Origin of the sequence: Variovorax sp. YR750, assembly GCF_900109805.1 — a bacterium.
Lineage (GTDB): Bacteria > Pseudomonadota > Gammaproteobacteria > Burkholderiales > Burkholderiaceae_C > Variovorax > Variovorax gossypii.
Genome location: NZ_FOBJ01000006.1, coordinates 1 through 227,859 on the forward strand (window position 1 = coordinate 1; position 227,859 = coordinate 227,859).

188 protein-coding genes and 2 pseudogenes (1 of these 190 only partly in view) are annotated in these 227,859 nt (G+C 68.5%); 99 read left to right on the forward strand and 91 right to left on the reverse strand.

Annotated elements, in window-relative coordinates; translation table 11 throughout:
- A pseudogene (locus BMY35_RS13780) lies at positions 1-242 on the reverse strand (ABC transporter permease); the annotation flags it as partial.
- Between the two features lie 36 nt (positions 243-278).
- Positions 279-1,364 carry a tartrate dehydrogenase gene (locus BMY35_RS13785; protein ID WP_093199683.1) on the reverse strand — a complete coding sequence of 362 codons (1,086 nt, stop codon included), beginning with the start codon at positions 1,362-1,364 and terminating at the stop codon, positions 279-281.
- Positions 1,365-1,714: 350 nt separating this feature from the next.
- Between BMY35_RS13785 and BMY35_RS13790 the strand changes: the two genes are divergently transcribed.
- Both BMY35_RS13790 and BMY35_RS13795 read left to right on the forward strand, forming a co-directional pair.
- The gene (locus BMY35_RS13790) at positions 1,715-3,142 is read left to right on the forward strand and encodes a sensor histidine kinase (protein WP_093199685.1); all 1,428 of its coding nucleotides are present in this window, start codon (positions 1,715-1,717) and stop codon (positions 3,140-3,142) included.
- Positions 3,143-3,185: 43 nt separating this feature from the next.
- Complete coding sequence (locus BMY35_RS13795) at positions 3,186-4,043, forward strand: aldo/keto reductase (protein ID WP_093199687.1); 858 nt, start codon at positions 3,186-3,188, stop codon at positions 4,041-4,043.
- Between the two features lie 114 nt (positions 4,044-4,157).
- Here the strand turns inward: BMY35_RS13795 and BMY35_RS13800 are convergent, their stop codons facing one another.
- The 8 genes from BMY35_RS13800 to BMY35_RS13835 form a co-directional block, all read right to left on the reverse strand.
- Positions 4,158-5,648, reverse strand: coding sequence for a nucleobase:cation symporter-2 family protein (locus BMY35_RS13800; RefSeq protein WP_093199689.1), 1,491 nt, complete (start codon positions 5,646-5,648; stop codon positions 4,158-4,160).
- Positions 5,649-5,797: 149 nt separating this feature from the next.
- Positions 5,798-6,784 carry an NAD-dependent epimerase/dehydratase family protein gene (locus BMY35_RS13805; RefSeq protein WP_093199691.1) on the reverse strand — a complete coding sequence of 329 codons (987 nt, stop codon included), beginning with the start codon at positions 6,782-6,784 and terminating at the stop codon, positions 5,798-5,800.
- Positions 6,785-6,856: 72 nt separating this feature from the next.
- Positions 6,857-8,629, reverse strand: a complete 1,773-nt coding sequence (locus BMY35_RS13810) for an EAL domain-containing protein (RefSeq protein ID WP_093199694.1) — start codon at positions 8,627-8,629, stop codon at positions 6,857-6,859.
- Between the two features lie 120 nt (positions 8,630-8,749).
- Positions 8,750-9,289, reverse strand: a complete 540-nt coding sequence (locus tag BMY35_RS13815) for a helix-turn-helix transcriptional regulator (RefSeq protein ID WP_093199697.1) — start codon at positions 9,287-9,289, stop codon at positions 8,750-8,752.
- Positions 9,290-9,309: 20 nt separating this feature from the next.
- Positions 9,310-10,068, reverse strand: a complete 759-nt coding sequence (locus BMY35_RS13820; protein ID WP_093199700.1) for a GntR family transcriptional regulator — start codon at positions 10,066-10,068, stop codon at positions 9,310-9,312.
- 14 nt (positions 10,069-10,082) lie between these two features.
- On the reverse strand, positions 10,083-10,820 hold the full coding sequence (locus tag BMY35_RS13825) for an aspartate/glutamate racemase family protein (protein ID WP_093199703.1): 738 nt from the start codon (positions 10,818-10,820) through the stop codon (positions 10,083-10,085).
- Positions 10,821-10,850: 30 nt separating this feature from the next.
- The gene (locus BMY35_RS13830; RefSeq protein ID WP_093199705.1) at positions 10,851-12,344 is read right to left on the reverse strand and encodes an NCS1 family nucleobase:cation symporter-1; all 1,494 of its coding nucleotides are present in this window, start codon (positions 12,342-12,344) and stop codon (positions 10,851-10,853) included.
- Between the two features lie 313 nt (positions 12,345-12,657).
- A complete protein-coding gene (locus BMY35_RS13835) occupies positions 12,658-13,788 on the reverse strand; it encodes a hypothetical protein (RefSeq protein ID WP_256228382.1) in 1,131 nt (376 codons plus the stop codon).
- 149 nt (positions 13,789-13,937) lie between these two features.
- Here BMY35_RS13835 and BMY35_RS13840 point away from each other — a divergent pair, with 149 nt between their 5' ends.
- Positions 13,938-14,375 carry a VOC family protein gene (locus tag BMY35_RS13840; RefSeq protein ID WP_093199710.1) on the forward strand — a complete coding sequence of 146 codons (438 nt, stop codon included), beginning with the start codon at positions 13,938-13,940 and terminating at the stop codon, positions 14,373-14,375.
- 134 nt (positions 14,376-14,509) lie between these two features.
- Entirely contained in the window at positions 14,510-15,259 is a 750-nt protein-coding gene (locus tag BMY35_RS13845) for a TerC family protein (protein ID WP_093199713.1), read from the forward strand.
- 30 nt (positions 15,260-15,289) lie between these two features.
- Here the strand turns inward: BMY35_RS13845 and BMY35_RS13850 are convergent, their stop codons facing one another.
- The gene (locus BMY35_RS13850) at positions 15,290-16,201 is read right to left on the reverse strand and encodes a LysR family transcriptional regulator (RefSeq protein ID WP_093199715.1); all 912 of its coding nucleotides are present in this window, start codon (positions 16,199-16,201) and stop codon (positions 15,290-15,292) included.
- 129 nt (positions 16,202-16,330) lie between these two features.
- Here BMY35_RS13850 and BMY35_RS13855 point away from each other — a divergent pair, with 129 nt between their 5' ends.
- The 3 genes from BMY35_RS13855 to BMY35_RS13865 all read left to right on the forward strand — a co-directional run bounded on the left by BMY35_RS13855 (position 16,331) and on the right by BMY35_RS13865 (position 19,336).
- Complete coding sequence (locus tag BMY35_RS13855) at positions 16,331-17,986, forward strand: sensor histidine kinase (RefSeq protein ID WP_093200414.1); 1,656 nt, start codon at positions 16,331-16,333, stop codon at positions 17,984-17,986.
- Positions 17,983-18,669: a response regulator transcription factor gene (locus tag BMY35_RS13860; protein ID WP_093199718.1), complete on the forward strand. Its 687-nt coding sequence runs from the start codon at positions 17,983-17,985 to the stop codon at positions 18,667-18,669. Before BMY35_RS13855 ends, BMY35_RS13860 begins: the two co-directional genes overlap by 4 nt.
- A 181-nt stretch (positions 18,670-18,850) precedes the next feature.
- Positions 18,851-19,336: an SgcJ/EcaC family oxidoreductase gene (locus tag BMY35_RS13865; RefSeq protein ID WP_093199723.1), complete on the forward strand. Its 486-nt coding sequence runs from the start codon at positions 18,851-18,853 to the stop codon at positions 19,334-19,336.
- 55 nt (positions 19,337-19,391) lie between these two features.
- Here BMY35_RS13865 and BMY35_RS13870 read toward each other — a convergent pair whose 3' ends face one another.
- Complete coding sequence (locus BMY35_RS13870; protein ID WP_093199726.1) at positions 19,392-21,092, reverse strand: CehA/McbA family metallohydrolase domain-containing protein; 1,701 nt, start codon at positions 21,090-21,092, stop codon at positions 19,392-19,394.
- A gap of 182 nt (positions 21,093-21,274) precedes the next feature.
- Between BMY35_RS13870 and BMY35_RS39055 the strand changes: the two genes are divergently transcribed.
- Positions 21,275-23,305 (forward strand): putative bifunctional diguanylate cyclase/phosphodiesterase, encoded by a 2,031-nt coding sequence (locus BMY35_RS39055; protein WP_093199729.1) that lies wholly within the window; start codon positions 21,275-21,277, stop codon positions 23,303-23,305.
- A 19-nt stretch (positions 23,306-23,324) separates the two neighbouring features.
- On the opposite strand, the gene BMY35_RS13880 is transcribed toward BMY35_RS39055, so the two are convergent.
- From BMY35_RS13880 to BMY35_RS13895, 4 genes are read right to left on the reverse strand one after another with little or no spacing between them, the layout of a single operon-like run.
- Positions 23,325-24,551, reverse strand: a complete 1,227-nt coding sequence (locus tag BMY35_RS13880) for a M20 family metallopeptidase (protein WP_093199733.1) — start codon at positions 24,549-24,551, stop codon at positions 23,325-23,327.
- A 17-nt stretch (positions 24,552-24,568) separates the two neighbouring features.
- Positions 24,569-26,347 carry a 2-oxo-4-hydroxy-4-carboxy-5-ureidoimidazoline decarboxylase gene (gene uraD, locus BMY35_RS13885; protein ID WP_093199736.1) on the reverse strand — a complete coding sequence of 593 codons (1,779 nt, stop codon included), beginning with the start codon at positions 26,345-26,347 and terminating at the stop codon, positions 24,569-24,571.
- Entirely contained in the window at positions 26,344-27,306 is a 963-nt protein-coding gene (puuE, locus tag BMY35_RS13890) for an allantoinase PuuE (protein ID WP_093199740.1), read from the reverse strand. The genes uraD and puuE overlap by 4 nt, the downstream gene beginning before the upstream one ends.
- 8 nt (positions 27,307-27,314) lie before the next feature.
- Entirely contained in the window at positions 27,315-27,989 is a 675-nt protein-coding gene (locus tag BMY35_RS13895) for a GntR family transcriptional regulator (RefSeq protein ID WP_093058863.1), read from the reverse strand.
- Positions 27,990-28,083: 94 nt separating this feature from the next.
- Here BMY35_RS13895 and uraH point away from each other — a divergent pair, with 94 nt between their 5' ends.
- On the forward strand, positions 28,084-28,434 hold the full coding sequence (gene uraH / locus BMY35_RS13900) for a hydroxyisourate hydrolase (protein WP_093199743.1): 351 nt from the start codon (positions 28,084-28,086) through the stop codon (positions 28,432-28,434).
- Between the two features lie 135 nt (positions 28,435-28,569).
- On the opposite strand, the gene BMY35_RS13910 is transcribed toward uraH, so the two are convergent.
- Positions 28,570-29,067, reverse strand: a complete 498-nt coding sequence (locus BMY35_RS13910; RefSeq protein WP_093305544.1) for a hypothetical protein — start codon at positions 29,065-29,067, stop codon at positions 28,570-28,572.
- A gap of 56 nt (positions 29,068-29,123) precedes the next feature.
- Between BMY35_RS13910 and xdhC the strand changes: the two genes are divergently transcribed.
- The 3 genes from xdhC (at position 29,124) to BMY35_RS13925 (ending at position 32,905) form a co-directional block, all read left to right on the forward strand.
- Positions 29,124-29,933: a xanthine dehydrogenase accessory protein XdhC gene (gene xdhC, locus BMY35_RS13915; RefSeq protein WP_093199751.1), complete on the forward strand. Its 810-nt coding sequence runs from the start codon at positions 29,124-29,126 to the stop codon at positions 29,931-29,933.
- A 342-nt stretch (positions 29,934-30,275) separates the two neighbouring features.
- On the forward strand, positions 30,276-31,481 hold the full coding sequence (locus BMY35_RS13920; protein ID WP_093199753.1) for a urate hydroxylase PuuD: 1,206 nt from the start codon (positions 30,276-30,278) through the stop codon (positions 31,479-31,481).
- An 80-nt stretch (positions 31,482-31,561) separates the two neighbouring features.
- Entirely contained in the window at positions 31,562-32,905 is a 1,344-nt protein-coding gene (locus tag BMY35_RS13925) for a glycerate kinase type-2 family protein (protein ID WP_093199755.1), read from the forward strand.
- A 43-nt stretch (positions 32,906-32,948) separates the two neighbouring features.
- Here the strand turns inward: BMY35_RS13925 and BMY35_RS13930 are convergent, their stop codons facing one another.
- Positions 32,949-33,536, reverse strand: coding sequence for an LURP-one-related family protein (locus BMY35_RS13930; protein ID WP_093199758.1), 588 nt, complete (start codon positions 33,534-33,536; stop codon positions 32,949-32,951).
- A 229-nt stretch (positions 33,537-33,765) separates the two neighbouring features.
- Between BMY35_RS13930 and BMY35_RS13935 the strand changes: the two genes are divergently transcribed.
- Positions 33,766-35,202 carry an NAD-dependent succinate-semialdehyde dehydrogenase gene (locus tag BMY35_RS13935; protein ID WP_093199761.1) on the forward strand — a complete coding sequence of 479 codons (1,437 nt, stop codon included), beginning with the start codon at positions 33,766-33,768 and terminating at the stop codon, positions 35,200-35,202.
- Between the two features lie 16 nt (positions 35,203-35,218).
- Here BMY35_RS13935 and BMY35_RS13940 read toward each other — a convergent pair whose 3' ends face one another.
- From BMY35_RS13940 to BMY35_RS13950, 3 genes are all read right to left on the reverse strand, one after another.
- Positions 35,219-35,935 carry an MgtC/SapB family protein gene (locus tag BMY35_RS13940; RefSeq protein ID WP_093199763.1) on the reverse strand — a complete coding sequence of 239 codons (717 nt, stop codon included), beginning with the start codon at positions 35,933-35,935 and terminating at the stop codon, positions 35,219-35,221.
- 86 nt (positions 35,936-36,021) lie between these two features.
- A complete protein-coding gene (mgtA, locus tag BMY35_RS13945; RefSeq protein WP_093199766.1) occupies positions 36,022-38,787 on the reverse strand; it encodes a magnesium-translocating P-type ATPase in 2,766 nt (921 codons plus the stop codon).
- A gap of 229 nt (positions 38,788-39,016) precedes the next feature.
- A complete protein-coding gene (locus BMY35_RS13950; protein ID WP_093199768.1) occupies positions 39,017-39,220 on the reverse strand; it encodes a hypothetical protein in 204 nt (67 codons plus the stop codon).
- 413 nt (positions 39,221-39,633) lie between these two features.
- Here BMY35_RS13950 and BMY35_RS13955 point away from each other — a divergent pair, with 413 nt between their 5' ends.
- On the forward strand, positions 39,634-40,659 hold the full coding sequence (locus BMY35_RS13955; RefSeq protein ID WP_256228384.1) for a class I SAM-dependent methyltransferase: 1,026 nt from the start codon (positions 39,634-39,636) through the stop codon (positions 40,657-40,659).
- A gap of 40 nt (positions 40,660-40,699) precedes the next feature.
- On the opposite strand, the gene BMY35_RS13960 is transcribed toward BMY35_RS13955, so the two are convergent.
- Positions 40,700-41,911: a class I SAM-dependent methyltransferase gene (locus BMY35_RS13960; RefSeq protein WP_093199774.1), complete on the reverse strand. Its 1,212-nt coding sequence runs from the start codon at positions 41,909-41,911 to the stop codon at positions 40,700-40,702.
- 181 nt (positions 41,912-42,092) lie between these two features.
- On the opposite strand from BMY35_RS13960, the gene BMY35_RS13965 reads away from it, so the two are divergent.
- Positions 42,093-42,569, forward strand: coding sequence for a low molecular weight protein-tyrosine-phosphatase (locus BMY35_RS13965; RefSeq protein WP_256228387.1), 477 nt, complete (start codon positions 42,093-42,095; stop codon positions 42,567-42,569).
- 10 nt (positions 42,570-42,579) lie between these two features.
- Here the strand turns inward: BMY35_RS13965 and BMY35_RS13970 are convergent, their stop codons facing one another.
- The 10 genes from BMY35_RS13970 to BMY35_RS14015 all read right to left on the reverse strand — a co-directional run bounded on the left by BMY35_RS13970 (position 42,580) and on the right by BMY35_RS14015 (position 54,040).
- Positions 42,580-43,014 (reverse strand): acyl-CoA thioesterase, encoded by a 435-nt coding sequence (locus tag BMY35_RS13970; RefSeq protein ID WP_093199776.1) that lies wholly within the window; start codon positions 43,012-43,014, stop codon positions 42,580-42,582.
- Positions 43,014-44,315, reverse strand: coding sequence for a TRAP transporter large permease (locus BMY35_RS13975; RefSeq protein WP_093199779.1), 1,302 nt, complete (start codon positions 44,313-44,315; stop codon positions 43,014-43,016). The genes BMY35_RS13970 and BMY35_RS13975 overlap by 1 nt, the downstream gene beginning before the upstream one ends.
- A 61-nt stretch (positions 44,316-44,376) precedes the next feature.
- Complete coding sequence (locus tag BMY35_RS13980; protein WP_256228390.1) at positions 44,377-44,901, reverse strand: TRAP transporter small permease; 525 nt, start codon at positions 44,899-44,901, stop codon at positions 44,377-44,379.
- A gap of 3 nt (positions 44,902-44,904) precedes the next feature.
- A complete protein-coding gene (locus tag BMY35_RS13985; protein ID WP_093199783.1) occupies positions 44,905-45,957 on the reverse strand; it encodes a TRAP transporter substrate-binding protein in 1,053 nt (350 codons plus the stop codon).
- Positions 45,958-46,004: 47 nt separating this feature from the next.
- Positions 46,005-47,240 (reverse strand): alpha-hydroxy acid oxidase, encoded by a 1,236-nt coding sequence (locus tag BMY35_RS13990; protein ID WP_093199786.1) that lies wholly within the window; start codon positions 47,238-47,240, stop codon positions 46,005-46,007.
- Positions 47,241-47,243: 3 nt separating this feature from the next.
- The gene (locus tag BMY35_RS13995; RefSeq protein ID WP_093199788.1) at positions 47,244-48,230 is read right to left on the reverse strand and encodes a Bug family tripartite tricarboxylate transporter substrate binding protein; all 987 of its coding nucleotides are present in this window, start codon (positions 48,228-48,230) and stop codon (positions 47,244-47,246) included.
- Between the two features lie 34 nt (positions 48,231-48,264).
- Positions 48,265-49,881, reverse strand: a complete 1,617-nt coding sequence (locus BMY35_RS14000) for an indolepyruvate oxidoreductase subunit beta family protein (RefSeq protein ID WP_093199791.1) — start codon at positions 49,879-49,881, stop codon at positions 48,265-48,267.
- A gap of 14 nt (positions 49,882-49,895) precedes the next feature.
- A complete protein-coding gene (locus BMY35_RS14005) occupies positions 49,896-52,055 on the reverse strand; it encodes a thiamine pyrophosphate-dependent enzyme (protein WP_093199793.1) in 2,160 nt (719 codons plus the stop codon).
- A gap of 99 nt (positions 52,056-52,154) precedes the next feature.
- A complete protein-coding gene (locus BMY35_RS14010; protein WP_177213640.1) occupies positions 52,155-52,796 on the reverse strand; it encodes a c-type cytochrome in 642 nt (213 codons plus the stop codon).
- A gap of 29 nt (positions 52,797-52,825) precedes the next feature.
- A complete protein-coding gene (locus tag BMY35_RS14015) occupies positions 52,826-54,040 on the reverse strand; it encodes a PQQ-dependent sugar dehydrogenase (protein WP_256228393.1) in 1,215 nt (404 codons plus the stop codon).
- Between the two features lie 140 nt (positions 54,041-54,180).
- Between BMY35_RS14015 and BMY35_RS14020 the strand changes: the two genes are divergently transcribed.
- The 18 genes from BMY35_RS14020 to BMY35_RS14105 all read left to right on the forward strand — a co-directional run bounded on the left by BMY35_RS14020 (position 54,181) and on the right by BMY35_RS14105 (position 78,751).
- Entirely contained in the window at positions 54,181-55,086 is a 906-nt protein-coding gene (locus BMY35_RS14020; protein ID WP_256228512.1) for a LysR family transcriptional regulator, read from the forward strand.
- A gap of 139 nt (positions 55,087-55,225) precedes the next feature.
- Positions 55,226-56,005: a TSUP family transporter gene (locus BMY35_RS14025; protein WP_093199801.1), complete on the forward strand. Its 780-nt coding sequence runs from the start codon at positions 55,226-55,228 to the stop codon at positions 56,003-56,005.
- 190 nt (positions 56,006-56,195) lie between these two features.
- Positions 56,196-57,800 (forward strand): xanthine dehydrogenase small subunit, encoded by a 1,605-nt coding sequence (xdhA, locus tag BMY35_RS14030; protein WP_093199803.1) that lies wholly within the window; start codon positions 56,196-56,198, stop codon positions 57,798-57,800.
- Between the two features lie 2 nt (positions 57,801-57,802).
- Positions 57,803-60,262, forward strand: coding sequence for a xanthine dehydrogenase molybdopterin binding subunit (gene xdhB / locus BMY35_RS14035; protein ID WP_093199806.1), 2,460 nt, complete (start codon positions 57,803-57,805; stop codon positions 60,260-60,262).
- 103 nt (positions 60,263-60,365) lie between these two features.
- A complete protein-coding gene (locus BMY35_RS14040) occupies positions 60,366-61,367 on the forward strand; it encodes a LysR family transcriptional regulator (protein ID WP_093199808.1) in 1,002 nt (333 codons plus the stop codon).
- Between the two features lie 75 nt (positions 61,368-61,442).
- Positions 61,443-62,843, forward strand: coding sequence for an NCS2 family permease (locus BMY35_RS14045; protein ID WP_093199811.1), 1,401 nt, complete (start codon positions 61,443-61,445; stop codon positions 62,841-62,843).
- Between the two features lie 114 nt (positions 62,844-62,957).
- Positions 62,958-64,496 (forward strand): ABC transporter ATP-binding protein, encoded by a 1,539-nt coding sequence (locus tag BMY35_RS14050; protein WP_093199813.1) that lies wholly within the window; start codon positions 62,958-62,960, stop codon positions 64,494-64,496.
- The gene (locus tag BMY35_RS14055; RefSeq protein WP_093199815.1) at positions 64,489-65,637 is read left to right on the forward strand and encodes an ABC transporter permease; all 1,149 of its coding nucleotides are present in this window, start codon (positions 64,489-64,491) and stop codon (positions 65,635-65,637) included. The genes BMY35_RS14050 and BMY35_RS14055 overlap by 8 nt, the downstream gene beginning before the upstream one ends.
- A 2-nt stretch (positions 65,638-65,639) precedes the next feature.
- Positions 65,640-66,560, forward strand: a complete 921-nt coding sequence (locus tag BMY35_RS14060; RefSeq protein WP_093199818.1) for an ABC transporter permease — start codon at positions 65,640-65,642, stop codon at positions 66,558-66,560.
- A gap of 49 nt (positions 66,561-66,609) precedes the next feature.
- Positions 66,610-67,782 (forward strand): BMP family ABC transporter substrate-binding protein, encoded by a 1,173-nt coding sequence (locus tag BMY35_RS14065; protein WP_093199820.1) that lies wholly within the window; start codon positions 66,610-66,612, stop codon positions 67,780-67,782.
- Positions 67,783-67,874: 92 nt separating this feature from the next.
- Positions 67,875-68,378 (forward strand): hypothetical protein, encoded by a 504-nt coding sequence (locus BMY35_RS14070; RefSeq protein WP_093199823.1) that lies wholly within the window; start codon positions 67,875-67,877, stop codon positions 68,376-68,378.
- A 216-nt stretch (positions 68,379-68,594) separates the two neighbouring features.
- Positions 68,595-72,632, forward strand: a complete 4,038-nt coding sequence (locus BMY35_RS14075; protein ID WP_093199825.1) for a TOMM system kinase/cyclase fusion protein — start codon at positions 68,595-68,597, stop codon at positions 72,630-72,632.
- Positions 72,633-72,650: 18 nt separating this feature from the next.
- Positions 72,651-73,433, forward strand: coding sequence for a BMA_0021/BMA_0022 family TOMM bacteriocin (locus BMY35_RS14080; RefSeq protein WP_093199827.1), 783 nt, complete (start codon positions 72,651-72,653; stop codon positions 73,431-73,433).
- A gap of 85 nt (positions 73,434-73,518) precedes the next feature.
- Complete coding sequence (locus tag BMY35_RS14085) at positions 73,519-74,334, forward strand: class I SAM-dependent methyltransferase (protein WP_371287171.1); 816 nt, start codon at positions 73,519-73,521, stop codon at positions 74,332-74,334.
- A complete protein-coding gene (locus BMY35_RS14090; protein ID WP_256228398.1) occupies positions 74,318-76,531 on the forward strand; it encodes a TOMM precursor leader peptide-binding protein in 2,214 nt (737 codons plus the stop codon). The genes BMY35_RS14085 and BMY35_RS14090 overlap by 17 nt, the downstream gene beginning before the upstream one ends.
- A 21-nt stretch (positions 76,532-76,552) precedes the next feature.
- Positions 76,553-77,491 carry an FHA domain-containing protein gene (locus BMY35_RS14095; RefSeq protein ID WP_093199835.1) on the forward strand — a complete coding sequence of 313 codons (939 nt, stop codon included), beginning with the start codon at positions 76,553-76,555 and terminating at the stop codon, positions 77,489-77,491.
- A 99-nt stretch (positions 77,492-77,590) separates the two neighbouring features.
- Complete coding sequence (locus tag BMY35_RS14100) at positions 77,591-78,247, forward strand: hypothetical protein (protein ID WP_256228401.1); 657 nt, start codon at positions 77,591-77,593, stop codon at positions 78,245-78,247.
- 132 nt (positions 78,248-78,379) lie between these two features.
- Positions 78,380-78,751 carry a hypothetical protein gene (locus BMY35_RS14105; protein WP_256228403.1) on the forward strand — a complete coding sequence of 124 codons (372 nt, stop codon included), beginning with the start codon at positions 78,380-78,382 and terminating at the stop codon, positions 78,749-78,751.
- Between the two features lie 131 nt (positions 78,752-78,882).
- On the opposite strand, the gene BMY35_RS14110 is transcribed toward BMY35_RS14105, so the two are convergent.
- The 5 genes from BMY35_RS14110 to BMY35_RS14130 all read right to left on the reverse strand — a co-directional run bounded on the left by BMY35_RS14110 (position 78,883) and on the right by BMY35_RS14130 (position 82,853).
- Positions 78,883-79,275 carry a nuclear transport factor 2 family protein gene (locus tag BMY35_RS14110; protein ID WP_093199842.1) on the reverse strand — a complete coding sequence of 131 codons (393 nt, stop codon included), beginning with the start codon at positions 79,273-79,275 and terminating at the stop codon, positions 78,883-78,885.
- A gap of 89 nt (positions 79,276-79,364) precedes the next feature.
- On the reverse strand, positions 79,365-80,645 hold the full coding sequence (locus BMY35_RS14115; RefSeq protein WP_093199844.1) for an NAD(P)/FAD-dependent oxidoreductase: 1,281 nt from the start codon (positions 80,643-80,645) through the stop codon (positions 79,365-79,367).
- On the reverse strand, positions 80,642-81,403 hold the full coding sequence (locus BMY35_RS14120) for an amino acid ABC transporter ATP-binding protein (protein WP_093199846.1): 762 nt from the start codon (positions 81,401-81,403) through the stop codon (positions 80,642-80,644). Before BMY35_RS14120 ends, BMY35_RS14115 begins: the two co-directional genes overlap by 4 nt.
- Complete coding sequence (ehuD, locus tag BMY35_RS14125; protein ID WP_093199848.1) at positions 81,400-82,071, reverse strand: ectoine/hydroxyectoine ABC transporter permease subunit EhuD; 672 nt, start codon at positions 82,069-82,071, stop codon at positions 81,400-81,402. The genes BMY35_RS14120 and ehuD overlap by 4 nt, the downstream gene beginning before the upstream one ends.
- 14 nt (positions 82,072-82,085) lie before the next feature.
- Entirely contained in the window at positions 82,086-82,853 is a 768-nt protein-coding gene (locus BMY35_RS14130; RefSeq protein WP_093199851.1) for an ABC transporter substrate-binding protein, read from the reverse strand.
- Positions 82,854-83,058: 205 nt separating this feature from the next.
- Here BMY35_RS14130 and BMY35_RS14135 point away from each other — a divergent pair, with 205 nt between their 5' ends.
- On the forward strand, positions 83,059-83,862 hold the full coding sequence (locus BMY35_RS14135; protein WP_093199853.1) for an IclR family transcriptional regulator: 804 nt from the start codon (positions 83,059-83,061) through the stop codon (positions 83,860-83,862).
- A gap of 84 nt (positions 83,863-83,946) precedes the next feature.
- Positions 83,947-85,008, forward strand: coding sequence for an adenosine deaminase (locus BMY35_RS14140; protein WP_093199856.1), 1,062 nt, complete (start codon positions 83,947-83,949; stop codon positions 85,006-85,008).
- Here the strand turns inward: BMY35_RS14140 and BMY35_RS14145 are convergent.
- Entirely contained in the window at positions 84,969-86,273 is a 1,305-nt protein-coding gene (locus tag BMY35_RS14145; protein WP_093199857.1) for an MFS transporter, read from the reverse strand. The genes BMY35_RS14140 and BMY35_RS14145 overlap by 40 nt on opposite strands.
- Positions 86,274-86,379: 106 nt before the next feature.
- Between BMY35_RS14145 and BMY35_RS14150 the strand changes: the two genes are divergently transcribed.
- From BMY35_RS14150 to BMY35_RS14165, 4 genes are all read left to right on the forward strand, one after another.
- Entirely contained in the window at positions 86,380-87,405 is a 1,026-nt protein-coding gene (locus tag BMY35_RS14150) for a LysR substrate-binding domain-containing protein (RefSeq protein ID WP_093199860.1), read from the forward strand.
- On the forward strand, positions 87,371-88,177 hold the full coding sequence (locus BMY35_RS14155) for a helix-turn-helix domain-containing protein (protein ID WP_093199862.1): 807 nt from the start codon (positions 87,371-87,373) through the stop codon (positions 88,175-88,177). The genes BMY35_RS14150 and BMY35_RS14155 overlap by 35 nt, the downstream gene beginning before the upstream one ends.
- A gap of 119 nt (positions 88,178-88,296) precedes the next feature.
- Positions 88,297-90,834: a penicillin acylase family protein gene (locus BMY35_RS14160; protein WP_093199865.1), complete on the forward strand. Its 2,538-nt coding sequence runs from the start codon at positions 88,297-88,299 to the stop codon at positions 90,832-90,834.
- Positions 90,835-90,975: 141 nt separating this feature from the next.
- On the forward strand, positions 90,976-93,474 hold the full coding sequence (locus BMY35_RS14165; protein ID WP_093199867.1) for a penicillin acylase family protein: 2,499 nt from the start codon (positions 90,976-90,978) through the stop codon (positions 93,472-93,474).
- A gap of 27 nt (positions 93,475-93,501) precedes the next feature.
- On the opposite strand, the gene BMY35_RS14170 is transcribed toward BMY35_RS14165, so the two are convergent.
- A complete protein-coding gene (locus BMY35_RS14170) occupies positions 93,502-94,746 on the reverse strand; it encodes an MFS transporter (RefSeq protein WP_093199870.1) in 1,245 nt (414 codons plus the stop codon).
- Between the two features lie 110 nt (positions 94,747-94,856).
- Positions 94,857-95,702, reverse strand: coding sequence for a hypothetical protein (locus BMY35_RS14175; RefSeq protein ID WP_093199871.1), 846 nt, complete (start codon positions 95,700-95,702; stop codon positions 94,857-94,859).
- A gap of 315 nt (positions 95,703-96,017) precedes the next feature.
- Here BMY35_RS14175 and BMY35_RS14180 point away from each other — a divergent pair, with 315 nt between their 5' ends.
- The 3 genes from BMY35_RS14180 to BMY35_RS14190 all read left to right on the forward strand — a co-directional run bounded on the left by BMY35_RS14180 (position 96,018) and on the right by BMY35_RS14190 (position 99,099).
- Positions 96,018-96,965: a GlxA family transcriptional regulator gene (locus tag BMY35_RS14180; RefSeq protein WP_093199874.1), complete on the forward strand. Its 948-nt coding sequence runs from the start codon at positions 96,018-96,020 to the stop codon at positions 96,963-96,965.
- 108 nt (positions 96,966-97,073) lie between these two features.
- Positions 97,074-97,901 carry an SDR family NAD(P)-dependent oxidoreductase gene (locus tag BMY35_RS14185; protein WP_093199876.1) on the forward strand — a complete coding sequence of 276 codons (828 nt, stop codon included), beginning with the start codon at positions 97,074-97,076 and terminating at the stop codon, positions 97,899-97,901.
- An 88-nt stretch (positions 97,902-97,989) separates the two neighbouring features.
- Positions 97,990-99,099, forward strand: coding sequence for a BMP family ABC transporter substrate-binding protein (locus BMY35_RS14190; RefSeq protein WP_093199878.1), 1,110 nt, complete (start codon positions 97,990-97,992; stop codon positions 99,097-99,099).
- On the opposite strand, the gene BMY35_RS14195 is transcribed toward BMY35_RS14190, so the two are convergent.
- From BMY35_RS14195 to BMY35_RS14205, 3 genes are all read right to left on the reverse strand, one after another.
- A complete protein-coding gene (locus BMY35_RS14195) occupies positions 99,096-99,821 on the reverse strand; it encodes a nucleotidyl transferase AbiEii/AbiGii toxin family protein (protein WP_093199881.1) in 726 nt (241 codons plus the stop codon). The genes BMY35_RS14190 and BMY35_RS14195 overlap by 4 nt on opposite strands.
- Entirely contained in the window at positions 99,814-100,284 is a 471-nt protein-coding gene (locus tag BMY35_RS14200) for a helix-turn-helix domain-containing protein (RefSeq protein WP_093200423.1), read from the reverse strand. Before BMY35_RS14200 ends, BMY35_RS14195 begins: the two co-directional genes overlap by 8 nt.
- Positions 100,285-100,398: 114 nt before the next feature.
- Positions 100,399-101,280, reverse strand: a complete 882-nt coding sequence (locus BMY35_RS14205; RefSeq protein ID WP_093199883.1) for a LysR family transcriptional regulator — start codon at positions 101,278-101,280, stop codon at positions 100,399-100,401.
- Between the two features lie 104 nt (positions 101,281-101,384).
- Here BMY35_RS14205 and BMY35_RS14210 point away from each other — a divergent pair, with 104 nt between their 5' ends.
- The 6 genes from BMY35_RS14210 to BMY35_RS14235 all read left to right on the forward strand — a co-directional run bounded on the left by BMY35_RS14210 (position 101,385) and on the right by BMY35_RS14235 (position 107,586).
- Positions 101,385-101,990, forward strand: a complete 606-nt coding sequence (locus BMY35_RS14210) for a short chain dehydrogenase (RefSeq protein ID WP_093199886.1) — start codon at positions 101,385-101,387, stop codon at positions 101,988-101,990.
- Positions 101,981-102,970, forward strand: a complete 990-nt coding sequence (locus tag BMY35_RS14215) for an NHL repeat-containing protein (RefSeq protein WP_256228408.1) — start codon at positions 101,981-101,983, stop codon at positions 102,968-102,970. The genes BMY35_RS14210 and BMY35_RS14215 overlap by 10 nt, the downstream gene beginning before the upstream one ends.
- Positions 102,971-103,063: 93 nt before the next feature.
- On the forward strand, positions 103,064-104,350 hold the full coding sequence (guaD, locus tag BMY35_RS14220; RefSeq protein WP_093199889.1) for a guanine deaminase: 1,287 nt from the start codon (positions 103,064-103,066) through the stop codon (positions 104,348-104,350).
- Between the two features lie 76 nt (positions 104,351-104,426).
- Positions 104,427-104,993, forward strand: coding sequence for a dCTP deaminase (dcd, locus tag BMY35_RS14225; RefSeq protein ID WP_093199891.1), 567 nt, complete (start codon positions 104,427-104,429; stop codon positions 104,991-104,993).
- Positions 104,994-105,103: 110 nt separating this feature from the next.
- Positions 105,104-105,991 carry a KPN_02809 family neutral zinc metallopeptidase gene (locus BMY35_RS14230; protein WP_093199894.1) on the forward strand — a complete coding sequence of 296 codons (888 nt, stop codon included), beginning with the start codon at positions 105,104-105,106 and terminating at the stop codon, positions 105,989-105,991.
- 131 nt (positions 105,992-106,122) lie between these two features.
- Positions 106,123-107,586 carry a DEAD/DEAH box helicase gene (locus BMY35_RS14235; RefSeq protein ID WP_093199897.1) on the forward strand — a complete coding sequence of 488 codons (1,464 nt, stop codon included), beginning with the start codon at positions 106,123-106,125 and terminating at the stop codon, positions 107,584-107,586.
- Positions 107,587-107,751: 165 nt separating this feature from the next.
- On the opposite strand, the gene BMY35_RS14240 is transcribed toward BMY35_RS14235, so the two are convergent.
- The 5 genes from BMY35_RS14240 to BMY35_RS14260 form a co-directional block, all read right to left on the reverse strand.
- A complete protein-coding gene (locus BMY35_RS14240; protein ID WP_093199899.1) occupies positions 107,752-107,985 on the reverse strand; it encodes a hypothetical protein in 234 nt (77 codons plus the stop codon).
- A gap of 140 nt (positions 107,986-108,125) precedes the next feature.
- A complete protein-coding gene (locus tag BMY35_RS14245) occupies positions 108,126-109,760 on the reverse strand; it encodes a rhodanese-related sulfurtransferase (RefSeq protein WP_093199902.1) in 1,635 nt (544 codons plus the stop codon).
- The gene (locus BMY35_RS14250) at positions 109,757-110,371 is read right to left on the reverse strand and encodes a cysteine dioxygenase family protein (RefSeq protein ID WP_093199903.1); all 615 of its coding nucleotides are present in this window, start codon (positions 110,369-110,371) and stop codon (positions 109,757-109,759) included. Before BMY35_RS14250 ends, BMY35_RS14245 begins: the two co-directional genes overlap by 4 nt.
- A complete protein-coding gene (locus tag BMY35_RS14255; RefSeq protein ID WP_093199906.1) occupies positions 110,368-111,351 on the reverse strand; it encodes an ABC transporter substrate-binding protein in 984 nt (327 codons plus the stop codon). The genes BMY35_RS14250 and BMY35_RS14255 overlap by 4 nt, the downstream gene beginning before the upstream one ends.
- On the reverse strand, positions 111,348-112,589 hold the full coding sequence (locus BMY35_RS14260; RefSeq protein ID WP_093199910.1) for an acyl-CoA dehydrogenase family protein: 1,242 nt from the start codon (positions 112,587-112,589) through the stop codon (positions 111,348-111,350). Before BMY35_RS14260 ends, BMY35_RS14255 begins: the two co-directional genes overlap by 4 nt.
- Before the next feature lie 111 nt (positions 112,590-112,700).
- Between BMY35_RS14260 and BMY35_RS14265 the strand changes: the two genes are divergently transcribed.
- From BMY35_RS14265 to BMY35_RS14300, 8 genes are all read left to right on the forward strand, one after another.
- A complete protein-coding gene (locus BMY35_RS14265; RefSeq protein ID WP_093199912.1) occupies positions 112,701-113,702 on the forward strand; it encodes an ABC transporter substrate-binding protein in 1,002 nt (333 codons plus the stop codon).
- A 38-nt stretch (positions 113,703-113,740) separates the two neighbouring features.
- A complete protein-coding gene (locus tag BMY35_RS14270; RefSeq protein WP_093199914.1) occupies positions 113,741-114,862 on the forward strand; it encodes an LLM class flavin-dependent oxidoreductase in 1,122 nt (373 codons plus the stop codon).
- 149 nt (positions 114,863-115,011) lie between these two features.
- Entirely contained in the window at positions 115,012-115,839 is an 828-nt protein-coding gene (locus BMY35_RS14275) for a class II aldolase/adducin family protein (RefSeq protein WP_093199917.1), read from the forward strand.
- A 16-nt stretch (positions 115,840-115,855) separates the two neighbouring features.
- Entirely contained in the window at positions 115,856-116,857 is a 1,002-nt protein-coding gene (locus BMY35_RS14280) for an ABC transporter substrate-binding protein (RefSeq protein ID WP_093199919.1), read from the forward strand.
- 17 nt (positions 116,858-116,874) lie between these two features.
- A complete protein-coding gene (locus BMY35_RS14285) occupies positions 116,875-117,828 on the forward strand; it encodes an ABC transporter substrate-binding protein (protein WP_093200429.1) in 954 nt (317 codons plus the stop codon).
- Between the two features lie 85 nt (positions 117,829-117,913).
- Positions 117,914-118,603, forward strand: a complete 690-nt coding sequence (locus BMY35_RS14290) for a fumarylacetoacetate hydrolase family protein (RefSeq protein WP_093199922.1) — start codon at positions 117,914-117,916, stop codon at positions 118,601-118,603.
- A gap of 101 nt (positions 118,604-118,704) precedes the next feature.
- A complete protein-coding gene (locus BMY35_RS14295; protein WP_256228416.1) occupies positions 118,705-119,622 on the forward strand; it encodes a helix-turn-helix transcriptional regulator in 918 nt (305 codons plus the stop codon).
- Positions 119,623-119,737: 115 nt separating this feature from the next.
- Positions 119,738-120,451: a GNAT family N-acetyltransferase gene (locus BMY35_RS14300; protein ID WP_093199924.1), complete on the forward strand. Its 714-nt coding sequence runs from the start codon at positions 119,738-119,740 to the stop codon at positions 120,449-120,451.
- A gap of 27 nt (positions 120,452-120,478) precedes the next feature.
- Here BMY35_RS14300 and BMY35_RS14305 read toward each other — a convergent pair whose 3' ends face one another.
- Positions 120,479-121,324: a symmetrical bis(5'-nucleosyl)-tetraphosphatase gene (locus BMY35_RS14305; protein ID WP_093199927.1), complete on the reverse strand. Its 846-nt coding sequence runs from the start codon at positions 121,322-121,324 to the stop codon at positions 120,479-120,481.
- A gap of 23 nt (positions 121,325-121,347) precedes the next feature.
- Between BMY35_RS14305 and BMY35_RS14310 the strand changes: the two genes are divergently transcribed.
- From BMY35_RS14310 to BMY35_RS14340, 7 genes are all read left to right on the forward strand, one after another.
- On the forward strand, positions 121,348-122,661 hold the full coding sequence (locus tag BMY35_RS14310; protein WP_093199928.1) for a hemolysin family protein: 1,314 nt from the start codon (positions 121,348-121,350) through the stop codon (positions 122,659-122,661).
- Positions 122,662-122,671: 10 nt separating this feature from the next.
- On the forward strand, positions 122,672-123,667 hold the full coding sequence (locus tag BMY35_RS14315) for a serine/threonine-protein kinase (protein ID WP_093199931.1): 996 nt from the start codon (positions 122,672-122,674) through the stop codon (positions 123,665-123,667).
- 41 nt (positions 123,668-123,708) lie between these two features.
- Positions 123,709-124,689, forward strand: coding sequence for a hypothetical protein (locus BMY35_RS14320; protein WP_093199933.1), 981 nt, complete (start codon positions 123,709-123,711; stop codon positions 124,687-124,689).
- A gap of 19 nt (positions 124,690-124,708) precedes the next feature.
- Positions 124,709-126,061, forward strand: coding sequence for an adenylosuccinate synthetase (locus BMY35_RS14325; RefSeq protein WP_256228417.1), 1,353 nt, complete (start codon positions 124,709-124,711; stop codon positions 126,059-126,061).
- Between the two features lie 52 nt (positions 126,062-126,113).
- On the forward strand, positions 126,114-127,829 hold the full coding sequence (locus BMY35_RS38295; protein ID WP_177213641.1) for a DUF4419 domain-containing protein: 1,716 nt from the start codon (positions 126,114-126,116) through the stop codon (positions 127,827-127,829).
- A 31-nt stretch (positions 127,830-127,860) separates the two neighbouring features.
- Positions 127,861-129,729 carry a sensor histidine kinase gene (locus tag BMY35_RS14335; protein WP_177213642.1) on the forward strand — a complete coding sequence of 623 codons (1,869 nt, stop codon included), beginning with the start codon at positions 127,861-127,863 and terminating at the stop codon, positions 129,727-129,729.
- Between the two features lie 64 nt (positions 129,730-129,793).
- Entirely contained in the window at positions 129,794-130,096 is a 303-nt protein-coding gene (locus tag BMY35_RS14340; protein WP_256228418.1) for an I78 family peptidase inhibitor, read from the forward strand.
- A gap of 46 nt (positions 130,097-130,142) precedes the next feature.
- Here the strand turns inward: BMY35_RS14340 and BMY35_RS14345 are convergent, their stop codons facing one another.
- Positions 130,143-131,927, reverse strand: a complete 1,785-nt coding sequence (locus BMY35_RS14345) for a YadA family autotransporter adhesin (RefSeq protein ID WP_093199941.1) — start codon at positions 131,925-131,927, stop codon at positions 130,143-130,145.
- A gap of 240 nt (positions 131,928-132,167) precedes the next feature.
- On the opposite strand from BMY35_RS14345, the gene BMY35_RS14350 reads away from it, so the two are divergent.
- Positions 132,168-133,106 carry a hypothetical protein gene (locus BMY35_RS14350; RefSeq protein WP_143080675.1) on the forward strand — a complete coding sequence of 313 codons (939 nt, stop codon included), beginning with the start codon at positions 132,168-132,170 and terminating at the stop codon, positions 133,104-133,106.
- Between the two features lie 21 nt (positions 133,107-133,127).
- Here BMY35_RS14350 and BMY35_RS14355 read toward each other — a convergent pair whose 3' ends face one another.
- The gene (locus BMY35_RS14355) at positions 133,128-134,150 is read right to left on the reverse strand and encodes a GlxA family transcriptional regulator (RefSeq protein WP_093199948.1); all 1,023 of its coding nucleotides are present in this window, start codon (positions 134,148-134,150) and stop codon (positions 133,128-133,130) included.
- A 42-nt stretch (positions 134,151-134,192) separates the two neighbouring features.
- Here BMY35_RS14355 and BMY35_RS14360 point away from each other — a divergent pair, with 42 nt between their 5' ends.
- A complete protein-coding gene (locus BMY35_RS14360; protein ID WP_093199950.1) occupies positions 134,193-135,347 on the forward strand; it encodes a DJ-1/PfpI family protein in 1,155 nt (384 codons plus the stop codon).
- Between the two features lie 92 nt (positions 135,348-135,439).
- Positions 135,440-137,077, forward strand: coding sequence for a phospholipase D family protein (locus BMY35_RS14365; protein WP_093199953.1), 1,638 nt, complete (start codon positions 135,440-135,442; stop codon positions 137,075-137,077).
- A gap of 30 nt (positions 137,078-137,107) precedes the next feature.
- On the opposite strand, the gene BMY35_RS14370 is transcribed toward BMY35_RS14365, so the two are convergent.
- Positions 137,108-139,018, reverse strand: a complete 1,911-nt coding sequence (locus BMY35_RS14370) for a GspE/PulE family protein (protein ID WP_093199955.1) — start codon at positions 139,016-139,018, stop codon at positions 137,108-137,110.
- Between the two features lie 155 nt (positions 139,019-139,173).
- Here BMY35_RS14370 and BMY35_RS14375 point away from each other — a divergent pair, with 155 nt between their 5' ends.
- Positions 139,174-139,518 carry a hypothetical protein gene (locus BMY35_RS14375; RefSeq protein WP_093199958.1) on the forward strand — a complete coding sequence of 115 codons (345 nt, stop codon included), beginning with the start codon at positions 139,174-139,176 and terminating at the stop codon, positions 139,516-139,518.
- A gap of 80 nt (positions 139,519-139,598) precedes the next feature.
- Complete coding sequence (locus BMY35_RS14380) at positions 139,599-139,979, forward strand: phosphopantetheine adenylyltransferase (RefSeq protein ID WP_093199961.1); 381 nt, start codon at positions 139,599-139,601, stop codon at positions 139,977-139,979.
- Between the two features lie 12 nt (positions 139,980-139,991).
- On the opposite strand, the gene BMY35_RS14385 is transcribed toward BMY35_RS14380, so the two are convergent.
- The 10 genes from BMY35_RS14385 to BMY35_RS14430 form a co-directional block, all read right to left on the reverse strand.
- Positions 139,992-140,453 (reverse strand): GNAT family N-acetyltransferase, encoded by a 462-nt coding sequence (locus BMY35_RS14385; RefSeq protein WP_093200438.1) that lies wholly within the window; start codon positions 140,451-140,453, stop codon positions 139,992-139,994.
- 60 nt (positions 140,454-140,513) lie between these two features.
- Complete coding sequence (locus BMY35_RS14390; RefSeq protein WP_093199963.1) at positions 140,514-141,473, reverse strand: CobW family GTP-binding protein; 960 nt, start codon at positions 141,471-141,473, stop codon at positions 140,514-140,516.
- Positions 141,473-143,182 carry an amidohydrolase gene (locus BMY35_RS14395; protein WP_093200441.1) on the reverse strand — a complete coding sequence of 570 codons (1,710 nt, stop codon included), beginning with the start codon at positions 143,180-143,182 and terminating at the stop codon, positions 141,473-141,475. Before BMY35_RS14395 ends, BMY35_RS14390 begins: the two co-directional genes overlap by 1 nt.
- A 5-nt stretch (positions 143,183-143,187) precedes the next feature.
- Complete coding sequence (locus tag BMY35_RS14400) at positions 143,188-144,225, reverse strand: ABC transporter ATP-binding protein (RefSeq protein WP_093199966.1); 1,038 nt, start codon at positions 144,223-144,225, stop codon at positions 143,188-143,190.
- A complete protein-coding gene (locus BMY35_RS14405) occupies positions 144,222-145,277 on the reverse strand; it encodes an ABC transporter ATP-binding protein (RefSeq protein ID WP_093199968.1) in 1,056 nt (351 codons plus the stop codon). Before BMY35_RS14405 ends, BMY35_RS14400 begins: the two co-directional genes overlap by 4 nt.
- Complete coding sequence (locus BMY35_RS14410; protein WP_371287169.1) at positions 145,277-146,170, reverse strand: ABC transporter permease; 894 nt, start codon at positions 146,168-146,170, stop codon at positions 145,277-145,279. Before BMY35_RS14410 ends, BMY35_RS14405 begins: the two co-directional genes overlap by 1 nt.
- A gap of 14 nt (positions 146,171-146,184) precedes the next feature.
- Positions 146,185-147,162 carry an ABC transporter permease gene (locus BMY35_RS14415; protein WP_093199972.1) on the reverse strand — a complete coding sequence of 326 codons (978 nt, stop codon included), beginning with the start codon at positions 147,160-147,162 and terminating at the stop codon, positions 146,185-146,187.
- A 15-nt stretch (positions 147,163-147,177) separates the two neighbouring features.
- A complete protein-coding gene (locus BMY35_RS14420; RefSeq protein WP_093199974.1) occupies positions 147,178-148,794 on the reverse strand; it encodes an ABC transporter substrate-binding protein in 1,617 nt (538 codons plus the stop codon).
- Positions 148,795-149,013: 219 nt separating this feature from the next.
- Positions 149,014-150,510: an NAD(P)/FAD-dependent oxidoreductase gene (locus tag BMY35_RS14425; RefSeq protein WP_256228422.1), complete on the reverse strand. Its 1,497-nt coding sequence runs from the start codon at positions 150,508-150,510 to the stop codon at positions 149,014-149,016.
- Between the two features lie 41 nt (positions 150,511-150,551).
- Positions 150,552-150,956, reverse strand: a complete 405-nt coding sequence (locus BMY35_RS14430) for a nuclear transport factor 2 family protein (RefSeq protein ID WP_093199976.1) — start codon at positions 150,954-150,956, stop codon at positions 150,552-150,554.
- Between the two features lie 151 nt (positions 150,957-151,107).
- Between BMY35_RS14430 and BMY35_RS14435 the strand changes: the two genes are divergently transcribed.
- The 4 genes from BMY35_RS14435 to BMY35_RS14460 all read left to right on the forward strand — a co-directional run bounded on the left by BMY35_RS14435 (position 151,108) and on the right by BMY35_RS14460 (position 156,148).
- Positions 151,108-152,646: a MocR-like pyridoxine biosynthesis transcription factor PdxR gene (locus BMY35_RS14435; protein WP_093199978.1), complete on the forward strand. Its 1,539-nt coding sequence runs from the start codon at positions 151,108-151,110 to the stop codon at positions 152,644-152,646.
- 797 nt (positions 152,647-153,443) lie between these two features.
- Complete coding sequence (tauA, locus tag BMY35_RS14450) at positions 153,444-154,457, forward strand: taurine ABC transporter substrate-binding protein (protein WP_093199983.1); 1,014 nt, start codon at positions 153,444-153,446, stop codon at positions 154,455-154,457.
- A gap of 16 nt (positions 154,458-154,473) precedes the next feature.
- Positions 154,474-155,262, forward strand: a complete 789-nt coding sequence (locus tag BMY35_RS14455; RefSeq protein WP_093199986.1) for a taurine ABC transporter ATP-binding protein — start codon at positions 154,474-154,476, stop codon at positions 155,260-155,262.
- Positions 155,255-156,148 carry an ABC transporter permease subunit gene (locus BMY35_RS14460; RefSeq protein WP_093199990.1) on the forward strand — a complete coding sequence of 298 codons (894 nt, stop codon included), beginning with the start codon at positions 155,255-155,257 and terminating at the stop codon, positions 156,146-156,148. Before BMY35_RS14455 ends, BMY35_RS14460 begins: the two co-directional genes overlap by 8 nt.
- Here the strand turns inward: BMY35_RS14460 and BMY35_RS14465 are convergent.
- Positions 156,066-157,088 carry a LysR family transcriptional regulator gene (locus tag BMY35_RS14465; RefSeq protein WP_093199993.1) on the reverse strand — a complete coding sequence of 341 codons (1,023 nt, stop codon included), beginning with the start codon at positions 157,086-157,088 and terminating at the stop codon, positions 156,066-156,068. The genes BMY35_RS14460 and BMY35_RS14465 overlap by 83 nt on opposite strands.
- 347 nt (positions 157,089-157,435) lie before the next feature.
- On the opposite strand from BMY35_RS14465, the gene BMY35_RS38765 reads away from it, so the two are divergent.
- A complete protein-coding gene (locus tag BMY35_RS38765; protein WP_256228424.1) occupies positions 157,436-157,750 on the forward strand; it encodes a hypothetical protein in 315 nt (104 codons plus the stop codon).
- Here BMY35_RS38765 and BMY35_RS14475 read toward each other — a convergent pair.
- Entirely contained in the window at positions 157,743-159,218 is a 1,476-nt protein-coding gene (locus tag BMY35_RS14475; protein WP_093200451.1) for an HD domain-containing phosphohydrolase, read from the reverse strand. The genes BMY35_RS38765 and BMY35_RS14475 overlap by 8 nt on opposite strands.
- A gap of 170 nt (positions 159,219-159,388) precedes the next feature.
- On the opposite strand from BMY35_RS14475, the gene BMY35_RS14480 reads away from it, so the two are divergent.
- Together BMY35_RS14480 and BMY35_RS14485 are read left to right on the forward strand one after the other, a co-directional pair.
- Entirely contained in the window at positions 159,389-159,976 is a 588-nt protein-coding gene (locus tag BMY35_RS14480; protein ID WP_093200454.1) for a DUF308 domain-containing protein, read from the forward strand.
- A 250-nt stretch (positions 159,977-160,226) separates the two neighbouring features.
- Entirely contained in the window at positions 160,227-160,778 is a 552-nt protein-coding gene (locus BMY35_RS14485; RefSeq protein WP_093199996.1) for a GDSL-type esterase/lipase family protein, read from the forward strand.
- A 38-nt stretch (positions 160,779-160,816) separates the two neighbouring features.
- Here the strand turns inward: BMY35_RS14485 and BMY35_RS14490 are convergent, their stop codons facing one another.
- The 11 genes from BMY35_RS14490 to BMY35_RS14540 form a co-directional block, all read right to left on the reverse strand.
- The gene (locus BMY35_RS14490; RefSeq protein ID WP_093200000.1) at positions 160,817-161,251 is read right to left on the reverse strand and encodes a low affinity iron permease family protein; all 435 of its coding nucleotides are present in this window, start codon (positions 161,249-161,251) and stop codon (positions 160,817-160,819) included.
- Between the two features lie 130 nt (positions 161,252-161,381).
- Positions 161,382-163,247, reverse strand: a complete 1,866-nt coding sequence (locus BMY35_RS14495) for an FAD/NAD(P)-binding protein (protein ID WP_093200003.1) — start codon at positions 163,245-163,247, stop codon at positions 161,382-161,384.
- Positions 163,237-164,166: a DMT family transporter gene (locus tag BMY35_RS14500; protein ID WP_093200006.1), complete on the reverse strand. Its 930-nt coding sequence runs from the start codon at positions 164,164-164,166 to the stop codon at positions 163,237-163,239. Before BMY35_RS14500 ends, BMY35_RS14495 begins: the two co-directional genes overlap by 11 nt.
- On the reverse strand, positions 164,159-167,209 hold the full coding sequence (locus BMY35_RS14505) for an AMP-binding protein (protein ID WP_093200008.1): 3,051 nt from the start codon (positions 167,207-167,209) through the stop codon (positions 164,159-164,161). The genes BMY35_RS14500 and BMY35_RS14505 overlap by 8 nt, the downstream gene beginning before the upstream one ends.
- Positions 167,206-169,005: an NAD(P)/FAD-dependent oxidoreductase gene (locus BMY35_RS38300; protein WP_093200011.1), complete on the reverse strand. Its 1,800-nt coding sequence runs from the start codon at positions 169,003-169,005 to the stop codon at positions 167,206-167,208. Before BMY35_RS38300 ends, BMY35_RS14505 begins: the two co-directional genes overlap by 4 nt.
- Positions 169,002-170,027 carry an ABC transporter ATP-binding protein gene (locus BMY35_RS14515; RefSeq protein ID WP_093200014.1) on the reverse strand — a complete coding sequence of 342 codons (1,026 nt, stop codon included), beginning with the start codon at positions 170,025-170,027 and terminating at the stop codon, positions 169,002-169,004. Before BMY35_RS14515 ends, BMY35_RS38300 begins: the two co-directional genes overlap by 4 nt.
- Before the next feature lie 4 nt (positions 170,028-170,031).
- Positions 170,032-171,045, reverse strand: a complete 1,014-nt coding sequence (locus BMY35_RS14520) for an ABC transporter ATP-binding protein (RefSeq protein WP_093200018.1) — start codon at positions 171,043-171,045, stop codon at positions 170,032-170,034.
- Positions 171,042-171,953 (reverse strand): ABC transporter permease, encoded by a 912-nt coding sequence (locus BMY35_RS14525; RefSeq protein WP_093200021.1) that lies wholly within the window; start codon positions 171,951-171,953, stop codon positions 171,042-171,044. Before BMY35_RS14525 ends, BMY35_RS14520 begins: the two co-directional genes overlap by 4 nt.
- The gene (locus BMY35_RS14530) at positions 171,950-172,927 is read right to left on the reverse strand and encodes an ABC transporter permease (RefSeq protein WP_093200023.1); all 978 of its coding nucleotides are present in this window, start codon (positions 172,925-172,927) and stop codon (positions 171,950-171,952) included. The genes BMY35_RS14525 and BMY35_RS14530 overlap by 4 nt, the downstream gene beginning before the upstream one ends.
- A gap of 38 nt (positions 172,928-172,965) precedes the next feature.
- Positions 172,966-173,994 (reverse strand): M14 family metallopeptidase, encoded by a 1,029-nt coding sequence (locus tag BMY35_RS14535; RefSeq protein WP_093200027.1) that lies wholly within the window; start codon positions 173,992-173,994, stop codon positions 172,966-172,968.
- Positions 173,991-175,583: an ABC transporter substrate-binding protein gene (locus BMY35_RS14540; RefSeq protein ID WP_093200031.1), complete on the reverse strand. Its 1,593-nt coding sequence runs from the start codon at positions 175,581-175,583 to the stop codon at positions 173,991-173,993. Before BMY35_RS14540 ends, BMY35_RS14535 begins: the two co-directional genes overlap by 4 nt.
- A 169-nt stretch (positions 175,584-175,752) precedes the next feature.
- Here BMY35_RS14540 and BMY35_RS14545 point away from each other — a divergent pair, with 169 nt between their 5' ends.
- Complete coding sequence (locus tag BMY35_RS14545) at positions 175,753-176,628, forward strand: helix-turn-helix domain-containing protein (protein ID WP_093200033.1); 876 nt, start codon at positions 175,753-175,755, stop codon at positions 176,626-176,628.
- A gap of 42 nt (positions 176,629-176,670) precedes the next feature.
- On the opposite strand, the gene BMY35_RS14550 is transcribed toward BMY35_RS14545, so the two are convergent.
- The 3 genes from BMY35_RS14550 to sctQ form a co-directional block, all read right to left on the reverse strand.
- On the reverse strand, positions 176,671-186,537 hold the full coding sequence (locus tag BMY35_RS14550) for a DUF4781 domain-containing protein (protein ID WP_177213643.1): 9,867 nt from the start codon (positions 186,535-186,537) through the stop codon (positions 176,671-176,673).
- A 253-nt stretch (positions 186,538-186,790) separates the two neighbouring features.
- Entirely contained in the window at positions 186,791-187,450 is a 660-nt protein-coding gene (gene sctR / locus BMY35_RS14555; protein WP_093200038.1) for a type III secretion system export apparatus subunit SctR, read from the reverse strand.
- A gap of 28 nt (positions 187,451-187,478) precedes the next feature.
- Positions 187,479-188,594: a type III secretion system cytoplasmic ring protein SctQ gene (sctQ, locus tag BMY35_RS14560; RefSeq protein WP_093200040.1), complete on the reverse strand. Its 1,116-nt coding sequence runs from the start codon at positions 188,592-188,594 to the stop codon at positions 187,479-187,481.
- Positions 188,595-188,906: 312 nt separating this feature from the next.
- On the opposite strand from sctQ, the gene sctV reads away from it, so the two are divergent.
- From sctV to BMY35_RS14620, 13 genes and pseudogenes are all read left to right on the forward strand, one after another.
- Positions 188,907-190,979, forward strand: a complete 2,073-nt coding sequence (sctV, locus tag BMY35_RS14565; protein WP_093200041.1) for a type III secretion system export apparatus subunit SctV — start codon at positions 188,907-188,909, stop codon at positions 190,977-190,979.
- A 44-nt stretch (positions 190,980-191,023) separates the two neighbouring features.
- Positions 191,024-191,194, forward strand: a pseudogene (locus BMY35_RS39110) (EscS/YscS/HrcS family type III secretion system export apparatus protein); the annotation flags it as partial.
- A gap of 110 nt (positions 191,195-191,304) precedes the next feature.
- Positions 191,305-193,068 carry a type III secretion system outer membrane ring subunit SctC gene (gene sctC / locus BMY35_RS14575; protein WP_093200457.1) on the forward strand — a complete coding sequence of 588 codons (1,764 nt, stop codon included), beginning with the start codon at positions 191,305-191,307 and terminating at the stop codon, positions 193,066-193,068.
- Positions 193,069-193,070: 2 nt separating this feature from the next.
- The gene (locus tag BMY35_RS14580; RefSeq protein WP_256228436.1) at positions 193,071-194,261 is read left to right on the forward strand and encodes an FHA domain-containing protein; all 1,191 of its coding nucleotides are present in this window, start codon (positions 193,071-193,073) and stop codon (positions 194,259-194,261) included.
- 145 nt (positions 194,262-194,406) lie between these two features.
- Entirely contained in the window at positions 194,407-194,613 is a 207-nt protein-coding gene (locus tag BMY35_RS37695) for a hypothetical protein (RefSeq protein ID WP_021004014.1), read from the forward strand.
- A 73-nt stretch (positions 194,614-194,686) separates the two neighbouring features.
- Complete coding sequence (locus BMY35_RS14585; protein ID WP_093200042.1) at positions 194,687-195,100, forward strand: hypothetical protein; 414 nt, start codon at positions 194,687-194,689, stop codon at positions 195,098-195,100.
- Between the two features lie 7 nt (positions 195,101-195,107).
- Entirely contained in the window at positions 195,108-195,914 is an 807-nt protein-coding gene (sctJ, locus tag BMY35_RS14590; RefSeq protein WP_256228440.1) for a type III secretion system inner membrane ring lipoprotein SctJ, read from the forward strand.
- 6 nt (positions 195,915-195,920) lie between these two features.
- Positions 195,921-196,625 (forward strand): type III secretion system protein, encoded by a 705-nt coding sequence (locus BMY35_RS14595; RefSeq protein WP_093200043.1) that lies wholly within the window; start codon positions 195,921-195,923, stop codon positions 196,623-196,625.
- A complete protein-coding gene (sctL, locus tag BMY35_RS14600) occupies positions 196,607-197,245 on the forward strand; it encodes a type III secretion system stator protein SctL (protein WP_093200052.1) in 639 nt (212 codons plus the stop codon). The genes BMY35_RS14595 and sctL overlap by 19 nt, the downstream gene beginning before the upstream one ends.
- Entirely contained in the window at positions 197,242-198,588 is a 1,347-nt protein-coding gene (locus BMY35_RS14605) for a FliI/YscN family ATPase (RefSeq protein ID WP_093200054.1), read from the forward strand. The genes sctL and BMY35_RS14605 overlap by 4 nt, the downstream gene beginning before the upstream one ends.
- Positions 198,585-199,073 carry a serine kinase gene (locus tag BMY35_RS14610; RefSeq protein WP_093200055.1) on the forward strand — a complete coding sequence of 163 codons (489 nt, stop codon included), beginning with the start codon at positions 198,585-198,587 and terminating at the stop codon, positions 199,071-199,073. Before BMY35_RS14605 ends, BMY35_RS14610 begins: the two co-directional genes overlap by 4 nt.
- 36 nt (positions 199,074-199,109) lie before the next feature.
- Complete coding sequence (gene sctT / locus BMY35_RS14615; RefSeq protein ID WP_093200056.1) at positions 199,110-199,892, forward strand: type III secretion system export apparatus subunit SctT; 783 nt, start codon at positions 199,110-199,112, stop codon at positions 199,890-199,892.
- 4 nt (positions 199,893-199,896) lie between these two features.
- The gene (locus tag BMY35_RS14620) at positions 199,897-200,928 is read left to right on the forward strand and encodes an EscU/YscU/HrcU family type III secretion system export apparatus switch protein (RefSeq protein ID WP_093200057.1); all 1,032 of its coding nucleotides are present in this window, start codon (positions 199,897-199,899) and stop codon (positions 200,926-200,928) included.
- A gap of 15 nt (positions 200,929-200,943) precedes the next feature.
- Here the strand turns inward: BMY35_RS14620 and BMY35_RS14625 are convergent, their stop codons facing one another.
- Entirely contained in the window at positions 200,944-201,741 is a 798-nt protein-coding gene (locus tag BMY35_RS14625; protein WP_177213644.1) for a helix-turn-helix domain-containing protein, read from the reverse strand.
- Positions 201,742-202,140: 399 nt separating this feature from the next.
- Between BMY35_RS14625 and BMY35_RS14630 the strand changes: the two genes are divergently transcribed.
- Positions 202,141-203,079, forward strand: coding sequence for a helix-turn-helix transcriptional regulator (locus tag BMY35_RS14630; RefSeq protein WP_093200059.1), 939 nt, complete (start codon positions 202,141-202,143; stop codon positions 203,077-203,079).
- Positions 203,080-203,134: 55 nt separating this feature from the next.
- On the opposite strand, the gene BMY35_RS14635 is transcribed toward BMY35_RS14630, so the two are convergent.
- Together BMY35_RS14635 and BMY35_RS14640 are read right to left on the reverse strand one after the other, a co-directional pair.
- Entirely contained in the window at positions 203,135-203,623 is a 489-nt protein-coding gene (locus BMY35_RS14635) for a TcpQ domain-containing protein (protein WP_093200060.1), read from the reverse strand.
- A 221-nt stretch (positions 203,624-203,844) separates the two neighbouring features.
- A complete protein-coding gene (locus BMY35_RS14640) occupies positions 203,845-204,120 on the reverse strand; it encodes a hypothetical protein (RefSeq protein ID WP_093200061.1) in 276 nt (91 codons plus the stop codon).
- Between the two features lie 673 nt (positions 204,121-204,793).
- Between BMY35_RS14640 and tuf the strand changes: the two genes are divergently transcribed.
- Positions 204,794-205,987, forward strand: coding sequence for an elongation factor Tu (tuf, locus tag BMY35_RS14645; protein WP_218152992.1), 1,194 nt, complete (start codon positions 204,794-204,796; stop codon positions 205,985-205,987).
- Positions 205,988-206,066: 79 nt separating this feature from the next.
- Here the strand turns inward: tuf and BMY35_RS14650 are convergent, their stop codons facing one another.
- On the reverse strand, positions 206,067-206,501 hold the full coding sequence (locus BMY35_RS14650) for a VOC family protein (protein ID WP_093200062.1): 435 nt from the start codon (positions 206,499-206,501) through the stop codon (positions 206,067-206,069).
- A 377-nt stretch (positions 206,502-206,878) separates the two neighbouring features.
- Between BMY35_RS14650 and BMY35_RS14655 the strand changes: the two genes are divergently transcribed.
- The 3 genes from BMY35_RS14655 (at position 206,879) to BMY35_RS14665 (ending at position 210,862) form a co-directional block, all read left to right on the forward strand.
- A complete protein-coding gene (locus tag BMY35_RS14655) occupies positions 206,879-207,574 on the forward strand; it encodes a helix-turn-helix transcriptional regulator (RefSeq protein WP_093200065.1) in 696 nt (231 codons plus the stop codon).
- Positions 207,575-207,614: 40 nt separating this feature from the next.
- Positions 207,615-209,396 (forward strand): hybrid sensor histidine kinase/response regulator, encoded by a 1,782-nt coding sequence (locus BMY35_RS14660; protein ID WP_093200068.1) that lies wholly within the window; start codon positions 207,615-207,617, stop codon positions 209,394-209,396.
- A gap of 110 nt (positions 209,397-209,506) precedes the next feature.
- Positions 209,507-210,862, forward strand: coding sequence for an NHL repeat-containing protein (locus tag BMY35_RS14665; RefSeq protein WP_143080678.1), 1,356 nt, complete (start codon positions 209,507-209,509; stop codon positions 210,860-210,862).
- A gap of 58 nt (positions 210,863-210,920) precedes the next feature.
- Here BMY35_RS14665 and BMY35_RS14670 read toward each other — a convergent pair whose 3' ends face one another.
- The 3 genes from BMY35_RS14670 to BMY35_RS14680 form a co-directional block, all read right to left on the reverse strand.
- A complete protein-coding gene (locus BMY35_RS14670; protein ID WP_371287170.1) occupies positions 210,921-211,268 on the reverse strand; it encodes an SMI1/KNR4 family protein in 348 nt (115 codons plus the stop codon).
- Positions 211,269-211,324: 56 nt separating this feature from the next.
- Positions 211,325-211,717: a DUF7668 domain-containing protein gene (locus BMY35_RS14675; protein ID WP_093200086.1), complete on the reverse strand. Its 393-nt coding sequence runs from the start codon at positions 211,715-211,717 to the stop codon at positions 211,325-211,327.
- A gap of 74 nt (positions 211,718-211,791) precedes the next feature.
- Complete coding sequence (locus tag BMY35_RS14680; RefSeq protein ID WP_093200089.1) at positions 211,792-212,685, reverse strand: DMT family transporter; 894 nt, start codon at positions 212,683-212,685, stop codon at positions 211,792-211,794.
- 516 nt (positions 212,686-213,201) lie between these two features.
- On the opposite strand from BMY35_RS14680, the gene BMY35_RS14685 reads away from it, so the two are divergent.
- Complete coding sequence (locus BMY35_RS14685) at positions 213,202-216,363, forward strand: autotransporter outer membrane beta-barrel domain-containing protein (protein ID WP_093200092.1); 3,162 nt, start codon at positions 213,202-213,204, stop codon at positions 216,361-216,363.
- A gap of 87 nt (positions 216,364-216,450) precedes the next feature.
- Here the strand turns inward: BMY35_RS14685 and BMY35_RS14690 are convergent, their stop codons facing one another.
- The 3 genes from BMY35_RS14690 to BMY35_RS14700 form a co-directional block, all read right to left on the reverse strand.
- Positions 216,451-218,256 (reverse strand): hybrid sensor histidine kinase/response regulator, encoded by a 1,806-nt coding sequence (locus BMY35_RS14690; RefSeq protein ID WP_093200095.1) that lies wholly within the window; start codon positions 218,254-218,256, stop codon positions 216,451-216,453.
- A 24-nt stretch (positions 218,257-218,280) separates the two neighbouring features.
- Complete coding sequence (locus BMY35_RS14695) at positions 218,281-218,928, reverse strand: response regulator (RefSeq protein WP_093200104.1); 648 nt, start codon at positions 218,926-218,928, stop codon at positions 218,281-218,283.
- Positions 218,929-219,069: 141 nt separating this feature from the next.
- Positions 219,070-219,906 (reverse strand): oxidoreductase, encoded by an 837-nt coding sequence (locus BMY35_RS14700; protein ID WP_093200468.1) that lies wholly within the window; start codon positions 219,904-219,906, stop codon positions 219,070-219,072.
- 123 nt (positions 219,907-220,029) lie between these two features.
- Between BMY35_RS14700 and BMY35_RS14705 the strand changes: the two genes are divergently transcribed.
- A complete protein-coding gene (locus BMY35_RS14705) occupies positions 220,030-221,022 on the forward strand; it encodes an AraC family transcriptional regulator (protein WP_093200105.1) in 993 nt (330 codons plus the stop codon).
- A gap of 42 nt (positions 221,023-221,064) precedes the next feature.
- On the opposite strand, the gene BMY35_RS14710 is transcribed toward BMY35_RS14705, so the two are convergent.
- On the reverse strand, positions 221,065-221,550 hold the full coding sequence (locus tag BMY35_RS14710) for a GFA family protein (RefSeq protein ID WP_093200106.1): 486 nt from the start codon (positions 221,548-221,550) through the stop codon (positions 221,065-221,067).
- Between the two features lie 20 nt (positions 221,551-221,570).
- Positions 221,571-221,927, reverse strand: a complete 357-nt coding sequence (locus BMY35_RS14715) for a hypothetical protein (RefSeq protein ID WP_093200107.1) — start codon at positions 221,925-221,927, stop codon at positions 221,571-221,573.
- A 212-nt stretch (positions 221,928-222,139) separates the two neighbouring features.
- Here BMY35_RS14715 and BMY35_RS14720 point away from each other — a divergent pair, with 212 nt between their 5' ends.
- Genes BMY35_RS14720 through BMY35_RS14730 form a run of 3 tightly spaced genes read left to right on the forward strand, consistent with a single transcriptional unit; the run spans position 222,140 to position 225,058 of the window.
- Positions 222,140-223,183 carry an SAM-dependent methyltransferase gene (locus tag BMY35_RS14720; protein ID WP_093200108.1) on the forward strand — a complete coding sequence of 348 codons (1,044 nt, stop codon included), beginning with the start codon at positions 222,140-222,142 and terminating at the stop codon, positions 223,181-223,183.
- On the forward strand, positions 223,180-223,992 hold the full coding sequence (locus BMY35_RS14725; RefSeq protein WP_093200109.1) for a DUF1295 domain-containing protein: 813 nt from the start codon (positions 223,180-223,182) through the stop codon (positions 223,990-223,992). The genes BMY35_RS14720 and BMY35_RS14725 overlap by 4 nt, the downstream gene beginning before the upstream one ends.
- A 46-nt stretch (positions 223,993-224,038) precedes the next feature.
- Positions 224,039-225,058: an alpha/beta fold hydrolase gene (locus BMY35_RS14730; protein ID WP_256228455.1), complete on the forward strand. Its 1,020-nt coding sequence runs from the start codon at positions 224,039-224,041 to the stop codon at positions 225,056-225,058.
- Positions 225,059-225,095: 37 nt separating this feature from the next.
- Here BMY35_RS14730 and BMY35_RS14735 read toward each other — a convergent pair whose 3' ends face one another.
- Positions 225,096-227,859: the 3' portion of an autotransporter outer membrane beta-barrel domain-containing protein gene (locus BMY35_RS14735; RefSeq protein ID WP_093200111.1), read on the reverse strand. 335 nt of this gene lie beyond the right edge of the window; the window shows 2,764 of its 3,099 coding nt (coding positions 336-3,099); the start codon falls outside the window, past its right edge; it ends in the stop codon at positions 225,096-225,098.

A 227,859-nucleotide genomic window follows, 5' to 3' on the forward strand; every position in this document is an offset into this window, starting at 1 on the left:
TAGCTGTCGCCGAGGTTGCCGGTGAGCAGGCCGCCGATCCAGTGCCAGTAGCGCGTCCAGGCGGGCTGGTCGAGGCCGAGCTTGGTGGCCAGGGCTGCCACGGCCTCGGGCGAGGCGTCGGGGCCCATGAGCATCTGCGCGGCGTTGCCGGGCAGGATCTCGAGCACGAGGAAGACGATGACCGAGGCGCCGATCAGGGTGCCGATCAGCGTCAGCGTGCGCTTCAGCAGGAACAGGCCCATCTCAGCCTCTCAGGTCGCTACAGGGGAGGCAGGGCGTCATGCTGCCGAGATGCATTCGGCGATCGCGCGGCCCACGTCCACCGTGTTGGCCGTGCCGCCCATGTCGCGGGTGCGCGGGCCTTCGCTCAGCACGGTCTCGATGGCCGAGAGAACGACAGCCGAGGCTTGCGCGTAGACGGGGTCGTCACCGCCGAGGTGGTCCAGCATCAGCGCGGCCGACCAGATCTGGCCGATGGGGTTGGCGATGCCCTTGCCCGCGATGTCGGGCGCCGAGCCGTGCACCGGCTCGAAGAGCGACGGGAACTTGCGCTCGGGGTTGAGGTTGGCGCTGGGCGCGATGCCGATGGTGCCGGTGCAGGCCGGGCCCAGGTCGGACAGGATGTCGCCGAAGAGGTTGGAAGCCACGACCACGTCGAACCAGTCGGGGTGCTGCACGAAGTGCGCGCACAGGATGTCGATGTGGAACTTGTTCGTCGCCACGTCGGGGTAGCGTGTGGCGATCTCGGCCAGGCGCTCGTCCCAGTAGGGCATGGTGATCGAGATGCCGTTCGACTTGGTGGCGGCCGTCAGGCTCTTGCGCTTGCGGCGGTTGGCGAGCTGGAACGCGTAGTCGATGATGCGGTCCACGCCGGTGCGGGTGAACACCGCCTCCTGGATCGCCATCTCGCGCGGCGTGCCTTCGAACAGGCGGCCGCCCACGGAGGTGTATTCGCCCTCGGTGTTCTCGCGCACCACCAGGAAGTCGATGTCGCCGGGCTTGCGGTGCGCCAGCGGGCCGGGCACGCCGGGCATGAGGCGCACGGGGCGCAGGTTCACGTACTGGTCGAAGTCGCGGCGGATCTTGATGAGCAGGCCCCACACGGCGATGTGGTCGGGCACCTTGTCGGGCGCGCCCACCGCACCGAAGTAGATCGCGTCGTGGCCCTGGATCTTGTCGGCCCAGTCGGCCGGCATCATCAGGCCGGTGCGCACGTAGTGGTCGGAGCCCCAGTCGAAGTGGTCGTAGGAGAAGTCGATGCCGAAACGGCGACCGACCGCGTCGAGCACGCGCAAACCTTCGGGCATGACTTCGACGCCGATGCCGTCTCCGGGAATGACGGCGATCCTGTGTTTTTTCTGCATTGACTCAACCTGTTCCAAGTTCGTTTCGTTCGGGGGCGCCCACGCTCGTGACGCGGGGCTCTCGAAAAATTCTAGAAGCGAGAAACGGGCCCGAAGAGGGGGTTCGCACCCAGTTTGCCTTGACAAAATCAGAAGGCGGTGCGGAGGGGTTTCACTCTGGAGAAAGATCGATCTTTGTCACGAAGTTGACTTTGAGTTCTAAAAATTAGAAGGCAAGGAGCCTGCGGGCATCGATGCCCGAAGGCCCTTTCGCCCTCTTCATGAAGGCTTTCTGAAGCGGGCGGCCAAGCGGTGCCGGATACTCCGCGCGCTCGCGATGCGCTCCACCGGAGCCGCTCGCCCGGAGGCCCATGAATCCCTTGTCCGTTGCCGCGAAAGCGCTTGTGGGGCGCGTCAGACGATGGCTGCAGCCATCGCTCGTGCGGCGCCTGCTGCTGGCGCAGCTCGCGGTGGCCGCTCTGCTGTGGAGCGCGACGCTGGCGCTCTTCCTGTACGACTCCAACCACCTGCCGGACCTCGTGCGCTACGACAAGGTCTTCGACAGCATCATCGCGTGCGCGCAGAACCTCGCCTCCCACCCGGATCGCCAGCAGCAGACGTTGAAGGCCTTCGACATGGCGCTGCTGGAAACCTCGGGCGACTTCAGCTCCGAGCAAGACAAGGCGCCCGTGCTGCAGGTGTGGCAGATGGGGCGGCTCATCTACAACTCGTCGGCGACGGCGCCGGTCATGCACACGGCGGTGCCCGGCCGGGTGGAGAACGTGCGCGCCGGCGATCGCCTGTGGCGCGCGCGCACGATGACCTCGCCGCTGCTGGACACGCGCGTGCTGCTGGCCGAGCCGGACGTGCTGCGCCTGAACTTCACCATCGAGCACCGCAGCTACTACCTGCTGCCGCTGGCCATCAGCCTGCCCTTCGTCGTCTTCCCCGCGTGGCTCTCCGTGATGCTCGCGCTCAGGCCGTGGCGGCAGGTGACGAAGGAGACGTCCGAGCGCGGGCCGGCCGATCTTTCGCCGCTCACCTTCGAGCCGCCGCACAAGGAGCTGCAGCCGCTGGTGAGCAGCATCAACGGCCTGCTGCGCAGCGTGCGCGACCGGGCATCGCGCGAGCGCGGTCTGATCGCCGACGCGGCGAACGAGCTGCGCACGCCGCTCGATGCGATGCGCGTGAACGTGGAGTCGCTGAAGGAGCAGACCGACGATCCGGGCCAGCGCGAGCTCATGGCCCACGTGCTGCGAAGCAACGACCGCGCCGCGCGGCTGGTGGGGCAGCTGCAGCAGCTGATGCGCAGCGACGAGATGCCGCAGGGCGGCTCGCCGGCGACGCTTTCCTTCGATGCGCTGGTGCGGGAGCGCGTGCAGTTCGTCGAGGCGCTGGCCCGGGCGCGCGGCATCTCGCTGGATTTCGCTTCGGAGGAGGCCGCCGCGCTCCAGGTGCACGGCGAGCGCGAGAGCCTGATCTCGATGGTGAGCAACCTGGTGGAGAACGCCATCAAGTACAGCCCGGATGGCGGTGTGGTGAAGGTGCGCGTGGGGCGCGAATCGTCGAACGCGGTGCTGCGCGTGACGGACCGGGGCCCGGGCATCCCGCCCGCACTGCGGGAGCGTGTGTTCGACCGCTTCTTCCGCAATCCGGACCAGACGCAGTCGGGCAGCGGCCTTGGGCTGGCCATCGTCAGGTCTGTGCTGGAGAAGCACGGCGGCCGCATCGCGCTGGCCGACGGCGACGAGGGGCGCGGCCTGTGCGCCACCGTGCGGCTGCCGCTCTCGGCGGGCTGACAAGCTGGCTGACAGGTGGGCGCATCCCCCTTAGGATGGCCCGATGCGAACACTCCAACTTCCTTCCGGCGGAGAGATGCCGGTACTGGGCCTCGGCACATGGCGCATGGGCGAGAACGCAAGCCATCGCGCGGCCGAGGTCAAGGCCGTGCGCGAAGCCATCGTGCTCGGCTATCGCCTCATCGACACCGCCGAGATGTACGGCGAGGGCGGCGCCGAGACCGTGCTCGGCCAGGCCATCGGCGAAGCGCTGCGCGCGGGCGACGTTCGGCGCGAAGAGCTCTTCATCGTCAGCAAGGTCTATCCGCACAACGCCAGCCGGCGCGGCACGCGCGATGCCTGCGAGCGCAGCCTGAAGCGGCTCGGGCTCGACGCCATCGATCTCTACCTGCTGCACTGGAGGGGCAACCACCCGCTGCGCGAGACGGTGGCGGCGATGCACTCGCTGGTAGCGGACGGCCGCATCAGTCACTGGGGCGTCAGCAACTTCGACACCGACGACATGGAAGAACTGGTGCAGGCGACGGGCGACGGACCGGTTTGCGCGGCCAACCAGGTGTACCTGTCGCTCGGCGAGCGCGGCCCCGAGTTCAGCCTGCTGCCGTGGCAGCGGGAGCGCGGCATGCCCTTGATGGCCTACAGCCCGATCGACCAGGGCGCGCTGGCCGAAGACGACGGGTTGGCCGATCTGGCCGCCCGGCTGGGCGTGACCGCCGCGCAGCTTGCGCTGGCCGCGGTGATCGCACGCCCCGGCGTGGCCGCGATTCCGAAGGCTGTGCGCAGCGCGCACCTGAAGGAGAACTTTGCCGCCGCCGCGCTGAAGCTCGATGCGGCGATCCTGGCCGAACTGGATCGCCTGCATCCGCCGCCGAAGCGCAAAACGCCGTTGGCGATGATCTGAAGATCGGATTTTTTCGTGGAACACCGCGGAACCGGCTTTGCCGGGCCGCAGGTGTTGCCCCCGGAAGGGGGTGGAGAAGCGAGACGAAGTGCGCGAAGCCTGGGGGGAGCTTGTTCAGTGCGCGTCCGCGTGCTTCGCAGCCGCGATGACCGCGCTCTCGTCGTGCTTCGCGCCGTTGAGGAACAGGTTCAGCAGCACCGCCGCGATCGACGCCAGCAGGATGCCCGACTCGATCAGCGAGTGGATGGCGTGCGGCATCCATTGCTTGAAGTTGGGTGCGATCAGCGGAATCATGCCGATGCCGATCGACACCGCGACGATCATCGCGTTGTGGCGGTTGTTCTTGAAGTCCACGCCCGAGAGGATGCGGATGCCGGTGGCGGCCACCATGCCGAACATCACGAGGCCAGCGCCGCCGAGCACCACGGTGGGCAGCGACTCGACCAGCGCGGCCATCTTCGGCAGCAGGCCCAGCACGATCAGGATGATGCCGCCGGCCACGCAGACATAGCGGCTCTTGATGCCGGTGACGGCCACCAGGCCCACATTCTGCGAGAAGCTGGTGTACGGGAAGGTGTTGAAGACGCCGCCGATCAGCGTGCCCAGGCCGTCGGTGCGCAGGCCGCGGGCCAGGTCCTTCTGGCTGATCTTGCGGTCGGTCATTTCGCCGAGCGCGAGGAACATGCCGGTCGATTCGATCATCACCACGATCATGATGAGGGTCATCGTGAGGATCAGGATGGGGTCGAACTGCGGCATGCCGAAGTGGAAGGGCAGCACGATGTCGACCCACGCGGCCTTGCCCACCTTCTCGTAGGTCATGAGCCCGGTGACGGAGGCGACGACGGCGCCGATCACGATGCCCAGCAGCACCGAGATGTTGGCGATGAAGCCCTTGGCGTACTTCACGATCAGCAGGATCGACACCAGCACCAGGGCGGCCACGCCGAAGCCCGAGAGATCGGCGTACTTGGGGTTGGGCACCGTGGGCATGATCGCGAAGCCCTTGGGCACGGCGGGAATGGAGCTGCCGGGCGAAGTCACCTCGGCGAGCCACTTCGCATACACCGGGTCGACCAGCGCGGGAGCGGTCGGGCCCACGGGGTTGCCGAAGATCCAGTTGATGCCCACGCGCATCAGGCTGATGCCGATGACCGCGATGATGGTGCCGGTGACCACCGGCGGGAAGAAGCGCAGCATGCGGCTGACAAGCGGTGCTATGAGTATCGACACCACGCCCGCGCCGATGATCGCGCCGAAGAGAAGCTGCGCGCCGTTCTGGCCGGGGTTGGCGTTGGCGATGGCGACCATCGGCGCGACGGAGGCGAAGGTCACGCCCATCATCACCGGCAGCTTGATGCCGAAGAACTGCGTGGCGCCCAGCGCCTGGATCAGCGTGGCGATGCCGCAGCAGAACAGGTCGGCCGAGATCAGCAGCGCGACCTCGTCGGGGCTGAGCTTGAGCGCGCGCCCGACGATCAGTGGCACAGCGACGGCGCCCGCATACATCACCAGCACGTGCTGCAGGCCGAGGGCCGCGAGCTTGCCCGTGGGCAGCCGCTGGTCCACGGGATGGACTGTTGAGAGGGAGCTGTCGGCCGTCATCGTGTGTCTCCTGCTGCGGCGAGAGAGAGATTGATCGAGGCGAGGCGGCGACACGGCTCGGCATGCGCACACCCCTGTTTGTGTACGCCAAACTGTATACAACTTATGCAACAATCCGGACTCAGGAAAACCCGAACCCGGTGCAGGGCCTAGGTGGCGACGGGATAGGGCCCTTCGTCGAAGGTTTCCGCGTGGTAGCCCTTGCTGCCCACGTCGCGCGCGAGTTGGCTGCGGAAATCGCGGCCTTCGCGCAGGCAGCGCAGCACGTGCGCGAAGTCGTGGCGCGGTTGCCATCCGAGATCGCGCCGCGCGAGTTCGTTCACGTAGACGCGATCCAGCCGGGCGGGCAGCGTCCAGCCCCGCTTCGCATAGAGCGCTTCGGCCTCGGGGAACAGGCGGCGCAGCACGGCTGGCGCGCTCTCGCGCAGCATCGGCAGGTCGTCGCGCGTGAAAGGCGTGGTGGCCGAGACGATGTAGCGGCCGAAGCCAATGCGCGGCGCGCGCCTGGCTGCCAGAAGATGCGCTTCGACCACGTCCTCGATGTCCGCGCGGCGGTGCAGCAGCTCGTTGGCCTGCGCGTTGTCCAGCGAATGGAGGCTGCGCGCGGCCGCATCGTCGTCTTCCTCGGGAAAGAAGCGCGAAGTCTTCAGCACCACCACGGGCAGGCGCTGCCTGCGGTGGAACAGCTCGCACAGGCTCTCGGCCGATGTCTTCGTCACGCCGTAGATGTTCTTGGGAACGGGCACCACGTCCTCGGTGATCCATGCGGCCGGCATGCCCTCGGCGGGCGTGAGCGCGGAGCCGAAGGTGCTGGTCGTGCTCGTGAAGACGAAGGATTCGACTCCAGCCGCCACCGCCTCCTCGAGCAATACCAGCGTGCCCGTGATGTTTGTGTCGACGAACTCCTGCAGGCTGTGCGTCGCCACGTGCGGCTTGTGCAGCGTGGCCGCGTGGATGACGGTGCGAACGCCCTTCATGCACTCGCGCACGAAGGCGCGGTCGGCGATGGTGCCGGTGCGGTCGGTGAATTCGGAAGGAACGATGTCTATGCCGCGGGCGTCTTGCGAGGTGGCGCGAAGCGTACGCATCAGGGCCTCGCCGAGGTGGCCGGCGCTGCCGGTGATCATGATGGTCATGGCCGCAAGACTATCGCCCGTGCATGGGGCCGTCCACGCATAAGTTATGCGTTGTGCGTCAGGCGTCAGGCGTCAGGCGCGGGGGCGAGCCTCGCGCACGGTGAGGCCGGATGCGGCCAGCTTCGCATCGTGCTTGGCGATGGCCGCTTCGCCGGCCACGTCCTCCGCGTGATCGAACATGCCCGGCGCGATGTGCACCGCGCCGATGGAAAGCGTGGCGCAGGGCGTGAAGCGGACCACGCCGTGCCGGTCCTCGCCTTCGACGCCACCGGCCTGGCGCGCCGCTTCGTCGTAGAGCTCGAGCGCCTGGCGGTTGAAGTCCGCGATCAGGTCCGTGCATCGCTGCAGCCAGTCGGGGCTCTGGAACATCACCAGGAAGTCGTCGCCGCCGATGTGGCCGACGAAGTCGCGATGAGGGTCCGCGTGCCGCATCGCGAGGCGCGCGAGCAGCAGGATCATCTCGTCGCCGCGCCAGTAGCCGTAGTGGTCGTTGAAGACCTTGAAGTTGTTCAGGTCGGCATAGCAGGCGACGAAGTCGACGCCGCTGGCGAGCAGGCGCGCGACGTGAATGTTGATGGGAATGTTCCCCGGCAGGAAGGTCAGCGGGTTCGCGTGCCGCGCGGCCTCGATGCGCGCCTCGGTCACGGCGCGCACGAGCTGGTCGCCGGTGCCCAGCCCCACGTAGCGCTTCTTCTCGGTCACGATGAAGCCTTCGCTCAGGTAGCGCTGGTCTTCCGACATCAGGATGCCGAGCAGGTTCTCGACGTTGTCCTCGCGCTCCACGATGCGCGGGCTGGTGCCGCTGTAGGACATGCAGGGCCGGCGGCCGTGCACCTCGCGGAAGTACAGCCGCGCGTAGTCGTTCATGAACGACTGCCGGTTGATGAGCGCCACCGGGCGCCCCTGGTCGACCACTGCCAGCGCGTGCAGCTCGGGGTGCTTCTGGAAGATGTTGGAGACCTCGTCGATCGGCGTCATCGGGTGCAGCGCCGGCGCCTGTATGACGGAAAGGCTGCGCAGCACGTCGGGCTGCGAAGGCTGCGATGCATGCGGCATCACCGCGATGCGGGTGTCCCGGATGACGGCCGCCGCGGGCTCGGGCAGCGTGGGCTGCAGCGCCGGCGCGGGGCGGCCGAACAGGTAGCCCTGGCCGTAGGCGATGCCCAGGTCGCGCAGCACGCGGAGGTCCTGGGCGTCTTCCACGCCTTCGGCCACGAGCTGCGTGCCCAGCGCGATGCCCAGGCCGACGATGGCGCGCACCAGTTCCACGCTCAGGGGGCTGCTTGCGACGCCTTGGGTCAGCAGCTTGTCGATCTTGACGAAGTCGGGCCGCAGGTCCTTCCAGCGCCGCAGGTTCGAGTGGCCCTCGCCGAAGTCGTCGAGCGCCAGCCGGGCTCCCAGGGCGTGCAGCGCGTTGACCGCCTGCCGCAGCGCCTCGGCGTCGCCGGCCGCGCGCTGCTCGGTGAGCTCCACCGTCACGTCGCGGGCCGCGATGCCGTGCTGCGCGAGCATGCGCTCGAAGGGACATGCGCCGTTCGCGAAACCCATGGCGGCGATCAATGCGTCGGCGCTCATGTTCACGAAGAGCCTGCCCGGCTTGGCCAGCCGGCCCCAGTGAGCCAGGATGACCTCGACGCAGTGCAGCTCGAACCCGGTCAGCCGCGATTCGGCGGCGGCCAGCGCGAACAGGGCCTGGGGGCTGTGGAGCGCGGTGCCCGCCGCGCCCCGGATGAGTGCCTCGTGGCCGAGGACCGTTCCCTGGCGCAGGTCCACGATGGGCTGGAAGAACGGAGAGATCGCCGGATGCGGGGTGGGGACGGCGCTGGGCCTGATTTGCCGGGACATGCTGTGAAGGTGGTGCGTCGGCCGCGCCCGCGGGAAAAGGCGGGCGCGTAGTCCATTCGGCCTACAGCATGACGCGCTTGTGTGACAGCAAGCAGCATCGGCCCTCATGGGGCCGTGGGATCAGGCGATCGTGGTGACGATGCGCCCCGCGCTCCCGTCGGCCAGCGCGATGCGTTCCCAGAGCACGCGCCCGGGCAGGATCGGGACGATCCGGTCGGCGTTAGCTCCGGTCGCGACCTCGAGCGACGAGAGTTCGCCCGCGTGCCAGCCCAATCCATCGAGGGTGGCCTCGGCCTCGAGGATCTCGCGGGAGGCATAGCCGATCAGCGACCGGCCCATGAATTCGCTGGCGTCGGCGCGCCATTCGGCCTGGCGCGACGGCGAGGCCGCCAGCAGCCGGTGCGTGCGGTCGCAGACCAGGTGCACCTTGCGCGCGGACGATTCGACCAGCCGCTTCAGCGCGGCGTCCTGCGCCGAATCGCACGCCGCCGCGAGCAGCCGGTGCGCCATGGCCTGCTGCGCCGGGGAAAGCGCGAGCTGGCCGCGCTCCCAGCGCGACACCGTCGCCTGGTTCACGCCCATCAGCTGCGCGAAGTGCGTCTGCTTGATGCCGCGCAGCAGCCGCATCTGGCGCAGCGCGAGGCCGAGGTTCTTGCGCATGGCCGCCTGCTCCTTCGCTGTCAGGCCAGCAGCGCCTTGACCAGGTCGAGCTGGCGGTCGGGCTTGTCGGTGCCGAGTTCGAGGCTGGCCTCGATGCGCTCCAGGTGGTCGATCATGCTCGTCACGGCGGCTTCGACGTCGCCCTTGCGGCACAGGCGCAGGAAATCGGAGTGCTCGTCCGACGAGCAATGCGGGTCGTTCGACGAGTGGTACAGCATGGCGATCAGCGAGCTGCGCGCCACCAGTTCGCGCACCAGCTCGGCCAGCGTGCGGTTGCCCGTGGCCTCGGCCAGCGCCACGTGGAAGTCGCCCAGCAGCTTCTCGCGTACCGTGCCCGTGGTGGTGGTCTGGCGCAACGCGGCGCGCTCGAACTTGATGTGCTGCTCCAGCACCTGGTAGTCGCGCGGCCGGGCGGAGGCGATGAAAAGGCGCACCACCTCGCTCTCGAGGATGCGGCGCACGGCGAACACCTCGCGGGCCTCTTCCACCGAGGGCTGGCTCACGAAGGCGCCCTTGTCGGGAATCATCTCGATGAGCTTGTCCTTCGACAGCATCAGCAGCGCGGCGCGCACCTTGGTGCGGCTCACCGAATACACCCGGCCCAGCGCCTCTTCGCGCAGCCAGGTGCCGGGCGGCAGGCGCTTCTCGACGATCGCGGTGGCGATGTCGTTGGCGATGCTCTCGATGGAACTGTTCTTGTCGGTCGCGGCCGTGCCGTTCTCGTCCGGAACGGCGGCGGCAGCAGGGGAAGCGGAGGGTTTGGAACTGGCGCGGGGCATGCGCGGATTGTGGCCTACCGCTCGAGGGTGAAACCCTCGAGGGCGCCAATGATGGGCTTGGGCAGGGGCTTTGCCAGCTCACCGCGCTTGCTGGTGCGAAGCTTCAGCGCCACCAGCGACTCGATGAGCTTGGTACCCGCGGCCACGCCGTCGATCACGGGCACGCCCAGCACGCCCTCGATGTGCTCGCACAGGTCGGTCATGCCGGCGCAACCGAGCACGATGCAGTCGGTGCCGTCTTCTTCCAGCGCGCGGCGGCACTCTTCGACGATGCGTTCGCGCGCCCGCGAGCCGGGCTCCTCCAGCTCGAGCACCGGCAGCTCGCAGGCGCGCACGTTGGCGCAGAAGCGTTCCATGCCGTAGATCTCGGCCAGGTGCCAGGCCTGCCCGATGGTGCGGCCCAGCGTGGTCACCACGCTGAAGCGGCTGCCGATCATGCTGGCCAGGTGCATCGCCGCTTCGGCGATGCCCACCACGGGGCCGCGTGCCAGTTCGCGCGCGGCCTTCAGGCCCGGGTCGCCGAAGCAGGCGATCACGTAGCCGTCGACGCCTTCGCGCTCGCCCGCCGCGATCTCCTGCAGCAGGCCCGGAACGGCGAGGGCCTCGTCGTAGTGGCTCTCGATGGAGACCGGCCCCATGGCCGGGCTCACGGCGACGATCTCGGTGCCGGCGTGCGCCACCGCGCGGGCGCATGCGCCGATCTTCTCGGTCATGCTCCAGGTGGTGTTCGGATTGATGATCTTGATGCGCACGGCGCGGTCCCTTTCTTTCTCTCTAGAAGTTCAAGTCTTGTCGTTGCGGTTCAGCACGGCGTAGATGATGAAGCCCAGGCCCATGCCGATGAACCACGCGTAGTTGGCGGCGCCGCGCAGCGTCGGCACCATCACGCACAGGATCGGCACGATGGCCGCCGGCACCAGCGCCTGGATCGCCTTCGGGTTGTAGCCGCCGCTGTACCAGTATTCGCCCTTGGGGCTCATGCTGTAGAGCGCGTCCACGTCGATGCGCTGCTTGCGCACGATGTAGTAGTCGGCAATGAGAATGCCGAACAGCGGCCCGATGAACGAGCCCAGCACGTCGAGCGTGTAGTGGATGACTTCGGGGCTGTTGTAGAGGTTCCACGGCGTGAGGAACACCGAGCCCACGGCGGCGATCATGCCGCCCGTGCGCCAGCTGATGTGCTGCGGCGCCACGTTGGAGAAGTCGAAGGCCGGCGAGACGAAGTTTGCGACGATGTTGATGCCGATGGTGGCGATCATGAAGGTCAGCGCGCCCAGCACGACGGCGGTGGTGCTGTCGATCTTGCCCACGGTGTGCACCGGGTCGGTGATGAGCTCGCCGAACACGGGCAGCGTGGCGGCGGTGGTGATGACGGTCAGCAGCGAGAAGAACACGAAGTTCACCGGCAGGCCCCAGAAGTTGCCCTTCTTCACGGCCTCGAAGCTCTTGCCGTAGCGCGAGAAGTCGCCGAAGTTGAGCATCGGGCCGCTGAAGTAGCTCACCACCAGCGCGATGGCCGAGAGCATCACGGGCAGCGCGTCCCAGCCCTGGAACTTGATGCCGCCCAGGTTCAGGTCGATCTTGCTCCAGCCGGCCTTCCACACCAGCCAGCCGCAAAGGATGGCCATGACCACGTACACCGCCGGGCCGGCCCAGTCGATGAACTTGCGGATGGCGTCCATGCCGTGCCAGAACACGAAGGCCTGCAGCACCCACATGACCATGAACGCGACCCAGCCGAGGGCGGACAGGCCCGCGAAGCCGTACTTCGAGACCTCGGCATACGGCGCCAGTCCCGGCGCCATGTGCAGCGCCAGCACCATGAAGGCGGCCGAAGCGAGGTAGGTCTGCACGCCGTACCAGGCCACCGCGATCAGCCCGCGGATGATGGCCGGGATGTTCGCGCCCAGCACGCCGAAGGGCGCGCGGCACACCACGGGGTAGGGCACGCCCGTCACCTGGCTGGGCTTGGCCACGAGGTTGCAGAAGATCTGCACGATCACGATGCCCACCAGCAGCGACACCAGCACCTGCCAGCTCGAAAGGCCCAGCGCGAACAGGCTGCCGGCCGTGATGTAGCCGCCCACGCTGTGCACGTCCGACATCCAGAAGGCAAAGATGTTGTATTGGCCCCAGGTCTGCTTCTTCAGCGGAGCGAGGTCTTCGTTGGTCAGGCGCGGGTGGTAGCCGGGCTTGATGAGGGCGTTCGATTCCGCGTGCGGCGCAATGCCGGCTTCGCTTGCCCCGGCGGGGGCGTGGCTGACGACTGTGCTCATGGTCTTTCCTCTTTCGAGTGGAGTTGGATTGGGACTCTTTTTTGACGCAAATTTCGCGCCGGACTTTCGGATGCGTTATTTGTATACAAAAATTGATCTCAATCAAGGCCATTCGAGGAATCATATATCCGTAGATTCCCTGTTGCGTCGCGCATTCGCGCGGGTGAAACGCCGGTCTATTTCCAGGCGCCCAGGCGCAAACCGGCCCCAGTCCCGGAGGGCTTGCACAGCCTTGGGTACAGGCTGTGCACCTTTTTGGGGTCTGGATAGCTGCCCGCGGCCAGGGCGGTCGCGAGGGGACGGCGCTCAGCGCTCAGTAGAGGCTGCAGTGGTAGTCGTAGCTGCGAAGCCGCAGCCCGGGCTTGCGCGGTTCGTCGAAGTGAAGCTGCAGCAGGTTGCGCGGGTGGGCGGTGTCCACCAGCAGATGGTCCGAGGATCCGGGCGAGGCCGCCGACAGAGGAAGGCGCTTGAATATGCTGGTCAAGGCTGCCTCGGCATCCCGTGGCTTGTAGTCGTCGTCCAGCAGCAGCGCGGGCTCGGCGATGTGCCCCTGGTGGAGCCAGTACCAGACGCCTTCATTCGGCGTCGCGGGCCGGGCGCCGGGGTTGCCTTCGTCTCCCGCAGTGTTGGGCGGCTCCTGCGGAACGACGCCCTCGGGGTCCCACGCCAATGCGCCCAGGCCATCGCCGATCTCAACGAAGACGACCACGCTGCGCCGATAGCGTGCAAGGACGGAAGGAGGCAGCAGGGCGTCCAGAGCGTGGTCGCCGCCGCTGAGGGTATGTCCACCCAGGCCCGACAGCAGATCGATGGGTGTCTGCAGGCCGTGGGGAGGCAGGAGGTAGGAATTTTCGATCCCGATGCCTGCGCCGCACAGCACTTCGCGCACCGGTGCGGGCAGCCGGACGTTCAGGCGCGCTTCCGATTCGACAAGGGCTGCTTCCGCGCCGATGCCGTCGGGCAAGCGCGGATCGCCCACGTCGATCAGTCGGGACTGCTTGCCGAAGGCCCGGATCCGGTCGGGCAGGGGCAGGCTCCTGTCGTAGAGCGGATGGGACACGGAAGCCATGTCGTACACGGTCCAGCGCTTCTTGAACGAGGTGGCTTGTCCTTGCGCGTCGATGTGCGATCCGCGCAGCTCGATCCGCTTGAGCCCGACGGGCAGATCGAACACCACCGCGGGCAACCTCTTCAATCCGGGGCTCGCGGCCTTGTGCTCCAGCCGGGCTACGACCTTGCCGTCGATCAGCACGTCGGCGTTCACCTGTTCGCCAGCGGCGAGCCAGGGGTGGATGCCTGCCTTGCCGCTGCCTGTTCCCCGCGGCATCGCCTGTGCGGGAGCGCTCCTGCCGAAGAGCCTCGACAGCCCTGCCCACAGCCCGGCCGTCGGTGATGGCGTTTGCTGGCGGTCGTGGTCGGCAGGAGATGGTGGCGTCTCGGGCATCTTCGATATGGGCTCGGGGATTCGATGCCCCGAAGTGTCGCCTGACGGATTCATCGAAATCCGTGGAGCTCACGAGAAAAATATATCGCTTTCGATAATGAGAGACGCTGCCTAGAGTCGCATCCATCCCCTTGAACCGATGGAAAGCCATGAGCAGCACGAACACAAACACCCGCATCCCGTTCCACCTCGCCTTCCCCGTGCGCGATATCGCCGAGGCGCGCGCCTTCTACGGCGGCCTGCTGGGATGTCCCGAAGGCCGCAGCGCCCCCGAGTGGGTCGACTTCGATTTCTACGGCCACCAGATCGTGGCGCACCTTGCGCCCGAGGAGTGCGGCCATCGCCAGAGCAGCCCGGTCGATGGCCACGACGTGCCGGTGCGGCACTTCGGCGCCATCGTTCCCATGGAGCAATGGCAGGCCATGGCCGACAAGCTCGTGGCGCACGGCACCGAGTTCGTCATCGAGCCGTACATCCGCTTCAAGGGCGAGCCGGGCGAACAGGCGACGATGTTCTTCCTCGACCCTTCGGGCAACGCCATCGAGATGAAGTCCTTCGCCGACCTGAGCTCGCTTTTCGCCCGCTGAGCGAGGGGGCAATGACCCAAGGGCTCAAGGGCCCATGGGCCGCGGGGACGCTGGCGCCGGTTGCGTATGCGCCCTTAAGATGCGCACGCCCGCCGCGGTCGCCGACCGCGCGTTGACGCAACACAGCCGCGCCCATGCTCGAACTTCTTACCGATCCCCAGGTCTGGATTGCCTTCGCCACCCTGACCGCGCTGGAACTGGTCCTCGGAATCGACAACATCATCTTCATCTCGATCCTGGTCGACAAGCTGCCGCTGGCACAGCGGGAGTTCGCGCGGCGCATCGGCCTCTTCATGGCCATGTTCATGCGCATCGGCCTGCTGCTGGTGCTTGCCTGGATCGTCGGCCTGGTGACGCCGCTCTTCACCGTGTTCAGCCAGGAGATCTCGGGCCGCGACCTGATCCTCATCCTGGGCGGCCTGTTCCTTATCTGGAAGAGCACGAGCGAAGTCCATCAGTCGCTGGAAGGCGAGCACGAGCAGAAGCAGAGCGCCGCCAAGGCGACCTTCGCGTCGGTGATCCTGCAGATCATGATCATCGACCTGGTGTTCTCGCTCGACTCGATCATCACGGCCGTGGGCATGGTGGACGACGTGCGCGTCATGATCGCGGCGGTGATCGCTTCGGTGCTGCTGATGATGCTGTTCGCCGGCCCGATCGGCCGCTTCGTCTCCGCCCATCCCACCATCAAGATGCTGGCGCTGTCCTTCCTTGTGGTCGTGGGCGTCGTGCTCGTCGCCGAGGGCTTCGACAATCACGTGCCCAAGGGCTACGTGTACTTCGCGATGGCCTTCTCGCTGACCGTGGAAATGCTCAACATCCGCATGCGCAAGAAGGCGGCCCGGCGCGTGGAACTGAACCCGCCCCGCATCCCGGGCGACTGAGACCGAGACCGGGGCGAGCTGCGGGCAAGCCTATGGCGAGCGGCGGCGCTTCCCGGGCGCCGTTGCGGCCACCTTTGCGGCCGCATCGCTCAGGCATCGGGCGAAGTGCGCCACCATGGGCGGGCTGGCCCTGGGCTTGCGCTGCAGCAGGCCGATCTCGCGGTGGAAGGTGAAGTCGCCAAGCGGCACGACGCGCACGCCTTCCGGCAACGGAAGATGCGCTTCGACCATCGGCACCAGCGCCACGCCGAGGCCGCGCGAAGCCATGTGGATCAGCCCGGGAATCTCGTCGACCTCGATCGCGTCGTTGACCGAAAGACCCTCGCGGCGCAGGAACGCCTCGACCATGCGCCCCCCGAAAGAAGCCCTGTCGTAGCGAAGAAAGGGCTGTTCCTGGATCAGCGTGCGCCAGTCCCTGGTGGCGGGCAGGGACCTGGGCACGGCCAGCACGAAGGGCTCGTGCACCAGCGGCCGCCAGGTCAGGTCCGCGGGCATCCCGAAGGGCGGGCGGATGATCACGGCCGCATCGATCTTGCCGGCGTCCAGGTCGTCCATCAGGCGCATCGAGACACCGGGCGACACGTGCACGCGCACGAGCGGAAATGATTTGCGCATCTGCTCGAGCGCGCGCGCCAGCAGCGTGGGCTGCGCCGAGGCGATCGAGCCGACGCGCAGGAGGCCCTGCGCAGCGTCGCCTTGGGGAAGCTCGCCCAGGCTGGCGAAGAGGGCGCAGATCTCTTCGGCGCGCGGCAGCGTCGTCTGCCCCGCGACGTTCAGCGTGGCCGAGCGGCCGGTGCGGTCGAAGAGCTCGAAGCCCAGTGCCTCCTCGAGGCGCTTCATCTGGCTGCTCACCGCGGACTGCGTGAGACCGATGCGGTCGCCGGCGGCAGCGAAGGTGCCGAGCTTGCACACCGCGATGAAGGTCTTGAGTTCGTTGATCATCCGGGAAGCATCGCAAACATCGATGCCATGGTCAAACGAGCTTCACCAAATTCGATGAATGCCGGCCGTCGGAAGGGCATGGGCTATTCTTCGCACCCTCCAAAGCTGGTGCTCGCCTCGACCCGACCGATGCCTTCAATCAAGTTCCGCTCGCGGCTCTCGCTGGCCTTCGCGGCGCTCGTCGCGCTGGTCTGCGTGCAGGCCGTGTTCATCTATCTCGGCTCCCAGCGCGTCAACTTCTACGCGCAGCACAGCCGGCTGGCGAGCGACATCCAGTCAGACTTGCTGGAGCTTTCCGCCAACAAGCAGCGGTTGCGGGTCTGGGCTTCGCTGCGGCTGATGAACGGCGACGCACCCATAGAGGCTCGCGACCGCTGGCTGGCCGGCATGCGTTCCAGCGCGGCCAGCCTGCGGGAGCTGACGCAGCGCGACCTGGCCTGGTGGACCACGGTGAATTCGATACGCGGCACGCCGGTACCCGAAGCCGTGACCCATCTGGCATCGAGCATCGACCTGCTCGACGCCAACATCGCCGAGGTGCAGGCCCGCCTGCTGCAGCTCGCGCCGCTGGAGCCGGGCGCGGAGTTTTCTTCGGTGTGGCAGCAGATCAACCAGGTGTTCGACGTGACGCGCGGTCGCGACCTGCGCGAGCTCGTCAACGGCGCGATCGAACGCCAGAAGCAGGCGGTGCCGGCCGCGCGCCTGGCCACCGAAAGCGCGCTGGAAGTGCTGCGCCTGCAGGCCATCGGCCTTGCCGTGCTGACGCTGGTCGCCGCCGTGCTGCTCGCCATTCGCCTGAACCGGCGGCTGCAGGCGCCCATCGCCGGCCTGCTGACCGGCACGCAAGCCCTGCAGGCGGGCCGCATGGACCATCGCATGCCGGTCGGCTCGGGCGACGAGTTCGGACAGGTGGCGGAGCATTTCAACGCCATGGCCGCCGAACTGCAGCAGCGCAGGAGCGATGCGGAAGCCGCCCGGCACAAGCTGGAAGAAGCAGTGACTGCGCGCACGGCAGAGCTGCAGACCGCCCACGTGACGCTGCAGAACATCGACCAGCGCCGCCGCCAGCTCTTTGCAGACCTGAGCCACGAGTTGCGCACGCCGGCCACAGCCATCCGCGGCGAGGCCGAGATCGCGCTGCGCGGCGTCGACAAACCGCTGGCCGAATACAAGCTGACGCTCGCGCGCATCGTCGGCGGCGTGGAGCAGCTCGCACGCGTGATCGACGACCTGATGCTGATCGCACGCGCCGAGGCCGACCAGCTCGTCATGCGAAAGGGCCGGGTCGACCTCGGCCTGCTGGTGGGCGACGCCGCCGAGCAGGCCGAGGCGCTGGGTGCCCTGCACGGCGTCGGCGTGCGCCTCGACACCCCGCAGGACGCGCAGCCGGGCGTGCTGCACGTCCATGCCGATGCCGACCGGCTGCGCCAGGCGCTGGTCATCGTGCTCGACAACGCCGTGCGCTACTCGCATTCCGGCGGCGAGGTCAGCCTCGGCTGCCGTGAACTCGACGACGGATGCGTGGAGATCGCGGTGCGCGACAAGGGCATCGGCATCGACGCCGGCGAGCTGCCCACGGTGTTCCAGCGCTTCAAGCGCGGTCAGCGAGCGCGGGCGCACCGGGTGGAGGGCACCGGTATCGGCTTGTCGATCGCGCAGGCCATCGTCGCGGCGCACGGGGGGCGCATCGACATCGACAGCGAACCGTCGGTCGGCACCGCGGTTCGCATCCGGCTGCCTCGTGGCGATGGTGCCGCTCTTGCCGAAACGCCGGAGGTCGCATGAACAACATCCTCGTGGTCGAAGACGATCCGCGCGTGGCCGACTTCCTGCAGCGCGGCCTGCGCGCCGAAGGCTACGGCGTGCAGCTGGCCCGCACCGGCACCGAAGGCCTGGCGATGGCGCGCGGCGGCGAGCCGGCGCTGCTCATCCTCGATCTGATGCTGCCCGGCCTCAGCGGCCTGGAGCTGTGCCAGACGATGCGCGCCGAGGGCCACCACGTGCCGGTGCTGATGCTCACGGCGATGAGCTCGCTGGAAGACAAGGTCAACGGGCTGCGGCTCGGGGCGGACGACTATCTCACCAAGCCCTTCGCATTCGAGGAACTGCTCGCGCGCATCGAGGCGCTGCTGCGGCGCGGACGCGAGCAGCGCGTGAAGGCCACCAGCCTGCAGGTGGCCGACCTGGTGCTGGACCGCGAGCGCATGCAGGTCACGCGGGCCGGGCAGCCGATCGCGCTGACGGCGAAGGAACTGGCTTTTCTGGAGCTGCTGATGAGCGCGCCCGGACGTGTCTACAGCCGCGAACGCATTCTCTCGAACGTGTGGGGCACCAACGAGGATCCGCTGACCAACGTGGTTGATGTCTACGTGCGGCGTCTGCGGGCCAAGATCGACGAGGGCCATCCGCTCGCACTGCTCAAGACCGTGCGCGGCTTCGGCTACCGGCTCGACGCGCAGGAGGACTGAACGCCGCGGCCCTGCCGGGGCCGGCGTTCATCCGTTGTTCATCTGCGCTTCAACTCGCGTTCATCGCCGCGCACGGGTGTTGTTCATCCTTGCGCCGGAGACTGGATTCCTGCCTCGCGAATGCGGTGCAGCACCGGCGGATGCCGGTGTTCCACAACTACTTTCAAAGCAAGGAATCTCCGTGAAGAAAAGTCTCGTCGCCAGCGCCGCCCTCGGCGTTCTTTCCCTGACCCTCGCCACCGGTGCACTGGCCCAGGGCGCCGCAACCGCCGCCTGCGCGCCGGCCGACGAAGCGCAGATCGGCGCGCTGTTCGACCGCTGGAACAACTCGCTGCGCACGCTGGACCCGGACAAGGTGGTCGCCAACTACGCGCCCGACGGCGTGCTGCTGCCGACCGTGTCGAACCAGCCGCGCACCAACCCGGCGGAAATCCGCGACTACTTCGTCAAGTTCCTCAAGAGCGAGCCGCAAGGAAAGATCGACAAGCGCATCGTCAAGATCGGCTGCAACGTGGCGCAGGACGTCGGCACCTACACCTTCCGCTTCAAGGACGGCGGCACCGTGCATGCGCGCTACACCTACGTCTACGAGTGGGTGAACGGGCAGTGGCTGATCGCGCATCACCACTCGTCGGCGATGCCCGAGGCGCGCGCGCCGAAGAGCTGATCGGCATCGACGGCACCCGGGCTCGAGTCGACCCGGCCCGGGTGTCGGCCGCGACTTACTGCGCGGCGACCTTCACGAACACCGGGTTCGAATAGAACCAGAGGTCGCTGTAGTTGCGTGCGTTGATGGCGTTGAAGCGCGCCACGTTGTCGGTGCCGGTGGTCTGCGCGTCGAACAGCGGCTCGCCGCCGGCGGTCTCGTTCGGCACGTCCGTTCCCAGGTTCGTGCCGCGCAGGCGGAAGTACTGGTTGTTGCCGGCCTTCACGGTGTAGCTCACGGCGAAGTAGCCGTCGGCGTCGAGCTTCCAGTCGCTGCGGGTGAAGCGCTTGAGCACGCGGGTCGACGGGTTCGTGTCGCGCGAATAGCCCGGCGTGCCCGGCAGCTCGGGGCCGGTCACGTCGCCCGCGATCAGGTCGATGTGGTCGACCACCGGCTTCACGTTGGCGAAGATGCCGCTGCCGAGCTGGTACTCGAAGTTGTTGCGCTCGGGACTCTTGAAGCGGATGGTGATCTTCAGGTCTTCGCCCGTCCTGGCCGCCACTTCCGAGCCCATCTCGCCGGAGGCCTTGGCGCTCTGCACCTTGAAGTCGAGCGCGTCGATCAGGCCGCCGTTCACCGCGAAGAGCTTGCCCGAGCGCATGGCCGCGAGCAGCGACTTCGGATCCTTGACGTCGCCCCACAGGTGGTTCTTCGCGTACTCGCCCGGCGCGTAGCCGCTGCTGTACTGGCCTTGCGAGACGGTGAAGTGATAGTCGGAGTCGGCCACGTTCCAGATGCGACGGCCTTCGGACAGCAGAGCGTCCCAGGTGCCGCCGAGCTTGGCGACGAGGTAGTCGACGCCGCCGTAGGTGCGCGAGGGCAGGTTGGCCGGGATATAGGCGCTGTTGTAGCCGCCGCGGTCGGGCTCCATCTGGTTGCCGACCATGCCTTCGAGCGAGAACACGATGTTCGGCGCGAGGTCGTTCATCTCGCGCAGCTGGGCGATCGTGTACTTGCCGGGGTTGCGCGACGGGTGGTTGACCTGCAGGTAGCTGGTGTCGGGGTAGTTCTTCTTGAGCCAGGCGATCGCGGCCATGGTCTCGGCGTGCGTGTTGTAGCCGGTGCCGGCCTTCGGGCCCCAGGCGGCGACGTCGGCGGCCGGGAAAAGCGCGGGGTCGCGGTTGGTGAAGAGGTACTCGAACTGGCTCGCGGCCTTGAGCGCGGCGTCGGACATCGGGTTGTCGGTCAGGATGCCGACGTTGCCGTGGTCATGCGACGGCATGTCCCATTCGAAGGCCGCGAAGATCGTCTTGTCGGCGTACTTGCCGCTGGCCTGCAGCGCCTTGATGCGGGGCACCTGGTACTTGGCCATGCCCTCCGAGAACGGAATCTGCGTCGCCAGCTTGTTGCCGGCGTTGTCATAGGAGGACAGGCGCAGGTGATCGGACAGCGCGGCCCAGTCGAGCCCGAACTGGTCGAAGGCCTTGGCCAGCACCTGGTCGAGCGTGGAGATCTGCTGCGTGTCGTCCGATTGGATCGTGTGGATGTGCAGGTCGCCTACGGTCCAGCGGCCGGCCGGTGCGGCGGGGTCGGGATCGGCGGCGGGTGCGGGAGCGACGGCAGGCGGAGTGCCGGTTGCCACGGGAAAGAAGGCCGGGCCGCTGGAGCTTCCGCCGCCACCGCAGCCGGCCAGCATGAGCGTGCCGACGGCGAGGGTGGAGAACAGCGAGCGGCGGAACGGGAGGGGAGTCGGGCGAACGATCGGAAGGGTAGGCATGGCGGTCAAAAAATGACGCGCACCTGAAGTGCGCGTGTCCTGGAAAGCCGCCGAGTCTGGAGGGGGGCGATGACGCTTCCATGAAATTGGAACGAAAGTTCGTTGTTTTCATGCCCATCGGAGAGATGTCGGTGGGCTGGCCGGGCCGGGGAGGCGTGCCCTCTATAAACTGTGCCCCTCCCATGATTCCCAGCGCGCCCGCAACTTCGCTTACCGCGTCCGTCGACGATGAGATGCTGTCGCGCATGGTGCGCACCGACCAGATGGTGGCGGTGCGCCGCAGCGTGCTGGCGGCCATTCCCATCAACGTGGTGCTGAGCTGCACCGCGGCGCTGGTCGCGCTCCACGCCGGCCGCGCCTTCGAAGGGCTGATCTGGCTGCTGCTTTCGCTTGCGCTGAACGGGGTGCGCAGCTACATCAGCCGCTGGCCTTTCGCGCCGTGGCCCGGCGTTGCAATCGAAAGCGGCGTCGCCACCTCACCGGACGGGCGTCCGGTCGAATGGCATCTGCGGGCCGCCGCTTTCATGGCCGGGGTGTCGGGCTGCGTGTGGGCGCTCATCCCGCTGCTGTGCGACGGCTACTCCTCGCCGCAGGCGGTGTTCTACCTGACGGTGGTGTGCGGCATCTGTGCGGGCTCCGTCACCTACGGCATCGCCTATGCGTTCGTGCCCATCAGCTTCATCACGCCGGCGCTGCTGTCGGTGGCGGGCTGTCTCGTCTTCGCGGGCGGCTTCGACAACCTGAGCCTGGCGGCCATGGTGCTGCTGTATCTCGGTGCGCTGGTGCGCGGCGCGGTGCACAGCGACAGGGCCTTCCGCGAAGGAAGCCGCATCCGCAACGAAGCCACCGCCATGGCCACCCAGCTGCGGATGGCGCACGCGAAGTCGCTGGACGCCGCGCAGCAGCTGGCTTTCCGCGCCTCGCACGATTCGCTCACCGGCCTGCTCAACCGCGAAGGCTTCACCGAGGCGGCGACGCTGCACATCACGGTGCCCGACGGCCGCCAGCACGGCCTGCTGCTGCTGGACCTGGACGGCTTCAAGGCCGTGAACGACGCCTTCGGCCACAAGGCCGGCGACCGCGTGCTGCAGGACGTGGCCTCCTGGCTGCAGCGCGAGACCGCGGACATGCAGGCCGTGCTCGGCCGCTGGGGCGGCGACGAATTCGCGGTGCTCTACTGCCTGCGCGACGAGCGGCAGGCGCCCGCGGCGATCGCCCAGGCGCTGATCCGCTCGATCTCCTTCGCCACGTCGCACTACGGCGGTCACCTGGGCGTGAGCATCGGCATCTCCGTCTCGGGCGAGGCGGGCTTCGCCGACATGATCAGCTTCGCCGACGAGGCCCTGCACGAGGCCAAGCGCACCGGACGCAACCGCTACCAGGTCTTCGACAACGCGCTCAACCAGCGCCTGGCCACGCGCCGGGACGTGGAGCGCGACCTGCTCCAGGCCATCGGGGCGCGCGACATCGGCGTGTGGTACCAGCCGATCATGACCAGCGACGGCCGCGAGGTTCACAGCCTCGAGGCGCTGATGCGCTGGAACCACCCGCGCCACGGCCACATCGCCCCGGAAGACGTGATCCACGCAGCCGCGAGCACCGGCGTGGCCGAGCCGCTGCTGCGGCACCTGGTCGACGAGGTCTGCCGGGGCATGCGCCAGCTGGAGGCGGCGGGCTCGAGCCTGGCGAGCGTGCCGGTGGCGATCAATGTCTCGCCGCGCGAGATGGCGCAGCTCGCGGTGGACGACATCGTGCTCGGAATGCTGAAGCTGCGCGGCATCGCGCCGCGCCGGCTGCAGATCGAGATCACCGAGGAGGTGGCGCTCGACACCCATGCCACGCGCGGGCGGCTGAGCGCGCTGTCGGCCGCGGGCGTGGTGATCGTGGTCGACGACTTCGGGGTGGGCTTCTCGTCGCTGGCGTCGCTGCGCAGCGAGTACGTGCGGCAGGTGAAGATCGACCGCAGCTTCATCCTCGACCTCTCGTCCTCTCCCGGCAACGAGGTGCTGGTGGACTCCATCGTCCAGCTCGGCCACTCGCTGGGCGTCCAGGTGGTGGCAGAGGGTGTGGAGACGCAGGCCGAGCTCGATGTGCTGCGCCACCTGGGCTGCGGGCTGGTGCAGGGCTATCACCTGGCGCGGCCCGCGCCGCTGGCCGATGTGATGGCGTGGGCCGCCGCGCGTTCGGCGACCGCCCACGCCAGGGTGGGCTGAGAATCCCAGCCCCGGCCGGTCAGGCCAGCAGGTCGCTGAGCGTGCGCGCGATCACCTTGGTGGCGCGGCGCAGGTCTTCGAGCACCACGCGTTCGTCGCTGCGCTTGGCGTGCGATTCGAGCACCGTGCGCGGCCCCGCGCCGTAGATCACGCCCGGAATGCCGGCCTCGACGTACAGGCGCACGTCGGTGTACAGCGGCGTGCCCATGGCCTTGACCGGTTCGCCGAAGAGTTCGCCGCCGTGCTTCTGGATCGCGTCGACCAGCGGCTTGTTGCCTGCCAGCGGCTTCATCGAGTTGGCCAGCAGCAGACGCTTGATGTCGACGGTGATGCCCTCGCTATCGGCCGCCGCGTCGGCGATCACCTTGCGGATGGTGGCCTCGACCTCGACCGGGTTCTCCTCGGGAATCATGCGGCGGTCGAGCTTGAACACCACCTTGCCCGGAACCACGTTGGTGTTGGTGCCGCCCTCGATGCGGCCGACGTTGAGGTACGGGTGCGTGATGCCCTCGACCTTCGACGTGACCTGCTTGTAGAGCGTGTTCTGCGCGTACAGCGCGTTCAGGATCTTCGTCGCGCCCTGCAGCGCGTCGATGCCGGTGGCCGGCACGGCGGCGTGGGCCATCTTGCCGTGCACCGTCACTTCCATCTGCAGGCAGCCGTTGTGCGCGGTGACCACTTCGTAGCTGAAGCCGGCCGCGATCATCAGGTCGGGCTTGGTCAGCCCCTTCTCGAGCAGCCAGCCCGGGCCCAGGATGCCGCCGAATTCCTCGTCGTAGGTGAAGTGCAGCTCGATGCTGCCCTTGGCCGGCTTGGCCACCGCTTCGAGAGCGCGCAGCGCGAAGGTGAAGCTGGCGAAGTCGCTCTTGCTCACGGCTGCGGCGCGGCCGTAGAGGCTGCCGTCGACGATCTCGCCGCCGTACGGGTCGTGCGTCCAGCCTTCGCCGGGAGGCACCACGTCGCCGTGTGCGTTCAGCGCCACCGTGCGGCCGCCGTTGCCGTACTTGCGGCGCACGATCAGGTTGGTGATCGATTCGAGGCCGTAGTCCTTCACTTCCTGCGCGGGCACGGCGTGCTTCTCGGCCTCGAGGCCGAAGTCGTTCAGCAGCTCGGCGGTGCGCTCGGCGTGCGGCGCGTTGTTGCCGGGCGGGGTGTCGGTGGGCACCTGCACCAGTTGCTGCAGGAATTTCACTTCCTCGTCGAAGTGGGCGTCGATCCAGGCGTCGAGCTTTGCGTAGTCGGTCATGATTTTTCTTCTGTGAATCAGTGGGCTTGTTCGGTGGCGAGGTTGTCCAGCAGGAGCTGGAAGGCCTGCACGGCGAGCTGGATGTCGTCGTTGGTGCTCGATTCGAGCGGGTTGTGGCTGATGCCCGAGTTGATGCCGCGCACGAACAGCATCGCCTGCGGCATCACCTCGTGCAGCTTCATGGCGTCGTGGCCGGCGCCGCTGGGCATGCGGAAGAGCGGAATGCCCAGCGCATCGACTGCCTTCTCCCAGCGCTGCTGCCAGGCAGGTGCGCTGGGCGCGGCGGCGGCGCGCATGGTTTCCTCGAGCTCGTATCGCACGCCGCGGCGCTCGCAGATGTCCTTCAGCGCGTTGACCACGTCGGTGGCCAGCGCGTCGCGCTGCGCGTTGTTGGGCGCGCGCAGGTCGAGGCTGAACTTGCAGCGTCCCGGCACCACGTTGATGGAGCCGCTGGGCACTTCGAGCATGCCGACGGTGCCGACCGAGTCGCCGTCCTTCGCCGCACGCTGCTCGGTGTAGAGGATCAGCTCGGCCACGGCCGCTGCCGCGTCGCGGCGGCGGTCCATGGGCGTGGTGCCGGCGTGGCTGGCCATGCCGATCACTTCGCCCACGTAGCGCACGCTGCCGTTGATGGAGGTGACGATGCCCAGCGGCAGGTCGAGCTCGGTGAGCACCGGGCCCTGCTCGATGTGCACCTCGACGAAGCCCAGGTAGCGCGTCGGGTCGCGCTGGATCTTCGGGATGTCTTCCTGCTTCAGGCCTGCGTGCTGCATGGCCTCGCGCATGGTGACGCCGTCGACGTCCTTCTGGTCGAGCCAGCGCTGGTCGAAGTGGCCGATGAGCGCGCCGGAGCCCAGGAAGGTCGCCTTGTAGCGCTGGCCTTCCTCCTCGGCGAAGCCCACCACCTCGAAGGCGAAGGGCAGGCGCTTGTTCTGGCGCTTGAGTTCGCGCACGCAGGCCATCGGCACGAAGATGCCGAGGCGGCCGTCGTACTTGCCGCCGTTGCGCACGGTGTCGTAGTGCGAGCCGGTCAGCAGCGTCTTGGCGTCGGGCGTCGCACCTTCATAGCGGCCGACCACGTTGCCGACCGCGTCGATGTGCACCGAGTCGAAGCCCACGTCGCGCATCCAGCCCGAGATCTGCGCGGCGCAGGCGCGGTGCGCGTCGGTCAGGTAGGTGACGGTGAGCTGGCCCTTCTCGGCATAGCCGGGGTCGGTGTGCACCGAGAGCTGCTCCTGCCAGTCCCACACGTCGTTGCCGAGCGTGATGTCGGCGGCGAACTTGTCGTCCAGGCGGATCTCGGCAATGCGATGGATGTTGCGCAGAGCCTCGCCGAGTTCGAAGTCGGGGTGGTTGTGCAGCCGGCGCGCGAAGGTCTCGATGATCTCGCGCTTGGCCAGCCCGGTGCCGCGCGGGCCGCGCACCGCGAGGATGAACGGAAAGCCGAACTTCGCGTTGTAGTCGGCGTTGAGCTGCTGGATCTTCGCGAACTCCTCGGGCGTGCAGTCGGTCAGGCCGGCCTTGCTCTGCTCGTTGGTCGATTCGGCCGTCAGCGTCTTGCTGACCATGGCCTTACCGGCGAGCTCGGGGTGGGCGCGGATCAGGCCGATCTGCTCGTCGGCCGACGAGCCTGCCAGCGCCTGCACCAGCGCGTGCTTGAGGTGCGCGAGCGAGCGGAAGGGGCGAGCAGCGAGGGCGCGCTCGGCGATCCAGGGCGAGTGCTCGTAGATGCCGTCGAGCAGCGCGACGGCTTCGGCCGGCGCTGCGGCGTTGAGTTGGGCGATGGTGAGGCTCACGATGCGGCTCCTGCTTCGAAGGGGTGCGCCTGCTTCCAGTGGCGCGCGATGTCGACGCGGCGGCAGACCCAGACCTTGTCGTGCTTTGCGATGTGATCGAGGAAGCGCTGCAGCGCGGTGATGCGCCCGGGCCGCCCGAGCAGGCGGCAGTGCATGCCGATGCTCATCATCTTCGGGCTGTTGTCGCCGGCGGGGTCGCCTTCGGCATACAGCGCGTCGAAGGTGTCCTTCATGTACTGGAAGAACGGGTCGGCGTGCGAGTAGCCCTGCGGCAGCGCGAAGCGCATGTCGTTGCAGTCGAGCGTGTAGGGCACGATGAGCTGCGGCACCACGGTGCCGTCGGTCTTCTGCACCTTCATCCAGAAGGGGAGGTCGTCGCCGTAGTAGTCGCTGTCGTACTCGAAGCCGCCGTAGTCGGCCACGAGGCGTCGGGTGCGGGGGCTGTCGCGGCCGGTGTACCAGCCCACCGCGCGCTCGCCGGTGAGCTTCTCGATGGCTTCCATGCCAAGGCGCATGTGCTCGCGCTCGGTGGCTTCGTCGATGTTCTGGTAGTGGATCCAGCGCCAGCCGTGGCAGGCGATCTCGTGCCCCAGCTCCTTGAAGGCGGCGGTCAGCTCGGGGTAGCGCTCCAGCGCCATCCCCACGCCGAACACGGTGAGCGGCAGCCCGCGCTTCTCGAACTCGCGCAGGATGCGCCACACGCCGGCGCGCGAGCCGTACTCGTAGATGCCTTCCATGCTGATGTGCCGGTCGGGAAAGCTCGCCGGGTTGAACATCTCGGAGAGGAACTGCTCGGAGCCCGCGTCGCCATGCAGCGTGGCGTTCTCGCCGCCTTCCTCGTAGTTCAGCACGAACTGCACGGCGACGCGCGCGCCGCCGGGCCATTGCGCATGGGGCGGGTTGCGGCCGTAGCCGATCAGGTCGCGCGGGTAGGGCAGGGTGGAGTCGTAGACGGTCATTGTGTGGATCAGGACAGCGCCAGCGAGATGTCGTTGGTCGGGACCTTGCGGTCGAAGGTGAGGTTGGCCTCGACGTGCTCGAGGTGTTCGGTCATGAGGCGCACGGCGCGCTCCTCGTCGCGCGCGGCCAGCGCCTTCACGATGTCGGCGTGCTCGTCGTTGGAGTGCTCGGCCGCACTGGCGCTCTGGTACATCAGCGTGATGAGGGCGCAGCGCGAGATGAGCTCGCCCAGGATCTGCGCCAGCACCTGGTTGCCCATGAGCTCGGCCATGCGCACGTGGAAGTCGCCCAGCAGCTCGGTGCGCCCGGATATGTCTTCGCCCGACACGGCGGACTTCTCGAGCGCCACGTGCTCCTTCAACGCCTTGATCTTGGCCGGCGTGACGGTGCGAACGAACTCGCGCGTCATCTCGGCCTCGAGCATGCGGCGCACGGCGAACACCTGCTTGGCCTCGTCGACCGCCGGCGCGGCCACGAAGGCGCCGCGCGCGGGCTCGAGCCGGATGAGCTTGTTCTGCGACAGCTGGAACAGCGCCTGGCGCACCAGCGTGCGCGAGACGCCGAAGTGATCGGCCAGCTTCTGCTCGGCCAGTTTGGTGCCGGGCTGAAGCCTGTGCTCGACGATGGCCTTCGTGAGGGCATCGACGATCGAACGGGTGGTGGAGGACTCCATGTTTTTCATGATAGACCCAAAGCCGGTAACTGTATACACTTTTGTCCACCGGAATTTCCCGCACCCACCGATCCGACTCTTTCGGACTTCCAAGGAGAGCCCCATGGGCCTGAGCACTCACGTACTGGACACGATGCATGGCGGCCCCGCGGCCGGCATGGAGGTCGCGCTCTACACCACAGACGGCGAAGCCGCCACGCTGGTGAAGCGCTTCACGCTGAATTCGGACGGCCGCAGCGACGGGCCGCTGTACGACAACAACTCGCTGAAGGTCGGCACCTACCGGCTGGTGTTCGACGTGGCGGGCTACTTCAAGACCCTCGGCGTCAAGCTGCCGGAGCCGAACTTCCTGAACAAGGTCTCGCTGGACTTCGGCGTGGCGCACACCGACCAGCACTATCACGTGCCGCTGCTCGTGAGCCCGTGGAGCTATTCCACGTACCGCGGCTCCTGATCGCTGGACTTGTTCATGCAACCAGCTCTGTCATTTCGCGAAACACCGAGGAACCGGCTTCGCCGGGCCTCTGGTGTTGCCCCCGGCGAGGGGGTTGGCGAAGCGACACGAAGTGCGCGAAGCCTGGGGGTGAGCCTAGTCCCCTTGCTGCTGGCCTTCTGTCAGTGTGTCGAGCTGGAAGCGGCCGCTCTCGTCCCACAGCCAGGTGTCCGTCCAGGTGACGGTGCCCAGGCGCGTCGCGGGCGGGAAGGGCGAGGCCTTCAGCACCATGCGCTCGATCTCGGCAATCACCTCGGGCGCGTGCTTGGGTGCGCGCAGCCAGCGCATCGATCGCACCTTGCCGCCCGCGTCGATGTTCACCTCGAGGGTGCCGACGGCATAGAGCACCGGGGGCAGCTGGCCCTTGTAGATGTGCGAGCGGTTGGTTTCGTAGATGTGGCGTGCGGCGTCGCGGCGGTAGTCGCGTGCGGTCGACGCATTCGAGGTGCGCGGCACGGGGCCTGCGCCGACGTCGCCGCTGGCCCCGCTCAATTGGCCGGGCACCGACCCGGTGGAGCCGCAGCCGGCGAGCCAGAGGGCCGAAAGAACAGAGGCTGCAAGGGCGAGGCGGCGAGGCGTAAGCTGGCGATTCATGGCCGGGTTTATACCGTGAGTCATCGCGCGCCCGGCAACCGAAGGTATCGATAACGATGAGCGGTGCGGTCGATCAACTGCTGGCACGTCTGCGTCTTGAAGACGGCGTGCTCGTGCGCGTCGAGTCCACGCGAGGCTCGGCGCCGCGCGAGGCCGGCACCTGGATGGCGGTCTGGGCCGATGGCCTCACCGCCACCATCGGCGGCGGGCAGCTCGAATTCCAGGCCACGAAGGAGGCGCGCGAGATGCTCGCCGGAACGCGCAAGCCCTTCGACGGCATCCAGCGCTATCCGCTCGGGCCCAGCCTGGGGCAGTGCTGCGGCGGGGTGATGTTCTTGTCGTACCAGCGCATCACCGCGGCCGATGCGCCGAGGCTGCAGCGGGAACTGGTCGCGCAGCTCAAGCCTGTGGCGCTTTTCGGCGGCGGGCACGTGGGTGCGGCGCTGGCCCGTCTGCTGTCGGCGCTGCCGTTCTCGGTGCGCTGGATCGACAGCCGCGATGGCGTTTTTCCAGACGAACTGCCCGCGCAGATCGACACCGAGCATTCCGAGCCCGTGCAGGACGCCGTGGCCGCGCTCGCGCCGGGCAGCCGGGTGCTCATCATGAGCTTCAGCCATGCCGAAGACCTGGACATCGTCATCGCCTGCCTCAGGCGCCTGCGCGAGCGCAACGACCTGCCCTACGTCGGGCTGATCGGCAGCAAGACCAAATGGGCCACCTTCAGCCACCGGCTGGAGGCGCGGGGCTTCACGGCCGACGAGCTGGCCCGCATCACCTGTCCGATCGGCGTACCCGGCATCACGGGCAAGGAGCCCGAGGTGATCGCCGTGGCGGTGGCGGCACAGTTGTTGCAATCGCTGGGCTGAACAGGGTTTTCCCGGCGGTCGCGCCTGAAAAAACCGCCCCGTCCCTTGTCAAAACTGTATACACTTTCGGTCCACAACAAGCCGCAGCGGAGCGAGGCCCATTTGTCCATGGAGCCTGCGTTCGCGGCACTTTCTCTGCTTACAGCGCCCGCGGTGGTGAGCAGGCTGAAACCCTTTCCCGGCGCCCCCACGCGCCGGGCGGGTTGCGCAGATGTGAAGGAACCGTAGCGAGCGACCCGAGGTCGCGTCGAGGACCGCAACCGTACCCAGGTACGGTGAGGACCGAAGATGCGAGATCGGGACGCGCAGTAGGTTTATTCACATCTGATGAGAGAGAAGCATATGGAAAGCTATTACCTCGACTGGGCCAACCTGCTGCTGCGCTGGGTCCACGTCATCACCGCCATCGCCTGGATCGGCGCTTCCTTCTACTTCGTGATGCTGGACAACAGCCTCGAGAAGCCGCAGGACCAGGAATCGCTCGACAAGGGCGTGGGCGGCGAGCAATGGGCCGTGCACGGCGGCGGCTTCTACAACATGCAGAAGTACGCGCTGGCGCCCAAGAAGCTGCCGGACCACCTGCACTGGTCGTACTGGGAGAGCTATTCGACCTGGATCACGGGTTTCACGCTCTTCACGATGTCGTACCTGTGGAACGCGAGCACGTACCTCATCGACAAGTCGAAGATGGACTGGCAGCCCGGCGCCGCCATCGGCGTGGCGCTGGCCTTCTTCGTCGTGTTCTGGATGGTCTACGACGGCATCTGCCAGATCTTCGGGCGCCGCAAGCACGGCGACACCATCGTCGGCGTGCTGATCGCGATCTTCATCGCCTTCGCGACATGGCTGGCCTGCCAGTGGTTCGCGGGCCGCGCGGCCTTCCTGCTCGTGGGCGCCATGATGGCCACGACCATGAGCGGCAACGTGTTCTTCTGGATCATTCCCGGCCAGCGCAAGAACGTTGCGGCGCTGCGCGAAGGCAAGCCGGTGGACCCGGTGCACGGCCAGCGCGGCAAGCAGCGCAGCGTGCACAACACCTACTTCACGCTGCCGGTGCTGTTCGCGATGCTGAGCAACCACTACAGCTTCGCCTACACGCACAAGTACAACTGGATCGTTCTGCTGCTGATCATGCTCGGCGGCGCGGCCATCCGCCAGTTCTTCGTGGTGCGCCACCGCTTCAAGCTGGGCAACGCGGGCAATCCGCTGCCCTATGCGCTGGTGGGGATCGTGGTGCTGGGCCTGACCATCGTCTGGATGAAGCCCGAGCCCGTCGCCGCCCCCGCGGTGGCGGCCGCGGCGCCGGCGGTGCAGTACAAGGACGTGCAGAAGGTGCTGGAGCAGCGCTGCTTCATGTGCCACGGCGCTGCCGTGCAGATGAAGAACGTGCGGGTCGATTCGCCCGAGCAGGTGACAGCGCATGCGCAGGCGATCTACCAGCAGGTGGTGGTCACCAAGATCATGCCGATGAACAACGCCACGGGCATCACCGACGAAGAGCGGGCCCTCATCAGCCGCTGGTTCCAGGCCGGCGCAAAGACCAACTAGTCAGATAGAAGAAGTTGACCGGCGGCAAGGGGGCGGGTCACGGTCCGCAGCACAATCGCCGGCTTGGAGACAAAGCAGCAATGACGACCGCATCGACCCCATCCTTCGGCCCCGCCCCCGATCCGCGCGAAGCCCCGCGCGCCTTCCTCGAACATCTCTACCGCGTGGCGGTGGACCGCGCGCTGCCGCTGTCCACGCTGGGCCCCCACCTGCCGCCGCCGCCCAAGGGGCGCACGCTGGTGCTGGGCGCGGGCAAGGCCGGCGGCTCGATGGTGCAGGCGCTGGAGGCCCTGTGGCCGGCCGATGCGCCGCTCTCGGGGCTGGTCGTCACGCGCTATGACCACATTCCGCCGCGTCCCGAAGGCGTGCCGCAGCGCATCGAGCTCGTCGAGGCCGCGCACCCCGTGCCCGACGCGGCGGGCCAGCAGGCCGCCGAGCGCATCCTCGCGCTGACGAAGGGCCTCACCGCCGACGACCTCGTGCTGTGCCTGATTTCCGGCGGCGGCTCGTCGCTGCTGGTGCTGCCCGCCGAGGGGCTGACGCTGGCCGACAAGCAACGCATCAACAAGCAGCTGCTCGAAAGCGGCGCCGGCATCGGCGAGATGAACTGCGTGCGCAAGCACCTCTCGCGCATCAAGGGCGGCCGGCTGGCCGCGGCATGCGCGCCGGCCCGCGTGGTGACGCTGACCATCAGCGACGTGCCCGGCGACGACCCGGCCGTGATCGCCAGCGGCCCGACGGTGCCCGACGCCACCACCTGCGCCGATGCGCTCGCCATCCTCGACCGCTACGGCATCGAGGTGCCCGCGCCGGTGCGCGCCCGGCTCGAGAGCGGCGAGCTCGAAACGCCCAAGCCCGACGACGCAGTGTTCGAGGGCCACGAGACGCACATGATCGCCACGCCGCAGCAGTCGCTGGAGGCGGCGGCCAAGGCGGCGCGCGAGGCCGGCATCGAGGCGCACATCCTCAGCGACGAGATCGAGGGCGAGTCGCGCGAAGTCGGCAAGGTGCACGCGGCGCTCGCTCGCGCCGCCGCGCATCGCGGCCAGCCGTTCGCGCGGCCCTGCGTGATTCTTTCCGGTGGCGAGACCACGGTGACGATCCGTCCGCGCCAGCCGGGCCAGGCCAAGGGCCGGGGAGGGCGGGCCGGCGAGTTCTGCATGGGACTGGCGGGCGCGCTCATGGGCCAACCCCAGGTGTGGGCCCTGGCCGCGGACACCGACGGCATCGACGGCGTGGAGGACAACGCCGGCGCTTTCGTCACGCCCGACACGCTGGCGCGTGCCGGCGCCGCGGGAAAGAAGCTGTCGGACCACCTCGACCGCAACGACGCATATGGCTACTTCGACGCCATCGGCGACCTGTTCGTGACGGGGCCGACGAACACCAACGTCAACGACTTCCGCGCGCTGCTGGTGCTCTGAAGCAAGGGGCCGCGGGAGCGGACTCCCGGGACTCCCGCTGCCGTTACTCCTTCAGCACCATGTCGATGCACATCACGGCCGCCACGATCAGCAGGCGGCGCTGGTCGTTGGCCGGCACGCCCGGGTCGATCGACAGCATGTAGTTGTCGGCGGAGGTGAAGAGCTCCTTGCCCAGCCCCGCCCATTTCTTCGACACGGCGGCAAGCTCGGCGCTGCCCTGCACGAAGCGGAAATCCCAGCTGGTCCACTTGCCCTTGAGCGTGCAGGCGACCTGCTCCTGCGCATCGAGCACGTCGAACTTGCCACCGATGGAGAAGAACTTCTGCTTGAAGAAGCCGACGACCCGGTCGCTCTCGTCGAGAACCTCCACCTTCGACAGGAAGATGGAAACGCCGCGCCTGACCGACAGCACCTTCTGCCCCTCGGGTGTCGACACCACCACGTTGAAGGGCGTGAAGCGCTTGTAGTCGGTGAAGCGCAGCAGCTTGCTGAAGAAGCCGAGGTCCGGCTCGCGGCACTCCAGGATCTTCTGCTGCGAGTGCGGGTCGAAGATGTCGTAGTTGTTGGCGGCCTTGAAGATGCCGACGTGTTCCTTGATGAAAAACAGGTTGTTGCGCAGCGCCGCGTGCATGGATTGCCCTCGTCCTCTGTGTGTTGGAGTGGCGGGATTATGTTCGGCGTGCATGACGGCCCCAGCCGCCGGCCCGTAGCCGCCGGCGGACGGGGTTTGCGAACTCGGGTTAATCTATGCCCCCGGCGGCCCCAGGGCCGCCATTTGTCGACAGCGCACTCCCCCGGGGTGCCGCGCCGGACACCCAGATTCCCCTTTCAATCTCCAGTCTTCGAAGGAAAAGTTCGCCATGACCTACATCGACACCCGCCTGCTGATCGACAACGAGTGGGTCGACGCCACCGGAGGCAAGACGCTGGACGTCGTCAATCCCGCCACCGGCAAGGCCATCGGCAAGGTGGCGCATGCCAGCATCGCCGACCTCGATCGCGCCCTGGCCGCCGCGCAACGCGGCTTCGAGACCTGGCGCAACACCCCCGCCAACGAGCGCGCCGCCGTCATGCGCCGCGCAGCGGGCCTGATCCGCGAACGCGCCCTCGAAATCGCCAAGCTGCTCACGCAGGAGCAGGGCAAGCCGCTGGGCGAAGCCAAGGTCGAGACGATGGCCGCCGCCGACATCATCGAATGGTTCGCCGACGAAGGCCGCCGCGTCTACGGCCGCATCGTGCCCTCGCGCAACCTGGCCGCGCAGCAGCTGGTGCTGAAGGAGCCGCTGGGCCCCGTCGCCGCGTTCACGCCCTGGAACTTCCCGATCAACCAGATCGTGCGCAAGCTCGGTGCCGCGCTGGCCACGGGTTGCTCGTTCCTGGTGAAGGCTCCCGAGGAAACCCCGGCCTCGCCCGCCGCGCTGCTGCGCGCCTTCGTCGACGCGGGCATCCCGCCCGGCGTGGTCGGCCTGGTGTTCGGCAACCCCGCCGAGATCTCGAACTACCTGATCGCCCACCCGATCATCCGCAAGGTCACCTTCACGGGTTCGACCCCGGTCGGCAAGCAGCTGGCCGCGCTGGCCGGCCAGCACATGAAGCGCGTGACGATGGAACTCGGCGGCCATGCCCCGGTGATCGTCGCCGAAGACGCCGACGTGGCGCTGGCCGTCAAGGCCGCCGGTGCCGCCAAGTTCCGCAACGCGGGCCAGGTCTGCATCTCGCCGACCCGCTTCCTGGTGCACAACAGCCTGCGCAACGAGTTCGCGAGCCTGCTGGTGAAGCACGCCGAAGGCCTGAAGCTCGGCGACGGCCTCGCAGAAGGCACCAACATCGGCCCGCTGGCCAATGCACGCCGCCTCACGGCCATGGCCTACGTGCTGGAAGACGCCCGCAAGAAGGGCGCCACGGTCGCCACCGGCGGCGAGCGCATCGGCGATGCCGGCAACTTCTTCGCGCCCACGGTGCTGACCGACGTGCCGCTGGACGCCGACGTGTTCAACAACGAACCCTTCGGCCCCATCGCCGCCATCCGCGGCTTCGACACGCTCGATGAAGCGATCGCCGAAGCGAACCGCCTGCCTTTCGGCCTGGCCGGCTACGCCTTCACCAAGTCGATCAAGAACGCCCACCTGCTGAGCCAGAAGCTCGAACTGGGCATGCTGTGGATCAACCAACCCGCCACCCCGTCGCCGGAAATGCCGTTCGGCGGCGTGAAGGATTCGGGCTACGGCTCGGAAGGCGGCCCCGAGGCGCTCGAGGCCTACCTGAACACCAAGGCGGTCTCGATCCTCGGCGTCTGAGCCCGCTTGGGCTCAATCACTCCTCGGCTGTGGCATTCCAGAAGGCCTGCTGCACGCCGTCGAGTGCCTCCAGATCCTCGATGACACGGTCGAGCTCCGCGGGCTCGACCGCTGTCGCATAGAGCGTCGCGCCGATCTCGGTGTCGGCCGGCCCGAAGGGGTGCTGGTCGACATCGCGCACCGGATAGTTCGCGGCCTCGAGCAGCAACAGCAGCTGATCGAGCACCTCGGGCCGCGCCGCGCGCGAGCAGATCACGCGCACCACGTACGTCGCCTCGCTGGCTTCCTCGCTGATCGGCTGGCGGTTGATGCGGTTCACCACGGGCCGCAGCAGCGTGTTGCTGGCCAGCACGAAGAGTGCCGCTATCAGCGCCTCGCCCAGCAGGTCGGCACCCGCGCAGGCACCCACCGCCGCCGACCCCCACAGCGTTGCCGCAGTGTTCAGCCCCGTGACGTTGGCACCTTCCTTCATGATCGCGCCCGCGCCCAGGAAGCCGATGCCCGACACCACATAGGCCACCACGCGCACCGCGCCGCCGCTGCCGTCGAGCCGGTAGGCCATGTCGACGAACACCGCCGCGCCCACGGCCACCAATGTGTTGGTGCGCAGGCCGGCCGTGCGCTGGCGTATCTGGCGCTCCAGGCCGATCACCGAGCCGAGGATGAATGCAGCCGCGACGCTGACGAAGGTGTCGAGCAGCGAGAGCAGGTTGATGTTCTGGATGGCTTGCATCGATGGATTCCTTTTTCTTGTGATGCCTCAGTTTGCAGTCGCCGGGTGTCATGTGCGTGTCATGAAGTTCACGACACCCCGAGCGCTCACTGCCAGCCATACCGCCGCGCGTACCACCCCTTCACGCCTTGCGTCAGCAGCGCATAGCCCAGCAGCATCGCCACCAGCCACGGGAAGTACATCAGCGGCAGCGCCTGCAGCTTGAAGTAGTGCGACAGCGGCCCCATCGGCAGCCAGATGCCCACGGTGGCGATCGCGGCGCCCATGATCAGCAGCGGCCATGCGGCGCGGCTTTGCAGGAACGGGATCTTGCGGGTGCGGATCAGGTGCACGATCAGCGTCTGCGACAGCAGGCCCTCGACGAACCAGCCCGACTGGAAGAGCGTCTGGTGATCCACCGTGTTGGCAGCGAAGACGAACCACATCACCGTGAAGGTGAGGATGTCGAACACCGAGCTCAGCGGACCGAAGAACACCATGAAGCGGCCCAGGTCGGCCGGGTTCCAGCGCTGCGGGCTCTTGAGGAACTCGTCGTCCACGTTGTCGAACGGGATCGCGATCTGCGACACGTCGTACAGCAGGTTCTGCACCAGCAGGTGCAGCGGCAGCATCGGCAGGAAGGGCAGGAAGGCGCTCGCCACCAGCACCGAGAACACGTTGCCGAAGTTCGAGCTCGCGGTGAGCTTGATGTACTTGAGCATGTTTGCGAAGGTGCGGCGGCCTTGAATGACGCCTTGCTCCAGCACCATCAGGCTCTTCTCGAGCAGGATGATGTCGGCCGATTCCTTGGCAACGTCCACCGCGCTGTCCACCGAGATGCCGATGTCCGCGGCGCGCAGCGCGGGCGCGTCGTTGATGCCGTCGCCCATGAAGCCCACCACGTGCCCGTTGGCATGCAGCGCGTGCACGATGCGCTCCTTGTGCGCGGGCGTGAGCTTGGCGAACACCTGGTGCGCCTCGACCACCAGCCGCAGGTCGGCGTCGACCATCTCCTCGATCTCGCCGCCGAGGACGATGCGGCCGACTTCGAGCCCCACGTCGGCGCAGACCTTGCGCGTGACCAGCTCGTTGTCGCCCGTCAGCACCTTCACTGCCACGCCGTGCTCGGCCAGTGCGCGCAGGGCGGGGGCGGTGGATTCCTTCGGCGGATCGAGGAAGGCCACGTAGCCGAGCAGCGTGAGCCCCGACTCGTCGGCCACGCCGTAGGCCGGCTTCTGCTCCTCGACCTTCAGCGAACGGCTGGCCACGGCCACCACGCGCAGGCCCTGGGCGTTGAGCTCCGACGCAACGCTGTGGATGCGCGCCAGCACGTCGGCGTCGAGCGACAGCACTTCCGCGCCGCGTTCGACCGAGGTGCACACCGACAGGATCTCTTCCAGCGCGCCCTTGCAGATCAGCAGATGCTCGCTGCCGCCGTTGGCCACCACCACCGACATGCGGCGGCGCGAGAAGTCGAAGGGCACTTCGTCGATCTTGCGATAGGCCGTCTGCAGGCGCGTCTCGAGCTGCATCTCGGCGTGGCTCAGCACGGCCTTGTCGAGCAGGTTCTTCAGGCCGGTCTGGTGAAAGCTGTTGAGGTAGGCCAGCTGCAGCACGTGATCGGACTGCTCGCCCCATGCGTTAGTGTGGCGCTCGAGCACGATGCGGTCCTGCGTCAGCGTGCCGGTCTTGTCGGTGCACAGCACGTCCATCGCGCCGAAGTTGTGGATGGCCTCGAGCCGCTTCACGATCACCTTCTGGCGCGACATCACGACCGCGCCCTTGGCCAGCGTGGCGGTCACGATCATCGGCAGCATCTCGGGCGTGAGGCCTACCGCGATCGACAGCGCGAACAGCGCCGCCTCCCACCAGTCACCCTTGGCCACGCCGTTGATCACGAGCACCAGCGGCGCCATCACCAGCATGAAGCGGATCAGCACCCAGCTCACGCGGTTGATGCCGGCCTGGAAAGCGCTGGTGCCGCGGTCGGCGGCAGTGACGCGCTGGGCCAGCGCGCCGAAGAAGGTGCGGTCGCCCGTGTGCACGATCACCGCGGTGGCGGTGCCGCTGATCACGTTGGTGCCCATGAAGAGCAGGTTCTCGCGTTCGAGCACGCCGGCAGCGTGGTCGCCGCGATCGACCACGAACTTCTCGACCGGCATGGCTTCGCCCGTCAGCGCCGACTGGCTGATGAACAGGTCTTTCGCCGTGATCAGCCGGCAATCAGCGGGGATCATGTCACCGGCGGAGAGCGCGATCACTTCGCCGGGCACCAGGTCGCGCATCGGCACCTCGACGCGCAGCGTGCCGGCGTGCGTGGTGTCGAAGCCCTCGTCGCCGGCCGTGCCCGCCTTGTGGCCCGGCGCGGGGCGCAGCACGGTGGAGGTGTTGCTCACCATCGCCTTGAGCCGGTCGGCGGCCTTGTTGGAGCGCGACTCCTGCAGGAAGCGCAGCACCGTCGACAGCACCACCATGCTGCCGATCACCAGCGTGGCCTTCATGTCCTCGGTGACGTAGGAGACCAGCGCCAGCACCGTCAGCAGCAGGTTGAACGGATTGCGGTAGCACTGCCAGAGGTGCTGCCACCAACGAAGCGGCTGCTCGTGGCGCACCTCGTTGCTGCCGAGGCGCTTGCGCAGCACCTGCGCATGGCCTTCGCTGAGGCCGCGCGGCGAGCTGCCGAGCCTGACGAGCATCTCGCCTGCATCGGTGCGCGAGGCGGCATTCAACGCCTTCGCGATGTCGGGCGGCATGCTCACGGAGCCGGTTCCGACGGGCTTCGAGCCCAGCAGCGTCTGCCAGCGCTCGAAGTGGTGCAGCATGTGGCGGCTGCGCAGGAAGCTTTCGAAAAAGGACTTGAGGACGTTCTTCATGGTGTTCTCCTTCGGGGCGGCCGCCACTGCCGCCCGCCCAAGGAGAACCCCGGCGCATCAATCAGCCTGCCGGGAGCAACCCTTTGAGAGGCGCGGCAGCGGACCGCGTCTTTGTTGGAATCGATATGGACGAAGGGGGCGCGCTATGGCGCCAACAAGAGGCGGGATCCATGGTGTGCTCCTGGGTCGCTTGCAGGTTGATGGAGAAAGAAGGGCTGCCGGTCGCGGCTCAGCGACGGGGCGTGCAGGTCGGCTGGAGCAGCAGGAAGCTGCGGATGCGGCGCGTGGTCCAGAGCGCCGCGGCCTGGTCGAGCGCGGCATCGACGACGGGGGCTGCTTCCGCCGCCGCTACTGCGGGAGCGGGCGCAACCACGTGGGCCGACGGACGAACACGCTGTTCGTGCGGCTGACGACGAAGATGAAAGTGACGCATGACAAGGCTCCTTCGCACAGAAGGGCCTCGCGCACGGACGCACGCAAGCTGACTGAAATAGTCAGTGACGAGAACGACGAATATCGGAAGGAGGAGAGCCTCTTGCCGCAACGGCGAGAGGGTCACGCTGTGTGCACACCGACGGCACGCAGCGCGGGAAGCCTGCGCTAGAGGGCCGGATGTGTCACGCCTGCCGAGGCACGCGTCTTGTCACTGATCCAACTGGCACTGTCCACGCACGGGGCTCCGAAATGAAGATTTCCGGATTGTTGCACTGCGGCATGGGAGCGTCAACCCTTGCATTACGAACCATGGGCATTCTTCCTACACAGGCGAAGAGGTTCGCTGCTTAAGGTTCATGCGAATTGCCTCGATGCCTCTTCGAGGCCTCATTTCAAAGGAATCCATTGTCGATGCTCAAGGAGATGGCACTCCAGATTCCCGCCTTGCAACGGTTGCGTGACAGCCGGGACAACCTGAAGACAGCATTCGATCAGCAAGTCGAAAGGGTTGGGGAATTGGAGGCCCAGCTCGCGACGCTCCGATCTGCGAATGCGAGCCCCTTCTACGCCTACTTCGCGAATTTCGATGCCATCGAGACGATGCACCGGCACGAAGTCCACGGCTTGCAGCCAACGCCCGGATTTCAGACGAACTGGCTTGGTGTTCTGGTCGATCCCAAGATCAACCCATTCTTGAGCGCTACGGCGGGGCAACTGGAACCCGCTCCATTCCCGGCCAACTGGCATGCGGATATAGCGGAATGGGCCGCGGCGCTACAGGCCGTGGACAATTCGCCCCGCGACTCATTCACGATGATTGAGCTCGGATGCGGTTGGGGCTGCTGGATGAACAACATGGGCTCGGCGGCTCGCCGCACGGGGCGGAAGGTTCATGTCATCGGCGTCGAGGGGGATGAGGGTCATATCCTGTTTGCGCACGAGGCACTTGCCCGCAATGGTTTCCAACCGGACGAATACACCATTCATCGCGGCATCGCCGCAGCGACCGCGGGAGTGGCTTTGTTTCCCAAGCAGGAACATGCAGGCCACTCCTGGGGACTCGAGCCCGTTTTCGGCGCGACCAGCACACAGCAGGCGCAAGCCGCAGCAGATGGCAGCCATGACATTCTTCCAATGATTCCCTTGGCTGAGGCCGTCGGGCAGCACGACCGTATAGATCTGCTGCACATCGATATTCAGGGTGGGGAGGCGGATCTCGTCGCTGGTTGTCTGCCTCTGATCGAGGAGAAGGTTGCCTACATGGTGATCGGTACTCACTCGAAGCACATCGAAGCTCAGCTGTTCGATCTCATGTGCGGTACCGGCTGGCGCATGGAGATGGAGCGGCCGGCCTTCTACGACGTGAAATCGTCGCGGCCGCTCCTGATGGTCGACGGCGTACAGGGATGGAGAAACCCTTCCCTGATGAATGCGTGACAGGCCGTCGCGGCTTGCCACGTTGCTCGGTGCAGTTCCTCTATTCGCCCTTGCGCGTGGCGACGTAGGTCACGCCCATCGCATTGATGAAGTTGTGCTTGGTCACATTCCATCCGAGCTCGTCGAGCAGACCCAGGATGTAGTTTTCCCGAAAGGAGAGTTCCAGCCAGCCGAACCTGCGGATGCAGTAGATCGCCTGGCCATCGGGATTGATACCCCACGGATAGGGCAACGCGTTGTTGATTGTTTCGCCCGCCAGCACAAGGCGACCGCCTGGCTTCAGCACCTTGGGGATCGCCTTCAGCAGCCGCAGGTGATCGGCGCAATGATGAAAGCATTCGAAGAAGAGCACTGCGTCGAACTTGTCGTCGATGGTTTCTATGTCGAAGAAATCCCCTACGGACAAATCAGGCTCGATCTGGAGGGCACGCACCCTGCGCGAAGCAATCTCGACGAAATGGCGGGAAATGTCGATGCCCTTCACCTGATAACCCGACATGGCCAGTTGCACTGTCGTGTTGCCCCATCCGAAGCCCATTTCGAGAACGCTCGAGTTCGCTGGCAGGTTCATCGCGTGAATCACATGACCCACCGCCATCAGCTGATCACCGATGGCCTTCGCATTGCCCGATGCGTATGGAACGGGCCTTTTCGTGTAGGCGTCCACGTCGTAGTCGGTCACCTCGTTGGAGGTTCCATAGCTGCGATTGGCAATCTCCGAATAGGTCGCCATGACCCATTGCTTGTAGGCGTCGGACGATGGAGGCTCATTGATCGGCTTCAGATCGAGCCAGAAGTCGTTGAGCCGTGCGGAGTACTCGATCGGGTCTTCCGAAGAGAGTCGTTCCAGCAGAGCGACCTCCTTGTCGATCTCGGAGAATTGGATCTTGCGCTTGGTGCTGAACGTTTGCAGGTTGCGGTATTCCTGCGAGTCAAGCACGGTTTGCCTGAACGCCTCCGGCGTGTCGTGCGATGCGAGATGCTGGGAGATCTCATCTTCGCTGCCAGGCTTGCGCCTCAGCAACTCCTCGTAGATACCGATCAACTGGGTGCGAGTCAGAGTCTTGGGCGTTGCAGCGGCGTGTGCCGGCGGACGCAATCGCATCTTGAACTCTTCCGATGCACAGATCGACATCACCAGCGAATCGACCTGATCGTGCCCTCGGCAATGGCTCTCAATGACCGATTCTGCCTCCGGATCGCGGCCCAGAAGAGCCTTGTAGGCGGTAACGACTTCGTCTCGCTGCAGCATCCGTCCACTCCTTGTTCTAGAGACCAATTATGACCATACGCCTGTTGGCCAATCGACGCGGATTGTCCCGGGGAGGAACGACGAGGTCGACGAAGGTGGCTCTCTATTTCGTCAAGGCGAAAATTCCGGCATAGGCCCTCTATCCTCGTGACTCACGAAGTCGAGCCAGTTGTTGGCAGGAATGAAGATGAAGAAACCAGCGATCCTGTTTATTTGCACCGGGAATATCTGCCGCTCCCCCACAGCCCACGTGCTCCTCATGCACAAGGCCCGCGCAGCCGGCTTCGAAATAGATGTCGACAGCGCCGCCATCTCCGACGAAGAGCGCGGCAACCCACCCGATCCGCGTTCGGTGGCAGAGGCAAGGCGCCGCGGCATCGAGATGCACGCGCATTGCGCGCGGCAGGTCCGCAAGTCCGACTTCGATCGCTTCGACCTGATCATCGGCATGACCGCCCAGCATTGCGCCGCCCTGCGCAGGCTTGCACCCGTCGGCGCGGCCGGCAAGATCCACCTGTTCACCGAGTACGCCGACGGCATCGAAGGCGACGTGCCTGACCCGTGGTACGGCGGGCAGAAGGATTTCGTCGAGGTCTTCGACCTGATCGACCGGGGTGTCGACGGCCTCCTCGCAAGGCTGCGGGCCGAAGCACGCTGAGCCTCTGCCGCTACTCGCAGAGCACCCGTATCGAAGGCGGAATCGCCACCGCCCGGATCCCTCCGCCGTCGCGCTTCGCCCCGAAGATGCGCACCTCCTCGCACTCGAGAATGAGGTCGTCCCCGCGCGTCACGCGGTAGGTCTGCACGAAGCTCTTCTCGCGCCACTCGGTGATGCGCACCGCGATCTGCAGCGTGTCGCCGTAGCTCGCGGACTTCACGAAGCGCGTGTGCGTGTCGACCAGCGGCGTGCCGATCACGCCCAGCGTCTGCGTGGTCTCTTCCCAGCGCGGCACGCCGCACTCCGCGAAGAAGTGGCGCGATGCCGCGTCGATCCAGCGGAAGAAATTGGGAAACCAGACGATGCCGGCGGGGTCGCAGTCGCCGAACTCGACGCGTACCGTGTAGACGACTTCCTTGTTTGCGGTTGTGCTCGTATTGCTCATCAGCCCATTCTCGTCGGCAGCCACAAGGCAATGATGGGGAACGCGATGAGGATCACCAGCCGCACGATGTCGGTCACGATGAACGGCAGCACGCCCTTGAAGATGGTGGTGAAGCTCACGTCCTTCACCACGCTCTTGATGACGAACACGTTCATGCCCACCGGCGGATGGATCAGCCCGAGCTCCACGGTCATCACGATGATCACGCCGAACCAGATGGGGTCGAAGCCCAGGTGCACGATCACCGGATAGATGATGGGCACCGTGAGGATGATCATCGCCATCGCGTCCATCAGGCAGCCCAGCACCAGGTACATGAGCATGATGAGCGCGAGCACGCCATAGCGGCCGATGCCCAGCCCGGTGAGGAATTCGGTGAGCTTCTGCGGGCTCTGCGTGATGGTGAGAAAGTAGCCGAACAGCAGCGCGCCGATCAGCACCGTGAACACAGCCGCCGCTGTGCGCGTGGCCGACAGCAGCGCCTCGCGGATCTTCGGGCCGTCGAGCTTGCGCCGCACCAGCCCGAGGATGAACGCGCCGCTCGCGCCCACGCCGCCCGCCTCGGTCGGCGTGAAGAAGCCGCCGTAGAGGCCGCCGATGACGAACACGAAGAGCACCAGCGGCGCCCACACGTTCTTCAGATCCTTCAGGCGTTCCGACCACGGCTTGACCTCGCCGCCGGGCAGCCAGCCGGGGCGCGTCTTCACGATGACCGCGATGGTCAGCACGTACATGGCCATCGCGAGGATGCCCGGCACGATGCCCGCCATGAAGAGCTTGCCGATGTCCTGCTGCGTGAGGATCGCGTACACCGCGAGCACGGTCGAGGGCGGCAGTATCGCGCCCAGCGTGCCGCCCGCGGCGATCACGCCGGTGGAGAACGACTGCGGATAGTTGAAGCGCCGCATCTCCGGATACGCCACCGCCGAGAAGGTCGCGGCCGTGGCAACCGACGAGCCGCAGATAGCAGCGAAGCCGCCGCACGCCACCACGGTGGCCACGCCGAGCCCGCCGCGCAGGTGGCCGATCATCGAGTTGGCGGCCTTGAATAGCTCGCGGCTCACGCCCGACACCGACACCAGCGCGCCCATCAGCATGAACATCGGGATCACGCCGAAGGTGTAGTCGGTCACGGTGCGCATGGAGGTCTGGCCCACCAGCTTCAGCGCCGGGCCGGGCCCGACGAGGTAGCTGTAGCCCACCACGCCCACCAGCCCCATCGCCATGCCCACCGGCACGCGCAACAGCATCAATGCAAAGAGGGCGACAAAGCCCAGGATGGCAACTGCGTCCGGATTCATTGAAAAACCTCCGTGCTTCGCACTGCGGTGCGAGCTTGCTTGGGGCGGCCCGGCGCGGCGCTCATTCGTCGGCTTTCTGTTCTGCGTGGACTTCCTCGAGCTGTTCCGGATGGAAGATCAGCCTGTAGGTGCGGATGGCGATGAGCAGCACGGCGCACACGTCGCCGGCCCAGGCCACGACGTAGAAGGGCCAGGTCGGGATGTTGAGGTCGTAGGTCTGCACGTTGTCGACATACGTGCCGCGCACCTTGTCGAACAGCATGATGGTCTGCACCGCCACCACGAACAGCAGCACCAGCGTGGCGAACACGTCGATCACGCGCTTCATGCGCGGGCCCGCAGCCGTCCACACCAGGTCGACCGTGATGTGGCCGCCGCGGTAGCTGGTGGCCGCGATGCCCCAGAAGATCAGGATGCCCAGCAGCATGCGGCCGAAGTCGTAGGCGTCGGGAATCGAGGTGTCGAAGAACTTGCGCAGCACCACGGCCACGAAGATGTTGAGCGCGACGATCCCCACGAAGATGGCGGCAAGCCATTCGATCGTGTTGATCGCGCGGTCCATGTAGCTGGCGGACCGTGTAGCCATCGCTCAGAGCGCCGATTTGTACTTGGCGAGGCTGGCCTTCAGGGCGTCCATCACCGTCTTCGGGTCTTCGCCGGCCTTCTTCACGCCCTCGGCCCATTGCGCTTCGGCGGGCGCCGCCGCCTTGCGCCATGCATCCAGTTGCTCGGGCGTGAGCTTGTAGATCTCGTGGCCCGAGAGCGCCGCCATCTTTGCGTGGCCCGCGAACTCGAAGTCGGCCCACGGCCCGGCCACCTTCTGCGCCCACTCGCTGGTGCAGTGGTCGTCGATCACCTTCTTCTGCGCGACGGACATCGCGTCGTACTTGCCCTTGTTCATCACCCACACGAAGGGCGTGACGTACAGCGGAACGTCCATGTGGTACTTCACGACCTTGTCGATGCCGAAGAGGCCGATCGAACCCCAAGGGAAGGTGATGGCGTCGGCCACGCCGCGCTCCAGCATGTCTCGCGACTCGGGCGCGGAGGCCTGCACGTTGGTGCCGCCCAGCGAGGTGATGAGCTGGCCCACGGTGCTGGTGGCCGGGCGCACCTTCATGCCCTTGACGTCACCGGGCACGGTGATCTTCTTGCGCGAGTGGAAGGTGCCGGGGTCGTGCACGAACGCGAAGCAGTACTTCACGTCCTTCATCTCCTTGGCTGCGTAGTTGCGGTACCAGGCGTCGATGGCGGCCGAGCCTTCCTTGCCGTTGGCGAACAGGAAGGGCAGCGACGCGCCCGCCATCACCGGGAAGCGGCCCGGCTGGTAGCCGGGGTTCACGTACGAGAAGTCGGCGATGCCGTCGCGCGCCATGTCGTAGTGGTCGAAGGCCTTGCCCAGCTGCTCCGACGGGAAAAGGATCGCGGTGATGGTGCCGCCCGATTCCTTCTTGATGTCGTCGGCCCACGCCTGCAGCGCGGGGTTGAGCGGATGCTGCGCGGGCACCCAGCTCGACAGCTTGAGCTGCACCGGCTTGTCCTGCGCCTGCACGGCGGGAGCGGCAAGCACGAGGGCTGCGGTGGCCGTTGCGAGGGCCGAGGCCAGGCGACGGGACGGACGGGGTTGGCGATTGGCTTTCATGGTCTCCTTCGTTGTGTTGTGTGTGTCTCTACGAGTGAATACGCAATCTAGGCAGCGGCATGCGCGGGGTAAATGGAGGCTTTCCCGTGCGCCGGTACGGGTGCATGCACGACGTGTTCGGCGTGCGAACGCGGCACATGCATTTCGACGTGCCTGCGGCCGAGCTCGCCGACGCGCGTGGCGCCCAGCAAGGTCATCGTGCGTTCGGTTTCCTGCGCGAGCAGTTGCAGCACCGAGAGCGCGCCCTGTTCGCCGTCGCATGCGAGGCCGTAGACCGGCGCGCGGCCGACGAGCGCTGCGCTGGCTCCGAGCGCGAGTGCCTTGACGATGTCGCTGCCGCGCCGCATACCGCTGTCCACCAGCACCGGAATGCGGCTGCCGACTGCATCGAGCATGGCCGGCAGCGCGGCGATGGTGGCCGGAGCGGCATCGAGCTGGCGGCCGCCGTGGTTCGAGACCACGATGCCGTCCGCGCCATGGCGCAGCGCACGGCGCGCGTCTTCCGCACCGAGCAGGCCCTTCACGAGCAGAGGGCCGTCCCACAGCTTGCGCAGCCAGCCCAGGCTCTCCCAGGTGAGCGTGCGGTCCATGGCGCGAGAGAGCAACGCGGCCTGTGTCTGGGCGGAAACGGGTGCGCCGTCGTCCTCGTCCGGCAGCAGGTTCGCGAACTGCGGCATGCCGCCGCCAGCCAGCCGCAGCAGCCACGCAGGGTGCCGCGCCATGTCGAGCACGGTGCCGGGCGTGAGGCGCATGGGCACGCGAAAGCCGTGTCGCAGATCTCGTTCGCGCAGGCCGCTGACGGGCACGTCCACCGTGAGCACCAGCGCCTCGAAGCCCGCGTTGCGCGCGCGGCGCACGATGCGCTCGGCGATGGCGCGCTCGCCCATCACGTAGAGCTGCATCCACAGCGCGGCGTCGGGGGCTGCGTTGCGCACGTCCTCGATGCGCGTGTTGGATGCGGTGGAAAGGATGAAGGGCACGCCCGCGGCCTGCGCGGCGCCGGCCAGCAGGGCGTCGGCGCGCGGCCGCACGAGGCCGGCCAGCCCGATGGGCGCGAGGCCGAAAGGCGCACGCCAGCGGCGGCCGAAGAGTTCGGTGCCGATGTCCACCTTGCTGGTGTCGCGCAGGCACTCGGGAATCAACGGCAATGCCTCGAGCGCGTCGCGGTTGCGCCGCAGGCAGCGCTCGTCTTCCGCGCCGCCATCGATGTAGTCGAACACCAGTCGCGGCAACGCGCGGCGCGCCTGGCGCCGGTAGTCCTCCACGTTGAGCAGCGATGCCATCGCTCAGTCCGCCGCGATCCGGCGTTCGCGGATCAGCGCGCCGAAGCGCTGCGAATCGGCAGCAGCGCGCTGCTGGAATGCCGCAGGCGAGCCGGGCTGCGCCTCGCCACCGATGGACGCGATGCGTTCCTGCACGGCGGGCAGCGCGAGCGCGCGGTTGATCTGCGTGTTGAGCTGCGCCACCACTTCCGGCGGCGTGCCCACCGGGGCGTAGAAGCCGAACACGGTATCCGCGTCGAAGCCGCGCAGTCCGGCCTCGTCGAGCGTGGGCACGTCGGGGAAGAGCGGCGAACGCTTCGGGCTGCCCACGGCCAGCAGCCGCAGCTTGCCCGCGCGCACCTGCGTCAGCGCGATGCCGGGGTCGAAGGCGTAGTCGATCTGGCCGGCCAGCAGGTCTTGCAGGGCGGGCGCGGCACCGCGGTAGGGCACGTGCAGCGCGAAGAGATTGGCCTGCGTCTTGAACATCTCGCCCGCGAGGTGCGGCGAGCTGCCGCTGCCCGGAGAGCCGTAGGTGAGCTTGCCCGGGTTGGCCTTCACGTACGAGATGAACTCCTTCACGTTCGCGGGCGGCAGCGAGGGCCGCGTGACCAGGAACACCAGCACGCGCGCGGCGGCAGCCACAGGCACGAGGTCCTTCGCCGGGTCGAAGCTCATGCGCGAATAGAGATGCGGGTTCACCGACACCATGCCGCCTGAGCTCATCAGCAGCGTGTAGCCGTCGGCCGGCGCGCGTGCCACGGCTTCGCCGCCGACGTTGCCGTTGGCGCCGGCGCGGTTCTCGATCACCACCGGCTGTTTCAGCGACTCCTGCAGCGGCTGCGAGATGGCGCGTGCGATCTGGTCGGCAGCGCCGCCCGCGGGGAAGTTGACGATCACCTTGATCGGCTTGGCCGGCCAGTTGACTGCGTTGTTGGCATATGCGGGGGCCACGAGGGCGGCTGCGGCCAGCCAGAGCAGGCATCGCCGGATGGAATGGGTGGGGTGTGTCATCGAATGTCTCCTTGTCTTTTTCTTTACTGTCGTTTCAGGCCTTGACCGATGGGGGCCGCTTCATCCACCGGATCGGCTGCGCCTGCACCGGCCGCGGCGCCGCGCCGTGTGCCGTCAGCGCGGCGTCGAGTGCCTTGCCGCCTTCGTCGGCAAGGGCCGCCTCGCGCGCCGCCGCGATGGCCGTGGCCCGCGCCGCGGCAGGTAGGGCCGTGCGGCCCGCGAGCTCGTCGGTCACGTGCAGCAGGTTGTGCTTGCCGCGTTCGTTGGTGCTGCCGTAGCCCTTGATGAGCCGTCCGCACAGCGCGACTTCATGTCCCAGCGCCCAGGTCTCGCGCGTTCCGGTTTCCACGGCGGCGAGCCAGCGTTCGATGAGGGCCTGCTCCTCGGCGAAGCGGCTGCCGCGCCGGCGCAGCCAGCGCAGCGAAGCCAGCAGCCGCAGCGAGGCCATGCCGAATACCGAGTGGCTGCCCACCTTCAACGGCAAGGCCCACGGCGCGAGGCCGCGTGCCTGTCGGCCCCGATCCCAGGCCGTGACGCGGCGGGAGAGCGATGGCGGCAGCAGCGCCGCGAACTCGGCCGCGCCGGGCTTGAAGTGGTCGTAGACCTTCACGAGGTCTTCTTCGCCGGCGCGCACCTCGCGCCGCACGCGCTGTGCGCGGCTGGCGCGGCCTTTGAGCGCGGCCACGCGCACGATGTCGTCGAAGGCCATCCACAGCGCGAGCCAGCGCGCGGCCTCGCGGGTGATGGCGAAGCCCCGCGCGCCGGCCGGATCGGCGGCGCGCTCGGCGTCGAGCACGCGGCCTAGACGTTGTGCGTAGAGCTCGCCGTAGGCGGCATCCTGGTAGTCGAGCACGCGGGCGTGACCGAGAGCGAGCATGTCGTGCACGGCCGGCGGAAAGCGGCTGGCCAGTTCGGCGGGCAGCGGCGCGGCCTGCGGCGGCGCATCGTTCCCCTCGCCGGCCATCACGCTGCTCACGAAGGCGGCCTGCGCGCGTGGAGCGTTCACCGCGTCGAAGGCCGATGCAAAGCCGCGCAGGCTGGCGGCTGCCATCTTGCTGAGCTTCTCGGGCGCGCTGGTGTCGCCGCCGCGCACCACGTGCTCGTAGGCCTCGCGTGGGAACGGAAACAGCCCGCTGCCCGCGATGGCGCCCAGCATCACGGCGCTGACCACCGTGCCGCTTTCGCGCGCGATGGCGTTCATGTCGAACACATGGTGCTCGCGGCTGAAGGCCTTCACCACGTCGAGCAGCCGTTGCGCGTCGGCGCGGCCGTCGCCGAGCTGCATGCGCTCGGCCGTCGTGAAGATGCGCGCCGACGAGCTGATGACCAGCGTGCGCTGCGGCGCGCTCATGCCGTTGCCGACCTGGCGCGCGGTTTCCAGCAGCTCCGAGGAGACGATGGCGTCGAGCGCGCCCGGCACCGGGCTCAGGCTGAACACCGGCCGGCGTCCTCCGAGCTGTGCGAGCGGCACTGGAAAGACTTCGATGTAGTAGGTGGTGGCGCCGGTGCGCTGCGCCACGCCGGGAATCGACGTGCTCTGCGCCGCGTAGCCGGCATGGCGCGCGGTGTCGACCAGCCATTCGGTGAGCACGCCGCCGCCTTCGCCGCCGAGGGCGCAGACGAGCAACGTGATGGGGCGGTTCTGTTCCATGGTTTCCTCGCCTCTCATGCCGGTTGCAATGCGCGAACGACCGCACCGCGCAGGCCGTGCAGCAGCCGCTCGTGCCACTTCGGGTTCTGCACCACCTCGGCCCGGTAGAAGCTCGGGCACAGCGTGGCCGCATGCGCGTTCGCGCCGCACAGGCCGCAGCCCACGCAGCCGTCGATCACCGTGGCCACGGGGTCCACCTTCAGCGGGTCGGGGTTGTCGCGCAGCGTGAGCGTGGGGCAGCCCGAGAGGCGGATGCAGGCGTGGTCACCGTTGCACACGTCCTCGTCCACGCCGTACTTCACGCGCACCACGCGCTCGCCCCTCTTCAGCAGCCCGGCGATCCACGGCTTGATGCGGCGCTGGCGCTCCAGCTGGCACTCGCCTTCGGCAATCACCACCTTCAGGCCGTTGAAGTCGCTGGTGAGCGCTTCGGTCAGCGTCTTGCGCATGCGCTCGACGTCGTAGGTCGTCACGGTGCGCATCCACTGCACGCCCAGACCCTTGAGCGTGGCCTCGATTGTCTGGTTCTTGTCTACCAGGCTCTGCTGCTTGTCTTCCGCGCGCTCCTTGATCTCGTCGTCGGGCGTCGAGATGATGTCCTGCGTGCCGGTGGCCGAGGTGTAGCCGTTCTTGAAGATCAGCAGCACCGCGTCGTCGCCGTTGAAGAGCGCGCTCTGCACGCCGGTGAGCAGCCCGTTGTGCCAGAAGCCGCCGTCGCCCATGATCGACAGGGTGCGCCGGTTCATCATCGGCGCCACGCCCGCGCGGCTCGCGAGGCTCATGCCGTAGCCGAGGATGGAGTGACCCATCGAGAAGGGCTCGAAGGTGCCGAAGGCGTGGCAGCCGATGTCGGCCGCCACGTGCACCGGCCCGGTCTCCTGCTGCGCCAGCTTGAGCGCCGAGAACACCGGCCGCTCGGGGCAGCCGACGCAGAAGCTCGGCGGACGGTTGGGCAGCGGCGTGCCCAGCCGGCGCGCGACGGCCTCGCGGCGCTCGCGGTTGCCCGCCAGCCAGGCCTGGGCCGATGACGATGCCTCGTCCGCCTCGATGTATTTGGCGGCGAAGGCGCCGATGCCCCCCGCCAGCACTTCCACGCCGTACTCGCCCGCCAGCGGCAGCATGTCCTTGCCGTGCAGCGGCGTCTGGATGTCGCGCCGGCGCAGCAGCGTGGCGATGTCCTGCTCGATGTACTCCGGCTGGCCTTCTTCCACCACCAGCACCGCGCGCTTGCCCACGCAGAAGTCGGCGACCTGATCGGGCACCAGCGGATAGGTCACGTTGAGCACGAGGATCGGGATGTCCGTCTCGCCGAAGGCATCGGCCAGGCCCTGCTGCTGCAGGCTGCGGATCAACGCGTTGTAGAGCCCGCCCTGCACCACGATGCCGAGGTCGGCATGGCGTCGCCCGGGCATCAGCTCGTTGAGGCCGTGCTCGGCGATGTAGCTGCGCGCGGCCGGAATGCGCGCCTCGCCCTTGAGCTTCTCGTGCCTGAAGGTGACGGGCGGATGTGCGAGCCGCATGTAGTCGAAGCCGGCGGGTTCCTCCATCAGCGAGCGGGTGGACACGGCGGGCTGGATGTTGTCCTTGCACTCGAAGCTGCCGCGCACGTGGCAGGTGCGGATGCGCAGCTCCATCAGGCAGGGCATGTTCGAGCTTTCCGACAGGCGGAAGCCTTCCTCCACCATGCGCACCATCACGCCGAGGTCGGGCCTCGGGTCGAGCAGGCACATGCTCGACTTGAGGGCGTAGGCATGCGTGCGCTCCTGGATCACGCTGGCGCCTTCGCCGTAGTCCTCGCCCACCACGATGAGCACGCCGCCGGTCACGCCGGGCGAAGACAGGTTCGACAGCGCATCGGCCGCCACGTTGGTGCCCACGATGGACTTCCACGTCACCGCGCCGCGCAGCGGGTAGTGGATGGAGGCGCCGAGCATGGCCGCGGCCGAGGCTTCGTTGGAGCAGGCCTCGACGTGCACGCCCAGCTCGTCCATGTAGGCCTTGCCCTGGACCATCACGTCGAGCAGGTGCGACACCGGCGCGCCCTGGTAGCCGCCGACATACGCCACGCCCGACTGCAGCAGGCCCTTGGTGATCGCGAGGATGCCCTCGCCGTGAAAGGTGTCGCCTGCGCCGAGGCGCAGCATTTCCACTTCCTTGCTGAATGAAACTTCCAAGAGATTCGGCTCCGATGTTGGTGGGGTTTGCTGGATTCGGGGTGAGCAGTGCCCGCACCGCGCTTCTTCTGGCCGGTGCCGCACGTCGGGAGATGGCGTTTATCTGGGGGGCGTGGAGGAAGGCTTTGCCGTGGCGCCGGGGAAGCGCGCCACGTAGTAGGCAAGGGTGTCCAGGTCCTCCGGCGACATGCGGCCCACCGCCTCGCCCATGGCCTGCGTGTAGCCCGGGCGCTTGCCCGTGCGGAAGCCCTGCAGGGTGAGCTGCAGGTAGTCCTCGTGCTGCTGCGCGATGCGCGGCACCTGCTGGCCGCCGCTCAGGTCGGCGCCGTGGCAGAGCAGGCAGCGGTTCTCCTGCGCGAGCGCCTGGCCGCGCGCCATGCGCGCCGCGTCGGGCGGCGTGGCCGGTGGTGGTGCGGGCACGGCGGGCAGGGTGGCGATGAAGTCGGAGAAGCCGCGCAGGTCTTCGTCCTTCATGGTCTTCGCAACCGCCGTCATCGCCGGGTTGTCGCGGCGGCCTTCACGGAACAGGTAGAGCTGCGTGATCGCGTAGAACGAATGCTGCCCGGCGAGCACCGGTGTTCCGGCCATGTCGCTGCGGCCGTTGGCGCCATGGCACGAGGCGCAGAGTTCGGCGTAGCGCTGGGCGTAGGGGCTGACTTTCGTGCCCGGCGCGCCTTGTGCGCCCTTCGTGCCTTGTGCACCAGCCGGCGATGCTGCTGCCATCACGATCATTGCCGCCATCGCGTATCGGAAGAGAAGGCTCGCAGGTGTCATCGGCCGCCGTAGCTGATGCGGTAGATCGCGCCGGCGTGGTCGTCGCTCACGAGCATCGAGCCGTCCTTCAGCACCAGGAAGTCCACCGGACGGCCGAGGTAGTTGTTGTTCTCGACGAAGCCGGTCATGAAGGGCTCGACCCTGGCGCCGCCCTTGCCGTCGGGCCAGGCGACCGCGACATCGGCGTACTTGACGGTGCGGTTCCACGGGCCGTGGCGCGCGATGAACATGGCGCCGCGGTACTTGGCCGGGAACATCTTCCCGTTGTAGAAGGCGAGGCCCAGCGCCGCGGCGTGCGGGCCGAGCAGGGCGGCGGGCTTCTGGTAGTCGTTGCAGCTCTTGCCCCAGCCGAACTCGGAATCGAGGATGTTGCCCTGGTGGCAGTACGGATAGCCGAAGTGCTGGTCGGCCTTGGTGACCACGTTCAGCTCGTCGTTGGGCAGGTCTTCGCTGAGCCAGTCGCGGCCGTTGTCGGTGAACCAGAGGTTGCCGGTCTTCGGGTCGAAGTCGAAGCCCACGGTGTTGCGCACGCCGCGCGCCACGGTCTCGATGCCGCTGCCGTCGGGGTTCATGCGGAAGATGCGCGCGTGCGCGTCGTCGGGCTCGCACAGGTTGCAGGGCGCGCCGACGGCGTAGTAGAGCTTGCCGCCGTGCATGCGCAGGTAGCGCCAGCTGTGGTCCTGTCCGCCGGGCAGCTTGTCGTTGAGCACCACGGGTGCGCCGGGGTTGTCGAGCTTGTCCTCGATGCCGTCGTAGCGAACGATCTGCTTGTGCGTGGCGAGGTAGAGCGAGCCCTTGTCGAACTCGATGCCGGTGGCGAACTCGGTCTTGTCGATGATGGTCTTCGGCTTGCGGTCGCCCTTCTCGGCGATGGCGTAGACCTTGTTGCCCACGAAGAGCGTGCTCACGAACACCGTGCCCTTGGCGCCCTGGCGCAGTTCGCGCGCATCGAGCACGCCCGAGGCCCAGGTCTCGACCTTGAAGCCCGGCGGGAGCTTGAACTTGGAAGTGGGCAACTGGTCGGGCGCGGTCGGAATCGGGAAGGCGGGCACCGGTGCCATGCGCGTGGCGGCTTCGCTCTTCGGCCGGCCCTTGGCCCAGCCCGGCTCCTCGGCGGGCGGCTGCTGGGCCCATGCGGTGACTGCGGCACAGAGGAGGGCGGCGAACGCCGCATGCGCGCGGAACGCGCGGGGTGCACGAATCGGGGCCATGTCTCGTCTCCTTCTTGTCGTGGGGTGCCGGCCGTTCGCCAGCCTGGAAAAGGACGAGGGCGAACCGGACAACGCCCGCCAGTGTGCGTGGCGGGGGCCCCGCGCTCAATAAAATGATCGAGCTAAGCAATATGAATGGCATGCATATGGAAGCGCTTGACCTCAACCTGCTGCGTCTCTTCGACGCGGTCTACCGCGAGCGCAACGTGAGCCGCGCGGCCGAATCGCTGGGCCTCACCCAGCCGGCCGCCAGCCACGGCCTGGGCCGGCTGCGGCTGCTGCTGGCCGATGCGCTCTTCACGCGCGCACCCGGCGGCGTGGCCCCCACGCCGCGCGCCGACCGCCTGGCGGTGGCGGTGCAGGCCGCGCTGGCCACGCTGGAAGAGGCGCTGCACGAGCCCGACCGCTTCGAACCCCAGGTGTCGCGCAAGACCTTCCGCATCCACATGAGCGACATCGGCGAAGGGCGCTTCCTGCCGGCGCTGATGGCGCGGCTGCGCGAGCTGTCGCCGGGCGTGCGGGTCGAGACCATGCCCCTGGCGGTGGGCGACATCGCCACCGCGCTCGACAGCGGCAAGGTCGACTTCGCCTTCGGCTTCCTGCCCCGCGTGAAAGACACCCAGCGTGCCCAGTTGCTGCGCGACCGCTACATCGTGCTGCTGCGTCGCGACCATCCCTTCGTGAAGCGCCGGCGCAGCGGCCAGGCCCTGCTCGAGGCGCTGCAGGAGCTCGACTACGTGGCGGTGCGCACGCACGCCGACACCCTGCGCATCCTGCAGCTGCTGAACCTCGAGGACCGGGTGCGCCTGACGACCGAGCACTTCATGGTGCTGCCGGCCATCGTGCGCGCCACCGACCTGGCGGTGGTGATGCCGCGCAACATCGCGCGCGGCTTCGCGGAAGAGGGCGGCTACGCCATCGTCGAGCCATCGTTTCCGCTGCGCGACTTCACCGTGTCGCTGCACTGGAGCAAGCGCTTCGAGGCCGATCCGGGCAACCGGTGGCTGCGGCAAGTCATCACCGAGCTGTTCTCGGAGAAACCATGATGTGAAGCGGGGCGGGGTTATTCTCGGGAGCGCCTGTCGCTGTTCCGATTGCCTCGAATGCTTCCCGTCCCGTCTCCCGTTCCCCCCGAAACTCCCTCCCGCCTCGTGTTTCCCGACGCGCCCTGACAAGGGGCCGCCGGTGCAAGCGATCCTTTCCCAGGCCGGCCCCGTGCTGGTCTTCATGGCCTGCGTGGCGCTGGCCACCTACGCGCAGAACCTCACGGGCTTTGCATTCAGCCTGATCCTGCTCGGCCTTGTGTCGGTGCTCCACGTCGCGAGCGTGGGCGACACGGCCAACGCCGCCACGGTGCTGAGCCTCATCAACGCATGGACCTACTTCCGCGCCCGGCCCGGCGTCGTGCCCTGGCAGCTGATGAAGCCGGCGCTCAACGGCAGCACGGTGGGCGTGATCGTGGGCCTCATGCTGCTCACCTGGCTCAGCGGCGGCGCGGTCGACTGGCTGCGCGGCCTGCTGGGCGTGTCGATCCTGGGCTGTGCCGTGCTGCTGGTGATGCAGGGCAAGCCGCTGCCGGTGGTGTCGGGCCGCGCCAGCTTCGCCCTCATCGGCGGACTGTCGGGCGTGCTGGGCGGGCTGTTCTCCAGCTCGGGGCCGCCCATCGTCTTCCACATGTACCGCCAGCCGCTGGACCGCGAGCTGGTGCGCCGCGCGCTGCTGCTGATGTTCGCCTTCAACTCGCTCGTGCGGCTGGTGATCGTGGTGCCCACGGGCCACTTCTCGATGCGCTCGGCGCTGCTGGCCGGATGCGCGATGCCGGTCGTCTACGGCGTGACGCGGCTGCATCACCGCCTGCCCAACAAGCTGAAGCCGCGCACGCTGAAATGGCTGGTCGGCGGCCTGCTGGCGGCGGCGGGTTCGACGCTGATCGCCACGGCCTGGGTGGCCATCGCGCGCGGCTGACGGCTGCCCCCGGGGCCGCCCGGAAAATCGCCGCGTGGCCCGGGAATTGCAACCTCCACGCAAGGGTTTCCCCGTACGTGGCATACCGGCCCCCACATACGCGTTATGGGCACCTCCGTATGCAAGACGCCGGACAAGCCGCTAACGTCCATGACTGACCCATGACGGGTCCCCCACGAGCCCAAGAAGCATGAGCACCGACAGCAGCAAGATTCAACCGATCCGCTTTTTCCATCGCGGAAAGATCGTCGACGTCACCGGCGTCCACCCGACCCGTTCCGTGCTCGACTGGCTGCGCGAGGACGCGCGCTGCACCGGCACCAAGGAAGGCTGCAACGAAGGCGACTGCGGCGCCTGCACCGTCGTCATCGGCGAACTGGCCGCCGACCCCGATGCTCCCGGCACCGTCGACGGACTGAGCCTGCAGACAGTCAACGCCTGCATCCAGTTTCTTCCCACGCTGCACGGCAAGGCGCTGTTCACGGTCGAGGACCTGAAGGGCCAGTGCAAGATCGAGAAGACCACCGAGAAGAAGGCGCACCCGGTTCATACGCTGCATCCGGTGCAGCAGGCCATGGTCGACTGCCACGGTTCCCAGTGCGGCTTTTGCACGCCCGGCTTCGTGATGTCGCTGTGGGCCACCTACGAGCACCACCAGGCCGGCGGCACGCAGCCCACCCGCCAGCAGCTGGCCGACGACCTTTCCGGCAACCTGTGCCGCTGCACCGGCTACCGCCCGATCCTCGACGCCGGCCAGCGCATGTTCGACCTGCCTTCGGTGCGCCTCGACACGAAGCCCGTGGTCGACGCGCTCACTGCCCTGAAGAACGATGGCCTCGACTACGCCGCCGCGCTGGGCGCCCGCATCGACCATTTCCATGCCCCGAAGACGCTGGCCCAGCTCGCCGCGCTGCGCGAGCAGAAGCCGCGGGCGCAGCTGCTGGCCGGCTCCACCGACGTGGGCCTGTGGGTCAACAAGCAGTTCCGCGACCTGGGCGACATCATCTACGTGGGCGACGTGGCCGAAATGAAGACCATCGAGGACCGCAAGGACAACGCAGGCGAGCTCTACATCGGCGCCGGCGCCTCGCTCGAATCCGCCTTCGCTGCGCTGGTCGAGCGCGTGCCCAGCCTGGCCGAGGTGTGGCTGCGCTTCGCCTCGCCGCCGATCCGCCATGCCGGCACCATGGGCGGCAACGTGGCCAACGGCTCGCCCATCGGCGATTCGCCGCCGGTGCTGATGTCGCTGGACGCGCAGATCGAGCTGCGCCGCGGCGAGGTCGTGCGCCGCATGCCGCTGCCCGAGTTCTACCTGGACTACATGAAGAACCAGCTGCAGCCGGGCGAGTTCGTCCAGGGGCTGGCCATTCCGCATGCCGCGATGAAGCGCCAGGTGCGTGCCTACAAGATCAGCAAGCGCTTCGACTGCGACATTTCGGCGCTGTGCGCGGGCTTCGCCATCGAACTCGAGGCCGGCAGCGACACGGTGAAGGCCGTGCGACTGGCCTTCGGCGGCATGGCCGCGACGGTCAAGCGCGCCGCGAACGCCGAGGCCGCGCTGGTCGGCAAGCCGTGGACGCAGGCCAGCGTAGCCACCGCCAAGATCGCGCTGGCGCAGGACTTCAAGCCGCTGTCCGACATGCGCGCATCGGCCGACTACCGGCTGCTGGTGGCGCAGAACCTGATCCAGCGTCTCTGGCTCGAAACGCGGGCGGAGGAGGCGCTGTCCATCGAGGAAACCAGCGTCTGGAGCGTGATGCCCCATGCCGTCAATGCGACTGCGGAAGGAGTCTGACCATGAACAAACCCATCGACGCCCGTCTCCTGCAGCCCGCCGAGGCCTTTGCCGACTATCTGACCAACACCGCCGCGCGCATCGACGTGGGCGCCGAAGCGCTGGCGCACGAGCGCGGCATGCGCGTGGGCATCAGCCGCCCGCACGAGTCGGCGCACCTGCACGTGGCCGGCGAGGCCACCTACATCGACGACATTCCCGAACTCACGGGCACGCTGCATTGCGCGCTGGGGCTGTCGCCGGCGGCCAACGGGCGCGTCACGGCGATCTCGCTGGACGCCATCCGCGCGATGCCGGGCGTGGTCGCGGTCATCACGGCCGACGACATTCCGGGCACCAACGACTGCGGTTCGATCATCCACGACGACCCGATCCTGCTGCCGGTGAACGACGGCGGCGAGATCCGCTACCTCGGCCAGCCGGTGTTCGCCGTGATCGCCGAGACCCGCGACGCCGCCCGCCGCGCCGCCGCGAAGGCCAAGGATGCGCTGACCATCGAGGCGCAGCCGCCCGTGCTCACGCCGCAGGCCGCGCACGAGCGCGGACAGTACGTGGTGCCGCCGATGCACATCGTGCGCAGCGGCGGTGCCGCCAACGAGGGCGACGAGGCGGCGGTGCGCGCGGCCATCGCCAAGGCGCCGCGCCGCATCAAGTCCACGCTCGACGTGGGCGGGCAGGAACAGTTCTACCTCGAAGGCCAGATCAGCTACGCCATTCCGAAGGAGGGCGGCGCGCTGCACATCCACTGCTCCACGCAGCACCCGAGCGAGATGCAGCACCTGGTGGCGCATGCGCTGCACCTGCAGTCGAACGAGGTGCATGTCGAATGCCGGCGCATGGGCGGCGGCTTCGGCGGCAAGGAGTCGCAGTCGGCGCTGTTCGCCTGCGTGGCGGCCGTCGCCGCGCGTCAGCTGCAGCGCCCGGTGAAGCTGCGGCTGGACCGCGACGACGACTTCATGGTCACGGGCCGGCGCCACTGCTTCTGGTACGAGTACGAAGTCGGCTTCGACGACGAAGGCCGCATCCTCGGCGCGGAGATCACGATGGTCTCGCGCGCCGGCCACTCGGCGGACCTCTCGGGCCCGGTGATGACGCGCGCGCTGTGCCACTTCGACAACGCCTACTGGCTGCCCAACGTGGCCATGCACGGCTTCTCGGGCAAGACCAACACGCAGAGCAACACGGCCTTCCGCGGCTTCGGCGGCCCGCAGGGCGCGATCGCCATCGAGAACATCATGGACTCGGTGGCCCGCGAACTGAAGCGCGACCCTGTCGACGTGCGGCGAGTCAACTTCTACGGCAAGACGGAGAACAACGTCACGCCGTACCGCCAGACCGTGACCGACAACATCGTCCACGAACTCGTGGCCGAGCTGGAGCAAAGCAGTGACTACCGTGCGCGGCGCGAGGACATCGCCGCCTTCAACAAGAAGAGCACGGTGCTCAAGCGCGGCCTGGCGCTGGCACCGCTGAAGTTCGGCATCTCGTTCAACGTGAAGCACTTCAACCAGGCCGGCGCGCTGGTGCATGTGTACACCGACGGCTCGATCCTCGTGAACCACGGCGGCACCGAGATGGGGCAGGGCCTCAACACCAAGGTGGCGCAGGTGGTGGCGCACGAGCTGGGCGTGAGCTTCGAGCGCGTGCGCGTCACTGCGACCGACACGACCAAGGTGGCGAACACCTCGGCCACGGCCGCATCGACCGGCGCTGACCTGAACGGCAAGGCCGCGCAGGACGCCGCCCGCCAGATCCGCGAGCGCCTGGCCGATTGCGCGGCCGAGCGCCACGGCGGCAAGGCGGCCGAAGTGCGCTTCGCGAACGACAAGGTCGAGGTCAACGGCAAATCGCTGGCCTTCAGCACCGTGGTGGGCGAGGCGTACCTCGACCGCAAGCAGCTGTGGTCCGACGGCTTCTACGCCACGCCCGGCCTGAGCTGGGACAAGGACAAGATGCAGGGCCGCCCGTTCTACTACTACGCCTACGGCGCGGCGGTGAGCGAGGTGATCGTGGACACGCTCACCGGCGAGTGGAAGCTGCTGCGTGCCGACATCCTGCACGACGCGGGCAAGTCGCTGAACCCGGCGGTGGACATCGGGCAGGTCGAGGGCGCCTTCATCCAGGGCATGGGCTGGCTCACCACCGAAGAGCTGGTGTGGCATCCGCAAAGCGGCAAGCTCACCACGCACGCGCCCAGCACCTACAAGATCCCGACGGCCAACGACTGCCCGCCGGTGTTCAACGTGCGCCTGTTCGAGGGCCAGAACTTCGAGGATTCCATTCACCGCAGCAAGGCTGTGGGCGAACCGCCGCTGCTGCTGCCGTTCTCGGTGTTCTTCGCGATCCGCGACGCGGTGTCTGCCGCGGGCGACCACAAGGTCGATCCGCCGCTGAAGGCGCCGGCGACGAGCGAGTCGATTCTTCGCGCCATCACGGTGGTGCAGGCGGCATCGGCCGAATGACAGCGGGCCGTGCTCGCACGGTCCGAGCTTCACTCCCCTACCGAGTCTCGCCAAATGCCGCGCTGTATAACTGTTCGCACAGACAGGAAAGGTGTGAACAGCCATGAGAGACCAGGCTCTTTTCGACAAGATCGATCTGCACCTCATCAGGGTGCTTCACACCGTGCTGACCGACCGCAGCGTGTCGCGGGCGGCCATCCGGCTGGGCATGTACCAGCCGGCGGTGTCGGCGGCGCTGAAGCGGCTGCGCGAGCTCTCGGGCGATCCGCTGCTGGTGCGCTCGGGCTCGGGCATGGTGCCGACCGACGCGGGGCTGCGCATGATCGAGCCGGCGGCCAGCATCCTGCGCGCGGCGGAAATGCTGTTCTCGGATGCGCGCGGCTTCGATCCGCAGTCGGCGGCCACCACCTTCCGCATCGCGGCCAGCGACTACATGGACCCGCTCTTCCTGCCCATGCTGGTGGCACAGGTCAAGCGCGACGCGCCGCTGTGCCAGATCGAGATCCACGCGCTCTCGCCCGACTCGGACTACCACGGGCACCTGGCGCTCGGCCAGGTCGACCTGGTGATCGGCAACTGGCTCAAGCCGCCGGAAGACCTGCACATGGCGCGGCTCTTCGGGGACGACGTGGTCTCGCTGGTCAACAAGGACCATCCGGCGGTGCGCCGCGGCTGGGACCTGGAAACCTGGCTGGCGGCCGAGCACATCGCGCCGACGCCCATGCACCCGGGCGGGCGCGGCATCATCGACCAGATGCTCGACGAGCTGGGGCGGCAGCGAAACATCACGGCGCGCTGCGCGCACTTCGGGCTCATTCCGGACATGGTGGCCTCCAGCCTGCTGGTGCTGACCACCGGGCGCCAGTACTGCGAGCGCTTCGCCTCGCGGCTGCCGCTGAAGATTCTCGAATGCCCGGTGGCGCTGCCGCGGCTCATGTACTACCAGCTCTGGCACGAACGCACCCATTCGTCGAGCTCGGCGCGCTGGCTGCGCGAATGCATCAAGGAGGTGGCGGCGTCGCTGCGGCCTCCGGTTTCCGCCATACCGGGTCTATCCGACGCCGTCGCGCGTCCGCCCGCCGCACCTGAAACCTCGGATCCCTGAGAAATCCCCGTTCGCGCCGGCGTCGTGAGCGGGGTCAACGATGAAACCGCCACTACAACAGCTGGAGACAAGCGAATGAGTACGTTTGAACAGGCGCCGAAAGGCGCCGAGCCCCGCGCGCCGGGGCATGTCGAGTCCGCGCGCCCGCGCGCGGCTGTGGGCAGCGCAAGCGGCTCGGGTCTGCTTGAACGCCTGTTCAAGCTCGACGCGCACAACACCACGGTGCGCACCGAAGTCATCGCGGGGCTCACCACCTTCCTGACGATGGCCTACATCATCTTCGTGAACCCGTCGATCCTCGGCGACGCGGGCATGCCGAAGGGCGCGGTCTTCGTGGCCACCTGCCTCATTGCGGCGCTGGGCACGCTCATCATGGGCCTGTACGCCAACTACCCGATCGCGATGGCGCCGGGCATGGGCCTGAACGCCTACTTCTCCTACGTGGTGGTGCTGGGCATGGGCTACACATGGCAGGTGGCGCTGGGCGCGGTCTTCATCTCGGGCTGCCTGTTCCTGATCGTCACGGTCACCGGGCTGCGGGAGCTTTTCATACAGGGCATACCGCAGTCGCTGCGAACGGCGATCACGGTGGGCATCGGCATGTTCCTGGCGCTCATCGCACTGAAGAGCGCCGGCGTGGTGGCCGCTTCGCCCGCCACCTTCGTCACGCTGGGCGACCTGCATTCGGCGCCGGTGATCCTGGCGACGCTGGGCTTCCTCATCATCGTGGCGCTGGACAAGCTCAGGGTGCGAGGCGCGATCCTGATCGGGATCATCACCGTGACGGTGCTGTCCTTCTTCTTCGGCGGCAACAAGTTCCACGGCGTGTTCGACGCGCCGCCGTCCATCGCTCCCACCTTCATGCAGCTGGACATCCTGGGCGCGCTGAAGGGCGGCATCCTGAACGTGGTGCTGGTGTTCTTCCTGGTCGAGATGTTCGATGCCACCGGCACGCTGATGGGCGTGGCCAAGCGCGCCGGCCTGCTGGTGCCGGGCAAGATGGAGCGCATGAACAAGGCGCTGCTGGCCGACAGCGGCGCGATCTTCGCGGGCTCGCTGCTCGGCACCTCGAGCACCACGGCCTACGTGGAAAGCGCTGCCGGCGTGCAGGCGGGCGGCCGCACCGGCCTCACGGCCGTGGTGGTGGCGCTGCTGTTCCTGGCCTGCCTGATGATCTCGCCGCTGGCGGGCTCGGTGCCGGCCTACGCCACGGCTCCGGCGCTGCTCTTCGTGGGCTGCCTGATGCTGCGCGACCTGGTCGAGCTTGACTGGGAAGACACCACCGAGGTGATCCCGGCCGCTGTGACCGCGCTGGCGATGCCCTTCACCTACTCGATCGCCAACGGCCTGGCCTTCGGCTTCATCACCTATGCCGTGCTGAAGCTGTGCACCGGGCGGGCACGGGAAGTGCATGCGATGGTCTGGGTCATCGCAGCCGTGTTTCTCTTCAAGTTCGCCTACATCGGCGGGCATTGAAATGCTGAACTGAGCGAAGCGCCGTCGGGCGCCGATGGTCGCGGGGGACGCTATTAAACTGATAGCTGCTCCCGCTTTGTTGCAGTTGAACGAGACAAATCCACGAAACCCGGCATGACAACCCCCAGACTCCAGCTCGCGAACATCACCAAGCGGTATCCCGCGGTGGTGGCGAACAGCGACATCTCCCTGAGCGTCGCGCCCGGCGAAATCCATGCCGTGCTCGGCGAGAACGGCGCCGGCAAGTCGACCCTGATGAAGATCATCTACGGCTCGGTGAAGCCCGACGAAGGCACCGTGATGTTCGATGGCCACGCTGTCAACCTGCGCAACCCGCAGCAGGCGAGGGCGCTGGGCATCAGCATGGTGTTCCAGCACTTCAGCCTGTTCGACACGCTCACCGTGGCCGAGAACGTCTGGCTGGGGCTCGACAAGTCGCTGCAGCTCGCCGAGGTGACGCGCAGCATCACCGCCAAGGCGAGCGAGTACGGCCTCGACATCGATCCGGCGCGGCCGGTGCACACGCTGTCGGTGGGCGAGATGCAGCGGGTGGAGATCATCCGCGCGCTGCTCACCAACCCCAAGCTGCTGATCCTCGACGAGCCGACCTCGGTGCTCACGCCGCAAGCGGTGATCAAGCTCTTCGCCGTGCTGAAGAAGCTCTCGTCCGAGGGCTGCAGCATCCTCTACATCAGCCACAAGCTGCATGAGATCCAGGAGCTGTGCAGCGCCTGCACCGTGCTGCGCGGCGGCAAGGTGACGGGGGTGTGCAATCCGCAGAACGAGAGCACGCAGTCGCTGTCGCGGCTGATGATCGGCAGCGAACCGCCGCCGCTGCAGCACCGGCCGGTGCACGCGGGCGCGGTGGCGCTGCGCGTCGACCGGCTGTCGCTGGCGCGCGAGGACCAGTTCGGTGTCGACCTTGACGGCATCTCCTTCGAGGTGCGTGCGGGCGAGGTCGTCGGCATCGCCGGCGTGTCGGGCAACGGCCAGAAGGAATTGCTCTACGCGCTATCGGGCGAGGACGTGCGCGCCGAGGCGCCGATGGTCCGCGTGTTCGACAAGCCCGCCGGCCGGCTGCGTCCGCGCGCCCGCCGTGCGCTGGGCCTGCATTTCGTGCCCGAGGAGCGGCTGGGCCGCGGCGCGGTGCCCACGCTGGGACTCGCGCACAACCTGTTGCTCACGCGCGGCGAGGCCGTGGGCCGGGGCGGGTGGATCAGCACCGGCGCGCTCGAGCGGCAGGCCAAGGCCATCATCGAGCGCTTCAAGGTCAAGGCAGGCGGACCGAAGGCGGCGGCGCGCTCGCTCTCGGGAGGCAACCTGCAGAAATTCATCGTCGGGCGCGAGATCGACGCGAACCCGAAGCTCTTCGTCGTCTCGCAGCCGACCTGGGGCGTTGACGTGGGCGCGGCCGCGCTGATCCACGCCGAGATCCTCGCGCTGCGCGACGCAGGCTGCGCCGTGCTGGTGATCAGCGAGGAGCTCGACGAGCTGTTCAACATCAGCGACCGGCTGCACGTGATCGCCAAGGGGCGCCTGTCGCCTTCGATCGACCGGGCGGCTGCCACGCTGCCGCAGATCGGCGAGTGGATGAGCGGTTTGTGGCAGGGCGTGCAAGGCGCCGGCAAGACCACGGAGGCGGCCCATGCTTAAGCTCGAACCGCGTCCGGAACTTTCCCGCTTCTGGAGCTATGCCTCGCCGATCCTGGCGCTGCTGATCACCGTGCTGATCGGCGTGGCGCTGTTCGCCGCGCTCGGCAAGGACCCGGTCAAGGGCCTGCTGGTGTTCTTCTACGAGCCCATCAAGAACGGCTACGCCATCGGAGAACTGATGGTGAAGGCGACGCCGCTGCTCATCATCGCGCTGGGGCTGGCGGTGTGCTTCCGCTCCAACGTGTGGAACATCGGCGCCGAAGGGCAGTTCGTGTTCGGCGCCATCGCGGCGGGCGGCGTGGCGCTGCTGGCCGACAAGAACACGGGGCAGTGGATCGTCGTGGCCATCCTGCTGGCGGGCATCCTCGGCGGCATGGTGTGGGCGGGCATCGTGGCGCTGCTGCGCGACAAGTGCAACGCCAACGAGATCCTGGTGAGCCTGATGCTGGTCTACGTGGCCACGCTGCTGCTGGGCTACATGGTCTACGGGCCGTGGAAGGACCCGCACGGCTACAACTTCCCGCAGACCAAGACCTTCGAGGCGGTCACGCAGATCCCGCGCCTGTTCAAGGGCTCGCGCGTGAGCATCGGGCTGGTGATCGCGCTGGTGGGGGCGGGGGCGCTGTGGGTGTTCCTGTTCCGCACGCGCGCGGGCTTCGCGCAGCAGGTCGGCGGACTGGCGCCGGCGGCCTCGCGCTACGCCGGCTTCTCGGCGCGGCGCGCGGTGTGGATCGCGCTGCTGACCTCGGGCGCGGCGGCCGGCCTGGCCGGTGCGCTCGAAGTGGCCGGGCCGCTCGGCCAGCTCACGCCCTACGTGCCGGCGGGCTACGGCTTCGCGGCCATCATCGTGGCCTTCGTCGGGCGGCTGCATCCGGTGGGAATGATCTTCTCGGCCATCCTGATGAGCATGTTCTACATCGGCGGCGAGCTCGCGCAGTCGCGCCTGGGGCTGCCGAAGTCGCTCACCGGCGTGTTCCAGGGGCTGCTGCTGTTCACGCTGCTGGCCTGCGACACGCTGATCGCCTACCGTATCAAGCGCAAGGCGGCTGCGAAGGCTGCTTCCTCCATGACCACCGCCTCGCTGCAGGCGAGCACGCCCATTACCGCACCCGTCGCGCGTGCCACCGAAGGGAGCAACTGACCATGGAAAGCTACGCACTCCTGCTGGGCTCGACCCTGAGCGCGGGCACCGTGCTCGCCATCGCGGCGCTGGGCCTGCTCATCAACGAGAAGGCCGGCATCGTCAACCTCGGCGCCGAGGGCATGATGCTGTGCGCCGCCATCGCGGGCTTCGCGACGGTCGTCGTCACGCACAACCCCTGGCTGGGCTTTCTCGCCGGCATGGCGGCGGGCGCGCTGCTCGCGGCTTTCTTTGGCGTGCTGGTGATCTGGCTCAACACCAACCAGTACGCGACCGGCCTCGCGCTGAGCCTCTTCGGCGTGGGCTTCTCGGCCTTCGCCGGCATCAGCTTCGTGCAGGCAAAGCTGCCGGAAAGCGCCTCGTATGCCATTCCCGTCCTGGGCGACCTTCCGCTGGTCGGGCCGGCGCTGTTCCGCCATCACCCGATGGTGTATTTCGCGGTGGTGCTGACTTTCGCGCTGATCTGGTTTCTCTACCGCACGCGCGCCGGCCTGGTGCTGCGCTCGGTGGGCGAGTCGCCCGAGTCGGCGCATGCGCTGGGCTATCCGGTGCGGCGCATCCGCTTCATGGCGGTGATCGCGGGCGGCGCGCTGTGCGGGCTGGCGGGCGCGTATCTCTCGACCGTCTACACGCCGCTGTGGGTCGAGGGCATGGTGGCCGGCCGCGGCTGGATCGCGCTGGCGCTCACCACCTTCGCCACCTGGCGGCCGGTGCGCGTGCTGCTGGGGGCCTACCTGTTCGGCGGGGTGTCGATGCTGGGCTTCCACCTGCAGAGCAGCGGCGTCGACGTGCCGGCGCAGTTCCTCAGCATGCTGCAGTACATCGCGCCGATCGTGGTGCTGGCGCTGATCTCGCGCAACCCCGCGTTCATCCGCGCCAACATGCCGGCTTCCATCGGGAAACCGTTCTACCCCGGCTCATAATCGCGTTTTTCGTTTTCCCGCCAACCTGTCCTTTTGAGGATTTCCGACAATGAATGATCTGAACAAGCGCTCCCTGCTCAAGCTGGCCGCCCTCACGGCGGTCGCTTCGGCGGCCCTGATCGGCTGCGGCAAGAAAGAAGAAGCGGCAGCACCGGCCGCGGCACCCGCGCCGGCCCCGGCACCCGCCGCTGCGGCTCCGGCCCCGGCAGCGCCGCTGAACATCGCATTCGCATACGTCGGCCCGGTTGGCGACGGCGGCTGGACCTTCGCGCACGACAACGCACGCAAGGCGCTCGAGAAGGAATTCGGCGACAAGATCAAGACAACCTTCGTCGAGAGCGTGCCCGAGGGCGCCGACGCAGAGCGCGTGTTCCGCGACATGGTCGGCCAGGGCAACAAGCTGATCTTCGGCACCACCTTCGGCTACATGGAGCCCATGCTGAAGGTCGCGGCCGACAACAAGGAAGTGAAGTTCGAGCACGCCACCGGCTACAAGACCTCGGACAACATGCGCACCTACGACAGCCGCACGTACGAGGGCGCGTACATGGCCGGCATCATTGCCGGCTCCATGACCAAGAGCAACACGCTGGGCGTGGTCGGCTCGGTGCCGATCCCCGAAGTGCTGCGCAACATCAACAGCTTCACGCTGGGCGCGCAGTCGGTGAACCCGAAGATCACGACCAAGGTCGTTTGGGTGAACGAGTGGTTCAGCCCGCCGAAGGAAACCGAGGCAGCTACCGCCCTCATCAACGGCGGCGCCGACGTGCTGTTCCAGAACACCGACTCGCCGGCCGTGCTCAAGACCGCGCAGGAAAAGGGCAAGCGCGCCTTCGGCTGGGACTCCGACATGACCGCCTACGGTCCCAAGGCCCACCTGGCCTCGGCCACCATCAACTGGGCTCCGTACTACATCAAGGCCACCCAGGAAGCCCTGGACGGCAAGTGGGCCACCGGCCAGGCTTGGTGGGGCGTGAAGGAAGGCGCGATCGACCTCGTCTCCATCGCCGAAGACGTGCCGGCCGAAACCAAGGCCAAGGTCGAGGAAGTGAAGAAGGGCCTGAAGGACGGCAGCTTCGTGATCTGGAAGGGCCCGATCCTCGGCCAGGACGGCAAGGAAGTGGTCGCCAAGGACGCGGTGGCCGACGACAAGTTCCTCTCGGGCGTGAACTTCTACGTCAAGGGCGTGGAAGGCAAGGTGCCGGGCGGCGACAAAAAGTAATCGCAACGGACAGGGCGCTCTGCGCCCCGGGCCATCATGGGTAACGCCGTGATGGCTTTTTTTTGCCCGAAGGAATGGGAGGGAAGGAAAAAATGGCTTCTGCAGTGGGCGGTTTCTTTCGACGGTGCGCGGCGCGTCTCGGCGCGCTGCTTATCGCGGCCGGCATGGCTGGCGCGGCATGGGGAATGGATGCCGCCGAGCGGCGCTCGATACTCGACGCGGCGCGCCCGGTGGCGGCGCGCGATGCCGGGCAGCCCGTGAAGATCAAGGTCGATGTCCTGAACGTGGATACCGGCTGGGCAGTGCTGGTCGGCGAACTGGTCTCGCCGTCGGGCGGCTCGCCCGATTGGGAGAAGGCCGGGCAATGCCATCCGGCCCTGGACAAGATGCTGTGGGTGGTCCTGAAGAAATCCGCGGCTGCATGGAAAGTCAGGCACATCGACATCTGTGCCAGCGAACCTCCCTACTGGTATCTCGACAGCCTCTACGGGGGCCTCGTCTGGCCCTGCGGTGTTTACGCTGGCCTCGACGCCGGTTCGGAGGACGGGCCCCTCGAAAAACAGTGCCGGGCGCAGAGGGTGCGCCGTCGCCCGTGACCGGCGCGCCGCCTGTATCGCTGCGCATATACACCGAAAAGTTCTAACAGCCCGCACGTGTTGCGGGTTTTCTTTTTTTAAGGGGTTACCTACCTGAAACCTCTCAGCCTCCGCTAAAGTAACAATTAGTGTCACTATTGCGTACCGTCGCAGGGCGGAACGCAGCCCGAGGCAAGTCCCGGAGGACCATCAACGCTCCATCACGACGAGACTGAAATGCAGGACGCAGTCACCAATCCCACGCACGCGGCGTCGCAGCCGAACTTGTCCGATTCGCTGGAGATCCCGGGCTACGAATTGCTGGAGGAGTTGGGCGCGGGCGGCTACGGCACCGTGTATCGCGCGCTGCAGAAGAGCACGGGCACAGTGGTCGCGATCAAGGTCGTGAAGCTGCAGGTCGGCAGCCAGCGCGTGGCGCGCTTCCATCGCGAGACCAAGCTCTGCGCCTCGCTGCACCACCCGCACATCGTGCAATTGCTCGACAAGGGCGAGCAGGGCCCCAGCGTCTACGGCGTCTTCGAATACGTGCCGGGAGAAACGCTCACCAGCCTGATCCGCCGCAAGGGCTCGCTGACGGCCACCGAAACCGGCCACCTGATGGCCGAGGTGCTCGACGCGCTGGACTGCGCGCACAGCGCGGGCATCGTGCACCGCGACCTGAAGCCCGACAACGTGATGGTCACGTTCACCGGCGCAGTCCCGCACGCGAAGGTGCTCGACTTCGGCATCGGCACCGTCATTCCCTCGAACAGGGGCGACGAGTTCCCCACGCTCACGATGACCGACGAGGCCCTGGGCACGCCGGCCTACAGCGCGCCCGAGCAGCTGCGCGGCGAGCCGCCCGGCGTGAAGTCCGACCTCTACGCGTGGGGCCTGATGTTCATCGAGTGCCTCACTGGTGCGCCCGCCATCCGCGGTGCGTCGGCGGCTGAGATCCTTCACCAGCAGCTGAGCCCGCAGGAGGTGCAGCTGCCCGCCGAGATCGCCGGCCATCCGGTGGCTTCCGTGCTGCGCCAGGCCCTGAGGAAGAAGGCCGCCGACCGTTGCGATTCGGCGGCCACGCTGCTGGCCGAACTCGGCCGCCTGCGGCTGGACGACCTCGTCGGCGTGCTGCGCTCGGCCAAGCAGGCTCAGGACGACGCACTGGCGCAGACCGTCATCACCACGCGCGGCTTCTCCGAGAAGCGCCAGCTCACCGTGCTGTGCTGCAGCGTCTCGGTGTGGCCCGACGCGGCCGACGACGAGAGCGCCGACGACGCCTTGCCTTCCGACATCGAGAACCTCGAGCTGCTCCAGCGCAACGAGCTGGCGCTGTTCTCCGAGACCGCCACGCGCCGCGGCGGCCTGCTCGCGGGCACGCTGGGCGACCGGATGATCGTGCTCTTCGGCTATCCGCACGCCAGCGACACCGACGCGCGGCAGGCCGGCAGGACGGCCATGGAGCTGATCGCGCTGAGCCGCCAGCGCTCGGCCGCCATCGAGCAGGAGCACGGCGTGCACCTCGGTATCCGCATGGGCATGCACACCGGCATGGCGATCGTCGCCGCTGGCGAGATCCCGTCGGGCCATGCCGTCAACGTCGCGGTGCGGCTCGAAGGCGTGGCCGACACCGGCACGCTGCTCGCGAGCGAAAGCAGCTACCGCCTGCTGAGCCGCCACGCGCGCTTCGACAAGGCCGGCACCGTCACGCTGCCGGGGCAGTCCGGTGGTGTCCAGACCTACCGCCTCGGCGGCGAACAGCAGGCACCGGCATCCGACGGATTTGCCGAGCAGGCGCTGCACAAGGCCTGCATCGGGCGCGAGCCCGAGCTGCAGCAGCTGCGCTCGGCCTGGGCCCAGGCCCGCGAGGGCCAAGGCGGCGCGGTGTGGATCCGCGGCGAGCCGGGCATCGGCAAGTCGTGCCTCGCCGACGTGCTGCGCGATCAGGTCGCGAAGGAAGGCCTGCAGACCGTCATTGCGCAGTGCCAGCCCGAGAACCAGAACAACGCGCTGACGCCGTTCCTCGCGCTGCTGCGCCAGCGACTCGACGCAGCCCCCGATGCCGCCTCGCCCGATGCGCGGCGCGAGTACCTGCGCGAAGCCCTGCACGCCGCCGGCTGCGACGGCGAGGCGGTGCTGCCGATCTTCTGCGCGTGGCTTTCGCTCCCGCTGGGCGACCGCGCGCCGAGCCAGATGTCGCCGCCGATGCAGAAGGCGCTGCTGCTGCAGTCCACCGCGCAGTGGCTGCTGCACATGGCCGAGTCGGCGCCGCTCCTGCTGCTGCTTGAAGACGTGCACTGGGCCGACCCCACGACCATCGAGTTCGTCGAGCAGCTGATCGCGCAGCTGCCGCAGCGGCGCGTGCTGCTGGTGCTGACCGCCCGCCCCGAGTGGGTGAAGCCCGACGCCGTGCAGGCCGAATGCATCGAGGTGCGGCGGCTCGAAGACACCCAGGCCGCCGAGCTGGCGCGCCAGGCGCTGGCGCCCAGGGTCGTCGCGCCGCAGGTCATCGACAACGTGGTCGCGCGCACCGACGGCGTGCCGCTGTTCATCCAGGAAATGGCGCGCATGATGCTCGACGCCTACCTGGTCGAGAAGGACCACGTCTGGGTCTTCAAGGACACCGCGCAGCCGGCCGCCATTCCGGTCACGCTGCGGGACTCTCTGGTGAGCCGCTTCGACCGGCTGGGCCCCGTCAAGGGCCTGCTGCAGCTGGCGGCCACCATCGGGCGCCAGTTCGAGGCCGAGCTGCTGTGCGCCTGCTCCGGCAAGACCGCCGAGACGATGGACAGGGACATGGCCGTGCTGCTCGACGCCGGCCTCGTCGCGCCGGCCGGCCTGCCGGGCAGCTTCATCTTCCGCCACGCGCTGATTCGCGACACCGCCTACGAAAGCATGCTGGTCGCGCAGCGCCGGCAGCTTCATCGCAACGTCGCGCAGACGCTGATGGACAGCCAGCCGCAGCACGTGGCGAGCGAGCCGGGCAGCGTGGCCCAGCACTGGGCCGACGCGGGCGAGCATGCGCAGGCCGTGGCGCTGGCGGTGCGGCAGCTGCGCATCACGCAGCACCGCTCGCTCAACGACGAAACGATTTCCTACGCCCAGCACATCGACGGCTGGATGGCGCACCTGGAAGGCGAGGCGCAGCGCGAGGCGCGGCTCGACGTGAACAGCTACGTCACGCAGGCGATGATGAACAAGTACGGCTGGGCGCACGCGCAGGTGGTCGATCGCATCGCGCTGTCGCAGGAGCTGCTGTCCGACGAGGTGCCCCGCGAGAAGCAGGTGCAGCACCTGTGGACGCTGATCACCTTCCACCACGTGGCGAGCAACCGCGCCGAGGTGCAGCAGCTGAGCAACCGGCTGCTCGACCACGCCACGCAGCAGCAGGACCAGGGCGTGTTCGTCGCGGCGCAGACCTACCTCGGGCTCGCGCACTATTCCGACGGCTACTTCGAGCGCGCCGAGCAGTCGCTGAGCGACGCCATCGAGGGCTACAACCCCGAGGCCCACGCGCACCACGCCGCCGACTTCGGCTTCGACACGCGCGTGTGGGCGACCACCGGGCGCGCCCTGGTGCGCTGGTTCGCCGGCCACGACGCGGCCGCGCGCGCCGACGCGACGAACTCCGTGCGCTGGGCCCGCGAGATGTCGCACATCCCGTCGCTGAGCATGGCGCTGCTGTACCAGAGCCTGGGCCACCAGGCCCGCAACGACAAGGCGCGCGCGCTGGTGAGCACGGGCGAGCTGCTGGGCATCACGCAGCGCTACGGCCTGCCGGCGTTCCAGGGCTACGCGGAAATCATCCGCTGCTGGGCCACCGGCGACGTCGACAGCATCGCGCAGGCCGACGGCTGGATCCAGGCGCTGTGGGGCATGGGCTGCCGCTATTGCCAGACCTACTACCGCGCCTTCGCCGCCGACACGCTGGCCGCCAACGGCCGCTGGAACGAGGCGCTCGCGCGCATCGACGAATCCCTGCGCCTGACCGACGAGCTCAAGGAAGGGCTCTACCGCTCCGAGCTGCACCTGCAGAAGGCCCGCTACCTGCAGGCAGCCGGCGGTGATCGCGATGCCGTGGCCGCGTGCTTCGCGAAGGCTGCCGAAGTGGCGCGCGAAGGCGCCAAGCACAGAACCGAATACGAGGCCCTGGCGGCGTTGCAGGCACTGGCGGATTCCGCCGCGCCCGACGTTGCCGCGCGCCTGAAGGATCTGGCCGCGCTGCGGCCGGAATTGCCCGCGCGCATGCCCATGCATGCGCCAATTTCTTCTTGAACCAAGGATGAAGTCACCATGACCTTTCAAAGCCAAGCCGGCGAACCGTTGCTCGAATTCCGCCTTGCCTACCTGCGGGCCATTGCCAAATCGTGGCAGGACGACGCCTACCGTCGCACCTTGCTCGACGCGCAGGACATCCAGCCGCTGCTGCACGAGGACTTCGCCCTGCCGACGCAGTGGCCGATGCTCGACGTGAAGCTCTTCCAGAGCCCCGATCCGGACCAGCGCGCCGAATGGAAGCCGATGCTGACGGCCGGTTGGGTCGGCCCCGACGATTCCTTCGTCATCGTGCTGCCGCAGGCGCCGTCCTCGCTTGCCACGGAAGCGCTGGCCGCCTACTACCAGCTGTTCCCGAACTTCATGGGCCCCGCCGCCGGCTTCGGGCCGCCCTCCGGCCTCCTGGGTGGCGCGCTGCCCACCGGCCTGGGCATTCCCGGCGGCGGCGATGGTTCGCTGCTGGCCTTCGGCGGCGTGGTGCTGCGCGCGATCGCACTCGCATGGCAGTCGCCCGAGTTCCTTTTCGACCTCACGCGCAACCCCGATGCCGACAAGGCGCCCGTGATCAGCCAATGGCTGGGCTACAACAACCCGTTCAACTTCAAGATCCTGTTCACGACCAATTCGGCCTTCACCTGGGATGCAGCCACGGGTGCATGGAACCTGAAGAACGCCAACGGCACGCTGATCAAGAACAGCATCGTCCTCAACTACCCGACCGCGCCGGTGGAAGAGAACCTGCGTCCGATCGCGCTGACCTCGTACAACAACACGGGCGACGCCTATCCGTTCACCTGCTGAGTCCGCGGCCGGCCACCAGGGGCCGGCTGAAGAAGCAGGGGCGGGCAGCGCGCTGCAGGGCGCGACGGCCACGCTCCTGCTGACCCTGGCCGCGCGCGCCCGTTCGGGCAGCGTGGCCGATGCTTCGGTGTTTTCCGATCCCGAGGCGCGGCGCATCGCGGCGTCGCTGCCTTTCGACATCTCGGGCTACGCGGCGGACGAGGCCTTCGTCAGGAGCATCGTCCTGCGCGCCGCCTTGTTCGACCGTTTCGCGGCCGAATTCCTTTCCGCCCATCCGGACGCCCTGTGCATCTCGCTGGGCGCCGGCCTCTGCACGCGGCGCAGCCGTCTCGACGCCTCCCTGGTGGCGCGCTCGAGCTGGCTCGACATTGATCTGCCGGATGCCGTCGAGCTGCGGCAGCGCCACATCGCACGCGCCGAAGGCGAGAGCGAGCTTGCATGCTCGGTGCTCGACCCGAGCTGGCTCGACGTCGCCGGCCTGCCCGGCGAACGCCCGGTGCTCGCGATGCTGGAGGGCGTGTGCCCCTACCTGCCGCAGGCCCCGCTGGAGGCCCTGCTGCGCAGCCTCGCCGGGCGCTTCGAGCATGCGAAGACCCCGTGCGTCCTCGTGCTCGACCACGTCCATCCGGTGCTCGCGCGCCAGTCCATGGCCGTGGGCGGCATGCGGCTGCCGGTGGTGTCGGGCTTCGAGAACGCGGCGCAGATCGCCGGCCTGCATCCGTCGATGCGGGTGCTGTCCGAAGACCACATCTACGCGCAGTTCTCGGAACGCCACAGCCTGTTCGAAGCGGCGTTCCGGGCCACGACGGGGGCTTGGCCCTACGGCGTGGTGCGCCTCGGACTGGGCTCGCAAGACGACGAAGACGACGAAGGCGATGAAGGCAATGAAGGCGATGAGTGAGGGCCCGGGCAAGGGCGCCCCGCCCGATTTCTTCGGCGACGTCTTCCGCTGGCACGACAGGTTCCTGCCGCCCGTGGTGCTGCGGGACCGCGTGCTGCTGGCGAGCGAGAACGACCTGCTGGTGCTCGGCTCGCCGGGCGTGATGGCCGTCGAGCGCGTGCTGCGCGAAGGCACCAGCCTCGCGGCGCATTGCCGTGCCGAGGGGGCGGCCGCGCCCCTCGCGCAGATGCTGCATGCGCTGGAGGCACTGGCGCGCCAGGGGCTCGTGCGGCCCGCGGCGACGGACGGTGCCGACTTCCATTTCGTGCCCGATTATTCGAAGGAGCATGCGCGCATGGCGCTCTCCGGCGACGTGGATGTCGTCGTGCTGTCGGGCGCGGTGAGCGGCGAGGCGGCGAGCCGCTGGGGACTGGCCCTGTCGCAAGGGCTGCCCGGCGGCACCGGCCTCACGCTCGTGTTCTGCGACGACTACCTCGACCCCAGGCTCGGCACCATCGACGCGCAGCAGCGCGCCTCCGGTCGCGCCTGGCTGCTGGTCAAGCCGACGGGCGAGCAGGCGATGGCCGGCCCCGTCTTCAGGCCGGGCGCGGCGCAGCCCGGCCCGTGCTGGCATTGCCTCGCGCACCGCTGGCTCAGGAACCGGCCGGCGCGCGCCTGGTGGCAGGCTCGGCACGGCAGCCCCGACATCGGACTCCCGGTACGGGCAGATGCCGGGCTGGTCGGCGAGCGGCTCGACCGGCTGCTGCCCGCCGCGCTGCGCATCGTCGCCCAGGCGGACGGGGCGCAGGTGGAGGTGCTCGACTCGCCGCAGCCGCACCCCGTAGCCACCCGTCCGCAATGCCCGCACTGCGGAACGCCGGGGATGGTCGCGCGGCGGCAGCGCGAGCGCGTCGTGCTGGCGCCGGGCCTGCCCACCGCCAGCCACGACGGCGGCTGGCGCACGGTGCCGGCCCCGGTCACGGTGGAGCGGCTCATGCGCCACGTCAGCCCGCTGAGCGGCGTGATCGCGCGCATCGTGCCGCTCAATGCGGAGGCCGAGGGCGCGCTGACGGTGTATCGCAGCGAGATCTCCAGGACGCCGCCGACCGGCGACGACGAGCTTCCCGGCGTGCTGACCCAGGTGTGCCTGGGCAAGGGCATGTCGATGGCCCAGTCCCGCGCCAGCGCGCTGTGCGAGGCGGCCGAGCGGCATGCCGCCTTCTTCCAGGGTGACGAGGCGTGGGTGATCGCGCCTGCGTCGGAACTCGACGCGCGCTGCATCGAGCCGCAGGCGCTGGCCGTCTTCAGCGAGCGGCAGCGCGCCGGGTTCGATATCCGCAAGCCGCCGCACGCAGTGGCCCCGTCCGCCGCCCGGCAGCAGCAACAGCTGCCTTCCTGGTGGACCCCGGCCTGGTCGCTGACGGCCGATGAGCGCCGCTACCTGCCGCTGTCCTTCTGCTTCGCCAACGCGCCGGCGCAAAGCCAGTTCCACGTGAGTTGGACTTCGAACGGCTGCGCAGCGGGTAACACGCGCGAGGAAGCCATCCTCCAGGGCTTCCTGGAGTTGGTGGAGCGCGACGCCGCCGCCGTCTGGTGGTACGGCCGGGTGCCCAGGCCGGCGGTCGACCTTGGCGGCCTGCCGGACGAGATCCGGCAGCGCATCGAACGCACCTGCGGCCCGCGCTGGGAGCGCTGGGTGCTCGACATCACGCACGACTTCGGCATTCCGGTGGTGGTCGCCGTCGGCCGGCACCTCGACACGGGCGCCTGGGCCATCGGCTTCGGCTGCAGCCCCGATCGCTCGCTGGCCTGCGAGCGCGCGCTCACCGAAATGAGCCAGCTGATCGCGGCCGGCAAGACTCTTGCGGTCCAGGCCGACGAAGGCGCGGAGGAGGGCGCGCCGCCGGCCTTCCTCATGCCGGCGGGCATGGCCGGAGCCGCGACAGTCGAGTCTGCCGCGCCTGGGGAGAGGGCGGACATCGCCGCCGAGATCCGCCGGTGCGTGAGCATCGCCGCCTCGCTCGGCCTGGAAACCATCGTCCTGGACCACACCCGCCCCGACGTGCCCCTGTGCACGGTGAAGGTGGTGGTGCCGGGGCTTTGCCATATCTGGCCGGAGCTTGGCAATCCGCGCCTGTACCGCGTGCCGGTCGACCTTGGATGGCGCGACACTCCGGTGCGTGAAGCCGACCTGAATCCGCAGGCGCTTTACGTCTGATATCGCGAAGGAGAAGAAAAGATGGCCATCTTCAGGAACAAGCTCGACCGGCGACCCACCGTGCTGCGGCCGGTGCATGCCTTCGGTCGCCGCGCCTCGGTGTGCCAGACGGTGCTGCAGGCGCCGGACGTGTCTCAGGTCCACGCGCTCGTGCGCTGGAACAGGCACACCTGGGAAATCGTCGACCAGAGCCGCAACGGCACCACGATGAACGGCGAGCGCCTCGCCAGCGGCCGTTGGACCGCGCTGTCCGCGGGCGCCGAGATCCGCATGGGCGTGGGCGACGAGTCGGTCTGGATCGCGGACGACCTGGCTCCGCCGGCCACCTGCCTCTTTCCCGTCGAGGGCGCCGGCGCCATGGTGTCGCTGAGCCTGCGCGAGAACCTGCTGCCGGACGACCAGCAGCCCGAGGCGAACGTCTACTTTCAGGACGGCAAGTGGATGCTGGAGCACATCGACGGCATCGAGCACCTGGGCGACGGCGCCATGGTCCGCACCTCGGGCAGCACCTGGGAGTTCGTGCTGTGCGACGACCTGGCCTTCACCTCCGAGAACCCGATCGCCGCCCCGGCGCCGGCGGCGGCGGACGTGGCGCTGCACTTCGACGTCAGCCAGAACGAGGAGCACACGAGCCTGAACCTGGTGGCCGAGGGCAAGTCGGTGCCGTTGGGCGAGCGCATCCATCACTACACCCTCGTCACGCTGGCGCGCCTGCGCCAGAAGGACGCCCAGAGAGGCCTCGCGCCGCAGAGCCAGGGCTGGATCGGGCTGGACGAGCTGTCGCGCATGCTGGGCGTGGAGCCCTCCTACGTGAACATCCAGATCTTTCGCGCCAAGCACCAGATCCTGAATGCGCTGCCGCCGCACTTGGCGGAGCCACCGCTGGTCGAGCGGCGCCGCGGCAACGTGCGCCTCGGTAACTACCCTTTCGAGATACGTGGCGGGGCGCAACCTCTGTAATCTTCTGTAATTCCGTTCATCCCCTGCACTCCCTAGAGTGACAGCACTCCGGAGCCATCGTGGCCCGGACTGTCAATCACTTGCTTGTGGGAAGTTGCCATGGGAATGATCTACTCCGTCGCGGTCAACAACCATGCGAGCCATCCGGGCTGCTTCATGGTGTTCCAGAACGACCCGACGCAGTTGGCGCCGAACGCGCTGTCGCTGGCCTGGTTCGTCAGGTACTCGAACCCGGGCCCGAACTCCCGCGTCAAGTTCCAGTGGAGCGTCGACACCGGCTTCTCCTGGGCCGAAACCGGCGAGCTGCAGCCCGGCGCCCAGTTCACGCCCACCGAAACCTACGTGCCGAGCGGCCCTAACAACAAGATCACGCTCGACTGCAATCGCACTTACCGGTTCATGAATGCCACGCAGGGGCCCGAGCAGTCGCGCTTCTATCTGGCGCAGTCGGCGGGCATCCCGGCCCGGTCGGCGGCCGCCGTGGGCGTGACCATGGGAGGCAGCACGGTGTACGCGGTGCAGGCGCGTCCCAACCAGAACCTGGTCATCGCGCCGCATCCGAAGTACTTCCTCGCCTACGGGGACTACCAGGAAGGCGACGTGATCGACGCGAGCTCGATCAACAACCCGCTGGAGCTGCGCTACCCGCCCGGCGTCTACGCACTGACCACGACGCTGAACGCGGACGACACCTGGGACCAGCCGGAGAGCCTGGCCCATTCGAACGCGAGCCGCCTGCGACTGCTCGCGGCCTGAGATTACTGCTGTCACACCTCCCGGTTCCGTTGAGGACGACGACCATGAGATCAACACGCCATGCTGCAAACCATCATTTCCCCATTTCTCGCGCCGCGTCGGTTGTTGCCAGCGAACTTGCGGAGTCCGGCCATGCGCCCGCAGCAAGCCGCGGTTGAACGGGTCGCGATGCGGCGCGTGTTCATGGTGCCCCCGGGCGCGCGCCTGGAGGACCCGGACGTCGACTGCCTGCCCATGGCCGAAGCGGTCTGGGAGCGCGGCTACACGCTCGTGATCGACGAGGTCAAGCGCGGCCTGCTGCAGGACTTCTGGAAGAACTACTACGGCGCCTCCGCCGAGATGGCGATGTCCGGCAACCGGCTGATGGAGCTGCGCAAGGACATCATGGCGATCACGCCCGACTGCCTGGGCGAGCCGGCCGTGTTCCAGTTTCTCGTGCAGCTGACCCGCATGTGCGTGCGCGCGTACAGCGTGCAGGGCACGCTGCAGGTAATCGCAGAATAAATAAGCTCTCCCCCAGGCTTCGCGCACTTCGTGTCGCTGGGCCAACCCCTTGCCGGGGCGACACCGGCGGCCCGGCGAAGCCGGTTCCGCGGTGTCCCGCGAATGGGGGCGTGCGGGAGAGCCGGGCGAGACTAGGAGCCGGCTGCCTGCAGCTGCGCCCCCATCTTCTGGTGGATCAGGTTCACCGCCTTCAGCGGGCGCAGCATCACCTTGAACTCGGTGATCTTTCCCTCGTCGCTCCACTTCATCATGTCGACGCCGTTGATCTGGATGCCATCCAGCTCGAGCGCGAATTCGAGCACCGCGTCGCGTTCGGACCGGAGCTCGCGCACGTAGCGGAAGCTCTCGTTGAAGAAGACCTGGAAGGCGGCCGCCAGGTATTTCTTCGTGATGCCCTTGCCGGCCTGGGGCGTGTGCACCACCGGCGAATGAAAGACGGCGTTGTCGTCGAGCAGGGCATCGAGCCCTGCCACGTCGCGTTCCTTGACGAGCCGGTGCCAGGTGGCGAGGGTGTCGATCGGCATGGGTCTCCTGAAGCTGTTGTGGTCGATGCCCGCCATTTGACGCACGCGCGCGCCGCATGGCAAGGCGTCGCGCGCGCCTAGGCGACTCTTCAGGCCAGCCGGTCGAGCAGGCTGTACCAGGCCACGCCGCCGGCGATGTAGAAGCGCTGCAGGCCGTGCAGCGGGATCGGCTGGATGGGAGTAACCGGATAGGGAAAGTCGTCCCGCGAGTCCGCGATCCGTGCCGCCACGTGCCTGCCCATGCTCGTCGCCAGCGCGATGCCGCGCCCGTTGTAGCCCAGCGCCACCGTCACGCCCGGCGCGGGCGTGTGCACGTGCGGCATGAAGTCGCGCGTGACCGCGATGCGGCCGGCCCAGCGGTATTCGTAGCGCAGCGGCCCGAGCTGGGGAAACAGCAGTTCGAGCGAGCGCTCGAGGTGCGCGAAATCGGCCGGCCCCGCCGGGTCGGCGAAATGGCCGCGTCCGCCCATCAGCAGCCGGCCCTGCGCGTCCTTGCGGAAGTACAGCAGCAGGCGTTGCGAGGTCGAGGCGGTTTCCCCACCCGGCAGGATGGCGTCGGCAGCGGCGCCTTTCAGCGGCTCGGTCGCGACGATGAAGCTGTTGGCGGCCAGCACGGTGCGCTGCAGCTTCGGCCACAGCGCGCCGGTGTAGCCGTTGGTGGCGATCAGCACCTGCTCGGCCGTGACGCTCGCGCCGGTCGACGTGCTCGCATGCCAGTGCGTGCCCCGGCGCTCCAGCGCCGTGACCTCGGTGCCGCCGTGCACCGACGCGCCCGCCGCCTGCGCAGCGCGCACCAGCCCGCGCGTGTAGGCCAGCGGCTGGATGCTGCCGGCGCGGCCGTCGAGCCAGCCGCCCGCGAAAGCCTCGGTGCCGAGTCGTGCGCTGACCGCGGCGTGGTCGAGCTGCTCCGTGCGGACGCCGAGCTTCGCCCATTGCCTGGCGCGCGCATGCAGGCCGGCGACATCCTTCGGCGAATAGGCCACCTGCAGCCAGCCGTTGCGCACCGGCTGGCAGTCGATGCCATGGCGCGCGATCAGCTCGAACACGAGATCGGCCGAGCGCGAGACCGCATCGATCAAGGGCTCGGCCCGCTCCGGGCCGTAGATGCGGACCAGGTCGTCGGGGTCGTGCTTGAGCGAAGGATTCACCTGCCCGCCGTTGCGCCCCGAGGCGCCCCAGCCGGGCTCGTGCGCCTCCAGCACGCAGGCCTGCACGCCGGCCTCGGCCAGGTGCAGCGCGGCCGAAAGGCCTGTGAAGCCGCCGCCCACGATCAGCACGTCGACCTTGCGCGATTCGGCCAGCGGCGGTGCCGGCGGGGCAGGGGGAGCGGTATCGGCCCAGAGAGAAGGAGGCAGCGCGCGAACGCTCATGCGCGCACCTCCGCGGAAGCGACGGCACCGGACGGATGCAGCACGCGCCGCAAAAAGTCTTGCGTGCGAGCCTGGCGCGGCGCACCCAGCACCTGCGCGGCGGGGCCTTCCTCGACGATGCTGCCGCTGTGCAGGAAGCACACGCGATCGGCGACCTCGCGCGCGAAGCCCATCTCGTGCGTGACCACGATCATGGTCATGCCCTCGTCGGCCAGCGCGCGCATCACGCCGAGCACGTCGCCGACCAGTTCCGGGTCGAGCGCCGAAGTGGGCTCGTCGAACAGCATGGCCTCGGGTTTCATCGCAAGGGCGCGAGCGATGGCCACGCGCTGCTGCTGCCCGCCCGAGAGCTGCGCCGGGTATGCCTGCGCCTTCTCGGCCAGGCCCACCTTGGCCAGCAGCGCCAGAGCTTCCTCGCGCGCCTGCGCCGCGCTCTGGCGCAGCACGTAGACCGGGCCTTCCATCACGTTCTCCAGCACCGTGCGGTGCGGGAACAGGTTGAAGCGCTGGAACACCATGCCCATGCGGCTGCGCAGCCGGTGGATGTTCGGCGCGTTGCGGTCCACGCGCTCGCCGAAGGCGCGGATCTCGCCGCCCTCGTACGACTCCAGCGCGTTGATGCACCGAAGCACGGTCGACTTGCCCGAGCCCGAAGGGCCGATCAGGCATACCACCTCGCCCTTGTCCACGTGCAGGCTCACGCCCTGCAGCACGCGGTGCGCGCCGAAGCGCTTTTCGAGTCCCTCGACGTGGATCATGGCTGCTTCCTCCCGGCGGCGAAGCGCTTCTCGAGACGGCGCAGGCCGTACACCAGCGGCAGGCTCATGAGCAGGTAGAGCAGGGCGACCAATGTGTAGACGGTCATGTTCTGGAAGGTCGACGAGGCGATGAGTTGGCCGGCGCGCGTCATCTCGGCCACGGTGATGGTCGAGACCAGCGAGGAGTCCTTCAGCATCATCACCAGCGTGTTGCCGTAGGGCGGCAGCGCGATGCGGAAGGCCTGCGGCAATATCACGCGCCGCATGATCAGCGCCGAGCGCATGCCCATGGCCTGCGCGGCCTCGCGCTGGCCCGGATCGACCGCCTCGATGCCCGCGCGGAAGTTCTCCGCCTGGTAGGCAGAGTAGGCGATGCCCAGGCCGATCACGCCGGCCTGGAAGGCCGTGAGCTGCACGCCGAACTCCGGCAGCACGAAGTAGATGTAGAAGAGCTGCACGATGATCGGCAGCCCGCGGATCACGTTGATGACCACCGTGGCGGCCCAGGACAGGGCGCGCACCGGCGAGAGCTTCATCAGCGCCAGGGCCAGGCCGAGCAGGCTGCTCAGCAGGAAGGAGAGCACGGTCACCTGCACGGTGACCACCGCGCCCTGCAGGAGGATCGGCAGGAAGTCCTGCGCGTGCTGGAGGAAGGTGGGGGCAGCCATCGGTCAGCGCGCCTTCAGATGCCCCACTTCTGGACGATCTTTGCCAGGGTGCCGTCGGCCTTGATCGACGCGATCGCCTTGTTGATGCGCGCCAGCGTCTCGGTGTCGCCCTTGCGCACCACGAGGCACACGTCGCCCACGTTCACCGGCTTGTAGCTGTCGACCAGCTTCACGCCCGGGAAGGTGTTCTGGCGGATCTGGTAGGCCATGATGGGCTGGTCGCCGAGGCCGGCCTTGATGCGTCCGAGCGAGAGGTCGCGCGTCATATCGGCCACCGAGTCGTAGCTGCGCACCTCCTTGAAGATGCCCTTCTTGTTGAGCATGTCGAGGAACACGGTGCCGACCTGCGCGCCCACCACCTCGCCCTTGAGCTCGTCGAGCGAGACGTACGCGCGCGCGTCGTCGGCCTTGACGATCAGGCCCTCGCCGTACGAGTACACCGGGTCGCTGAAGTCGACCACCTCCTGGCGCGCCGGTGTCTTGAGCATGGCGGCCGAGACGATGTCGATCTTGCGCGCCGTGAGCGAGGGAATCAGCGCCGAGAAAACCGTCTGCTGCACGTTCACGCCGAAGCCGCCCGCCTTGCCCACGGCGGTGACGGTGTCGACCATCATTCCCTGGATGCTGTTGGTCTTCACGTCGAGGAAGGTGAAGGGCACGCCGGTGGCCGTGGCGCCCACGTTGTAGGTCGGCGCGGTGCCCTGCGCGGCCGCCAGCGAGGCGGCGCCGGCGATGCAAAGACCCAGGGCCAGGCGATGAAGGCGGCGAACGATGCGATTCATGGAAGCACTCCTCGAAGGAAGAAGGAAGGTTGAAGAAAAAGGAAAGCGAAGTTGGAGGTGAGCGAAAAACAGTCGGCATCCGCGATGCAACATGCATGCCAATATTCGATTCTTTTGAATCTCTGATCAATAAATGAAAACCACTAGTCGAATCTAAAGAATCGATATTCGATATTTCAGAGGACTGTAGCTATACTCCACCGCCATGGACGCCACACCCGACACAGCCCCCGAAGACAGCCAGAGCCTGCTTTTCAACCAGTCGCTGGAGAAGGGCCTGGCCGTGCTGCGCGCCTTCAGCGCCCGGCGCCGCACCATGACGCTGGCCGACGTGGCCGAGGCCACCGACATCACCAAGAGCTCGGCCCAGCGCATGGTCTTCACGCTCGAGAAGCTGGGTTACGTGCGCAAGCACCCGAAGACGCGGCGTTACCAGCTCACGCCGCGCGTCATGGAGATCGGCTTCAATTACCTCGCGGCCCATTCGCTGATCGACGTGGCCAACCCCTTCCTGTCGGAGCTGACCAAGGTGACGACGGAAACCTCCTGCCTCACCGAGCCCGATGGGCTCGACATGGTCTACGTGGCGCGTTTCGTCAGCGCGCAGTTCGTGCCGGTGCACATGCCCATCGGCAGCCGCATTCCCATGTACTGCACCGCTTCCGGGCGCGCCTTCCTGAGCGCGCTGCCCGAGGAAGAGGCGCGCTCGCTCATCGAGGCGTCCGACCGAGTGGCCCACACCATGCACACCCGCACCGGCGTGGACGAGATCCTCGAGGCGCTGCGCGAGGCGCGCCAGCAGGGCTTCGCGACCAATGCGGAAGAACTGTTCCTTGGCGACATGACCATCGCCGCGCCCGTGCTGGGCGCCCAGGGCCGCCCGGTGGCGTCGGTGCACGTGGTGGCGCCGACGAGCCGCTGGACCATGGAGGAGGCCGTGCGCAGGCTGGCACCCACGCTGCTGCTGTGCGCGCGCTCGCTCACCAGTTCGGCGCGCAGCATCGACTGAGGCCTATACGCTTTCGTGCATCGCGCGGTCGGTGGCTGGCTTTATGCTTTGCGGGATCACAACGCGGCAGCAGCCCCACCCACCATGACCGATTTCCGCCCCACCTACGACGAGAGCTTCGACCGCATCGCAGCCGACCGCCTGCCCGCGCTGCTGCGCGCCATGCCCAAGGCCGAGCTGCACATGCACATCGAGGGCTCGCTCGAACCCGAGCTCATCTTCGCGCTGGCCCAGCGCAACGGCGTGGCCATTCCCTACGCCAGCGTCGAGGAACTGCGCAAGGCCTACGCCTTCACCAACCTGCAGAGCTTTCTCGACATCTACTACGCCGGCGCCAGCGTGCTGCTCAAGGAGCAGGACTTCTACGACATGGCCTGGGCCTACCTGGAGCGCGCCGCCGCCGACAACGTGGTGCGCACCGAGATGTTCTTCGACCCGCAGACGCACACCGCGCGCGGCGTTTCGATGGAAACGGTGGTCAACGGCCTGCACCGCGCGTGCGCCGATGCGCAGGCGAAGCTGGGCGTGAGCGCGGCGCTCATCCTGTGCTTCCTGCGCCACCTGAGCGAGGAAGATGCCTTCGAGACGCTGGAGCAGGCGCTGCCCTACCGCGACAAGTTCATCGGCGTGGGGCTCGACTCGAGCGAAGTGGGCCATCCGCCCGAGAAGTTCGCCCGCGTGTTCGCGCGTTGTCGCGAGCTGGGCTTCCACCTCGTCGCGCACGCGGGCGAGGAGGGTCCGCCGGCCTACGTGTGGAGCGCGCTCGACGTGCTCAAGGTCGAGCGTGTCGACCACGGCGTGCAGAGCGTCAAGGACCCCGAGCTCATGAAGCGGCTCGCGCAGGACCGCATTCCGCTCACCGTGTGCCCGCTGTCGAACCTCAAGCTCTGCGTGTTCCCCGACCTGTCGAAGCACAACCTCGGCGCGCTGCTCGACGCGGGGCTCGTGGCCACCGTCAACTCGGACGATCCGGCCTACTTCGGCGGCTACATGAACCAGAACTTCACCGAGACCTTCTCGGCCACGGGCCTGAGCGTGCAGCAGGCCTGGCAGCTCGCGGCGAACAGCTTCGAGGGCAGCTTCATCGACGCGGCCGCCAAGCGCGCCTACGCCGACCGGCTCAACGCCGTCTTCGCGAGCTTCTGATCGGCCGCGGCGGGCCGCGCCACCAGCAGCGGCATCGCCACCAGCGCGCAGGCGCTGGCCGCCAGCCACACCAGCGGCCAGCCCTGCAGCGCCAGCAGGTGCGGAATGGAAAAGGGCGTGACGAAGCACACCAGGAAAACGCTGGTGTTCGCCATGCCCAGCGCGGTGCCGGCACGCGCCGCGCCCGCCAGCGTGGCCAGCTCGGTGTAGGCCACGCCGTGCCAGGCCGACACGCACACGCCGCTCACGCCCAGCAGCACGACCAGCGCGATGCGCAGCGCCGCTGAATCGGCGGCGTGCGTGCCGGTGGCCAGCGCCAGCGCTGCGAGGCCCGCGAACAGCAGCACGGTAAGCGCGCTGCAGACGCGCAGGTAGGCCGGCCGGTTCCTGTTGCGGTCGGTCCAGCGGCCGCTCCACACGCGCATGACCATCGCGCCGACCTGCACGAACACCATCGTCGCGGTGATCGTCGCGAGGCCCGCGTGGCCGAAGTCGTGCAGGAACACCGTGCCGAAGGAGAGCACCGCGAACTGCGGCGCGCAGAGGATGCCGATGCCGGCCACGATGCGCCACACGCGGGCGTCGCGCAGCGGGCCGGTCTTGGGGATGGCTGTTGCTTCCACAGGCTTGTTGCTGTGTGCAACGATAGGCGGCTCGTGCACCCACGCCCAGCTCATCGCCGCGCTCAGCGTGCACAGCAGCGCGAGCAGCCCGTAGAGAGCGGCAAAGCCGAAGTGCAGCGCGACGAAGGGCAGCACCAGCGCGCCGATGCCACCGCCCAGCGGCACGGCCGTCTGTCGGATGCTCATCGCCAGGCCGCGCTCGCCTGCATCGAACCACGTCATCACCGCACGGCCGCTGGCGCCGTTGACGCTGCCGCCGAGCAGGCCGACCAGCAGCAGTCCGCCGCCCAGCAAGCCCAGCCCCGGAATGTGCGCGCCATCGGGTGCGGCCCACAACGCCATCGCAACGAGCGCGACGGCGGTGCTGCCCAGGCCCGTCAGCAGCACCGGCCGGTCGCCCCAGCGGTCGGTCAGCAGGCCCCAGGGCAGTTCGCTCACCGCGATGCCCAGGCCCATGAGGCCCAGCACCAGCCCGAGCGTGGTGTTGTCGAGCTGGTAGCCGGTGCGCATCAGCACGGCCGTCATCGGGATGCCGCTGAAGGCCACCGAGAAGGCCGCGTTGGCGGCGACGCCAGCCGCCAGCACCTTCCAGCGGTGGCGCGGCGAGAACGAGGAAGAGGAGGAGGGGAGGGATTGCGTCATGTTGCGGCGCAGTTTCCGCCGCTGCAAAGGTTTTGAAAATCAGAAAATAATGCGCGAACCGTCCTGAAAATATGGACGATCAAGGTAACCACCGTAAGGACCCGAAATGAGCCAGGTGATGTTCGATCTCGACGTGCTGCGCACCTTCTCCACCGGCGTCGCGCTCGGCAGCTTCGCGCGCGCCGCCGACAAGCTGGGCCGCTCGACCTCCGCGGTGAGCGCGCAGCTGAAGAAGCTCGAATCGCAGGCCGGCACCGCGCTGTTCCGCAAGGCCGGCCGGGGGCTGGAGCTCACAGATGCCGGCGAGACGCTTTTGGCGTACGCGCATCGCCTGCTCGAGCTCAACGACGAGGCCAGCGCCGCCATGCGCGGTGTCGACCTGCAAGGGGCGGTGCGGCTAGGGCTGCAGGAAGACTTCGGCGAGACGCTGCTGCCCGCCGTTCTCGGCCGCTTCGCGCGCGCGCATCCGAAGGTGCGCATCGAGGCCTGCGTGGCACGCAGCGCGGAGCTGCGCGAGCGGCTCGAGCTCGGCCAGCTCGACCTGGCATTGGCGTGGGACGCGGGCGACCAGCCTCTGTCGCCGTATGCCGAGCGCGTGGCGCGCATGCCGCTGCTGTGGATCGGCCCGAGGGTGCCCGAGCGCGTCGATGCACCGTGGTGGACGGAGCGCGAGCATCGCGGCGCCGCGCGCCAGGTCAGGAGCAAGGAGCCGCTGCCGCTCATCATGCTCGACGCGCCGTGCCCGCTGCGCGAGATCGTCATCGCCGCGCTCGACCGTGCGGGCGTGCCCTGGCGCCGCGCCTTCGGCAGCGCCAGCCTGTCGGCGCTGTGGGCCGCCGCTTCGGCCGGGCTGGGCCTCACGGTGCGCACGCCCTTCGGCCTGCCTTCGCACGTGAGCGTTCTCGACCGCTCGGTGCTGTCGCTGCCGGCGCTGCCGCAGATATCGCTCGTGCTGTATCGCGCGCAGGCCCATCCGGAAGCACCCGCGAGCCGCCTGGCCGCGCTGCTGCTGGAGGCCGTTCGCCGGCAGGTGCAACCTGCCGGCCTGCCGATGCGTGAGAATCCGCCGCTGGAGACAAGAACAAAAGTGATACGGCATGGCAACGCAAAACTTCCTGCACCTGTGGGATGACAGGTTCCTCTACATCACACCGGCCATCCAGTCGGGCCTGACGGCCCGCTCGTCGGCCACGCTGCTGGCATCCGTCAGCGGGCATCCCTTCATGCTCGAGGCGGTCGACGGCACGCGCGTGCACTGCACCGCCGCGCTGGTGGCGCCGCATGTGTCGCGGCGGCTCGACGTCGACGGCTGCGGGCTGCTTTCGCTGAACCTCGACCCCGCCTCGAGCGCCTACCGCATGCTCGCCAGGCGCATGGGCGGCCACGGCATCCAGCCCATCGACGCGCGCCGCTTCGGCGGGTTGCGCGACGAGTTCGAGCCGGCGCAGCATGGCGTGCTGCCCAGCGAGCGGCTGCAGGCGCTCAGCGCGAAGATGGTCGAGGCCATCACCGAGAGCGCCGAGCTCGCGGTGCCGCTCGATCCGCGTATCGACCGCGTGCTGCAGTCCATCCGCGCGCACGCGGGGCAGATCGCGCTGCGCGATCTCGCGGCCGTGGCCTGCCTCTCGCCCGACCGCCTCACGCATCTGTTCGCCGAGCAGGTGGGCGTGTCGGTCAAGCGCTATGCGCTGTGGACCAAGGTGCGCCGCACGGTGCAGCAGTTCACCGGGCAGCGTTCGCTGACCGACGTGGCGCTGATCAGCGGCTTCACCGACGCGGCGCACATGAGCCGCACCTTCCAGCGCTACTTCGGCCTGCCGCCGTCGTTCCTCGCGAGCCGCGTGCGCGTGACGGCGGACGAGCATGCGTCGCACGCCTGGGGCCAGAACGCGCCGCTGCACTGAGGTCGCCTGAAACACCTTAAGAAAGCCTGAAGCAATGCAGCGGCTGCGTACAAGCCGCGGGCCGCGAGGCTGCCTAAGCTCCGGGACGCTCCGCCAAGAGAGCATCAACTGGAGACATCATGAGACTTTCGATCCGTCGCGGCGTCGTGCCGCTGTCGTTGCTCGCGCTCGCCACCGCGGCCGCCCTCACAGCCTGTGGAGGCGGTGGTGGCGGAGGCAGCGGCTTCCTGTTCTTTCCCTCTTCGCCATCCACGCCGACGAACCCGCCGGCCGAGGGCGCCTACAAGGCCGAGATCCGCCGTACCGCGATGGGCGTGCCGCACATCAAGGCCGACGACTGGCCCGGCGTGGGCTACGGATACGGCTACGCGCAGGCGGAGGACGACCTGTGCACCATGGCCGATTCGTTCCTCACCTACCGCGGCGAGCGCTCGCAGTACCTCGGTGCCGACGCGAAGCTGGTGGCCAGCAGCACCATCGGCCAGCCGGCGAACATCGAGTCCGACTTCTTCCATCGGCATGTCATCTCGGCCGACGTGCTGAAGAAGATGATCGACGCGCAACCCGACAACCTGAAGAAGCTGGTCGAGGGCTTCACCGCCGGCTACAACCGCTACGTGCGCGACGTGAAGGCCGGCGGCACCGCACACGCGGCCTGCCGCAACGAGGCCTGGGTGCAGCCCATCACCACCGACGACATCTACCGCCGCATGTACGCGGCCAACCTCGCGGGCGGCTACAGCAACTTCCTGGCGAACATCTCCAGTGCGACGGCGCCCGCGGCCACCGGGCCGACCAAGGTCTCCGCGCGCGGCCATGGCAGGAAGGCGCCGGCGGTGCACGTCGCGGCGCTCGACTACAAGGCGCCCGAGCTGCAGGTGGGCGGCCACGAGGGCGTGGGCAGCAACATGATCGGCTTCGGCACGGCAGCCACAGGCGACGCGAGCCCGCTGCTCTTCGGCAATCCGCACTGGTACTGGCGCGGGCCCGACCGCTTCTACCAGGCGCAGCTCACCATTCCGGGGCAGCTGAACATCAGTGGCACCTCGTTCCTGGGCATTCCGGTGATCCTCATCGGCTTCAACGACAACATCGCGTGGAGCCACACCGTGTCGACCGCGCGGCGCTTCGGCTTCTACCAGCTGCAGCTGGCATCGGGAGACCCGACCAGCTACATGCGCGATGGCGCGGCCGTGAAGATGCAGCCCTCGACCATCACGGTGAAGGTCAAAGGCACGGACGGCGCGACGACGCAGGTCACGCGCACGCTCTACAAGAGCGAGTACGGTCCGATGGTCAACCTGGCGCCGATGAACGCGGGCCTCGCGTGGAGCCAGACCATGGCCTTCGCCATCCGCGACATCAACGGCGAGAACTACCGCACCTTCCGCAACTGGCTGCGCTGGAACCAGGCGAAGTCGCTCGACGAGTTCATCGCCATCCAGCGCGAAGAAACCGCCATTCCGTGGGTCAACACCGTGGCGGTGGGCCGCGGCAGCGCCAAGGCCTGGTATGCCGACATCGGCGCGGTGCCCAACGTGTCGCCCGCGCAGTTCACCGACTGCACCACGCCGGCGGGCGCGTCGATGCAGGCGACCCTGCCGCGCGTGCCGATCTTCGACGGCTCGCGCAGCGCCTGCGACTGGCAGACCGATGCCGACTCGGCGCAGAAGGGCGCCATCGGCGCGTCGCGCATGCCAAACCTGCAGCGCGACGACTACGTCGCCAACATGAACGACAGCTACTGGCTCGCCAACCCCAAGGCTCCGATGACCGGCTATCCGGCCATCATGGGCCCGGCAGGCACCGAGGCCGTGAGCTTCCGCACCCGCATGGGCAACCTGCTGGCGCAGGGCCGCATCGACGGCAGCGACAGCTACGGCGCCAAGGGCGCGACGCCCGACACCGTGAAGCGCATGGTGCTCGACAGCCGCGTACTCACGGCCGAGCTGTTCAAGGCCGACGTGCTTCCTGTGGTGTGCGACGGCTCGCCCATCGCCGTCAGCAAGGATCCGCTGACCAACGAAGCCATCGGCCCGAGCATCGACGTGGGTGCCGCGTGCACCGCGCTCTCCGCATGGAACGGCACCGGCGTGAGCGGCGCGAAGGGTGCGCACCTGTGGGACGAGTTCTGGAACCGTGCGTCGAAGATTCCGGCCGCCTCGCTCTACACCGTGGCCTTCGATCCGGCCGATCCGATCGCCACGCCGCGCGGCCTGAACGCCGCTGCCGCCACGCAGCTGCGCGAGGCCTTCGGCGCCGCCGTGGCGCGCGTGCAGGCCAGCGGCTACGCGGTGGACGCACCGCGCGGCGACTACCTGTTCGCCACGCGCGGCGGCAAGAAGATCCCGCTGTACGGCGGCTGCGGCGGCCCGGGCTACTTCACCATCGCCTGCTCGGAGAACCGGCTCGACAAGGGCGGCTACACCATGGACGGCAATCCGAACGGCAACAGCTACATGCAGGTCGTGCGCTTCCCCGACGGCGGTGTGGAGGCCCACACCTTCCTGACCTTCTCGCTCTCGGACGACCCGGCCTCGGCGCACAACGGCGACTACACGCGCGCCTACAGCGAAGGCAAGTGGCTAAAGGTGCCGTTCTCCGAGGCGGAGATCAAGGCCGACGCGAGCTACACCAGCAAGTCGATCGCCGAATGACGATGAAGACCTGAAGAAGCAGGGAGAAGGGGGCGCGCGTGGCGCTCACCCGCCACCGCTCTTAAGATCGGCGGTGAACGCGCCACGCACGCCCTTCGTTGCCCACGCAGCTGCGTTCCTCATTCACAACAGGAACACTGCATGCGCCCGAAACTTCAAGGCGGCCTCGGGCCGCTTCTTCTCGTGCCCGTCGTCATGGCCCTCGCGGCCTGTACCGGCATTGCCGACCGGTCGGCACCTTCGTCGTCGTCGTCTTCTTCTTCTTCTTCTTCTTCTTCTTCAATTTCTCTCCAGGATTCCCCGTCCCGCACCGGCTACCAGGCCGAGATCCGCCGCACCGCCATGGGCGTGCCGCACATCAAGGCCGACGACTGGGCCGGCGCGGGCTACGGCTACGGCTACGCACAGGCACAGGACGACCTGTGCACCATGGCCGACGGTTTTCTCACCTACCGCGGCGAGCGCTCCGAATTCTTCGGCGCCGAGGCCCGCCTGCCTGCTGCCAGCACCATCGGCCGGCCGACGAACATCGACTCGGACTTCTTCCACAGGCAGGTGATCGGCGCCGAGGTGGTCGACGCCATGGCCCGCGCGCAGCCGCCCGCCATCCAGCGCATGGTCGAAGGTTTCGCGGCGGGCTACAACCGCTACCTGCGCGACCTGAAGTCCGGGGCCGCCGGCAGCGCCCACGCGGCCTGCCGCAACGAGGCCTGGGTGCGGCCGGTGAGCGCCACCGACATCTACCGCCGCATGTACGCCACCAACCTGGCGGCGGGCTACAGCAACTTCCTCTCGAACATCGCGAACGCGGCGCCTCCCGCTGCCGGGGTGTCCTCGAACGGAGCGCACGGCGCGCAACTGCAGCCGCTGGCGCTGCAGGTCGGCGGAACGGCCGGCGTGGGCAGCAACGTGATCGGCTTCGGCACGGCCGCCACCGGCGACGCGAGCCCGCTGCTGTTCGGCAATCCGCACTGGTACTGGCGCGGGCCCGACCGCTTCTACCAGGCGCAGCTCACCATCCCGGGCAGGCTCGACGTGAGCGGCACCTCGTTCCTCGGCGTGCCGGTGATCCTCATCGGCTTCAACAACGACGTCGCGTGGAGCCACACGGTGTCCGCCGCGCGGCGCTTCGGCATCTACCAGCTGCAGCTCGCGCCCGGCGACGCCACCAGCTACATGCGCGACGGCACCGCCGTGAAGATGAGGCCCTCGACCATCACCGTGAAGGTGAAGGGCGCCGACGGCACGGTAACGCAGCTCACGCGCACGCTCTACGCCTCGGAGTACGGCCCGCTGGTGAACCTCGGCGCCATCGATCCGGCGCTGGCCTGGAGCCGCAACACCGCCTTCGCCATCCGCGACATCAACGCAGGCAACTTCCGCACCTTCCGCACGTGGCTGCGCTGGGCGCAGGCGAAATCGCTAGACGAACTCATCGCTGCCCAGCGCGAAGAAGCCGCGATTCCCTGGGTCAACACCGTGGCCGTGGGCCGCGGCAGCGCAAAGGCCTGGTATGCGGACATCGGCGCCGTGCCCAACGTCTCGCCCGAGCAGGCCGCGAACTGCACCACGCCTGCCGGGAAGGCGATGGCGGCGGTGCTGCCGCGCGTGCCGGTGTTCGACGGCTCGCGCAGCGCGTGCGACTGGCAGAGCGATGCCGATTCCGTGCAGAAGGGAGCAGTCGGCCCCTCGCGCATGCCGAGCCTGCTGCGCGAGGACTACGTCGCCAACATGAACGACAGCTACTGGCTCGCCAATCCGAAGGCGCCGCTCAAGGGCTACCCGGCCATCTTCGGCCCGGCGGGCAGCGATGCGCAGACCTTCCGCACAAGGCTGGGCCACCTCATCGCGCAAGGGGCGGGCAAGGGCGCGACGGTAAATGCCGTCGAGCGCATCACGCTCGACAGCCGCGCCTACACCGCCGAACTGTTCAAGGGCCCCGCGCTCGACATGGTGTGCGGCGTGCCCCGCATCGAGGTGAAGGGCGACGCGCAGACCGGCGAGGCGTTCTCGCCGCCGCGCGGCGTCGACACCGCTTCCGCCTGCGCGGTGCTGAAGGCCTGGAACAACACCGGCGCCGCCACGGCGCGCGGCGCCCATGTGTGGGACGAGTTCTGGGCGCGCGCCTCGCGCCTGCCCGCCGACAGGCTCTATGCGGTGCCCTTCGACGCCGCCGACCCGATCGGCACGCCGCGCGGCCTCAAGCCCTCTGCGGCCGACGAGCTGCGGCAGGCCTTCGGTGCGGCAGTGCTGCGCGTGCAGGCCAGCGGCTACGCGCTAGACGCGCCGCGCGGGGAAACCCTGTTCGTCACGCGCAACGGCCGCAGGATCCCGTTGTCCGGCGGCTGCGATACCCAGGGCTACTTCACGGTCATGTGCTCGGAGAATCGGCTCGACAAGGGCGGCTACGCCATGGACGAGAACCCCAACGGCAACAGCTACATGCAGATCGTGCGGTTCCCGGCCGCAGGCGTGGAGGCCCACACCTTCCTCACCTTCTCGCTGTCGGACGATCCGGCGTCGCCGCACCATGCCGACTACACGCGGGCCTACAGCGCCGGCAAGTGGCTGCGCATGCCGTTCTCGGAGGCGGAGATCAAGGCCGATGCCGGCTACAGCAGCCTGACCATCCGCGAGTGAGGCGACACGGGGGCTGGCGAGGCTTCCTCAGCGCCGCTTCGCCAGCCAGTTCCATGCGGCGCCGGCTGCCATCAGCACGCTGGTGCCCAGGAACACCGCGCGCATGCCGACATGGCCGCCCACGAAGCCGCCCAGCAGCGGGCCCGCCACCTGGCCCGCGTACTGCGCCGAGGTCGAGTAGCCCAGCATGTTGCCGGCCACGCGCTCGGGCACGTTGTGGCGGATCACGCTCGCGATACATGGCAGCAGGCCGCCGAGCGACAGCCCCATCAGGAAGCGCAGCACCACCAGCTGCCAGCCCGACGTGACGAAGGCCTGCGGCACCAGCAGCAGCGCCGACACCGCGAGGCAGCCGACGATCACGTTCCAGTGGCCCACGCGGTCGGCCAGCTTGCCCAGCCGCGAGGCCGAGAGAATGCTGCCGAGCGCCGCCGCCGACATCACCAGGCCGGCCATCATCGTCACGCGGTCCGGGTCTTCGAGCAGCGTGGCCACGTAGACGGTGATGATCGGCTCGATCGACATGTTCGCGAGCATCAGCAGCATGCCTGTGAAGAGCATCGCCGCCAGCGGGCGCTTGTCGGGCACGGCGGCCCAGCCGGTCTGCCCGGAGGCGTCGCCCTGCTGCCTTCGGGCGGAAGGCGTCTTTCGCTCCTCGCGGATCAGGAAGGCCGTTGCGAGAAAGGCCACGAAGATGATCGCGCCCGCCGCGAAGAAGGTGTTGCGGATACCGACCAGCGGCGGCAGCGCGCCACCGATCAGCGGCCCCACGAGGTTGCCTGCCATGATGGCCGACGACATCGTGCCCAGCGCCCAGCCGGTGCGGTCCTTGGGCGTCTGCGTGGCGACAAGCACCATTGAGCCCGAGGCATAGCCGCCGAGCAGCCCCGCCAGCAGCCGCAGGCCCACGAGCTGCCACACGTTCGCCGCGAGCCCGATCAGCGCCATCGCCACCGCCATGCCCAGGCTCGCGCGGATCAGCATCGGCTTGCGCCCGTAGCGGTCGGCCAGCCGACCCCAAAGCGGCGCCACCAGCGCGGCGCTCAGGAAGGTGGCACCGTATGCCGCGCCCGACCACTGCACGATGGCCGCATGGTCCTTCACCCCGAGCTGCTCGACGTACAGCGGCAGGAAGGGCAGCAGCAGCGTCATCGCGATGATGGTCGTGAAGGAGCCGAACATGCAGACGGCGAGGTTGCGCTGCCAGTGTGCGTTGGCGCCCGTCTCGGCTGGCGGTGCGCCTGTTGTCGTGGTCGTCGTCGGATGCGTCATGGGGAACGCCCATTGTGGGACGACGCATGAGGGATGGCGCTTGCCGATTGGTGGGGGCACCCATCGTGCGAAGCGGGGGCAGGGGCCCGCACGGCCCCCGAGGCACCCCTTCAGCGGCTCTTCACTTGCGTGCGGGCGAACTCGAACACCGAGGTCTTCCCGCTGGCCGTCACCTCGAGCCGGATCAGGTCGTTGGCCTGGGGCTGGGGATCGCAGCAGTTCTTCAGGATGAGGTCGCCGGTCACCATCTGCAGCGGCTCCACGGTGTTCAGCTGCAGGATGGAGTTGGCCGACTGCTCCTGGTTCTCGGCGTTGTATTCGATCTGCCGGATGCCCAGCACGGTGGCACCACCCACTGCCGCGCCGGCCAGCATGCCGGCGACGGGGTCGTACACGCGCACGGTGTTCGAGCCGGCAAAGCTGGTCACGCCGCGGCGGCCGACCACCGAGCCGGAGTAGTTCGAGCGATAAGTCTGGCGCGAGGCGCCGTAGGCGGCAGCGCCCGCGGCCAGCCCGCCGATGATCGCCAGCGCGACCTGCTTGGCCTGCTTCTCCGACTGGATTTCCGCGATCCGCTCGTTGTACGTGTAGATCTGCACCGGGGCGCCGCGGAAGTACGCCTTGATGTTGTCGGTGCTGAAATTCACCGGCTCGGCGGTGTTGTTGGCATAGCCGATGGTGAATGTCGGCTGCGTCGGCCCTTGCATCTTGAAGCGCGAGTAGACGAAGAGTTCGCGCGTTTCATCTTTTTCGGACAGCGTGCCGACGCCATCGGTGTACTTCAGCGTCTGCGGCACATCCTTGCCGGGGCGGGGCGTGTACGAGATGTTCGCCGTGGAGCAGCCGCTGACGAGAACGGCGAGTGCGACGAAGCAGCAGGTCTTGCGTGAGACCGCGCCTTGCTGGTTGAGTAAATCTCCAATTTGGCGCGGCAAGGCGCTGTCGAAAGCGATCACGAGAACTCCGTTTGTTGTGCTTGTTGGGCCAGGCGACCGAACTGACCGGAACCTGACCGCACAATCGTAACCTTGCGTATCAAAATGTCAGCAGAAAGTTTCCTGTTGCGGGCTCGTGCACCGAAATGGGGAATGGGTTTTGTGAAATTTTTCACGAATGAAAGCAGGCAGAGAGTACCGCGGAGGTTTCGGCCATGCAGCGCTGCGGTAACGGGCGGTCTTTGCGTGTGAGGTCTCCCTTCCGCACGCGCGGTCGGTGCGAGTCACCTAAGCTCACGTCCTTCATCGCCCAAAACCTCTTTTCAGGACATCGCCATGAAACGCATCGGCGTGCTCGTCTTCCCCGGTTTCCAGATCCTCGACCTCGCCGCCATCGCAGCCTTCGAGCTTGCGAACATCCATGCGGGCAAGCCTGTCTACCAGGTCGAGCTGCTGTCGGAAGAGGGCGGCCCCGTGGTCAGTTCGTCGGGCGTGAGCACCGACAGCAGGCGCTTCGGCACGACGAAGTACGACACCTTGATCATGAGCGGCGCGCTCTTCATCGCGCCCACCTCCGAGAAGATGCGGCGCTTCCTGCGCGCGGGGCTGCGCAACGCGCGCCGCGTGACCAGCATCTGCACCGGCGCGTTCGGGCTGGCCGATGCGGGCCTGCTCGACGGGCGCAGGGCGACCACGCACTGGTCCTTCGCGGGCGAGCTGCAGAAGCGCCATCCCGCGGTCAAGGTGCAGCCCGACCGCATCTTCATCAACGACGGACCGGTGTGGACCTCGGCCGGCATGACGGCGGGCATCGACCTCGTGCTGGCGCTGGTGGAAGAAGATCTCGGCGTGGAGGCGGCGCGCTTTGCGGCGCGGAAGCTGGTCGTCTACCACCGCCGCGCGGGCGGGCAGTCGCAGTATTCCGCTCTGCTCGAGCTGGAGCCCAAGTCCGACCGCATCCAGCAGGCGCTGGTGCACGCGCGGGCCAACCTGCGCGAGACGCTGTCGGTGGAGGAACTGGCCGAGGTCGCGCACCTGAGCCCGCGCCAGTTCAGCCGCGCCTTCAAGGCCGAGACCGGCCAGACGCCCGCGCACGCCGTGGAGAACCTGCGCGTGGAGGCGGCACGTGCGCTGATCGACGAGGGCAGCCTCGCGCTCGCCGTGGTCGCTCGCGAGACGGGCTTCGGTGACCCCGAGCGCATGCGCCGCGCCTTCCTGCGCACGCTGGGGCAGCCTCCCCAGAGCGTGCGCCGGGTGGCCCGGCGGGAAGCCGCCGTGGCCTGAGCGTTGGATGTCCTGAAAAGTGGTTTATATGACATTTACGCCATAGCCCTGCCGGAAGAGACTTCCCCCATGGCCGCGCATACCGCGCGGCGAAACAAAGGAAGCTCCATGACCACTGCAACTTCAGCAAATCCCGGCAAGGGCACGGCCCTCGTCACTGGCGCGTCGTCGGGCATCGGCGCCGTGTACGCGGATCGCCTCGCGCGGCGCGGCTTCGACCTGATCCTGGTCGCACGCAATCGCGGGCGCCTCGAGGCACTGGCCGCGAAACTCATGCGCGAGACCGGCCGCAAGGTCGAAGTCCTGTCCGCCGACCTCACCGACCGGAAGGACATCGCGCTCGTCGAGGCCGCGCTGCGTACCCGCGGCGACATCACCATGCTGGTGAACAACGCCGGCTTCGGCGCCGCCGCGCCGCTGCTCGGCTCGGACATCGAGAAGATGGCGGAAATGATCGAGCTCAACGTGAGCGTGCTCACGCGGCTCACCTACGCGGCCGTGCCCGGCTTCGTCGAGCGAGGTGCCGGCACGCTGGTGAACATCGCCTCCATCGTGGCGATCTCTCCCGAGACGCTCAACGGCGTGTACGGCGGCAGCAAGGCCTTCGTGCTCGCACTGAGCCAGTCGCTGCAGCATGAGCTGAAGGACAAGGGCGTGCGCGTGCAGGCGGTGCTGCCCGGCGCGACGGCCACCGAGTTCTGGGGTGTCGCGGGCGTGCCGATGGAGCACCTGCCCAAGGAGATCGTGATGACCGCGGAAAACATGGTCGACGCGGCCCTCGCGGGGCTCGACCAGGGTGAGCAGGTCACGATTCCCGCGCTGCCGGATCTCGCGGAGTGGGATGCCTTCGACGCGGCGCGGCGTGCGATGTCGAGCCGGTTGTCGGCGACGCATCCGGCACCTCGCTATGGCGTTGCCAGCGAAGTGCCGGCCTGAGACCGCGGCACTAAAATCTTCACCCCGCAGCAGGGCGTCCCGGCCTGCTGCGGGGTTTTGCATTTCCGGGGCCATGTAGAGGAACACCATGTACAAAAACCTCGCGGGCCGCGCCGTTCTGGCGCTGGCAGCCGCTTGTTTTTTATCTCCCGCCTTTTCGCAGGCACAACAGCCGCAGCAGCCGAAGACGCCGCTGAAGATCGGCTTCGTCTACGTCACGCCCGTCACCGACGCGGGCTGGGTACGCCAGCACGAGGAAGGCCGCAAGGCCGTCGACGCGGCGCTGGGGGCGAAGATCAAGACCACCTATGTCGAGAACGTGGCCGAAGGCGCCGATGCCGAGCGCGTGATTCGCGATCTCGCGCAGCAGGGCAACACGCTCATCTTCACGCCCAGCTTCGGCTACATGGAGCCGACGATGAAGGTGGCGAAGGACTTCCCCGACGTGAAGTTCGAATCGATCACCGGCTACAAGACCGCGCCCAACGTCGCGACCGCCAATGCACGCTACTACGAGGGCCGCTACCTGGCGGGCATCGCGGCGGGGCGCACGACGAAGACCGGCATCGCAGGCTACGTCGCGGGCTTTCCGATTCCCGAGGTGCTGCAGGGCATCAACGCCTTCACCCTCGGCATGCGCTCGGTGAACCCGGCCGCGCAGGTGCGCGTGGTGTGGCTCAACGAGTGGTTCGATCCGCCGAAGGAGCGCGACGCGGCGATGGCGCTGTTCAACCAGAACGCCGACGTGGTCGCCTTCCATACCGGCTCCACCGCGGTGATGGCGGCGGCGCAGGAGCGCGGCAAGCTGGCCGTGGCCTATCACTCCGACATGCGCAAGATCGCGCCCGACGCGCAGATCGTCGCGGTCACGCACCAATGGGGCGGCTACTACACGCAGCGCGCGAAGGCGGTGCTCGACGGCAGCTGGAAGAGCGGCAACCTCTGGGGCGGCGTGAAGGAGGGAATGATCCGCGTCGGCGACTTCGGCACGAAGGTGCCGAAGGCCGTGCAGGACGAGGTGCTGGCGCGGCAGAAGGACATCGCCGCGGGCAAGCTGCAGCCGTTCCGCGCCGCCGCGGCCGACGTGCGCGACAACGAGGGCCGCACGGTGATCGCCAAGGGCACGCAGCTGAGCGACGAGCAGATCCTGAAGATGAACTGGCTGGTGGAGGGCGTGCAGGGGCGCGTGACGCGCTAACCCAGCCGACCAGCGCGCGGAGTACGAGGCAACAGGGCCTTGATGCGCTGACGAAGCAGCGCGGGCGTGGTGGACGGCGTCATCTGCAGCACGGCCATGCATCGGTCCATGCGACCCGGCCGAGTAAGCAGCGCCTCAGCGGCCTTTGTGAGATCGGCATCGATGCTGTCGCCATAGGCGCGACCGGCCTTGATCTTCGCCTGGCGCAAAAGCGACGCGCCGGGTTTCATCATGGCCAGATCGATGATGTCGCGGCTGAAGACGCTGTCGTCGGCCCAACGGTCAGAGTTTGCGAGCAGCTTGCTCGCTGCCATGTCGAGCGGCGTGAGGGTTGCAATGTCGTCGATACGGTCCTCTGCGTCCGGCAACTCAAGTTCGATGCGCGCCTCGAGGACGATCTCGAACTTGATCTCGATGTCGCTTACGAGAACCGACGACCGGATGCCGTACTGGTCGGCGCGTAGTTCAGCCGACTGCCGGATCTCGCAGCCGTGTCGGGCGAGCGCTCCGAGACCTTGAGTTCCCGTGATCAACTGGCGCAGGTGGCGATAGCCGTCGATATCGGATACGAGAAAGTCGATGTCTACGGACTCGCGGTACTCGCCATGGCGAAGCGCAATGGCGGTGCCTCCGCCGAAGAGGCAACGGTTCTGGGCGAGCAGGTTTGCGTCGAGCGAAGCAAGCACTTGAGCGACGCGTTGATGGTGTGGCCGTTCAAACATTCAATGGCTTTCTGCCGAGGATGCGCGCAAGGTCTTGCAGCAGCTGGCGTTCTTTCGCATCCAGCATGGATGTGTCGACGTGACGCCAGTTGCGCTCGTAGGTTCCCCATGCCTCTTCAGGCGTGAGTTCGCTGGCTGGAGCCAATTGCCAGGCAAGCCGGCGCAACTGGGGGTAATCGGCAATTCGAATACCTCCCGGGAGCGGTGCGAGGTCGGGCGGCTCCGTGGACATCACCACATCGACATCGAGACCCAAGGCCCCCAGCGCATTCATGTAGGCGCCCATCGTGACCGAGGGTTCGCCGCGCTCGATTCTGTGCAATGTCATGCGGGACATGCCCGCCGCCTCTGCAGCGGTGGTGGCGCTGACCTTCAGAGCCTTGCGACGCGCATGAATACGGCGGCCGAATGCTGCGAGGCGTTTGTCTGTTGCGGCGCTCGTTGGCGGAGAAGTGGATGGCATGATGTATCTCATATTAGACATTTTTGGGTATTTGTCCACAATGAGAGGCATTGAATGTCCTGAATGCCACCAGCCTGAACCCCAGTCGGCGGTGGATGCATGTTTCTCGTTTCTTCAGCCCAGCCGCTCGACCACGAAGTCGACGAAGGTCCGCAGCTTGGCGCTCGGGCGCGCTTCGGGCAGCCGCATGATGTGCACCTGCCGCGTGGGCAGCTCCCAGTCGGGCAGCAACTGCACCACCTGACCCGATGCGAGCGCGGGCCCCAGCAGCGCATCGGCCTGCACGATCACTCCCACGCCGGCCATGGCCGCGGCCAGCAATGCCTGGCCGTTGTTGGTGGTGAGCGGCCCGCGCACCGGCACGTGCACCGTCTGGCCGTCGCGAGTGAAGCGCCATGAATGGTTCGGCCCCCAGGCCGCGAAGCCCAACAGTGGGAAGGCCTCCAGCTCTGACGGGTGCTTCGGCTGCCCGTGGCGCGCGACCCATGCAGGGCTGGCCACCGCGTACATGCGCGCCAGCGCGAGCGGTCTTGCGATGAGCCGCTCGTCGATGGCCGCGCCCGAGCGGATGCCACAGTCGAAGCCTTCCTCGGCCAGGTCGACCACCCGGTCGTTGAGGCTCAGGTCCACCTTCACCTGCGGGTAGGCGGCGATGTATTCGCCGATCACCGGCGTGAGGCGGTGCGCGCCGTAGGCCACGGGCGCGGTGACGCGCAGCACGCCCTGCGGCATGGCGCGCAGCGACTCGGCCACGCCGTCGGCCGTGTGCACGCTGGCCAGCACGTCGCGGCAGCGTTCGAGATAGGCGGCGCCGATCTCCGTGAGCGAATGGCGGCGCGTGGTGCGCTCGAGCAGGCGGGCGCCCAGCTGGTCCTCGAGCGCGCGGATGTGCTTGCCGACCATCACGGCCGAAAGGTCGAGCGCCTCGGCGGCGGCGGCGAAGCTGCCCGCGTCTACTGTCGCGACGAAGACTTCCATGGCGCGGAGCTTGTCCATATTGCGAACTCCCGATTTCGAATGATCGAACCGGAAGGCAATTTATCAAATGGATGGTTCGCAAAACAATCGCCGCTTGTTGATTCACTCTGGCGAGGTTTTCCATGAAGGTTCTGGTTGTGGGCGCGACGGGCGCGGTCGGCAGCGCGGTGGCGCAGGCGCTGGATGCGAGAGGCCACGAGGTGATTCGCGCGGGTCGCACGCGCGGCGACCATCAGGTCGACATCACCAGCGATGCCAGCGTCGAGGCGCTGTATGCGGCGGTGGGGCGCGTCGATGCGATCGTCTCGACGGCAGGCGGGCTCTTCTTCGGGCCGCTGTCTGAAATGCGACCGGCCGACTTCAACGTCGGCTTGCAGGACAAGTTGCTGGGCCAGGCGCGGCTCGCGCTGCTGGGCCAGCATGTGCTGCGCGACGGCGGCTCCATCACGCTGACGACGGGCGTTGCTGCCGACGATCCGGTTCGCGGCGGAGGCAACGCGGCCGCCGTGAATGCGGCGGTCGAGGGCTTCGTGAAGGGCGCGGCGATCGAGCTGGCGCGCGGTCAGCGCATCAACGCGGTGAGCCCGACACTGCTGACCGAATCGGTGGCGGCATACGGCGCGCTCTTTCCGGGCGTCGAGACCGTACCGGCCGCGCGCGTGGCCCTGGCCTATGTGCGCAGCGTCGAAGGTCCGCTGACGGGGCGCGTCTTTCGCGTATGGCAATGAGGAGCGGGCGTTCACGGCTTGCAGGCGCGCTGCTTGCGCTGGCGACGACGGCGGCCGTCGCTGCCCCGCCCGTGGTGCAGGCGCTGCCCGAAGACTGGTATCCGGAAAGCGTGGCCATCGGGCCCGATGGCGCGTTCTACGTCGGCAGCTGGCGGCAGGGCGCGGTCGCGCGGCTGAAGCCGGGCACGGCGCCGAAGGCCGAGGTGCTGGTCAAGCCGGGCGCCAACGGCCTGGCGAACGGGCAGGGCGTGCTGGTCGATGCCGGGCATGGGGACTTGTGGATCTGCTCGGGCAACATCGGCTTCACCACTGTGCCGTCGACGCCGAGCGCGCTCAAGCGCTACGACCTCGCCACGGGCGCACCGCGTGCGAGCTACGCGATGCCCGACGACGGCTACTGCAACGACCTCGCGCAGGACGCGCGCGGCAATCTCTACGTGACCGACTCCTACCACCCGCGCGTGCTGAAGCTCGCGCCGGGCGCCGATTCGCTCGCGGTGTGGAAGGAGGATCCGGCGCTGGCCGGCCCGGGGCCGTACAAGGGCCTGAACGGCATCGCCATCGACGGCGGACGCGAGGTCTACGTGAGCCTCGTGGCGGCCGCTTCGTACCTGCTGCGCATCGGCCTCGGCGCGGACGGCAAGGCTGGCGAGGTCACGCGCATCGAGGCGCCGCGCGAGCTGAAGAACGTGGACGCGATCCGCGCATGGAAGCCCGGGAGGCTCGTGCTGTTCGAAAGCAATGCCTTCGGCGAAGGGCCCTACGGCGGGCAGATCACCGTGGCACGCATCGAAGGCGCGAAGCTCGGCCTGCGGACGGTGGTGGCGGGGCTCAACGATCCGTCCTCCGGGGCGGTGTGGGGCAACCGCGTCTACTTCATCGAGTCGAAGTATTCGCTGCTCACGAAGCGCAAGGACGGAGACGGGCCGGTGCCGACGGGCGTGCCCTTCGACATCCAGTCGCGCGCGTTGCCGAGGTGAGCACGGTGCCGGGGCGAGTGCGCTGCGCATATAGCACTCATATGCGCATGGAAATTGCGGCGGGGCGGGGGTGGATTACCCTCCGCACCCACGATGAAAAAAGCCTACCGCGCCTCCCTCCTGCGATTCGACGCCTCCGGCAAGCCCGTTTTCGATGAGGACGGCCTGCTGGTCGTCGCCCCCGATGCCACCGGCCGCCAGCGCGTGCTCGATGCCGGCAGCCATGCCGACGTCGCTGCGCGCCACCCCGGCGCGCACACGACCCACCTGCCGGGGCGCATCCTCGCGCCGGGCTTCGTGGACATGCACATCCACTATCCGCAGACCGACATCATCGGTTCGCCCTCGCCGGGGCTGCTGCCCTGGCTCGAGAACTACACCTTTCCCGCGGAAAGCAAGTTCGCCGACCCCGCGCATTCGAAGGAAGTAGCCGAGTTCTTCCTCGACGAATTGCTGCGCAACGGCGTCACCACTTCGCTGACCTTCGCGACCTCGCACGTGGCCTCGGTCGATGCGCTCTTCGAGGGCGCGCAGCGCCGCGGCCTGCGCCTGATCACCGGCAAGGTGCTGCAGGACCGCAACTCGCCCGACGGCGTGCGCGACGAGACCGAGCAGAGCCTGGTCGACACCGAGGCGCTGATCCGCAAGTGGCACAACGTCGACCGGCTGGGCTATGCGATCACGCCGCGCTTCGCGCCCGCGAGCACCGATGCGCAGATGCACGGCGCGAGCGAACTGGCCGCGAAGTACGCCGACACCTGGATCCAGTCGCATGTGGCCGAGAACCGCGACGAAGTGAAATGGGTGCGCGAGCTCTACCCGAAGGCGCGCTCGTACCTCGACGTGTATGCAGGCTTCGGCCTGATGCGCGAACGTGCCGTGTACGCCCACTGCATCTACCTCGACGACGCCGACCGCGCCCTGCTGCGCGAGACGAAGACGGCGGCGGCCGTGAGCCCCACGAGCAACCTGTTCCTGGGTAGCGGCTTCTTCGACTTCGGCGCGGCCGACCGCATGGACTACCCCTACGGGCTGGCCAGCGACGTGGGCGGCGGTACCAGCTTCAGCCCCTTCCACACCATGATGGCCGCCTACTACGTCGGCCGCGAAGGGCAGACCAAGGCCGGCCTGAGCATCGCGCCATCGGAACTCTGGTGGCGCCACACCGGCGGCGCGGCCCGCGCGCTGGGGCTCGACGGCGTGGTCGGCAACCTGCAGTCGGGCTGCGAGGCCGACTTCCTGGTGCTGAACCCCGCGGCCACGCCGCTGCTGGCGCGCAAGACGAAGCAGGCGAACTCGCTGGAGGAAATGCTCTTCGCGATGATCGTGTTGGGCGACGACCGGCTGGTCGAGCGCGCGGTGATCTCGCAGGCGCTGTAGCCCCTGCGGCGGCGGGCGGGGTGGCCGCGCGTGCCACAATTCGCCCCCGATTTCCCCGCAGCAGCAGCGAGCGCATATGAGCATCAAGAGCGACAAATGGATCCGGCGCATGGCCGAGAACGAAGGAATGATCGACCCCTTCGAGCCGGGCCAGGTGCGCGAGGCCTCCGGCCACAAGATCATCAGCTACGGCACCTCGAGCTACGGCTACGACATCCGGTGCGCGCCTGAATTCAAGGTCTTCACCAACATCCACAGCACGGTCGTCGACCCGAAGAACTTCGACGAGAAGAGCTTCGTGGACATGCATGGCGACTACTGCATCATCCCGCCCAACAGCTTCGCGCTGGCGCGCACCGTCGAGTACTTCCGCATCCCGCGCAACGTGCTGACCATCTGCCTGGGCAAGAGCACCTATGCGCGCTGCGGCATCATCGTCAACGTGACGCCCTTCGAGCCCGAGTGGGAAGGCTACGTGACGCTCGAATTCAGCAACACCACGCCGCTGCCCGCCAAGATCTACGCGGGCGAGGGCTGCGCGCAGGTGCTGTTCTTCGAGAGCGACGAGGTCTGCGAGACCAGCTACAAGGACCGCGGCGGCAAGTACCAGGGCCAGCGCGGCGTCACCCTGCCGAAGACCTGAGCGCTTTCGCGGTATTCCTGGCATACCCGCTTACAGGAGCGGGCGGCTTCCGAAGTACCATCCTGCGACCGCCGGCAACTACTCCTGCAAAGGCCGGCAAGGAGAGCGCGATGAGATGGGAAGGCAACGAACAATCGGACAACGTCGAGGATCGCCGTGGTGAAGGCGGCGGAGGCGGTGGCGGCGGCTTCATCGGCGGCCGTGGCATCGGCATCGGGACCATCGCGGTCGCGCTGATCGCCGGCTGGGTCTTCGGCATCAACCCGCTCACGGTGCTGAGCCTGCTCAGCGGCGGCGGTGGCCCCGCCCAGGTGCAACAGCAGCAGCAGGGGCCCGCGCCCAAGCCGCCTTCGAACGACCGCGAGGCGGCCTTCGTCTCCACCGTGCTGAAGAACACCGAAGTGGTCTGGACGAACATCTTCCGCCAGAACGGTGGCACCTACCATCCGCCGCGCCTCGTGCTGTTCCGCAACGCGACGCCGACGGCCTGCGGCACCGGCCAGTCGGCCATGGGCCCGTTCTACTGCCCGGGCGACCAGAAGGTCTACATCGACCTCGGCTTCTACGACACCTTGAAGAACCAGCTCGGCGCGCCGGGCGAGTTCGCGCAGGCGTATGTCATTGCGCACGAAGTCGGCCATCACGTGCAGGACGAGCTCGGCATCACCGCCAAGGTCGACGGCATGCGCAGCCGCCTGAGCCAGACCCAGAACAATGCGATGAGCGTTCGCGTCGAGCTGCAGGCCGACTGCTTCGCGGGCGTGTGGGCCCACCATTCGCAGGAGTCGAAGAAGTGGCTCGACCCGGGCGACATCGAGGCCGCCATGAATGCCGCGCAGAAGATCGGCGACGACGCCCTGCAGCGCTCCGCGGGCCGCGCGGTGGTGCCCGACAGCTTCACCCACGGCTCGAGCGCGCAGCGCCAGCGCTGGTTCGGCGCGGGTTATCAAAGCGGCGACATCAAGGCCTGCGACACCTTCAACGCACGCAGCCTCTAGGCTGCGGTCTTCCGCAGGTGCTGCGGTTGCTGGTTTGATTGCTATTGAATAAATAGCAACTCCGCTCGCGCGGGCGTTGTCATGCCGCAGTCACTGCCGTTTTTTGCGGCAATGCGACAATAGCGGGCTCAATGACAAGCTCCTTCTCCAATCTACTGCTGGCGGAACCGCTGGCGCGCGCCGTGGCCGAAATGGGCTACGAGACCATGACACCGATCCAGGAGCAGGCCATTCCGGTCGTGCTCGCGGGCCAGGACGTGATGGGCGCCGCGCAGACCGGCACCGGCAAGACGGCGGCGTTCTCGCTCCCGCTGCTGCAGCGCATGCTCAAGCATGAAAACGCCTCGACCTCGCCCGCGCGGCATCCGGTCCGGGCCCTGGTGCTGCTGCCGACGCGCGAGCTGGCCGACCAGGTCGCGCAGCAGATCAAGCTGTACGCCAAGTACACCAACCTGCGCAGCACGGTGGTGTTCGGCGGCATCGACATGAAGCCGCAGACGCTGGAACTGAAGAAGGGCGTCGAAGTGCTGGTGGCCACGCCGGGCCGCCTGCTCGATCACATCGAAGCGAAGAACGCGGTGCTCAACCAGGTCGAGTACGTCGTGCTCGACGAAGCCGACCGCATGCTCGACATCGGCTTCCTGCCCGACCTGCAGCGTATCCTGAGCTACCTGCCCAAGCAGCGCACCACGCTGCTCTTCTCGGCCACCTTCTCGCCCGAAATCAAGCGACTGGCCGGCAGCTACCTGCAGAACCCCGTCACCATCGAAGTGGCCCGGCCGAACGAAACGGCCTCCACCGTCGAGCAGCACTTCTACAGCGTGGCCGACGACGACAAGCGCCGCGCGCTCAAGCAGATCGTTCGCCAGCGCGGCATCACGCAGGCCTTCGTGTTCGTCAACAGCAAGCTCGGCTGCGCGCGCCTCGCGCGCTCGCTGGAGCGCGACGGTCTTCGCACCTCGGCGCTGCACGGCGACAAGAGCCAGGATGAGCGCCTGAAGTCGCTCGCCGCCTTCAAGGCCGGCGAGGTCGACCTGCTGGTGTGCACCGACGTCGCGGCCCGCGGTCTCGACATCAAGGATGTGCCCGCGGTCTTCAACTTCGACATTCCGTTCAACGCCGAAGACTACGTGCATCGCATCGGCCGCACGGGCCGCGCCGGTGCATCGGGCCTGGCCGTGAGCTTCGCCAGCGGCGGCAACGATGCCCGCCTGGTGGCCGACATCGAGAAGCTGATCAAGAAGAAGATCGAGCTCGAACCGGTGGAGTTCGAGGAAGACCGCCCGCGCGGCCGCATCAACGACGGGCGCCGTCACTGGCGCGAGGAAGGCGAGTCAGGCGATGCACGCGACGTGCTCGACCAGCCTCGCGAACGCCGCGACGCCGACAGCCGCCGCGGCGGCGGGCGCCCGCACCGCGCTCCTTCGGCGCCGCGCGATCCCTTCTTCGACAAGCCCTACGAGCCGGGCCAGCCCGACGCGACGCCCGCATGGGAAGCCGCCGCCAAGGCCGCAACGCCCACGCGCGGCATCTCCAGCAACATCAAGCCCAAGCGCAAGGTCGCCGCCCTGTTCAAGAGCGCCGAGCCGAGCTGAGTTGAGTTGAGTTGAGTCGAACCGAGGCCCCCATGCTGCGTGGGCCTCAGGTAGTGATCCCCCTTCGCGAAACACCGAGGAACCGGCTCTGCCGGGCCTCAGGTGTTGCCCCCGGAAGGGGGTGGAGCAGCGACACGGAGTGCGCGGAGCCTGGGGGAGAGCCAATCACCTCCAGCCGCGATGCCAGCCGTATTGCGGATGGTGCCAGCCCCAGCCATAGCGCGGGTGGTAGGCCCACACGAAGCCGATGCCGGGCGACACGTAGGTTGGTGCCACGTAGGCCACGCCAGGAGGCGCTGCGTACACGGGTGCAGGTGCGGCAGGCGCGACCACACAGCCGGTGAGCGTGGCCGCCAGCACGGCGGTGGCGGACACTGCAAGAAGAGGAGTGAATCTCATGGCGAAGCTCCTGGAACGAGTTGTTGTCGGTGTGAACCTCCAACGTCGCCACGTATCGCTGGATGACGGCCTTTACCCGGGCTACACACTGTGACCGGCGTGTCGTCTTCCTTTCAGATTCCTTTCGCCGATACCAGTCTTCAGATCACAGCGAAATGGTGCGTGCCATCGCGCCCCAGCTGCTCCACCAAACCGAACTCCCAATCCAGGTAGGCCTGCATCGCCTCGGCGGGCGCATCGGTGCCCTCGTAGGGGCGGCGATAGCGGTCTGTGCGCGCGGTCGCGAGGCGGGTCTCGCCGCTTTCCGCTTCGAGGCCTGCAGCGAACCATGCCGCGTTGCCGCCGGCCAGCACCAGCACTTCGGCATCGCCCTGGCCGCGCGCGTCGAGCAGCGCGCGCAGGTCGGCGGCCGCGTAGCGTGCGAGAAGGCTGCTGCCGCAGGTCAGCACGTAGCGCTGCGAGGGCGGCACAGCGGTGTCCAGTGCCTGCGCCAGCTGCGCGCGGATCGCATACCAGGCGCCCGGAATGTGGCGCTTCACGTAGTTCGCGCTGGTGGTCACGTCGATCACCGCCGTGCCGGACTGCTTCTTCAACAGTGCCGCGAGTTCCCCGGGCGCGATCTCGCCCTCCGTGGTGGCGACCGGCGGATATGCGCTCGTGGGAGCGGTCGTCTCGACCAGGTCCGCCGCCGTGGGTGCCACGTCCGGCACGTAGACCTCCCAGCCCATCTGCGCGAGCCACGAGGCGCTCATCGATGCGCGCACGCCATCGTCGTCCGCCAGCACGATGCGCGCACCGCGCACGGGCACCTGGTGATCCGTTTCCTGCACCAGCTGTCCGCCGGGCGCATTCGCGAAGCCGGGCAGATGGCCAGCCGCATATTCCTCGGGCGTGCGCACGTCGAAGCGATACACGGTGCGACCCGGCGCTTCCAGCGTCTGCAGCGCGCCCAGCGCGATGCGGCGCACGCCTGCCAGATCGGCCACGCGCCGCGCATCGGCCTGTGCCTGCACGCGATGCGCCTGCGACACGGCGGCAGGCGCCTGCCGGCTCGCGCCATGGTCAAGTACCTGCCCCGCGAGCTTCCAGCCGATGGTGCCGTTGCGCAGCGCCGCCACCGGGTTCGGAATGCCCGCGTTCACCAGCGACTGCGTGCCGATGATGCTGCGCGTGCGACCCGCGCAGTTCACGATCACCCGTGTCGCCGGATCGGGCGCCAGCTCGCGCACGCGCAGCACCAGCTCCGCGCCCGGCACGCTGGTGGCCGAGGGAATGCTCATCGTCTGGTATTCGTCGAAGCGGCGCGCATCGAGCACCACCACGTCGGCCTTGGCATCGACCAGTGCCTTCACCTCTTGGGCGGAGAGCGACGGCGTGTGCCGCTCGTGCTCGACCAGCTCGCCAAAGGACTTGCTCGGCACGTTCACGTCGCGGAACAACTCGCCGCCCGCCTTGCGCCAGGCTTCGAGGCCGCCTTCGAGCAGATGCACGTTCGTGTAGCCCAGCGCGGCGAAGATGCGCGCGGCCTGCGGCGCGAGGTCGATGCCGCCGTGCTCGCCGTACAGCACGATGAGCGTGTCGCGCCGCGGAATGCGCCGCCACGCCTCGATCTCGATGCGCGACAGCGGCAGGTTGGCCGCCCAGAGCGGGTGTTCCTGCGCGAACGGGTCTTCCTCGCGCACGTCGAGCAATGCGGTCTCGTCACGGGCGATGAGCCGCTCGCGCACGGCGGCGAAGGAAAGAACGGGGAAGCTGGTGGCGGTCGTCGTCGTCATGCGTCTGTCGAGGCTCTGAGTTCTGCGCTGCGGTCCCACAGGTTGGGCAGCAGCGTGTTGGAGTATCCGGAGACGAAGGGCTTGCGGCCGCCCTCCGCCGGGTAAGTATGCCGCCGCACGGCGCCGATGTTCGCGCCGTACACGTGGATGCTGATCGAGACCCGGTCGGCGTGCGCGTTGTGCACGCGGTGCAGGTCGCCGACGGTGGGCGACACCGCTTCCACCTGACCGGCGTCGAGCCGCACCGCCTCGCCATGCGGCCGGGCATGCCCGTCTGCGCCGAGCGCGTAGCCCTGGCTGTACTCCGAGCCGCGCAGCATGCCGATCAGCCCCCACACGGTGTGGTCGTGCACCGGCGTGGCCTGCCCCGGTCCCCACACGAAGCTCACGACCGAGAAGCGCTCGGTGCTGTCCGCGTGCAGCAGGAACTGCCGGTAGTACACGGGGTCGGGCTGGGCGAAGGCCTCGGGCAGCCAGTCGTCGCGCGACACCAGCGTGCGCAGCAGCGCGCCGCCTTCCGAAAGAATGCGCGGCTCGTCGGGCGCGCCATCGAGCAGCCGGCCGAAGGCGCCGACGAATTCGCGAAGGGGAGTCAGGGAGGTCGTTGTCATGCGGGGCGTTTCCAGACGCCAGTGTCGGTGATTGCGCGCACGTCCACCCGCACCGGCAGGATGCCGTCGCGCGCCGAGCGGTCGGCCACGGTCTGCAGCGCGGCGATGTCGGCCTCGCTCACAGGCCGGCCCGCCACCGAGGCTCGCGCGGTGATGATGCGCGACGATTCGATGGGCAGCCGCGTGAGCTGGCTGTAGGCCTGCGCATAGGCCTCGGGGTTGGCCAGCGCCCAGTCGCCCGCGCGGGCCAGCCTGTCGAGGAACTGCACGATGGCCGTGCGCTTTGCCGGATCGGCCAGCGACGATTCGGTGGCCGTGATGAAGCCCAGCGCGGTGTTGATGCCGCGCCCGTCGCGCAGGATGCGCCCGCCCTGCTGCAGGGCGATGGTGTAGTAGGGGTCGAAGATGGCCCACGCGTCGATCTGCTTGGAGGCGAAGGCCGCGGCCGCGTCTGTGGGCAGCACGAACTTCACCGTCACCTCCTCGCGCTTCACGCCGGCCTCTTCGAGCGCACCGTAGAGCTGGTACTGCGAGATGCTGCCGCGCGCCGACGACACGATCACCGTCTTGCCGCGCAGGTCCGCCACGCTGCGCAGCGGCGAATCGGGCTGCACCACGATGCCCAGCGAATCGGCCTTGCCGACGCGCGTGGCGACGATCTTCAGCGGCGTCTTGCCCACGGCCGCGGCGAGCACGGGCAGGTCGCCGGCCATGGCTGTATCGACCGCCGCGCCACGCTGCGCCTCGAAGAGCGGCGCGGCGCCCTGGAAGTTGGCCCAGCGGTAGGCGAAGGGCGCGCCTTCGAGGGCGCGCGAGGCCTCGAACAGCGAGCGCAGGCCGCCGGCCTGGTCGCCGAGCACCAGCGACGTCTGGGCTTGTGCAAAGGCGCGCAGCGAGCCGGTGGCGGCCAGCGACAGCGCTGCGCCCTGTTTCAGCCAGCCGCGCCGCGAGGCCTTGGGTAAGAAGAGGGAAGACGTCATGCGGCAGCTCCCGTGGACAGCAACGCGCGCTTGCCCGCCGCGACCAGGATCGCGTCGTTCTGCGGCGTGTGGATGCGGCTGCACAGCACGTCGCGATAGTGCCGCTCCAGCGGGTTCTGCCGCGTGAGGCCGTGGTTGCCGCTGAGTTGCAGGGCGAGCTCGACCGCGCGGATCGCGTTGCCCGTCACCGTGTACTTGAGCAGGCCGCTGTCGGCGGCTGGCTGCGCGTGGCCGCCGTCGACTGCGGCGGTGGCGTCGTCGAGCAGCACGCGGTTGGTGCGCAGCAGCGCCTCGATCTCGCCGACGTGCTCCTGTACGCGCGGCAGGCCGGCCAGCGGCGTGCCGAGGCTGCCGGGCGCGCGCCGGTTCAGGAAGCCGACCAGCCAGTCGCGCGCGGCATGGGCCACGGCGTCGTAGAGGCTGCCGAGCAGCACCGTCATCCATGCCTGCTGGGTGGCATGGGCGTCGATGTCGGTCTGGCTGCCCGCATCGGGTGCCCAGTCGGCCGGCCGGCGCAGGTCGACCGCATGGTCGGCGTCGATGGCGACGTTCTCGAACACCACCTCGTGGCTGCCGGAGGCACGCAGGCCCAGGTGGTCCCAGCTCGCGATCACGCGCACGCCGGGCGCGTCGCGCGGCACCAGGAACACGCCGGTGCGCGGGTCGGGCTCATCCGTGCGGGCCCACACCGCGAGCCAGCTCAGACCCTCGATGCCGGTGGTGTAGAGCTTGTGGCCGTCGATCTTCCAGCCGTCGCCGTCGCGCCGCGCAACCGTGCCTGGCAGGCCGCCGCGGGCCGGCGAGCCCAGCGCGGGCTCCACGCGCAGCGCGTTGATGAGCGCGCCGTTCGTCACCGCGTCGCGCGCCACGCGCTCGCGCAGGTGCGCGGGCCAGCGGCTGTCGGAGCGCGCCAGCGCGTGGTGCTGCAGATAGGTCATCGTGAGGATCAGCGCCGTGGCCGGCTCGCCGCGCGCCACGGCCGAGATCACGCGCCGCGCCGCAGCCAGGGTGGCGCCGCCTCCGCCGTGCTCGGCAGGCGCGACCAGCCCGATCAGCCCGTGTGCCTGCAGTGCAGTGAAGTTCTCGCGGGGAAACGCGCCGCTCAGGTCGTGGTCGGCCGCCGTGGCCGCGAACTGGGCGGTGAGGCGGGCCAGCACGGCTGTATCGAGGGTGGCGATGGCGGCGGGGGCGGGATGTTCGGGCGCGCCCGGCGGGCGGCGCAAGGGGAGTGCACTCATGGTTCTCCCACGGTAGCGGGCCACCTGCCGAGCGAAAACGACGCTTCCCGCATATGCAAACTCGTTTTTCTGCGTTCGCTTCCATGCAGCGTCTGGTTACGGTCAGGGTGCATGAAATCAGACTTTCCCCTGGACCGGCGCCGCCTGCTGCAGGCCGCCGCGGCGCTGGCCGCGACCGGCTCCGCCGGCTGGGCGCAAGCCGCCGCACCGTCGCGCGATCTTTCCGGCGTCACGCTGCGCGTGGGCACCTACAAGGGCCTCTGGCGGCCGCTGCTCACCGCCTCGGGCCAGGCCGACACGCCCTACAAGATCGACTGGCGCGAGCTCAACAACGGCGTGCTGCACATCGAGGCCATCAACGGCGACGCGCTCGACCTGGGCTCGGGCAGCGAGATTCCGCCGGTGTTCGCGGCGCGCCAGAAGTCCAGCGTGAAGCTGGTGGCCGTCACGCACGAGGACCTGAACAACCAGGCCACGCTGGCACGCAAGGAGGCGCCGATCCGCAGCATTGCCGACTTCAAGGGCAAGCGCGTGGGCTACGTGCGCGCCACCACCTCGCACTACTACCTGGCCAAGCAGCTGGCCGAAGCGGGGCTCTCGTTCAGCGACATCCAGGCCGTGAGCCTCACGCCCTCCGACGGCCTCTCGGCCTTCGCGCGCGGCGATCTCGATGCCTGGGCCATCTACGGCTACAACGGCCAGCTCGCGCGCACCCAGTACGGCGCGCGCGTCATCAAGACCGGCGTGGGGTACCTCTCGGGCAACTTCCCGATCTACGCCAATCCGCGCGCGCTCGACGACCAGCTTCGCCGCGCCGCGCTGGCCGACCTGCTGCAGCGCCTGCAGCGCTCGTTCGCGTGGATCAACGGCAACTTCCTGGCCTACGCCCGCGCGCAATCGGCCGAGACGCGCGTGCCCGTGGGCGACATCGTCGAGCTCTTCAACCGCCGCAGCGGCGACTACAGCCTCGGCCCCGTGAGCGATGCGGTGGTGCGCAGCCACCAGGACGTGGCCGACACCTTCCTGAAGATCGGCGTGCTCGACGGTCCGGCCGACGTGAAGCCCCTGTGGGACCGCAGCTTCGAGAGCGTGCTGCGCCTGCCCGCCGCCTGACAACCACCTCCCATGCAAATTCAAACAAGGACAGCACCATGAGCCAGCCACAGCAAGACGGCGTCGTCGAATTCATCGGAATGATCCAGGGCCAGAAGGTCTCGGAGATCCACGCGGCCAAGGGCCCCTCGCTCGACCGCGATTACGTGCGCGCCTTCGCGCAGGCCCACGAGACCGCCGGCTTCGACCGCGTGCTGGTGCCGCACCACTCGACCAGCCCCGACGCCACGCTCACCGTGGCCTATGCGGCCTCGGTCACCGAGCGCATCCACTTCATGCTCGCGCACCGCCCCGGCTTCGTCGCACCCACGCTGGCCGCGCGGCAGTTCGCCTCGCTCGACCAGTTCAGCGGCGGCCGGCTCGGCGTGCACTACATCTCGGGCGGCTCCGACGAGGAACAACGCCGCGACGGCGACTGGCTCGACCACGACCAGCGCTACGCCCGCACCGACGAGTACCTCGAGGTGCTGCACAAGGTGTGGACGGCGGAGAAGCCCTTCGACCACGAAGGCGCGCACTACCGCTTTCAGAACGCTTTTTCCGAAGTGAGACCGGTGCAGACGCGCAACGGCAAGCCGCACGTGCCGGTGTATTTCGGCGGCGCATCCGAGGCCGCCATTCCGGTGGCGGGCAAGTACGCCGACGTCTACGCGCTGTGGGGCGAGTCGCTCGACCAGGCGCGCGAGCTGACGACCCGCGTGCGCGCGGAAGCAGCGAAGCACGGGCGCAGCGTGCGCTTCTCGGTGTCGTTCCGCCCGATCCTGGCCGAGACCGAGGAGGCCGCATGGGCGCGCGCCGAGAACATCCTCGCCGAGACCAAGCGACTGCGCGTGGTGCAGGGCTACAACCGTGGTGGCCCGCAGCAGAGCGAAGGCGCCAAGCGCCTGCTGGCCGCTGCAGAAAAGGGCTCGCGGCTCGACAAACGCCTGTGGACGGCGGTCGCGCAGGAGATCGGCGGGCGCTCCAACAGCACCGCGCTGGTCGGCACGCCCGAGCAGGTGGCCGATGCGCTGCTCGACTACTACGACCTGGGCGTGACCACCTTCCTGATCCGCGGCTTCGACCCGCTGGAAGACGCACTGGACTACGGGCGCGAGCTGATCCCGCGCACGCGCGAACTGGTGGCGCAGCGCGCAGCTTCCGTCCGCAAAGCCGCCTGACCCGATGAGTTACTCCCTCCCCCTCTGGGGGAGGGCAGGGGTGGGGGCAAGCGGCCTCGGACAGCGTCACGGCGTTGAAGCCGTCACGCCCCCATCCCGACCTTCCCCCAGAGGGGGAAGGAGCAAAAACAGAACACCCAGGAAAACCAATGAGCGCAGTTCTCTCCATCGACCGCAACGCGGCCCAGCAGCCGCTGAAGCTCAACCCGAACCCGCAGCAGAAGTACTGGTTCGACCCCGTTCCGCCGCGCACCACCGTGCAGGCCGAGCGCCGCCACCGGCAGGAACGCCTGGCAGGTGCCTTCCGCCTCTTCGCGCGCTTCGGCTTCGCGCAGGGGCTGGCCGGCCACATCACTGCGCGCGACCCGGAGCTCACCGACCACTTCTGGGTCAACCCGCTGGGCATCCATTTCTCGCGCATCAAGGTGTCCGACCTGCTGCTCGTCAACTCGAAGGGCGAGACCGTCATCGGCGACAGGCCGCTGAACAAGGCGGCCTTCGCGATCCACGCGGCCATCCACGAGCACAACCCGAAGATCATCGCCGCCGCCCACACGCACTCGACCTACGGCAAGGCGTGGTCCACGCTCGGCCGCAAGCTCGACACGCTCACGCAGGACAGCTGCGTGTTCCACGACGACGTGGCGCTGTTCGACGACTTCACCGGCATGGTGGTCGACACCAGCGAAGGCGACCGCATCGCCCACGCGCTGGGCGACAAGAAGGGCGCCATCCTCAAGAACCACGGCATCCTGACAGCCGGCCCCACGGTGGAGGCCGCCGCGTGGTGGTACATCGCGCTCGACAACGCCTGCCACACGCAGCTGCTGGCCGAGGCCGCGGGCAAGCCCCAGCCTATCGACGAGGCCACCGCGCGCCACACGCACAGCCAGATCGGCGGGCCCGAAGGCGCCATCCACTCTTTCGACAGCCTCTATGAAGGCCTGGTCGAGGCTGAACCCGAACTGCTTCTCTGACCCGAGTCCCACGACGATGAACCCCACTCTCTCCCGCCGCGGCGTGCTGCGCGCCGGCGGCGCCGCCGCCGTGGTCGCCTCCGGCGGCCTGATCGCCTCGCAGGCCTTCTCGCAGCAATCCCGCAAGCTCACCTTCGCCTGGAACGCCTCGGCCTTCTGCCTTTCGCCCGTGGTGGTGGCGCAGGAGCGCGGCTACTTCGAGCGCAACGGCCTGCAGGTCGATCTCATCAACTACACCGGCTCCACCGACCAGCTGCTGGAGTCGCTCGCCACCGCCAAGGCCGACGCGGCCGTGGGCATGATCCACCGCTGGCTCAAGCCGCTCGAATCGGGCTTCGACGTGAAGATCGTCGGCAGCTCGCACGGCGGCTGCGTGCGGCTGGTGGGCGCGAAGAGCGCGGGCATCACCGATCTCGCGAGCCTGAAGGGCAAGACCATCGGCGTGTCGGACATCGCGAGCCCGGGCAAGAACTTCTTCTCGATCCTGCTCGCGAAGAACGGCATCGACGCCGAGAAGGACGTCGTCTGGCGCCAGTACCCGGCCGACCTGCTCGACATCGCGGTGAAGAAGGGCGAGATCCAGGCCATTGCCGACGGCGACCCCAACATCTACCTGATCGAGAAGCGCAACCAGGGTGCCTACGTCGAGGTGGCGAGCAACCTCTCGGGCGAATACAAGGACAAGGTCTGCTGCATCGTCGGCGCGCGCGGCGAGCTCGTGCGCAAGGACAAGGCGACCGTCGCCTCGCTGGTGCGCTCCATCGTGCAGGCTTCGGACTACGTGGCCGAGAACCCGAACGAGTCGGCCAAGCTCTTCGCCAAGTACTCGCCCAAGGTCGCGGTGGAAGACCTGCGCGCTCTGCTGGGCACGCTCACGCACAAGCACCACCCGGTGGGCCGCAACCTGCGCGACGAGGTCGAGTTCTACGCGCGCGACTTCCGTGGCGTGGGCGTGCTCAAGAAGACCACCGACCCGGCCCGCTTCGCCGAGCACGTTTCCTTCGATCCCCTGGCATGAACAGCAGCCGCATCCGCATGAACCACAGTTCCCGTCGTCAGTTTCTCGTTCAAGGCACGGCCGTTGCCGCCGCCATCGCATTGCCCGGCGCGGTTTCCGCGCAGGACCGCCCGGTGCTCAAGGCCGGCGACCAGAAGGGCGGGCTGCGCGCGCTGCTCGAGGCGGCCGGCGGGCTGGAGGGGCTCAACTACGACATCCAGTGGTCGGAGTTCCCGGCCGCCGCGCCGCTGGCCGAGGCGCTCAATGCCGCCGCGGTCGACTCGGGGCCGATCGGCGACGCGCCACTGATCTTTGCCCTGGCGGCAGGCACGCGCGTGAAGGCCATCGGCGCGAACCGCTCCGACTCCTACGGCACGGCGGTGCTGGTGCGCCCCGATTCGCCGCTGAAGACCGCCGCCGACCTCAAGGGAAAGAGCGTCGCGACCAACCGCGGCTCCATCGGCCACTACGTCACGCTCAAGGCCATCACCTCGGCCGGCCTCAAGCCCGAGGACGTGAACCTGCGCTTCCTGGCGCCGGCGGACGCCAAGCTCGCGCTCACGCAGGGCTCGGTCGATGCCTGGGCCACCTGGGAGCCCTACACCGCGCTGGCCGAGGTCAGCAACCATGCGCGCGTGCTCGTCAGCGGGCGCGGGCTGCTGCCGGGGCTGAGCTATCTCGCGGCCACCGACAGCGCCATTGCGGCCAAGCGGCCGGTGCTGCAGGACTTCCTGCAGCGCGTGGTGAAGGCGCAGCTCTGGTCGTACCGCAACGTCGATGCCTATTCGGCCGCGCTGGCGCGCATCATCGGCATTCCGCCCGAGGCGGCGAAGCTGCAGTTCGAGCGCCGCCAGCAGAAGTGGGTGGCCATCGATGCGCAGGTCATTGCCGACCAGCAGGGCACGGCGGATTTCTACCGCCAGGTGGGGCTCATCAAGCAGCCGCTGGACGTCAAGGGCACCTTCGACACCGGCTTCGGCGTGGCCGGCTGAACGAGGAGCGCAGGACCGTAGCTGAGTCCAAGACTCGCGTAGATGCGTCCCCGGGGCGCGGGGCTGCGCTGGCTAGAGTCGTCGCATGACTTCCTACGCCATTTCCCTCGCACCCGTTCATTCGCTGCCCATCCAGGGCGAGCAGGCCCGCTTCCCGGTCAACCGCATCTTCTGCGTGGGCCGCAACTACTCCGAGCACGCCCGCGAGATGGGCCACAACCCCGATCGCGAGCCGCCGTTCTTCTTCATGAAGCCGGCCTCGGCCATCGTGGCCGACGGCGGCGAGTTCGCCTACCCGACGCTGTCGAGCGACGTGCACCACGAGATCGAGCTGGTCGTCGCGCTCAAGACCGGCGGATCGAACATCGCCGCGGCGGACGCGCTCGGCCACGTGTACGGCTATGCCGTCGGCCTCGACATGACCCGCCGCGACCTGCAGGCCGAAGCCAAGAAGATGGGCCGCCCCTGGGACACCGGCAAGGCCTTCGACGGCTCGGCGCCCTGCGGCGAGCTGGTGCCGGTGGCCAAGGCCGGCCACCCGGCGAAGGGCGAAATCCGCCTCGATGTGAACGGCGCGCAACGCCAGGTCGGCGACCTCGCCGACATGATCTGGAACGTGCCCGACACCATCGCCTACCTTTCGACCCTGTTCACGCTGCAGCCCGGCGACCTGATCTTCACGGGCACCCCGGCCGGCGTGGCGGCCGTGCAGCGCGGCGACCGCATGCGCGGCAGCGTGGCGGGCGTGGGCGTGTTCGAGGTCGCGGTCGTCTGACACTGAAGACCGCGCGCGCATCGGATCTGCTGGGCGTGGCCGGTTCGCCGGCCCGCAAGTTGGCGTACCCTCGCAGGCGAAAGACGAAGACGCCTGCCCCGATGCGCCCCTCCACACCCACGTCGGTCCGAACCTACGGCATGCACGAGCGTGCCGACCATCTCGACTTCGACATCCGCTTCCAGGGTGCGCGCAACGAGCTCACGCTGCCGCACCGGCATGCGTATTTCCAGATCCAGGTCGGCATCGAGGGCAGCTCGCAGCAGTCCATCGGCGGCGAGGTGCGCCCCTTCGGACCGCGCCACCTGAGCTTCGTGCTGCCGTACCGGGTGCACGTGATCCCGCATCCGCCCGACGCGCTGTACTGCATCGTCAACTTCGACCAGCGCTTCCTGTGGCCCGAGCTCGACGTCGACGCGCTCGACCTCGAGGACGTGTCGCTCGCGCGCCATCCCGAGCTCGCGCCTTTTCTCTTCCAGGAATACGTCGACTTCGCCTTCGACGAGGCCGACTTCGGGCGCATCCGCGGCTGGCTCGACGAGCTGCATGCGCTGAACGCCAGCCGCAGCTTCGGCGCCAAGACGGCCATGCGCGGCATCCTGCAGCAGATCATCGGGCTGGCCTGCATGCGGCAGGAGCAGGCGCTGATGCGGCTTTCGCTCCAGCACGACGGCAAGACCTCGCAGCACGATGCGCTGCAGCGCGTGGTGCGCTACGTGCGCGACAACCTCGACAAGCCGCTCTCGCTCACCGACGCGGCAGCCGCCGCCTTCCTCTCGCCCAACTACCTGGCCAACCTGCTGCGCAAGGAAACCGACCGCACCTTTACCGACCTTGTGACCGAGCGGCGCATCGAGCGCGCGAAGGAGCTGCTGTCTTCCACCTCGCTGCTGGTGCGGGAGATCGCGCACCAGTGCGGCTTCACCGACGAGGCCTACTTCAACCGGCGCTTCAGGCAGGTGGTGGGAACCACGCCGCGCAACTTCAGGCGCGACCACGTGGTGGGGTCGCGGGGCTAGCTGAGAGGCGCCGTGGCCCCATGAGATCGGGCCGCGGTGGCACTTTCCGTGGCGCCACGAAGCGGGTACGTTAGCGTTTTCCGTTTCCTGCTTCCTTCCGAAAGAGTCCCCGCTCATGCCAGTCCGCCACAACGAGTTCGGCCAATCCATCGGCCCCGACCTGCCCGAATGGACCCCGCGCTCCCTGCCGCCGCGCCGCACCCTCGAAGGCCGCTTCTGCCGGCTCGAACCGATCGATGCCTTCAGACACGCCGACGACCTGCACGCCGCGTACGCGCAGGCCCCTGACGGGCGCGACTGGACCTACCTGGGCGTCGAGCGGCCCGCCGACCTCGACGGCACCCGGGCCTATGTGGAGCGCATCGCGAAGAGCGTCGATCCGATGCATTTCGCCGTCGTCGACAGGAAAAGCGGCCGCGCCGTCGGCTCGCTGGCGCTGATGCGCATCGACCCTGCCAACGGGGTCATCGAGGTCGGCACCGTCAATTTCTCGCCGCTGCTCAAGAACACGCCGATGTCCACCGAGGCGCAGTACCTGCTGATGAAGCTGGTGTTCGACGAACTGGGCTACCGCCGCCATGAGTGGAAGTGCGACGACTTCAACGAGCCCTCCAAGCGCGCGGCCCTGCGGCTGGGCTTCAGGTACGAGGGGCTCTTTCGCCAGGCCGTGATCTACAAGGGCCGCACGCGCGACACGGCGTGGTTCTCGATCATCGACGGCGAGTGGCCGGCGCTGCGCACGGCCTTCGAGCGCTGGCTGGCGCCCGGCAACTTCGACGAGAAGGGCGGCCAGCGCATGTCGCTCGACAAGTTCCGGCTGCCTTCCTGACGCGGCGGCGGCCGGAACGGGCCGGCTCTACTTGCCCGGCTTCTGGGCCTGCTCGCACTCGACCTGGATCAGCTCGCGCTCGTCCAGCGTCGCGCCGATGCGCACCGCGCTCAGGCAGCCGCCCCACACGCAGCCGGTGTCGGTGGAAAGCAGGTCGGGCCGCGAGAGCCAGCCCAGCGTCGACCAGTGGCCGAAGGCGAGCGTCGCATTCGCCGTCTTGCGCCCGGGCACGTCGAACCAGGGCATGTAGCCCTCGGGCGCGTTGGAGGCGCTGTCCGTGACCTCGAAGTCCATCACGCCGCCGGCCGTGCAGAAGCGCAGCCGCGTGAGTGCGTTGACGATGGCGCGCAGCCGGGCGTTGCCCGTGAGCGTGTCCTGCCACTGGGCCGGCTCGTTGCCGTACATCGACATCATGAATTCGCCCAGCGCCGGCCCGCGCAGCACCGATTCGACCTCGGAGGCCAGCACCAGCGTCTCGCCCACCGTCCATTGCGGCAGTACGCCCGCGTGCACCATCAGCAGGTCGCCGCTGCCTATGCGCATGTGCAGCGCCATGTGCTGGTTGCGCAGCCATTCGAGCAGCTCCTCGGCGTCGGGTGCGGCCAGGAGCTCGCCCAGCGTGTCCTTGCGCCCGGGCTTGCGCGCGCCGTGGGCCACGCCCAGCAGGTGCAGGTCGTGGTTGCCCAGCAGGCTTAGGGCGGAGGCGCCGTAGCCCCGTATGCGGCGCAGTACGGCGAGCGAGTCGGGGCCCCGGTTCACCAGGTCGCCCAGCAGCACGATGGTGTCGCGGCTGGGGGAGAAATCGATCTTCTGCAGCAGGCGCTCGAGGGGGGCGTCGCAGCCCTGCAGGTCGCCAATCAAGTAAAGTGCCATTCCCCCATTCTCTCCCGCAGTTCATGGATGTCTTCCTCCTGGCCTTGCTGACCACGCTCAACGCGTTGTTCGCAATGTCCGAAATGGCCCTTTCCACCAGCCGGCGTGCTCGTCTCGCGGCCTTGGCCGAAACGGGGGACACCGGCGCGGTGGCCGCGCTGAAGCTGATGGAGGCGCCCACGCAGTTCCTCTCGACGGTGCAGATCGGCATCACCTCCATCGGCATGCTCAGCGGCATCGTGGGCGAGGCGGCCTTCGCCGAGCCGCTCGCGGTCTGGATGGAAAGCGTCGGCATGGGCCGCGGCACCGCGAGCATCGCTTCCACGGCCGTGGTGGTGAGCTGCATCACTTTCTTCACGATCATCTTCGGCGAGCTGGTGCCCAAGCGCATCGGCCAGCTGTACCCCGAGCCGGTGGCACGCTGGGTGTCGCGCCCCATGCGCGGACTGGCCAAGGCGGCCAAGCCCTTCGTGTGGCTGCTGGCGGGCGCCACGGCCACCACGCTGAAGGTGCTTCGCATCGACGCCAACGCGGCCCGCTCGGTGACCGAGGAGGAAATCTCCGCCAGCCTCGAGGAAGGCGTGGACGCCGGCGTCATCGAGCAGCACGAGCACCAGATGGTGCGCAACGTGTTCCATCTCGACGACCGGCGGCTGTCGTCGCTGATGATCCCGCGCGCCGACATCGAATGGCTCGACGCCTCCTTCACCGTGCAGCAGGCGCTGCAGAAGGTGGCCGACGCGGGTGCGCTCAACCTAGTGCACTCTTGGTACCCGGTGTGCCGCAATTCACTCGACGACGTGGTCGGCGTGATCAGCGTGGCGCATCTGCTGCGCCTGGGCCCCGCGCATTCCGGCGTGCTGGGCCAGGAGGCCACGCCCGCGGTGTTCGTGCCCGAGACCCTCACCGGCATGGAACTGCTGGAGCAGTTCCGCGCCCGTGCCGGCCGCCTCGTGTTCGTGGTCGACGAATACGGCGTGGTGCAGGGCCTCATGACCCCGCGCGACCTGCTCGAGGCCATCACCGGCGAGCTGCAGCCCGGCATGCAGACCGATGCCTGGGCCCACCAGCGGCCCGACGGGCTGTGGGAGCTCGACGGGCTCATGCCCGTGTCGGAACTGCGCGCGCGCCTGGGCATCCGCGAGCTGCCCGACGAGGAGCGCGGCCTCTACAACACCGTGGCCGGCCTGCTGATGGCCGTGTCGGGCCACCTGCCGGAGGTGGGCGAGCACATCGACTGCGCCGGCTGGTGCTTCGAGATCGTCGCGCTGGAGGGCCGCCGCATCGACCGCGTGCTGGCCTCGCCCGACCCGACGGCGCCGCCGAAGGAAGAGTAGGGCGCGGGCCATGCTGTCGCTGCAGGCCCTGAGCTGTCCCCAATGCTCCGCGCCGCTGCCGCGCGCCGCCCGCTGGCGCACGGTGAACTGCAGCTACTGCGGCACCGCCGTGGTGCGCGGCGAGGAGATCGTCGAGCGCGAGAGCTTCCGCGCCGCGCTGCGCAGGGCCAATGCGGACGTGCCCGGCGGCCGGGTGCTCGTGTGGCGCGGCGCGCGCTACCGCGTGCTGGCGCCGCTGGCCACGGGGGAGCACGGCGAAGTGCTGCTGGCAGAACGCCTGGGCGCGCTGCCCGAACGCGTCACCTTCAAGCTCGCGCGCGACAGCTCCGTCGACGGCGTGCTGCAGCGCGAAGGCGCCGTGCTGCAGGCCCTGCAGGACCTTTCCGTGCCCGGCTCGGCCTACTTCACCCGCCGCCTGCCGCAGCCGCTGGGCACGGGCGTGGCCGCGGGGCTGGCGAGCGCCCTCGGCGATGGCTCCCGGCAGGCACTGGTGCTGCGCCACCCGACCGGCTTCTGGGGCAGCCTGCAGGACGTGCAGCAGGCCAACCTGCAAGGCATCGATCCGCGTCATGCGGTCTGGATCTGGCGCCGCATGCTCGAAGTGCTGGCCTTCGTGCACGGCGCGGGCTGGACGCATCGCGATCTTTCCCCGCCCCATGCGCTCGTGCATCCGCGCGACCATGGCGTGCTGCTCATCGGCTGGTCGCGCGCGCAGCACGCCACCGGCGCGGCTCACGATGCCGCCGCGGCGCGCGATCTCATGCAGGCCGCATGGACCGTGCGCGCCGTGCTGCATGGCGGCGCGGCGGGCGAGCCCGGCCTCGGTGCCCATATACCCGCGCCGCTCGCCGCCTTGCTGCGCGAGTGCAGCGAAGACGCCGCCGCCTGCCGGCGCCTCGGCGCGCAGGGCATCGAGCAGGCTCTTTCTGCCGCGTCGCGCGAAGCCTTCGGCGCACCGAGGTTCGTCCATTTCGATCCGGCGCCCGCACCGCGCGCCGGTGCCTGAATCAACGCAACACGCACGACAGTCACAGAGGAGCAGAACCCATGGGCTACGGAAACTACTCGCACGCCGCCCACACGGCACTCATCGCCGACCGCGCCAGCCGGTCCGGCGCGGAGGTCTTCACGCAGCACTCCACCCACCCGCTGATGAATCCGCACGGGCTGAAGGTGCGCGAGTCGCGCGACAACGCCGACCACCCGAATTCGCTGGGCATCGTCTTCGCGCTCGACGTGACCGGCTCCATGGGCGACATCCCGCAGACCCTGGCGCGCCGTGAGCTGCCCACCTTCATGAAGCTGCTGACCGACTGCGGCGTGGCGGACCCGCAGCTCATGTTCATGGCCATCGGCGACGCCAACTCCGACCACGCGCCCCTGCAGGTCGGCCAGTTCGAATCGACCGCCAACCTCATGGACCAGTGGCTCACCTGGAGCTACCTCGAAGGCGGTGGCGGCGGCACCGGCGAGGAGAGCTACGAGCTGGCCTTCTACGTCATGGCGCAGCACACCGACATGGACTGCTGGGTCAAGCGCAGGAAGCGCGGCTACCTGTTCGTCACCGGCGACGAGCTGCCGTACCCGGCCGTCTCGCGCCACCAGATCGAAGGCCTCGTCGGCGAGAAGCTCGACGAGGACATTCCCATCGAGGAAGTCATCGCCGCCGCGGCCGAGACCACGAACCTGTTCTTCCTGATTCCCGACGCGCAGCGCCGCCGCCGCTGCGAGCCGCGCTGGCGCGAGCTGCTGGGCGATCACGTCATCTGCATGGACTCGCCCGACGACGCCTGCGCCGTGGCCGCCGGCATCGTCGCCCTCACCGAGAAGGCCGTGCCCAGCCTCGAGGCGCTGGCCGGCGTGATGAGTGCCACCGGCATGGAAAAGGAGCGCGTCGGCGGCGTGCTGCACGCGCTCGACGGCTATGCGGCGCTGCTCGATCCGTCGGCATCGCGCCGTGCGCCTCCGGCCGTGGCCGCCGCGGCCTCCGGGCCGCGCTCGTCGTGGTGGAAGCGGCTCTTCGGTTGACGGCATCGACGGCTGCCGCGTGACCGCCACCGACCCGGCAACGCCCACGCGCTACGTCTCGCTGCTGGGCCTCGGCTTCGGCGACTGCGGCAAGGGGCTCTTCACCGACCACCTGTGCGGCGAGCTGCAGGCCCACACGGTGGTGCGCTTCAACGGCGGTGCCCAGGCCGGGCACAACGTGGTGCTGGCCGACGGGCGGCACCACACCTTCTCGCAATTCGGCGCCGGCAGTTTCCATGCGGGTGTGGGCACGGTGCTCGCGAGCCCGGTGGTGGTGCACCCCACCGCGCTGCGCGTCGAGGAAGAGGCATTGCGGCGCGCGGGCGTGGCCGATGCGTTCTCGCGCCTGCTGGTCGACGCGCGCTGCCGCGTGACCACGCCGTTCCACCAGGCGGCCGGCCGCCTGCGCGAGTGGGCGCGCGGGGAGGAGGGCGCGCACGGCAGCTGCGGCGTGGGGGTTGGCGAAACCGTGCGGCATGCGTTGGCCTCGCCCGGCGAGGCTTTGCTCTACGGCGACCTGACCCGGCCCGCGTCAGCGCTCGAGAAGATCGAGGCACTGCGCAACGCCTTGTTGGGCGAGTTCGCCTCGCTCGCGGTCCCCTCGCATGCCGATGCGGCACAGGAACTCGCCATGCTCCGCGACAACACGCTCGCCCGTCGCTGGCTCGACGCCGTGGCGCCTTGCCTCGCGCAGTCGCCGCCCGCGAGCGCGGACCGCATCGCCGAGCGCCTCGCGCGCCCCGGCGCTGTTGTCTTCGAGGGCGCGCAGGGCGTGCTGCTCGACGAGTGGCGCGGCTTCCATCCGCACACCACCTGGAGCACGATCTCGGCCGCGGCGGTCGAGACCGTACTGCATGACGCGGGCATCGACGCCCCCGTGCAGCACCTCGGCGTGCTGCGCAGCTATCTCACGCGCCACGGCCCCGGCCCGTTGCCCACGCACGATCGCACGCTCGATGCCCGGCTCGCCGAGCCGCACAACGCGGAAGACGGCTGGCAGGGCGTGTTCCGCAGGGGGCATCCCGACGCGGTGCTGCTGCGGTATGCGCTCGACGCGGTCGGGGCGCTCGACGGGCTGGTAGTGAGCCACCTCGATGCCATCGGGCGAGCGCAATTGCGGTGGTGCGCGGGGTATCGCACCGTCGACGAGGGTCGCCTCTCGTCGCTGCCGCTCGGCGGCGTGCGGGACCTCGATCACCAGCAGGCCTTGACGCAGCTGCTGCAGGGCGCCGAGCCGATCTATGAGCCGCACCTCATCGCCACGCCGCACGCATGGGTGGAGCATGCCGAGGCGCTCGGCGGCCTGCCCGTGCGCTTCGGCGCATTCGGGCCGACGCGCGAAGCCGTGCGTGCGCGCAAGCATCTGCCTTGAACGTGCAGGCCATTCCGGTAGAGAAAAATGGTGGATCAACGGGGAGCAAGAATTGAAGACATTTGCGGTTTCTGATGTGGCCCATGGCAAGCCTTACGAGGCGCTCGATGCGCGGGAGTGCATCCGTAGCCTGTTGACCAAGAGGGTCGAAGACTGGCACTGTGCGGCGACCCGGCTGGTCTCGTGCGATACGCAGCACGCGTTCGTGAAAGCGGCACATGACGCCTTCTACGATCACCACCCGTTGGTCATTCGGCCAGACGACGTCTGGTTTTGCATTGCCCAGGGTTTCGCCACGCATGTGGGACAGAACACCGAAATGCTCCGGTCACGATTCGTTGCACACGAGGGGAAGAAAGCACTTGTCGTCGCAAGACCCGACTTCGTTCTGGGCCAACCGAACCCATGGCCCGAGGTTTTCGATGCGTTCTCTGTGCAGATCGGAAAATACGTAGGTGAGCTGAAGGATGTTGTCAGTGCCCGTTTTTCGACCACCACGCTCGTGGAGGCGGCTGCATTCGACGTCTGCCTGATGGAGACCTTTGAGGGCTATTTCGACTACGAGGTGCGTTGCGGCTGCGGTATCCCCGAGATCAAGCTAATCGGCACCCCGGAAGATTGGGGCTCGATGATTCCACGCGTCAGGCGGCTCGCCGCCTACGGGCTTGAGGAATGGGGCGAGACGTTGTGCGCCGTTCTGGACAAGATCCACCGTGCTGCCACGGGCGAAGTCGATATTGACTTCTGGCGCTCCTTCTTCCGCTACCAGAGCGGCTCGGGCCCTTCCGAACTGACCGGCTGGATCGTCACCCTGTTCCCCTATCTGACAGTCGATTGGAGAACGAATGCGCTCGGGCCCAACAAGTATTTGGGCAGTTGGAAGGCGCATTTCGACGCCGCCAATGCGCGCACCGGATGGCTGCGCTACGACATTCCACCCGAAGGCCCGGGCATCGGGGCCATACCGCAAGCATTGGCCAGTGCCCCTCTGCGCTGCATCGACGAACTGACCGGCCTGAAGCATCAATTGCGATTCGTGGCGGGGATGTTCGGCGTCGAGCAAGATGAGGAAACCGGTGCACTGTCCACGAGCTTCGGGTGGGCAGTGGTTCATGAGCCGGCGGAAGGCGAGAGGGCTACGGCATCACATCGTGAGCCTGCATCGATGCTCGATGAAATTACCGGGAAATGGATTGCCGAACAAGCGCAGAGCGATTCCGAAAAACGCTTGATGACGATCGACCCATTCGACGAAGGGCTCCAGCACCGGCACATCGTGCCGTACGACCCCGCCTATGCCGAAGTCTTCTCGCTCGTGCAGGAGTACGCGCGAGGGTGCATCGAAGGCGTCGAGCTCGTGCACATCGGCAGCACGGCGGTGGTCGGGCTGCGTGGCAAGCCCATGGTCGACATCACGGCCATCACCGCGCGCGAGAACCTGCGCGAGGAGCAGAAGGTCTTCGAGCAGGCCGGCTTCCATCGCAGGCCGGTGTGGGTGGACAAGGACGAGAAGCCCTATGTCTGCGGCTCCGTGCTGCATGGCGGGCGGCGCTTCAACGTCAACATCCACATCTGCCATCGCGGCGATCCGGTGCACAAGGATTCGCTCGCGTTCATCGACATCCTCGAGCGCCGGCCCGACCTGCGCCGCAGGTACGAGGAGGCCAAGGACCGGGCCCATGCCGTGGACCCTGCCGATCCGCAGGTCTACAACCGCGAGAAGGAGGCAGTCATCAGGGAGATCGAGGCCCAGATTCCAAAAGCCTGACGACGACGCAGCCTCCCTTACACTGCCGCCCATGCGTGCGCAGGGCCCAACTTCCTCCGCGTCGAACGACGCGGTCGCAGGCGCGGAAGCCGTGCCCGGCCCCGCCGACTCCCACGCCCAGCTCGTTCGCCAGCGCCTCCTGCGCCGCATGTTCGTGATGGGCCCGCCTACCGTGCTGACGGCGCTTGCAGCGGCCATCGCGATGGCGGGCGTGTTCTTCTGGATGACCCGCGGCCTCGGCGCACTGGCGTGGGGCATCGTGATCTGCACGCTGCTCGGCCTGCGGCTGGTGTTCATGCGCTGGAACGCACGCCTGTATCCCGAGCCGGAATTCACCCTGCGCCAGCCCGACGGCGCATGGCGCTTCATGCTGCCGCTGGGCGCCTACATGTCGATGTGGACGCTGGCGCCATGGGCGCTCATGCCGCCGGGCACCGAATCGCCCATGCGCATCCTGATCCTGCTGCTGGGCATGTTCGCCGTGCTGATGGGCTCGGTGCCGGTGATCGCCACCTGGCGCGCGATGGTCCCGGTGGTCACCATCCTGCTCACGCTGGGCGTGGTGACGCGCTTCGCGTGGATGGGCGGCACGGACGGCTGGTTCGCCTGCGTGGTCGGCCTGCTGTTCGGCGGCTCGATGGCGCGCTACGCGCTGTCGCAGCACCAGCTCATCCGGCGAAGCCTCTCCGACCAGATCGACAAGGAGCTGCTGAGCGAGCAGCTGATGCGCCAGTCCTTCGAGCTGCAGCGGCTCAACCGCGAGCGCAGCCGCTTCTTCGCCTCGGCCAGCCACGACCTGCGCCAGCCGGTGCATGCGCTCGCGCTGTTCTCGCGCTCGCTGGAGCGCGACCTCGCGGACCACCCGCTGGCGCCGGTGGCGGGCCGCGTGGTGCAGGCGACCGACGCCGTGAGCGGCCTGCTCAACGCGATGCTCGACATCTCCAAGATCGACGCGGGCACCGTGGTGCCCCAGCCCGTGGAGATCGCGGTGGACCCGCTGTTCCTGCGGCTGGCGCAGCTCTTCGAGCCGAGGGCCCAGGAGGCGGGGCTGTCGCTGCGCTTCCACACCGCGCCCGAATGGCTGCAGACCGATGCCGACCTGCTGCTGCGCGTGCTGACCAACTTCGTCGACAACGCCCTCAAGTACACGCGACGCGGCGGCATCCTCGTGAGCGCGAGGCCGCGCGGCGACCGCCTGCGCCTGGCCGTGTGGGACACCGGCCTGGGCATCGCGCCCGAGCACCTGCCCCATGTGTTCGACGAGTTCTACCAGGTCGACAACCCGCAGCGCGACGTGGCGCGCGGGCTGGGCATCGGGCTGGCCATCGTCAAGCGCCTGGTCGACCTGCTCGGCGGCGAGATCGGCGTGCGCTCGCGGCGCGGCCGCGGCAGCGTGTTCTGGGTCGACCTGCCGCGCCGGCCGCCGGCGCCCGCGGGCCTGGTCCTCGCGCCCGCGACGACACCCGCGCCCGCCAGTGCCGAAGCGAACGAATCGCCGCTGGTGCCGCCGCGCGTGCTACTGCTCGACGACGAACAGCCGGTGGGCGAGGCGGTGCGCATGTGGCTGGCGCCTTATTGCGAACGCATCGAGATCACGTCCCGGCTGGCCGATGCCGGCGCGAAGGTGCGGGCGACGCCGGAAGGCTTCGACGCCTTCATCATCGATTTCCGGCTGGCCGACCCGCAGGACGGCATCCAGGCGACGGCGGAGCTGCGCAAGCTGGCCGGGCGCCGCGTGCCCACGATCCTGGTCACCGGAGACACCGATCCGGAGCGCGTGCGCGCCGCCTATGCCAGCGGCCTGGTGGTGATGTTCAAGCCTGTCCAGCCCGAAGTGCTGCTGCGGACCCTGCACCAGATCATTCATGACGGCGAGAAGGAGTCGCGGGCGACGGGTTGACCGATCAGCCCGGTCAGGTTGGAATGCCGCAAGGACTCCTCGTATTTCCAGGAAAGGACCTGCCTTGAAGCTCGATTCGAAACTGATTCCGGGCGCAGCCCTGGCGCTGACAGTCCTGTCGATGACCGCCTGCGGGACACCGAAGGCGAAGGACGACGCCCCGGCCGGGGCCTGCCGGCCTGACGCTGCCGCCGCCCTGGCGGGCAAGAACGGCGTCAGCGACGCCGAAGCGCGGCAGATGACCGGCGCCTCCATCGTCCGCCAGGTCCAGCCCGGACAGCCCGTGACGATGGACTACCGGCGCGAGCGCGTGACGATCGAGACGGATCCGAAGACGGGCAAGATCGTTCGCGCCTACTGTGGGTAGGCAGGGGCGGCGGGGCTCCAAGCTGGCGTTTCGCGGTGTCCCTCTCTCACCACGCATACCCCGCCTGCACCCGAGCCGCCACCCGGCTGCCGCTCCCGCTGCTGGTCGCGGTCGAAAGCCCCACGCCCAGGTTCAGGTTGTCGTTGACCTGGTAGCCGAAGGCGACACCCACTCCCGACGCGCCCGCGTAGCTGCCGACGGCGGCGCCCATCCATTTCCTGCCTGCCGGCAGCGTCGGCATCGACGGCATGGCCAGCGCGGCCGCGACGCCTTGCGCGGCGAAAGCGTTCGCCTGGCTCGTCGCGTTGGCCACGGCCTGCTGCAGCTGGCCGAGGTTGACGGCGTCGGTGGGCAGCACGCCGGGCGCGACATTCGTGATGCCGCGCAACTGGTTGGTGGCTGCATTGCCCACCGACACGGTGTTGTCGCGATCTGCCACGGAGCCCTGGCCCAGCGCCACCGAGTTGCTGCCGCTCGCCAGCGTGTTGGCGCCCAGCGCGACGGCGTTGTTGCCGGTGGCCACGGCGTTGTTGCCCACCGCCGTGGTGGGGTCGGCCAGCGCCTTCGCGCCCGCGCCGATGGCGACCGAGCCCGCGTGGTCGGCCTGCGCGCCGTTGCCGATGGCCACGGTGTTCTCGCCGTTGGCCTGCGCATTGGTGCCCATCGAGGTGCTGCCCGCGCCGCTGGCGCCGGCGCCCGTGCCGCAGGCCACGGAGCCGCTCGCGCTCACGGCGCATACGCCGCTCGACAGGGCCTGGTTCATCAGCGACTGCAGCGCATTGACCTGCTGCACGGTGAAGTTGTTCGCGGTGGTGATGGCCGTCTGCTGCGCCTGCTGCACCTGGCCGACGTTGGCTGCGTCGGTGCTCGCCTGGCCGGCGGCCACGTTGTTGATGGTGGTGCCGGTGCCGCCGTTGGCGTTGAGCTGCAGCGTGGTGCCGCCCGCGCCGTACTGCGCCGAGTTCTGCGCGAGGCCCAGGGCCGTGTTGGAGGTCTGCTGCACGGTGTAGAGCTGGCTGCCGTTGACGGCGTCGGTGCTGGTGGCGCTCACCGTGCCCGCGCTCACGTTGACGAGGGTGCGCGTCTGGCCCGCCGAGCCGAAGGAAACCGTGTTCGCCGTGGTGGCGACCGAGTTGGCGCCGATGGCGACGCTGTTGGTCGCTCCGCTCGCGACCTGGCTGCCCGAGCCGATGGCCACGCTGCTGGCGGCCAGCGCCGATGCGCCGGCGGATCCGTTGTAGGCGCCGCCGATCGCCGTGCTGCCATCGCCCGCTGCCACCGCGCCCTGGGTGGTGCCCGAGGCGCTGCCGATGGCGATCGCCGAAACGCCCGATGCCTGCGCGCCGCTGCCGCCGGTCTGGCCGGTGAAGCCGCAGCAGCCGTTGCCGCCCGTGCCTCCGGCGCCGACGGCGATGGCGCCGCTGGCCGAGGCGCTGGCTCCGGTGCCGCCGGTCCCGCCGGTGCCGCCGGCCGTTCCGTAGCCGCCGGTACCGCCGCCGCCGATGGCGGTCGCGCCGCCTGCGGTGGCGCTGGCGCCCGCGCCGCCCACGCCGCCGGTCGCGCCGGAGTTGGAGGTGCCGCCGCTGCCGCCGGCACCCACCGCGGTTCCGCCGTCCGCCGTGACGGTCGGCGCGGCGCCGCCGGCTCCGCCCGTTCCGCCGGAGTCCGCCACGCCCGTGCTCCCGGCCGTTCCTCCGACGAAGCCGTCGGCGAAGGCGCCGCCCGCGGCGAGCAGGGCGATGGCGGGCCAGTACCGGAGCGCGCGCCGCAGCCGCTGGCGGCCTCCGGTGGCTTCGATGGGGGCGCCGCTGGCATCGGCCTGAGTGAACATGGTGTTTCCTGTGATGAAGAACGAGAACGACAAGGCAGCGGCGAACGCGCCGGACGCGGGCGAGTGTGTCGTTTCGTTTCCAGTGCATCCATACCCGAAAACAAGTAAATCGGGCCCGCCGGCATAGGCGCGGCGCTCGTTCCGCCGGTGCGCGCCAGCGGAACGCGTGACCAATTCATGGGAGGCAAAAAGTATTCATTCGACGCAGACTCGGCGCCTCCCGCTTCCAAGGTTCAGCGCATGCCCAAACTCGTCGACTACGTCCGCCAGAACTTCCCCATCGATCTGCAGCGCGCCAAGGTCCGCCATGCGATTCAGTTCGGGGATGGGCTGGGCCTCGGCCTGATGAGCCAGGAGCTGTCCGAGGGTGAATGCCGGGGTATCGTCGACAAGGTGGTGCTGAAGCCCGCCGGCGGCGGCCATCGCCATGTGCGCTTCGTCGGATTCAACCAGGAGCGGGTCGACGAGCTCGGCGCCTGTCTCGACACCGCGCTGGTGATGCTGCGCAAGGCCAGGGCCGATGTAGGCCTGCACACATGGCCGGGCAAGACGAACTACGAAACCATCTTCGGCTCGCGTGCGTGGCACGGCAGCAGCGCGACCCGAAAGGCGGGCATTGCCGCCGGCAATGCGGCGGCCGAATCAGGATTCATGTCGCGATCGAAGTACGTGCGGGAAAAGCTCGGCCAGATGGAGGCCGACCTGAGGGACCCGCGCTGGATGCTCTACGACAGCAACGAGAGAGGCGACGCCGCCGCCTTGAAGGGCGGGCGAGGCGGCTATCTCATGGCGATCGGGCCGTCATTTCCGAAGGGAACCGCCGGCCACTTCCATGCCGGCGTGCTGATCCACGAGGTGGGCCACAACCTCGGGCTCGCCGACGTCTGCGGCGAGTGCCAGCAGCACCGGCTGCTGCTGGATGCCGCGCACTACACGCCCCGCGCCGATGCCGACATTCCGCAGTGCACCGGCAACAACGCGCACGGGCCGCTGGCCGCTTCGGGAAGAGGGCATTTCATCGGATCGAAGCAGGTGAAGCGCCTCGCCGAGCGGCACAAGAACGCCACCATCTACAACACCGACTCCTACCGCTGGTACTGCTACGCCTTCTTCAGGAACGAGGTGGACGCGGGCATCGCGACGCACAAGGCGCTGTCGGCGGCAGTGGCCGCGGCCTGACGATCAGGGACGTCGGCCCGTTCACCGGCGGGCGGAACCGCCTTCGTCGCGATAGGCCTGCGGCGTCTGCCCGTGCTGCCTCGCGAACGCGCGCTGCAGCGCGTCCACCGAGCGGAAGCCGCTGAGGCCCGCGATCTTCTCCTGCGTCCAGCCCGTCTGCCGCAGCAGCTGCGCGGCGGCGGCCACGCGGGTCTGCTCGACGAAGCGCGCCGGCGTGCAGCCGGTCTGGGCCGCGAAGGCGCGCGCGAAGTTGCGCGGGCTCATCCCCGCGCGCGCGGCCATCGCCTCGACCGACAGGTCTTCCTGCGGATGCGTGCCTATCCACGCCACCAGTTCGCGCAGCCGGTGGCTGGCCGTGGCCTGCGCCTCGAGCGCCTGGCTCAGTTGCGGCTGCTCGCCGCCGCGCAGCATCGGCAGCGCCAGCGTGCGGGCGATGTCCATCGACACGGCGTGGCCCAGGTCGTCCTCCACCAGGGCCAGCGCGAGTTCGATGCCGGTGGTGACGCCGGCCGAGGTCCACATGGGACCGTCCTGCACGTAGATGCGCTCGCGCTGCACGCGCACCTGCGGGCGCAGCTGCTGCAGCATGTCGCAGGCGCTCCAGTGGGTGGTGGCCTCGCGGCCGTCGAGCAGGCCGGCGGCGGCCAGCGCGAAGGCGCCGGTGCACACGCTGCCCACGCGTCGCACGCGCGGCGCGACTTCGGCGATCCACGCGCTCACGTTCTGCTCGAGGATGGCGAAGCGCACGGAAGGCTCGTCGCCGCCGGCCACGATCAGCGTGTCGATCTCCGCCGGCAACTGACGCAGCGCCAGCGTGCCGGCGAAGCTCAGTCCGCCGTTGGTGAGCACGCTGCCGCCGGCCGGCGACGCGATGTGCAGGCGGTAGGTGCCGGGGCGCATCTGCTCGGCCTTGCTGAAGACGCTGGCCGGGCCGGCAATGTCGATGGCCTCGACGCCGTCGAACGCGACCAGCACCACCACGCCGGCGGCGCCATGGCTGGCAGGAACCGCGGTTTCTTCGTCCTTGTGGGGCAGGGTGGGCATTCGTACTCTCGGGGCATTGCCTGCAGTCATGGAGAAACGTCGATGTTCACCGGGTCATTTTCACGCGCGCTGGCGGCAGCCGGCATGGCGGTGCTCGTTTTCGCGGGCTGCTCCGCCGGCGCGCCGCTGCCGCCACCGGCGCGCGACGACACGGCCGCGCTCCAGCGCGACCAGCAGGCCTTCGTCGATGCGATGAAGCCGCGCAACCCGGGCGGCAGCCGGCCGGTGATCGCCGTGCTCGCCTCGAACGACGGCACCGAAATGACCGACCTGCTGCTGCCGTACGCGGTGCTCAGCCGCGCCGACATCGCCGAGGTGCGCATCGTGGCACCGCGCTCCGGCCGCGTCGACCTGTTTCCTGCGCTGCAGGTGGACGGCGCGCAGGACTTCGCCGGCTTCGACCGCGCGCATCCCGCGGGCGCCGACTACGTGATCGTCCCCGCGATGCTGAAAGAAGACGCACCCGAGATCACCGCCTGGCTGCGGCGGCAGTCGCAGCAGGGCGCGCGGGTGATCGGCGTGTGCTCCGGCGCGCTGGTGGTGGGGCAGGCCGGCCTGCTCGACGGCCGGCGCTTCGCGGGCCACTGGTTCGACCGCGGCAAGCTGCTCGAGCGCCACGCGGGCTCCACGCATCTGCCGCACCGGCGCTACCTGGTGGACCGGGGCGTGGCCACCACCACCGGCATCACCGCGTCGGTGCCCACGATGCTGGCGCTGGTGGAAGCCATCGGCGGGCGCGAGAAAGCCTCCACGCTCGCGGGCGAACTGGGCGTGGCCTCGTGGAGCCCGGTGCACGACAGCTCCCCCTTCGGCCTTGATGCCGGCAAGCGCGTCGCCTACCTGCTCAACAAGGCCGCGTTCTGGCGCGTCGAGCGCTGGAGCGTCGAGGTGCGCGACGGCATGGACGACGTCTCCCTCGCGCTGGCTGTCGACGCATGGGAGCGCACCGGGCGCGTGCGGGTCGAGGCCGTGTCGGCCTCGGGCCCGGTCAGGCTGCGCAGCGGTCTGGTGCTGCTGGCCCGGCCTGCCACTGCCAGTGACGCGCCACGGCCGCTTCTGACGGCCGCGCTAAAGCCGGTGCCGCAGCTCGACCGCACGCTGTGCGAGATCGCCGGCCGCCATGGCGACGCCCGGCGCGAATGGGTGATGCAGGAGATGGAATACCCTGCGCAGGGCGCCGCCGCCTGCCCGGGCTGACGCGCACCGGGCCGCGTCATACTCTCGGCCGGATCGTCCCTCTCTCCAGGGGCCGGGACGATGGTCCAACCGAAGAGCCGGGAGCAGAAGAAATGACAACCACATGCTGGCGCGCGCCCCTTGCCGCGCTCGCGCTCGTCTTCTCGATGTTGATGGGCGCATGTTCCAGCCTGCCTCCGCGGGTGTCGGAGCGGCCGGTCGCCGCCATCGCCGACTTCCGCTCCACGCCGCTCGATGCGATCACGCGGAAGGTCCTGCCCGGGAACGAGCAGGCGGACGACCGCTCCGGCTTCCAGCTGCTGCCCTACGGCCCGACCTCGTTCGCCACCCGCATCGAGCTCGCGAAGCTCGCCACCCGCAGCCTCGACGTGCAGTACTACCTGCTGGCCGCCGACAACACCGGCCGCGCCCTGATGCGCGAGCTGCGCGACGCGGCGCAGCGCGGCGTGCGCGTGCGGCTGCTGGTGGACGACCTCTACACCACCGGCGAAGACGAGCTGCTGCTCGCGCTCGCCAGCTACCCCAACGTGCAGGTCCGCCTGTTCAACCCGTTTCCCGGCGGGCGCGGCAGCGACCTGACGCGCTTCATCAGCTCGGGGCTGGAGTTCGGCCGCATCAACCGGCGCATGCACAACAAGCTCTTCGTGGCCGACAACGTCGCGGCCGTGGCGGGCGGGCGCAACATGGCCGACGAGTACGTGATGAATGCCTCCGGCAGCAACTTCGTCGACATGGATGTCTTCGCGGCCGGCCCGGTGGTGCGGCAGCTCTCGGACGAGTTCGACCACTACTGGAACAGCGAGGTCGTCTACCCCGTGGGCCGCATCGCCAGCAGCGCGCTCACGCCCGGGCAGCTGCGGCAGAACTTCGACAGGCTCACGGCCGCCGTGAAGCCGCCCGAGGCGCCCCGCATCCCGCCGGACGGCAGGATCGCCAACCCGGTCGACGGCGAGCCGCACAGCCTGCCGCTGGAGATGCTGCCCATGCTCAACCTGCCGTTCGAGCTGGCCGAGGACCGGCTCAGCCCGCTGCTGTGGGCGCATGCGCGGGTGCTGTTCGATCCGCTCACCAAGACCGAGGGCCTCAACGAGCGCGAGAACTCCATCAAGGGCACCGTGACCGAGGGCGTGATCCAGTGGTTCCGCACCTCGCGCTCCAGCATCAAGATGGTGTCGCCTTACTTCGTGCCGTCGGACGCGGCGGTGGCCAACCTCGCGGAAGCACAGGCCGCCGGCATCAAGGTCGAGCTCGTCACCAACTCGCTGGCCTCCACCGACGAGCCCTGGGTGTACGTGGGTTACTGGCCGCACATCCACGAGCTGCTCAAGTCGGGTGTGGCCATCTACGAGCTCAGTCCCACGCTGAGCGTGAAGCGCGGCAAGCTCGGCATCTTCGGCCACCGCACCGGCGCGCTCCACATGAAGAACGGCATCGTGGACCGCAAGCAGGTGTTCCTCGGCTCGATGAACCTCGACCCGCGCTCGGCCCGTCTCAACACCGAACTGGGCATCATCATCGACAGCCCCGAGATGGCGCGGCAGCTCGACAGCTTCGCCGACGCGGGCAGTGCCTACCGGCTGCGGCTCGATGCCACGGGCCGGAGCATCGAATGGGTGGAGCAGGACGACGACGGCAAGGAGACGGCCTACGACGTGCCGCCCGAGACCACGGCGTGGCAGCGACTCAAGCTGCGGCTGGTTGCGCCGTTCATTCCGCTGAGCCTGCTGTAGGCCGGCGGCAGGGGCCGCGGCCGCGCGCTCTCAGGCGTTGCTGGTCGCGCGCACTTCCTCGATGGTGGTCTGCCCGGCCAGCACCTTCTCGATGCCGTCCTGCCGCAGCGTGCGCATGCCCTCCTGCAGGGCGGCCTGCTGGAGCTCTTCGGCGCGTGCGCCGGTCTGCACCAGGCGACGCAGCGACTTCGACATTCCCATCAGCTCGTGGATGCCCACGCGCCCCTTGAAGCCGGTGTCGCCGCAATGCTTGCAGCCCTTGCTCGTGTAGGTGTGCAGCCGCCCGTCGCGGCCGTGGCGCTGCACCCAGCCGGCCAGCACCGCCTTGCGCTGGCCCGGGTCGTGCTGCTGCGCGCCGCCGAAGGCGTGCATGTAGTCGTTCAGCAGTTCCTCGACCGTCTCGGGGCTCGCGGGCGTGCTGGTGGTGCACTGCGTGCACAGGCGCCGCACCAGCCGCTGCGCGAGCACGGCCAGCAGCGAGTCGGCGAAGTTGAACGGGTCCATGCCCATGTCCAGCAGGCGGGTGACGGTCTCGGGCGCGCTGTTGGTGTGCAGGGTCGAGAGCACGAGGTGGCCTGTCAGCGATGCCTCGATGGCGGTCTTGGCCGTTTCCTCGTCGCGGATCTCGCCGACCATGATCACGTCCGGGTCGGCGCGCACGAAGGCGCGCAGCGCCTTGGCGAAGGTCCAGTCGATTCGCGGGTTGATCTGCACCTGCCGCAGCCCGGTCTGCGTGATTTCCACCGGGTCTTCGGCCGTCCAGATCTTGCGCTCGGGCGTGTTGATGTGCATCAGCGCCGAATGCAGCGTGGTGGTCTTGCCCGAGCCCGTGGGGCCCACGCACAGCACCATGCCGTAGGGGCGCTCGACCGCCTTCGTCAGCTGCGCGAGGTTGTCGGGCGAGAGGCCCAGCCGGTCCATCGGAATGGGCTTGGCCGAGGCCAGGATGCGCATCACCACGTCCTCGAGCCCGTTGTTGGTGGGAATGGTCGCCACGCGCAGCTCGATGCGGTGCTGCGGCGAATACCTGGTGAAGTTGATCTTGCCGTCCTGCGGGTTGCGCTTCTCGCTGATGTCCAGGTCGCACATGATCTTCACGCGCGCGACGATGGCGTTGCGGTAGCTCGGCGGCAGCTCGAGATAGGTGTAGAGCAGGCCGTCGCGCCGGAAGCGGATGCGCGTCTTCTCCTGGCCGGGATAGCTCTCGATGTGGATGTCGGAGACGCCCTCGCGGTGCGCCTCGATGATCATGCTGTTGATCATGCGCACCAGCGAGTTGTCCGACTGCTCGATGGGTGCCTCGCTCGGCGGCGCGGTCACGGTGCCTTCCTTCTCCAGCGTCTGCAGCAGCTCGCTGGTGCCGGCCATGTCGAAGTCCAGGGGGCGCGACGGGTCGGTGTCGATCTGGAAGGCGCCGGGCACCGTGCTCGCCGTCGACTCGCCGATCTTCTCGTAGGCGCCGAGCAGCACGCCGTCGAGGTCCAGGCAGTGCCCGACGACCGGCGTGACCTTCATCTGCGCCATGAACTCCACCTCGTCGAGTGCCGTGTGCCGGCCCGTCGGGTCATCGACGGCGACGACGAGGCGCCCCTCGTGCACCATCAGCGGCATGAGCTGCAGCCGCTTGGCCACCGCATGCGGCAGCTTGCGCAGCGCGTCGGCCGTCGCGGGAAACAGGTGCAGGTTGACCAGCGGATAGCCCATCTTGCGCACCAGCGCCGTCTGCAGCTGGCTGCGGTTCACCACGCCCATGCGCACCAGCGTCTCGCCCAGCGGCACCGTCGGCTCGAGCTTCTGCCGCTCGAGTCCTTCGCGAAGCTGCGCCTGCGTGATCATGTCCAGCGCGATGAGCGCCTCGCCGATGCGCGCGATGGGCGTGCGGCTCTGGGCTGCGAGCGCGCTGAGCAATTGCTCGGGCATGACGACTTCGTTGTTGGACATCGGTGCGTTCTCCTTCCTGTCTGGTTTCCGGCACGCATCGTAGAGCCTGATCGAGTCGCTTGCCATTCGTTTTGTCATTGAGTACGCAAGTTCTCAATGCTGAATTTCCTCCCGTCCTACGCGCGTTGATCGCCGCTTGCCCAAGGATGTAAACAATGCGTCAACTGATGATTCTTGCGACAACCTTGGGGTTCGGCGTGCTCGGCCTCGCGGCGCGGGCGGAGCCCATCAAGGTGCCCGTCGACAGCGACGAGAAGGGCTCCGTCTACATCGCGCCAAACGTAAACCCGACCGAGACCTCGGCCACCGTCAACGGCACCACCGTCGGCGTGCAGCGCCCCGACGGCAGCGGCACCTACATCGGCACAGACACCTCCACGCCGAGGCCAACGTACTCGCTGGGCGCGAGCACCGGGGGCAACGTGTCGTTCTCGGGCGGCGTGAAGTCGGACGGCAAGGCCAACAACGGCGTCAAGGCCGGAGTGACCATCAAGTACTGAGAAACACCGAAGACCGCGCATGCGGCTTCATGACCTCGCAGGTCATGGCGCGACGACGGGTGCCCGCATAGAAACGGGGCATGCGCTACATCGTCCCTGTCGCTCTCTTTCTCGTCGGCCTCATCCACGTCCTCCCGCTTGCCGGCGTGCTGGGCGTGGCGCGGCTGCACGGCCTGTATGGCATCGACGTAGCGGAGCCGAACCTCGAGATCCTGCTGCGGCATCGCGCGGTGTTCTTCGGGCTGCTCGGCCTGTTCCTCTGCCAGGCCGCGTTCCGGCCGGCTCATCAGGCAATGGCGTTGATCGCGGGGCTCGCGAGCGTCGCGTCGTTCCTGCTGCTCGCGGCGATGGTGGGCGGGTACAACGCGCAGCTCGCCAGGGTCTTCGCGGTCGACGTGGTGGCGCTGGTGCTGCTGGTCATTGCCGGCGGCGCGTTCCTGTACGCGAAGGACCGCGCCTGACCGGCCGTGTTCTCAGACCAGCGTGCCGTAGACGATGAAGCCGTCGTGCGTCGCTACCTTGTCGTAGAGCGTGCGGCCCGCCGTGTTGGTCACGTGCGTCTGCCAGTACACGCGGTGGCCGCCCGCGAGCTTCACGCGTTCGTACACACCGTTGATCAGCTGCCGGCCGACGCCCCTGCCGCGTTCCGAAGGCAGCGTGAACAGGTCCTGCAGGTAGCAGGTCGGCTCCAGCCGGGTGGTGCTGCGGTGGTACAGGTAGTGCGTGAGCCCGACCAGCTGCCCGTCGCGCTCGGCTACCAGCGCATGCACCGGCTCGTAGGCGTCGAAGAAGCGCTGCCAGGTGGCCTGCGTGATCTCGTCTGCAAGGGCGGTCGGGCCCTCGCGTCCGTAGAAGGCGTTGTAGCCGTCCCAGAGCGGCTTCCATGCCGCGTAGTCGTCGGGCGTCGGTGGGCGGATCAGTAGGGAGGAACTCATGTCGTCGGTGGCCTGCACGTTGGAAAACGTGCGATTGCAACACGACGGGCGCGGCGGCGCTCACGCCGCGAAGAATTCCTTCAGCATCTTTTCAGGCAGCTGCCCTTGCAGGCCGATGGCGACGACGCCGGCGCTGGCCAGCCCCGAAGGCGGTGCGGCCTTGCGCAGCGAACCATGGCGACCCGCGTACTGGACTTCGGACCACTCGTCGCCGCCGGCGCCATGGCCGGTGCGCAGCAGGCCCTTGAGCCGAAGCACGCCCGGCGGCATCTCGCGCAGCCAGGCGCGCAGCGTGGCGGCCGGGATCATCGCCCCGGGCTGCGCGCTCCAGGTCTGGAAGATCGCGCCGTGGTCGGGCGACCCATGGTCGTGATCGTGATCGTGGTCGCAATCCGGGCCGCATGCATGCGGCGCGAGGGCGGATTGCGGCAACCCCGACAGCAGCGCCAGCGGCACCGCAGCCTCCGTGGTCTCGATGCACGGCGTGCCGGGCGCGCTGGCTTCCACCCAGGCCTTCGCCGCGGCCAGAGCGTCGGCCGATGCGATGTCTGCCTTGTTCAGCACCACCAGGTCCGCCGACTTCAGTTGCCGCGCCAGCGTGTCGGCCAGCAGCGGGTCCGTCGACTGTCGCGCGGCCACGCTCGCATCCACCAGCACGATCACGCCTTCGAGGCTCAGCTCCGGCGCGGCCATGCCGATCTGCGCGATGCGCCACGGGTCCGACACGCCGCTGGCCTCGATCACCACAGCATCGAAAGGCGTCTTCGCTTCGATCACCTCCACCAGCGCGCGGCCCAGGTCGTCGCCGATCTGGCAGCACACGCAGCCGTTGGTCAGCGCGGTGGTGTCGCCGTGCGTGGCGGCGATCAGGTCGGCGTCGATGTTGAGCGCGCCGAAGTCGTTCACCAGCACCGCCATGCGCAGGCCCTTCGCCTCGCGCAGCCAGCGGTTGAGCAGCGTGGTCTTGCCCGCACCGAGAAAGCCGCCGATGACGGTGAACGGAAGTCGCCTTGCCGACATCACGCGCCCTGGCCCCCCTGACCCCCCTGACCCCTCTGTGCCTCGAACACGCGGCCCGAAAGCACCGTGCCCCACACGCGCGCATCCTTCAGCGCCATCGGGTCCATCTCCAGCGGGTCGTCTTCCAGCACGCAGAAGTCGGCGCGCTTGCCGCATTCGATGCTGCCGATCTCGCCGTCGAGCTTCAGCGTCCATGCCGCGCCGAGCGTAATGGCGCGCAGCGCCTGCGGCACGGTGATGCGCTCGGCCTCGCCCAGCAGCCGGCCCTTGGGCGTGATGCGGTTCACGGCGCACCACGCGGTGAAGAGCGGCCCGAGCGGCGTCACCGGCGCGTCGGAATGAATGGCCAGCGGCACGCCGGCCGCCAGTGCGCTGCCGCAGGCGTCGAGCCGGTTGGCGCGGTCCGGGCCCATGGTCATCTCGTAGTGCTGGTCGCCCCAGTACCAGATGTGGTTGGCGAACAGGTTGGCGCACAGGCCCAGCGATGCCATGCGGCGGAACAGCGGCGCGTCGATCATCTGGCCGTGCTGCAGCGTGTGGCGGTGGTCGGGGCGCGGCGCGCGCGCCAGCACCCGCTCGATCGCATCGATGGCCACCTCGCTGGCCTCGTCGCCGTTGGTGTGCGTGTGGATGGTGAGGCCCGCGCGGTGGTAGGTCTCGAAGTCGGCCTCGTACTGCGCGGGCGCGGTCACCCAGATGCCGTTGGGTGCGCCGTTGAAGTGGCCCGGCCAGCGCAGCCGTGCCGAGAAGCCCTGGATCGATCCGTCGAGCATCATCTTCACCAGGCCGTAGCGCAGCCGGTCGGTGTTGCGCGGCATCAGCGACTTCACGTGCTCCGCACCCTGCGCGGCGCCGTGCGTGCCGTGGAAGGCCTGGAACGCGGGCAGGATGCGCACGCCGAAGCCGTCGTCGCCCGTGGCCTTTTCCAGAACGCCGCAGTCCTCGGGCGTGAGCTTGTTGACCAGGTCGGTCGCGGTGGTCACGCCCTGCAGGCAGGCCAGCCGCGCGAAGGAGCGCACGCCGGCCTCGGTCATCGGCGCGAGCAGGCCGGCGTTGCCGATCTTGCGCAGCACCAGGAACATCGCAGCCGGCTCCTGCAGCTCGCCGGTGGGCTCGCCTTCGCTCTCGCCATCCGCGAACTTGACCACGCCTTCCACCTCGTTGTCGCGCGTGATCTCGGCAATGCGCAGCATCGCGCTGTTGACGTTCATCAGGTGGCCGTTGGCGTGGCCGATGACGATGGGCCGCGTGCCGCTCGCGCGGTCGACGTGGCGCACCGTCATGCGCTCGCCGCCGAAGTAGATCGGATCGAACCCCCAGGCGACGAGCGGTTCGCTGTCGGGAATGCCGTCGGCCGTCATCTTCGCGGCGACTTCGCTCAGCCGCGAGACCACCTCGTCCATCGAGCGAAGGCCGCTCCACACCTTGCCCTCGGGGTCGCGACGGTCGAACCAGCCGAGGTACGTCCAGTCCCACATGCTGCCTTCCTTCAGGTGACAGTGGCCCTCGACGAGACCGGGCATCAGCACCTTGCCGGCGAAGCGCTCGTCGAGCGTGAAGGGGCCCCAGCCCTGCATGTCCGCGAGTGCGCCGACGGCCAGCACGCGGCCGTCGCGCACCGCCACGTGGGTGGCGTGCGGCTGCATCGGGTTCATGGTGATGATCTTGCGGGCGGCGTAGATGGTGGTCGTGTTGTTCGCTTGGCTCATGGCATTCATGGCGATTCGGGAATCGAAAGAGGAGGGCGCGGCAGCCCGTCGACGACGTCGACGCGCCTGCAGCGTACCCAGTGATCGGGCGCGACCTCGCGCAGCGGAGGCAGTTCCGCCGTGCAGGCCGCTTCCGCCACCGGGCAGCGGCCTGCGAAGCGGCAGCCCTTGGGCGGGTCGATGGGGCTGGGCGGGTCTCCGCTCAGCTTGATGCGGTTGGCCGCGCGCCGCCGCCCGCCGCTCACCGTGGGCACGGCCGACATCAGCGCCACGCTGTAAGGATGCAGCGGCCGCGCGAAGAAGCTGCGGCGCGGCGCGCGCTCGACGATCTGGCCGAGGTACATCACGGCGATGTCGTCGCAGATGTGCTCCACCACCGCCATGTCGTGCGAGATGAAGAGGTAGGTCAGCCCCAGCTCGCGCTGCAGCCGCGCCAGCAGGTTCAATATCTGCGCGCGGATGGCGATGTCGAGCGCGGACACCGGCTCGTCGCACACCACCAGCTCCGGGTTGGTGGCCAGCGCCCGTGCGATGTTGATGCGCTGGCGCTGCCCGCCCGAGAACTGATGCGGAAACAGGTGCTGCTGCTCCGGCCGCAGGCCCACCGCCTCGAAGAGCTCGGCCACGCGGCGCGTGCGCTCCTCGGGCGTGCCAACGCGCATCAGGTCGAGCGGCGCGCGCACGGCGGCGCCTGCGCGCTCGCGCGGATTCAGCGAGGAGAACGGGTCCTGGAAGATGATCTGCATGCGCGTGCGCGCCTGCCGCAGCGCCTCGCCCTGCAGCGCGCCCAGGTCGGTGCCGCCCAGCTGCATGCGCCCCGAGGTGACGGGCGCGAGCCGCATCACCGCCAGCGCGGTCGTGGTCTTGCCCGAGCCCGATTCGCCCACCACCGCGAGCGTGCTGCCGCGGCGCACCGAGAAGGAAACGCCGTCCACCGCCTTCACCACCTCGGGCGTGCGGCCCCAGCCGGCCTTGCCGCGCGGAAAGTGCACCTTCAGGTCGTCGACCGAAAGCAGCGTGTCGGTCTTGCCGATGAACGTCATGCGGCCTCTCTTTCGGGTTGGACTGCCGCTGCCTCGGCATGCAGCCAGCAGGCTGCGCCGTGAGGCACGCCTGCAGCCACTTCGCCATGCACCGCGAACATCGGCGGCACCTCGGCCGCGCAGCGCGGCATGGCGCGCGGGCAGCGCTCGCGGAAGGCGCAGCCGGTGCCCAGCGCCCAGATCGAGGGCACCACGCCGGCGATCTCGGCGAGGTCTTCGCGCCCGCCGTCGCGGTATGCCGCGCTGCTGCCCAGCTCGGGCAGGCAGTCGATCAGTCCGCGCGTGTAGGGGTGGCCGGGCTCCGACAGCACCTGTTCGGTGGTGCCCTGCTCGATGACTCGGCCCGCGTACATCACCATCACGCGGTCGGCCATCTCGGCCACCGCGCCCATGTCGTGCGTGATGAGCATGATGGCCGTGCCCTTCTCGCGCTGCAGCTCGCGCAGCAGGTCGAAGATCTGCGCCTGCACCGTCACGTCGAGCGCGGTGGTGGGCTCGTCGGCGATCAATATGTCGGGCCGGCAGGCCAGCGCCATCGCGATCATCACGCGCTGGCGCATGCCGCCGGAGAGCTGGTGCGGATATTCGTCCACGCGCCGCTCCGGCGCCGGAATGCCCACCTGCCGCAGCATCTCGATGGCGCGCTGCCGCGCCGCGTGCGTGTTCATGCCGGCATGCAGCTGCAGCGATTCGCCGATCTGGTCGCCCACGGTGAACACCGGGTTCAGCGACGTCATGGGCTCCTGGAAGATCATCGAGATGCGGTTGCCGCGCACCTCGCGCATGCGGGTGTCGGTGGCCTGCACCAGGTCTTCGCCCTGGAACAGCACCCGGCCGCCGCGGATGCGCCCCGGCGGCGAGGGAATGAGCCGCAGCAGCGCTAGCGCCGTCATGCTCTTGCCGCAGCCCGACTCGCCGACCACGCACAGCGTCTCGCCAGCGCGGATCTCGAAGTCGACCCCGTTGAGCACCAGCGCCTTGCCGCGCCGCGTGCTGAACTCGACGTGCAGGTCCTGCACGCGCAGCAGTGTGTCGTCGTCCTGTTGGGGCATCAGCGTTCCCTCAGTTTCGGGTTGAGGGCGTCGTTCAGGCCGTCGCCGATGAGGCTCACGGCAAGCACGGTGATGAAGATCGCGGCGCCCGGGAAGGCCACGGCCCACCAGCACGACAGCACGTACTGCCGGCTGGAGCCGATCATCAGCCCCCAGCTCATCTGGTTCGGATCGCCCAGGCCGAGGAAGGAAAGTCCCGCCTCGAACAAGATCGCCGCGCCGATGGCCAGCGTGGCCGACACCACCAGCGGCGGCAACGCGTTCGGCAGGATCACCTTCCAGATGATGCGCGCGTCGCGCGCGCCGATGGCCCGCTCGGCCCGCACGAACTCCAGGCCGCGGTACTTCATGAACTCGGCGCGCGTGAGCCGCGCGGTGCCGGTCCAGCTCACGATGCCGATGGCCAGCGTCACCGTCACCAGCGTGGGCGAGAACAGCGTCACCACCACCATCGCGAACAGCAGCGCCGGCAGCACCTGGAAGAACTCGGTGAGCTTCATCAGCGCGGCATCGACCTTGCCGCCGTAGTAGCCTGCGAAGGCACCGAGCGTGATGCCGATCAGCACCGACAGCAGCGCGGCCACCGCGCCCACCAGCAGCGTGGCGCGCCCGCCGTAGATCAGCGCGGTGAGCACGTCGCGGCCGAGGTAGTCGGTGCCCAGCCACGCGTCTTCGCTGAAGGGCGGCGTGAGCGGCGCGGCCTTGATCTCGAACGGGTCGGCCGGGTAGAGCCACGGCCCGAGGATGGCCACCAGCAGCACGACGATCAGCATCGCCATGCCGGCGATGGCCGCCGGGTTGCGCAGGAACATGCGCATCGCCTCCATGCCCGGGTGCTCGACGCGCACGACGGGCCTGGGGGATGCGGCGGCGGTAGCAGCAGCGGTGGGCATTGGAATCACCTTGCTCATGAGGCCTTGATCCGCGGATCGATGAAGCGATAGCACAGGTCGGTGAGCTGGTTCATCACCACCACCACGATGGAGGAGAAGAGCAGCACGCCGAGGATGGTCGGGTAGTCGCGCCGCAGCACCGACTCGAAGGCCAGCCGGCCGAGGCCGGGCCAGTTGAACACCGTCTCCACCAGGATCGCGCCCGCCAGCACGTTGCCGAACTGCAGGCCCAGCACCGTGACCACCGGCAGCAGCGCGTTGCGCAGCGCGTGCTTGTAGAGCACCACCCGGTCGGCCAGGCCCTTGGCGCGCGCGGTGCGGATGAAGTCGGAGCCCAGCACGTCGAGCATCGACGAGCGCGCGAGCCGGCTGTACTGCGCGAGATACACGAGGCTCAGCGTGAGCGTGGGCAGCACCAGGTGATGCGCCACGTCGAGCATGTCCGCGAAGCCGCCGCCGCCAGTCGAGTCGATGGAACGCATGCCAGCCACCGGCAGCACGGGAAACACCGAGGCCAGCAGGATCACCAGCATGATCCCCAGCCAGAACACCGGCGCCGCGAACCCTACCAGCGACAACACGGTGATGAACTGCGAGAGCAACCCGTTCGGCCTACGCGACGAAAGAACTCCCAGCGCGGTACCCACGAAGAAGGCCAGCAGCACCGCGCTAAGCACCAGCAGCAGCGTGGCGGGCACGCGCTCGGCGATCATGCTCGTCACCGGCAGGTTGAAGAAGTACGAGTAGCCCAGGTCGCCCTGCGCCACCTTGCCGAGGTACACGCCCAGCTGCACCGGCAGCGAGCGGTCGAGCCCGTACTGCGTGCGCAGCTGCGCCATCAGTTCGGGCGACATGCCGCCGCTGGCGCCCGCGATGGTTTCCACCGGGTCGCCCGGCGCCGCGTGCACCAGCACGAAGTTGAGCACCACCACGGCCAGCACCAGGCCCAGGGCCTGGAGCAGCCGCGAGGCGGCGTAGCGAAGCGTGCCCATGATGTTGCCGCCCGCTTACTTCAGGTACACCTCGTCGAGCGGCGAGAGCGGCCCCCAGATCGTGACCGGCACATTCGCCACCTTCTTGCTGGTGATGGTGTGGTACGGCACCTGGTTGATGAACTCGATGGGCAGCTCGTCGGTCACGATCTTCTGGAAGGTCGCGTAGTAGGCCTTGCGCTGCGTCGGGTCGATCAGGCCGCCGGCGGTGTTGAGCAGCTCGTCGACCTTCGGGTTGGCATACGACTGGGTGTTGGTCCAGACGATGGGCTTGATGTTCGTCGACAGGTAGGTGCGGTGCACGCCGATGATCGGGTCGCCCCAGTTGAACACCGTGTCCATCGACAGGTCGAAGTCGTGCGAGGCCAGCCGCTTGGCCCAGGCCGGGAAGTCGGCCGAGGCGCGCACCTCCACCGTGATGCCTACCTTCTTGAGCTGGCCGCGGATGTACTCGGCCACGTTCTTCTGCTGGTCGTCCGCGCCCGGCAGATAGTCGATGGTGAGCTTGAAGCGCTCGCCGCCCGCGCCGGCCTTGTAGCCGGCGGCATCGAGCATCTCGCCGGCCTTCTTCAGGTCGAGCGGGTAGCGCACGAGGTCGGGCACGGCGAAGGGGCTGCTGGCCACGAGCGGCCCGTCGGAGACGGTCGCGAAGCCGCCCATCAGCGCCTTGGCGATGAAGTTCTTGTCGATGGCCGTGGCGATGGCCTTGCGCACCTGCACGTCCGACAGCGGCTTCTTCGCCGTGTTGAAGGCCAGCCAGTTGAGCGCGCCGATGCCGTCGTAGCCCTTCGGCGTGAGCGACACCCTCGGGTCGTTCGCGAAGCGCTTCAGGTCCGTGGGCAGCGTGGCGAAGGGCAGCATCTGGATGTCGCCGCGCTCCAGGCCGAGCACCAGGCTCGCCATGTCGGGCGTGACGTTGACGATCACCTTGTCGAGGTAGGGCCTGTTGGGCAAGAAGAACTTGTCGAAGCGCTCCAGCACGATGCGCTGCGCGGGCTTGAACTCCGTCACGCGGAACGGGCCCGAGCCCACCACGTCGGTGGTGTTGCGCGGGTGGTTCTTCAGGTCTTGTCCGTCGCCGTAGATGTGCTTGGGAAGAATGGGGCACAGCGCGGGCGACATCGCGAGCACGATGGCCGGGTGCGGCACGCTCATGCGGATGACGGCGGTGTACGGGTCGGGCGTATCGACCTTCTCGACCGGCCCCATCATCGTCGTGAACGGGTGGTTGGCCTTGATGGCCATGATCGAGAAGGCCACGTCGGCCGAGGTCACGGGCTTGCCGTCGTGGAACACCGCGTCCTTGCGCAGCTTGAGCGTGAGCGACTTGCCGTCGTCAGCCAGCTTCCACGATTCGGCCAGGTAGGGCTGCGGGTTCCACTTGTCGTCGAAGCGCAGCGGGCTCGCGAAGATCTGCGTGGAAGGCATGGCCGTGGCAATGCCCGACTGCACCGCGCCGTTGAGGTGCCGCGGCGTCTGCGTGCTGCCGATCACCAGCGTGCCGCCGCGCTTGGGCTCCTCGGCCGCGGAAGCGGGCAGCGGAAGCAGGGTGCTCGCGGCCAGCAGCGTGGCGGAGAGCAGGGTGGTGCGGCGCGTGAGCAGGGGAGGAAGAGGAGGGAGCGGGAGCTGCATGACAGGACCTCGGAGAGTTCGACACAGGCAATCGGGACTCGGTCCTCATCAAGGCAAGGACCTTGTGTCGAAGATAGGCGCTGGGTGCATGCCGGCGAAGAGCCAACCCGGCACGACTCGCAGGGCCAGAAGGGGCGGGTTTGCCCCGTTGTGCGGCGGGGCATGCGCCACTTCGGGGAATGCGCGCAGGCGGTGCGTCGCGCTCCCCGTCGAAGCTCGCTATTTCTCGTCGCGCAGCCAGTACCACTTGTAGAGCATGCGCTGCCCGATGCGCCTGAAGGGCGCGAACGCACGCGACTCGACAACCCCCAGCACATTGGGAAAGGGCAGCTGCGAGCCGTAGATGGGCAGCTCGAACACATCCCTGCCGGCGTCCTTGCCGGCAACGCGCTCGGCCAGCCGCTTGCCGGCCCATGTCGAGAACGACACGCCATTGCCGCCGTAGCCCACCGCGTACCAGATCTTCTTGCTCGCATCGGGCTGCGTGATGCGCGGCATCATGTCGTGGCTCATGTCGACCCAGCCCCACCACGAGTAGTCGATGCGGATGCCCGCCAGCGGCGGGAACTTGCGCGCGATGGCATCGGTGAGCAGCTTCAGGTGCATCGGGCCTTCGGCATCCGCGCCGGTCACCGCGCTGCGGCTGCCGATCTGCAGCCGGTTGCCTTCGAGCAGCCGGTAGTAGAAGCGCAGCGTGCGCGTGTCGGTCAGGAAGGTCTTCGAGCGGAAGTTGGTGGCCTGCAGCTCGGCGTCGGTGAGCGGGCGCGTGACCACCGAGTTCGACAGGATCGGCATGATCCGGTCCTTCAGCATCGGGTTGAGCGCCTGCCCCGTGTAGCCGCCGGTGCACACCGCCACGCGGCGCGCGCGCACCACGCCGGCGGGCGTCTGCAGGTGATGCACGCCGTCGATGGTCTGCCAGCCCTGCACAGGGCTCGATGTGTGCACCTTCACGCCCAGCGCGCGGGCGCGCCGCATCAAGCCGAAGGTGAACTTCAGCGGATGGATGCCGATGCCCTCGGCCTCGTACATTGCGCCGACCGTCTCGCGCTCGTCGCAGTAGTCGCGGCGCACTTCCTCCGCGCTCATCATGCGGGTGGCATAGCCGAACTTCTCGCGCATCAGCCGCGCCTCGGCATCGAGGATGGGCAGCTTCTCCGCGCGGTGCGCGAGATAGAGATGGCCGCCGTCGTGGGCGTCGCAGTCGATCTGCGTGGTGAGGTGGCGGAAGTTCTCGAAGCCGCCGCGTATCTCGGCGTCGAGCTTCTTCGCGGTGTCGAGGCCCCAGCGCTCGATCCACTGCGAGCGCTTGAGCCGGCCGCTCGCGTTCTGGCCCTGGCCGCCGCTGCGGCTCGAGCAGCCCCAGGCCGCCTGGTTGGCCTCGAGCACCGTGGCCTGTATGCCGTGCTCCTGCGCGAGGTACAGCGCGGTCGACATGCCGGTGGCGCCCGAGCCGATGATGGCCACGTCGACATCGATGTCGCGCAGCAGCGGGCCGTCGTCCTCCGGCGGCGTGCCGGCGCTGGCCACCCACCAGGTGGGCGCGTAGGCGCGGCCGGCGCCGGGGTCGGGGGCGCGCAGCGGGTCGTACTGCGGGTCGTAGGGGCGGAAGGGGGCCTGCGGCGGCGATTGTTGCTGTTCGACCACGTTGTCTTCGATGGTCGCGCTGGCGGTGGCATTGGCGGCGACGAGGCGCACGGTGCCTGTCATGGTCATGAAGGGCTCCAGGAGAGGAAGAACGAGGGCCTGACGAAGGCCTATTTCGCTGCGGGCAGGTTCGGGCGTGCCTTGCGGAACACGTTCTTCAGGTGGATCTTTCCGTCCTTGAAGGTGAAGACGTCGATGCCGTCGCTCTCGATGCGGCTGCCGTCGGCGGCGGTGCCGGTGAAGGTCCACTGCGAGGTGCCGAAGTCGCCATGCACGAAGTGCACGCCGTTGTTCCATTGCGCGTCGGGCACCGTGGCCCACGCGGCGGCGAAGGCCTTGCGCACCGCTTCGGTGCCGACGTGGCGCGTGCCGCAGGCGTCGGGGCCGGCGGCGGTCTGAAAGATGCAGTCGGGCGTCATGAAGCTCATCAGCGCGTCGATGTCGTGGCGGTTCCAGGCATCGCTGAAGGCGGCGAGGGTGTCGGTGGTCACTGTGGCGGTAGAGGAAGAAGACATGGCGTTTGCTGCACGAAGGCTCGGAAATTCGATGAGGCAAGCGTAGGCAGCGGCCTGCTCGCGCGATAGGGCCAGTTGGAGGGATTCGACCGAGCCAGAGCGCCACGGATGCGCCACGGATTGCACGCACTGCCCTAAACTGCGGCGCACCATGCCCCCGAATCCGCGAGCCATCCAGTGGGCGCAGCTCTTCGCGCTGCCCGATCAACCGGCACTGCCGCTCCAGGCCCGCCTCAGGGCCGCCGTGGTGCAGGCCATCCTCGAGGAGCACCTGGTGCCGGGCGCCTCGTTGCCTTCATCGCGCGAACTTGCAGCGCTGCTCGGCCTGAGCCGCAATACCGTCACCTCGGCCTACCTGCAGCTCATCGACGAAGGTTTCCTGGAGGCGCGTCCGCGCAGCGGCGTCTTCGTGGCGCATGGCGCGCGCCCCCTCTCGGCTGTGCATGCCGAGCCTCTGGTGGGCCGCAGCGGGCAGGCCACCCAGCCGCCGGACTGGTCGGGGCGCGTGCTGCGCTCGCTGGTCGACAAGCCCACGCTGTCGAAACCCGACCAGTGGCGCGACTATCCGTACCCTTTCGTCTACGGCAACTACGACCCGCAGCTGTTTCCTACCGAAGACTTCCGCGAATGCTGCGCGCGCAGCCTGGCGCGCTCGCAGCTGCCGCACTGGACCCCCGACTTCGAGACCGACGACGTGCCCGACCTGATCGAGCAGATCCGCACGCGCTTGCTACCCAAGCGCGGCGTGTTCGCGCTGAAGGAAGAGATCCTCGTGACCATGGGCGCGCAGCATGCTTACTACCTGCTGGCCGAGGCGCTGTTCGACGAGCAGACCCGCGTGGGGCTGGAGGAGCCGGGGCATCCGCATGCGCGCAACAGCTTCTCGCTGCGGCAGCCGAAGTGGGTGGAGGTGGATGTCGATGAAGACGGGCTGGTGGTCGATGCGCTGCCTGCTGCGGACTACCTGTTCGTCACGCCCTCGCACCAGAGCCCCACGACCGCGACGCTGAGCCTGGAGCGGCGGCAGTGGCTGTTGCGCAAGGCCGAACTGCAGGACTTCGTGATCATCGAGGACGACTACGAGGCGGAGAACCTGTATGAAGGCACGCCGATGCCGGCGCTCAAGAGCCTGGACAAGACGGGGCGGGTGATCTATGTGGGCTCTGTGTCGAAGAGCCTTTCGCCTGCGCTGCGGCTGGGGTTCATCGTGGCGCCGCGTGCCCTGATCAAGGAATTGCGGGTGATACGGCATGCGATGGTGCGGCATCCGAGTGCTTTTCTGCAGCATGCGTATGCGCTGTTTCTCTCGTTGGGGCATCACGAGTCGCATGCCCGGCGGGTTAATCATGCGATGCAGGAGAGGTTGGCTATTGCGGCGCAGGCACTGCGGGATCATTTGCCGGATTTTGAGTTTCGGTTGCCTTCTGGCGGGGCTTCTATTTGGGTGCAGGCGCCTACCTGGGTGGATGCGACTGAGTTGGCGTTGATGGCTCGCAGCCATGGGGTTTTGATTGAGGCGGGGGATGTGTTTTTTGCTCGGCCTCCTTATCCTTGTCCGTTTTTTCGGTTGAGGTTGTCTTCTATTGCTGCTACTCAGATTCCGGCTGGGATTCGGGCTTTGGGGATGGCGGTGGAGGAGTTGGCTTTGGCTCGGGGGGAGTCTCGGGTCGCCGGGCGGCGGATGCACTGAGTTGTTTTTCTTTCCGGGGCCGGGACTCGCCCCGGCGGGCGACCTACTTTTCTTTGCTTCGCCAAAGAAAAGTAGGCAAAAGAAAGGCGACCCCACTGTCTGCGACCCCTGCGCTTCGCTCCGGGGCAACCTGCGGTGCTCGCGTTTCGCGGGGTCTCGCCCAAACTCGCTTCGCTCAAACAAGGGCGAGCCCTTATCCGCGAAACGCTGTGCTCCTCGGCGCAGCCAGAGGGGAGGGGAGACGAACGGGCCATCGCGTTGCTCGGCCCCCAAGGCACTGCAAGCGCTTCGCGCTTGCAGTGCTTGGAGTGAAGCGTAGGGTCTGTCGGGGTCGCGGGGACTTAATGCGCGGCCGAGCGAAGCGAAGGCCAGTCCAGGCAGTTCGGTAGCCGAGCGTAGCGATGGCTCGGTTCGCTCCCTTCTGGCTGTGCCGAGGAGCGCAGACGTAGGAGGGATAAGGGCCGCAGCTGTTTGAGCGAAGCGAGTTCTGCGGACCCCCTCCTACGTCGAGCACCGCAGGTTGCCCGTAGCGAAGCGGAGGGACACAGACAGTAGGGTCGCCTTTCTTTTGCCTACGTTTCTTTGGCGAAGCAAAGAAAAGTAGGTCGGCCGCCGGGCCGAGACCCGGCCCCGGGAAGCAACCCCCCAAAAAAGAGTGCACCTCCCCCGTGCAGAACGCACCACAACAAGGGTATTCACTCACCGACTGGCTCCATGCCGACACAGTCGCTGGTACTTCCTGGCTGCTCCCGATGGGTGCAAAGTCGCGGCGAGATTCACCCACCCGGAGAAACCAGATGACCATGTCCCGCCGTCTCCCCCTCCAGTTCGCCATCCTGGCAACCACGCTCGCAGCCCTGTGCGGCACGGCTTCCGCCCAGCAAGCCAAGGAAGTCACCTTCGCCCACCAGGACATGCTTGTCCCCCTGCGCCTCGTCATGGAATCCGGCGAGGTAGAAAAAGCCACCGGCTACAAAATCAACTGGCGCATGTTCTCCGGCGGCGGCGACGTGATCCGCGCGATGGCTTCAGGCGACGTGCAGATGGGTGAAACCGGCTCCAGCCCGCTGACGGCCGCGGCCAGCCAGGGGCAGGACATCAAGCTGTTCTGGATCTCCGCCGACATCGCGAACGCCGAGGCGCTCATCGCGCGCAACGCCTCGGGCATCAACAGCATGAAGGACCTGGCCGGCAAGAAGGTGGCCACGCCCTTCGTGTCGACCGCGCACTACCAGCTCATGGCCGGCATGAAGATGGACGGCGTCGACGCCAAGAGCGTGAACGTGATGAACATGCGCCCGCCGGAGATCGCGGCTGCATGGGAGCGCGGCGACATCGACGCCACCTTCATCTGGGACCCGGTGCTTTCCAAGATCAAGGCCACTGGCAAGACCATCGCCACCTCGGGCAGCATCGGCAAGCGCGGCGCACCGACCTTCGAGGGCATCGTGGTCAACGCCAAGTGGGCCGCCGCCAACGAGGCCTTCATGGTCGCCTTCGTGAAGGCGCTCAACCGCGCGAACGAGGAATACAAGGCAACGGGCAAGAGCTGGACGCCCGATTCGCCGCAGACGAAAGCGATGGCCAAGTGGACCAAGGCCGACCCGAAGGACGTTGGCCCGGCGATGGCGCTCTACACCTTCCCGACCATGGCCGAGCAGGTCTCGCCCACGTGGCTGGGCGGCGGTGCCGCCAAGGCTATGGCGAACACGGCCGTCTTCCTGAAGGAGCAGGGCCGGGTGCAGGAAGTGAAGCCCGACTACAGCGCCTACGTGACGACGGTGTACGTCGACAAGGCCATGGGCAAGTGACGAAGGGCCAGACGAGATGCCCACGCTCGACATTCGCGACCTGACGGTCAACTACGCGGTCAAGGGCGGCACGCTGCAGGCGCTGGCGCCCGTGAACCTCACGATGCACGACGGCGACTTCGTCGTCGCGCTCGGCGCCTCGGGCTGCGGCAAGACCACGCTGCTCAACAGCATTGCGGGCTTTCTTCCGCCATCGACCGGCGAGATCCTGCTCGACGGCAAGCCGGTGGCCGGCCCCGGCGCCGACCGCGGCGTGGTGTTCCAGAAGCACGCGTTGATGCCGTGGCTCAACGTGCGCGACAACGTGGCGCTGGGCTTGCGGCTCGGCGGCATGGGCAAGGCCGAGCGTGACCGCATCGCGGAAGAAAAGCTCGGCCTCGTCGGGCTGCAGAAGTACGCCGACCGCGCCGTGTACGAGCTATCGGGCGGCATGCAGCAGCGCGTGGGCATCGCGCGCGCACTCGCCAGCGACCCGGCCGTGCTGCTGATGGACGAGCCCATGGGCGCGCTCGACGCGTTCACGCGCGAGCAGGTGCAGGAGATTCTTCTTCAGGCCTGGTCCAGGTCGAACAAGATGGTGTTCTTCATCACCCACTCGGTGGAAGAAGCGCTGTTCCTCGCCACCCGGCTGATCGTGATGAGCCCGGGCCCGGGGCGCATCTCGCACGTCTACGACGACGTACCGTTCTCTCGCCAGTACCTCTCGCACGGCGATTCGCGCAAGGTGAAGTCGGAGCCCGATTTCATCCGCATGCGCGAGGAGGTCTTGTCGATCATTCATCATCGCGAGGTTGCCCATGCCTGAGGTGTCGATCGCATCCCCCGTCGCCATGACGCCATCGCCTTCCAAGCCCGCCGCATCGCCCGCACCCGCGACGCCAGCGGCAGGCGCCAAGCTCAAGACCAGCTCCTTCAAGGTGCCGGGCGAAGGCTCGAGCCTGACGATCAGCATCGTCACGGTGATCGCGCTGGTGGCGCTGTGGTTCGTCGTCACCAACATGGGCTGGGTCAAGCCGCTCTTCCTGCCGACGCCGCAGGCGGTGTTCCAGCAGTTCTACGAATACCTCACCGGCCAGGCCAACGACAAGCCGCTGTGGCAGCACTTCCTGGCGAGCATGTTCCGCGTGTTCTCGGCCTTCCTGCTGGCCTGCGTCACGGCCATTCCGGTGGGCATCGCGATGGGCATGAGCCGCTTCTGGCGCGGCATCTTCGATCCGCCGCTGGAGTTCTACCGGCCACTGCCGCCGCTGGCGTACCTGCCGCTCATCATCATCTGGTTCGGCATCGACGAGCTGCCGAAGGTGCTGCTGATCTTCCTGAGCTGCTTCGCGCCGCTGGCACTGGCCGCGCGCTCGGGCATGCGCAGCGCCTCGCAGGAGCAGATCAACGCGGCCTACTCGATGGGCGCGAGCTACATGCAGGTGATCCGCCACGTGATATTGCCCTCGGCGCTGCCCGACATCCTGGTGGGCATGCGCATCGCCATCGGCTTCGGCTGGACCACGCTGGTGGCCGCCGAGATGGTGGCGGCCAACATGGGGCTGGGTCAGATGGTGCTGAACGCGTCGAACTTCCTGCGCACCGACATCGTCATCATGGGCATCGTCGTCATTGGCGTGGTGGCTTATCTTTTCGACCTGCTGATGCGGTGGCTCGAGCGGCGCCTTGTGCCTTGGAAAGGGCGCATGTAACGGGTGGCGGCGGTGCCACCGTCACGGGCACCGGCGGCGGCAGGGCCGGGCCTTCGGTGAGCGCTTCCATCGACTGCTCGAGGTAGTCGAGCATCGCGCGCATCGCGGCGCTGTTGTGGCGGCGCTGCGAGTAGGCCGCGTACAGCCAGTGCTCGCGCGGCATGTGGTCGCGCAGCACCGGCACCAATGCCCCGCGCTCCAGGTGCGACTGCGCCAGCGGCTCCGGCACGTAGGCCACGCCCACGCCGCGCAGCGCCAGCTCGATGAGCGCGACGGCGTCGTTGGCCTCCATGCGGCTGTGCACCGGCACCTCGTAGGGCTCGCCGTCGGTTTCGAAGGGCAGGTTGGTGGTCTGCTTGGCCGAGAAGCTCAGCACGTCGTGGCGGCCCAGGTCCTCGGGCACCTGCGGCATGCCGCGCTGCGCCCAGTACGAGGGTGCGGCGCACACCACCATGTCGAACTGCACGAGGCGGCGCACGATCAGGTTCATGTCGTCGATGCGCCCGCCGGTCAGGTGGATGTCGATGCCTTCCTCGATCAGGTCGAGGTCGTCGTTGGTGAACACCAGGCTCACGTACACGTCGGGGTAGAGCTTGATGAAGCCCGCGATCACGTCGGAGAGCCAGCCGGCGATGAGCCCGTGCGGCGCGCTCATGCGCAGCCGCCCGCGCGGATGCGAGCCATGCGCCTGCAGGTCGTTCAGCGTGTTCTCGGCCATCGTCACCAGCTCGGTGCTGCGATCGAGCAGCACCTGGCCCGCGTCCGTCAGGCTCAGGGAGCGGGTGGATCGGTTGAGCAGCCGCACGCCGCTTCGGGTTTCGAGCTCAGCCACATAGCGGCTCACCGTGGCCTTGGACATGCCCAGCGAGATCGCTGCGCGGGAAAAGCTTCGCCTGAAGGCGACTTCGCGGAATGTTTTGATGAGGTCCAGACCGTCCATGGTGGCTGGATTGTTCCAGCTTCCGGGATGAGGCCGTCGGGTGTAGGGACATCGCCGATTGGGGGCCGGGTGATGAATACCTCCGTAGCTATACTGCGCCCCGTCACGTCAAAAAAAGGCGTGATCGGGATTGGACTCCCGAATCACCTCTGCGACGCGAGCCGCAGTTACCCCGCAGGGTCTGCGGCTTTGCTATTCGTGCCTCCTTTTTTTGGCGGCTCGACGGGCGGGCGCAAGCCCGGCCGGTTCTCGCAAGAGGTGCCCGGTAGTCCAATCCGTCGAGCCGCCGCCCTCGTTTGGACTCGAGAGCGGTGGTTTCCGCAAACCGCACCTCTTGGAGGCCATTGATGGCTGCATCCACTGCTCGCGCGCCCGCGCGCGTCTCTTCATTTCCCGAATCTTCTTCTTCCGAAGCCAATGGCGTCGAATCGCTTGCGCTGCAGGCCTGCGACGACGTCGAGAGCCTTCACGAAGTGCGGCACGCGTATGCCGGCCTCGAAAGGCTCATCGGTCCGCAGCGTGTGAACGAGACGGAGGAGGTCTGCTCCAGCCGCTCCGAACTCAGCGCGCTGGTGCGCGTCGTCAACGAGGAACTGCGTCGGCGCATCGAGGCGGCCGAAGGCACGCTGCAGTCGTTGCGTGCCGCCGTGGCTGCTAGATGAGCCCCCTGGTCGCGGCTTTCAGCGTCGCGGCCGCACGCGTCGTGCACCCGAGCTTCTGGAACAGGCGCTCGACATGAGTGCGCACCGTGCTCGGGCTGATTCCCAGCGCACGGGCGACTTCCTTCGTGTTGTGCCCCCGGCTGATGCTGCGCAGCACCTCCAGCTCGCGCTGTGAAAGAGACGCGTCGCCCTGTGGCGGCGCAACGGGCTTGGAGGCACTGCCCGGCACAACGCATGCGAGCAGCGCCGTGACGACTTCATCGTCGAAGCGGCCCGCCTTGGCATCCTCTTTCATGCAGTCGAGCGCCTGCGCCTCTGTGAGCTCAGGCCGCCACGGACGACGGGTGCGATGCGATTGCCACTGCTGGGCCGCCGCGACGATCTGCCCCTCCAGCGGCATCGCCGAGCCCGAACGACCACGGAAGTGGCCGGAGCCGTCGCGCCGCTCGAAGGCGAAGGACGCGATCTCCGCTTCCGCCGCGAGGCCGTCGATCTGCCCCGCGGCGCGGGAAGTCCAGTACGGCACGAGCCGCACGCGCTCCAGCGACGAAGCCGGCAGCGGCTCGGGCGCATTCCAGATGGCGTTGGGAACCGCCGCCCGCCCGATGCCGTGGATCAGGCCGGCCTTGTACGTGCGGTGGCACGCGGCTTCGTCGAGGCCCAGGTGCACGCCGCAGTCGCGCGCCAGCCGGGCCACGCGGCGCGAGTAGCCCGTCATCCATGGCAGCTTGAGGTCGATCACGTCGCCGACGAGTTCCAGGCCCATGCGCCGGAGCATCGAGGCAGGCTGCTCGGCGGGCGCAGTCCATGGCGCAACGGGGGAATCCAGTTCCTTCATCCATGCCGGTGCACGAGGCGCGCTCGCGTCGACGAGAAAGGCTGGGTAGAGGCTGTCCGCGCGTCCGCGAGCGAGCGTGAGCGCTTCGTCGATTCCGTAGAGGCGGCCGAAGATCTCCAGGTCGCTCGCCAGCGCCACGACGTAGGTCGCGAACGGAACCTCGTTGCCCTGCAGCACGCCGGGGATGCCGCTGCCGTCGTAGGCCTCGAACACCGCGCGCAGCGCCGCTTCGGTCTCGCGGCTCAACCCCAGCGTGTTGGCGATGTCGCCGGCAATCTCGCAATGGATGTCGGCCATGGCCAGCACGGCGTCGGGCACCGGCCCGCTGATGTGCGGCTGGCGCATGCGGGGTGCCGGCGACGCGAGCAGGGCGCGCCGGCCCTGCACGTCGTCTTCGAGGAAGTCGGCGAACTCCTGCGCATTGGCGGTGCAGCCCGACCAGCGCAACAGCGCGACATGCCGCACGGCCTCGACCTGGGCAGCGTCGCACCCTGCCTCGGCCGCGATCTTCCCGGCCAGCCAGGCCGTGCGCAGCGAATGGTCGGTCGGCTGCCCCATGCTCAGGTCGCCGATGAAGGCCAGTGCGCGGACCGCGTCGAAAACGGTGATGGTCGTCGTGTCGTCGGACATGGGGCGTGAATCGCTGCGGCGGGCACGCAGCATCGCACAGTTCGGCTTGTGCTCGTGTCGGTCATCCGACGGATACCGCGAGCGGTGGCGACGCAGAAGAATCGTTGCACCGTTCGCTCCTCGATGAGCTGGAGCCTTCTCAACTCGCGGCTCTCGCCGCCTTTCCCGCCATGTCCGACCCCTTGAAAACCGAATCCCGGCGAGCCGCCTGGCTGCGCAACTACTACCTCGTTCGCGCTGCCTTTTCCTTCGCCTGGGTTGCGGCGAGCTTCACCATCGCCAGGCATTCGCCCGCCCTGGCAGCCGCGCTGCTGATCGTCTATCCCGCCTGGGATGCCCTTGCGAACCTGCTGGACGTCAGGATGACGGGCGGCGTCAAGGCCAATGCCACGCAGTTGATCAACATCTGGATCAGCGCGCTGGTCACGCTCGCGGTTGCGGGCGCCTTCGTGTTCGAGCTGCAGATCGTGCTGGCGATCTTCGGGGTCTGGGCCATCGTCGCAGGCCTGCTGCAGCTGGCGACGGCCGTGCGTCGTCGCAAGGACAACGGGGGGCAGTGGGTGATGATGCTCAGCGGCGCGCAGTCTGCGCTGGCCGGCGGGTTCTTCGTGGCGCAGCAGGGCGGAAGTGCGCCTGTGCTTCAAACGATCGGAGGGTATGCGGCGGTCGGGGCCGTGTACTTCCTGATTTCGGGGCTGATCGTCCTGTTCCGGGAGAGCAGGCGGGGCGCTCGAGGCCTTGCTTCCGGGAAAGGCTGATCGTTCCCGCCGGCCTCGAGGCCATCTCCACAATTTCCCCTCGATTGCTCCCTAATGTCGGTGGGTGCCTCATCCCACCCGACTTTTCCCCCGTATTCCGCTCCGCCGGGCGAGACGGCGACAGATCGCCATCGCCGCGGTCCTGGGCGCTGTGCTCGCCGCCGGCTGTTCGCCATCCCGTGTCGCGCCGCTGGAAAACCGCGTCCTCGCGGTGCCGGCCGCAGCTGCGCCGGGGAACGGACCCGCAGGCATGCCCGCCGCGAAGCCCGAAGCCGTCTGCAGCGTCGAGCTGTACGGCGATTCGATCCTTCATGGCGGCTACCTGGGCGACAAGCGCCTGCAGGAGCCGCCGGCGGCCGCGCTGCGCAGGCTGCGCCCGCGATACAAGGTGGTCGATCGGTCGGTGAACGGCGAGACGGCGAGTGCCCGGTCGGCTTTGTTCGCGGGCGAGGAGCGCTCCGGCCGCATCGTGGTCATCGAGCACGGGCTCAACGATGCCATGCAGGGGCTGCCCCTGGATGCGGCGCTGCGCGCCATGATCGTGAAGGCGAGGGCGGAGGGCCGTCACGTGGTGCTGACCGGCCTGTCGCGCACGCTGACCGGGGCGCAGGTCCGTGCGCAGGGCGATGCGGTCGTGCGGCGCGTGGCCAGGGACATGGCAGTGCCCTTTGCCGACTGGGGCAGCGTGCCGGTGCAACCCACCGAAATGGCGGACATCCTCCATCCTGCGCAGGCCTACTCCGCGCGGCTCGTCGAGCACCTCGCGAGGGTGTTGGACACGGTCGCGCCCGAGTGCGCCTAGGGCCTGTTCGGGCAGCGGCGCGCCGAGCCATTCGTGCGCTAGCCCCCTCCATGCGTCTGCGGCCCGGACTGCGTGTGTCCGCGCCGGCGGCGTTCGGCGCGGGTGCGTTCGAGCGTCGCCTGGCTCTTCCTGGCCGCGGCCTCGCATTGCGCGTGCAGCGCGCTCAGCTCCTCGTCGGTGAGTTTCTCGATGCCCATGAACTCGTTGTGCGCGGCCGATGAGCGGATGAGTTCGTCGAGCTTGGTCTGCAATGCCGCGCCGTCGCGGTTCTGGGTGTTCTGGATCAGGAACACCATCAGGAAGGTCACGATGGTGGTGCCGGTGTTGATGACCAGTTGCCAGTTCTCCGAGAAGTGGAAGACGGGCCCGGCCGCGGCCCACGCGATGACGAGCAGCACGCAGGCCAGGAAGGTGGCGGGGCTTCCCGCGACGTGCGCGATCCTGTTGGCGAAATGGGCGAAGAGGCGGTCCATGGCTGAAATCTCCTGCCCCGCAAGTTGACCCAAGCGGCATCGTTGCCGCGTCGTCCGTCGCCGCGAGTGGGGCTTCTCGAAGATCCCGAGGCGTCGTCGGTGCGCGCCGTACGGCTCCTTCAGGACAAGGTCAGTCGCGCTCGAGCGCCGGCGTGCCGGTCGTGCGCGCGCCCTCGCGGTGCGCGGATGCGAGCCGCTCCAACAGGGCGTCGAGCGCGGACTGCACGCTGTCGAAGACCCGCGACCGGCTCTTGGGCGAAGGCAGGTAGTGGTTGAAGTAGCGCAGGCCTTCGGTGGGCACGCCGAGCAGCGTGAGCTGGTGCACCGGCAAGCCTGTCGCATCCAGCGGATGCCCGATGGTGTCGGTGCGCGGCACCCGCCTTCGCTTGTCCTCAGGGGGCGCCGGTTGCGCCGGCGCGGCTCCGGCGCAAAGGCCCGAGCGGTAGAGCGCGGCGAGCAGGGAGTTGTCCGCGATGTCGATCGCGCCATGCCCCGCGCGGCCATGTACCAGGTGGTCGAGACAGGCCGCGAAGGGCGTTTCGAAGGCGCTCGAGCGAGCCCGCCAGACACCGAGCGCCGCATCGCGCTCGAGCATGGGCGCCGGGCCGAGATCGGCGCGCAGCAGGCCGGCGCGCATCAGCGCCAGCCATTCGAGCCCGCGCGCTATCGGCGGGCCCACGACCAGCTGGGAGATCCGTGGCGCCACCATGTCGAAGAAGCGATGGCGAGACGCCGGCGCGAGCGCGTCGAACTCCACCGCCTGGCGGATGAAGCCGCGCAGCACGCGCAGAAGCTCCACCGCGTACTTGTAGGGGCTGTGCGCCTCGCCCTTGCGCGCCTCCTCCACGTCGAAGCGCAGGCGCGCCGCGAAGGCGGCGTTGAAGTCCGCCGCGCCGGGAAATGAAGGCGAGGGCACGGGCGCGAGCAGCGTCTCGGGCGAGAACTCCGTCATCGACGGCAGGGCCGCTTCGCAGAAATCCTTGACCTCGGCCGGTGCGAGCACTGCGAGCGCACGCCTGCAGGCCGCGGCCGCGTAGGCCCCTTGCGACAGCGTCAGCGCGCGCATCAGGTAGGCGGCGCGCATCTCGGCCGCGAGCACCGCCAGCAGGTCTTCGTCGAGCTGCAGGCCCGCGGGTCCGCGGGCCGCCCGCCGTAAGGCCAGGTAGGCCTCGGTGCAGAAGATCGGCGCGAAGCTGCCCGACAGGTCGAGCGATTGCGCGGGCCGGCATGCGAACGGCGTGCCGCTGCGGGAGTGCACGAACATCACCGGCTCGCGCCCGCCCGGCAGGTAGTGCAGCATGCCGTCTTCCTCGCGCACGAAGCGTCCGCCGCGGCCCACGGTGAGCGCGGCGACCACGTCGACCGCCGCCAGCCCGGTGCCCGAGATGCCCACCGCCGAGCCGGCCTCGATGCGCGCCTGGAGCGGCGCCAGCGGGTACGGATCGATCGGCTTCGCCGGCGACGGAGCCTGCCCGCCGGCGGCATGCGCCAGCCCGTGGCCCGTGCAGAGGAAGACATGGTCCACGGTGAGCGCCGAGCCGTCGCCCAGGCGCACGCGCGCCTTCGCATCGGCCGCGAGCGAGACGTCGAGTGCCCGCTGGCGCACCTGCGAGATCCGCATGTGCGACGGCGCGTTGTCGCACAGCACCGCGTGCACGTGGCGCAGGTAGTCGCCGAAGAGGGCGCGCGGCAGGAAGCCGTTGGCATCGGCCTCGATGTCGCGCGCCTCGCGCAGCCAGTCGATGAACGGCATGGCGCCCGTGAGCGGCGGTTCGCCGAAGTGGCGCGCGCTGAAGCTGTCGAGCTGGCCGGTGACGGTGTTGAGCAGCAGGAAGTCTTCCTGCTGCGGCTTGTGCAGGCCTGGTCCCGGCTCGTCGGGGTCGATCAGGTGCACCGTGAGCGCGAGCCGCGGCTGCCGGCGCGCGGCGGTAACCAGCCGGTCGAGCACCGCCAGGCCCCAGGGGCCGACGCCGACGATTGCGATCTCAGCCCGCACGGCGCAGCTCCCGGCCCGGCCTGCCCGGCCGCGTGACGAGCACCACGCCGGCGACGATCAGCGCGCTCGCGGCCAGCAGGCTCCAGCTCAGGGGCTCGGCAAGAAAGACCACGCCGAACGCCACGCTCACCAGCGCCCGCAGGTAGGCGTTGCTGGTGGTGGTGACCGGACCCAGCGTGCGGATCAGCCGGAAGAAGACCACGCTGGCCACCGCGGTCGACAGCAGCGCGAGGGCCAGCAGCGCCAGCGTGGCCTCGAGGCTGGGCGCGAGCGTCCAGGGCCGGTCGAGCGCGAGGCTGAACGGCAGCATCGTGGCCCCGCCGCACAGCAGCGAGCCGGCCGCGGTGACCACGGCGGGCTGGTCGCCGAAGCGATGGCCGAACACCGCGCCGCACGCATACGACGCGCTCGCGCCCAGCACCGCCATGGACGCCAGGAAGTCGCTCTGGCCCAGCGCGGCGATGGAGGAACCGTGCCCGACGATCCCGGCGACGCCCGCGAGCCCGAGCAGGACGCCCAGGAACTTCGTGAAGACGAAGGGCGCCGAGCCGACGACGAACACGGCAAGCAGGAAGGCGAACAGCGGCACGGTCGCGTTGAGCACGCCCGCGAGCCCGCTCGCGATGTGCAGCTCGCCCCAGCCGATCAGCGTGAACGGCAGCGCGCCCTGCAGCAGCCCCTGCACCCAGAGCGCTCCCCAGCGGCCGGCGCGCGTCGGGAACGCGAGGCCCCTGGCCAAGGCCACCACGCCCAGCAGCGCGCCGCCGAGCAGGATGCGCACCGCGGCCAGCGTGGCCGGCGGAAAGTCGGCCACCGCGACCTTGATCAGCGTGAAGGAGCCGCCCCAGAGGATCGAGAGCAGCACCAGCAACAGGTATTCGCCCATCGGCGCAGGGTTCATGGTCGGCTTCTCAGGCATGGCTCAAGGCCTCCAGGTGCGTGCAGTAGTCGGTGAAGCACTCCTCGACCGCGGCCGGCGTGAACAGGCCGGCGCGGTACTGGATCTCGATGTGCGTGGCGTCGTGCCATCCGCGGATCAGCATGAGCAGGTCGTACTTCAGCCGGTAGCCGCGGTCCGCGTGCCGCACCGTCGCGAGAGCGGGTGCATCGCCCGTCGCCTGCGGCATGAAGTTGAGCGAGAAGCCGGTCAGCGGGTTGCGATCCGCATCGAAGGGCACGCCGAGCTCGTCGAGGATCTGGTCGAACTGCAGTTCCTGGTTGCGCGCGGCGAGCGCGATGCCGTCGTGCACGCTCTCGACCAGCTGGCGCGCCGGCAGCGCGCCCAGCCGTTCGATGCGCAGCGGCACCAGGTTGATGAAATCGCCGATGGTCTGCGCGACCTGCGGATGGGCGCGGCCGGCCAGCGGCGTCACGACCACCAGGTCGTCGCATTCGGTCAGCGTTGCGAGCCAGCGGAAATACGCGGCCACGTACAGCACGTAGGGCGTGCACTTCAGGCGCCGCGCCGCCGCGCGGACCGCGTCGCGCAGCGTGCCGTGCAGGGCGGCTTCCATCGCGTGGCAGCGTTGCGGATCGTCGCAGCGCAGCCTGTCCGGCAGGTAGCGGTGGCGGTAGGGCGCGCCGAACAATGCGCGCAGGTGCGCGCGCGCGGCATGCGCCGAATCGTTGCGCGCGCCGGCCCAGGCTGCGATGTCGCGTATCGACGGCGGGGCATCCGTGGCCCAGGGCCGGCCGGCGAGGCGGTCGGCCAGTTCGCGCGCGAGCAGGCCCTGGCTGGTGCCGTCGCTGACGAGGTGATGAACGGTCCACAGCAGCCGGCGCCGCTGGCCGGGCAGGGCGAGCAGGGTGGCGCGAAAAAGCGGCGCATCGGCGAAGAGCGCGATCTCCGCCTCGCCCTCGGCCACCCGCATCGCGTCGATGCGCTGCGCGAGTGCCGTCGCGTCGAGCGCGCCTAGGTCGCATTGCGCCACCTGGACATCCGCCGTCGCCACGATCGTCTGGCGCACGGTGCCTTCCTCGTCATGGCCGAAGCGCAGGCACAGGCTGTCGTGGCGCAGCGCGATCTCGGTCAGCGCACGGCCCACCGCATAGGCATCGACGCCGTCGGGCAGCTCGAACAGCGCCACCATGTTGCACCAGTTGCGGTTGCCGCCGGCGCAGAAGGTGCGGAAGTAGCGCCGCTGCTGCGGGCTCAGCGTGAACCAGCGGGTGCGCGGCGCGGGCGGGATCGGCGCCGGAGCGAAGGAGCCGGCCGCCTGCAGCTGCTGCGCCAGCTCGCGCGCGGTGGGCGCATGCATCAGCAGCAGCGGTTGCGCGTGCATGCCGAGCTGTGCTTCGAGCTCGGCGCACAGCCGCATCGCCGCGAGCGAGTCGCCGCCGAGCGCGAAGAAATCGTCGTCGACGCCGACCTGCGGCTGTTGCAGCACGCGCGCGATCGCGGCGGCCACGCCGAGCGCGAGTTCGTCGGCGTCCGTTTCGATGGTGGTGGCTGCGGTGGCGGTGCGCGACGGCGGCACGGGCAGGCGTGCGCGATCCAGCTTGCCGTTGGCCGTGAGCGGCAGGGCATCGAGCGCGATCAGGTGGCCCGGCACCGCCGCCGCCGGCAGGCGCTCGGCGAGAAAGGGCCGCAGGCGCCGGCGCACGGCCTGCGCATCGGACCGCGTGCAGAAGTAGCCCACGAGCTGTGCTTCGCCTTCCTCGTTCTGCATGCACACGACCGCGGCGTCGATCACCGCCTCGTGCGACTGCAGCACCGCCGCGATGCCCGCGGGCTCGATGCGGGTGCCGAGGATCTTGACCTGGTGGTCCTTGCGGCCGCGCAGGTGCAGCGCGCCGCTCTCGTCGAGGAAGCCGAGATCGCCGCTCAGGTAGGCCGGCAGCCCGTCGAGCTCGATGAAGCGCGTCGACGAGGGCTCCGCAGGGTCCAGGTAGCCGAGCGAGCCATGCACCGTGCGGATGGCGACCTCGCCGACACGGCCCGTGTCGAGTGGCTGCAGTGCATCGTCGAGGATGCTCACGCCCACCTCGGGCAGCGGCAGGCCGCAGCACTGGATGCCCTCGGGCGCGGGGTCGGGCACGCGGGCGCAGAACTTCGCGAGCGTGGTCTCGGTGGGGCCGTACAGGTTGTAGACCGCGCTCGCCGGGAATGCCGCGCGCCAGCGTCCCACCAAGGCACCACCCAGCGGCTCGCCCGCGAACAGCGTGTGGCGCAGCGTGCCGTTGCAGGTACCAGAGGGCAGGCCCGCCAGGCAAGCCTGAGCCAGCGAAGGCACCGTGTGGAGCACGCTGACGGCCATCGCGGCCAGCCAGTTGGGCATCTCGGCCGGCGTCATCGGGGAACCAGCCGGTGGCAGGCAACCGGTCACGCCCGCCACGATGGGCAGCAGCAGGTCGCGCAGCACCACGTCGAACGACAGGCGGGTGAGAACGCCAACGCGGTCGCCGGGCTGCAGGCCGAGCATGCCGGCCTCCCACGCCAGGAAGTGCGCGAGCCCATCGCGCCGCCCGAGGATGCCCTTGGGCCTGCCGGTCGTGCCGGAGGTGAAGAAGATGTAGCAGCCGGCGTCGGGCGCGACCTCGGGCAGGCCCAGGTCATCCAGCGTCCAGCCTGCTTGCGGCAGCGGCACGCCCGCGACGCATCTGATGCCGGCTGCGTCGAGCGGCGCCTGCGCCGCGAACTCGATCGCCAGCTTGGGGGCCGACGCATCCGCCATCGCCTGCTTGCGCGCGCGCGGCAGCGCCGCATCGACCGGCACTGCGACCACGCCTTCGAGCAGACAGCCCACGAGCATGGCCACCAGGCCGCGCGAAGCCACGCCATGCAGCGCCACGCGATCGCCGGCCTTCATGCCCTGCCGGCGCAGCAACGCCACCTGCGCGACCACGAGCGCCGCGAACTCGTCGCGGCGCATCGAGCCTTCGGCATCGATCCACATCGTCGTCGCCCCGCCGCGCAGGCCGTCGCGCAACAGCGCGGTGAGCGATGTCTGGCGCGTGCTCACAGCGTCACCTCGAACACGTCGGCAAAGCGCCGTGGGTGGTAGAGCGTGTGCATGGCGTGCGGGCGCGTCTCCAGCGCGCAGGCCACGGCCTCGGCGACGGCCGGCGATTGCGCGAAGCCGCCGGTGTTGTGGCCGCCGCTGAGCACCAGCTTGCCGCCCGTGTCGCACTCCTGCACTTCCAGCACGCCCAGGCCGGAGGGCGTCCAGGGGCGCACGCAGAAGCCGGGGCGCTCGCCGAGCATGCCGGCCTGCCGGGCACGCCGGAACTTGTCGGCGAACAGTTCCTCCGCTGTCTCCATCACGCAGCGCGCGAGCTCGGGCAGGTCGGCCAGCCGCACGTCGTCGGCCGAGACGCCGACGAAGCCATGCCCCGAGCTGCAGTGCAGCACCGGCCGCCCGGCGGCGTCGCGGCCCGGCACGACGTTGGCGCCCTGGGCCGCCTCGCTGCTGGCGAATGCGCGCCGGCGCACCTTCAGCGGCGTGTTCAGCGCGGCGCCGTCGTTCGGCAGCGTGACCCACATGCCGACCATCGCGCCGATCGCGGCCAGCCCATCGGTCTTCGTGGCGAGGGTGCGCGCCTGTGCGCCGGGCGAGAGCACGTAGTGGTCGGCGCGCCGCAGCTTGCCGTCGACCACGATGCCCGTCACCGCGCCCGAATCCGCGTACCGCACCTCGCTCACCTCCTGCTGCCAGTGGAAGCGCACGCCAAGGCGCTCGAGCAGCGCGATCAGGTTGCGGCAGAACGAGACGATGTTGAGCGAGAAGCCCTGCACCTCGAGCGCGCCCGCGATGGCGCCGCTGTCGATCGCGTCGCCCAGCGCGGGCTCCCGCTCGCGCAGCCGTGCAAGCGGCACCTCGCCGAGCAGCGCGCCGATCTCGGCCTCGGCCGTGCGTCCCGCGCGCAGTGAAGCATCGCTCGGGTAGATGCGCAGCAGCCGCCCGACATGGTGCGTCTCGCGCAGCAGTTCGGGGTAGAGGCTGAAGATCTCGCGCCACAGCCGGTGGCTCTGCCGGTTGAAGCCGACGATGTCGTTGCCGTACAGCAGCGCTGCCCAGGGTGGCACCTGCTCGAGCTGGGCGATCCAGCGGCGGTCGGTTTCCGACAGCGACTCGTAGCGGCGCGACAGCCATCCGTCCTGCCCGATCCCGAGGCGAAAGCGCGGCAGGTCCTGCGGCGTGTACAGCGGCGAGCAGGCCAGGTGATGGCGCGACTCGTTGTACGAGAAGATGCGCGCGTCCCTTCCGCCGAAGGTCGCGCCCGCGCGTCCGGGATGCTGTTCGCCGTGCCCGCGCGGATCGGCCATGCGGTCGAACACCGAGACCCGATGGCCGCGCCGGCACAGCGCCAGCGCCGTGACCAGGTTGACCACGCCGGCGCCCACCAGCATCACCTCGCCCGGCGCGTTCGCCGAAGCGCCGGCGGGCAGCCCGGGCCGCGGCCGGCACAGCGATTCGGCGAGCACGAAGGCTTCGTACTCCGCGCGCTCCCAGGTCGATCCGGTGGCGAAGGCGCAGCGTGCCGCGAGCGCCGAGGTATCGATGGCGGCTCGCGAGGACGCGAGGCCGCAGAAGACGAAGCGGCAGGCGGGAAGGTCGGTGGCGAGCCCGGCCGCGACGGCCGTCACCAGCTCGAACTGCGACTCGCGCGCGATCACCACGTCGGGCGCGAGCGCTGCGAGCTCGTATGCAACGTGCTGCGGCGCCTTGGCCGCGAGATCGGGCCGCAGCACGATGTTTCGCGCGACGAAGACATCGACCGATGCCCGCGCGAGCCAGCACATGACGACGATCTTCATGCGCTGCCCGCCCGCTCGATCAGATGGCAGGCGACCCAATGATCGGTACCCACGCGCGCGAGCGCCGGTATCTCTTCGGCGCAGCGTCGCGTCGCGCGCGGGCAGCGCGGATGGAAGTGGCAGCCGCGCGGCGGATTCAGCGGCGAGGGGATCTCGCCCCGGATCGCCACGAAGGCCTTCTTGCGCACCTCGAGTTTCGGTGCCTCGGCCAGCAGACCCTCGGTGTAGGGATGCAGCGGCTGCTCGAACAGCGCGTCGGCGCCCGCCGACTCGACCACGCGGCCGAGGTACATCACCACCACTCGGTCGCTGATGTGCCGCACCACGCCGAGGTCGTGGCTGATGAAGAGATAGGTGAGGGCGAGCTCCTCGCGCAGCGCCATGAACAGGTTGATCACCTGCGCCTGGATGGACACGTCGAGCGCGGCCACGGCTTCGTCGCAGATCAGCAGCCGGGGCCGCACGGCCAGCGCGCGGGCGATGCCGATGCGCGCGCGCTGGCCGCCCGAGAACTGGTGCGGAAAGCGGCGCATGAAGCCGGGGTCGAGGCCGACCTTCTGCATCAGCGCCGCCACGTGCGCCTCCTGGTCCCCGGCGTCGACCAGCCCGTGCGCCACGGGCGCCTCGCCGATGATCTGGCGCACCCGCATGCGCGGGTTGAGGCTCGCATACGGGTCCTGGAAGATCATCTGGACGCCGAGCATGTCGCGCCGGTGCTCGCTCGCCGAAAGGCGACGCTTGCGCAGCTCGGCGTTCTCGCCCTGCCACCAGCGCTCGCCCTCGCTCAGCGACTGCAGCCCCGCGGCCATGCGCCCGAGCGTCGACTTGCCGCAGCCCGATTCACCCACCAGCCCCACCACTTCGCCGGGGCGCACGGCGAGCGAGACGCCGTCGACGGCGTGGACGGTGCGCGACGGCATCGGGGCACCGAACAGGCGCGCGATCTTCGCCGCGGCATCGGGCTTGCGGACGAAACGCTTGGCGCTGGCGCGCAGTTCGAGCAACGGGGTGACGGTGTCCATGGTGTCAGTTCGCAATCGCACAGGGAGAGGGCAGGGGCGCCGGGTGGAAGCAGCGCAGCCTGCGGCCGTCGAGCGCCACCAGCGGCGGCTCGTTGCGGCAGACCACGTCCGCGCTGGCGCAGCGCGCCTGGAATGCGCAGCCTTGCGGCAGCGCGAGCAGCGAGGGCGTCATGCCCGGGATCTGCTGCAGCGGGCGCCCGCGCGGGTTGCGCGACGGCGCGCTCGCGATCAGCCCGCGCGTGTACGGGTGGCGCGGCCGGTCGAGAACCTCGGCCACGGGGCCCTGCTCGACGATGCGCCCGGCGTACATCACCGAGACCGTGTCGGCCAGCCCCGCCACCACCGACAGGTCGTGCGAGATCCAGATCAGCGCGGTGCCCGAGGCTCTGCACAGGCTCTGCATCTGCGCGAGGATCTGGCCCTGCACCGTGACGTCGAGCGCCGTGGTCGGCTCGTCCGCGATGATCACGTCGGGCTCGTTGAGCAGCGCGATCGCGATCGCCACCCGCTGGCGCATGCCGCCCGAGAACTGGTGCGGATAGGCCAGCAGCCGCTCGTGCGGCGACGGGATGCCGACCTTGGCGAGCGCCGCGGCGGCGCGTTCGCGCGCCACGCGCTCGCTGACCCGGTGGTGCGCGCGCACCGCCTCGATCATCTGCGTGTCGATGCGCAGCACCGGGTTCAGCGTCATCATCGGATCCTGGAAGATCATTGCGATGCGGTTGCCGCGCACGCCCTGCAGCGCGCGAGGAGACAGGCGCCGCAGGTCGAGCACCTCGCCGTTGCGCGGCGCGAGGCGCAGCCGGCCCGCCACCACCTGGCCCGGCGGGTCGATCAGCCCTATGAGCGAGTAGCCCGTCATCGACTTGCCCGAGCCCGATTCGCCGACCAGGCCCATGATCTGGCCGCGCTCGATCGAGAACGACACGTCGTCCACGGCCTTGACGATGCCGGCGCGCGTGGCGAACTGCGTCTTCAGGCCCTCGACGAGCAGCACGGGTTGAGATGCGCTCGTCATTGCTTCTGCAGCCTCGGGTTCGACACGTCGCGCAGCTGGTCGGCGACGAGATTGATGGCCAGGATCGTGAGAAGCAGCAGGACGCCGGGGTAGAGCGACATCCAGTACTTGCCCGCCAGCAGGTATTGCTGGCCGTTGGCGATCAGCAGGCCGAGCGAGGGCTCGGTGATCGGCACGCCCAGCCCCAGGAAGGACAGCGTGGCCTCCAGCGAGATCGCGTTGGCCACCTGCAGCGCGGCCACCACGATCACCGGCGGCAGGCAGTTGGGCAGCAGGTGCCGCAGAACGATGCGCGTATCGCTCAGCGCCAGGCCCTGCGCGGCTTCGATGTATTCCTTGCGGCGCTCGACGAGCGCCGCGGCACGCACCGTGCGTGCGTAGTAGGCCCATTGCACCGCCACCAGCGCGATGGCGACATTGCCGACGCCCGGCTTGAGCACGGTGACCAGCACCAGCGCGACCAGGATCGCGGGAAACGACAGCTGGATGTCCACGATGCGCATGAGCAGCGCATCGAGCCGGCCGCCGGCGTAGGCCGCGAGCAGGCCCAGCGTCGCGCCCAGCGAAAGCGCCGCGAGCGTTGCCACCACGCCGATGCCCAGCGAGATGCGCAACCCGTAGAGCATGCCCGAGAGCATGTCGCGGCCCTGGTCGTCGGTGCCCAGCAGGTAGAGCTTGCCCTGGCCCGCGGCATCGTTGCCGCCGTGCGAACCCGGCGGCAGGCGCGAGTCGAGGATGTCGAGCTGCGCGAGGTCGTACGGGTTCTGCGGCGCGAGCAGGGGCGCGAACAGCGCGGCGAGCATCAGCGCCAGCAGCACGGCCGCGCCGAGCACGGCGAGCCTGGAGCGGGCGTACTGCCGCAGCATGCGGCGCAGGGGGGATTCGTCTTCTTCGAACATGGTCGTCATGCGCTTTGTTCGTCGAGCCGCACGCGCGGATCGAGGCTCGAGTACGCGATGTCCACGAGCAGGTTGAGCAGGGTGAACATCGACACCACCACCAGCAGGTAGGCGACGATGACCGGGCGGTCGAGCGAGCCGATCGACTCGATGATCAGCTTGCCCGCGCCGGGCCAGACGAAGATGGTCTCGGTCACTGCGGCGAACGCGACCAGCGCGCCGAACTCCAGCGCCACCACCGTCATGATCGGCACGAGGATGTTCTTGAGCACGTGCACGCCCACCACGCGCGCCGGCGAGAGACCCTTGGCGCGGGCGTACTTGACGTAGTCCTGCGTCAACGCCTCGTGCGTGCTGGCCCGGGTGAGCCGCGTCACCAGCGCGAGCTTGAAGAGCGCGAGGTTCACCGCCGGCAGCAGCAGATGCTTCCAGCCTTCGACGCTGAAGATCGACAGCGAAAGCCCCAGCACCTCGCGCGTCGGCCCGCGCCCGCCCGCGGGCAGCCAGGCCAGCTGCACCGCGAACACAACGATGAGCATCAGCCCGACCCAGAAGGTCGGCAGCGAGAAGCCCAGGATCGAGCCGGTCATGATGCTCCTGCCGATCCACGAATGAGGCCGCAGGCCGGCCCACAGCCCGAGCGGCACGCCCAGCGCGATGGCGATCAGCATCGCCACGCAGGCCAGCTCGAGCGTGGCGGGAAGCCGCTCGAACACCAGCGAGATCGCGGGCACGCCATGGACGAAGGAGTTGCCCAGGTCACCGTGCAGCGCGTGCTGCAGGAAGTTCCAGTACTGAAGCGGCAGGGCCTGGTCCAAGCCCATGGCCCGCACGAGCCGCGCGCGCTCGGCCTGATCGGCGTCCATGCTGATCAGGATGTCGGCGGGATTGCCGATCAGGTAGACGCTGGCGAACACCAGCATCGACATCGCAAGCAGCACGCCGACGCTCTGCGCCAGGCGGCGAATCACATAAACCAGCATGAAGGTGAAGGTCCTGTATCGAAGGTTGCGCGTGCGCCCTAGGGCGCGTGCACCGGCACGCGTTGCATCAGGTAGCCGAGGCAGTCCTGGCGGATGGCGCGCAGGTCGCGCGTGAACATGGCGGCGACCGCGTGCGTCGAAAGGCAGACGTCGGCTCCTTTGCGAACCAGCATGCCGGCGATCGCCTCGCCGTCGAGCCGGTAGGCGCGAAGCGGTTCCGCGTCGGGGTGCGACAGCGTGGTGGCGATCACGTGGCCGGGCTCGAGCGCGCGGAAGTTGAAGGATTCGATCTCCGGCGGCAGCTGGAGGTCGGCGGCCTGGCCGTCGCAGCTCAGCGTGAGGCCCTCGGCGACCTTGAGCATCGCGAAGGCCTGGTAGATGTCGATCGCCTTCGCGTCGTCGTGCGCGGTGCCGTCCCCGAAGTCGTCGGCGAGGCAGCGTTCGATGAGCGTCGCGGCCTGTGCCACGCCCTCGGCGTTGCCGATTTCCCCGCATTCGCAGCACACCGTCGGGCAGATCGGCGTGAACGCGGCGCCCAGCGATTGCGGCGCCTGGATGAGCACCGCGAGCGGCGAGAACATGCGCGCGAGCCGCAGATGCTCCGCGCCGGTCGAGCTCAGGCAGGAATAGAGCGGATTGCGCCCCGAGTTGTTGTGCAGGTCGATGGCCAGGAAGACCTCGCGCTCGCGCATCGCTTCCATCACCCGTGCCGCCATGCGCTGGTGCGGCGTGGCCGGCGCGGCGATCGGCCAGATGCGGTTGTAGTCCGGCTGGTCTTCCAGCCGGCGCACGCCGGCGCGTGCGGCCTCCACGTTGCCGACGAAGATCGAGAGGGCGCGAGGCAGCGGCTGGTTTCCGAACTTCGCGAGCACCGATTGCAGCGCCAGCAGGCCCGCGTCTTCGTTGCCGTGCAGCAGCACCGAGACGAACACCGGCCGGGGCCGCACACCGGGCAGGTGGATCAGCGTCGGTGCCGGCAGCACCTCGTGCAGCGTGCGCGCCGAAGCGCCCATGAACGCGGGCGGCAGGTGGTCGAGCACATGCGGCAGGTCGGACATGTCGCTCACTTGCGGTCCTCCGCCTCGGCATGGACCTGCTGGGCCTGCGTGAACTCGTCGACGCGCGGAACCATCGTGAGGCCCTTGCGCGCGGCCCAGGTCGAGACCTGGTGGTACAGCGGAATGATCGCGTAGTCCTTCTTCAGCGCGAGCGCGGTGGCGTTGCGCAACAGGGCTTCGCGCTTCGCGTCGTCGACGGTGTTGAGCGCTTCGTTCAGCAGCGCATCGAACTGCGGATTGCTGTAGCTGCTCCAGTTGGTCGCGCCCATGCCGCGCTCCTTGTCGGGCGTGGCGAGCAGGCCGCGCAGTGCGCCCGAGGGCTCGCCGCCGCCCACGCCCCAGCCGAGCAGGCCGAAGCCCAGTTCCTTCTTCGAGGCGCGCCCGACATAGGTCGCCATCGGCGAGACCTGCACCTTGGTCACGATGCCGCCGCGGGTGAGCATCTGGCCGATGGCCTGCGCGACCTGCTTGTCGTTGACGTAGCGGTCGTTCGGCCCGAACAGCGTGAGGCCGAAGCCCGCGGGATAACCTGCCTCGGCGAGCAGTTGCCGCGCGCCCTGCACGTCGACGGCATCGGGCTTGAGCTCGGGGTTGAAGCCGAACATGCCGCTCGCGGCCAGGTTGCCGGTGGGCACGCCGAGCTGGTCGAGCACGCGCTCGGCCAGCACGCCGCGGTCGATCAGCTTGGAGATCGCCTGGCGCACGCGCGCGTCCTTCAGCGGATTGCGATCGAGCGGCTTGCCGTCCTTGTCGGTGACGAAGGGCGAGGTATCGCGATGGTCGGTGTAGAGGAACATCACCCGGCTCGACACCTTGGTGAAGACGCTCAGGCTCTTGTTCTGGCGGAACTGCGAGACCAGGTTGGCCTGCACGTTCTCCACCAGGTCCACGTCGCCCGACAGCAGCGCCGACATGCGCGCCGATTCGGCCGGCAGGGCGCGCAGCGTGACGCCGGACCACGCCGGCTTCGAGCCCCAGTACCCGTCGAAGCGCGCGAACTGCACGCCGGTGCCGGGCGTGAACTTCACGAGCCTGAAGGGGCCGGTGCCGGCTTGCACCTTCGCCTGGTTGAAGTCGTCGCTGGTCGCCTTCTCGGCCGACTTGCGCGAGACGATGAAGATGCGCGTGAGGTCGTTCGGCAGCAGCGGCGCCGGCGTGGCGGTCGTCAGCTGCAGCGTGAGGCGGTCGACGACCTTCTTGCCCGTGATGGCGCGCGTGTAGGCGGCGAACGAGCTCGGGCTGTTGACGATGGTCGCGGGACGCTCGAGCGAGAACACCACGTCCTGCGCGGTGAGCGGGCTGCCGTCGTGGAACTTCACGCCGTCGCGCAGCTTGAACTCCCAGGTGGTGTCGTCGATGGCGCGCCACGAGGTTGCGAGCGCGGGTGTCAGGCGTGCGTCGGCGTCGAGCGCGACGAGGGTTTCGTAGGCGTGGCTCACCACCGCGCTGATCGCATCGTTGTTCACGAAATGCGGATCGACCGATGAAGGATTGCTGCTCAGCCCGATACGCAGTTCCTGCGCATTGGAAAGGCATGCAAGGCATGCGAGAAGCGCGCCGCACAGCAGCGCGCGCCAGTGACGCAGGGTCGGTCTCATGGGTTCTGTCTCCGTTGGAATTCCGGTTGTCGCAACGGTTCGGGATTCATAGAATCCAGCCCGCCATCGACACACATTCATGCGCTTGAATCGTTGAATCCGTGGGCGCAAATCGATGCCGGGACATTAGCAAGCGGCGGCTTTCCCGCCATGTAGATTCTTAGCTTCCATGGAACTTCTTGCATCTTCCTATTGGCGCGACAAAGAGTTGGCAGGCCTGCAGTTCACCGCCAACCGGTTCGTTCAACGAGAGATCCGGGCGCACCGGCATGGCGGCTACACGCTGTCGGTTTCCGACACCGAGTTGCATGTGAGAACCAGCACCGGCGTCACCGTGGTGCCCCCTGGTGCGCTGCTGCGCATCGGTCCGCAGGTCTGGCATTCGATCAAGGCGCGAAGCACGCCGTGGCGCGAGGACGCGATGTACTGCAGCGTGGCGGTTGCGCGCTGCGTGAACCCGGTGCCCGAGGCGGACGACGGCATGCACGGGCCCGAGCCCGAACCGGTCTCGGTGTTCGCATGCGAGCCCTGGGGGCGCGAGTTCGCGCAGTGCCACAGGCTGCTGCACGAGATCGCGGACACGGGCCGCGAGGACGCGGGCATCGCGGCGCGCGCACTGGTGCGCCGCCTGCTCGCGCAGTGGATCCCGATGCAAGCCGGCAAGACGGCCGAGTCAGGCGAGGCGGACGATCGCCTGCGCCGCTCCTACGGCCTGATCGCCAGCGGCTTCCAGCAGCGCCTGACGCTCGACGACCTCGCCGAGGCGGTCAACTGGCATCCGATCCATCTGCACCGCCGCTTCAAGGACGCATGGGGCTTCACGCCGCACGAGCTGCTGGTGGGGCACCGCATCGAATACGCGCGCGACCTCATGGCCGGCGGCGCCCGCGTGACCTATGCGGCGCACGCGGCCGGCTTCAGCGACCAGAGCCACCTGCACAAGACCTTCATGAGCACCTACGCGGTGGCGCCGAGCGAGTACCGGCGGCTGTCGGCGCTCGATGCGCTGCAACCGCCGGCGGCGAGGAACGGCATCGTCGACTGACGCCGCGCGACCCCACGCGGCCCCGCACGGGGCGCGTCCACGTCAGGCGAGCAGTACCTCCGCCGCCTTCGTGCGCTGGGAGTGGCCCGGATCGACGTTGAGGAAGCCCGACAGCGCCGGGTTGCCGGGCTGCAGCGGGTCCTGCGCCGTACCCGCATCGAGCATCGCCTGGAGTTCGACGGCCGTGGGCTGCATCGTGTCGACGATGAAGCGCACGCCGCCGCGCTGGGGATGCATCGGTGTCGGTGTCGGTGTCGGCGTCGGCGTCAGAGTTGGCTTCGGGTTCGGCGTCGGAGTTGGCTTCGGGTTCGGCGTCGGAGTGGGCGTTGCCGTCGATCTCGGTATCGGTGTCGGAGTGAACGTCAGGGTGGGGGACGGGGTGGGCACCGGCGTGGTCGTCTGCGAAGGAGTGGGCGTCGGTGTGGGCGTCGGCGTGGGTGTGGGAGCCGGCTGCTGCGGCTTCTTGTTCTTCTCGTGCATCGACCATTCCTCGGCCGCCACCCGTGCGGCGACGGCCACGCCCAGCAGCACGAGCGGCGCTGCGCCGCGGCGGATCCAGCCGTGCGAGGTCTCGGTCGGATTCGTCCTGGCCTCTCCGAGCGGGGCGTTGAAGTAGTTGGTCAGGCGCGAGTGGTAGACCATCGGTCCCATCTGCCGGTTCGAGCGGTATTCGTCGATGTAGTCCTTCTGCGTGCCGCGGAAGATGCCTATGTCGCTCGCCACCTTCATCAACTGCGGTGTCGCGAGGTCCCATTGGCCGGCGCGGATGTACATGTAGGCCTGGATGCTGTCGGAGATCGTCAGGCCGATCGTTCCGCTGGAGTCGCCCCACGACGAGAACTGCGCCAGGCGCTGCGTGAAGGTGCGCTTGACCATCGGGCCGCCGTCGGGTGCCACGCCGTCGTGCGTGACGGCCTTCGGGTTGCCCAGGCCGATGAGGGCGCGCCTGAACCACGAGTAGCCGTTGGTGGCCTTGTAGACCGGCAGCGGATTGCCGTCCTTGTCGAGCGGCGCCGTGGTGGCCTTGGGCGGCGGCGTCTCGCCGGCCTTGGGTGCCGGGGCCTCGGTCGATCCGCGCTCGCTCATGACGTGCCCGCCGCGCGCCTGCGCGATCGATGCATAGCGGTTCGCCACGCTGGCGCCGAGGCCGGTGGCGTTGCCCACCGCATAGTGCAGGCTGCCCTCGTTGCCGATCCACTGGCGCACGCCGTCGAGCGTGGTGATGTCCCAGGTCCACTGGTGGCTCGGCGCGTCGAAGAAGGGGTTCAGGTACAGCCGCGTGCCCGCCGAGTGGCTCAGCCCGAAGCTCAGCACGCGCGCGCCGAACAGCGCGCGGCCCACCGGCGAGTTCGGCGAGGTGAGCTTGCCGGGGCTCTGGTCCAGCACGGCGCGCGAGCGTTCGTCCGACGGGTTGGCGCGCAGCGTTTCCGTGGCCATCGCGATGGTCTGGCGGTCGGCCTTCGGAATGCCGCGGAATGCGCCGCGGGCGCCCGTGGTCTGGCGCGCGACGGTGTCGAACGGAATGCCCTCCAGCGTCTTGAGCGCGGCGTTGACGTCGCCGCTCTTGTTCGCCATGGTCTGCACAGCCTCGCGGTAGCGCGCGCGGTCCGCGCCCGGCACGTTGCGCAGCAGGCGCCCGCGCACGAATCCCGCATGCTGGGTGCCGCGTCCCACTTCCGGTGCAGTCATCAGCAGCGCTGCGGCCTGGGTGTCGCGGGGGTTTGCGTTGAAGGCCTTCAACGCCTGCGCGTAGTCGTTGCGAAGCGCCGGCGGTATCCGGTTCAGCCAGCCGCGCTTGCCGATCACCGGGCGAGCGCTGCGCTCGATGGCGCCCTTGTAGAGCGTGTCGAGGGCGGTTGTGCTGTCGGGGTTCCTCGACAGGATCCTCAGCGCCTTGGCATAGTCGTGGCGGCCCTCGATGCCGCGCCGCGCCGCGTGCCAGCTGTCGAGCTGGCTCTTGAGCTGGAACAGCGAGGCCTCGCGCTTGGCCGGGTCGGCGATGTTGCCGATCAGCGCGAAGGTGTCCTGGTCCTTGGGGTTGAGGTACTTCTGCAGCCGGATCTTGCCGCCCTGCTTCAGGCCCGCGATGCTGCCGCGGTAGAAGAAGGCTTCGTAGGCGTAACGAAGGAACACGGCGCGCGCACCGACGTAGCCGCCGAGCGAAGCGCCGGCGACGCCGAGCGCCGGGTTGGTCATGTGCAGGCCCAGTGCCGCGCCGCCGAAGCGCACGGCGCCATAGAACGCCGCGCCGGTGCCGACCATGTAGCCGACCGACTTGAGGAAGATCTTCCTCTTCTGCGCCGGCGTCATGACCTGATCGTTCTGCTCCATCGTCTTGTGCGGATCGACGAAGACCTCGCCGGGCTTCGGCGCATGCGCGGCCTGGCGGTTGCTGATGCTGACGGGGTGTATCGCGCCGTCGGGGCGCACGCCCACGATGCCGTCGACCTGCGCCTGGGTGAAGCGTCCGGTGGCCGCGACCTGGGCCATCTCTGTCTTCGGGCCGATCAGCCGCACCACGCCCACGAGGCCGCTGCCTTCGGCGTTCGCATGCGCGGCCGCCGCCGCGCGCGCGGTCTCGAAGCTGGAGTACACGTGCGATCGGTCGAGCAGCGAGAAGGTGGCGTCGGGCGCGCCCTGGTTGAGGCCTGCCGAGTCCTGGGCCAGCACGTAGCGCCCGCCGACGTAGTCCGGCGCACCGATGAAGGAGGGCGCCTGGCCTCGCGCCCATTGCATGAAGCGCGTGCGCAGCGGAACGTCGCGCGCGGCATGGCCGTCCGGCGAGCCGGCGCTTGCGAGGTAGTGCGTCTGCTCGACGTCCTCGGGCGTGGCCGGGGCCTTGCTCGCCTGGAGTTCGCGCATCGTGGCCGGGCCCGCGTAGGCGGGGCGCGGCTTGGTGTAGTCGCTGCCCCCTTCGAGCAGCGCGTCCATGTCGGGCTCGACCATCGCGAGGCCGGTGGATTCGCCTGCCTGGTGATTGGCCGCCGCCGTGCTCGGTGCTGCCGGCGCGGTCGCGCCTTCGCGCCATGCGGCCGAGCGCACGTTCGGAATGCCGATGGGCATCGGCTTCCCGTTCGCGCGGACGTGCACCGAGCCCATGATCTCCTCTGGTGTCGCGCGGCCGCGCTTCGTCAGCGGCGCCATGGTGCCGTCGGGATGGATGCGGTACACCCACGCGCCGCCCTTCTGCTGCGCCGCGGCGGAGGCCTCGGCGAAGGTCCCGAAGGTGTTGTTGCGCTTGGCGCGCACGCCGGTGCCGCCGTACATGGTTTCGCCCGGCGCCATCGGATGGACGGCGAAGCGCACGTTCGAACCCGCGGCGGGGTCCTCGGTGATGCGGGCCGTCACCGCGGCCTCGTCGGGCGAGGGCTGCAGCGGCCGCAGCCCCGAGCCGGGCTCGCTCGCGCGCTGGTGGAACGCGACGAGCCTGTCGCCGCGCAGCGCGATCTGCAGCCAGCTGCGCCCGTTGCCGAGCGTGGTCGGCGGCAGGGGAGCGCCGTGCGCATCCACGCCGGTGGCGGCGGGGTCCCTTGGCTGGCCGGCCGTCTTGACGGAGGGCGTGTCGGTGTCGCCGCGGCCGGTGCCGGCGGTGCGCGGCCGCTCGGGCGCGATCGGTCTTGTCGTGCGCGGGGGCTCCGGCATGGCGGATACGGCACGGGGCGCGGTGGGTTGCGCACCGGCCGGCTCGATCGACAGGCCCGGGCGAAAGCGCGCGTAGACCGGAGTGCCCTGCACCGCGATGTCGTCGTAGACGGTACGTCCGTTCTCGCGGATTCCGACGATGGGCAGCGACTGCAGCGGCTCGGCCTTGAGTGCGCCGCCGTTGTAGGAGCTGCCTTCGTTGCTCAGGGAGACGTTCCGGGTGTAGACGAAGCCCGGCGCGATCTGGTCGCGGTTGTTCATCACGATCGACTCGGTTGCCGCGTACACGTCGTGGCCGAGCAGGGTAGCCAGGCGTTGCGCCATCGGCACCGCACCGTCCCCGCTGAGGCACGACAGCATCAGCACCGGCTGGCCGTGATAGTTCTCGTGCGCGACGATGGCTCGCGCCAGTCCCTCGGCCGTGAGCGGATTGCCGTTCGCATCGGCCATCACGCCCTCGAGGCCGTGCCCGTGGACCGCGAAGTAGCCCTCGGGAATGGGGACCTCCTCGCTCGCGGGCTTGCCGTCGCTGCGTACGGCGCGCTCGCCCGGCGCGAAGATATCGAGGTCGGCCACGCGGCGGCGGAAGGCGTTGATCCCCATCTCGCTGCGGCCGGACTGCGTGTTGAGCAGGTCGACGCGCTGGCCATTGGCGCTGGTGTAGATCAGCGGCTGGCCCGGCGCATAGCCCTCGGGGTAGGCGATGCGCAGGGCGGGCCTGCCCGGATGGGCGGTGACCTGCGTGGCCTTCGCGGGGCCGCCTTGGGTGGTTTCGACCTTCACGGTGGCCATCACGGCCGAGGGTGGGACGCTGCCGTCCGGCGCGATGCTTGCCGCGTGCACGATCGCGATCTCGTCGCCCAGCGCGACGAAGCCCTCTGGCTGCACCGTCGCGAGCGCTTCGTCGAGGGTGGCGTAGTGAGCGGGCAGGACGCCGGAGAAGTCGCCGCTGTTTTCGCCCTGTGCATGGGCGCTGGCGCGCTGCGCGGCATTGGGGCTGTCCGTGCCGGCAGGCAATCCGTCGCGATGCGCGGCGAAGACGAAGCCGGTGTCGTCAACGGTGCGCGGATAGACGTAGTAGCGCACGCCCTCGGCTTCGCCGCCGGCGGCGAACACGGTGAGCAGCGAATCCGACCAGTTCGTCGGGCCGAGACGGCTGGTTGCCGGCAGCGGATAACTCGTGGGCCCGCCGAGCTCGGGGTCCTGTGCCGGCTTGTAGACGGCGAAGCTGCCCTCGTCGCCCTTGGCGGGCGATGCCGGCGTGGACTTCACGCTCACCAGGTCCTTGGTGCCTGCGTTCTGCTTCAGCCCGATGCGTTGCGCCGAGCGCACGAAGGGGGCGTTGGCGCGCGGTGCGTCTTCCGCGGTGTTCGAGCCTGGGGCCGCGCGTTTCTCCTGGGGACTGCGTGCGCCCGTCGGTGCGCGCGCGGCTCCCGGGGCATCGGCGGTATCGCCCGCTCGTCGCACCGAGGCCATGACCGGGTTGAACGAGACATCGGTCACGATGGACGGCAGCGCCGCCGGACCGGCCACGTCGGCGGGCACCGTACGCGGCGTTGTCGGCCATGCGACGCTCATGCGCGGCGGCTCGCGGAACGGCGTGAGCGCGTCGGGCTTTGTCGTTGCATCCGCCGGCCTTGCGGTGCCGGCCGTATCGGCGGCATCGACAGGCTTGGGCGACGCGGATTGCGCCGGCCGCGCGGGCACGACCGCGTCGGTGGGCGTCGTGTTCCGCGCCTCGTCGCCCACCGTGCCGGCCGGCCGGTTCACGACCGCGGGCCGCGCGGTGTTCGTGGATGGCGGCTTGATCGTGTTGTGCACGCGCACGTAGCCCTTGGCGAAGATAGGCGAGGCAAAGCCCGCGGCGTTGACGCTGAGCATCATGATCTGCTGCTCGCGCTCGGCCGGGCTCATCTGGTCCCAGTTCTTCACCAGCGAGTGCACGCCTTCCCCGGTGGCGTAGGCGCTGCCGAGGCCGAGCGGCTTGGAGGCCATCGCCGCGGGCTTGCCCCAGGCCTGGGCAGTCTTCGCGTAGCGCGCGAAGTCGGCCGCGCGTGCCTGTGCCGTCACGGCGTCGCCGGCGGCTTCGGCGGCCGTGGCCGCCTTGGCGGCCCGGCCTGCGCGCAGCGCGGCCATGGTGGCGCGCGTGGAGGCGCCCACCACCGGCACGCTCACCGTCGAGAGACCGAGGTTCAGCCAGTCCATGCGCGCCTGCTCGCTGTTCGCCGGATTGATGCTCTGGCCGTGCGCGCTGAGCTTGTTCAGGTCTTCGACCGAGGTCGCGACGCCGTAGCCGGCCGCGAGCACGGTGAACGCGCCGGCCGCCAGCATGACGCCAGGCGCCGCGAGCGTGCCGAAGGAGCCCACCGTCAGCGCCACGCCGGCCACCAGGCCGACGCCGGCGACCACCATGTCCAGGTGGGTCGTGCGCCGGAAGGTCTCCCATCCGGTCTCGGTGCGCGCGTCGCCGGCGAAGAGCTTGACGTTGCCGTTCTGGTCGAGCGAGTAGCTGGCGTCCTCGGGCGTGACGAGCTTCACGCCCTCTACCGGCAGGCTGTTGTTGGCGCGGTAGTCCGTGAGGTCCTTGTAGGTCCAGGCCTGTTCGTCGACGAGCTTGGTCTCGCCCGGCTTGTCCTTGCTCTCGACCTTGAAGATCGCCGTCTTGATGATGCCGCCGTCGTCGCTGTCGAGGGCGTAGACGACGGGCAGCACGGTCACGCGCGCGTGCTCGCCGCCGACTTCCACCACCTTGTCGACCATCTTCGAGAGCAGGTCCTTCTGCGCGTCGCCGAGGTTGCCGAAGAGGCGCTGGTTCTGCCGGATGCGCTCGCTGTCGGCCGGCGTCGCGGCGTCGAGCGAGCGGCTGGGGTTCCAGCCGAGCGCGAGGCCGATCTCGTTCTCGAGCTGCGTGCGGCTCTTCATCTCGATCGGGCCGCCGCCGTACTGCACGAACTGGTCGTTCATGATGGCCTGTGCCATCACCTGCGGGTTCTTCTCGAAAAGCCGGTAGAGCGCGCGCTTGTCCTCGCGCTGGTTGAACGGCAGGTTCTGGATGGTGAATTCCTGCTGCTGCGCGTAGGCGTTGTCGCGTGCGCCGGCGGCCTGGTAGCGCACGGCGGTGTCCGACTGGGTCTGCGCCGCCTGCAGCTTCTTCCATGTGTCGCTGCCGGTCTCGGCCAGGCCGGGGTTGGCGCTCTTCCATTTCTCGTGCGCCGACTTCGCGGCTGCGAGATCGCGCGCCGCAGTGTCGGTGTGGAACTTGTTGACCGAGCTGAGCCAGTCCTTGCGCGCGGCGTCGGCCTTGTCGCGCGCATCGTCGGCGGTCTGCTGCGGCGAGGTGGCGTAGCAAAGCTGTGCGCGGCCCGCGCGCTTGTCGGCTTCGATGCGCTGGCGTGCGTGGTTGGCCTCCTGCCAGGCGATCGCGGCATCGACCGCGAGCTGTTCGTTCTGGGCGATGGTGACGCGCGTCTTGGCGTCGTCGAGGCCGTTGCCCAGCGCGGTGCGGTCGCCGGTGCCTGCGTCGTAGTCGGCCTGTGCCTTGTCGCGTGCCTTGATCGCATCCGTGAGGTTCTGGTCCACCGTCTTCTTGCGCGGCGCGAGGTCGTCGCCGAAGTTCAGCGTGGGCGCGGGCTTGCCGTCGGGCCCGGGCGCCGGCTGTGCGCCGGGCTGCGGCGGTGCATCGGCCGCGGCCTGCGCAAGGCGTTTCTCGACGTCGGCGCGCGCACCGCGCGCCTTCGCCAGGTCGCCGTCGCCGAACTCGGAGGTCTTCCACCGCGCGGCCGTGGCGGGGTTCATCTTGTAGGTGCCGGCGCGCACCGAGAAGTCGACCATCTTGCCCTGGTCGGACTGCTGCCAGCCGAAGACCTTCGAGTCCTTCTTGATCGTGACGTTGTAGCCGCCGTTGCAGTCCGAGTGCACCTCGATGTCGTCGGGCGAGAGGCCGCGCGGCAGGCCCTCGGCGCTGACCTTGCCGTCCTCGCCGCGCTTGATGTTCCAGGTCGGGTCGTAGTTCTTCGGGTAGACGTCGCCGGTGGTCGACTTGTCGCCGTTCATGAACATCGTCAGCTGCGGCTTGGCGAAGGTCGTGCGGTCGTACTGGTAGCGAGCGGCATACCAGGCGCGTTCGGCGTCGATCAGTCCGAGCTGGGTCTCGATGTCGCGCTTGGAGAGATCGAGCGCGTCGAGCTCGTCGAGCGCCTTCTGCTGCTCGGCCCCGGTGGCCTTGCTGCCGGGCGCGGTGAGCGTCGTCACCTCCGCGGCCTTCTTGTCGTAGGCCTCCTTCGCCGCGGGCAGCTGCGTCTCGCGCATCTTCTTCTCGTCGTCGGCCGAGAGCTTCGGCTTCGCGCCGTCGGCCAGGCGCTGGGCCTCGCGTGCCGCCACGCGCAGGTCATCCAGCTTGCCGCCGTCCACGGTCTTGCCCGCGGCCTGGTCGCGCTCGGCCGCGCGCAGGTCCTGCATGGCCTTCAGCGCCTTGGCGTCGGCCTGCGCGGCGCGCTGCTGCTCGAGCGCCCGGCCCAGGTCCTGCGGCTTGGCGTTGGCGACGGCGTTGTTGGCGTCGGTCAGCCCCTGGTTGATCTTGTCCGCGCGATCGAGATAGCCGGCCTCGTCGAGCTTGGCGCGGCTGCCGTCGGCGCCGCCGAAGAGGTCGTCCTTGACGGCGTTCAGCGTGGTCGTGGTCTGGTCGCCGCGGGCCTTGGCGGCATCCTGCTTTTCGTTCGCGGCGTAGAGCGCTGCGGTCAGCGGATCGAGCTCGGTCTTCTTGTCGCCGTCGACGTAGAAGTACTTGCCGTCGATGTTCTTGACCTTCTTGCCTTCCTCGCTGCCGGGCTTGGCCCAGAACGCGGGGTCGTAGCCGTCGGGATCGATGTTCCGCGTCGTGGTCTTGTCGCCGTCGTGCTCGGTCACGGTGACGCGGGCGGGGCGCTGCAGCGATGCCGCGCTCCATGCGCTCTCGGCGTCGGTCTTGGCGTTCTCGGCGTCGCTGGCCCCGAGCTTGGCGTCGAGGTCGTCGCTCAGCGCGTGCATGTAGCGCTGGCCCTGCTGCGCATCGCGCAGGGCGGCGTCGGCCTTCTGGATCTCCTTGGCATCGCCGCCGGCCACCGCCTGGTCGTACTTGAAGCTCAGCTCCCTGACCTCGGCGTCGGCGACGCGTGCGTTGTAGTCGGCATCGACCGTGCCGAGGGTGTTCGTCTTTGGGTTCTGCGGGTCCGACGGATCGGTGGTGCCGAAGGCTTTCTCGGCGCTCTGGAGTTCGGACTTGGCGCGGTTGGCCACGGCCCGCAGGCGCTCGGCTTCGGCCTTCGCGTTCTGCTGCGCGGTGATGATCGTGTCGTTGCCGCCGCCGCCGGTGCCGAAGCTGGCGGCGTATTTCTCGGCCTTGGTCGCGGCGGCGTCGGCGTCCTGTGCGCGGCTGCGCGCGTCGGCCACGTGCGCCTTGCCGGCCTGGCCGGCGTCGTATTGCTCGCCGCGCAGCTGCCGCACCTCGGGCGAGTCCGCGCGCACGCCGTCGCGCGCCTTGTCGATGTACTCGCCGATGCTCTTCGGGTCGAACACGCCGCCCTTGTCGAGCGCGTCCTGGGCGTCGGCCGCCACCTTGTCGATCGCGTCGTTCGGGTCCTTGCCTTCGGCGATCGCCTTGAGGCTGGCCTTGCGCATGTCCTGCTCGGCGGCCTGCAGCCAGTCCGTCATGGCGGTGTCGACCGCGGCCTTCTGTTCCTTGGTGCCGTCGCCGCCGTTCGCCTGCGCCTTGAACACCGGCTTGGCGGCGGTCTGGGCCTTCTCGAGCAGGTCCTGCGTGCCCGGGCTGGTCGCGGGGGCCTGGCCCTTGGGCTGGTTGGCCGGCGGCTCGAAGATGGCGTTCATCTTCTGCGCCGCGTCGACCTCGCCCTGCGCGGCGCGCGTGGCTTCCGACGGATTGTTGTCCGCACGGCGCTGCTGGATGTCGTCGAGCTTGGCATCGGCGAGCGTGGACTGCTTCTGCTTGAGGTTGCTCGCCGCTTCCTGCTTGAGCGCATCGCGCTCGGCCGCGTCGCTGGCACTGCGAGCCTTGGTGGCTTCCTGCTGGTCGGCCTCGGCCTTGCTTTTCTCGGCCTTGGCCTCGGCGGCTTCCGCGGCCTTGCGCGCTTCCTCCGCCTTGCGGCGTGCCGCTTCGGCTTGCTTGCGCGCTTCCTCGGCCTGCCGACGTGCCTCCTCGGCCGCGCGCTTCGCCGCGGCTTCCGCCTGGCGCCGCAGTTCTTCGGCAGCCCTGGCGGCCGCCAATGCCTCCATCGCTGCCTGTGCGGCGGATTGCGTTCCCGACCCATCGCTGCTGACTGCTAGAACCATAAGACCCCGGATGAAGTTGCAGATTGAAAGAAGGGCGCGCGGAACTGCCCGGCCGGCTCCGATGCCGCGCGAACTCTAAGTGGCATACCCGCGCGCGGGCAACAACGAGTTCTCGTAGACGGGCGCGCGCCAATGCGTGGATTCGAGGGGCTGCGCGATGCGCGCGGCAGCCGAAGAGTCATGCGCCGTCGCGAGCTCATCGATACGACAGCACGAGCCCGTGCACCAGTCGCGTCCAGCCGTCGAGCATCACGAACAGGAGCAGCTTGAAGGGCAGGGAGATGGTGGTGGGCGAGATCATCGACATGCCCAGTGCCAGCAGCACCGTGGCGACGATCAGGTCGACCACCACGAACACCAGGTAGATGATGAAGCCGATCTGGAACGCTCGCGTGAGCTCGCTGAGCGTGAAGCTCGGCACCAGCACCATGAAGTCGTCGTCCTTCAGTTGCTCGGCGCGTGCCTTCGGCCAGATGTTGGCGGCCGACTTCAGGAAGAACTGCCGCTCGCGCTCGTGCGTGTGCTTCTGCAGGAACTCCTTGACCGGTGCCTTGGCCGCGTCGATGACGGCCATGATGTCGCTCAACCCTTCGCCCTTGGCGCCGAAGCTGCGGCTGCGCAGCGTGTCGCCGATGTCCATGCCCACCGGCGCCATGATGTAGACCGACAGGATGATCGCGATGCCGTTGAGCACCATGTTGGGCGGCGTCTGCTGCAGGCCCAGCGCGGTGCGCAGGAGGCCGAACACGATGACCAGCTTGGTGTAGCTCGTCACCATCAGCGCCACGAACGGCGCGATGCCGAAGGCGACGATGAGCGCGACCAGCGTGAGGGGTTCGGGAAGTCCGCCTTGCATGGGTATGGATCGCTTGAGGGGCAGCCTCTCAGACTTCGCCCGGCGCGAATTCCGACACGCGCACGCCCAGGCGGTCGCCCACCGCGACCAGATAGCCCTTGCCCAGCACGTTGCCGTGCGCAAGGATGCGCACCGGGCTGCGGTTGAGCGGCTGGCCCAGGTCGAAGACGTGGCCTGCGCGGATGCTCCTGAGTTCGCCCAGCGACACGGAGAGGTCGCCGACCTCGAAGCGCAGCGTGACCTCCAGCGCGTCGAGCCGGTCGATCGGCAGGTTGGCGTTGTCCGCGGCGTCGGTCGCGAGGGCGGGTGTGTCTGGCTTCATGGCACTGTCTCTCGATTGCTGAACGGTGATGCGCGAGCCTTCGGCAAAGGCGGAAAGATGCCGCCCCGCGGGGCCTCCGAGTTCCGCCGTGACCACGATGGCGGCTCCCGAGGAACTCCATTGCTCGATGCCGACGATGTCGCCGGGCCGGATGCTGCCTACCTCGCCCAGGCGGATCGGCGTGCTGCCGAGGCGAAAGCTCACGGGCAGGCGCAGCGCGTCGAAGGCACTGGCGGCGTGGGCGTTGTGGCGCTGGCCGGAGCCCGCGGGCACCAGCGCGTCGAGCGTGGATGAATCCTCGAACTGCACGAAGCCGCGCAGCACGGCGCTGCCTTCCAGCGGCATGGCGACGAAGAAGGCCGCGCGCTCAGGATCGCAGTGGAGCGGCACCGCCTGCGGGCTGCGCTCATGGGCTTCGCGCGCTTCCGCTTCGGAAGGCTGCCATTCGAAATGAAGCCGCAGCGCCTTCTCGAGCGCATCGATCAACGGATGCAGCGCATCGGCAAGCAGGATGTAGCGAAGGTCTCGCGGCAGCAGGTCGATGCGGCGCTCGCCCAGCAGCGCCTGGAGACTGGGCGCATCCAACGAGAGATGGCCGACATGTGCGCCGAGCCTGAAGCGGAAGCTCTCGCGCGCGGTGCGCCCGAAGGCCGGGTCGTGGTGCCAGCGGATGCGGTAGCGCGCGCCGCGCGCGGCCGCCATGTCGGGCAGCGGCGCGGCGCCGTAGAGGCGATTGAGCGCGCGCACATTGGCTGCATCGGCACGCGGCAATGCGCGGGCCTCGCCGAGCTCCGTCACTGCGTCGGCGCCTGCGTCAGGCATGCGTGCTTTCGGTCGGTATGCGGATGCTGGCGGCTGTGCTTCTTGTCACCTTCTTCATGCCTCGGAGCAATGCGAGACGGCTCGCATCGGGACCGGCAGCTTAGCCAGACGCATTGCGCGAAGGTAGTCCGCAAACACGTAGTGCCGCGCGCGCCACACGCGGCGAGCGTTTACGAAAACTCGTGGTTGCCGTGAATGGATGGCGGCGCATAGAGTCCGTCGCGACGCGAATCCCCGCGATCGACAACGAAGCGATGCAATGCAATCGGCATAGCGCGGCACTTCGGAACACCCGCAAGAAGAAAAGACACCATGGCGAGTTCTCCGCGATCCTTCCCTGCCTACCGCGGCGGCGTGCGCGACCTGCTGGGCAATGCGGGCCGCTACAACGACCTGCTGCTCGCGGGCCTGCTGGTGGTGATCGTCGCGCTGTTCGTGCTGCCGCTGCCCACGCCGTTGCTCGACCTGCTGATCGCGAGCAATCTCGCCATCAGCCTGGTGCTGCTGATCGTGGCGATGTACGTGCCTTCGGCGCTTTCGCTTTCGACCTTTCCGTCGCTGCTGCTGTTCACCACGCTGTTTCGCCTCGCGCTGAACATCGCGTCGACCAAGCTGATCCTGCTGCATGCGCACGCGGGCCACATCATCGACACCTTCGGCAAGCTGATCGTCGGCAACAACGTGGTGGTCGGCGGCGTGGTGTTCCTGATCATCGCGATCGTGCAGTTCATCGTGATCGCGAAAGGCTCCGAGCGGGTGGCCGAGGTGGCAGCGCGGTTCGCGCTGGATGCGATGCCGGGCAAGCAGATGAGCATCGACGCCGACGTGCGCGCCGGCGTGCTGTCGTCCGCGCAGGCGCAGAAGCGCCGCCAGATGCTGGAGCAGGAATGCCAGCTGCACGGGGCCATGGACGGCGCGATGAAGTTCGTCAAGGGCGACGCGATCGCGAGCATCGTGATCGCGCTGGTCAACATCCTCGCGGGCATCGCGATCGGCACGATGATGCACGAGATGAGCCTGGGCGGCGCGCTGCAGCGCTACGCGATCCTCACGGTGGGCGACGGCATGGTCTCGCAGATCCCGTCGCTGCTGGTGTCGATCGCGGCAGGCATCGTCATCACGCGCGTGAGCACCGGCGAGCGCCGCGACACGCAGCTCGCGAACCAGATCGGGCAGCAGCTGATGGCGCACCCGCGCGCGCTGATCATCGCGGGCCTCGCGGTCGCGAGCTTCCTGGTCGTGCCGGGTTTTCCGAAGTGGGTGTTCGGCCTGCTGGCAGCGGTGCTGCTGGGTCTGGGTTTCGCCGTGCGCATGCGGCGCCAGAAGAACCAGACGCCGGGCTGGATCTCGCACCGCGAGGGCGCCGACCAGGAGGACACCGACGGCGACCATGCGATCGCAGCGCCGCTGGCGGTGCGGCTGTCGAGCGGCCTGCGCGGCGGCATCGACCGCCATGCGCTCGATCTTCAACTCGCCAGGGTCAAGACTTCGGTCGAGTCCGATCTCGGCCCCGTGTTCCCGCGTTTGCAGCTCGCGTACGCGGACGGCCTTGCCGAGCATGGCTACCAGGTTCTGGTGCACGACGTCGCCGTGACCGAGGGCACGCTCCGGCCCGGGTGGCTGATGCTCGATCCGGCCGAGGCGGCCGCACCGCCGGCCGGTGCCGAGGTGGCCGAGCCTTTCGGTCCCTTCGCGCGGGTGGTCTGGGTGCCGGGCGAGGCTGCAGGCTTCAAGGCCTGGGACAACGAGGAGGTGGTGGGCATGCATCTGGACAACGCGGTGCGCGGCAACGTTCGCGAGCTCATCGGCCTGCAGGAGGTGCAGCGCCTGCTGCATTCGGTGCAGCGCGATGCGCCCGAGCTCGCGGCAGAAGTGTCGCGCGTGGCCTCGAGCCAGCGCATCGCCGAGGTGCTGCGCCGGCTGCTGCAGGAAGGCATCCCGATCCGCAACCTGCATGCGATCTTCGAATGCCTCGCGACCTGGGCGCCGAAGGAGCAGGACGCCATCGCGCTGACCGAGCTGGTGCGCATCGATCTCGGGCGCTACATCACCAGCCGCTACGTGGGGCCTAACCGGCAGCTCGAGGCCATCCTGTTCGAGTCGAGCCTGCTGGAGCGCGTGCAGAACGCGATCGAGCGCTCGCCCCGCGGCAACCTGCTGCTGCTGAGCCCGGCGGTCACGCAGGACATCCGCGAACAGGTGCGCCGCATCCTCGGGTCGGCCGCGACCCGCGTGGTGGCCATCGCCTCATCGGACGTGCGCCGCTACATCAAGACGCTGATCGAGCCGGTGGCACCGCTGCTGCCGGTGCTCTCCTACCAGGAAGTCGACGAAGACGTGGCCCTGCAGCCGGTGGGCTGGGTCACCAATCCGCAAGCCCACTGATGAACTCTTCACAGCCTTCGAAGGCGCACCGCAAGAACAACGCAATGACTCCGCAGAACATCCTGGACATCACGCGCGAGGGCCTGCTCCTCGTGCTGTGGATCTCGCTGCCGGTGGTGGCTGTGGCGACGCTCACGGCCCTCGTGGTGGCGGTGCTGCAGGCCGTGACGCAGGTGCAGGACCAGAGCATCGGCCAGTCCATCCGGATGATCGCGGTGATGGTCGCGATCATCGCCACCGCGGGCTGGATGGGGCGCGACGTGATGCGCTTCGCCGAGCGCGCGATCCAGGCATTGAGTTCGCTGCCGTGAGGAACTTCTTCGACATGCCCGCACCGCGCCTGAAAACCTTCGGCCTGCGCAGCCTCGTGCTGTGGGGCTGCGCCGCCCTCGCGCTGCTGGCCGTGCAGCCGCCGGCGCGCGCGGCCGAGCTGCGCTGGAGCAACCGGCCGTTCCAGATCGTCGCCAACGAGAAGCCGCTGGCCGACTTCCTGCGCGAGCTGGCGTCTTCGCAGAACGTCACGGCGGTGATCGACACCAAGGTGGCCGGCGTCATCAGCGGCAAGTTCGCCGGCTCCGCGCTGGCCACGCTCAACAGCGTGTGCGCGGTCAACGGGCTGACCTGGTACTTCGACGGCGCCTTCCTGTTCATCGACCTGGCCGCCGACGCGAAGAGCGAGGTGCTGCCCATCGCGGCCGAGAACGCAGGGCGCATCGCCGAGACGCTGGTGCGCCTGCACATCTCCGACGAGCGCTATCCGCTGAGCATCAGCGAGCGCGACGCCAGCGTGTACGTGACCGGGCCGCGCCGCTACGTCGAGATGGTGCGCCAGGCGGTGAAGCTGGCCGACCAGAAGAGCGCGATGGCCGAGGGCGCCGAGATCAGGCTGTTTCCGCTCAAGTACGCGTGGGCGTCGGATTTCCGGATCAACCGCTCCGGCAAGGAGACCGTCATTCCCGGCGTGGCCAACGTGCTGCGCAGCCTCTATGGCCGCGCCAGCGGGAATGCCCCGTCGGGCGGCGGCGGCGCGCGGGGCATGAGCGGCGGCATGTCGCTGGGGCCGAACCGGCAGATCAAGCTGCGCAGCGGGGAGACCATCAACGCGCCCAAGGTCGAGATCGCCGGGGGCGGCGGCGGCGATGCCATCGCACCGGGCGGCGTCCAGGGCATCGCGGGCGGCGAGCTGCCCCAGTTCCAGGCCGACACGCGCATGAACGCGGTGCTGGTGCGGGACATGCCCGACAAGATGGCGCAGTACGCGAAGCTGATCGAGTCGATGGACGTGCGCCCGCGGCTGGTCGAGATCGAAGTGACCATCATGGACATCAGCTCCGACACGCTCAACAGCCTGGGCATCGACTGGCGCCTGCATGGTCGGCATGCCGACTTCCAGACGGGCCGCGGCGACCGCGGGCAACTGACCTGGGGCGGCACGGGCAGCGAGGCCGGGCAGATCGGAAGCTCCGACGGTTCGGGCAATCCGCTCACGCCGCTGGGCGGCATGTTCACCGCCGCCATCGGCAACAGCGCGCGCAACTACCTGCTGGCCCGCGTGACCGCGCTGGCCACCAACGGCAACGCGAACTTCGTGGCGCGTCCCAAGGTGATGACGCTGGACAACACCGAAGCCGTGCTGGAGAACCTCAGCGAGTTCTACGTGCGGGTGGACGGTTTCCAGGACGCGGGCCTGTTCAGCATCACGGCCGGCACCGCCGTGCGGGTGACGCCGCTGGTCATCGACGAGAAGGCCTCCCGCGGCGTGATGATGTCCATCGACATCGTCGACGGCGACCTCAGCCCGATGTCGGTCGACAAGATCCCGATCGTGCGGCGCCGCACCGTCAACACGCAGGCGCTGGTGGAGGAGGGCGCGAGCCTGCTGATCGCGGGCTACTCGTCGGAAGAGAAGAGCAATGCCGTCACGGGCGTGCCGCTGCTCAAGGACATTCCGGGCGTCGGCGGACTCTTCCGCTCGACCGAGAAGAAGCAGTCGAACATGGAGCGCTTCTACCTGCTGACGCCGCGCCTGGTGCTGCCCGGCGCCACGGCGAACGTGCCGACGCTGCCATTGCCGGAAGTGGGAGGCTGAACGTGCGCGACCAGGACGACGACATCTCCCTCGACGGCGAAGAGCAGGCCGCGGCCGGCCCGGCTCCGGCTGCGCTCGGCGACGGCTGGTGCCTGCGCTTCCTCAGCGGCGCGGTGAAGGGGCGGACCATCGCGCTCAAGCCCGGCCTCAACGTGCTGGGTTCGGGCGGCGACTGCGAGGTGATGCTGCCCGGCGGCGACGTGCTGCCGCGCCATCTGGCGTTCACCGTCGGCGAACTGGTGGTGTCGATGCAGCGCCTGGGAACGGCCTCGGCGCGGCTCAACGGCGAGGACATGCGGCAGCCGCGCAGGAGCGTGGTGGCGGGCGACGTGGTGAGCCTGGGCCAGATCGACTTCCAGCTCGACCGCAGCTATGCCTCCCGCGTGCGCGAGGACCGCATGTTCGCCCCGGACCATGCGGCGCAGCCCGATGCGCTCGCGCAGGCGAGCCCGTCGACGGCCCGATCGCGGCGCCTGGGCTACTGGGCGGGCGGCGTGATAGCGATGCTGGCGCTCGTCGGCCTGGCCGCCGTGTCGCTCGGCGATGCGGGCGCCAGTTCGCGGCGCACCGCCCGCGTGGACCTGGCCGCGGTGGAGAAGGCGCTCGTGCCGTTCCCCGAGGTGGAAGTGGTGGCCGCGCAGGGCGGCCGGCTCGGCGTGAAGGGTTATGTCGAGTCGAGGCAGCGCCGCGAGGCCCTGCAGCAGGCGATGGAGCCCTTCGGCAGCCAGGTCAGCGTCAACGTGCATTCCGCCGAGGACATGGTCGAGCAGGCGCGTCGCTACGTGGGCGACCCCGGCGTGGCGGTCACCTACACCGGCCAGGGCCGCCTGGTGCTTACCGGCACGGTGGAAGACGCGGCCGTGCGGCAGAAGATCCGCAGGCTCAGCGAAGACCTGCATCCGTCGGTGCTGGTCTCCGACAAGGTCCAGTACCGCGAGAAGCCCGCCGCCGAGCCCAAGGAGACCGACCTGCGCACGCAGTGGGACGGCTGGCAGAGCGTGCTGCCGGCGCGCATGGTGAGCATCACCGAGGACGGCAACGGCCTGCGCCACATCCAGCTGTCCAACGGCAGCAGGTACTACGAAGGCTCGGTGCTGCGCTCCGGCGCCGAACTCAAGCGCATCGACGCCGACGGGCTGGTCCTGAGCGGCGGTGTGCCCGACAGCGGCAACAACAACAGGCGCGGGAGGTGAGGCATGGCCATCGGCAAGGTCCTCCTCGCGCGCACCCCGGATTTCATGCGGCGCCGCATCCGTGCGCCGCGTGGAATGGCTCCGTCCCGCCGGGACGGAGCGCTTCAACCCTCGTAAATCATCCTTTCTTGACCAGGAGATACACATGGCAGGCGCAGTTGACAGCTCTATCCAGCAGATGAACCAGGCCGCGGCGGACAACGCCAGGCTGATGTCGGCCAGCATGGCCGCCTCCACCAGCATCCAGGGCGCGGCCTCCACCGCGCACACGGTCAACGGTGCGAGCGCCGCCGGCGGCGAGGTGGCCAAGTCCACCGGCAACGACATCCGCCAGTCGGCCAAGTCCTCGTAAGCAGGTCCGCGCGATGCCCCCGGGGTGCATCGCGCGGCCCTTTTCCCCAAGGACCCCCGAAAAGAGGTGAACCATGACCGATCCCACCGCGCTGGTCGCGGCAGGCGCGCAGCCGGCTGGCGTGTCCGGGCCCGCGGCGGCGCAGCAATCCGCGGCCCCTTCGCGCCTCGATCCGGGCGAGACCCGGATGTTCGCCAACATGATGCAGGGCGTGCAGGCGCCGCCGTCCGCGGTGGCCGCGCCGAGTGCGCTGGGCGATGCCGCCAAGGCGCTCGCGTCCCAGCTCTCGGGCAACGTGCGCTCCTACGAGGAGATGCGCCGCAGCATGCTCGAGTCGATCGACATGTCCGACCCCATCAAGACCATGTTCGCGATGACCGACCACGCCATGGAGGCGCACATGATGTTCGCGAAGATGCACATTTCCACGGGCCTGGCGAGCGCCGCCACCAGCCTGTTCGGCACCCTGCTGAAGAACCAGCAGTGAGGACGCCGTGAAGCTGCTGTCGCGCACCATTTCATTCATTCCGCGCCGTGGCCGCTGGCTCGCGGCGCTGGCCCTGCTGATGGCATTGGGCGGCTGCAAGGTCGGCCTGTATTCCAACCTCAACGAGCAGGAAGCCAACGAGATCGTCGCCGCGCTGTCGTCCGAAGGCATCGATGCGGCCAAGAGCCGCGTGGAGGGCAGCAACTGGCAGGTCGAGGTCGACGAAAGCCGCATGAGCGCCGCGCTCGACGTGCTGCGCGCCCAGGGCCTGCCTCACGAGCGCTTCGCCACCATGGGCGAGGTGTTCCAGAAGCAGGGGCTGGTGTCCACGCCCTCCGAGGAGCGCATGCGCTACATCTATGCGGTCTCGCAGGAGCTGTCGCAGACGCTGCGCAACGTGGACGGCGTGGTGTCCGCGCGCGTGCACGTAGTGATCCCGGCCAACGATCCGCTCAGCGAGAAGACGCGGCCGTCGTCGGCCGCGGTGTTCATCAAGCACCGGCCGGACGTGGACATCCGCCTGCTGGCGCCGGCCGTGAAGGAGATGGTGGCGCACAGCATCGAGGGGCTGACGCACGACCAGGTGTCGCTGTCGCTGTTCGAGGCGCGCCGGCCGGCGGTGTCGGCGGCCGCCCTGGCAGGCGGCGCCAGGGAGCGACCGATGGTGCTGGGCCTGTTCCCGGCCTCGACCGCGATGGTGCTGCTGGGCCTGCTGCTTGTGGCCGCCGTCTGCCTCATGGTGCTGCCGGTGCTGCTGCGCAGGCAGGGCGTCGACTGGCGCAACTGGGCGCGCCGCCAGGTGCTCAGGCGCTGACACGCGATGCCGGCATCCGCTCCTTCCGTCGGCCCCCAAACCGCACAGGCCGCGCCCGGCCCGATGGACCTCGTGCGACTGGTGATGCGCTTCAACCTGCATCCCGAGATCGACCTGCATCCGAGCTGGCTGCCAGCCGACTGGCCGGCGCGCCATCGCATTCCGGCGCGGCTGGGGGAAGCAGGCCGCACGGTTCTTGCCGGCCAGCTGCGCCGCAGCCAGGGGCCGGCGAACGGCGCCGCAGACTACAACTTCGACGCCCGCCTCAAGCGCGTGGTGCTGCTCGACGGCGCCGCGCTGCGACGGCTCGCGGCCTACCTGGGCTTCTGCGTGCACCTGCCGCTGTTTCGGCTGCGCGGCGGAGCGGGGGCGCAGATCCGCCGCCAGGCCCGCCGCTTCGATGCGGATGCCGTGGAGTTCCTGCTCGAGCGCGTGCCGCAGCTCACCGAGCTGCGCATGGACAACGCCGCGCTGCAGCAGTGGCCGCTTTCCGCGGGCCGGGTCGCGGTCGACCGGGGCTACCGCCTGCTGCTGGCGGCGGCCGCCGCCGAAGGCGACGCGGTGCGCCGTCGCCTGGGACACAAGCTGCCGCGCCGCATCTCGGCGCTCGGCGCGCCGCCGCTGCAGCGGCGCCAGATCCTGCAACTCAACGAACTGATGCTCTCGTGCATCGTTCCCGAAAGACTGCCCCAATGGGATTGGCTTTTCTGATCACGACCGAGAACCTGCAACTCCTGAGCGAGCGCAAGGTCCTGAAGGAACACGAGTACGCGGCGCTGCTCGACGCATCGACCGTGGTCGAGACCGCGCGGCGCGAGGCGCGCCGCATCGTGCAGCAGGCCACGCAGGATGCCGAGGCCGGCCGCAGGCAGGGCTACGAAGAAGGCCTGCGGCAGGCCAGGACGGAATATGCGACCCAGCTGGTGACCGACACCGTGGCGGCCGAGCGCCAGCTCCATGCCTTGCGCGAGTCCATGGCGCAGATCGTGGTCAAGGCCGTGGGGCAGTTCATTGCCGACGCGGACCCGGCGACGCTGTTCGAGGCGGCGCTGCTGCGCGTCGACACCCTGATCCGCCAGGAGCCCTTCATCACCGTGCGCGTGGCGCCCGCGCAGGAGGCGATCATGCGCGGCGTGGTCGCGCGGCTGCGCAGCGACGCCAACTGGTCCATGACCGTGCACTTCGTGGCCGACGCGGCGCTGCCCGTCGGTGCATGCGTGCTGCAGACGGCGTCCGGCGTGCTCGACATCGGCGCCGATGCACAGCTCGAGGCCTTTCGCCGCGCGGTGGAGCGCAGCGGCCTCGGCGAGGCCGGGGAGGGGCAGCAGTGAATCCGGTGTCCGACGCGGCGCTGGGCATCGTCGCCGAGCTCGAGCAGGCACTGGGCCGCGTCACGCCGGCGACGATTCGCGGGCGCGTGAGCAAGGCGGTGGGCATGCTGATCGACGCATCGGGCATCCAGGCCCATGTGGGCGAGCTGTGCGAACTGGTCACGCCAGGCGAGCCGCCGCTGCTGGCCGAGGTGGTGGGGTTTCGCGACAACACCGCCATCCTCACGCCGCTCGGGCCGATCACCGGCATCTCGGCGCTGACCGAGGTGCTGCCCACGGGGCGCGGCCATGTCTGTCCCGTCGGCGCGGGCCTGCTCGGGCGGGTGCTCGATGCGCTGGGCCAGCCCATCGACGAGAAGGGGCCGCTGAAGACCCGCACGCTGCTGCCGGTGCACCGCGAACCCGTGAGCCCGCTGGCGCGCCGCATGATCGAGGCGCCGCTGCCCACAGGAATTCGCGCGGTCGACAGCCTGCTCACGCTCGGCGAGGGGCAGCGCGTGGGCGTGTTCGCGCCGCCGGGCGTGGGCAAGAGCACGCTGCTGGGCATGCTCGCGCGCGGCGCGACGGCCGACGTGAACGTGATCGCGCTGATCGGCGAGCGCGGGCGCGAGGTGAAGGAGTTCATCGAGCACAACCTCGGCGCCGAGGGGCTGGCGAAGACGGTGATGGTGGTCTCCACCTCCGACCGGCCGCCGATGGAGCGCATCAAGTCGGCCTACGTGGCCACCACCATCGCCGAGCATTTCCGCGACCAGGGCAAGAAGGTGCTGCTGCTGGTCGACTCGCTCACGCGCTTCGCGCGCGCGCAGCGCGAGATCGGCCTCGCGAGCGGCGAGCCACCCACGCGGCGCAGCTATCCGCCCTCGATCTTCTCGATGCTGCCGCAGCTGCTGGAGCGCGCGGGGCAGGGCAGGACCGGTTCCATCACGGCCGTCTACTCGGTGCTCACCGAGGGCGACGAGGAGAGCGACCCCATCGCCGAGGAGGTGCGTTCGATCCTCGACGGTCACATCGTGCTGTCGCGCAAGGTCGCGGCGGCCAACCGCTATCCGGCGATCGACGTGCTCGCGAGCATCAGCCGCGTGATGCCGCTGGTGACCTCGCGCGAGCACCGCGCGGCGGCGGCGCATTTTCGCGGCCTGCTGGCCAAGTACCAGGAGATGGAGCTGCTCGTGCAGATCGGCGAGTACAAGGCCGGCGCCGACGCGCTGGCCGACGAGGCGATCGGTGCGCGACCGGCGATGCTCGAATTCCTGTCGCAGCCGCCGGACGCGAGCCTGCCCTATGCGCAATCGGTCGAGGTACTGCGGCAGTTCGGCTGGACCGGGGAGCCCGCGCGATGAGCGGCGTCGACTGGAAACTGCTGGTGGGCGTGCGGGAGCGCCAGAAGACCGCGGCCATGGGCGTGGTCGCGCGCGACAGGGCCGCCGCCGAACAGAGCCACGCCGAACTCCGGCAGGCCGAGGCGTGGCAGCAGCAGCAGGTGCAGAACAAGGCCGCGCACTGGCAGGCGACGACCGGCGCGCTCTCGCACGGGGAATGCAGCGTTGCGCAACTGCGGCATGCGGGTGCCTGGAGCACCGCGCTCGATGCGCGGATCGCCGAGGCCGGCCAGCTCGCCGCGCAGGCCGGACAGGCCCACGCGCTGCGCGAGAGCACGCTCGAGGCCAGCCGGCAGAAGCTGCGCGCCGCCAGCGGCGATGTCGAGAAGGCGCAGCAGATGCTGCAGCGCGCACGCAGCGAGCAACTGCGCCTGCGCGAGCTCCGGCTCGACGATGCGACCGAGGAAGCTACCTCGCAGGCCTGGGCCGCACGGCGCAGGGCATAGAGCGCCCGACGAAACGACGAGAGAGACCCATTGCCCGTGGACGCTTCCATCGAACTGGCCAGCCTCGAGAGGTTCTTCTCGTCGGTAGTGCTAACCCTGCCGCGGCTGTTCGCGATCTTCGCGGTGGTGCCCTTTCTTTCGGGCGGCATGCTCACCGGCACGGTGCGCAACGGCCTGCTACTGATGCTTGCGCTGTTCATGTCGCCCGTGGCGGGCGACATGCCGGTGGCCTCCATCGGCACCTGGGTGCTCATCGCCGGCAAGGAGGCTTTCATCGGCCTGCTGCTGGGTCTGGGCTTCGGCATCTTCATCTGGGCGGTGCAGAGCGTGGGCGACCTGATCGACTTCCAGACCGGCTCCAGCAACGCGTCGTTCTTCGACCCCGTGGCGGGCCACGAGAACGGGCCCACGGGCGAGTTCCTCGGCTGGATGGTGATCACGCTGTTCGTCTCGGCCGGCGGGCTGCTGGCGATGCTGGGCGTGGTCGTCGACTCCTACCGGCTCTGGCCTGTGGCCTCGTTCTTTCCGAACCTGGGGCTGGTGATCGAGCAGTTCGCGATCCGCCAGGGCGACACGCTGTTCCTGTGGATCGTCAAGCTGGCCTCGCCGGTGATCTTCGTGCTGCTGCTGGTCGAGCTGGGCGTGGGCCTCGTCAGCCGCGTGGCGCCGCAGCTCAACGTGTTCGTGTTCTCGCAGCCCCTCAAGAGCCTGCTGGCGCATCTGATGATGCTGCTGTTCGTGTTCTTCGTGTACGAGTCGCTGCAGGAATTCCTGCGGCCCGAGAACGGCGTGCTCGACTTCCTGCGGGCCACGCTCTAGCGCCATGGCGGAGAAAGACCAGGACCCAACGCCCAAGCGGCTGCGCGACGCGCGCAAGCGCGGCGAGGTGGTGTTCAGCAGCGACGTGGCATCGACCGTCGTGTTCGCCGTGGTCGTGGTCTGCATGTGGCTCGGAGGCGGCGCCCTCTACAGTCTGCTGCGCGAACTCTGGCTGCACGCCACCAGCACCAGCCTGCTGACGCAGCCCGACGACCGCTTCGCCGAGCTGCTGCTGCACACGGGAGAGGCACTCGCGCGGGGCACGCTGCCCATCATGGCCATTGCCGCCGTGGCCGGCATCGCGGGCTCGCTGGCCCAGGTGGGGGGGGTGGCGGCGTGGGAGCGGCTGAAGCCCGACGTGAACCGCATGAACCCGGCGCAGGGGCTGCAGCGCATCTTCTCCACGCGCAACCTCATCAACCTGCTGAAGATGAGCCTGAAGACGCTGCTGCTCGCGGGCCTGATGTTCGTGGTGGTGCGCGGCTTCGTCGATACCTCGCTCAAGCTGGGGTATGCCAACCCTGCGGCCATCATGACCGCCGCGGCCCACATGGTGCTGGTGACCTTCGGGTGGTCGGTCGTGATCTTCGCGCTGATGGCCGCGGTGGACTACGCGCACGAGCACTTCGAGTTCATGAAGCAACAGCGCATGTCCATCGAGGACATCCGCCAGGAATACAAGGAAGTGGAGGGCGACCCGATCAACCAGTCGCGCCGCCGCTCCGCGCACTTCGAGGCTGTGTACGCCAGCCTGGGAGATCGCGTGCGCATGGCTTCGGCCGTGATCCATTCGGCCCGCACGGCCGTCGCACTGCAGTACCTGGGCGAGACCGACCTGCCGCGCGTGATCGCGCGCGGCGAGGGCGAAGTTGCAGCGCAGATCCGGCGCTTTGCCGGCGAGGGCCTGGTGCCGATGGAGTTCGAGCCTTCTCTGGCCGAGCGCATCTATGCGGAGGTTCCGGTGGACCAGCCGATTCCGCGTTCGCTGTATGCGCCCGTGGCCACTTTGCTGCGCTGGGCGCAGGGCATCGGATGACACCAGGGCCGCGAGCTATCCGGCGATGCCGTTCCTGGCAGAGGGTGGCTGCAGCGCGTCGAGCGCGGCGAGCCTGCGGTAGTCGCCCGGCAGCACGGCGTAAGTGCTCATGAAGGTCTTGTGCAGATGACTCTGGTCGGTGAAGCCCGCCGCATGCGCCGCGTAGGTGACGTGGGCGCCGCCGGCGATGAGGTCGCGCGCGTACTCGATGCGGTGGCCCACCAGCATCTCGTGCGGCGTGAAGCCCCAGGCCGCGCTGAAGCGCCTCTGCACGTGCACGGGGTGCCAGCCGACCGCATCGGCCAGGCTGTCGAGGGTCATGCGTTGATGGAAGCCCGATGCGATCAGGGCATAGAGCCGGTTCAGGCGTTCGTCGCCGCTGTCGGGGAATGGTCGTTCCGCGTCGAGGGAGTCGTTCTCCGTGGGCGAGGGAGCGGGGAGCCACTGCGCGAGGCGCCGGCGCAGCAGTGCGCGGCCGGCCGCGATGTCCTCGGGGTCGCCGGTGCTCGTGGGAACGAAAAGCAGGCGGTGGCATTCGAGGAATTCGAGCGCGGCGGCGGCGTCGATGAACACCGAGACGCCCGCATCGTTCTCCACGCGCGCGAGCGGCAGCGCATCGTCCGCGGGGCTGATGCAGCGTGCCACGGCAAGGCTGCAGAAGAGGGCGTCTTCGCGCCAGGCATGCGAGCGCGCCTGCACCGAGTGCCAGACATGCGGCGCGATCCGAAACAGTGCGCCCGGCGGCACCACGGTGACGCGCGTGCCGCTGCGCACCTGGAGCTCTGTGTCGGCCACCGCGAGGGTGAAACCCACGTGCCGGTGCGGCCGGACTTCGCGATGGCGAAACCGGTTGATCGTGAATTGAAGACCAGCGAGATCCGCGTCTCGCCAGTATTGGGAGGCAGGCAGTGCCATGGAGGACCGGGGTGTGTGCGGAGGTCGGGCGTTTGCCTCGCGCGATGTGCAGCATGCCAGCGCCGCCGGCATCTGTGAAGCCTCGGCCGGGCGCGCATCTGCGCAGGACGCGCATTGTTCAGGCGAAGGTACTCAGTTGGATGCGCGTGCCGCGGGCCATTGCCGGTCGCCACCCACCCTGGAGCCGGCAAATGCGTTGGAAGCTAAAAATTTACAAGGCGATGACAAGGCCCTTGCGGTACTTTGGCCCAAGTCCGTCGCCCTCTCCGGCATGGCGGTACATCCATCAGGCCTTCCATGATTCTGTCTACCTTGTTTCATCGTGCCTCGCCTGCGTCGGCGTCCGAGGCGCAGGGTTTCGATCCGGTGTCGCGGTCGCAAGCGGAGCAGCAACCCGCCAATCCGGTTCCGCAGTTCTATGACGAAGAACATCTGTACCTGCCGCGAAGCGCGCCGCCCCATGCCGGCGGCGTGCCGGCCATAGTCGGCGACCTGCTGGATGCGCCCAGCAACGAAGCCCGCACGGCATTGGTGCGCAGCATGCTCCACGCGCTCGATTTCGACTGGCTGGGCTACGGCACGGTGGCGTACATGCGGGGCCACTGGTGGCCGCTGAGCTTCTTCACCGCCTACGCGAACCCCGAATGGACGAAGCGCTACTTCGCGCACAACCATTGCGGCGTCGATCTCAGGCAGCAGGGCGTGCCCGCGTCGAGCCTTCCGCTAGCGTGGGACGTGGCCCAGCTCGAGGCCCTGGCGGCGGAGACGTCGGACGAGCTGAGCGAAGAGCGGCAGCGGTTTCTCGACGACCTGTATGCCAGCGGCATCCGCAGCGGGCTGCTGTTTCGCCTGGCATCTCCCACGCACGTGAACCAGCACACGGTGATCAGCCTGCTGTCGCGCAGGCCAGGAAGCGACTGGATCAGCGACAGCGTGATCGGGCAGGGGCTGATACTGGGGCTGGGCGTGCACGAGTACGTGTCGCGCCATACGCGCATCGTCGGTGCGCCGGGCGCGGGCCGCATCGAGATCTCGGCCACGCAGCAGGACATCCTGCAGCATCTGCTGCAGGGGCGCAGCGACAAGGAAATCGCCAACCGGCTGGACCTGTCGTCCCATACCGTGGACTACCACATGCGCCAGTTGCGCCGCCGCTTCGCCGCGCGCAACCGGGTGCAGCTGGTGAATGCCGTGCAGCAGGGCGACAGCGACTTCGGGGTGCTCAGCGAGATCTAGGCGCGACGGCGGCGGTCGTTCGATCCGCGGGCCTGATTGATCGGGGGCGACGGACCTACCGGGTACTCTCCTGGTCACGCACGTGAAGAACGGTGCCGTCCTCCGAGAACTCGAGCAGCAGCGGTGCATCCAGCATCTGATACTTCTGCGCGAGCTGGAACAACGCATCCTTGAAGGACCCGCTGAACTTGCCGGCGCGCGCCTCGGGCGTGATCGTGTAGTCGCGAGTGCTGTCCCAGCGCACTTCGATGCCCACGGCGGAACCCCAATGCATGATCACGAGGCGCAAGGAGTCGTCCTCGATGGGCCATTGAGCGCGGACGGCGTTGATTCTTCGATCGTTGAGCCAGGCTGCTCCTGTGGCGGGTGCGCTGGATGCGGCGCTTGCGGGGAGAACTTCCTCCGGCCCCGGAAGCGCAACGCCCGCGGGCATGTCCCGCGATATCTTTTCAACTTGCACTCCCGCCGTTGCATTGGCGAGCGTCGCGGCAAGGCTCATGTTGATGCCTACCCAGATTGAAGGATGGAACAGGGCCTTTCTCATCGGCGAATTTGCGGGGCGACAGGGGTTGGAAAGATCGATCGAGAGCCAGCGGCACGCGGTCCGGTGCGGCGTGGCAAAAAGTCAGTCCTTTATCTTATCTGGCTCGCTTACCCTTGACTGGGACGCGGCCAGTTCCTGCAGTTGCCTGCCCTGGATGAAAAAACGGACCCCAAGGGTCCGTTGATGTCTGTCTTTGGGCCCCCGGCGCTGCCAGGGAAAACCTATTCGACGGTTTCACCGTCCTCTTCGTCTTCCGAGTCGGCTTCTTCAGCACGACGGACCGTCACGAAGTTGGTGGCGTCTTCCACGAACCCCATGACCTTTTCGTCGGGTGCCATTCCGCGCACTTCGGTCTGGATGCCGTCGCCATTCTTGTAGTCGACCTGCACCAGTGCAAAGCAGGCCAGCGGCTCTTCCAGTTCTCCTTCGTCGCCGCCGTCGTAGACAGCGACCCACCCTTCGGCGGGCATGATCTGAAGGATCTTCACATCTTCCATCGATTCACTCCAAGTAAAAACGCCGCGCAGCATAGCCCATGGAAAGAGCGGCTCCGAAGAGACGGCGAAGAAATCCCCTTGCTGCGCGCGTGCAACGCTCCTGTTGCCGGATCGCGATGGCGGTGTTAGCCTTCGCGCCCCTGTAGATCAACCATCGCGCTGCGGCCAACAGTCGCTGCAGCAGAAACCCATGAAGCAATTCCTGACCGCGCAAGACGCATCGATGACCCGCACCTTTGCGGCGGCTTCGCTGCGCGCTTTTGGCGCCGAATCGCTTTCGTAGATAGAGCCTTTGCACCCGGAGGCTCGGCCTCCTGAGTTTCACAAGACCCGGTAGGCCTCAAGCCACCGGGTCTTTTGTTTTCCACCTGCTTCGCTGGAGAGATGGACATGAGCACCGAACGAGAACTGCCTTTCGCCGCATGCGCTGCAAGCGCAGCGCTGTCCTTCGACTTCGCGGAGTGGTTCGTGTAGAGCCTCCTGGCCCTCGTGCGCCTGGAGGTCCATCCTTCAGGCAAGAGAAGAAAGCCTGTCGGGTGGTCCACCCGGCAGGCTTTTTTCTTTTGTCCGCATGGCGGGCACCCCGAGTCTGGCGCGCGCGCCGACAACCCGCCGGATGTTTCGCCTGGCCAGCGAATCGGATGGCTTTTCAAATCTCAAACTGGAGAAAAACATGATGAACAAGGTTCATGTGAACGTCGGAACCATCGGTCACGTCGACCACGGCAAGACGACGCTGACGGCTGCTCTTACCTTCGTGCAGGCCGCACGCACCGGCGGCCGCGCTCTGTCCTATGGACAGATCGACAACGCGAAGGAAGAGCGCGAGCGCGGCATCACGATCAACACCTCGCACGTCGAGTACGAGTCGGACAGCCGACACTACGCGCACATCGACTGCCCGGGACACGCCGACTACATCAAGAACATGATCACCGGCGCCTCGCAGATGGACGGCGCGATCCTGCTGGTCGACGGCACCGAAGGTGCCGCGCGGCAGACCATCGAGCATGTGCTGCTCGCGCGCCAGGTGAACGTCGGCCACATGGTGGTGTTCGTGAACAAGATGGACCTCGTCGCGGAAAGCGATCGCGCGGACATTGAGCAGCTGATCGAAATGGAGATCGGCGCGCTGCTCGCTGCGCACGGATACCGCGATGCCCGCTTCGTCTTCGGCAGCGCGCTGAAGGCCTTGGCCGCCGCGGAACGCGGCGAGCTCGAAGGTTCTGACGTGCAATGCATCGTCGAACTCGTGGGTGCGTTGGACTCGTGCATTCCCGATCCGGTGCGCGACTACGGCGCGCCGTTCATGATGCCCGTCGAAGGCGTGCACACCATCACGGGCCGCGGCACCGTGGTCAGCGGCCGTGTCGAGCGCGGAGTGATCCGGGTCGGTGACAGCCTGGAGATCGTCGGCCTCAGCTCTGGGGGCGAAGGCCAGGTGGTCGTGACCGGCGTGCAGTCCTTCCACAAGGACGTCGCCGAGGCTCGGGCCGGCATGAACGTCGGGCTGCTGCTGCGCGGGGTCAAGCGCGACGATGTCGTGCGAGGCCAGGTCGTGGTGAAGCCCGGTGCGCTGAAGCCGTATCGGACGGGGCGTGCGCAGATCTTCGTTCTCGGCAAGGACGAAGGCGGTCGCCACACGCCGTTCGGCTCCGGCTACCAGCCGCAGTTCTTCTTCGGCACGACCGACGTGACGGGTGTCATCCGAGTCGACACCGAGACCGGCATGGTCGAGCCGGGCGCGCAGGCGCAGATCAGCTTCGAGCTGAACAAGCCTGTGGCCATCGAGAACGGCATGCGGTTCGCGATGCGCGAAGGCGGCAAGACCGTCGGCGCGGGCATCGTGACCGAGGTGCTCGGCTGAAAGGCTGATGCCTGTTTGCCCCTGTCGTCTGCTTGCCAGGCGGCAGGGGCTTTTTTCTTCCTGTGGCCGCTGCCCGCTCTCAGCCTAGCTGCTCGGCAAGCCCGACGATGATGCCCTCGGGCCCTCGAATATAGGCAAGCCGGTACGACTCCCCGTACTGCATCCGCCCGATGAGTTCCGCGCCGTGCGCCTGTATTCGCTCAACGACGGCATCGATGTCATCGACGGCGAACATGACGCGGCGAAGGCCCAGTGCATTCACCGGCGCATCCACGGGCCCGAACCTGATTGCATCCGGCGTGTGGAACTTGTCCAGCTCGATTCCCTGCCCATCGGGAGTGCGCAGCATTGCGAGAGTGGCCCGGACGTCTCCCAGCCCTATGAGGCTTCCGATAGCGGCCCCTTCGACCGTGGTCTGGCCCTCGAGCGTGAGGCCCAGTTCGATGAAGAACGCCTTCACCGCTTCGAGATCGTCGACGACGATCAGGACGTTGTCCATTCGCTTGACTGTCATGTCCTCGGGTCCTTTCTTCAACGGCCGTGCCGGTTCGCGTGCCGGTTGCCTTGCACGCCTCGCGAGGGGCTTTCTGAAGGCATATGCCTTCTTGCGTATGCCTTCCCATTTGGGCGGCAAATGAATTCGAGAGGGAGGGCGCGTCCGGCATCGTAGACAGAAATCTGTTGCCAGGCAGAAAGATGCTTCTACCCCTTCTTTCCCTCGTGGAAGTGGGCATCGAACCGGTAGTGAGCAACGCGAGGTCGACTTGATCGTTCATCAGGTCGAGCAGCGTTTGTGTGTCGTCATGGCAGTGGCTGCACGCAACAGGAGTGCGGATCTCATGACTTTGGTCATTTCGGGTTCGTGAATGCCCGCCCTAAGATGCCCGCATCATGGCCACTGCCACATCGTTGCCGCCGCATCTCGCTCCGTTGCGCAGCGAGACCGGCGTTTCCATACCGGCGCGGGGCATCCTGGTGGTCGACGACCACGAGCTGGTGCGCCTGGGCCTGCGGGCGCTCTTGCTGGCGGAGACCGGCAGCGTGCCGGTGCACGAGGCACGCTCCCTGGCCGATGCATTGCGCCTGTACGAGTTCCACCTCACCTCGCATCTCCTGGTGCTGCTCGATCTCGACCTGCCCGATTCCCAGGGGCTGGATACCCTGGTGCGCTTCAAGCGCGCCTTTCCCGCATCGCGTGTGGTCGTGCTCTCGGGCAAGGACAGCCATGCGCTGACGCAAGGGGTGATGGCACTCGGCGCGCAGGCCTTCCTGCCCAAGACGGGCCACCTGGGCGAGGTGTTGCGCTACGTGAGGGACAACGATCTGGTCGCTCTGCCGGCATCGCCGCCCCCGTTGCCGTCCCCGGTCGCCGTTAGCGCCATGCCGGCGACGGCGGCCGACGAGCAGCAGCCGCAGCTCAATGCGCGCCAGGTCGAGATCCTCGACTGGCTGCTGTCCGGCAAGTCGAACAAGGAGATCGCGCAGCTCTCGCACCTGACCGAGGGCACGGTCAAGAACCATGTGTCCACCCTGTTGTTGCTGTTCGGCATGCGCTCGCGAGCCCAGCTCATCAGCAGCCTGAAGTGATCTCTGCGCGACATGCGGCCTTGAACGTGGCGATGCCGGCATGCCTGCGATGAATGACCCGCATCCGCCCGAGCTGGCCGAACGCGTGCTGCGCGAGCAGGTGGCCGCGGTCCATGCCAATGCGCCGGCTGCCTATCTCGCGGACTTCCTCACGGCGCAGTCGCTGGGCATCGGCCTGTTCGTGGCGACGTGGCGCTGGCAGGTCCTGCTGTGGATGGCGCTGCACCTGACGCTGACGCTGCGGCGCGCCTACCGGCGGTATCGGCGCAGCCCCGATGCGGCGGCCCATCCCGAGTACTGGGCGCGCTTCAATGCGCGCAACGTGCTGCTGCGCTCCTGCGTCTGGGGCCTGGCGCCCTGGCTTTGCGTTCCGCCGGGGCGCAACCTGGGACTCTGGGTGATGGTCATCGTGATGATGATGGGCGGCTGCGCAGGCGGTGCGCTGTCGCTGGCGGTTCTCAAGCGCAACATTCCGCGCTTCATCGTGCCCAGCATGGCGAGCCTGACCCTGGCGCTGGCCTGGCGCGGGGACAACACGCACCTCTTCCTGGCCACAGGCTGCCTGCTGTACATGTGCGTGATGATCATGTTCGCGCTGCAGCATCATCGGCTGTTGACCGCCGCGCTGACCATGCGTTTCGAGAAGGAGGCGCTGGCCGAGCAGCTGAGCCACCAGATTGCCGCTACCCAGCGTGCGAGCGAGGAGAAGACACGCTTCCTTGCGGCAGCGAGCCACGATCTGCGGCAGCCCCTTCACGCCATCGCCTTGTTCGGCGCCGTCATCGAGAAGAAGCTCAAGGGCACCCAGGAATGGGACCACGCGGTGCGGCTGATGGATGCGGTCGGAACGCTCGGCGATTCGCTCGACATCCTGCTCGACATCTCGCGGCTGGATGCCGGCGAGGTGGCGCCGCAGATTCGACCCGTGGAGCTCAATCCGCTGTTCCTCGCGCTCAACAATGTGTTCGTGGCGCAGGCGGCCGACCGCGATCTTCAACTGCGGCTGCGTGCCACGCCTTGCTGGGTACTGAGCGATCCGCAGCTGCTGCAGCGGCTCTTGTCCAACCTCGTGGACAACGCGCTGAAATATACGTCGCGCGGCGGCGTGGTGGTGGCCGCCCGTGCACGCGGGTCGCTGGTGTGGATCGACGTGTGCGACACCGGCATCGGCATCGCTGACGAGCACCTCGGCCGCATCTTCGACGAGTTCTACCAGATCGGTAATCCGGGGCGCGATCGGGCGAAGGGGCTGGGCATCGGCCTGTCCATCGTGCAGCGGCTCTCGCGCCTGCTGGCGCATCCGCTGCAGGTGCGCTCCCGCCTGCATCGCGGCAGCCGCTTTCGCCTGGTGCTTCCGGCGGTTATGGCTTCGGGTGTCGTGCCGCTCGCCGCATGCCCGGGTGCCGCCTTGCCGCTGCCGCGGCGCGTGTTGCTCATCGACGATGAAGCCGCGATACGGCAGGCAGTCACCGGGCTGTTGCAGGCCCACGGCGTGACCATCGACGCGGTGGCCGGAGAGGCGGAAGCCGAGGCCGTGCTGGCGCGCGCCGGGCGTGGAAGTTCTCCTGTCGACGTGCTGCTGTGCGACGTGCGGCTGGCCGACGGTGCCGACGGACTGGCCGCGGCGCAGCGGCTGCGCTCGCGCCATGGCCCTGGCCTGCAGGTGCTGCTGATCACCGGGGAAACCGCGCCGCAGCGACAGCAGCAGATGCTCGACTCCGGCTTGCAGGTGCTGCTCAAGCCGGTGGCCGCCGACAGGCTCCTGCAGGCCCTTGCATCGCTGACGACACACGATGCGACGCACGCCCGCATGCGCGCCTGAGCATCTTTTTTTCTGCGCGTTGCGATGACCTTCGACACTGGATCGCGGGGGTAGCCGACCCTACCGTGGAGCCTTCTCGTTCACTCCACTTGAAACAAGGAAGGCCCATCATGAATACCACTCGTACCGTTTCCCGTGCATGGCGTACACCAGCCGCGCTGCTCATGACGAATCTCCTGCTGGCGGCCTGTGGTGGCGGTGGGGGTGGAGGCGGGGGCTTCCCCGGCTTCGCTGTCGCTCCTGCGCCAGCGCCTGCTTCGCAGGGAACGCCGGCACCCGCGCCCGCGCCGGAAGACACCACGCCCTCCATCACGGCGCAGCCATCGGATACCACTATTGGCCAGGGTGTGGCCGCCACGTTGAAGGTACAGGCCGCGCATGCCACGACCTACCAGTGGCAGCGCAGCGTCGATGGCGGTGCCAGCTGGACCGATGTCTCCGGTGCCACGGGCGACAGCTTCACCACTGGCGCCAATCAACTGGCCGACAGCGGCCAGCAACTGCGCGTGCGCGTTACTGGCGCCGATGGCAGCGTGACCAGCCGTGCCGCCACGCTGACAGTCAAGCCCTGGGTCGCCAACGTGCTGGCGACCACGGGGGTGACATACAACCATCCCTATCAGCTCGTGCTCGATGCCAGCGGCGCCAACCTCTACGTGGCCATGGGCGGCAACGGCTCTGTCTACAGGATCGACACGGCGAGCGGCAGCGGCGCGGAAGTGACGCCGGGAACGACCATGAACACGCCGTATGGCCTGGCACTGGCAACCGACGGCACTCTGTATGTGAGCGACCAGCATCGCATCAACAAGATCGCTGCCAACGCCACGACCTACAGCACCTGGGTCGGCGACGGCACCAGCGGGTACGCCGACAGCCCGGCCGTTCCGATGTTCAGCAACCCCGCCAGCATCGCGCTCGACGGCGCAGGCAATCTCTTCGTGGCAGACCTGGGAAACAAGCGCGTGCGCAAGGTCGCGGCCGATGGCACCACGAGCACGCTTGCGGGCGATGGCACGCAGGCCAACCTGGACGGGGTCGGCACGGCCGCCCAGTTTGCCCGCCCGCAGGGCCTGGCGATCAGCCGCGATGGCCGCACGCTGTATGACACGGACACCGACAGCTTGTGCCTGCGCAAGATCGACGTGGCCAGCGCCACGGTGAGCACGCTGCTGGGCGATTGCGCCAACGGCGGCGTGATCGACGGAACGGCCGCCACGCCGGCCAAGCTCGGCTACTCCTACGGCGTGACGGTGGATGCGCATGACAACGTGTTCCTGACCCATGCCTGGGACGGCGTGGCGCGCGTGGTCACGCCTGCGGGAGAGATCACCACGCTGCGGGACAGCAACGGCACGGCACTCGCGTTCAACTTCCCGATCGGCCTGGCGGTGGCCAGCGACGGGACCGTCTACGTGGGCGCATCCAACGGCAATCAGATCTACAAGCTCACGCTGGCGCCTTGATCGGGGCCGGGGGGCTTCGGCTTGCACCGCGCGAGCCGAAGATCCTTTGCCTGTCGGTCTAGAGCTTGCAGCCCGACCGTACCCACTCATCGAGGTCGTCGGCCACTTCGACAAAGTCGGCGCGAGACATGCTGCCGTGGCCCACCAGGTACACGGGCGTCGGCCACTTGTCCGGAGCCACGACGATGGCGCTGCCTCCGCCGTCGTCGCCGATCGTCAGCCAGCCGGGGCAGTACTCGCGGGTCTCGTAGGTCTCGTTGCGCTCGAGAAGATCGGCGAGCGCATAGAAGTACGCGAGCTCGCCGATGGAGGTGTCGTTGATTCCGAGCAGCATCGCCCGCAAGGGAGACGAGATGGCGCAGCCGCTCCATTCTTCTGTTGCTTGAAATACTTCTTCGGATGTCATTTGCCAAGTGCTTGTTCGGAAGGGCCCGCCTTGGCCGGATGCCGCGACGACAGGAGCTACATCACGTGGATGTCGTTCAGCCGTACCGTCAGCCCGTCCGGGCCTTCCTCGATGTCGAAGGTCGCGGTGAGGTCGGAGACATACCCGTCGATGTTCAGGTCGTACCAGATCTCGCCGATGCATCCACGGCCGTTCTCCTGCCAGCGCGTGACTTCCTTTCGCTGGGAGATGTCGGTGGGTTCTCCGTTCAGCGTGACCTTCTGGCCGGCGTTGCATTCGCCGTACGACTTGACGACCTGTCCGATGAGCGCCGGCGTCCATTGCATGGACGGCTCGTGCGCGGTGAACTCATAGGCGGCGACGTAGTCTTCGGCCTCCATCAGCCTCGCCCATTCGTCGGCGAATGCGATGAGGTCGTCGTCGGTGGCGGATGCGGGTAGGTGGGCCATGGCTGCGGAGCAGATGCGGGGAGCGGGAGACCGTGGTTGATCGAGGACGATTGTGGCCCGCGGTGCGCCGCGGTTCAGGCCGCCTGCTGCTTCTCGCGTGCAGACCTCGGCGCCTCGCTCCGCGCCAGCCAGAGTCCGCTCGCCACGATCAACGCCCCGCCGCCCAGCGTCCATGCATCGGGCGCGGCCTGCCAGAACACCCAGTCGAACAGCAGCGCCCAGGCGAGGGCGCTGTATTCGAAGGGAGCGATGGCGGCGGCCTGGCCATGGCGGAAGGCCTCGGCGATGGCCACCTGGCCCAGGAAGCCGCTGATGGCCAGGCCCGCAAGCAGCCACATGTGCTGTGACTGGATGGGCACCCATTGCGGCGCCGATGCCAGGCTGCCGCCCACGGCCATGCCGAACGTGGTCCAGAAGACCAGCGAGGAGCTCGGCTCGGTGCGGCTGATGAGCCGGCCCAGCATGTTCGACAGCGCATAGCAGGCCGCTGCCACCAGGATCGCCAGCGCACCCGTCGAGAGAAAGGCGCCCTGTTCGGGCCGCAGCGCGATCACGACACCGGCGAAGCCCAGCCCGATGGCGATCCAGTGCCGCGGCTGGATCGATTCGCCCAGCATGGGCACGGCGATCAGCACCATCAGCAGCGGAGCGATGAAGGTGAGCGTATAGGCCTCGGCCATGCCCAGGGTCTTCAGGCCATGGACGAAGAGCACGAGCATCGTCATGTTGAGCGCGGTGCGCAGCAGGTGCAGCGGCCAGCGCAGGCGGCGGTTGAAGACGCCGGCCGTCTCGCGTCGCCAGACGATGTAAAGGCACACCAGCGGCAGGGCAGTGAGGCCGCGCAGTGCCATCACCTGCACCGGCGGGTAGTGCCCGGCCAAGTTCTTGAGCACCGCGTCCATGCAGGCGAAGAAGGCGCAGGCCAACAGCATCGCGGCGATGCCGCGCAGGGTTCCGGTCGATTGCATGTTCGGGTCGTGTCTCGCGGCAGTGGCCGGGAAGGGGCCTTGTTCTTGGCCGTCCAGCACAGGTGCTGCGAACGGTTGGTCGTGGCAGGAGTCCGTGGCCTGAACTTGCGCTGGGCAGCTCTTCCGGATCGACTGCGACGAGTCGTCGAGGATACCGGGCGAAGAGGATTCTCGATGAGGCCCGGGTATTGCGATGGTGGCCGACGACCAGTCGGATATTCGACGCGCACCGACTCCCGGTGGATGCAACGCCCTCGCGAAAGCAGCTGTCGCCTCGAACTGCATCGATTCGATAAAGGCGCCGCAAACCGACCCGGTTTCAACCCCTGTACGCAGCACGTCGAGCCTCGCTGCTGCTTCTCCACCCTCGATCCGAAAGACCCGCAGCGACGGCAGGAAACTGCCGGACTCGGTGCGATGCATTTTGTTTCATATGTAATATGAAAATGAATACAAAGAAGCAGAAGCCAAGCACTTTTCATTGGGAGAAATTGGTTTTACAGCAAGGATCATCGGATGAATTTGTGTTACAGAACGGTATGGAATTTGGCGCTGGGCGCCCATGTGGCGGCGGCTGAGAACGTGCCTGCAAAGCGAGGCGGCAAGGCAAGCGGCTCGCGGCGTACCGCCACCGCAAGCGCGACCCTGGCACTGGCCGCGTTGGCCGCCGGCGGAGTCGCACAGGCTGCGACCTTCACCGCCGCCAGCGAGGCGGAATTGATCACGGCCATCAACGACGCCAATGCCAGCCCGGACCTGAGTTCCACCATCACCGTCACCAAGGCCATTACGGTCACGACGACGCTTCCTCAGATCAAGGCGAATGTGACGGTCAATACCGGCACTTTTGCCACAACCATCGGGTCGGCCACCGGAGCGTCGCTGGACGTCCAGGCTGGTGCGACCTATCAAGGCAGCGCGATCCAGGTGGGGGCTGCCGCCAACACGATCGGGAGCGTGGTCGCTCAGGGGAGCGGTGCCACTCTGTCGGTCACCAACCTGAACACCGGGGCGGGCTCGGCCACCATCAACGTGACGGGTGGCGGCACGATTTCGCTCGGTACCAACGCCAACTTGGGGGGCGGCAACGGCGCGGCGAACGGCGGCGTCACTGACGTAGTGGTGAGTGGCACCGGTTCTTCCTTGCGATCCGTCGGTGCCGGCGGCTACTACCACCATGCCGGCACGCTGGAGGTTTCCGCCGGCGGCTTCGTCGGGGCCAACACGGTGCAAGTGGGTTTCAGGGCGGGCGACGTCTTCACTGCGACCGTGACCGGTGCAGGGTCTGTCTTCGGCAGCATCAACAACAATCTGAGTATGGGCGGTTCAGGGACTGCAACTGTCACTGTGGCAGACGGAGCCAAGCTGACTTCGGGCACCAACGGGACTAACACCCTCTTCATGGCCAGTTCGGCGACTGGCGTAGCGACGTTGAACATCGGCGCCCCGGTGGGCAGTGCCCCCGCCGCGCCCGGCTTCGTGACGGCAGGCAAGATCACCTCCAGTGCCGGCCAATCGACGATCAACTTCAACCACAACGCGAGTAACTACGAATTCGCGGTGCCGATCGAAGAGTTCGTCGCAGTCAATCAGATCGGCAGCGGCACGACCGCGCTGACGGGGGCCAACACCTACTCCGGCGGCACCACCATCACCGCAGGCACGCTGCAACTGGGCAACGGCGGCACCACCGGCTCGATCGCCGGCAATGTCGTCAACAACGCCACGCTGGCCATCAACCATTCGAATGCCTTCGGCTTCGCCGGCGCCATCAGCGGCGGCGGTGTCCTCCAGCAGCTGGGCGCGGGCACCACGACGCTGACAGGAACCAACACCTACACCGGCGGCACCGTCGTGCAGGCCGGCCGGCTGCTGGCCGGCAGCGCGGGTGCCTTCGTGCAGAACACCGCATACACGGTCAACGGCGGCACGCTCGACCTGGGCACCTGGGACCTCACCGCCTCCAGCCTTTCCGGCACAGGCGGCACCGTGGCGCTGAACGCCCGGACCCTCACCGTCGACCAGGCCGGCGACAGCACCTACGCCGGTGCCATCACGGGCACGGGAGGCGTCGTCAAGTCCGGTGCCGGCGTGCTCACGCTCTCCGGCACGAACAGCTACAGCGGCACCACCTCCGTGACGCAAGGCACCTTGCGCGCCGGCGCAGTGAACACCTTCAGCTCGAAGAGTGCGACCGTCGTCGGCAATGGCGCGACGCTCGACCTGGCGGGCCGCAGCCAGACCCTGGCATCCGTGAACAACAGCGGCACGGTGAGCCTCGCCGGCACGACGCCGGGCACCACGCTCACCGTCACCGGCGCATGGGTCGGCAACGGCGGCACGCTGCGCCTGGGCACAGCGCTGGGCGACAGCAGCAGCGCAAGCGACAAGCTCGTGCTCAGCGGCGCGACCGCCATTGCCAGCGGCACGACCAACGTGCAGGTCACCAATCTGGGTGGCCTCGGCGCGCTGACTACCGGCAACGGCATCGAAGTCATCAGCGCGATCAACGGGGCAACCACCACCGCGCAGACGACGAAGAACGCCTTCGCGCTGGCGGGCGGTCACGTCGATGCCGGTGCCTACGAGTACCGGCTGTACGCGGCCGACGCAAACGGCGCGGGCGAAAACTGGTATCTGCGCTCGACTGTCACGGCGGTGCCGCCGGTCAACGCAGGTGGAAGCGGCGTGGTCGTGCCGGCCTATCGCGCCGAAGTGCCGCTGTACGCAGTGCTGCCCGAGCAGTTCCGCCAGGCCAACCTGTCGATGCTTGGCAGCCTGCACATCCGCATGGGCGACAGTGGCCGTCCTGCCACCAACGACGCAGGCCCCGCCATCTCCGGCCAGAGCTATCGCCAGGCGTGGGGCCGTGTCATCAGCACCGATCGCACCACCAGCCAGACCGGCACCGTGAGCCCCACCAGCGAAGGTCGTCTCACCGGCTTCCAGGCCGGCACCGACCTGTGGGCCGACGCCCACTGGCGCGCCGGCGTCTACGTCGGCCAGCTCGACGGCGACATGCGCGTCAACGGCTTCGCCAGCGGCCTGCTCAACCTCGGCGTGGGCACCAACGACCTCAAGAACCAGTACTTCGGCGTTTATGGAACCTGGAAGAACGACGGCGGCCTGTATGTCGACGGCGTGCTGCAGGGCGGTCGCCACCGGTACACGGCATCGCCCACGCTGGGACTGGCGAGCAGCGGAAAGGGCAGCAGCCTGCTGGCGTCGATCGAAGTGGGCCAGCCATTCGGCATCGCTGCCGGCTGGACCATCGAGCCGCAGCTGCAGCTGGTGCACCAGCGCGTGAGCCTGGACGACACCGGCATCGTCGGCGCGCTGATCCGCCAGGACAGCCACGACGGCTGGCTCGTGCGCGCCGGCGTGCGGGTCAAGGGCGAGATCGACACCAGCGCGGGCCTGCTGCAGCCCTATGCGCGGCTGAACCTCTACTACTCGGGCGGCGGCACCGACGTTGCGCGCTTCACCGGTCCGGCCGGCTTCGCGGACATCGCCACGCGCACGGGCGGCAGCAGCGGCGAACTGGCGGTGGGCGCCTCCTGGCAATTGAGCCGCAGCACCAGCCTGTATGGCGAACTGGGCCAGCTGTGGGACATGAGCGGCGATGCGCGCAACAGCAGCGGCGTCAACGCCAGCGTGGGCGTGAAGGTGCTCTGGTAGGGCTCCTCAGGCAGCGCTTTCAGGCAGGGCGCAGGCGATCGGACAAGCAATGCCGACCGCCTGCGCCGGCCAGGCTGCTCATCGCCATCAAGGCGCTTCGCCCGCGGCGAGCCGCTTCTCGACCCAGCTCTTCAAGGTGTCCACCTCGACGGGCTTGTGCAGCACCGGAATCGAGCGGGCCGCGGCTTCGATGAGCCGTGCCGGATCGGTGTCGCCGCTCACCAGCAGCGCGGGGATGGCCTCGTCGTTGTATTCCTCGTGCAGGCGGTCGATGGCCTGGATGCCCGTCTCGTGTTCGCGCAGACGGTAGTCGCTCACGATGAGCCGCGGCTTGCCGGGCACAGCGGCGATTCGTTCGACCATCTCGGCGCCGCCCGCGGCGGCCACCACGCGATGGCCCCAGCTTTCCAGCAGCAGCTGCAGGCCCTCGCGGTTCTGCGCGTCGTCGTCGATCACCAGTATCAGCTGCCCCTTGGCAGGCTCGATGGCGAGAGCCTGTCGTCGGCTTTCGGCCTGCGTCTCTTCCGGCGCCGCGGGAGAGGGCGCGACGGACACGCGATGCGCCTCGACCTCCAGCAGGAAGGCCGTGCCCTTTCCCTCGATCGACCGGAGCGCGAGCGAATGCCCCAGCAGCGCCACCGTGCGGCGGACGATGGACAGGCCGAGTCCCAGGCCCTTGCTGCGGTCCCGCTCGGGGTTCTGCAGCTGATGGAACTCCCAGAAGATGCGTTCGTGCTCGCGCTGCGGAATCCCCGGGCCGGTGTCCCAGACCTCGACGCGGATGGCGCCGTTGCGCCTGCGGCATCCCACCAGCACGCGTCCGCTCGATGTGTGGGCGATGGCGTTGCTGACGAGGTTGCGCAGGATGCGGTCCAGCAGCACGGGGTCGGAGTGAACGAGCGCCGCGCTGCGGCGCACCGTCAGGGCCAGGCCCTTCTGCCGCGCCTGCGGCGTGTACTCCGCGCGGATCTGGTCCAGCAGCCGGTCGAGCTGGATGTTCTCGAGGCGCGGATGTATCACCCCCGCATCGAGCCGCGAGATGTTGAGCAGGGCGTCGAACAGGTGGCCCATCGCCGCGCTGGCCCTGGTGATGTTCTCGACCAGATAGCGCCCGTGCGTCGAGAGCCTCTCGTTCGCCAGCAGGCCGAGGAAGAGGCTCATCGCATGCACCGGCTGCCGAAGGTCGTGGCTCGCCGCCGCGAGAAAGCGCGACTTCTCCAGATCGCTGCGTTCGGCCGCTTCCTTCTCGAGGCGCACCTGTTGCAGCAGCGCGAGGTTCTCGTAGCTCAGCCGCAGCGCATTCAGGTGAGTGCTGTTCATCCGGTGGATGAAGGCGATGGTGGCCACCACGTACGCGATGCCGCCCGTCACCAGCGCCAGGTTGACGGCCGAGGGTTGAACCGCCAGTGCGATGAACGGAGGCGCGAAGGTCGGCATCACGAATCCGTAGACGGCCGGCAGCACCATGTAGTTCGAGTAGATGGCGCCGGTGCCGAGGCCGAACAGGACCACGATGAAGAAGAACTGGTACTCGAGCGGGACGAAGAATGTCCAGTAGGCAAACGGCAGTCCCCACAGCGTGCCCGAGGCGATGTTTCCGGTCACCATCTGCCGCAGCCACCGGCTGCCGGCACCGGGGCGGCCGCGCACGCGGCGGTAGTGCAGCATGGCGCCGAGGCGGAAGCTGGCGACGAGCAGTGTGATCGCGAGCCAGCCGATCACCTGGGTTCTCGGAACCACGGCGAGCATCGCGTACGAGACCACGCAGGCGGCAATGACCGAGCCCGCCAGTGCGAACGGAAAGCTGCGCAGCAGCACGCCGAGCTGCACGTCGAAGATCTGCTGGCTCTCGAGCGACGAAGTCGGGGAAGATGAAACGGAAGGATGGGGCATGCGTTGATGCGTGCGGCGGGGCGCCTATCTGGGTCGGCCCATCAGGCCGGCGCGCCGTGCCGCGATCACGGCCTGCGTGCGGCTGTCGACCTCGAGCGCCCCGAAGATGGCCGAGATGTGCGCCTTCACGGTCCGCTCGGTGGTGCTCAGGCGGGCCGCGATGTCGGCGTTGCGCAGTCCTTCGCACAGAAGATGCAGCACCTCGGTCTGGCGCGCGGACAGGCGGGCCAGCGGATCCGCCCGGTCCGACAGGATCGGCATCGACGCCGGACCGCCCGGAGACGCGAGAACGACGCCGTGCTGCCCTTGCATCACGCGGCGCAGCGCATCCATGAGCTGCCTGCTGTCGGCCGACTTGTGCACGAAGCCGTGCGCGCCTTCCGCGAGCGCGGTTTCCACGTCCTGCGGATCTTCGGAGGCCGACAGCACGAGGATGCGCAGCCCGGCGCGGCAGCGCCGCAATGAGCCCAGCAGCGCGGCGCCCGCCAGGTCCGGCAGGTAGAAGTCCGTCATCACGAGCTCCGGCGTCGATGGCATGTTCGCAAGCACCGCCAGCGCTTCCGCGCCGGAGCCGGCTGTCTCGATCACCAGGCTGGCGTCTTCCTGACGCAGCGTGAGCGCCAGGCCCTCGCGGAACATCGCGTGATCGTCGATCAGCAGAACGGTGGGCATGAAGCGGTCCGGGGTTGTTTTTCTGGAGCATTGGACTTTAGTTCAATGCTCCACGACCTGGCCGGGCGCGCAACGATGCACGCAGCGCCGGTAGTCGTACTCCTGAACGCAGCCTTCCACGAGCCGGCGCGGGGCGCGGCATCAGGCAATGTCGGTGGAGCGCGTCAGTGCTTCATGGTTCGCCAGGCTCGCCTGCATGGCGTCGAGCTTCGCCCGCACCAGCCCGAGCGCGTCGCTGCCGATCAGCAGGTGCTCAGGCGGTTGCGGCATCTCCACCAGCGCGAGGATCGCCGCCGCGGCCTTGTCCGGATCGCCCAGCTGCCTGCCGCTCTTGTCCATGCGCGATTGCCGGATCGGGTCGAACAGGCTGTCGTAGTCGCCGATGGAGCGCGCGCTGCGGACCATCGAGCGGCCGGCCCAGTCCGTCCTGAACGAGCCTGGGGCGACAGCCGTGACCGCGATGCCGAAGCCCTTCACCTCCTTCGCCAGCGTCTCCGAAATCCCCTCGAGCGCGAACTTGCTGCCGCAGTAGTAGCCGATGCCGGGCATCGTGATGTAGCCGCCCATCGACGTGATGTTGACGATGTGGCCGCGCCGGCGCTGGCGCATGAACGGCAGGAAGGCCTTGATGACGGCCACCGCGCCGAAGACGTTGACGTCGAACTGGCGGCGCATCTCGTCGAGCGGCGATTCCTCCAGGATGCCCTCATGGCCATATCCTGCGTTGTTGATCACCACGTCCACCGGCCCGAACTCCGCCTCGACGGCGGCGGCCAGCGGGGCGACGGTGTCGAACTGCGTCACGTCGAGCAGCTGCACGTGCGAATCTCCCTGGACTTGCGCCTCGAAGTCCGCGGCGGCCTGCTCCGTACGAACGGTTCCGACGACGCGATGACCGGCTTGCAGCGCCGCGCTGGCGATGGCACGACCGAAGCCGCTGCTCACGCCCGTGATGAAGAATGTCCTGGTGTTTTTCATGCAGCGATTCTCGGAATCGCGAGCGCCGCGAGCCATTCCTGAAGCAATGTTTGGTTTGCCTATTCCTATCAGCGCCGGGCGCCTGCAGCCGTCGCGCATCCGATTTGATGCACAGTACGCCGGATGAGCAGATCGCGCGCATCGCCTCCCGGCCGCAAGCCCGACGCCGGGAAGGACCATCAGGACCGCCAGGCCCGCCAGGCCCGCATGGTGGCGCTCCTGAAGCAGCTGGCGCCTCGCGAGGGCTACACGCTGACTGCGCTTCCGGACGTGCGTTTCCTCCGTTCCGACCGGCCGTTGGCGTCGACCCCCGTGCTCTACGAGCCCGGGATCGTCATCGTCTGCCAGGGCCGCAAGCGCGGCCTGTGGGCGGATCAGGTCTACCTCTACGACGCACAGCACTACCTGGCGGTGTCCGTGCCGGTGCCGTTCACCATGGAGACCGATGCCAGTGCCGACGAGCCTCTGCTCGCGATCTACTTCAGCCTCGATCTCGCCGTGCTCGCCGGCCTTGCGCTGCAGGTCGACGAACTCGTCGGCAGTTCGACGACCGAGCCCGTCGGCATGTTCTCCACGCCGATGGACGAGTCGCTGGCACGGACAGTCCTCCGGTTCCTGGAGGCGATGAGTTCGCCCGTGGAGGCCGTGCTGCTCGGCCCGGCGATCGTGCGCGAGATCTATTTCAGGGTGCTCATCGGAGAGCAGGGTGCATCGATGCGCGCGGCGCTCGCCGGCCGAGGACATTTCGGCAAGATCGCCAAGGCCGTGCGGCGCATCCACGGCGCGTACGGCGATCGCCTCAGCGTCGATAGCCTGGCCCGCGTGGCTGGCATGAGCGTCCCCGCGTTCCACGCTCACTTCCGTGCCGTCACCCAGAGTTCCCCGATGCAGTACCTCAAGTCGGTACGGCTTCACCAGGCGCGCCTGCTGATGCTGCGAAACGGGAAGACGGCGTCCGCCGCGAGCGTCGAGGTCGGCTACGAAAGCGCATCGCAGTTCAGCCGCGAGTTCAAGCGCTTCTTCGGACTCGGTCCGCGCGACGAGATCGCGCGGCTGAAATCGAGCTTCGCCATGCCGCCGCTGCCGGGAGAGCAGGCATGGGTGGCGTCGCATTGATGGATGCGGCCGCCTGCCGGTGAAGGCAGGCCGGAGTAGGCGTCAGCCGTCGCTCGTGCGTGCCATTCGCGGCACATCGAACCGGTCAGGGGCCTGCGGCTCGCCGCTCAGGTCCGCGCGGGCGAACTGGAAGCAGTCCGTGCCGGCGGGAAGCACCACGCCCGTCTGCGCCGAGCTGGTCCAGATGTGCGAGCCGATCGAGACGGAATCCGGGTCGTCGAAAGTGCCGCGGGAGATCGCGCGGTATTCGGGCCAGCGCTCGAAGCTGAGGGAGAGCGTGGTGCCGCACCTGGAGCAGAAGTGGACGTGCACCTGCTTCGAGCTGCTTTCCGACCGGTGCGAGTACTGCGCCATCGGCTCGCCCGAGAACCGGACCGCATCCACCGGATACATCGATTCGGCGTATGAAGTCGAACCCGTCATCCGCTGGCAGAACCTGCAGTGGCATTGCAGGGTGCGCATGGGCTCGCCCAGTGCGACGAAGCGCACCGAGCCGCACAGGCAACCTCCGTCACGTCGAATGTTCATGCGGCTTTCCTTCGGTCGCGCTAGGCGCGGAACCAGATCTTGAGCGTCACGTACATCGCGTAGCCGAGCGCGAGCAGCAGCCACACCAGGTAGAACATGTTGGCCCAGTACTCGCCGGTATGTGCCGCCAGCGTGTAGACCTGCCCCGAGCACGCCTTGCCGACGCACGGCACCTCGCCCCGGACCAACGCGCGCAGCACCGCGAAGAGGAGGCAGCACGTCACGCCGCCGGTCACCAGGAGGCCCACGGGCCCGACGAACCCCTTGGTGAGTTCGTCGTTCTCGTCACGACGCCCCTTTCGGAGCAGGTTCTGCCCGAACCTGTACCAGGCGAATCCGAGCAGGAGCATCAGCGAGTAGTAGAGGAGGTCACGCATGGCGTCGCAGTGTAGTGTCGTAGCCGGTGGGCCCGGCCTTGGCTTGACGATTGTCTCGAGTTGCCCTTCGAGTCTTCGTAGACGTCGGTGGCGCAGCTCCGAATCAGGTGCGGACGCTCACAATGGCGATGAAACCTCATCCAAAACCCATCCCGCCGCGTACAAGCACCCACGGCACGCGCTCCGGCGTGCCCCCAACGAGGAAACCGCACATGCCGCAGGACATCGCATTCGCCATCCGCTGGGTAGAAAAGGGCCTGGTGCCCGACACTGTGGTCCGCCAGGGCATCCGCCGCCTGCTGAAGGACCGGCTCGCCGAGCTTCATGCCGGCAACGCCCTGGCCGTGGCCGAGCTGACGCAGGCCTTTGTCTCCCGCATGGGCGCGGCGAACCTGGCGCCGCTGCCGGAGAAGGCCAACGAGCAGCACTACGAGGTTCCGGCCGCGTTCTTCGCCGAGGTGCTGGGAAACCACCGCAAGTACAGCAGCTGCTACTGGCCCGAGGGCACGCGCACGCTGGAGGAGGCGGAGTCCGCCGCGCTGGCCGCCACCTGCGAGCGGGCCGGCCTGGCCAACGGGCAGGACGTGCTGGAGCTGGGTTGCGGCTGGGGCTCGCTCACGCTGTGGATGGCCGAGCGCTATCCGGGCACGAGGATCACGGCGCTGTCGAACTCGAACTCGCAGCGCGAGTACATCGAGGCGCAGGCGGCGCGGCGGGGGCTGGGCAACGTGCGGGTGCTGACGCGGGACATCAACGTCTTCGACACCGATGAGCGCTTCGACCGGATCGTGTCGGTCGAGATGTTCGAGCACTTGCGCAACTGGCCCCGGGCCTTCGCCAACGTGGCGCGCTGGCTCAAGCCGGGCGGGCGCTTCTTCATGCATGTGTTCGCGCACCGCGAGGCGCCGTACCCCTTCGAGGTGCGCGACCCGAGCGACTGGATGAGCAGGTATTTCTTCTCCGGCGGCATGATGCCCAGCGACGACCTGGCGCTGCACTGCCAGGACGACCTGCGCCTGCTGCGCCGCTGGCGCTGGGAGGGCATCCACTACCAGCGCACGGCAGAGGCCTGGCTGCGCAACATGGACGAGCGCCGCGACGCGCTGCGCCCGCTGTTCCAGGCCACCTACGGCGCCGAGGCCAGGGTCTGGTGGACGCGCTGGCGGCTGTTCTTCATGTCGGTGGCCGAGCTGTTCGGCTTCGACGGCGGGCAGCGCTGGTGGGTGAGCCACTATCTCTTCGAGCGCCGCGGATGAGCGGGCTGACAGGAGTCGCGGGAGTCGCATCGGCTGGGCTGGCGCTGACGGCGTCGCTGGCGTTCCTCACCTGGCTGGCGAGCCTCGCGCGGCATGACGCGAGCCTGATCGACCGCATGTGGTCGGTCTTCATCGTCGGCGCGGGCCTCGTGTACTTCGCGCTCCTGCCGGTGCAGACGGTGCGCGGGCTGTGGATGGCGGTACTGGGCGCGGCGTGGTCGGTGCGGCTGTGCCTGTACGTCACATGGCGCAACTGGGGCCACGGCGAAGACCGGCGCTACCAGGCGATCCGCGCGCGCAACCAGCCGAACTACGGCTTCAAGAGCCTGTATCTCGTGTTCGCGCTGCAGGCGGTGCTGGCGTGGATCGTCTCCGCGCCTTTCCTCGCCGGCATGGCCGCCGCGCGGCCGCTGGGCCCGCTCGACGTGGCGGGTGCGGTGCTGGCGCTCTTCGGCATCTTCTTCGAGGCCGTCGGCGACGCGCAGATGGCGCGCTTCAAGGCCGACCCGAAGAGCGCGGGCCAGGTGATGGACCGCGGCCTGTGGCGCTACACGCGGCACCCGAACTACTTCGGCGAGGCCTGCGTCTGGTGGGGCATCTGGCTCGTGGCCGTGGGCGGCACTGGATGGAGCGGCGCGTGGAGCATCGTGTCGCCGGTGCTCATGACCGTGCTGCTGCTGAAGGTCTCGGGCGTGCGAATGCTCGAGGCGGACATCGGCGAGCGCCGGCCCGCCTATCGCGACTACATCGCGCGCACAAACGCCTTTCTTCCGGGGCCGGTGAAAGACGGCCGCCGCAAGGCGTCGTGATGAAAGGTCGTGGTCGGTGGCACCATCCGGGGCAGTGAAGCCTTCATTGAAACCCAAGGTGATGCGCATCGTGTTCTGGAGCGTGCTCGTCGTCGCGCTGGCCGTCCTCGCTGGAGTGGCGTACGAGCAGTTCGGCCGCTACCGCGCGGCGCGGGACTTCCCCGCGCCGGGGAAGATGGTCGACATCGGCGGCGGGCGAAGAATCCAGCTCGATTGTCGGGGCTCCGGCTCGCCCACCGTGGTGTTCGAGGCCGGGCTGAGCATCGACGGCTCGCTGAGCTGGGCGGCCGTGCAGCCGGCTGTCGCGCAGCGCACGCGGGCCTGCTCGTACAGCCGCGCGGGGCTGATGTGGAGCGATGCTGCCGATGCGCCCCGCAGCGCGAAGCAGGTGGCGCAGGACCTTCACGAGGCACTGGTCCGTGCGGGCGAGCGGGGGCCTTTCGTGCTGGTCGGCCAGTCGCTGGGCGGCCTCTATGCAACAACCTTCACGAGGTACTTCGGCTCCGAGGTCGCTGGGCTGGTTCTCGTCGATCCTTCCCATCCGGACCAGGTCGCGCGCGTCGCGGCCTTCATGACGGAAACGCGCTCGCTGCGCTCCCGCATCGCCGTGTCGCTGGCGTGGACCGGACTGCTGCGCGCGGCGGCCCCGTCGCTGCTGCCGCAGGCGCCGAACCAGACCGAGCACGACGCGCGGGCGGTTCGCGCCTTCGCGCCGAAGTCGATGGTCACGCAGATGGCCGAGAGCGACGCGACCGACGCCGTGCTCGCCGAGGCCGGCGCATTCCGCGACCTGGGCAGCCGCCCGCTGGCGGTGCTCACGGCGATGGCGCCGTACACCGGCTCGGAGCTGCGGGGAATGCAGATCACGCCGGGGCAGGGCGTCCAGGTGCAGGCCATCTGGGAAAAGATGCACGAGGAGATGGCGGCGTGGTCCTCGCGAAGCACGCACCGCCTGCTGCCGAAGGCCGGGCACGACATCCAGTTCGACGACCCGCAGGCGGTGATCGAAGCGGTGCTGTCGGTGGTCGAGGCGGTGCGCGCGAACGGCGGCGGCAGTCCGGGCTGAGCCTGCAGTCCTGCCGTGCTCGGCGCTCTATCTCTATCTACCAGCGGACCCTGACGCCCACGCTGCCTTCGACGCCGTTGCTCCGGGTGCGCACGCCGCCGCCCGACGACCACAGCTTGCCCAGCTCCGCATAGATGCTCGCGCCCTGCGTGAGTTGCAGCGTGGCGCCCGCCGCCAGCTCGGTGCTCGTGCCGCCGGTGCGCGTGGAGATGTCGGTATACGCCGCCGGGCCGATGAAGCGGCTGGTGTCGGTGCCGCTGCCGCTGCGGTAGACATTGACGCGCACGTACGGCTGCAGCAGCCCGGCGGAGGTGGCGATCTCGCCCTTCACCCGCACGCCGGCGCGCGCGAGCCAGCCGCCGTGGCTGTCCTGCCGCACCAGCGCGCCGGGGATGCTGGCGTCGTCGAGGTTGATGCGCTGGTGCACCAGTTGCAGCTGGGGCTCGATGGTCCAGCCCGGGGCGATGCCGAAGGACTGGCCCACCTCGATGGAAGCCAGCAGGCTGCTGCCCTTGCCGGAGCTGCCGAAGCTCAGCGCGGGCGACACGATGTAGCGGTGGCGCCCGGCCTGCAGCACGCCGTCCACGTACAGGCCGCTGTCGTTCTTCCAGGTGGCGTAGCCGCCGAGGTACTGGCTGCGCAGGTTGTTGGCGCCGGCGCCGTAGCCCACGATGCCGCGGGCGAAGCCGCTCACGCTCATGTCGCCTTCGAGCTCGCCGACGTAGACGCCGGCGCGCCAGTGGGCGTCGGCCCACAGGTCGGTGCCGGCCTGGAAGCCGGTGAGGCGGCCCCTGCTCGTGGGGCTGACGGTGCCGGCCTGCGAGATGGTGCGGTCGGTGCTGAGGATGCGGGCCCAGGCCTGGCGGTAGCTCTGGTCCGGCGCTGCGGGTGCGGTGATGGTGGTGCCGCCGTCGTCGCCCATGCGCTGGTGCATGTTGCCCAGCATCGAGAGATTGGCCTGGCGGAACTGCTCGGGCAGCGCGGCATAGAGCGGCACTTCGGCGCGGTAGGTGGGAATGGTCACGACGGTTCCGCCGCCTGAGCTGCCACCGGCGCTGTTGCCGCCGCTGCCGGTTCCGGTTCCGCCGCCGGTCGCTGGAGGCACGACGACGGCGGCCGTGGAGCGCAGGTACCAGTTCTCGCCGGCGCCGCTTGCATCGGCCGCGTACAGCCGGTACTCGTAGGCGCCCGCATCGACGTGACCGCCCGACAGCGCGAAGGCGTTCTTCGTCGTCTGCGCGGTGGTCGTCGCGCCGTTGATCGCGCTGACGACCTCGATGCCGTTGCCGCTGGTCAGCGCGCCGAGGCCGCCGATGTTGGTGATCTGCACGTTCGTCGTGCCGCTGGCGATGGCGGTGCTGCCGCTGAGCACGAGCCGGTCGCTCGCGCTGCTGCTGTCGCCCAGCGCTGTGCCCAGGCGCAGCGTGCCGCCGTTGCCGACCCAGGGGCCGGTGACGGTGAGCGTGGTGCCGGGCGCCGAGCCCACCAGCGAGACGGTGCCGCTGTTGGCCATCGACGCGATGGTCTGGTTGTTGCCGGCGAGGTCGAGCGTGGCACCGGTTCCCACGGTGAAGGCGCTGGCGCTGCTCAGGGTATTGGCCGCGCCGGCGCGCAGGGTGCCGGCCGCGACGTTGGTCGAGCCGGTGTAGACGTTGGCGCCCGACAGTGTCAGCGTGCCCGCGCCGCTCTTCACCAGGTTGCCTGCGCCCGAGATGGGGCCCGACCAGCCCATGTCGTTGCCGTTGGTGTCGAAGGTGCCCGTGCCGCCCAGCAGCAGGGCGTTGCCCGGGTTCAGGCCGCCGGCGCCCGCGACGATGCTGGCGGTGGCGCCGCTGTCGATGGCAACGGCGCCGGTCAGCACCGAGCCGGTGTTCAGCCTCAGGCTGTTGCTGCCGCCCGTGAACTCGACGGCAGCAGCGCGGGTGACGCCGTCGCCGCCCAGTCCGCCCGAGATGCCGCCGCTGTTGACGATGGCGAGGTTGGCGCCCGTCACGCCGACGCCGCCGGCACCGTTCGCGCCGCTCGCGCCCCCGTTGCTGTTGGCGCCGCCCACGCCGCCGTTTCCACCGCTGATGGTGCCGCTGTTGGTCAGTGTCGTGCTGGCGCCCGTCGCCTGCAGGCCGATGCCGCCGTCGCCACCCGACCCGGGCGAGCCGGTGCCGCCCGCGCCGCCACCCGCGGCCCCGCCCGCACCGCCGGCGCCGGCGGTGACCGTGCCGGAGTTGATCACCGACACGGCGCTGCCCGCCAGCGTGATGCCGTTGCCGCCGCCGCCGCCACCGCCGCCGGAAGCGTTGTCGCGCGCGATCGAAAGCTCGGAGCCACCAGCGCCGCCGGCACCGCCCGTGATGACGCCGCTGTTGGTGAAGGTGATGCCCGACGTCGTCGTGTTGAGGAAGAACCCGACGCCGCCGCTGCCCCCGCCGCCGCCTTGCGAGAAGGCGTCGCCGCCCTTGCCGCCCGCGCCGCCGGTGGAGCTGCCGGATGCCGTGTAGTTGCCGGTCGGGCCGACGAGGATGGAGCCGTAGCCGCCGGCTCCGCCGCCGCCGGCAGCCCAGTAGCCGTTGCCGCCAGCGCCGCCGGCGCCGCCCGTGTAGCTGTCGGAAGAGGAGGTGACGCCGCTGCCGATGGTCGAGCCCTGGAAGCCGCCGCCGCCGCCGCCGCCATAGCCGTTTCCGTTGGCGAAGTCGCCGGTCTGCGACTGGCCCGCGACGCCGCTGTCGCCCTGCAGCACGCCGGGGCCGACGACGTTGGTGCCGGCCCCCGCTGCGCCGCCCGTGCCGGCGGTGGCGCCGCCGAAG

Bases quoted from the DNA above. Each gene is read 5' to 3' on its own strand.
- BMY35_RS13785 (WP_093199683.1), bottom strand. From the start codon at position 1,364: ATGCAGAAAAAACACAGGATCGCCGTCATTCCCGGAGACGGCATCGGC.
- BMY35_RS13790 (WP_093199685.1), top strand. From the start codon at position 1,715: ATGAATCCCTTGTCCGTTGCCGCGAAAGCGCTTGTGGGGCGCGTCAGA.
- BMY35_RS13795 (WP_093199687.1), top strand. From the start codon at position 3,186: ATGCGAACACTCCAACTTCCTTCCGGCGGAGAGATGCCGGTACTGGGC.
- BMY35_RS13800 (WP_093199689.1), bottom strand. From the start codon at position 5,648: ATGACGGCCGACAGCTCCCTCTCAACAGTCCATCCCGTGGACCAGCGG.
- BMY35_RS13805 (WP_093199691.1), bottom strand. From the start codon at position 6,784: ATGACCATCATGATCACCGGCAGCGCCGGCCACCTCGGCGAGGCCCTG.
- BMY35_RS13810 (WP_093199694.1), bottom strand. From the start codon at position 8,629: ATGTCCCGGCAAATCAGGCCCAGCGCCGTCCCCACCCCGCATCCGGCG.
- BMY35_RS13815 (WP_093199697.1), bottom strand. From the start codon at position 9,289: ATGCGCAAGAACCTCGGCCTCGCGCTGCGCCAGATGCGGCTGCTGCGC.
- BMY35_RS13820 (WP_093199700.1), bottom strand. From the start codon at position 10,068: ATGCCCCGCGCCAGTTCCAAACCCTCCGCTTCCCCTGCTGCCGCCGCC.
- BMY35_RS13830 (WP_093199705.1), bottom strand. From the start codon at position 12,344: ATGAGCACAGTCGTCAGCCACGCCCCCGCCGGGGCAAGCGAAGCCGGC.
- BMY35_RS13835 (WP_256228382.1), bottom strand. From the start codon at position 13,788: ATGCCCGAGACGCCACCATCTCCTGCCGACCACGACCGCCAGCAAACG.
- BMY35_RS13840 (WP_093199710.1), top strand. From the start codon at position 13,938: ATGAGCAGCACGAACACAAACACCCGCATCCCGTTCCACCTCGCCTTC.
- BMY35_RS13845 (WP_093199713.1), top strand. From the start codon at position 14,510: ATGCTCGAACTTCTTACCGATCCCCAGGTCTGGATTGCCTTCGCCACC.
- BMY35_RS13850 (WP_093199715.1), bottom strand. From the start codon at position 16,201: ATGATCAACGAACTCAAGACCTTCATCGCGGTGTGCAAGCTCGGCACC.
- BMY35_RS13855 (WP_093200414.1), top strand. From the start codon at position 16,331: ATGCCTTCAATCAAGTTCCGCTCGCGGCTCTCGCTGGCCTTCGCGGCG.
- BMY35_RS13860 (WP_093199718.1), top strand. From the start codon at position 17,983: ATGAACAACATCCTCGTGGTCGAAGACGATCCGCGCGTGGCCGACTTC.
- BMY35_RS13870 (WP_093199726.1), bottom strand. From the start codon at position 21,092: ATGCCTACCCTTCCGATCGTTCGCCCGACTCCCCTCCCGTTCCGCCGC.
- BMY35_RS39055 (WP_093199729.1), top strand. From the start codon at position 21,275: ATGATTCCCAGCGCGCCCGCAACTTCGCTTACCGCGTCCGTCGACGAT.
- BMY35_RS13880 (WP_093199733.1), bottom strand. From the start codon at position 24,551: ATGACCGACTACGCAAAGCTCGACGCCTGGATCGACGCCCACTTCGAC.
- puuE (WP_093199740.1), bottom strand. From the start codon at position 27,306: ATGACCGTCTACGACTCCACCCTGCCCTACCCGCGCGACCTGATCGGC.
- BMY35_RS13895 (WP_093058863.1), bottom strand. From the start codon at position 27,989: ATGAAAAACATGGAGTCCTCCACCACCCGTTCGATCGTCGATGCCCTC.
- uraH (WP_093199743.1), top strand. From the start codon at position 28,084: ATGGGCCTGAGCACTCACGTACTGGACACGATGCATGGCGGCCCCGCG.
- BMY35_RS13910 (WP_093305544.1), bottom strand. From the start codon at position 29,067: ATGAATCGCCAGCTTACGCCTCGCCGCCTCGCCCTTGCAGCCTCTGTT.
- xdhC (WP_093199751.1), top strand. From the start codon at position 29,124: ATGAGCGGTGCGGTCGATCAACTGCTGGCACGTCTGCGTCTTGAAGAC.
- BMY35_RS13920 (WP_093199753.1), top strand. From the start codon at position 30,276: ATGGAAAGCTATTACCTCGACTGGGCCAACCTGCTGCTGCGCTGGGTC.
- BMY35_RS13925 (WP_093199755.1), top strand. From the start codon at position 31,562: ATGACGACCGCATCGACCCCATCCTTCGGCCCCGCCCCCGATCCGCGC.
- BMY35_RS13930 (WP_093199758.1), bottom strand. From the start codon at position 33,536: ATGCACGCGGCGCTGCGCAACAACCTGTTTTTCATCAAGGAACACGTC.
- BMY35_RS13935 (WP_093199761.1), top strand. From the start codon at position 33,766: ATGACCTACATCGACACCCGCCTGCTGATCGACAACGAGTGGGTCGAC.
- BMY35_RS13940 (WP_093199763.1), bottom strand. From the start codon at position 35,935: ATGCAAGCCATCCAGAACATCAACCTGCTCTCGCTGCTCGACACCTTC.
- mgtA (WP_093199766.1), bottom strand. From the start codon at position 38,787: ATGAAGAACGTCCTCAAGTCCTTTTTCGAAAGCTTCCTGCGCAGCCGC.
- BMY35_RS13950 (WP_093199768.1), bottom strand. From the start codon at position 39,220: ATGCGTCACTTTCATCTTCGTCGTCAGCCGCACGAACAGCGTGTTCGT.
- BMY35_RS13955 (WP_256228384.1), top strand. From the start codon at position 39,634: ATGCTCAAGGAGATGGCACTCCAGATTCCCGCCTTGCAACGGTTGCGT.
- BMY35_RS13960 (WP_093199774.1), bottom strand. From the start codon at position 41,911: ATGCTGCAGCGAGACGAAGTCGTTACCGCCTACAAGGCTCTTCTGGGC.
- BMY35_RS13965 (WP_256228387.1), top strand. From the start codon at position 42,093: ATGAAGATGAAGAAACCAGCGATCCTGTTTATTTGCACCGGGAATATC.
- BMY35_RS13970 (WP_093199776.1), bottom strand. From the start codon at position 43,014: ATGAGCAATACGAGCACAACCGCAAACAAGGAAGTCGTCTACACGGTA.
- BMY35_RS13975 (WP_093199779.1), bottom strand. From the start codon at position 44,315: ATGAATCCGGACGCAGTTGCCATCCTGGGCTTTGTCGCCCTCTTTGCA.
- BMY35_RS13980 (WP_256228390.1), bottom strand. From the start codon at position 44,901: ATGGCTACACGGTCCGCCAGCTACATGGACCGCGCGATCAACACGATC.
- BMY35_RS13985 (WP_093199783.1), bottom strand. From the start codon at position 45,957: ATGAAAGCCAATCGCCAACCCCGTCCGTCCCGTCGCCTGGCCTCGGCC.
- BMY35_RS13990 (WP_093199786.1), bottom strand. From the start codon at position 47,240: ATGGCATCGCTGCTCAACGTGGAGGACTACCGGCGCCAGGCGCGCCGC.
- BMY35_RS13995 (WP_093199788.1), bottom strand. From the start codon at position 48,230: ATGACACACCCCACCCATTCCATCCGGCGATGCCTGCTCTGGCTGGCC.
- BMY35_RS14000 (WP_093199791.1), bottom strand. From the start codon at position 49,881: ATGGAACAGAACCGCCCCATCACGTTGCTCGTCTGCGCCCTCGGCGGC.
- BMY35_RS14010 (WP_177213640.1), bottom strand. From the start codon at position 52,796: ATGGCGGCAATGATCGTGATGGCAGCAGCATCGCCGGCTGGTGCACAA.
- BMY35_RS14015 (WP_256228393.1), bottom strand. From the start codon at position 54,040: ATGGCCCCGATTCGTGCACCCCGCGCGTTCCGCGCGCATGCGGCGTTC.
- BMY35_RS14020 (WP_256228512.1), top strand. From the start codon at position 54,181: ATGCATATGGAAGCGCTTGACCTCAACCTGCTGCGTCTCTTCGACGCG.
- xdhA (WP_093199803.1), top strand. From the start codon at position 56,196: ATGAGCACCGACAGCAGCAAGATTCAACCGATCCGCTTTTTCCATCGC.
- xdhB (WP_093199806.1), top strand. From the start codon at position 57,803: ATGAACAAACCCATCGACGCCCGTCTCCTGCAGCCCGCCGAGGCCTTT.
- BMY35_RS14040 (WP_093199808.1), top strand. From the start codon at position 60,366: ATGAGAGACCAGGCTCTTTTCGACAAGATCGATCTGCACCTCATCAGG.
- BMY35_RS14045 (WP_093199811.1), top strand. From the start codon at position 61,443: ATGAGTACGTTTGAACAGGCGCCGAAAGGCGCCGAGCCCCGCGCGCCG.
- BMY35_RS14050 (WP_093199813.1), top strand. From the start codon at position 62,958: ATGACAACCCCCAGACTCCAGCTCGCGAACATCACCAAGCGGTATCCC.
- BMY35_RS14055 (WP_093199815.1), top strand. From the start codon at position 64,489: ATGCTTAAGCTCGAACCGCGTCCGGAACTTTCCCGCTTCTGGAGCTAT.
- BMY35_RS14060 (WP_093199818.1), top strand. From the start codon at position 65,640: ATGGAAAGCTACGCACTCCTGCTGGGCTCGACCCTGAGCGCGGGCACC.
- BMY35_RS14065 (WP_093199820.1), top strand. From the start codon at position 66,610: ATGAATGATCTGAACAAGCGCTCCCTGCTCAAGCTGGCCGCCCTCACG.
- BMY35_RS14070 (WP_093199823.1), top strand. From the start codon at position 67,875: ATGGCTTCTGCAGTGGGCGGTTTCTTTCGACGGTGCGCGGCGCGTCTC.
- BMY35_RS14075 (WP_093199825.1), top strand. From the start codon at position 68,595: ATGCAGGACGCAGTCACCAATCCCACGCACGCGGCGTCGCAGCCGAAC.
- BMY35_RS14080 (WP_093199827.1), top strand. From the start codon at position 72,651: ATGACCTTTCAAAGCCAAGCCGGCGAACCGTTGCTCGAATTCCGCCTT.
- BMY35_RS14090 (WP_256228398.1), top strand. From the start codon at position 74,318: ATGAAGGCGATGAGTGAGGGCCCGGGCAAGGGCGCCCCGCCCGATTTC.
- BMY35_RS14095 (WP_093199835.1), top strand. From the start codon at position 76,553: ATGGCCATCTTCAGGAACAAGCTCGACCGGCGACCCACCGTGCTGCGG.
- BMY35_RS14100 (WP_256228401.1), top strand. From the start codon at position 77,591: ATGGGAATGATCTACTCCGTCGCGGTCAACAACCATGCGAGCCATCCG.
- BMY35_RS14105 (WP_256228403.1), top strand. From the start codon at position 78,380: ATGCGCCCGCAGCAAGCCGCGGTTGAACGGGTCGCGATGCGGCGCGTG.
- BMY35_RS14110 (WP_093199842.1), bottom strand. From the start codon at position 79,275: ATGCCGATCGACACCCTCGCCACCTGGCACCGGCTCGTCAAGGAACGC.
- BMY35_RS14115 (WP_093199844.1), bottom strand. From the start codon at position 80,645: ATGAGCGTTCGCGCGCTGCCTCCTTCTCTCTGGGCCGATACCGCTCCC.
- BMY35_RS14120 (WP_093199846.1), bottom strand. From the start codon at position 81,403: ATGATCCACGTCGAGGGACTCGAAAAGCGCTTCGGCGCGCACCGCGTG.
- ehuD (WP_093199848.1), bottom strand. From the start codon at position 82,071: ATGGCTGCCCCCACCTTCCTCCAGCACGCGCAGGACTTCCTGCCGATC.
- BMY35_RS14130 (WP_093199851.1), bottom strand. From the start codon at position 82,853: ATGAATCGCATCGTTCGCCGCCTTCATCGCCTGGCCCTGGGTCTTTGC.
- BMY35_RS14135 (WP_093199853.1), top strand. From the start codon at position 83,059: ATGGACGCCACACCCGACACAGCCCCCGAAGACAGCCAGAGCCTGCTT.
- BMY35_RS14140 (WP_093199856.1), top strand. From the start codon at position 83,947: ATGACCGATTTCCGCCCCACCTACGACGAGAGCTTCGACCGCATCGCA.
- BMY35_RS14145 (WP_093199857.1), bottom strand. From the start codon at position 86,273: ATGACGCAATCCCTCCCCTCCTCCTCTTCCTCGTTCTCGCCGCGCCAC.
- BMY35_RS14150 (WP_093199860.1), top strand. From the start codon at position 86,380: ATGAGCCAGGTGATGTTCGATCTCGACGTGCTGCGCACCTTCTCCACC.
- BMY35_RS14155 (WP_093199862.1), top strand. From the start codon at position 87,371: ATGGCAACGCAAAACTTCCTGCACCTGTGGGATGACAGGTTCCTCTAC.
- BMY35_RS14160 (WP_093199865.1), top strand. From the start codon at position 88,297: ATGAGACTTTCGATCCGTCGCGGCGTCGTGCCGCTGTCGTTGCTCGCG.
- BMY35_RS14165 (WP_093199867.1), top strand. From the start codon at position 90,976: ATGCGCCCGAAACTTCAAGGCGGCCTCGGGCCGCTTCTTCTCGTGCCC.
- BMY35_RS14170 (WP_093199870.1), bottom strand. From the start codon at position 94,746: ATGACGCATCCGACGACGACCACGACAACAGGCGCACCGCCAGCCGAG.
- BMY35_RS14180 (WP_093199874.1), top strand. From the start codon at position 96,018: ATGAAACGCATCGGCGTGCTCGTCTTCCCCGGTTTCCAGATCCTCGAC.
- BMY35_RS14185 (WP_093199876.1), top strand. From the start codon at position 97,074: ATGACCACTGCAACTTCAGCAAATCCCGGCAAGGGCACGGCCCTCGTC.
- BMY35_RS14190 (WP_093199878.1), top strand. From the start codon at position 97,990: ATGTACAAAAACCTCGCGGGCCGCGCCGTTCTGGCGCTGGCAGCCGCT.
- BMY35_RS14195 (WP_093199881.1), bottom strand. From the start codon at position 99,821: ATGTTTGAACGGCCACACCATCAACGCGTCGCTCAAGTGCTTGCTTCG.
- BMY35_RS14200 (WP_093200423.1), bottom strand. From the start codon at position 100,284: ATGCCATCCACTTCTCCGCCAACGAGCGCCGCAACAGACAAACGCCTC.
- BMY35_RS14205 (WP_093199883.1), bottom strand. From the start codon at position 101,280: ATGGACAAGCTCCGCGCCATGGAAGTCTTCGTCGCGACAGTAGACGCG.
- BMY35_RS14210 (WP_093199886.1), top strand. From the start codon at position 101,385: ATGAAGGTTCTGGTTGTGGGCGCGACGGGCGCGGTCGGCAGCGCGGTG.
- BMY35_RS14215 (WP_256228408.1), top strand. From the start codon at position 101,981: ATGGCAATGAGGAGCGGGCGTTCACGGCTTGCAGGCGCGCTGCTTGCG.
- guaD (WP_093199889.1), top strand. From the start codon at position 103,064: ATGAAAAAAGCCTACCGCGCCTCCCTCCTGCGATTCGACGCCTCCGGC.
- dcd (WP_093199891.1), top strand. From the start codon at position 104,427: ATGAGCATCAAGAGCGACAAATGGATCCGGCGCATGGCCGAGAACGAA.
- BMY35_RS14230 (WP_093199894.1), top strand. From the start codon at position 105,104: ATGAGATGGGAAGGCAACGAACAATCGGACAACGTCGAGGATCGCCGT.
- BMY35_RS14235 (WP_093199897.1), top strand. From the start codon at position 106,123: ATGACAAGCTCCTTCTCCAATCTACTGCTGGCGGAACCGCTGGCGCGC.
- BMY35_RS14240 (WP_093199899.1), bottom strand. From the start codon at position 107,985: ATGAGATTCACTCCTCTTCTTGCAGTGTCCGCCACCGCCGTGCTGGCG.
- BMY35_RS14245 (WP_093199902.1), bottom strand. From the start codon at position 109,760: ATGACGACGACGACCGCCACCAGCTTCCCCGTTCTTTCCTTCGCCGCC.
- BMY35_RS14250 (WP_093199903.1), bottom strand. From the start codon at position 110,371: ATGACAACGACCTCCCTGACTCCCCTTCGCGAATTCGTCGGCGCCTTC.
- BMY35_RS14255 (WP_093199906.1), bottom strand. From the start codon at position 111,351: ATGACGTCTTCCCTCTTCTTACCCAAGGCCTCGCGGCGCGGCTGGCTG.
- BMY35_RS14260 (WP_093199910.1), bottom strand. From the start codon at position 112,589: ATGAGTGCACTCCCCTTGCGCCGCCCGCCGGGCGCGCCCGAACATCCC.
- BMY35_RS14265 (WP_093199912.1), top strand. From the start codon at position 112,701: ATGAAATCAGACTTTCCCCTGGACCGGCGCCGCCTGCTGCAGGCCGCC.
- BMY35_RS14270 (WP_093199914.1), top strand. From the start codon at position 113,741: ATGAGCCAGCCACAGCAAGACGGCGTCGTCGAATTCATCGGAATGATC.
- BMY35_RS14275 (WP_093199917.1), top strand. From the start codon at position 115,012: ATGAGCGCAGTTCTCTCCATCGACCGCAACGCGGCCCAGCAGCCGCTG.
- BMY35_RS14280 (WP_093199919.1), top strand. From the start codon at position 115,856: ATGAACCCCACTCTCTCCCGCCGCGGCGTGCTGCGCGCCGGCGGCGCC.
- BMY35_RS14285 (WP_093200429.1), top strand. From the start codon at position 116,875: ATGAACCACAGTTCCCGTCGTCAGTTTCTCGTTCAAGGCACGGCCGTT.
- BMY35_RS14290 (WP_093199922.1), top strand. From the start codon at position 117,914: ATGACTTCCTACGCCATTTCCCTCGCACCCGTTCATTCGCTGCCCATC.
- BMY35_RS14295 (WP_256228416.1), top strand. From the start codon at position 118,705: ATGCGCCCCTCCACACCCACGTCGGTCCGAACCTACGGCATGCACGAG.
- BMY35_RS14300 (WP_093199924.1), top strand. From the start codon at position 119,738: ATGCCAGTCCGCCACAACGAGTTCGGCCAATCCATCGGCCCCGACCTG.
- BMY35_RS14305 (WP_093199927.1), bottom strand. From the start codon at position 121,324: ATGGCACTTTACTTGATTGGCGACCTGCAGGGCTGCGACGCCCCCCTC.
- BMY35_RS14310 (WP_093199928.1), top strand. From the start codon at position 121,348: ATGGATGTCTTCCTCCTGGCCTTGCTGACCACGCTCAACGCGTTGTTC.
- BMY35_RS14315 (WP_093199931.1), top strand. From the start codon at position 122,672: ATGCTGTCGCTGCAGGCCCTGAGCTGTCCCCAATGCTCCGCGCCGCTG.
- BMY35_RS14320 (WP_093199933.1), top strand. From the start codon at position 123,709: ATGGGCTACGGAAACTACTCGCACGCCGCCCACACGGCACTCATCGCC.
- BMY35_RS14335 (WP_177213642.1), top strand. From the start codon at position 127,861: ATGCGTGCGCAGGGCCCAACTTCCTCCGCGTCGAACGACGCGGTCGCA.
- BMY35_RS14345 (WP_093199941.1), bottom strand. From the start codon at position 131,927: ATGTTCACTCAGGCCGATGCCAGCGGCGCCCCCATCGAAGCCACCGGA.
- BMY35_RS14350 (WP_143080675.1), top strand. From the start codon at position 132,168: ATGCCCAAACTCGTCGACTACGTCCGCCAGAACTTCCCCATCGATCTG.
- BMY35_RS14355 (WP_093199948.1), bottom strand. From the start codon at position 134,150: ATGCCCACCCTGCCCCACAAGGACGAAGAAACCGCGGTTCCTGCCAGC.
- BMY35_RS14360 (WP_093199950.1), top strand. From the start codon at position 134,193: ATGTTCACCGGGTCATTTTCACGCGCGCTGGCGGCAGCCGGCATGGCG.
- BMY35_RS14365 (WP_093199953.1), top strand. From the start codon at position 135,440: ATGACAACCACATGCTGGCGCGCGCCCCTTGCCGCGCTCGCGCTCGTC.
- BMY35_RS14370 (WP_093199955.1), bottom strand. From the start codon at position 139,018: ATGTCCAACAACGAAGTCGTCATGCCCGAGCAATTGCTCAGCGCGCTC.
- BMY35_RS14375 (WP_093199958.1), top strand. From the start codon at position 139,174: ATGCGTCAACTGATGATTCTTGCGACAACCTTGGGGTTCGGCGTGCTC.
- BMY35_RS14380 (WP_093199961.1), top strand. From the start codon at position 139,599: ATGCGCTACATCGTCCCTGTCGCTCTCTTTCTCGTCGGCCTCATCCAC.
- BMY35_RS14385 (WP_093200438.1), bottom strand. From the start codon at position 140,453: ATGAGTTCCTCCCTACTGATCCGCCCACCGACGCCCGACGACTACGCG.
- BMY35_RS14390 (WP_093199963.1), bottom strand. From the start codon at position 141,473: ATGTCGGCAAGGCGACTTCCGTTCACCGTCATCGGCGGCTTTCTCGGT.
- BMY35_RS14395 (WP_093200441.1), bottom strand. From the start codon at position 143,182: ATGAGCCAAGCGAACAACACGACCACCATCTACGCCGCCCGCAAGATC.
- BMY35_RS14400 (WP_093199966.1), bottom strand. From the start codon at position 144,225: ATGACGTTCATCGGCAAGACCGACACGCTGCTTTCGGTCGACGACCTG.
- BMY35_RS14405 (WP_093199968.1), bottom strand. From the start codon at position 145,277: ATGCCCCAACAGGACGACGACACACTGCTGCGCGTGCAGGACCTGCAC.
- BMY35_RS14410 (WP_371287169.1), bottom strand. From the start codon at position 146,170: ATGCCCACCGCTGCTGCTACCGCCGCCGCATCCCCCAGGCCCGTCGTG.
- BMY35_RS14415 (WP_093199972.1), bottom strand. From the start codon at position 147,162: ATGGGCACGCTTCGCTACGCCGCCTCGCGGCTGCTCCAGGCCCTGGGC.
- BMY35_RS14420 (WP_093199974.1), bottom strand. From the start codon at position 148,794: ATGCAGCTCCCGCTCCCTCCTCTTCCTCCCCTGCTCACGCGCCGCACC.
- BMY35_RS14425 (WP_256228422.1), bottom strand. From the start codon at position 150,510: ATGACCATGACAGGCACCGTGCGCCTCGTCGCCGCCAATGCCACCGCC.
- BMY35_RS14430 (WP_093199976.1), bottom strand. From the start codon at position 150,956: ATGTCTTCTTCCTCTACCGCCACAGTGACCACCGACACCCTCGCCGCC.
- BMY35_RS14435 (WP_093199978.1), top strand. From the start codon at position 151,108: ATGCCCCCGAATCCGCGAGCCATCCAGTGGGCGCAGCTCTTCGCGCTG.
- tauA (WP_093199983.1), top strand. From the start codon at position 153,444: ATGACCATGTCCCGCCGTCTCCCCCTCCAGTTCGCCATCCTGGCAACC.
- BMY35_RS14455 (WP_093199986.1), top strand. From the start codon at position 154,474: ATGCCCACGCTCGACATTCGCGACCTGACGGTCAACTACGCGGTCAAG.
- BMY35_RS14460 (WP_093199990.1), top strand. From the start codon at position 155,255: ATGCCTGAGGTGTCGATCGCATCCCCCGTCGCCATGACGCCATCGCCT.
- BMY35_RS14465 (WP_093199993.1), bottom strand. From the start codon at position 157,088: ATGGACGGTCTGGACCTCATCAAAACATTCCGCGAAGTCGCCTTCAGG.
- BMY35_RS38765 (WP_256228424.1), top strand. From the start codon at position 157,436: ATGGCTGCATCCACTGCTCGCGCGCCCGCGCGCGTCTCTTCATTTCCC.
- BMY35_RS14475 (WP_093200451.1), bottom strand. From the start codon at position 159,218: ATGTCCGACGACACGACGACCATCACCGTTTTCGACGCGGTCCGCGCA.
- BMY35_RS14480 (WP_093200454.1), top strand. From the start codon at position 159,389: ATGTCCGACCCCTTGAAAACCGAATCCCGGCGAGCCGCCTGGCTGCGC.
- BMY35_RS14485 (WP_093199996.1), top strand. From the start codon at position 160,227: ATGCCCGCCGCGAAGCCCGAAGCCGTCTGCAGCGTCGAGCTGTACGGC.
- BMY35_RS14490 (WP_093200000.1), bottom strand. From the start codon at position 161,251: ATGGACCGCCTCTTCGCCCATTTCGCCAACAGGATCGCGCACGTCGCG.
- BMY35_RS14500 (WP_093200006.1), bottom strand. From the start codon at position 164,166: ATGCCTGAGAAGCCGACCATGAACCCTGCGCCGATGGGCGAATACCTG.
- BMY35_RS38300 (WP_093200011.1), bottom strand. From the start codon at position 169,005: ATGAAGATCGTCGTCATGTGCTGGCTCGCGCGGGCATCGGTCGATGTC.
- BMY35_RS14515 (WP_093200014.1), bottom strand. From the start codon at position 170,027: ATGGACACCGTCACCCCGTTGCTCGAACTGCGCGCCAGCGCCAAGCGT.
- BMY35_RS14520 (WP_093200018.1), bottom strand. From the start codon at position 171,045: ATGACGAGCGCATCTCAACCCGTGCTGCTCGTCGAGGGCCTGAAGACG.
- BMY35_RS14525 (WP_093200021.1), bottom strand. From the start codon at position 171,953: ATGACGACCATGTTCGAAGAAGACGAATCCCCCCTGCGCCGCATGCTG.
- BMY35_RS14530 (WP_093200023.1), bottom strand. From the start codon at position 172,927: ATGCTGGTTTATGTGATTCGCCGCCTGGCGCAGAGCGTCGGCGTGCTG.
- BMY35_RS14540 (WP_093200031.1), bottom strand. From the start codon at position 175,583: ATGAGACCGACCCTGCGTCACTGGCGCGCGCTGCTGTGCGGCGCGCTT.
- BMY35_RS14545 (WP_093200033.1), top strand. From the start codon at position 175,753: ATGGAACTTCTTGCATCTTCCTATTGGCGCGACAAAGAGTTGGCAGGC.
- BMY35_RS14550 (WP_177213643.1), bottom strand. From the start codon at position 186,537: ATGGAGGCATTGGCGGCCGCCAGGGCTGCCGAAGAACTGCGGCGCCAG.
- sctR (WP_093200038.1), bottom strand. From the start codon at position 187,450: ATGCAAGGCGGACTTCCCGAACCCCTCACGCTGGTCGCGCTCATCGTC.
- sctQ (WP_093200040.1), bottom strand. From the start codon at position 188,594: ATGCCTGACGCAGGCGCCGACGCAGTGACGGAGCTCGGCGAGGCCCGC.
- sctV (WP_093200041.1), top strand. From the start codon at position 188,907: ATGGCGAGTTCTCCGCGATCCTTCCCTGCCTACCGCGGCGGCGTGCGC.
- sctC (WP_093200457.1), top strand. From the start codon at position 191,305: ATGCCCGCACCGCGCCTGAAAACCTTCGGCCTGCGCAGCCTCGTGCTG.
- BMY35_RS37695 (WP_021004014.1), top strand. From the start codon at position 194,407: ATGGCAGGCGCAGTTGACAGCTCTATCCAGCAGATGAACCAGGCCGCG.
- BMY35_RS14585 (WP_093200042.1), top strand. From the start codon at position 194,687: ATGACCGATCCCACCGCGCTGGTCGCGGCAGGCGCGCAGCCGGCTGGC.
- BMY35_RS14595 (WP_093200043.1), top strand. From the start codon at position 195,921: ATGCCGGCATCCGCTCCTTCCGTCGGCCCCCAAACCGCACAGGCCGCG.
- sctL (WP_093200052.1), top strand. From the start codon at position 196,607: ATGGGATTGGCTTTTCTGATCACGACCGAGAACCTGCAACTCCTGAGC.
- BMY35_RS14610 (WP_093200055.1), top strand. From the start codon at position 198,585: ATGAGCGGCGTCGACTGGAAACTGCTGGTGGGCGTGCGGGAGCGCCAG.
- BMY35_RS14620 (WP_093200057.1), top strand. From the start codon at position 199,897: ATGGCGGAGAAAGACCAGGACCCAACGCCCAAGCGGCTGCGCGACGCG.
- BMY35_RS14630 (WP_093200059.1), top strand. From the start codon at position 202,141: ATGATTCTGTCTACCTTGTTTCATCGTGCCTCGCCTGCGTCGGCGTCC.
- BMY35_RS14635 (WP_093200060.1), bottom strand. From the start codon at position 203,623: ATGAGAAAGGCCCTGTTCCATCCTTCAATCTGGGTAGGCATCAACATG.
- BMY35_RS14640 (WP_093200061.1), bottom strand. From the start codon at position 204,120: ATGGAAGATGTGAAGATCCTTCAGATCATGCCCGCCGAAGGGTGGGTC.
- tuf (WP_218152992.1), top strand. From the start codon at position 204,794: ATGATGAACAAGGTTCATGTGAACGTCGGAACCATCGGTCACGTCGAC.
- BMY35_RS14650 (WP_093200062.1), bottom strand. From the start codon at position 206,501: ATGACAGTCAAGCGAATGGACAACGTCCTGATCGTCGTCGACGATCTC.
- BMY35_RS14655 (WP_093200065.1), top strand. From the start codon at position 206,879: ATGGCCACTGCCACATCGTTGCCGCCGCATCTCGCTCCGTTGCGCAGC.
- BMY35_RS14660 (WP_093200068.1), top strand. From the start codon at position 207,615: ATGCCTGCGATGAATGACCCGCATCCGCCCGAGCTGGCCGAACGCGTG.
- BMY35_RS14665 (WP_143080678.1), top strand. From the start codon at position 209,507: ATGAATACCACTCGTACCGTTTCCCGTGCATGGCGTACACCAGCCGCG.
- BMY35_RS14670 (WP_371287170.1), bottom strand. From the start codon at position 211,268: ATGACATCCGAAGAAGTATTTCAAGCAACAGAAGAATGGAGCGGCTGC.
- BMY35_RS14675 (WP_093200086.1), bottom strand. From the start codon at position 211,717: ATGGCCCACCTACCCGCATCCGCCACCGACGACGACCTCATCGCATTC.
- BMY35_RS14680 (WP_093200089.1), bottom strand. From the start codon at position 212,685: ATGCAATCGACCGGAACCCTGCGCGGCATCGCCGCGATGCTGTTGGCC.
- BMY35_RS14685 (WP_093200092.1), top strand. From the start codon at position 213,202: ATGAATTTGTGTTACAGAACGGTATGGAATTTGGCGCTGGGCGCCCAT.
- BMY35_RS14690 (WP_093200095.1), bottom strand. From the start codon at position 218,256: ATGCCCCATCCTTCCGTTTCATCTTCCCCGACTTCGTCGCTCGAGAGC.
- BMY35_RS14695 (WP_093200104.1), bottom strand. From the start codon at position 218,928: ATGCCCACCGTTCTGCTGATCGACGATCACGCGATGTTCCGCGAGGGC.
- BMY35_RS14700 (WP_093200468.1), bottom strand. From the start codon at position 219,906: ATGAAAAACACCAGGACATTCTTCATCACGGGCGTGAGCAGCGGCTTC.
- BMY35_RS14705 (WP_093200105.1), top strand. From the start codon at position 220,030: ATGAGCAGATCGCGCGCATCGCCTCCCGGCCGCAAGCCCGACGCCGGG.
- BMY35_RS14710 (WP_093200106.1), bottom strand. From the start codon at position 221,550: ATGAACATTCGACGTGACGGAGGTTGCCTGTGCGGCTCGGTGCGCTTC.
- BMY35_RS14715 (WP_093200107.1), bottom strand. From the start codon at position 221,927: ATGCGTGACCTCCTCTACTACTCGCTGATGCTCCTGCTCGGATTCGCC.
- BMY35_RS14720 (WP_093200108.1), top strand. From the start codon at position 222,140: ATGCCGCAGGACATCGCATTCGCCATCCGCTGGGTAGAAAAGGGCCTG.
- BMY35_RS14725 (WP_093200109.1), top strand. From the start codon at position 223,180: ATGAGCGGGCTGACAGGAGTCGCGGGAGTCGCATCGGCTGGGCTGGCG.